This window comes from Shewanella sp. 433, from assembly GCF_059338565.1.
Genome location: NZ_CM181703.1, coordinates 1,038,083 through 1,268,768 on the forward strand (window position 1 = coordinate 1,038,083; position 230,686 = coordinate 1,268,768).

Consider the following 230,686-nt stretch of genomic DNA (forward strand, 5'->3'; position numbering starts at 1 on the left):
CAATGCGATGGATGCCATGGAAGCATTAAAAGAGGGCAAAATTGGGTCACTGGGCTTAGACGTCTATGAGAACGAGAAAGAGCTCTTTTTCGAAGATAAGTCTAATGAGATCATTCAAGACGATGTGTTCAGACGTTTGTCAGCCTGCCACAACGTGATTTTTACCGGTCACCAAGCCTTTTTAACCGAAGAGGCGCTCGGCGCGATTGCCCTGACCAGTTTAACCAATATTAAGCAACTGCTTAATGGTGAGGATTGCCCTAACCAGCTTTATTAACCTTAACAAGCCGCGATTGACCATGGCGTTAATACCCTACTAGTAACGCTATGGTTAACGGCGAGTTTTACCTGACATTCTCCCATTAGGCTGATAAGTTATAAATACATTTATTAGCCCGAGGGCATGAGTATGATGGTTAAACAGGCTGTTCACGATATCGATACCCCCACAGGCCCCATGAGGTGCTATCTCTACCGTCCCGATGCCGAAGGGCCGTTTTCGACCATCATCTTCTATTCTGAAATTTTCCAGCAAACGGCGCCTATCGCGCGCGCCGCGGCGATCATGGCTGGTCACGGTTTTGTGGTGCTGGTGCCCGAAGTGTTTCACGAGCTTAATCCGCTAGGCACAGTACTGGCTTACGATGAGGCGGGCAAAGATAAGGGCAACCAAGACAAATTTACCAAAGGGTTAGAGCATCACGATAGCGACACCCAGGCTTTGGTGGAGTTTGCGCAGCGCCAACCGTTTTGCAGCAGCCTAGTGGGGACCATGGGCGTGTGCATTGGCGGCCACTTGGCCTATCGCGCCGCGCTCAATAGCGATGTGGTCGGGGCTTTTTGCCTGTATCCAACCGATATTCATTCTAATACCTTACCCTGTAATAAGGGCAATGACTCGTTGAGTCGTACTGGTGATATTCAAGGCGAGTTGGCCTTAGTGTTTGGTAAGCAAGACCCGCATGTGGACGCCGCTGGACGGCAACTAATCTACGCCAAACTCAGCGAAAGCAAGCGTTGCTTTAGCTGGCTTGAGGTCAATGCCCAGCATGCCTTTATGCGTGATGAAGGTGAGCGATATGATCCGGCATTAGCCTTACAGATGTATGGCCAGGCGGTGGCTTTTTTTCAGCGGGTGCTGCGTTAGTCACTGTCGACTGACTGGTTCTTTTTTTAAATAATAGCATTAAATTCAAAGGGCTAATCGTTACCAACGATTAGCCCTTTGTGATGGCGCTGCTAGGCTACTGTCTATGCTTCGCCGAGCGGTAATCTTGTATTGAAGTGGTTAAATCCATTTTCGGCGTCGAAACAGCCAAATCAATACCGCGGTGATGCTGAGCATAACGCCCCAGACAATAAAGTAACCGTTAGGGTTTTTTAATTCAGGAATGTACTCGAAATTCATACCATAAATACCGGCAATAAAGGTCAAAGGTACAAATATGGCGGTAATAATCGTTAGTACTTTCATGATGTTGTTTAAGCGATGGGCGCTAATAGAGATATAGCCGTCAATTAAGTCGCTAGCGACCTGATAAAACAAGTCTGCCAGACTCGCAGCGCGATGTTGGTGCTCACACACATCGTTGATCTCATGCGCCAGAGTGCTATCAAATGGGGCAGATGGCTCATCGCGCAGGTTGTTAAACAGCTCCACATGGTAGTGAAAGTTACGCCGCAGACGAGTGAGATCGGTTTTATACAGTACCACTTCGGCCAGTACCTTATCATCGGCAGTGGTCAGCATGACCGACTCCAGTTGCTCGAGGCGGGTTTCTAAATCAAACAGAATTTTATGATAACGCTTCACCACAAAGCGGCTGATCTTAAGGCTTAATGCCCCAGTCCCAGTGGCGAGGGAGATATCGCCCGCGCGTAGCGCCGCCATGGTGCGCTCGATACTGAGCGAACGAGCCGAGTGGCGAGTGACAATAAAGCGCTGGCTGATAAACATCGCCAAGAGAATATTATCACAATTAATGGATTCAGAATCTGCCGACAAGCCGCGCAGCAAAATAAAGGTATGATCGCCAAAATCTTCAATCTTGGGGGGATGTCGATCGCGTGACGCATCTTGCAGTGCCAACTGATGCAGGTTAAAAGTTTGCTTTAACATGGCTTGCAGTGGCTCGGTTAACTCGCCATCAATATTGAGCCATAAAATGGCGTCATCGCTCTGTTGCCACTTAGCGATATTGGACTCGTCGCCCTGAAGCAGCGAATTATCTTGTGGGCTGTAGAGAAGGGTGGTCAGCATAGTCTTGCCTCTAGTTAGATAACGCCTTAATCACTTTGGGTCTGGATATTATCTTTATCATCTTGCTCATTAATCAGTGTTGGCTTATGGCTGGATATCTTAAGCACCCCTTTTTGCAACATTAAATTATTAGGGTAGGTGATAAGCACCTCATCGTCGCGTTGGATCAATACATGAAATAGGCAGATGTCGGCGATGATCCCAGTGACATCTTCATCTTTATCAATCACCTTAATCTTGTCGCCAATGCGATAGGGAAAGACGAAGAAGATTAAAATGCCCGCGGTAATATTACTCAGTATCGACCATTGTGCGACAAGAGCGACGCCCAGTACGGCAAAGATGGATGAGATAAACAGTGACACTTGCTGATATTCAATCCCAAGCGAGACCACCATAAGGCATGCCATCAGGGTAAAATAGAGATAACTGATGTATTGGATCACCATTTTTGCGCGAGTCGTTGATACCTGTTTGTGTTGGGCCAATTTACTGACCCAATTAGTTAATAGGCGCTGGCCAAAAATAAACAGTACGACAAACAGGGTGGCGATCAGTAGTGAGTAGGTCATTAGCAATGGCTTATAAATAAAAGACTTTTAACATTTACTACATCATGCAAGCTTATGCAATGACTCTTGTTGCGCATCAACAAATAGGCTGACGGGTTAATGTGAGGCATAGGCTGGGCAAGGCTGATGATGACCATCTCTCTATTGATTTTTGTGCCAAGACGCAGCTGCTTTGACGAGGAATCGAACAAATAGACGGCTTTAGTGGTGTAGCTGGCGTGAAGTGGGGGATAAATCACCTCGTAGTGGCTGTGATAACGCGCCGATTCAGTCATACTATCGCCCTTTGTTACTTGGCTTAAATGACGCCGCCATTCGCTGGCTGGTCGCGATAGGCTCAGTGTTTCATTATGCTTATTGTCGGAGTCCAGATGACAGATTTTCAAACCTTGTATCGCAGCGAGGATGAGTATGGCCCTTTAATCGTTAACGAAGATGGTCAAGTGCGCCTGCTTTCGTTTGGCGATAGCGATGAACAAAGCAAACTGCTTAAGTCATCTCCGCACATTCCGCAGCATACCTATTTACAAGCCATGTTACTGGTGCTGCTGTTTATTAAGCCTAAGCGAGTCATAGTGTTAGGCCTAGGTGGCGGGGGCTTAATCCATGCCTTACGTAATTACGATCGCGCCATTAATATTACCGCCGTCGAGCTGCGCGCCGAAGTAATTGATATTGCTAAACGTTACTTTCAGCTGCCTACGGGCAAAAAGCTCACTCTTATTCATCAAGATGCCACCGAGTTTTTGGTGGCGCGGGAGCATAAAAAGGCCGATGTGATTTTTGCCGATATTTATGGTGCCGACGGCGTCGATGAAAATCAGCTATCAGAAACCTTTATTGCCAATGCGGCAAGCCTGCTTAAGAGTGAGGGGTATTTAGTGCTCAATTGCTGGAAAGAACATAGCCAAAATCGAGAGCTATTAGCTTTACTGCAGATCCATTTTGCCGAGGTCAGAGCCTGTTTAACCGGTGGCGGTAATTGGGTGGTGATTGCGGGTAAAGTGGCCAAGTCAGTCAGTAGTAGTGGCTTAAAAGCTGATGCGCAGCAGTTATCCTTACAATTGGACTTTCCCTTGGGCCGCAGCTTAACGCGATTCGAGTTATGGGAATGATTGTTTACGATTACCTTTTAAATTCGTCATTTTTAGAATAGTCACTTTTACACTTGTTGCTTAGGGCTAATCGATTTTTTCGTTGCAATCAAAGTTCAATTATAAAAATCGATTAGCATGATAGTTTTTATCCGTTATATTTAATTGTCACTCCTCGTTATTATCTCTCCATCGAAACAAACAACGGGTTGCAGCAAACGGCTGCTACCCCAGCGTTAATCTGTTAATAACCCTAAATGGAGCATGACATGACACAATCTATCATCAACACTGAAATCAAGCCTTTTTCTGCAACTGCATACCACAATGGTGATTTCGTCTCGGTAACCGAGCAAGATCTTTTAGGCAAGTGGTCAGTAGTGTTCTTCTACCCAGCTGATTTCACGTTTGTGTGCCCTACAGAACTAGGTGACATGGCTGATCACTACGAGAAGCTTCAGTCAATGGGCGTTGAAGTGTACTCAGTATCAACTGACACTCACTTTACGCACAAAGCATGGCACGATAGCTCAGACACTATTGGCAAAATCCAATACCCAATGATCGGTGACCCAACCGGTACTATCACACGTAACTTTGGTGTGATGATTGAAGAAGATGGCTTAGCGCTTCGCGGTACTTTTGTTATCAACCCAGAAGGTGTGATTAAAGTGGCTGAAGTTCATGACCTAGGTATTGGTCGTAGCGCTGCTGAGTTGGTTCGTAAGATCCAAGCTGCTCAGTATGTTGCAACGCACGACGGTGAAGTTTGTCCTGCTGCATGGCAGCCAGGTGAAGCAACCCTAGCGCCTTCTTTAGACCTAGTGGGTAAAATCTAACACTGCCTCACCCCTAGCGGACAGAGCCACATCTGGCTTATTCGCTACCGGCTAAGCTCATCACTTAGCCCCATTATCTAAATGCCGGCTCAGGTTCCCCCTGCAATGCCTGAGCTGGCACTTTATCGCTATTTTTCCTTACTCATTTTTGAGTCGCCTATATTTAGGAGCTTTTATGTTAGATGCGAATGTAAAAAATCAGCTGACTACTTACCTGCAAAACCTCAAGCGCCCAGTTGAACTTGTCGTATCAGCAGATAACAGTCCTAAAGCGTTAGAATTAAAGTCGTTAGCAGCCGATATTGCTGACGCTTCAAGCTTAGTGTCATTGACCGAGTCCGCGGGTGAACGCACCCCGTCAATGACAGTAACCAACAACGAAAGCCATAGCCGTATCAGCTTTGCTGGTTTGCCAATGGGCCATGAATTTACCTCATTGGTGTTAGCTTTGCTGCACACCGGTGGGCACCCGATTAAACTCGATGCGGAACTAATAGAGCAGATCCGTGCACTTCCCGGCGAGTATCGGTTTGAAACCTATGTATCGTTAAGCTGCCAAACCTGCCCAGAAGTGGTGCAGGCACTGAATATGATGGCGGCCATTAACCCCAATATTAGTAATGTGATGATCGACGGCTCACTATTCCAAGAAGAAGTGAATCAACGCAACATCATGGCGGTGCCCTCTGTTTACCTCAACGGTGAGCCTTTCTCTGTGGGCGGTATTAGTGTGGTTGAGATCCTAAATAAGCTAGACGTCAATGCCGCTGGCCGTAAGGCTGAGCAGTTAAATCAGAAACAAGCGTTTGATGTGTTGGTTGTGGGCGGCGGCCCCGCGGGTGCATCGGCGGCCATATATGCAGCCAGAAAGGGGTTGCGTACCGGAATCGTCGCCGACAAGTTTGGTGGTCAAGTCGCCGAAACTGTGGGCATTGAAAACTTTATCTCAGTGAAAGCCACCGAAGGGCCAAAGCTGGTGGCTAACCTTGAAGCCCATGTGCACGAATATGATGTTGATATCATGGATAATCAGCGTGCATTGAGCCTTAAATCTGGCGAGCTATTTGAACTCGAGTTGGAAAGCGGCGCAGTGCTGCGCAGCAAAACGGTCTTAATCGCGACTGGTGCCCGCTGGCGCGAGATGAATGTCCCTGGTGAGCAAGAATACCGTGGTAAAGGGGTCGCGTACTGCCCACATTGCGATGGCCCATTGTTTAAAGGCAAACGGGTTGCTGTAATTGGTGGCGGTAACTCAGGTATTGAGGCGGCAATCGATTTAGCCAATATCGTTGAACATGTCACGGTATTGGAGTTTGATAGCAAGCTTAGAGCCGATGATGTGCTGCAACGCAAGGCCGCGTCTATGGGCAATATTGATATTATTACTCAGGCAATGACCACAGAGGTGACTGGCGATGGTCAACGTGTTAACGGCCTTAATTATACCGACAGAGCCACAGGCGAGAGCCACCATATCGCCTTGGCGGGAATATTTGTGCAGATAGGTTTAGTGCCGAATGCCGAATGGTTAAGAGGCACTCTCGAGCTGACTAACCGTGGTGAGATCATTGTCGATGCGAAAGGGGAAACCTCGCTTGCGGGTGTATTCGCCGCAGGTGATGTGACCAATTCGGCCTACAAGCAGATCATCATTGCCATGGGCAGCGGAGCCACCGCTTCATTAGGCGCTTTTGATTATCTGATCCGTCATAGTGAAGAGAGCAGCGTCCAAGCTGCGTAATGTTAGCCTAATACCTTGATAAAACAGCCAGCTTAGCTGGCTGTTTTTGTATCTGCTTATATACTGATTTAACAAGAAGATTTTATTGGGGAATGATCGGGTTACTCACCCTCACGCCTATGGCAACGCAAATTATTCACTTTGAACAACAACATGAGCTGGAAAGCCTACGTTATATGCTCGCTAGCATTAAGTGGGCTTCACTACTGTCATTGTTTCTAATCGTGGCCATCTCTTTCAGTGCTTATATCAGAGCCATGTCGGCTGCACGCTTTGATCTTTTTTCGCTAATGGTATTGCCTGTCATACTGGTATCGCTGTTAGGGCTGGCTATGAAGGTGCTAATCAAGCGAGAAGCGGTAACTCTGCGCATGGTGATGGGCTTCTTTTTGTTGCTAGAAGCGGCATGGTTGTATCTGATCATCAGTTTGTTTTTACAAACAGAGCCCTTGACGGGAATGACAAAATATTCAGTATTAGCAGGGGATGAAGCCTTAGTCGATATTTTGGTGGTGACCTTTGCCATCGCCCTGTTTCCAAAGCGTAACTGGATGCTAGCTTTTATTATTCCTTTGATGTTGATGGGGTTGACTATTCGCCTAACGGGTCTGCCCGACAGTCCAGTGTTTGCCTTTACTAAGTTCGGCTGTTTTTTTGTGATCATTTTTACCGGCCGTAAGGTGTTGGCTCAATGGTTTGATATGGCTATTTTACGCGATGTGGAAAAACAGATGTTGGTGAAGCAGTTTCAGCGTATGGCCTTGATTGATGTATTAACTAATTTAAGCAATCGGCGCCATTTTGACCAAGTTTTACATCAAGAGATAAGAGCATCGACACGTAACGGTCGTCCGCTGAGTTTGATACTATTGGATGTGGATTATTTTAAGCGCCTTAATGACAGTCAAGGCCATCTGGCTGGAGATCTCTGCTTGGTACAGCTGGCGGCTATCTTGTCGGAAATTGCCCATCGCCCACGCGACTTGGCGACCCGTTACGGTGGCGAAGAGTTTGCCCTTATCTTACCTGAAACCGATTTAAAGGGCGCAGAGGTCATCGCCCAGAAGTTAAAATCAGTTATCGAACATACGCGAATTCCACATGCAGATTCCGACATCGCGCCTTATGTCACAGTATCGCAAGGGGTGTGTCAGTGGCAGGAGGGGGTCGATGCCGACGCCTTTATGTGTAGCGCCGACAAATTACTTTACGAGGCTAAAAAAGCGGGGCGCAATACCTTTAAGGTTGGCATGGCGATACCCTCCACTAGTCATAATATGGCTTCTTTGCATAATATTAGTGATGTAAAAAAGCCTACTTAGCGTAGGCTTTTTTATTAGTGTTAAATGTAACTTATGCCGTGGTATTGATATTGTGGCCAATGTTGCCCACAGGTGCGGCGCTTGGGGCGGGCATCGCGGCATTGATCAATTGCAATGCAATTTCTCCTTCAGCCTGTTGTTGCTCCTTAGCAAGCTGAGCCACTTTTACGCCAACACTGCCATTGCTCATGTTGGGTTGAAGATTACTGGTGCCAATCGTTACTGCCATAAGGACTACCTTAAATTGATTGCTGTTTGATGTTAATGCTAGCTCAATATATAAGCTAAGCTTTCGCATCATTAACGCTAAGCGGTGTTAAACTGGGCAGCACTGTGTAGCCCCCATTTAACTTAACTAACGTATTATCGGCCAACTTCTTTGCAACTTTAATGCGCTTTGTGTGAGGTAAGCTTGGTGATGCACCTTGGCATCACCATACCACTTCTCTACACGCCATACATCAGGCTAGGCTAGGCTTGGCGCGCTATCAATTTACGGCTTAAGGTGATAACCAAGGTTAAGCCAATAGAGGCTGCAATTAAGGCGATGGCTAACGTAACATTTTGCAATGCCGTAGGATCGACCGCTAAGGTGCCGCCCAGTCCAATCATCATGATGCCCGACATTAGCTTGAGAGTTTGCCCCTCTTTCTCGGTTAACTTGCGTTTACCTAAGGTGGCACTAAAGGCGATAACAATGATGGCCAGCGGGATCACATAAACAATATTGTAAAAGGCCAGATACAGGTAACGATCAAATGCGGGGAGTTCATGCATCGACAGTACACTGGTGTAAATCATCGGAAAACCAGCGGTGCAAAGCAGCTCGTAGGCGTTGGCTAAAATGGCGAGTACCACAGTGCCCGCTATCATCGCCGCCATGCTACTGGCGCTGGTGAGTTTACCCATGCGCTTAATCAGTCCGGTGCGGTTTTCTGCCGACATCGACAACGTCACCTCTCCTTTGGTAAAGAAGTAGTCTTTGATATTGATAACGCCCGCGACTAAGGCCATCAATCCGGCGCCTAATATAATCCAGCCACCATCACTGCCCGCACCGAGCAGTTCGAAAATATTGAGCCATGCAATCATAAATAGGAAGTAAATAAAGCCGGAGAAAAAGACAAAAATACCGCCCACAATCAACATTCTACTACGGCTTTTAGCGTTAACCATGATGGATAATAGGAATAACAGTACGAAAAAGGCGCAGGGGTTAAATGCGTCGACTCCTGCCAATACCACTGTCAGTACCGGCAGCGACAGGGTTTCAGGGGCGATAACGCCAATGAGAGGTAGCTCTACCGGTTGCACTTGGCTTACTGGGGCGGTATTAGCTGTGTCACCGAGGCCTAAATCGCAGGTGCCGGCTTGTTCACTTTCGCTACAGGTACCAAAGAGGGGCGAGGCATCGCTAGTGTTGGCTGTGGCCGAAGGGATTGGGTGCTCGTCATCGCTGACTTGACCTCCTAAGGCGCGGTAACAGGCTTTAAGATTTTGTACAATATACTGACCGGTAACGGCTTCGCTGCTATAGCCCACGGTGGCTTTGTCACAGGCGGCAATATAGGGCACCGAGCGGGCTGGCACTTGGGTCTTTTGGGCTATCTGTTGCCATTTTTCCATGGTGCCATCGGCCGTAATCATATGCGACTCTAGCTCTATCCAAGGATATTGTTGTGGCAGTGAATCGATAAAAGGGTGAGCCTCGGCGCAATGCGGGCAGGTTTTAGACCAGAAAAAGTATAGCTTGACCTTTAATTGCCCTTGGTCATCGACATAGTGCCAGGTGGGATCCGTGTGAGCGCCAGTATCGACGGCTTGACTGGACAAGGGGGTGAGACTCAATAGAAATAATAAGCTTAAAATGACAATTCTTAACATGTTCCCTCCTCGGGAAGCGCTCGCCTACTCAAGATCACGGTGGCAAGGATGACAACCTTGTTATCAATAGTTTACTGCGCAGCCAAAGGGAGATTAAGTTTATCTGTCATATTTGCAATGCAAATCGTGAAATACCTTGTAAGTGTTAACTGGGGCAGATTTTACTGCTGTAATTATCGGGGGGATGGCGCATGTTTATCGGTTTGCACCAGTCGTGGTTGCGATCGCTTCTGGATGAGCGTCTTGGCACCAATGTAAACTCAAGGTGCGGCTATCATCGTTACTGGCCGTGAGAATGCGAGTCATAATAGGCGCCTGATAATCGGATTTGGTAAGGTAGTCTTTTACCCGCGCAATACGGTGATACGCTAACCAGCGGTCATATTGACGCAGCTTTTTATCGGTTTGGCCTTTATAGATAGGAAACTCGAGTAATAAGTAGCCGTTTCCCACTTGGGTGTCTGCAGAGAGTTGCTGCAGTTGCTTGGCTGGCTGTTTGCCAAAATATGAGCTGTTGAGTTCAAACTGAATATCAAATAAATCCACTTCATTTAGGCAGTGGGCTGATGCATTACCTATCGATAGTAACGATAGCAGAGCGAGAATTTGCTGCTTCATCGTGAACACCTCCAATGTGTTGTTGTATCAATCTGTTTTAGCCGCCAGGGGCTGAGCTGGGTTGACTGAGGCATAACACCGCAGGCAAGGCTCGCTATCGGTATGTTGGTCAATAACAAGGATGGGTAATTTAGGGGGAAAGTGACGGTAAATCAATCACATTGGTTAATAAAATACGTTTTTAGTGAAAATAACTGAGTAATTACGCTAATCGAGTGTTTTATTGCTTGGTTCTTATCGCCGACCTAAGCATCGCTTAGTGATCTTTTTGTCATTGTCAGTTGGATGAAGATTGCAGTAGACTGATTAAAAGTTGTGTGCAATTGAATACTGGAAGCGCCCTAAATGAGCCAAGATAACCGCCATAATCCACTGATATTAGAAAACCAGATCTGTTTTTCTTTATATAGTGCCACCAATGCCATGATTAGGGCTTATCGCCCTTTGCTAGAGGCGTTAGATCTTACCTATTTGCAATATTTAGCCATGATGGTGCTGTGGCAACATCAGGGGATCAGCGTTAAAACCTTAGGTAAAAAGTTACATCTCGACTCTGGCACCTTAACGCCCTTATTAAAGCGTCTCGAAACAAAAGGGCTGGTGACCCGGGGGCGCAGTGAAACCGATGAGCGCGTCAGAGTATTACATCTTACCGACAAAGGCTTGCAGCTTGAAACGCAAGCTCAGCAAGTGCCCATGCAAATGCGCTGTAAGTTAGGCGGCGAAGATGTCGAATTTGCCCAGTTAAAACAGCTGTGCGATAAAGCCTACGCCTATTTAAGCTGATGTAGGGGTAAGCGCGCGGCGGTTGTGGTATTCGCCAGTGGATGGCGCACCGGTGTTAGGTTTGAGCTGATTTAAACTTGTGATGATTTTCGAGTGTTTAAGGGGAGAGAGTGCTATGGACGCTGTCGATTTAATCGTCATTGGCGCCGGAATAACAGGGGTGGGTATCGCGCAGCGAGCACAAGCGGCGGGTTATCGCGTTACCGTGCTTGAAAAATACGGTGTTGGCGAGCAAACCTCATCCAATTCCAGTAAGCTTATTCATGGTGGCCTACGCTACCTAGAAAGCGGCCAACTGGGCTTGGTGCGAGAGTCGTTAGCCCAGCGTAAAGCGCTGTTATCCTTAGCCCCCACCTTAGTCAAACCTGTGCCTTTTTATATCCCCGTCTACCAAGATAGCCAGCGCGGGCCATTGGCTATACGCGCAGGCCTCAGCCTTTATGCCTTGCTCAGTGAGTTTGACCCGTTAGGGCAATTTAAGTCGCTGGAGGCAAAAGAGTGGAGCTCACTTGGTATTACCCTAAAAGGGCTTAGGGCCGTGTTTCGTTATTGGGACGCGCAAACCGACGATTTGGCGCTGACCCGCGCAGTTGCCGCCAGTGCCGAGCAACTTGGCGCGAGCATTATCACCCAGGCGCAGATAGAGCAGATCAGCCATGACGGCGACGGCTGCGTGGTCAATTACCGTCACAACCACGGGGCTACGAGTCTGCACGCGCGCTGCGTGATTAATGCCACAGGGCCCTGGGTCAACGATACCTTAGATCTTGTCACTCCCAAGGTGGATAAACTGGCTATCGAGCTGGTGCAGGGCAGTCATTTGGTGCTCGATATTGCCGCGCCAGCTGGCATTTTGTATCTCGAGTCTATTTACGATAAGCGGGTAGTATTTGTGATGCCTTGGCATGGTAAAACCATGATAGGCACCACTGAAACGACGATTGCGACGCCGCAAGATGCCAAGGTCACGGTTGCAGAAACGCAATATTTACTGGGAATTTATCGTCATTACTTTCCCCATATGGCGAGTGATGCACTCGAGAGCAAGGTCGTTGGCCACTATTGCGGTGTACGAGTCTTGCCGAAACCGACGGGCACAGCGTTCGATACCCCTAGAGACACCATTATGGATGCGCAGCCGAGTCATCCACACTTGTTGACCATTTATGGGGGGAAGCTCACCACCTTTAGGCATACCTCCGCCGATGCGATGCTATGGCTGCGTGAGCAAATAGGTGTCAGACCGATAAAAGCCGATGTTGATCATTTGCCCTTAGGTTAAATGGAGTGTCATCACGGATTTAGGTATTGAGCCTTGATTTAGCGGGGTAGAAAGATCCTTGCTCAACAGGTGATTCTTTAGCTGAAAGACGCTAAAATGGGCCGCCTTTTCTATTTATCTCAGAGCCTATCACCCGTGAAGTGTGCCCATTTCGATGCTAATCAGTGTTTATCTTGTCGTCATATTCAGACGTCTTTAGCCGAGCAGTTAACGGTTAAATCGGCAGTATTACGCCAGTTGCTGCAGGGATTACCGGTGCAAGAGTGGCTGGCCCCGGTGTTTGGGCCTGAAAGTGGATTTCGTAACAAGGCCAAAATGGTGGTGCTGGGCGCTGCTCATCAGCCCATTTTAGGCATAGTGAGCCCCAGTGGCGAGCCCGTCAGTCTGTGTGATTGCCAGCTCTACCCTGATGATATGCAGCAGCTACTGCACCGCTTACAGCTTTTTGTGCGCCAAGCAGGTATCCCACCTTATCGGGTTGATAAACAAAAAGGCGAATTGAAGTTTATTTTGCTCACCCGCAGCCAAGTTCGCGGTGAATATATGCTCAGGTTTGTGTTGCGATCCACCGACGCCATTGCTCGTATCGAGCGCGAACTGCCTGCATTATTATCCGAATATCCACAAATTAAGGTGGTGTCGGTTAACTTGCAGCCAGTACATATGGCGATTCTTGAAGGCGAAACAGAAATGTTCCTCACCGAGGCGACCCGTTTAGAAGAACGTTTTAATGATGTGCCATTGTCTATTCGGCCTAAGAGCTTTTTTCAGACCCATCCCATCGTGGCCGAAAAGCTGTATCAAACCGCTCGCGAGTGGACAGCTGAACTTGCGCCGCAATCGATTTGGGATCTGTTTTGCGGTGTGGGCGGCTTTGGCTTGCACTGCGCCTCTGGCGAGATAGCGTTAACGGGTATCGAAATCGAGCCCGAGGCGATTGTATGTGCCAAACAGTCAGCAGCGGCGATGGGGTTAGATAACGTACAATTTACCGCCCTCGATTCGACCGAGTTTGCCAGTGGTAAGCAGGCTCAAGATAAGCCCGACCTGATTATTGTTAACCCTCCTAGACGCGGCATAGGTCAATCTCTGTGCCATTCCTTAAGTGAATTCGCCCCAAAAGCGATACTCTACTCCAGCTGTAACCCGCATACCTTAGCCAGCGACCTACGCCAAATCAAAGGCTACCACATCACCAAAGTTCAACTTTTTGATATGTTTCCCCATACCGATCACTTCGAAGTGTTAACCATGCTTGTTAGGGATAGCTAGTACTATTGCTGCGCTTGCTAATAAATGTGGTTTGACCTGGTTTGTTTTGTCTCATTCGTCTCAGTAGTATTTCATTTTTGCTGCTAGACTGTCGTACTTTAGTTATACCCATCGATTTTACTGCAGGAGAACATGTGAGATTTTGAGTTTTCTTTAAATAAAAAATAGATCAGTGTCGCTGCTCTGTTTTTACGCAGCACATACAACATTGGCTATAGTTAACCTTCATAGTCAATCAAATAGATGAATAATTTGTATCTTTACCTGTTTATTAACCTTCCCCCTATGGAATATAAAAATGTGGCAGCTCAAAATGAAAAATAAGCTACTGGTGTTTGCTTTATTGCCGTTAATCATCAGCTTTTTGTTGCTGGTGGCGATCACCTACATATTAGAATCGAATGCCCTTGAAGAAAACATGAACACCTTTCAAGACTCCCTCTATAGTGAGCGTAAAAGTCTATTGGAGGAAGAGGTGGAAATCGGCGTTGAGATTGTTAAATATCAGCTAAGTCTCGGCGATAAAGGCGATGTCAGCTCGGCGTTGCGTAATGTTCGGTTTGGCAGCGCTGGCTATTTCTATATCTATGACTTTAGCGGTAAGGCCATATTTCATGCAGTCGTTCCCGCTCTTGAGGGCACTAACCAGATTGGCATGACCGACCCTAACGGTAAAAAAATTGTGGTAGGCCTTGTTGATGCCGCGCGTAACGCCGATGGTCATTTTGAGTATGAATATGCCAAACCGGGTACCAGCCAAATTATTCCTAAACTAAGCTATAACGCAGTAGTCCCAGGTACTAATTGGGTGATAGGGACTGGGGCTTATGCCGATGATCTCGATGTGGTCATCGCAGACTATCGCGCATTGATGACGCAAAATATGCAGAGCAAGGCGATGACGATTGTTGTTATCGTCTTAGTGCTCATTGGTATCACGACCGTGGTGATGCTGTTTGCGGCGCAGCGCATGGTTAATCCGATTCACAATATGGTGCGCAACCTTGAAGATATCGCCAAAGGCGAGGGCGATCTGACCAAGCGGCTTGAGGTTCATGGTCAAGATGAAATCGCCATGTTAGGACGCTCCTTCAACCAGTTTGTCGAAAAGCTGCAGGGTATTATCCAACAGGTTGCGCAGGCAACCCATGCGGTTAAAGGCGGTGCTGACAACATTTTAGCTCAAACGCATACCATGTCACAGCAGTTGCAAAGCCACAATAATGAGACGGATCAGGTTGTCACCGCGATCACCGAAATGTCGGCGACCGCATCTGAAGTGGCGATGAGCACAACTCAGGTCGCCGAGGCGACACAAGCCGCGACTCAAGATGTGGGTAATGCCCAGCAGTGTGTCGATACTTCACTGAGCGAAGTGTCGTCATTAATGGCCGAAATCGATACTGCCGCCACGCACATCACCTCACTTAATGAGCAATCACAAAAGATTAATAGTGTTCTGAGTGTGATTGGCGGTATTGCCGAGCAGACCAATCTATTGGCGCTTAATGCGGCGATTGAGGCAGCAAGAGCGGGTGAGCAGGGACGAGGCTTTGCCGTGGTTGCCGATGAAGTACGCAGTCTAGCCAGTCGCACTCAAGCGAGTACTTTAGAGATCAACGAAATGCTATCAGAGCTGCATAATTTAGTTTCGTTGGCTGTTAACAGCATGGAGTCAAGCCAGCAAGGCTGTCATCGCGCTGTTAGCTCATCGCGGGCGATTTCCGACAGCTTAGGCGCCGTTACCTCTGCGGTTACTACCATCAATGATATGAGCACCCAAATTGCCACTGCGGCCACCGAGCAAAGCTCAGTAACCGAAGAGATTAACCGTAACGTGTTTGCTATCCAAGATATTGTCAACGAGCTGCTCCAGTCGAGCAATAGCGCCTCGGAGACTAGCCAAGAGTTGGCTAATGAAGGGCGTAACTTGGATACATTAGTGGGGCAGTTTCGGGTGTAATTCCTATTCGTGTCGGTTTGGGGGTCATAAGTTTGCCCCATGCCAAATATGGTTTACTGACAGCGCAATCATAAAAGGCCCCCCATAAATGGGTGGCCTTTTTGCTGTTATTTATAGCGTCTTGAACATTGCGCCAATGTGAATCGGTGCTCGCTTGTGGCTAAGCCTCATCAATCCAAGGCTAACTCAGCCGCCACCTTTTCTACCTTAACCGCGCAGATCTTAAACTCGGGGATTTTAGCCACAGGGTCTAACACATTATTGGTCAGTTTGTTGGCCGCCGCCTCGGCAAAGTGAAACGGTAAAAATAACACTCCCGCTTGCGCCCGCTTAGTGACGAAGGCGGCAATACGAATACTGCCACGTCGAGTCGATAGCATCAGCATGTCGCCGTTGGCTATCTGGAGCCTATCGGCATCGAAGGCGGAGATCATCACCTTAGGGCTGCCGAGTTCATTGAGTCCGGCTGTTTTACGGGTCAAGGTGCCGGTATGAAACTGCTCGAGCAAGCGCCCAGTCGAGAGAATAAAAGGATAGGTGTCACAGGGCATTTCGGCGGGTAAGCGATAGCTAACCGGCTTCATAGCAGCCCTACCTCGGGTAAATTGTTCTGTGTGTAAAATCGGCGTACCTGGATGACCTTCGCTCGGACAAGGCCACTGAATGCCGTGGCGGCCAGCATGGCCGTTAACCGCGGTATCTTGCCAACGCATGCCGCGATACTGCGGCGTAACTTGGGTTATCTCATGCCAAACTTGGCGCTCATCTTGATAATGCCAGTGGGCGCCAAGTTGATTGGCGATAGTCTGCACTATCTGCCAGTCTAGGCGTGCTTGCCCAGGCGGGTTCACCGCCGCTTGCAGTTGCTGAACTCGGCGCTCGGTATTGGTAAAGTGGCCTTGTTTTTCGGCGAAACTCGCCGCTGGCAGTACCACATCGGCAAGTTGAGCGGTTTCGGTCATAAAAATATCTTGCACCACTAGCAACTCGGCAGCGGCCAGCCCTTGTAATACATGGGCTTGATCTGGATCGCTCAGTACTGGGTTTTCCCCCATCACATACAGGGCCTTGAGCTCGCCATGTGCCAGCGCATGCATCATCTCAGTCGCGGCGATACCGACAGTGCTTGGCAACTGTGGCTGTTGCCACGCCTGTGTAAAGAGTTGCTGCACCTTGGGATCATCGACCCTTTGATAGCCAGTAATATAGTTGGGCAGCGCGCCCATATCGCAGGCGCCTTGCACATTGCTCTGTCCGCGCAGGGGATTGATCCCCGCGCCCGCCATGCCTATGTTGCCGCACAATAGCTGTAAATTGGCGATGGCGGTGACGTTATCATGGCCCGATGTGTGCTGGGTCACGCCCATGGCGTAATAGAGGGCGGTTTTGCTCGCCGTACCTATCATCTTAGCCAGTTGCTGTATTTCGGCTGCACTGACGCCAGTGATCCGTGCTGCATTTTCAAGGCTATAGTCTGGCTTCATTACCTCTGCTTGCAGAGCGTCAAAGCCATCGACCCGTTGGTCGATATAGTCGCTGTCGTGCCAATTGTGGGTGATTATCTGCTGCATCAGGGCATTTAATAGCATGACATCGGTGCCGGGGCGATGGCAAAGATAGAGCTGAGCGTGATCGGCTATGCTGACCCGTTTGGGGTCGATAACCACAAGACGTGCGCCATGCTGTTGTATGGCCTGCTTAATTTTTGAAGCGATGATGGGATGGGCCGATTCGGTGTCTGAGCCCAAAATCACAATCAGATCGGACTCTTTAATGGAGGCGATATCGTTGGTCATTGCGCCGCTACCCAGCGAGTCTTGCAAGGCGGTTACCGTTGAGGCATGGCACAGGCGGGCACAGTGATCGATATTATTGGTGCCAATCACGCTTCTAAACAACTTTTGAAACAGGTAGTTGTCTTCGTTAGTCGCTTTAGCGGACGCAAGCCCTGCTATGGCATCGCTGCCGTGTTGGGTTTTTATCTGCTGAAGCTTATCGGCAATAAAGCCGATGGCCTCCTCCCAGCTCACCTCGACCAAAACGCCCGCCTTGCGCAGTAGTGGGTTGGTTAGGCGCTCAGGGCTGTTAACAAAATCGAAGCCAAATCGCCCTTTCACGCAGAGCATACCCTCATTAACAGGAGAGCTAGTGTCACCGCTGACCCCGGTGATGGTATTGCTTTGCGGGTCGGTATGCAGGGTGATGCGACACCCTATGCCGCAATAGGTACAAACCGTTGAGGTTTGTGAGTGGGCAAGGTGGCGCCCTTGGCGTTTGTCGCGTGCATCTGTGAGTGCGCCGGTGGGGCATACTGAAACACAATTGCCGCACTGCACGCAATCGCTGTCGGCCATGCTGACACTAAAGCCAGCTCTGGGGGCTTGGCGCAACGGGGCTTGGCTGCCTTGGGGCATAGCCAGATAACTGTCAGGCTCAAAGCTGATGGCGTGATGTCCCGCTTGCTGGTGACACATGGCCACACAGGCGCCGCAACTGATGCAGCGATTAGGATCGAAATGAATAAAGGGGCTGCTGCTATCGGGGATAAAAGCGCGGGGCTCATTGCCAAGGTCTTGGCTGCTGATACGATACTCGCTGGCATAGTCTCTTAGGCGACAATCGGTATTGGCTTGGCAACCACATTCGAGGCAGCGAGCCGCTTCGGCCATGGCGGCGTCATTGCTAAAGCCCAATTCAATCTCTGCAAAGTTATCTGCTCTGTCACTTAAGGCGAGCTCAGGCATTTGGGCTTTATTTTGCTGTAACTGCTGCGGAAAGTGGCGCCAGTCTAATGCCGTTTTGCTGCGTTTTTGTGAGTTAAAGGCTTCGGGAGTAAGCTCGCAGGCGAGCTCGCCATCCAGCAGTTTTTGAATAGCCATCGCGGCTTTTTTACCGTCGGCAACTGCGGCCACGGCCGTTGCAGGGCCAGTGCGTGAGTCGCCGAGTACAAATAATTTATCGATACCTGCCGACATGGTGTGCTCGCAACCTGAGAAGGTATTCCAGCGAGTTAAGGCCACTTCGCCCACGCTCAGTTGACTCTGTGGGTGTTGTAAAAAAGCCATATCAGGGGTTTGCGAAACGGCGGGGATCACGGTATCGAACGTTTCAGTAAAGGTTTCACCCGTGGCTTTAGGTGAGCGTCGGCCAGAGGCATCGGCGTCGCCTAGAGCCATTTTCTCAAAGGTCACGGCATTGACGCGCCCTTGGCTATCGCCATGGTTTTCAATGGGGTTAGTGAGAAAATAGAAGCGCACACCTTCATGTTCGGCCTCGGCTATCTCATAGGCTTCTGCGGGCATCTCATCGCGAGTACGGCGATACACTAAAGTGACATCGGCGCCTTCACGCAGTGCGGTACGGGCGCAGTCGATAGCGGTGTTGCCACCACCAATGACCGCCACTTTTTGTCCTGTGGTGTAGCGCTTATCGGTGCAATGATCTTTAAGGTAATCGACCCCAAGATAACAGCCATCCAGTTCGCTGCCTGGGTAGTGCATCGGCACCGCTTTTTGCGCGCCAATGGCCAGGCAAACGCCATCAAATGTGGCGAGTAAATCATTGAGGTGGATCTCATGGCCTAAGCGGGTATTGGTTTGAATTTTCATGCCATTTTGACACAGCAAGGCTATCTCTTGATCCAGTATGGCTTTGGGCAGGCGGTATTCGGGAATACCGTATCTTAGCCAGCCGCCCGCCTTGGGCATAGCTTCAAAGAGGGTGACATCATGGCCGGCGTTGGACAGATAAAAGCCGGCACTGATCCCTGCTGGACCACTGCCGACGATGGCGACCTTTTTGCCCGTTGGTGCTAATCTGCTGGGCACATAGCTGTCGCCTTGCAGGTCAATATCGGCGGCGTGGCGTTTAAGTTGTCGAATGGCCAGCGGCTCGTCTAACTCACCTCGGCGGCAAGCGGATTCACAAAATGCGGGGCAGACACGGCCAATGGACAATGGCAGTGGCAAGGTATCTTTAATGATTTTTACCGCTTGGCGATGATTGCCCTGAGCGATATGCAGTAAGTAAGACTGTACATCCACGCCCGCAGGACAGGCTTGCTGGCAGGGTGCTTGGCAGTCGGCATAATGATCGCTCAGTAGCTGTTTCAGTGAGGCTTGGCGTATTTTACTCAGGGCGGCGGAGTGAGTGATGACCTTGAGGTTGTGGCTCACTTTTGTGTCGCAGGCTTTGACGGTTGCACTATTGCCGTGCGCGTCGAGCGTTTCGACATAACACAGGTCACAACTTTGTTGCTTCAAGGCATGCTCATCACTGAGGCCAGCGCCTTGATAACATAAATGGGGAATGGCAATGCCCGCATTGAGGGCACAGCTCAATAAGGTTTCATCTACAGAGGCGTGAGCGGTTTTACCGTCGAAACTGAGCGTTATCATATAGGGACCTTTTTTAGAATCGTTGACTATGCTCGGCAGTGCGTCGTGAGATGAATGCCATGTGTCAGCGCGTTTTTGAGAATAAGGTTTTGCTTGAGTATACCCAGAGGGATTTTGTCGACAGGTCTTAGAAGTGACTATTTATGCTAGTTCTGCCAGTGAGATCGCAATTGCTTTTAAGAGTGTGCTCTGATGCCGTTTGTATTAAAACTTGATGTGACATAGTTGGCAAAGTGAGCAGCTTTGCTAGGTTGGATCACTGTTTGCCCTATGGTTTGTTTAGGCGTTTAGGCTATACCATCAGCCTAGTTTTAGTCGTGGTTGTTCAGGGAGCAGTCGTCGCCCTGTTACTTGGTCTATCGGTCAGCAGATAGGCGTTAAGCAAAAGTGCCACAGAGTGTAGCGCTGCATTTTGGGGCTAATGCCATTTAGGGATTAAATAAGCGCAAATCTATCGGATTCGCCCCTAGGCTAACGCGGGTGATTCAGTTAAAATAGCGGGTTTTCTATCCGTGTATAAATCCGACTAAAAGTTGATTAAATCATGTTTGAAGTAAATCCAGTAAAATTCAAAATCAAGGAACTCGCTGACCGTACCGACCTTCTTCGGAGGTATCTTTGACTACGATGCTAAGCGTGAGCGTCTAGAAGAAGTCAGTCGAGAGCTTGAGAGCTCTGAAGTATGGAACGATCCTGAGAATGCCCAAGCCTTAGGTAAAGAGCGCGCCTCCCTAGAAGCGGTCGTCAAAACGATCGACGATATGGACAGTGGCTTAGAAGATATCGAAGGTTTGGTTGAGTTGGCCGTTGAAGAGAATGATGAAGAGACCTTCAACGATGCAACCACGGAATTACAACAACTTGAGAAACGGTTAGAAGAGCTTGAGTTCCGCCGCATGTTCTCTGGTCCAAACGATGCGTCAAATTGTTACTTGGATATTCAATCGGGCTCAGGCGGCACCGAGGCTCAAGATTGGGCCAATATGGTGCTGCGCATGTATTTGCGTTGGGGCGAAGCTAAGGGCTATAAGCCTGAGCTGATTGAAGTGACCGATGGCGATGTCGCCGGCATTAAGGGCGCCACCATTAAATTTACCGGTGAATACGCCTTTGGCTCACTGCGCACCGAAACGGGCGTACACCGTTTAGTGCGTAAGTCGCCATTCGATTCGTCGGGTAAGCGTCACACCTCATTCTGCTCGGTGTTTGTGTACCCAGAAATTGATGATTCTATTGAAATTGACATCAATCCGTCGGACTTGCGTATCGACACCTACCGCGCCTCGGGTGCGGGTGGTCAGCACGTTAACAAGACCGAGTCGGCGATTCGTATTACCCACTTGCCCACCAATACCGTGGTGCAATGTCAAAATGATCGCTCGCAACATAAAAACCGTGATGCGGCGATGAAACAGTTAAAAGCAAAACTGTATGAGCTAGAGATGCTTAAGCAGAATGCCGATAAACAAGCCGCCGAAGATGCTAAATCGGATATCGGCTGGGGTAGCCAGATCCGCTCTTACGTGCTCGATGATGCACGTATTAAAGATCTGCGTACCGGTGTAGAAAATCGAAATACTCAGAGCGTCCTCGATGGCGATCTGGATAAGTTTATTGAAGCTAGCCTTAAATCTGGCCTTTAACGAGAGAAGAAGATGACTGAACAAACCCAAGACGAAAACAAGTTAATTGCAGAGCGCCGTGCCAAGTTAGAGCACATCCGCGCAACTTGCCCTGCTAACGGTCACCCAAATAACTTCGATCGTAAACATAAAGCGGCAGATATTCAGGCCGAATATGGTCACTATAGCAAAGAAGAGCTTGAGGGCATGAATGTGCAGCGCTCGATTGCTGGGCGTATCATGGCCAAGCGTGGTCCATTCTTGGTGATCCAAGATGTCAGCGGTCGCATTCAGGCTTACGCCGGTAAAGATGTCCAAAAAGAGCTGAAAGCTAAGTATCAAGGGCTGGATATCGGCGACATTATCGGTGTCACGGGCCAGTTGCACCTGTCGGGTAAAGGCGATCTGTATGTCAATATGGAGCAGTACCAACTGCTGACTAAGGCACTGCGTCCACTACCTGAGAAGTTTCATGGTCTGACAGACCAAGAAACGCGTTACCGTCAACGTTATGTTGACCTTATCGTTAACGAAGACTCTCGTAATGCCTTTATCATGCGCTCGAAAGTGGTTACCGCTATTCGTAACTTCATGGTGAAAAAAGAGTTTATGGAAGTTGAAACCCCAATGATGCACAGCATCCCTGGTGGTGCGTCGGCGCGTCCATTTGTGACTCATCATAATGCGCTCGATATCGAAATGTATTTGCGTATCGCACCAGAACTTTACCTTAAGCGTTTAGTGGTCGGTGGCTTTGAGCGAGTGTTCGAAATCAACCGTAACTTCCGTAACGAAGGTCTGTCGCCACGTCATAACCCAGAATTCACCATGATGGAATTCTATATGGCGTATGCCGATTATAACGATCTGATGGATCTGACCGAAGAGATGTTGAGCTCGATTGCGGTTGAACTTTGTGGTTCAGCTAAACTGCCTTACGGTGAGCACACTGTTGACTTTGGTGGCCCTTACGAGCGCCTTAGCATGCTAGATGCGATTAAAAAGTACAATCCAGACAACGCCACTATTCAGTCGATGACCTATGAAGAGGTCAAAGATCTTGAGTTTATGCGTAACCTCGCTAAGAGCCTAGGCATGACGATTGAGAAGTTCTGGACTTGTGGTCAACTACTGGAAGAAATTTTCGGTGAAACCGCAGAGCCTAAGCTGATGCAACCGACCTTTATTACCGGTTACCCAGCGGATATCTCACCACTGGCGCGTCGTAACGATGACAATCATTTCATCACCGATCGTTTTGAATTCTTCATCGGTGGCCGCGAAGTGGCTAATGGCTTCTCTGAGCTTAATGATGCCGAAGATCAGGACAGCCGTTTTAAGGCTCAGGTTGACGCTAAAGATGCTGGCGATGATGAAGCCATGTTCTATGACGCAGATTACATCACTGCGCTAGAGCACGGTTTGCCACCAACGGCAGGTCAAGGTATTGGTATCGACCGTTTGGTGATGCTGTTTACCAACACACACACGATTCGTGATGTGATCTTATTCCCAGCGATGCGCCCTCAAGGCTAATTGCAAGGTACAGATAAAACCAGCCGCTTGGCTGGTTTTTTTTCGACTAATATTCACTTTAACCGACACAGAAAATCCGCGCTTGGCGGCTGTAATACCTGAGTATGAAGTAGCTATTTAAGGCTTAAGGCGAACACCGCCAAGGTCGCTTTGCTTTAAGGTATTTTAGTCGGTAATGTTTAAGTTAATACTAATAATGCGTGTGCTGCTATTGAGACAAACCGAGGCGCATTTTATGATGTGCTTAACTCATGAACTTGATATAAAGTCTTATTTTAGTTGTGCTAGGTAGTGTAAAATGTGTTGATTATGATTATTTTGGTTTTATTGTCTTATTAATCAAACCGTTGTTTTTAAATTGTATAAAATAATATTGACCGTCGATGGCGCCAACAAGTCCCATGTTATGTTAACAGTATGATCGTAAATGGTTGGATCACACAGTTAACATTTTGCGCAAGCATCTTGGTTTTAGTCGGTCAACATAGCAGCCTAACAGGTGATTTGATTGCACATCTGTGTGGATGACATAAAGGATAGTTGCAGTGATTGATATAACAGTGTCAGATACGCAGTTAGCGCAGTGGCAATTAACGATTGAGACCTTGTGCTCGTCATGTGGTGGTGATTTTTTTCTTTTTTACCTTAATTCAGCGGCTCAGCTGCAGTTATTACTGCAATCTAGCAGCAGCGACACTGTCGACCTGTTACCTGTGCAGGCGGCGGCCGATCAAAGCCTAGCCCAGTTGTTTACCACTTCGGTTGATGCTGATTATTCATCGCCTATCGTCATCGATGGTATACAAGTGCTGCCGCTTTTTTGGCCATCTAAAGCCCTTTATGGTGGCTTATTTTGGCAACCAGCGAAAGCCGATGCCATAGGGCTTTCCTCAGGCGTAAAGTCTAAATGCTCTAGGTTATTGCCGTTAGGTCGTGACAGTATCGAGTTGAGTTTACTTAAGTGCTATCAGGCACATCAGCAACCTATGCGGGGGAGGGCAACGCCCGCAGCAGCTGAATCGATAGATTTACAGTTGTTTATCGACAGTATTAAAGATCATATCTGGATGAAAGATGGCGATGGGCGCTACATTTTAGTGAACCATGGGGCTGAACTCTCCTTCAATAAAAGCCGCGAGCAGATCCTCTACCATACCGACGATGAACTGTTTGAGCCTCGTCTGGCTAAACGGTTTATTGCAGCAGACAATGAATCGATTTTACGGGGTATACAAGTCACGGTCGATGAGTGTTTAGCTCGTGACCATGACAAGCAACAGAGTTGGCTTGAGACGACAAAAATGCCAGTGGTGAGCGCCGAAGGTGAGTTAAAAGGGGTGATCGGTATTTCACGTAATATCTCGTCACATAAGGCGGCGCAAGAGCAGTTAGAGATGGCTGCCAGTGTGTTTGCAAATTCGGTAGAAGGGGTGGTGATCACCGATCCCGATGGCAATATCGTCGAGGTTCACGGCGCTTTTACCGATATCACAGGTTATCGACGCGACGAGGTTATCGGTAAAAACCCCCGCCTGTTTAACTCTGGTCGACATGATAAAGCCTTTTTTGCTCAATTATGGGACTCACTGTTATCCGAGGGATGTTGGCACGGCGAAATTTGGAACCGCCGCAAGAGTGGCGCTATTTTCCCTGAGCAATTAAGCATTAGTTCAATGTGCGATGATGATAATAATATTCGTTATTTTGTCGCGGTGTTTTCTGATATTTCGGCTAAAAAGCAAAGTGAAAATGAGTTAGCGCGCTTGGTTTATCACGATCCCTTAACTCAGATGCCTAACCGTATCACCTTGTCGGCGCAGCTCGAACAAGAGGTGCGTCATGCCAAGCGTGAGCAGAGTCAATTAGCGTTAATCTTTATCGATGTTGATCTGTTTAAACATATTAATGACAGTTTTGGCCACATTGCCGGCGACAGTATTTTGGTTGAGTTGGCTAAGCGACTCTCTTACAAATTGGCCGAACAAGGTACCTTGGCACGTGTGGGCAGTGACGAGTTTGTGGTGTTATTACCCCATATCGATAGCCAAGACGCCGTGTCCCTTATGGTCAGTCGTTTACGGGAAGTGTTTGATCTGCCTTATGCCTTACCCAATGATGAGACCGTTAGATTAACGGCGAGCATGGGGATCGCGCAGTATCCAGAAGATGGCCTAAGCTCAGATACTTTGCTGCGCAATGCCGACACCGCCATGCACAGAGCTAAGCTCAATGGGCGTAACAACTATGCTTTTTACACCCAAGCGCTGACCTTAGCCTCAGTTGAACACCTCAAGCTGCAAAATGCCCTGCACGATGCGCTGGCAAATGAAGCGTTTCAATTGGTTTACCAGCCAAAGTTGAGTTTTAATGGCTTACACTTAGTGGGTTTTGAAGCCTTGCTACGCTGGCATGACCCCCTGTTAGGGGCAATATCGCCGGCGGTCTTTATTCCGGTGGCCGAAAAAATTGGTCTTATCTATGATATTGGCTTATGGGTGTTAAAAACGGCGGCCTCCCAAGGGGTGAAATGGTTAGCACAGGGGCAGGATTTTGGTCGTATCGCAGTTAACGTCGCGGGCCCGCAATTACAACAAGCCAGCTTCTTTGATGATGTAAAACGGATCCTCGAGCAGACAGGGCTCCCGGCGCACTATGTCGAGCTGGAGGTGACCGAAAGCTGCATGATGTCAGATCCAAAGGCTGTGATTGAGGTGCTTAAAAAGTTAGGCGATTTAGGCATTGAACTGTCGGTTGACGATTTTGGCACGGGTTACTCATCGCTTAATTATCTGAAAAGGCTCCCTATACATAAGCTGAAGATCGATCAATCTTTTGTGCATGATATCCCGCATGACGCCAACAATACCGCAATCGCTAAGGCGATCATTGCTCTTGGCGATGCGCTCAACTTAACCGTTATTGCCGAAGGAGTTGAAACTCAAGAGCAGGCGGAATTTTTGTCTAAAGCTGGGTGCCATGAGGCGCAAGGCTACCTATACAGTAAACCTTTGCCTGCCAGTGAACTCGACCGTTTTTTGATGTTGGCACCTTAATGTTGTTTGGCTAACAGCAGGTGGCTCCAAGCTTTCCACGCTTTGGCTTTGCTGTTAGCTTTCACTCAGTTGTGAGCCTAATCGACCAAGGACTCGCACTTCACCGACTTGCATGTCGCCCAGATAAATTGAACCAATACGTACTCGCACCAGACGTAAGGTGGGAAATCCCACAGCGGCGGTCATTTTTCGGATTTGGCGATTCTTGCCTTCGGTCAAGGTGATGGACAACCAGCGGGTTGGCCCATGGCGCGGATCGCGAATTTTTTTGCCTCGCTCTGGTAACGCCGGCGGCGTATCGAGCAGCTTAACCTTGCAGGGCAGAGTCTGATATTGCTCACCTTTAATACCTATGCTGACCCCTTGGCATAACTCAGCAACAGCCTTGGCATTTATCTCGCCATCTACCTGAACGTAATACTCTTTTTCAATCTGTTTACTGCGCACCAAGTGGCTAGTCATGCCGTCGGTGGTGAGTAGCAGCAAGCCTTCTGAGTCGTGATCTAACCGACCAATAGCCATGATCCCGTCGGGAAAATCGGCTAACTCCCCGAGAAGTTTTTTGCTTTTGCGCCGCTCGGGTACAAATTGGCTCAGGTAGCCATAAGGTTTGAAAATTTTAAAGTCTTGCGCTGATGCAAAATCGGCGGTATCGCTTGCCGATATGCTGGGATAGTGAGGCTTGGACATAAATAACCTGTATAAGAAAGCTGAGCTTATATAACCCAAATTAAGATTATATAGCTAACATTTACAACATATTAGCGGATTAATATCGTCCTAATGATGACGACGTTATTAAGTCATCCTGAGGTGCTAGAGGCGCTGTTTGATGGACGGAGACGATGATACTCGTTCTGTAAGGGGATTACTAATGACAACGCTGTCATTGTTAGTTATAGTCATGTTATCAAAAGGTGGTGGTTGATGTTGCGCGCGAAGGCTGACTAACTGGTTTTTTGGGGGTAGTGGTAGGCGTGACGAGTCAGTCATTTTTACAGGTCAAGTTTGGTTTAGGCGAGTCGAGATTATGCAAATTGTGATTTTAAACAGCAGTGACGATGTCGCGTCATATGGCGCCAATATTTTTATTCAGCAACTGCGACGCAAGCCAAGCTCTGTGTTGGGTTTGGCTACGGGCTCGACGCCGCTGGCCTTATACCATCTATTGATTGGTGCTAATCAAGCTGGCGATGTCTCGTTTGCCCAGGCGACCAGCTTTAACTTAGATGAGTATTTAGGCCTCGATGGTCAGCATAAACAAAGCTATCGCTACTTTATGGATCAGCAGTTGTTTGATCATATCGATATCGATAAGCAGCGTACCTTTGTGCCGCCGGGTGATGCTAGCGATCCGATTGAGGCCTGCGAGCGCTATGAATGCCAAATAGCCCAAGCGGGTGGCATCGATATCCAGCTGCTCGGCATAGGGCGTAATGGTCATATCGGCTTTAATGAGCCGTCATCGGGCTTAATGTCGCGCACGCGAGTGAAAACCCTCACCAAGGCGACGATTGAAGATAATGCCCGATTTTTCTCAGCCGATGAATATCAGCCCCATCTGTCGATCACCATGGGGATAGGCACCATATTAGACGCGAAAAAAGTATTGTTGCTTGCGACGGGCGCCAATAAAGCTGCGGCGATTAAGGCGACGGTAGAGGGCGCGCTGAGTGCATCGTGTCCGGCTTCGGCCCTGCAACTGCACCGTAATGCCATGTTAGTGCTCGATGAAGCGGCGGCCTCTCAATTGGACGATTGTGATTTCTATAAACATATTGAAGCGGAAAATCAAAAACTACAGGTAAGATTAGCCAAGGGCTAACAGACTCTGGGCTGCAGGGTTAAGGTCTCTTTGGGGTTATTTAAGCTTCCAGCACTCCTTTAACTTAATGGTATTCATCATCTTTAAGGTGCCGGGTCTACAGCTTGCGCACTTTTTATCGGCTATCAGCGTGTTATTGCCCATCAGCGGTTAAGACTGACGGCCGCAAGGTCACTCACATTGAAGCCCTTTTTTCCTTTGACAGATAAGCTCTAACGGCTTGTTACTAGGGTACTGGGCATCTGCGGCTTGAGCGGACAGTGCAAAAAACGCCTAAAATCGACTACGCTTGACCGTGCTATGTTAGCCGTGTCTGTTATAATCGCGGCCTAATTTTTATGAAGCTGCTACCTGATTGAGTAACGCCCCATGGATAAGCCTGAGATTTTTACCCCCGATAGCTCGTCACCTGCGTCAGTTGTGACCCGCTCAAACCGCCTAGAGTTATTGGCCCCCGCCAAAAATGCTGACTTTGGTATTGAAGCCATTCGCCATGGTGCCGATGCGGTGTATATCGGTGGCCCAGCCTTTGGGGCGCGTGCAACCGCGGGTAATAGCGTCGAAGATATTGCCCGTTTGTGCCAGTTTGCTCACCAATATCATGCGCAGGTGTTTGTCGCCATCAATACCATCTTGATGGATGATGAGCTAAAAGCGGCCGAAAAGCTGATATGGCAGGTGTATGAAGCCGGCGCCGATGCGCTTATCGTGCAAGATATGGGCATATTGCAGCTCGACATTCCGCCTATCGCCCTGCATGCCAGCACGCAAATGGATAACCGTAATCCAGAGAAAGTGGCGTTTCTTGAGCAGGTGGGGTTTTCGCAGGTGGTGTTAGCGCGAGAACTAGGATTAAGCCAAATCCGCGAGGTGGCCGCCAATACCAATATGCAGCTGGAATTTTTTATTCACGGCGCCTTATGCGTGGCTTATAGCGGCCTGTGTAATTTAAGTCATGCCTTTAGTAATCGCAGCGCTAACCGAGGCGAATGTTCTCAGATGTGTCGTTTGCCTGGCGATCTTAAGACCCGTCAAGGTGAGGTGCTGGCACAAAATGAACACCTATTGTCTTTAAAAGATAATAACCAAACCGATAATTTAGAAGCGCTTATCGATGCCGGTATTCGCTCATTTAAAATCGAAGGGCGCTTAAAAGACTTAAGTTACGTTAAAAACGTTACCGCCCATTATCGCCAAGAACTCGATAAAATTATCGCGCGTCGTCCCGAGTTTGTTGCCTCAAGCCATGGCCGCTGTGAACATAGCTTTACCCCTAATACCGAAAAAACCTTTAACCGTGGCAGAACCGACTACTTTGTTAATGACCGCAGCCAAGGGGTGAGTGATTTCCGTTCGCCTAAATATATTGGTGAAGAGGTCGGTAGCGTGGTGGCGCTGGGTAAAGACTATATCCAAGTGCGCTCGACCCATGGTTTTAATAATGGTGACGGCCTGTGTTATTTCCCGCCCAATTATGAAAAAGCCAAACAGTCAGACGATAAACTACAAGGGCTGCGAGTCAATCGCGCCGACGGCGATAAACTGTATGTGATTGCCGTACCGGGTGACCTTAAAATGGGCGCAACCTTATATCGAAACCATGATCAAGCGTTCGAAACGCTGCTGGCTAAAGAGTCGTCTAAGCGCATTATTAACGTCGATATGACGTTAGCCGACACCCATGATGGCGTAGCCTTAACCATGACGGATCAATATGGTATTAGCGCCAGTGTAACATTGCCCATGGATAAGACGCCGGCTAGCGATCACGATAAGGCGCTGCAAAATGTGCGTAAACAGCTATCAAAGCTCGGCAGCACCGACTTTAATGCACGTCAAATCACTATCGACACCGCCAGCCCTTGGTTTATGCCAGCCTCGGTATTAAATGGTCTGCGCCGTGACACGGTGGTCGCCCTTGAGCAGGCTCGTATCGACGGTTATCAGCGTCCTAAAGCGTGGAAATATAACCAAGATGCGGTTTACCCAGTAAAACACTTAAGCTTTATGGGCAATGTGGCTAATGAGCAAGCCAAGGCGTTTTATACCCGTCACGGGGTGATTGAGATTGAAGACACCTACGAGAAAAATGGTATCAGCGATGATGCGCCCTTGATGGTGACTAAACACTGCTTACGCTTTAACTTTAACCTTTGCCCCAAAGAGGTGCCTGGCATTAAGGCCGACCCTATGATTTTGGAGATCGGCAAGGATGTGCTAAAACTGGTATTTGACTGCCCTAAGTGTGAAATGATGGTGGTCGGTGCCAATCGGCAAGTATAGGCGTCTCTAAGCGCCACATTCACTGACTTAAGGAAAAGATCATGGGACTGTTAGATGCGCTAATGGGCAATGCTTCAGAGGTTGATTTACAGGAGTTGGCGGCCGAGCTAGGCCCCATTATGGGCGACAATGAGCAGCTGGCTTTGGCCTATCGCGTGGTGCGCGATATGTTTGTATTTACCAATAAGCGCCTCATTTTGATAGATAAACAAGGGGTAACGGGGAAAAAGGTCAGTTATCACTCTGTGCCTTATAAGGCCATTACTCACTTTCAAGTGGAAACTGCCGGAACCTTTGATATGGACGCCGAATTAAAGCTGTGGATCTCAGGGCAAAAAGAGCCGCTGGTTAAAGAGCTAAAAAAAGGCACCGATGTGGTAGGGATACAAAAGACCATAGCGAACTTTTCGCTCTAGTGTGACCGCGCGCCTCTAGTGAGTGCGCTCCACTAAAACGCCTAAGGCATTGATATGCTTTAGGCGTTTTTTTCTACGCCATGGCGCGGCAGCGATTATCTTTTTTTAAGGCTTAAGGCTTAAGGCTTAAGTCTTCAAGCTCAACAGGGGCAGGCTTAATACAAAGTGGTACTGACTAGCTGCTGGTAATTAAACGCGCTTATTTAACCTCTTGTGAAATAAAAGGTGATCAAGCGCGGTCTTACTGTCCATCGTATTTAATTGATAACGTTTAGCGGAGTTCATCGTGAATTTTAAAGCACTATCACTATCAGCATGTTTAGTTTCAACCATGGCAGCAAGCGGCGCGGTTCACGCAGAAGCCTCTGGCTTGGACTTTATTAATGTATTTGAAAAACTTGCGGGTAAACAGCCGGGTGTGCGTAAAGGCCATGCCAAAGGGGTGTGCGCCGTAGGTGAGTTTACCCCTACCGATGCGGGTGGTAGCTATTCTAGTAGTGCCCTATTTAATGGTGAAAAATCCACGGCTAACATTCGTTTTTCAATGGCGGGCGGCAACCCTGCGGCCAATGAAACCGAGCGAAGCCCGCGTGGAGTGGGAGTTAAGTTCACCATGGCCGATGGTAGCGTGCACTACATTGCAGGCTTAACCACACCAGTCTTTCCGGGTAAGTCACCCGAAGTCTTTTTAGGTTTACTTGAAACCTTAGTGCCTAACGAACAAGGTAAAGTCGATTTTAGCCAAGTGGCGCAGTACCGTCAGGATCACCCAAGTACCTTGCCGCAGTTTAATTGGCTGCAAGCCAATAATCCGCCAAGCTCTTATGCATCGGTCAATTATCACGGTATTCATGCCTTCTACTTTGTCGATGACCAAGGTAAGAAAACTAAGTTTAAATGGCGTTTAGTGCCGACCGAGGGGCAGCAACTATTAACCGAAGCGCAGATGAAGCAGTTGCCAAACACCTTTTTAGCCGACAAATTGAAAGAGGAGCTAAGCCAAGGCCCGGCCAATTTTGAGCTGCAAGCGGTTATCGGTCAGGCCGATGATGTCACCAATAATCCATCACAAGCGTGGCCAGAAGATCGTGAAGTGATCACCTTGGGCACATTGAGTATTACCAGCAGCGGCGATAACAGCTGCGACTTGATTAACTTCGACCCAAATGCGTTGGCTCAAGGGGTTGAGTCAAGTGATGACCGTATTTTACGTTTGCGCTCAACCGCTTATGCTATTTCTTTTGGTAAAAGATTAAGTGGCCAATAAGCCTATTTAATGACGGATGTTAGCTAACTTAAGTTAACACCCCTTTAGCACAAGATAGTGATATTAAAAAAGCCACGCCATGAACATGGGGTGGCTTTTTAATGGTGACTTTTTACTGGTTAATCATCAATACACCGCTGGGTTATTGCATGGGACGGTATACAGCAGACTACCACTCAAATGGTTAGTCTTGCTTGATGGTGTTGACGCCATCAGGGGTGCCGACCAAGAGCACATCGGCGCCGCGCTGAGCGAATAAGCCGTTAGTGACCACGCCGACTATCTGGTTAATCTTCTCTTCTAGCTCTTTGGGGTTAACGATCTTCATATTATAAACATCTAAGATCACGTTACCGTTGTCGGTCACCACACCTTCACGATACACAGGATCGCCACCAAGCTTAACCAATTCACGTGCCACATAAGAGCGCGCCATAGGGATCACTTCCACAGGCAGTGGAAACTCACCCAATACATCTACCTGCTTAGTGTTGTCGACGATACAGACAAACTTTTTCGCCACTGCCGCAACAATCTTCTCACGTGTTAACGCTGCACCACCGCCTTTAATCATATCCATATGACCATTGATTTCGTCGGCGCCGTCCACATATACGGCTACATCGTCAACGGCATTAAGATCGAATACAGGAATACCCAAGGCTTTCATTTTTTCAGTCGAGGCTTCAGAGCTCGATACTGCGCCTTCGATATCGGCCTTGATGGTGGCTAAGGCATCAATAAAATGGTTGACGGTTGAGCCTGTACCGACGCCGACTATGGTGTCTTTCTCAACGTATTGTAGGGCTGCCCAACCAGCTGCCTTTTTCATTTCATCTTGAGTCATAAGGAGTTCCTGTAAGGATAAACGAATCTTTTGTCACTATTATACTCATAGTTGTTAGTAGAGGTATGTGAAATGCTGCTGTTTGTGTAACTTAACTTAAGTTAGATCTCAGCAACTGCGCATTACGGTGTTTTTTGCTGGTAACGGCTTTAACTGGGGCGTAATTTAACACTATATCGATGCCTTAGTGATATGGCGAAAGACGGCATCGTAACAACTCAAATTAAAGGAGAATCTATGGCTGGTGCAAGTTTGTTAACCTTGCTCGATGATATTACCACCATTTTAGATGACGTCGCGGCCATGAGTAAGATGGCTGCACGTAAAACCGCAGGGGTATTGGGCGATGATTTAGCGCTCAATGCCCAGCAGGTTTCAGGCATTAACGCCGATCGTGAACTGCCTGTGGTTTGGGCGGTGGCTAAAGGCTCATTGCGTAATAAAGCGATTCTTGTGCCGGCGGCCTTGTTGATCAGTGCTTTTATTCCTTGGGCGGTGACCCCATTATTGATGTTTGGTGGCCTGTTTCTCTGTTATGAAGGGTTTGAGAAGGTTTATCACAGCGCAACTCAGCCCCATGAGCCGAGCAGCGAGCCTCATGTCGATATTGCCGCGCTCGATCTGCAAGCCTATGAAAAACAGAAAATCAGTGGCGCGATTCGTACCGACTTTGTGCTGTCAGCCGAGATCATTGCCATCACATTGGGCGTGGTAGCCCACACTAGCTTTATGACCCAGGTGGTGACCTTAAGCGTTATTGCAGTGCTGATGACAATAGGGGTTTATGGTTTAGTGGCGGGAATTGTGAAACTTGATGATGCTGGCCTGTACTTAAGCCAGCGTCAGGGCGAAAGCCTACTGACACGCTTAGGGCGACGTTTTGGCCACAGTTTGGTTAATGCAGCGCCTTATTTGATGCGCGGCTTAACCGTGGTTGGCACCATCGCGATGTTCATGGTGGGGGGCGGCATTTTAACTCACGGTATTCATAGCCTGAGTGAACTGTTTAACCAGTGGGCAGTTGTGGTGGAGCAGTGGGCGATGGTCGGGCCGGTATTGAGCTTTATCACCCCAAGTGTGCTTAATGCCTTGTTTGGGGTTGTCGCAGGTGCCATTGCGGTATTGCTTATGTCTGGGCTCAGTAAGCTGCGCTCGTAACTGCGCACTCGTCATATACGCTGGTGACCCGGCCATGTTTATCAACGCCGCCCTCATGGCGGCGTTTGGTTTTATGTTGGGCGGCGGTTCATTTACCTTATTGCTTGTTCAGTTGTCATAAGGGCTTACACTTTCAGTAGTGTGGCGCACAGTTTCACAAAGTCCGATGAGGTGATGATCCCCTCAATCTTATTACTGTCGTTCACAACGGGTAAACATCCTAATTTATTATCAATAAAATAATCGACCACCTCGGCTAGCGGCTCATTGGCGCTGAGCTGTTGAAACTGTTTCTCCATAATGTCTGCCACTAAGGTTTTACGTTCCTTGCGATCGAGCCCGTCGGGACCATAGGCGCTAAGCATGTGGATGATGGTGGAGATCATCTTCTTGTGAGTCAATATACCCACCAATCGCCCGTCATGCTCACTGACGACGGGTAAGTGGCGAACCCCACGACTCTGCATCAATAGATGAGCATCTTTGGCGGTCGCCTGATCGCTGATACAGACTAGGTCGGTGCTCATAATATCGCTAACACGCATGGTGTTTTCCTGCTGCTGTCATTCTATTTTTTTGATGATAACAGTAATGCCTTCTTCGTTAAATGTCTGTTTATTAAATTATAATTTCATTTTTGATACTTAATCTTGAGCGCTAATGTGTGATGGGGTAAAACGTTTTAGATTAATTAATCCCCAATGACCCCCTGTAATAACGTTGCAATATTGTTAATAAATACTTATCGTCATTAGACCTCTTACCAGGCTAAGGGCATTCCTTAAGGTTATTGCTCAGCCACGCTTAAGTTGTACTCCGATGAGGTGAGGTGTGTTTCGCCAGGATAATAGGCACTAAATATAACAATAACCATGAAAGGGATAACAATGAAAATACACTATTCACGCAGGGATTTTTTAGCCATGTCGGCTAAAGGAGTGGGCGCCGCGGTCATCTCCTATGGTTTGATGGGCTGCTCAAGCAGTGACGATGATGAGCAAGCTAATGCTGCCCGGGGGGAATTTCTCAATGGGGTTGCCAGTGGTGATCCCACTCACGAGGCGGTGATCCTGTGGACTCGAGTCACGCCAGAGGTTGAGGGGGAGCTTAATGTCAGTTGGGAAATCGCGATCGATGAGGCCTTTAGTAATATTATTGGCAACGGCGAAACCACCACATCTGCCGCGCGCGATTATACGGTGAAAGTCGATGCCATCGGCCTGATGTCGGGCACAGCGTATTATTACCGCTTTAAATGCGGCGAGGTTTATTCCGAGGTCGCGATGACCAAAACCTTGCCCGAGGGCGCGGTGGAGCAAGTGAAATTAGCGGTGATGTCGTGTGCTAACTTTCCAGCAGGTTATTTTAATGTGTATCAACTGGCCAGTGAGATGGCAGGGCTCGATGCGGTGATCCACCTAGGCGATTATATCTATGAATATGGCCGAGGGGGTTATGCCAGTGAAAATGCCGCCGAGCTTGGCCGGGAAGTGTTACCCGCCGGCGAGTTGTTAACCCTTAGCGATTACCGTACGCGCTATGCCCAGTATCGCAGTGATGCCGCGTTAAATGCCTTACATGCCAAAGTCCCCTTTATTACGGTGTGGGACGACCATGAAGTGGCTAACGATAGTTGGGCCGATGGCGCAGAAAACCATCAGCCTGATGAAGGGGATTTTGCAGCGCGCAAAACCGCCGCGCTGCAAGCCTATTTTGAGTGGTTGCCTATTCGTCCATGGTCAGAGGGTAATCATCAAGAGATCTATCGCTCATTTAGTTTTGGCGACTTGGTCGATTTACATATGCTTGACACCCGCCAGTTAGCGCGTGATAAGCAGCTCGATTATGCCGACTATATCGATGATGCCAGCAGTACTATTGACAGCGCGCGCTTTATGGCCGATGTCACCAGTGATACCCGCACTATGTTGGGGGCTGAGCAGTTGCAATGGCTGCAAGCTTCGCTGCTTAATGCCACAGGCAAGTGGCAGGTACTGGGCCAGCAAGTGTTGATGGGCAGTATGTTGTTGCCAGCGGCTATCGCTACCCAAAAATTGTCAGTGTACCAATACGCCGAGTTAGGGGCCTTAGCGCAACTTGCCGCGCGGGCACAGGCTGGCGACCCCACTTTAACAGCGCAAGAGTATAGTTATTTGATTGGTAATCAGCATAAGCTGACGCCCGAAGTGATGGCGTTGTTACAACTGCCCGCTATTCCCTATAACTTAGATGCTTGGGATGGTTATGCCTATGAGCGAGAGGTGATTTTAGCCACGGCAAAAGCCAAAGGCGCTAACTTAGTGGTGATAGCCGGTGACACCCATAATGCCTGGGCGAACGAGTTAACCGACAGCCATGGCGACAGTGTGGGTGTAGAGTTTGCCACCAGTTCGGTCTCATCTCCAGGATTGGAGTACTATTTAGGTATTGAGGCCGATCAGCAAAGTGTTACCGAGGCGGGTATTGTTGATCTGGTCGAGGGGCTGAAATACACCAATCTGCGCGATCGCGGTTTTATGGTGCTCAGCTTCGATCACCATCAGGTTCGAAGTGACTGGCATTATGTCGACACCTTAATGTCGCCAGACTTTAGTGAAGCTAGCGATAAACAGGCGAGCGCCATCACTCAAGTGGGTGAGGTGAGCATCACGCTGGTGTAAGCCCCTCGCTTGATGAGCGCATCTTAGTCGTCACTTGTTGGCTTTACTGTTTATAAAAGTGAACCTGCCCTGCAGTTTTAGTGATTTAGTCCTGCAGGAGCGGGGTTTTTAGTATAAAATCCAGCTCCAAAATCCCGTAGCCATTTTTTAATCGTTTTGAGTCTCAATTCGATATTCTTGTGCTACGTTGAATTTGGGCAAAGGCTAATCTTTTTAGATTACACTTTACCCAGTCGAATACTAAATATAACAAGATGGGGACGGTCAGATGTCAGAGAAACGCTTTATTACTGCACAGGAGTTGCTTGAAGATTCCTTTCGTTTAGCAGCACAAGTTTTTGACAGTGGTTTCAGGCCACAATTTATTGTTGGGATCTGGCGTGGTGGTGCTCCAATAGGCATTGCGGTACAGGAATATTTTGATTTTAAAAAGGTCGACACCGATCATATTGCCGTTAGAACCTCCTCTTACTATGGTATTAACCAGCAGAGCAAAAAGATCAAGGTGCATGGTTTGCATTACATTGTTGAAAATGCCAATGCCGATGGGGGATTATTGATTGTCGATGATGTGTTCGATTCTGGCCGCAGCATTCATGCGCTTAAAACCAAGCTCCAAGAGCTGATGCGCCTTAATATGCCAACCGATGTGCGTATTGCTTGCCCTTATTACAAACCTAAAAACACCGCAGTTGAGCTAAAGCCGGATTACTTTATCCATGAGTCTGATGATTGGTTGGTGTTCCCACATGAAGTGTCAGGCTTGTCACAGCAAGAGTTGCTAGAGGGCAAGAGCGATCTGAAAAACATTAAAGAGCTGTTTATGTAAGCCCTTTAAGCCCCTTAGGTTTACCACATAAGGTTTACCGTATCGGGGTTACCCTATCGTGTCGGTCTAGTCCGTCACTTGATAATTCTGTCGGTAGCCGATATAGCTTGATGTTAAGTGTGCTGAAGCGATTAAAAATGCCACCTTTTTAGGGTGGCATTTTTTATGTTATTGACGCAAGGGCTGCTGGATCGTGATACAAGCTTGTTCATCCTCGATAGCCTGCTTCACGCCACGCCGAGTGACCGGGCTCAAGTTGGGCTCGTTATTAAGCAAACGCGACAAGCGCGCCACGCTAGCGTAAGAGCATTCTCGCGGCAGTAAAAATTGGTTGTAGGCCTGCATAAAGCGGGCGCTATTACGTTTATCTAGCTGCGCAAGCTCATTTAAGCGTTGCTCGGCGGTTGCTTGGCTAAGGGCTTTTTGCTCGCTAGGGTAAAGGTAGGGCATGATGCGCAGCAGTTTAGCCAACATCAGGCTATCGGCATCGGCGTTATGCTGCTGTATGCGCTCAAACCATTGGCGTTTTTGCGCTGCAATGGGCTGCGCAACTTCGGCGCTCAGGGCTAGGATTTCCGCTTGCGGCGAAGTGTCGCGCAGCTTTTCTTGCTGTAATAGTCGCTGGGCGCCTATGGCATCGTAACGATTAAGGTGGATCACCATGGCCCAGCGCAGGGAAGGCGTCAGCTCAACCCCAGTGAGCTGCTCGGTGCCGTTAAGCAGTGCACTTAGGTGCTGCTTAGCCTGATGGCTGAGCGCAAAATCAATATAGGCCTCAAGCCACAAGCGTTGGATTTCAGGCGTAGCTTGAGTGGTCATGGTCAGGCGCAGACTCATCTGCTCCAATGCCCTTAGCGCACGTTGGCTGTAATGCTGCCGATTGGGACTCATCTGCTCAAGCTGCGCCTTGGCTTGCCTCAACTGACTTAACAGAGGTTGTAATACCTGAGGGGCATTCTCTTGCGGCGCGTTGATAAATACACTGCCAAGAAACCTGTCGAGTGTGAGCTCGCCCCGAGTGACGCTGTGCCACAGGGTTTGCCACAGCATGATGCGCAGCTTGGGCTCGTCGATTTTACTCAGATGCAATAGCGCCGTCGTTAAGGATTGTGGGTCAAGTTGTACCTGCACATATCCCCAATCTTGGTAGTTGGGAAACACCAAATCGGGACAGCGCACCCCTTGCAGCCGCTTAATCTCGGTGTCGCTACCGCTGTAGGTGGTTGCCACGACCAAATTGCGATGCAATGCGTCACGGCCCAAGGTAAACAGCCCCAGTTTAACCTTTTGTTGCCGTAAGGTGGGGTATTGCTCGCTGGCACTCTGGTGTAGATTAAAGTGGCTGATGCGGCCGTTGCTGCACTGGAACTGCGCCTCGATACGGTTAACGCCAGCCTGGTAGAGCCACTGCTCGGCCCATGTTGCTAACGGGCGTTTTGCCGTCAGGCTCAGGCTCACGATAAAATCGTTAAGGTTGGCATTGCCAAAGCGGTGTTGCTCAAGGTAGTGCTGCAGGCCTTGCTTGAAAGCGGTGTCGCCCACCAAGTAATTGAGCTGGGTTAACAGAGCAACGCCTTTGCTGAGCGTGGCTGGATTGACGCTTGGCTCAATCTCTGCGGTACTTATAACCGCTTGTTCTAGCGGGGTTAGACTGTACTTGTCATCGAGCTGGTAAACATTGTGTATGTCTTGATACCAAGCGGGGGTGGAAGCGTCTGCAATCATCGCCTTGTTGGCCAGTAAAATAGCTAGGCTCTGACTGAGCCAAAAGCTGTCCCACCAGTTTAAGGTCACCAAATTACCCACCCATTGCTGGGCTAAGGTGCGTAAATTGAGTGACAAGGAAGGCGTCACATCAATACCCGTTTCAGCAAAGGTGGCGTTGGCGGCATTGGCCATCGCCTGCGTCGGCAGGTGTGGCACCAGAATTTGGTTGTAATGATTAAAGGGATAGTCGACACCAAACTGTTGACGGTAGAAAGTGAGTCCTCGATGGGTTTGCGCCAGCCAAGTGTCGGCGTCTATCTGGTGGGCAATCGATTGCCGCGCCAGCAATCGCAGCGTCAGCGATGCTTCATCCGACTGCCATTGATGATATGGGCCCGCGATAAGCGAAAATGTATGCGGGCTCAGCGGGGGGCTCGGCGCAAAGAACCATTGGCTAAGGTCAGTACCGTGGCGTTGTTCTTGCTCCGCGGCCGCGCTGAACACTCGCCAGTCGCTGGGGGCAGTAACCGAGAGTTGAAACACCGCTTTTAAGTTGGGCTGATCGAACACCGGCATGATGCGCTGGGCGCTGGCCGGCAGCAGGTGGCTATAGAGGTAACGGCGACCGTCAACGGCATCGATAGCTTGGATCAGTCCCTGATCGCCCATGCTGTATGGGTGGCTATAACTGAGACTGACTTGATTACTCCCACGATTAAGCAGCAAGGGTGAAAGGCGCAGGTGCTGACTGTCGTAATTGGGATAGAGGCGCTGGCCATTAATCGTTAGCTGGTGCAGCCGCGCCTGATGTAAATCCAATAATAAGGGCGCGTCGTTGTCACTTAAGCTAAAGCTGATGGTGGCCTCACCACGAAAGTGCTGATTATTGCTGAGATCTAGCGCTAATTGATAGTGAATATCACTGATGCGATTGGCACGCGAGCGCGCCTGCTCGGCGCTGATGGTGGCGTTATCTTGTGCTTGGCGAGCAGGCTGCGTCGTGGGTGTACTTTGACATGCGCTGAGCAATAGCGCCACGGCGGCCATGATACACAAGCTCAGCAGAGGCTTTTTCTGTTGAGCCGGTTTGCGATGTCGCAACGCGAGAATGTTGTGAGCCATTATTAAGTTGTCATTAAGCAATTTGGGCTGATGTGATCGGAAGGCGATGTATCACTTGCCATAAAAAAACCAGCACGTTGCTGGTTTTTTAAGGCAGGAAAAGATCACAAACCGAGGAACGACTTAGAGCGCGTCTTACGGATCTCTTTTTCATCAGACCATTCAATGAGGCCCGTTTCGAGATCCATTAAACGCATGGTCATCTTGTAGTACACATCGGTGGTGCTACCGTCTTGTTTGACTATGCTCGACAAGTTGCCATACAGCATAAACTGCGCGCCGATTTGGCGACCAAAATTAATGGCAGTTGAAGGGTCAACCATGCCAGAGTTATTTTGGTAATCCAGTTGCTTACGCACACTGTCTACCTTCGTCATGTCGATAAAACGGAACTTACCTGAGCGCAGTAACTTGTTGCTGATCGAATCGGTAACCGATTCGGTATCAATATGCTCAGAGGTTTTATTTTTGATCTTGTCGACAAAAATAATGGGACGATCGTTGGCTGTCATTGCCACTACGGGCGGGAAAGTCAACATGCTGTCGACCATTTTGGCGGTGATCGCTTGCAGATCGGTGGAACCGAAGTTTTCATTTACGGTTTCGACTTCAGTAGCATCACCGTATTGAACCCGCGATTGACAGCCCGCTAGGCCAATGGCCACTGCAATGATAAAAATGAGCTTGAATTTTTTCATAAACATACCGATTCCTGTAATGAGGTTAAATGATTATTGAATAAAAGCGGGTGTAATTACCAGTATCAATTATCCAAATTAATGTTGTTCTGCCACTTTGTACATCTATCGTCTGCGCCTGACCTTGGTCGAGTTGGATAGCATAACGGCCAGCATCCACATAATCGCGGGCGATTTGTGCTTGTTTGGGCAGGGTTAGCCAGCTGCGTCGGTCGGGTTGTTCGGTGACGACATTAAAAATTTGTATGGCAAGCGCCGCCGCATCGAATTGATTGTTAGCCTTTTTTGAGTCGCTTCGTACCCGTCTTGCCATTTCTGATTTAGCGTAAATGCGAGCCGCTTGGCGAAACAGCGCGGCGGGCAACTCCTCTTTTAATGCTGTGATGGCTAAGGCGTCGATGTTGGCGAGTGGCGCCGCGGTTAAGCGGCGCTCAAGGCCATTAATCTGTGCGGGCCGCACAGGAGAGCGGTCGGGATAATAGGTGGCTAATGATGCTGTTTGCCAATTGCCATGGATAGAAAAAGGCACGGTAAAGCTTTGCTTTTCTGGGACAAAGTCGCGCTCGACTAATAACACCACTTGTCCTTGCCCTGCGCTGGCGGGGTTAGCATCGCCCCAGCGGCGAACAAAATCATCCGCTTGCGGCATTGACAGTTGCTTGGCTAATCGGACTAAATCTTGTTGCAGATAAGGGTTGTCTGGGGTAATTTGCGCCGCTTTGCGATAATCGATAAAGGCATCGTTAGCCTCGCCCAATAACTCGTACAGTAACCCTGTGGTGTAATAACTGTAGGCGTTTAAAAACGAGCTGGTGGTGCTGCCCGCTGCTTGTCCCAGTTTGTTGACCTCGGCATCTATGGTGCCGTTGGCCATCGACTGCACCGCTTGCATCGACTTTTGATAACGGGCTTGTTCTGAGCTTTGCAGTTGATTACTGCGCCGAACTTCCACTAAGGCGGCTTCGCTGTCGCCACTGAACAGGTAGTTCAGTGCTTGGTACTGATGCAGCATGATGCGCTCAAACCCAGGCCCACGATAAGGGATCACATTGTCGTTAATCAACAGGCTAGAGGCTTTGGCGCCGGTATCCGAGATGCTGAGGGTCGCTTGCTCATCAAAGGCTTGATAAGCGTCAATTGCCTTATTGTAATAGCCTTGACTGGCGCTGAAGTCGCCACCTATTTGCGCTACTCTGCCAGCTTCTTGGGCGTATAATAATTTATCTGCGCCATTTATTTTATCATCCAGCTGAGGGTAGATAGGGGTGGTGGTGGGTCGATTTAATGCAGCTTTTATCGGGGCGATTTGCGACGGGTAGCTTATGAATACGCTGTTAAAGGCGCAACCCGATACACTGAGACTGACGAGCATAATCATAACGAGTCGTTTCATCAGGTTATTACCTTAAGATGATGAATGTATAGGGTTAACAGCATGTCAGTCTCGCTCCCTTGCGCTAGCGTCTATCGCGATAACTTACCGGAGTGGCGCGTCATCGCCACTCAGAATATCGATTTAGTAGTGCGGTGGCGGCGTTTCATCCGCGGGGTTAGCCATATTACTTGGCTCAGATTGCTGCACCTTGTCGACCAGTATACGCAGTTTTTCCTGCTGTTCATCGACAATGGCATTAAGCTTAATGACCTGTTGGTCCAGTGCTTCGATAGTACTCTCTTGAAACGCAAGTTTCATTTCAAGTTCTTCAATTCGTTGTTCTAGTGGCACCAATAATTTCCTCTATAAGGGGGGCATAGGCCAAGTTTCCAGTAGACCATTGCTACTAATGCTACTGACCTGATGATGGTTATCTTCAGCTACTGAGTATACAACGGCTCCTTTGATTTGGGCATGCTCTGTGCGACTGACTCGCCAATTAACCAGCATTTTTCCATCTAAAACTCGCCAGACACTCACTTCTCTAGCCGGAGTGCCCGTTAGTAATTTGCTGTTGTCGCGAGTAAAGCGTGCACTGGAAAAATTATGGGTGCGCCGATGAATATTGAGTTGGCTGTGTTGGCTGCCATCTTGGGTGTTCCAAATGATGGCTTGATTGGTGCTGTCGGAGGCAAAAGCCAGCTCACCTTGCTGACTCAAACTGACATTAATCACCCGGCTGGGCAGCGACCAAGTATGTATCGGTTGGCCTGTTGTCGCATGCCAAAGGATCACTTGGTTATCATTGGCTCCCGAGAGGGCAAGTTCACCATTGCGTGAGATGGCCACGCTGTTGACTTTTTCACTGTGGCCCAGAAATTTGATCAATCGATTTTGGCTCGGCGCCAATGACATCACGCTACCATCGGTGAGGCCGATTAACAGGGCGCCGCTATCGGCAATCGCTACAGTTTGTCCGTTAGCAGGTAAAGACCACCATCCAAGTGAGCGACCATCTTCGATGCTCCACAGCGCCACTGAGTCGCGACTCAGTGAGGCGGCGTATTGCTGATTGGTAGAAATTGCGGTGTCGATGGCTTGGCTTTTTTGCTCACCGTGAAACCAGCGATATTTCTGGGTGTGCGTGGTTAAATCCCACAATTGTAAATCGCTATTGGCGGTGCTGATCAACAGATAATGCGCATCGTCAGACAGGGTCGCGCTATAACTGGGTTGATTGATAATAACGGTCGTTTCAGGCTGTGGTTGGCAGGCGGTGATAAATAATGCACAAATTAGCAGCACAGTGAAACTTTTCATGAACTTGCTCCGCAATATATTGTCTTTAGCTCAAGGCGATTACATTGATGCTGCTTGTCACTGCACAGGTTCTGTAGAGCGAATTGACCACTGTGATGGCGCTGGCCTAACATCGATAATGTAATTGGTATATGTTAATTAACTAGTATAAAGTGGTTCGTCTTAGAAAAGTAAGGTTATTGTAACCACAAGAAAATGCTGAGGAAGCTTTTAATGAAGTCGATTTATAAAATGTCACTGGTCGCGCTAGCAGTGGTTGGTTTAACCGCTTGTAACCAAGAGCAACAATCAACAACCGCAGCAGAGGTTAAATTAGAAACCACGCAGCAAAAACAAGCGTATAGTGTTGGTGCTTCTATTGGTAAATACATGTCAGGCCATATTAAAGAGCAAGAAGAGTTAGGCTTAGCTGTTGACCGTAGCCTCATCATCACAGGGTTCAGCAATGGTTTGAACGATGAGCTCAAGCTGACCGAAGAAGAGATGCAAACCGTATTGCAAAGCTTAGACGAAACCTTAAATGAGAAGCGTCAGGCACAGGCGACCGCCATGGCTGAAAAAGCCTTGGCAGAAAGTGCGGCATTCTTAGCTGAAAACAAAGCCAAAGAAGGGGTGACGACTACAGAGTCTGGCCTGCAATATGAAGTACTTGTTGCAGGTAGTGGCGATAAGCCAGCAGCGGAAGACACAGTAGAGGTGCACTATGTCGGCACTCTGATTGACGGTACCGAATTTGATAGCTCAGTTGCTCGCGGCGAACCTGCTAAGTTCCCACTGAACCGGGTTATCCCTGGTTGGACCGAGGGTGTTCAACTAATGCCTGTAGGCGCCAAGTACAAGTTTGTTATTCCAGCTGAATTAGCCTATGGCAATCGTGACACTGGTACTATTCCAGCTAATTCAACGCTGATTTTTGAAGTTGAATTACTCTCTATCGAAAAAGCCGCTGCAGCGGCTGAAGCCAGCGAAAAATAGTCGCTGACTCGATATTGAATAAAGGGCGCTAAGCGCCCTTTTTTGTGGCTATAATTTGGCTTATACAGAGGTGATTCATATAGGTGAGCATCTTTTCGGTTGGCTTAAACAGGTTTAAACGTTGGTTTTGTCAACAAGCGGCGCAGGCATGGCAAGATAACAGCGCATTGCTTGCAGGCTTGGGGTAGAATTTATCCTTGAGAGTGGCATAACAATTTTAGGGTTTGAGTAATGGAATATGAATTTCGCCGCAATACATTAACGGGTACCTTAGTGGCTAATTTCACCATGGATCATGAGATCATGGGGCTGTGGTTTGTCGATGAGCTGGGCGAAGATAATTCGCTGTATGAGCAAATTAAACAAGTGATTTTGCAGTTGCAGCAAGGCACGCTCAGTGAAAAGCGTATCCTGGGTAAAGCGATATCAATCGACTTAGACACCGAGCAGGTGCGGGTGTTTGCGAATGTGTTAGAGATGGAAGATGACTATGAGCTCGATGAGTCTATGTCACTCTATAATGGTGAGTCTGAGGCATTTTGTGGTTTAGAAGATTTTGAGCAAGCCTTAACCAGCTGGCGTATCTTTATTCTTGAGAGTCGTTAGCCTAACGCTAGTGCACTAACTATTTTCAGCACTTTTGGTCGCATTTTTATTGATTATTTTGCCATTCTTAAACATAACTCATTTTTAAAATTAGCCCCTTATTAGAATTACCCCCCTTAATAAGAATTAACCTTAGTTACGCTCAACTTAACCATAGTTGTGCGTAACATAAGTTAAGCCTAAACAGGGCTTTGGCCAAGTTAAGCTTAGTGATTGAGGTAGCGCACCGCCATCTCGGTGCGTGATTTTGCATCGGCCTTACGCAGCAGGTTTTTGACATGCACTTTTACCGTACCTTCACTGATATGCAGTTGCTCGGCGATCACTCGATTACTTTTACCTTCTGCTAGCTGCTGTAAAATCTGTAACTCTCGTGGTGTTAGGTTGCTGATCCATTCTTGCTCATCTTGTCCCTCTTGTAGGATCTGTAAATGGGCTGCCACAGAGGCTGAAATAACTTGGTGCCCCGACATGGCTTGTTTCAGTTGCTCAAGCAGCAGATCCGGCTCGGTGTCTTTTAATAGATAACCGTCGGCTCCGGCGCGGATCAGGCGCACCACATCTTGTTTGGCATCAGAGACGGTTAAAATCACGATGCGGCTAGTGATCTCCTCTTGACGCAAGGCATTGAGGGTATCAAGCCCAGTCATCCCTTTCATATTGAGGTCGAGCAATACGATATCAGGCTCGTTGTCGGCCACCAGCGCCAGTGCATCTAAGCCGCAGCCAGCTTCCCCAAATAGGGTGAAATCGGCATCGGAAGCGATCAGCTGACAGATGCCTCGACGTAATAAAGGATGATCATCGACAACTAATACGGAATAGGGCTTACCCATGGTTTTGTCTCCAAGCGTTGCGTACTGTTATTGCGGCCAAGTTATTCAGGCTCTGTCTTAGGTGGAAATTGTAGCGTGACCGTGGTGCCGCCTTGAGTGTTACCGCTGAACTCTAGCACACCCGCTAATCGACTGGCGCGTTCATGCATGATCCCAATGCCAAAATGTTGATCCCGCTCGATTAATTTATCGACACCCACACCATCATCACTAATGCTTATCACTACTTTGTCGCCTTGGGCAGTGCAATCGATATGGATATGGCTCGCTTGGGCATGTTTAATGGCATTGAGCGTAGCTTCTCGAGTGAGCTGTAATACGTGAATATGTTGATAGACACCTAATAGCTGCATTGGTAGCTGGTAGTTGAGGCTGATTTTAGCCTCTGATTGGCTGCGCAGCTGCGCTAACATCGCCTCCATGGCGTTATGTAGATTAGGGTCATTGATGGTTAAGCGGAAGGTCGATAATAGCTCTCGTAGTTGCACGTAGGCGGTATTGACGCCTTCATTAATCTCACTTAATTGGCTGTCAACTTGTGGGCTACGGCAATCGGTATCGAGGCTTTTTGATAACAAATTGACCTGAATTTTTAGAAAGGCCAACAGTTGCCCGAGTGAGTCATGCAACTCCCGGGCAATAACGGCGCGCTCCTCCATCAGGGCCAGTTGTTGACGTTGCTCACCCGTATTGTGAATCACAATAGAGCGCGCCAGCATGATGGCAAAATTGTCAAATAGTGCGTAATTAATCTCGCTATCGCTGCGTACTTCTAAATGGCCCAGTTCGTTATCGGCAAACTTGAGGGCAAAGCGGGTGGTCTCTGGTGCTGCCAGTGACCACCCGCCATCGGCTTCGATACACAGCGGCGCTTCGCCCTCTTGGGCAATCACTAATCGCAAGTTGGTATTTGGCTCATGGGCCTTGAGCTGATCTAAGGCCTGCTTAAGGGTGCTTACCTCCAGCGTGCCTGAGTGCAACATGACCAGATTGTCGTACAAGAGTTTCAACTCATTGTTAGCGCGAGTGAGCGCTAAGGTTTTTTGTTTGACCTGATTTTCGAGGTTAGCATAGAGCGAAGATAACTCTTTGGCTGTGCTGGCCAGTGCATTACTCAGGGCATTAAGTTCAACATATTCACTCTGCGGCACTGCAACATTAAAGTCGCCTTTAGAGATGGTGTTAGCCGATTCCATTAATTGATGCAGTGGCTTTACCACTTTACGTTGAGTAAAACGCACCGCAAAAAATGCGATTAATAACATCAGGCTTAAGCCGATAATTTGGCTTGCGGCCAGCAGGCGTAATTTAAAGGCGGCGTGTTTTTCGGTTTCCAGTACCAGCAAATCTATGGTGTCGACAAAATCACTGAGTGCGGCGGCATATTGGCGTGAATTTTCGGTTTCGATAAAACGTTTCATCACCTGCCACTTTTGGATAACCAGTTGGTATTGCTCACCCAAGGCAGCAGGACTTATCCAACTTAGGGAGCGTTTTAACGCATCTGAATAGAGGGTGGCTTCAAACTCGGCCACTTTCTCATCGGCATCTTCACTGCCAGAGTTAGCATAAAACATCAGCCGATAGCTTTGCATTCGTAGCGAGCCGGAGGCGTTAATCGCCCGCGCATCGCCTAAGCTGTAGGCTAAATTGGCAATAGCAAAGGTGGCCAAGCCGCTCGACAGTAAAATAAAGGTCAGCATAAGTGCAAAAATAGTGGCGGTGAGACTGCCTTTTTTCATCAGGGAACCGTCGCTTAAAATCGAAGAAGAGGATGACTAGTAAGGCGAGTATTATTAATGAGTCATCAGTATAAAAGTTAACATATTAGCTAAAGTGTGAGATACAACACATTTACATTATGATCTAGCTCAAGATTCATCCCAGTTACCCCATAAGAGGTATATTTAAAAATCAGCTTAAAGGCTAACTTTGGCCATGGAGATATTGTGGTTATTGCAGATAACTATGAATAATACGGAGATGAGATGGTGAAAAATTTAACAAAAAAAACCTTTGCACTAAGCGCGTTAGTTGCAGCGAGCTTAATGACAAGTGGCGTGATGGCCAGTGACAAAACTGAGCCACGTAATGAAGTGTATAAAGACAAATTTGCGAAGCAATATAACAGCTGGCATGAGACCGCTGAAAGCAAAGATGTTGTCGATATGTTAGAACAAGTACCCAGTTTAGTGGTATTGTGGGCGGGTTATGGCTTTGCCAAAGATTACAATGCACCTCGTGGTCATATGTATGCGGTAACCGATGTGCGTAATACCTTACGTACCGGTGCGCCTAAGTCTGCTGAAGATGGTCCAATGCCGATGGCGTGTTGGTCATGTAAGAGCCCAGATGTGCCTCGTATGATTGAAGAGCAAGGCGAAGATGGCTATTTCGCCGGTAAGTGGTACAAAGGTGGTGCAGAGATAGTCAATACTATCGGTTGTTCCGATTGTCATGAGAAAGGCTCGGCTAAGTTACGCCTGTCTCGTCCGTTTGCCGAACGTGCCATGAACACCCTAGGTACCCCGTTCGATAAAGCGTCTAAAAAAGATAAGCAATCTATGGTGTGTGGTCAGTGCCACGTAGAGTACTACTTCGAAAAAACACAAGATCGCAAAGGCTTTGTTAAGTTCCCATGGGATATGGGCACCACAGTTGAGCAGATGGAAGTCTACTACGACAGTATGGACTTTACCGATTGGACCCATGCCCTATCGAAAACTCCTATGCTTAAAGCCCAGCACCCAGGTTATGAAACTTGGCAGCTTGGTGTACACGGCAAAAACAATGTGACCTGTACCGATTGTCACATGCCTAAGGTTACTAATGCCGAAGGCCGTAAGTTTACCGACCATAAAGTGGGTAATCCATTTGATCGCTTCGAAGAAACCTGTGGCACCTGTCATAGCCAAAGCAAAGAGTTCATGGTTAACCTAACCGAAGAACGTAAAGTGAAAGTGGCCGATTTAAAGGCGCGTGCTGAAGCTCAGTTGGTTAGAGCTCACTTTGAAGCCAAAGCGGCGTGGGACGCTGGTGCTAGCGAGACTGAAATGAAGCCTATCTTAATGGATATCCGTCATTCACAGTGGCGCTGGGATTATGCCACAGCCTCTCATGGGGTGGCGGCTCATGCACCGGATGAAGCCTTACGTGTATTAGGTACCGCAGTTGATAAAGCCGCCGATGCCCGTATTAAACTGGCACAGTTATTAGCGGTGAAAGGGGTTAAGCAGCCGATTGCGATCCCTGATGTATCGACTAAAGCCAAAGCCCAAGCGGCGCTCGGTATGGACATGAAAAAGATGAACGCCGACAAGGAAGAGTTCAAGAAAACCGTACTGCCTAAGTGGGACGCCGAAGCTAAGCAGCGTGAAGCAACGTACTAAGCAAGTGATATAGCCAAGCCGTGAGTGAGCCTTTGCGTCAGTAAGCCAGTAGTGCTTCTCTAACGGTTTGTTTTAAGTCATCACACTAAAAAGCCCTGGTATTTAACCAGGGCTTTTTGTCATATTCTGTCCGTTGCCAAGATAGGCCTGTCCCTTGAGTACAAACTATTTAATCATCTTTAGTAGGGCCCTAAAGCGCTCGCCGCTGGCTTCGCGCTGCAGTTCAAACAGTAAAGACTCACAGTTGGTCACCTTCGCGCCATACTGAGTCATCATCTGAATGCCCAGCTGCTTATTTTCAGCACTGCGTGACGATACCGCATCGGCAACAACGTTCACCTGATAACCATTATCGAGCAGACTGCGACAGGTTTGATAGACACAGATATGGGTTTCAATGCCCGCCATGAGCACTTGTTTGCGCTTGGTGCCTTCCATTGCGTGGCGAAAGGCCTCGGTATACCAAGCACTAAAATGGGCTTTGACGATTGGCTGGTGGTGCGGGGCCAGCAGGGCCTGTAATGCTGGACTCGTGCTGCCGAGTTTCTCGGGTAGCTGCTCTAGCCAGACAATGGGGATGTCAAACAGCTCTGCCGCTTTGATCAAGGTGGTCAGCTTGTGCTCTAAGGTATCGGCTTGATGCATCATCTGGGCAAGCTTGCCCTGCACATCGACAATCAATAACACACACTCCTGTGGTTCTAACATAGTCATCTCCTCCCATGGTTGGTTTTCTATCATACCTAGGATAACGCCATAACCAATCGGTCATAAGTCGAATACCTGAACGCTTGTTTTTTGTGCACTGGTGGGGTGCTCGCACCAAAATGGTGCGATAGCGGGTAGGCTGTATCAATCCGTAAAGTTTAAATTACTGATTATAAGTGATTTTTATTGTTGGCCTGATGCTTGAATTGTTTATTGTATCACCACATTACAATCACGAGCCGGAGGCTGGAATGAAACTAATCAGTGCAATTATCAAACCCTTTAAATTGGATGATGTGCGAGAAGCTATCGCTGGTATGGGGATAGAGGGCATGACAGTCACCGAGGTGAAAGGGTTTGGGCGCCAAAAAGGCCATACCGAACTCTATCGTGGCGCCGAATATCAAGTCGATTTTTTACCTAAGGTTAGACTCGATATCGCCACTAAGTCGGAAAATGTAGACCACTTGATTGAATCTATCGTGGCGGCAGCGCGAACGGGCAAGATAGGTGACGGCAAAATTTTTGTGACAGATCTAGATCAGGTTATCCGTATTCGTACGGGCGAACTCGATAACGAAGCACTGTAAGGGGATAAGACAATGGAAGAACTAAAGGCATTAGGTACCACTGTGACCGAGTTGCGATTCGCACTAGACACATTTTACTTTCTGATTTCGGGTGCTCTGGTGATGTGGATGGCGGCCGGTTTTGCCATGCTAGAAGCGGGTTTAGTGCGCTCTAAAAATACCACCGAGATATTAACCAAAAACGTCTGTTTGTACTCTATAGCCTGCATCATGTACTTAATTGTGGGTTACAACATTATGTACGTCGATAACACTGAAGGCGGCTGGCTGCCCTCGTTAGGTGGACTCATTGGCGTACAAGCGGGCGATGCAGACCATGCCTTAGAATCAGATTTCTTCTTCCAAGTGGTGTTTGTGGCGACAGCCATGTCTATCGTCTCGGGGGCGGTCGCTGAGCGGATGAAGCTTTGGTCTTTTTTACTCTTCTCTGTGGTGATGACGGCGGTTATCTATCCCATCGAAGGTTACTGGACATGGGGCGGTGGCTTCCTGTCTGAAGCGGGCTTTGTCGACTTTGCTGGCAGCGGTATTGTGCATATGGCTGGCGCGACGGCAGCTATTTCTGGGGTGTTACTGCTCGGTGCACGTAAAGGTAAATATGGCCCTAACGGTCAGGTTAACCCAATCCCTGGATCTAACTTACCCATGGCAACCTTAGGTATGTTTGTGTTGTGGATGGGCTGGTTTGGTTTTAATGGCGGCTCACAGTTATTAGTATCGGACATGGAGAACGCCTCGGCGGTGGCCAAGATTTTTGTAAACACCAACTCGGCTGCCGCGAGCGGTGCCGTTGCTGCGCTCATCGTGTGTAAGATGGTGTGGGGTAAGGCCGATTTAACCATGATCCTTAACGGCGCCTTGGCCGGCCTAGTTGCCATCACCGCCGATCCCTTATCGCCTTCGTTGCTATTAGCCGGTGCTATCGGTATGTTTGCCGGTGGCATAGTGGTCTTCTCTATTGTGATGTTTGATCGCATTAAGATAGACGATCCCGTGGGCGCAATCTCGGTGCACGGTGTGGCTGGCTTATTTGGTTTACTCTTGGTGCCGCTATCGAATGCCGATGCGACCATCACAGGCCAGTTACTTGGGGCAGCAGTGATTTTCGCTTGGGTATTTAGTAGCTCGTTTGTGGTCTGGTACGTACTCAAAGTGACCATGGGGATCCGAGTGACTGAAGAGGAAGAGTACAATGGTATGGATGCATCAGATTGTGGTATCGATGCCTATCCTGAGTTTGTCTCGCTCAAGAGTGCTAACTAATCTTCATCAGCACAGAAGATGAGCTTACGGGGGCCGTTACAGTAGTGCAACGGCCCCGATTTTTTGTATGATGTGAACACACTCTAGGTGTCTATTGCGTCATACTGTCTATGGCCATGGCGAGTTAATTGCGAGGAACACCATGAACATTGTGCGAGTCAGTCTCTACGGCCTCTACCTAAGTCTGCTGTCTATCGGCTACGTGTCTATCAGTGCTAGTCACGCTGGCGAAGTCGTCGTGCGTAAGTCCAGTGAGCCTTTCGATGCATTTGCGGTGCGAGACCAAGTGTTGCAAGACCATCAATGGCGAGAGGCGCTGCGAATGCAGCAACAGCTTACGATTTTACGCGCCTTGCCACTGGACTGCATACTGGTGCCAACGCCTTATCGCTACTTTCATTGCGGCGCCCATTTCTATCGGCCTTATCGTGATGGCGAGTCCAATGATGAGCTTTATATTGAGATTGATCCACCAGAGCCTACTCCAAACTAATATTTTGTAACGCTTTGGCGCGGCAAAAGGGCATGCTCTCACTTATGCTAAATGATATGGCGTACTGATTGAGACGGGTTTTATGCGACAGTTACTTTGGCTTGCGTCGATGATGATGTTACTGCAAGGATGTGCCTCAACCCCCACAATTCGCTCGGTTGATAACATTGAGCAATACTTTTTAGACAGCCAATTTAAGCCTGTTGCTTTGCCTGTGTTGCCAGCCCAGCTGTTTGCCTTATCTCCCCAGACCATTCAAGTGTTGCAGCAGGCCTACCAAAGCAGTCAAACCTCACGCACTGCAATCATGCCCCATCGTTGGTTAGCCAACTATATCAGTGCCAGCCAAGGCGGTTTTAGCTATCAAGATAATATAACGCGCATTCCCCAGCAGACCTTTGATGACAGAGCGGGAAATTGTATGTCGCTGGTGTTGCTCACCGCCGCCATGGCTGATGCCCTAAGCGTGGCGGTTGAATTTCAGCAGATAGCAGTGCCACCCGTGTGGGACAAGCAAGGCCAGTTTTATCTCATTAATGGCCACATCAATTTACGCTTATTGCCACAAGCTACCGAGGATACCGTGCTGGTGGCCAGTCAGGAGATACAGGTCGACTTTTTACCCGAACGAACCATGCGCAGTTATGGCAAAATCCGTATCGACAAAATCACTGTGATGGCCATGTTTTATAACAATATCGCGGCCGAATCTTTAGTGGCCGGAGATTATGATTTAGCTTACCAATACAGTAAGCAGAGCTTGCGTTTGCGCGCCGACTTTACCCCGGCACTTAATACCTTGGCGATTTTATATCGCTATAAAGGATTAGATGATGCCGCTGAAACCCTATACAAGTTGGCGTTAAGCCTTAATGAAGACGACATGAACGCCCTGTACAATTATGCCTTGTTGCTGGAGAGCCAGCAGCGTTTAGCCGAGTGGGCGAAGCTGCATAAAATTCTCGAGTTGGCCCGCATCGGCAATCCCTATTATTACTATGATATGGGTCAGCAGGCCTATATCGAGCATGAGTACCAAAGGGCATTAACTTGGTATAAACGCGCCGTTGAGAAAGCCGATTATCGTCATGAATTTTATTTTGGATTATCACGTGTCTATTGGGTGACAGGCGATACACGTAATGCACGGAAAAATTTAGAAAAAGCCCTCTCCTTGTCAACCGATGCGGCTAATCAAGGTCGTTATCAAGCTAAACTACAGGCGATGCAAAGCCATTAACTATTAGCGACTCAATATAAGATAAGCCACTCAATTTAGGCCATTACCGCCAAGCCTAAAAGGAGCGGCAAAGCGCAAACATTATCTGAGTGAGCCAGAGTACAAAAAAGGCTTCCTAAGAAGCCTTTTTTAGAGGAAATTCATTAAGCTAAGGCTTATTTATGTTCAACCGCCAGATAGTTAATAAGGTCAATCAACTCACCTAGGGTACGTACTTGGCCTAAATTGACCGCATATTTATCATTAACGATAAAGGTCGGTACGCTTTGAATGCGAAACTCACGTTGCTGCGCACGCCACAGGTTAATTTTATCGGTCACCGCTTGGCTATCGGCAAGGCTATCATAGTTGCTGACGTCGATGCCGTTGGCGCTAAACACCTTTTTGATATCATCACGGGTATTGATTTCTGGCTTGTCGTGAGCGCTGTGATCATGGTCATGGCTGTGGCCGTTGGCACCTTCTTCACCTTGAATGGCGGCAAACATAGCGTGGATCATCTTGTCTTCAACGTTAAGCTCTTGGATAACCGCCAGAGAGCGCATCACTTCGGTGCCAATATCGCTATTCATAAAGTCTACATGCTTACTGTCGAAGCTGACGCCAGGTTTAAGGTTCGCCTTGATGTCGCCTAGGTACTGGGTTTCCATATTGAAACAGTTATGGCAGTAAAAAGAGTAAAACTCGGTTAACTTTGGCTCGGTGCTTGGTGCCTTGTCTGATACGACAGTGAAATGCTTACCTTCGATAAACTGTGCGGCAAAACTGCTTAATGGAGCAATGGCTAGAGTCAGTGCTAATGCGATATGTTTGATCATAGTGTCCTCAAATGACAGCGTGCTGCTTAATAGTAATTAACATAAAAAATGTAATATTTTTAGCATAATAGCGAAAGCTTAAGTATGACTTAACGGCGCTTAAGAAACAGTGCCTACAATGTGACTTAGCTTGTATATTGAGGCAGAGTTTTACCACTTTTCACGTAAAGTTTGCCAAGCCTCACAAACTTGCCGAAATTTGGCGGCATCGCCACCTTGACGATCCGGATGCCATTGCAGGGCTAAGCGACGCCATTGTTTGCGTATCATCTTGCTGGTGGCGTTGTCATCGAGCTCGAATACGCTTAAGGCTTGGCGCTTGTGCATTGCGTTGGGGTTGGCACCAATATATTGCTCATAGCGGTGCCAAAATGATTCGAGGATCTGCTGGATCACATTGGCACTGGTATCATAGTTGTGCCAATCCATGTAGTAATCACGCAGTGAGTCGTCTTCACATAATTGCTGCTTGAGATCGCTTGGCACTCGCCTAAATATTTGGATTTGCATCGATTTCACCTGCAGCCAGCTGTCAGGCAGTAATAGTTGCTGCAGTTGAAACAGGGCATTCATGAGTAGGAAGTTTTGTTTAAACAGGGCTTTTTGTGGGTCGCTGTCGAGATCTTGCATCAGGCCCTGTTGTTGCAATTTGGCCGCGAGATGATGCACTTTCCAGCTGTGTGGCGTGCTTTGCAGTAGTGAGAGCAGCGGCCAGATAAGCGGATTATCACCTTTAATCGAAGCGGTCGTTGCCACAGCGTGCTTGGCTTCAGAGTTCGCTTCGGCATTGGCATCGAGTGATGCTGGGTCTTGGGGGGGGGGCGCTAGCAACATAGGGATCATCCATAACCAATGATAATTTTTACTATGGCAATAGCAAAGATGGAACGCAAGCCTTTAATGGCGCGCCCACTGTGTGCAGGCGCGCCATGGCTCAGGCTTAAATCTCGGTGAACAGTTCACTTAACGGTAAGCGTGACTTAGGCAACTTAGCGTTAAAGTCCTCTTCGCTGTGATGGCCAAGTGCGACCACTACCGAAGCGCAATAACCTTGGGCGGGTAAGTCCAGCAGTTGGTTAAGTTTAGTCACATTAAACCCTTCGATTGGGCAGGCGTCGATATCGAGCAAACTGGCGCCCAGCAGCAGGGTGCCTAGCGACAGATACACCTGCTTTTCCATCCAATGCTGGGCATCTTTGAGTTCGATTCTGTGCATATTGGCAAAAAAGGAGCGCCCAGCATGTTGTGCTTGTTTCGCCTGGTCGTTTGCAAAGCGGCCATCGCTCGCTTCTTGCTCCAGTAGCCTTTGCAAGTGCGCTTCATCCATGCTGGTTTTGGCGCACAGCACTAATACATGCGACGCATTGAGGATTTTATCTGTGTTAAAACCAAAATCACTGGTGGCTTGGGCAATGGTCGCCTTGCCTTGCTCGCTGGCGGCTAACACAAAGTGCCAAGGTTGCGAGTTGGTCGACGATGGGCTGAGTCTGAGCAACTGTTTTAACTCATCAATTTTCTCATCGGCGATCTTTTTAGTGGGGTCAAACACCTTAGTGGTATAGCGTTTGTTGGCAAAAAAACTGATTGGCTGCATGCAGGTTATCCTATGTGCGAGCAATGAACGATGTGGCGATTCTACGCCAGTCACCATGCAATGAACATGGTGTAAAATCACAAATATTGGCAAAATTATATTGATGATAGGCATCATATGTAACGCATGGCTGAGTGTCATCGATGGGCTGATTGGCAGCTTGTCGATAAGCGCTGAAAGTGTGGTTCACTTTTTGTCATGTTATGCTGCCAGCTTATGAATCGTTATTTAGGTTAAGAGGTATTTTTGTCTACTGAATCTGCAGCTCAATCGCAGCTAAAAATAGCCAGTGTTAATCTGTTCAATTTTATTGCGCCGCCAGATGCCTATTACGATTTCAATAACATCTATACCGAGCAGCAATGGCAGCAAAAGTGTGACTGGATAACGGCTTATGTTAATCAATACCGTCCCGATGTGATTGGTTTTCAAGAGGTGTTTTCAACTGATGCGTTAAAGGCGTTGTTAAACGCTGCCGGGTATCCCTATTTTGCTGTGGTCGATACCCCAGAGGTTGAAGATGAGTTTATCTATCGCAGCCCTGTGGTGGCCTTGGCCTCTAAATACCCGATAAGCGCCATTCATGCCTGTAGTGCCGCCCCTGAATTTGCTTCATTATTGGGGCTCAGCGCCGAATTTGCATTCAGTCGCACACCGGTGCGGGCGACTGTGGTGCTGCCTGATCTGGGGCCATGCGATTGTTATGTGGTGCATTTTAAATCTAAACGCGGCCAGTTCAGTGTGGAACAAGCTCAAGAGCTGCTTGGTGTTGCCCCGAGTGCGATGCAAGCCAGTTTTGCCATCGAGGCTGCAGCCAAATGGAGCGCCGCTATCGTGCGCGGGAGCGAGGCGAGCCTGCTGCGTTATGCGATTGCCGAGCGGCGCGCCATCACGGCTTATCCCGTGATCTTGATGGGTGATTTTAACGATACCTTGCATAGCGGCGTGCTATCGAGCCTGGTCAGCACGGATACCCGCTTAATTGCCACTTATGGCGAGCAGGGCTTTGACGATTACCGCTTGCACGATGCCTATCAGTTATTTGAGCAATCCCATTACAGCGTGACAGCCGTTGCGCGACCTGCCACTCACTACCATTTAACCCAAGGGGCGGTGTTAGATTACATCTTACTGTCTAATGAGTTTGACCCCCATAATGATCAATGCCTAGCAGAAGTTGAGCACTACCACACCTATGATAGGCACTTGCTTAACCCTGAGTATGCCCGCGACAGTCATAGCACAGATCATGCACCTGTCATGATCACCTTAAAGATCAGGCAGTAAACTCGTTTGTCATCTTACAGGTTATAGGATAGTTTGAGCCTATTGACTGGGGCATAATGCTGGCGCATGGCGAGATAAAGGATACAGAGAATGCTTGACGCTATTTGTCGTATGGATAAGTTATCGCAAACCGTCTATTCGGTATTTCAGTTTCAACGCCTCGATGAGGCGGAGGTTGAACGCTTGCGTCAGCACCTATATTGCCCAGCCTGTGCTGGTAAGGCGTATTTTCGTAAAGCCTCTAAAGATGGTAAAGCGGCCTGCTTTGGCTCGCGTTATCATCAATTAGATTGCCGCGAATTTAAGCCCAGCGCCAACCGCCAACGTGAAGAGCAAGATGCCAGCGAGGTTAACCAGCTTATTGTTGACAGCGATGCGCTGCGAATCGACTTTTCGAAACGCGCATCAAGCCATAGCGTGAAGGCTATAACCGTAGCAACGCCAGCGACGGCGGCAGATAACAGGGTTTCTGAGCCAGCAGCACCAATGCCCCAAACGGCTCATTCGCCCATCACATCACCAGTTCAAAAGAGTACGCCAACGCCCAATGAGGCTAGCGCATCCACGCCCGATAAACGCATCGCCCGCGAAGGGTTAGAGAAACTGTTACACAGTTTATTGCGTGGCAGCGAGCTGGCCAGCTCAGATTTGTGGGTGTATACCGATGACAAGTATCGTTGGCGCGCTAAAAATCTGTTTGTTAATTTTAGTCAGGCTAGCCCCACAGACAATGGGGCGCCGCGTATGTATTGGGGCACGATTTCTCATACCGATAAGGCGATGCTCTGGCTTAACCCTGCCGACTGTAAAGATGTAGGGATCCCAATCGATGGCTTTAAAGAGGAATTACAACAGCGTTTTGCTATTGAACATCGCCGCGATCTCGAAGGGGCTGGGATCATCTTATTTGGTAAGTGCTTTTGGAATAAAGATAAAACCCGCAAGATCATTCAGCTATGGAATCGCGATATCAGCCGAATGCACATCTCGCTCGCCGAAGAGGAATGAGTCTCTCCGTTTGATCATCTCGGGCTATTTTTCGGCGCGATCGCCAGATTAAAAGTGCCACTGCACGTAAATGCTTTGGTAATTACTGCCACCACCAATGCGGCCAAAGGCTGAGCTTGTTTCAAAGATCCCCGACCTGTGGTGAATGCTATAACCTAGCCAAAGGTTATCCATTTGATGAGAGTTCACCAGATCGCCAATATTCACATCTAACGAAAAATCTAAATAGTTTAATAGCTTAGACGGTTTGTAATCTTTGGCTTCAAGCTCTGTACCTTCGATATAGGTGATATTGCTGACATACGACAGGCCTTCGGCGATACCAAGTCGAAAACGTGGCCCTAGCTCAAAGGTGTAAAAGGCCTTTAGCGCAATGACCATTTCTGCCAGATTATCCTGCACTTGTGAGTCGTGATGCCATACCAAACCAGGGGTTAGGTAAAGATCTATCGGTAAAGTAAATAGCTTATCTGTTAGCTGAGTGCCGTAAAATGCCGATGTCATCTGGTTATTATATGGATCGGTTGCCGTTTGCCATTTCAAAATGGCGTTTAAGTTGGATGGCGTCGCCCACCCGTGGGCGATTCGAATATATTCGCTGCTTTTTTTAAGTGTTTTTGGCGCAGACACAGCCGAATATTGGGGGGTTTTAGGCTCAGGGAAAAAACCAAAACCCAAAAATGACTCATATTGAAAGCGGTTGTCGATGGTGGGAAGATGATAAACCTCATCTTCGAGGCGACTTAACCCAAACTGACTGAGTAGATACAAGTTACTGATGAGGTGATAGCGTGCCTTAACTCCAGCGGTAAAACTGAGCCCATGGCCTACATCGTATTGGTCTAAACCATAGTAATGGTCATTAAAGTCAGCCGTTTTCCATTGGAACTCGGCATAAGGGTTAACCTTCCAATCACCCGACGCCCAATGATATTGGGTACGGCTGTAGCCATAAACACGTTTATGTGAATCGGATAAAATAGCGAAATCGACGTCCCATTCATCCTTAACAAAGCGATATTGTAAACCAAAGTCAAAGGCTTGTGATTGGGTATTATTTTGCAGTGCTTTAGGAATATCGACGAAACGAAATCGAGTGTATAGATTGATTTGATGTTGATTATTTTTCCAAAGATGGCCACCCGCTTCCATCCCATTGAGAAAAAGGTACTCATTTTGATAGTAAATCAGCGGCAAGGTATCGTACACCTCATCATCTTCTGTGGCGTAAGGGATATCACCGCGGCGAACCCCTATACCAATCCCCCAATTATCTTGCCATTGTGCGACTGAAGCTAGCTCTTGAGTGTGAGTTGTTTGAGCCTGGTGAGGCTCATCCGCTTTTAGTGAACCAATAGGCGATAACAACAATAGGTTAAGCGTAACGATTGAGAGTAAATTGGGCTTCATATTGTGTATTTCATATTATGTTCTGGTGGAAAAAACATCCTCTAAGGCATAGTGAGTCGTTAAGCATATTCATTTATAACAAAAGCCTAGGCCTTATGACTCTTACGGGTCTTAAACTTCTCACGCATGGTTTGCATTATCACGTAAAACACAGGTACGAGTACGGTGCCAACAATGGTGGCCGCTAACATTCCACCAAAGACCGAATACCCTAATGCACGGCGACTACCTGAGCCTGCGCCGCTGGCCAAGACTAATGGCAATACACCTAACAAAAAAGAGAAGGCGGTCATTAAGACGGCGCGAAAACGTAATTTGGCTGCCGTCTCACTCGCCTCGAGAATGCTCATGCCCTCTTCCCGTAATTGCTTAGCAAATTCCACAATTAAGATGGCGTTCTTACACGCCAGACCAATTAACAGAACCAGGCCTATCTGGGCGTAGAGGTTGAGGTCGGAACCCACTAATAAGATATTCAAGAACGCACCTAAGACCGCAATAGGGACCGCGAGGATAACGGCAAATGGAATGGTCCAACTTTCGTACTGCGCCACTAAAAACAAGTAGGTAAATACCAATGCTAAGGCAAAGATCAATGGTGCAAGGTTGCCCGCTTTAATCTCTTGGAAGGTCTGCCCGGTCCACTCAAAGGCGTAACCGGTTGGTAATGCTTCACTCGCTGCACGTTCCATGGCTGTAATCGCATCGCCAGAGCTAAATCCTGGCGCAGGAAAACCGTTGATCGTAGTCGAGTTGAACATGTTGTAGGAGTTCATGACATCTGGGCCTAAGATAGGCGTCACCGTTACTAAGGTGCTTAATGGCACCATGTCGCCGGTGTTTGAGCGCACATAAAATCGAGAGATATCTTTCTCAGAATTACGGAATTCGCCCTCGGCCTGAAGAATGACCCTAAAGACCTTACCAAACCGATTAAAGTCGTTGACATACATTGACCCTAACATGGTTTGCATCGTTGAAAAGATCTCATTGAGAGAGATCCCGAGCACCTTGGCCTTATCCCTATCGACATTTACATACATCTGCGGCACATCGGCACGAAAATTACTAAAGGCCATGGCGATTTCTGGTTGCTCATTAGCTTTCATCACCAGCCCACGCATTACCGCCGCCAGCTCTTGAGGGGAGCGTCCTTGGGTATCTTGTAATACAAATTCGAACCCGCCGACACTGCCAACACCAGGAATGGGAGGCAGTGAGAAGGCCATCGCTTTTACGGCAGGGTTGGCGGCGTACTTGACTTGCAATCTGGCCACAATGGCCGATTCGACCATATCTGGCGTGTCTCGCTCCTCCCACGTTGAAAGCGTCACAATCATTAACCCCCCATTTGAGGAGACTGAGCCCGTCAAAATACTAAAGCCGCTGGCGTGAATAACATTTTCAACCCCCGGCTCCGCTAAGGTGAGTGTGACCAGCTGATTCATTACCTCTTCAGTGCGGTTCAGTGATGCCCCATCGGGGAGCTGAATATCAACCATAAAGGCTTTTTTATCTTCCATAGGCACAAAGCCTGATGGCAATATTTTCGCAATCCCCCCCGTGAGGCCTATTAAGCAAAGGTATACCACACCGACTAAGGTAAGTTTGCGCATTAAAGACCCGACTATCTTGGTATATCGCCCCGTCACACGTGCAAACTGCTTATTAAACGCAGCATGAAACCCTTTGGTATGCGTTTGAGGTGGGCGTAATAATGAGGCGCACAGCGCCGGGCTTAAGGTTAAGGCGTTGACAGAGGAGATTAAGACCGAAATACAGATAGTCACTGAAAACTGGGCATACATTTGCCCAGTGATCCCTGGCATCACCGCTGTTGGGGCAAATACGGCTAGTAACACCAATGTGGTGGCAATAATGGGTCCGGTCACCTCTTTCATCGCTTTCGAGGTGGCCTCTTTTGATGATAGCCCTTCGTCTTGCATCAAACGAGTGACATTTTCTACAACTACAATGGCATCATCGACCACAATACCGATGGCCAAGATCAAGGCGAATAGCGAAACCGTGTTGATGCTCATCCCAAAGGCAAGTAAAAAGGCGAAAGTACCAATAAGTGAAACGGGAATCGCAATGGCTGGTACTAGAGTGGAGCGAACATCTTGTAAGAAGATAAAGACGACAAAAATAACTAATGCAATTGAGATAAATAGGGTGGTTACCACCTCTCTAATCGAGGTTTCGACAAACTCAGTGGTGTCATAGAGGACCTGATATTCCAAATCATCCGGAAAGCGCTCGGATAATGTCGCCATTTCAGCCTTAATAGCCTTACCCACTTCTAAGGCGTTGGCATCGGGAGATTGATAAATAGCGATCACTGCCGATGGCTTATTATTAAGTTTACCTTGTGCATCATAGGTTTGAGATCCTAATTCGACTCTGGCTACGTCACCGACGACCACTTTAGAACCGTCGTTGTTGGCGCGAATGGTCACATTGGCAAACTCTTGCGGATCTTTAAGGCGGCCTTTTGTTTGTAAGGTATATTGAAATTGCTGGTCGGGATCAACTGGGGCTGCACCAATACGACCAGCGGCAACCTGAATATTTTGTTCTTGTAGTGCTGTAATGACATCGGATGCGGTCACGCCAAGGCTCGCCATTTGATCGGGCTCGAGCCAGATACGGATCGCATAATCGAGAGCACCAATTACTTGTACCTTAGATACGCCAGTTTGACGCGCCAGCGCATCTTTTATATTAAGGCCAGCGTAATTGGTAATAAATAGGGAATCGAAGGTTTCATTAGGTGAAACGAGATTGACGACCATTAACATATTCGGGCTTTGCTTTTCGACTTTAACCCCTTGACGTTTCACTTCTTCGGGTAGACGTGGCATCGCCTGCTGAACTCGGTTTTGTACTTTTACCTGTGCCATATCGGCATCGGTGCCCACTTCGAACGTGACATTTAACGAGTAACTCCCGTCGTTAGCACTCTTTGACTCCATATAGAGCATGCCTTCGACCCCGTTCACTTCCGCTTCCAGTGGCTGGGCGATGGTATCTTTAACAATATCGGCGCTGGCTCCAGAGTAACTTGTGGAAACGCTAACCTGTGGTGGTGCAATTTCAGGAAATTCAGACACAGATAAAACGGGAATGGCGATCAGTCCCACCAAGGTTAATACCGTTGATATGACAAAGGCAAATTTGGGCCTATGGATAAAGAACTCGCTAATCATTGCAGTCTCCGTCTGTCATCTGTGACAGTTAAATCTAACAAATACAGTTCAATATCAGGTTGTTGAATAAACAACTTATCCATCATGATATCTGATTACCTTTATCGCCACAGCTGCCATCGACCAGAATCAAATTGGCCCCTTGGCGGATGAAGTTGGCGCGGCGTTAATTATGGCCAAGCTTTAAGATGCCGTGCTTTCCTTAAAAGGCACGAGCTCCTGTTCAACGGCTTTGACTTTGATGCCAGGGCGTATTTTCTGTAACCCTTCAACCACAATACGCTCTCCCTCTGTTAAGCCACTTTTCACTTGCCAGTCGACACCGAAGCGATCACCGAGTTCGACTAAGCGTTTCTGTACCTCGTCGAGCTCATTGAGCACCATCACAAAACGGCCTTGTTGATCTTCTTGGACCGCCGCTTGGGGGATAAGTAAGGCTTTTTCCGTCAAGGGTGACTCAATCACCAAGGTCACAAACATGCCTGGTAACATTATGCTTTCGCTATTGTTAAAGGTGGCGCGCATGGGCAGAGTCCCTGTCGCTGCGTCAACTCGATTACCGACAAAATCAATATGGCCGGTTTCATTAAACATAGTGTTGTTGGGTAGACGAAGGCGGACGACAATATCAGCAATATTTAACTCTTTATTTAGTGCTTTAGAGATATCTTGCTGCACTGATATCAATTTTTTCTCTGCCACTTGAAACGTGACCCACATAGGCTGAAGCTGAACGAGGGTAGCCATTTCAGATTGGGGGCTGATGATGTCACCAGTACTGACATTAGCCTGACTGATACGTCCAGAGATAGGGGCGTAAATTTTGGTATAGCTCAGTTGTAACTTGGCAGCTTGAACTGCTGCTTCAGCTTGTACGACTCCTGCGGAGGTGGTGAGTTTTCGACTGGTTAACTCATCCATATCTTGGGCACTAATCATGCCGTCGGGCAGTAATACACGTCCACGTTTCCAGTTCATTAAAGCCACATCTCGTGAGGCTATCGCTTGTTCAAGTACGGCATTTCTTTGTGCCAATTCGGCATCAAAACTTGCGGGATCAATTTCAAATAACAGGTCGCCGGCGGTGACATTATCGCCTTCGATAAAGGCGCGCTTGAGTAACTGTCCTTGAATTTGTGATTTGATAATCACATCTTCCGATGCCCGAGTGCGGCCCACAACTTCAGTTTGTTGGGTGATCACTTCGGTATGAGCGGTATTGACGATGACACTGGGTAACATGGTTTGTTTGGGGGTCGGTGCTTCGCCACAGGCACTTAATAGCCAGACACTAATAAGGGGTAGGCACCACTTATTATTTAAAACGGTTCGAGCAACCATTAAGGCCTCCGGTAAGCAGTTGTGTAACTATTTATTCACATTAAAGGTAACATAAAACATTATGTGTAACATTGTAACCGCTTACATATATTAACATTGTGATTACAGTTGTATTTTTTTTGATAAGCCTTAATCAACCTATGGACTGTATCAATTCATGGGGTGAGTCAGTCACAGAAGTATTAGGGTTGCAGCATGTGATCAGGGGGGGGTAGATTTACGCTCAGTTGCGTTGCAGTGGAGGATTAAGTCATTGCAATAAGGTGGCCGAAAAAGTCAAAAGGGGCAACGCCCTTTAGCATTTGCCCCTTCTGTTGTTTGCGGTTGTATGATCCTTTGCCTTTTTTAGGCTTCTCAGTGCGCATTCTAAATAGCTCACTGGTGACGATAGCTTTTAAGGCGTTGTCTTTGATGACGCCACGACCACTATCATGGGGTATCGTGCGGCGATGATTTTTTTTACTCATCTTGTCTCCTCTTTATCCTAATGCAGGATTTATTACTGATTCACAAATACTAAATCACAGATACTGAGCAATATTCGGGATTCATGTGTGCTTATCAAGCCGCCATTGCTTTGGCTACCAAAGGATGATGGTCAAGCTGTGTTTATGCCTCTTGACTAAGCTGCGCAATATTACGCCTATTTTTTAACTAATGTAAAGCCCATATATAGTAATTTTAAGCCGTTATTTTATCACCTTAATGTCATATGTGGCGCGGGTTCACAGTGCCACTACACTTATACCGTTGAGCGTGTCTGATGACCCATTATTGAAGGAAATGCCAACGGGCGCAGAGTTGGCAAGGCCTGCCTAACAGATGTGGTATTAGTGGCGTCAAACCCTGGTAAAGGGGTGGTTCATGCGCACAGTAACGATACTGGCCACCCCGATCAGTTTGATTGCCTAAAGTGGTGTAAGGCGAGCGGCAGTAACACGGGTCGCTGCGAGATCGCCAGTGCGCCACCGTGTGAGCAATCAGCGGTAACCTAGCACTTACCGCTGAATTTGCTTGCGGTGACATATGAATAGCGGCCATAGCAGTACAACTGACTTTCGAGCCATTGATAGGGCTTTTAGCTTAATTATGACTAAATTAATTCTCGCTTAAATAAAAGCTCGTATAGTGTGTAGCAGTTTCACCAATTGGCACTTATCGAGGGGGTAGTGATTTATGAATAACGTATTGAATCTAGTGCTTGCTGTATCGGCGTTGTCACTATCGGCCTGCGGGTTTGTGGGCGATGATAAGGCGCAAATTGAGCAAGCATGGTTAGCGCAAGATCAGCAATTAAAAACCGTAGTAGAGCAGATCCGCGCTCAAGGTATTGAAACTGTTGCTCAAGGTGCGGCAGCTGGTTCGGTAGCACAGTGCGTGGCGAGCCAGCTGTCAAAGGATCCACTGGGTCAGTTAGTGAGCGTCGAAGGAGCGCTGGTGGAGCAGGCAAAAATAGCTGAGTTAATGACACAGTTACAAGCGGCCATGGAGCAAGAGGTGAGTTTTTCGCAGCTATTTGATCTGTTGCAGCAAGGGGCCGACTTAGCCGCTTATGCATCGGCATTGGTTGATCAGCAAGGACTAGAGCAGGCACTGCAAACGGTTGAGCAGTTGGCGCGCTCGGGTGGTGAATTTGCCAGCCAAGATTTAGGTGCGCATTTTCAGCGGTTACTACAGGAGTGCCAACAAGGCTAACTCATGGTTATTTCTAATTCATGACGCTAAGAGATTGGGTCGATCGCTACGTGCAGGGTCGTATGCCTGTTTCTAATTCATGACGATAAGGGATAGATCTTTGGGCGCCGGGTCGTGTGACTGTGATAGCTGCGGCTCGGTGGGCAAATTTCACTGCCGCTTTTATGCTACAACCTTCGCTTAACGCTACCATTAAGGCGCCATTGAAGGTGTCTCCGGCAGCGACGGTGTCGGTTGCATCGACTTCACAGCCTGCAATCAAACCACTAAAGTCATCACTGCTAACGTAGGCGCCTTGCTTGCCTAAGGTGATGATCACTGTTTTAGGTCCAAGCTGGTGGATAAACTGTGCGGCCAGTTTGGCGCTGACTTCATTGTTCACTTCTATGCCCGTTATCGCCTCGGCCTCGGTTTCATTTGGGGTGATAATATCCACTAATTGAAACATCTCTTTACTTATAGTCCTCGCTGGGGCGGGATTGAGTATGGTGTAGGTGCCCAGCTGTTTGGCCAGTTTAAGAGCGGTTAAAACGCTGAGTACAGGGGTTTCTAACTGCACCAATAACCAATCGGCTACCTCGATAAGCGGCGTATGGCGTAACAGGACATCAGGGGTGAGCGAGGCATTGGCTCCGGGAGAAACACCGATCATGTTTTCGCCATTTCCATCGATAAAAATCATCGCATTACCTGTTGAGGTGTTGACGATTTGGTGCACGCCATCAGGATAAATACCGTCACTAAGCCAAGCATTACACAACTGCTGACCAGCTACATCGTCTCCCACATGGCAGATAAAATCGACGCGAGTACCAGGCTGAGACAGGCGGGCGCAGGTGACTGCTTGGTTGGCTCCTTTGCCACCATATTCGAGGCGATAATCGCGACTCATTAAGGTTTGTCCAGACTCGGGTAGGTAGTCAAATTTCATCACGTGATCAACATTGGCGCTGCCTAAGATAAGGAGTCTGGTCATGATTATTGTCCTAATAACAAGTTACTTCCCAATACTTAAGGGGCATAGCGCCCCTTAAGTGTAAACGACCTATTGATTGTACGCAGATAAGCACTCCACGATAAGATCAACAAAGCCTTGTCGGTCCAGATCAAATAGTACGGTGGCATTGGCGGGCTTACCCGTTAATTGGTAGCGGTCAACAACTGTCATGCCTTGAGTATATTCACCTTGAGTTTCAATACCAACCCAACATTCGTGGCCAGTAAACAGCTCGGGTTTTAGTAACCAGGCGATGGTGCAGGGATCATGCAGCGGTGCGCCGATAAAGCCCCACTTAGGATCTCTGTGGTAGATCATAAAGAAATCGAGTAGCTCGGCGACACACTGGGCCACCGGATTGGGTATTTGGCGAATACGCTCAACATCTTCATCCATGATCTGGGCGTTATGGGTTACATCCAGACCACACATGGTGATGGGAATACCTGACTTAAACACCATGTCGGCCGCTTCTGGGTCAACAAAAATATTAAATTCTGCAGCAGGGGTCCAGTTCCCCACACCCGCAGCGCCGCCCATCAGAACGATACGTTCAATTTTGCTGTGCAGCTCAGGGTAATTAGCTAAAAACAGGGCAATGTTGGTTAATGGTCCCGACGGAATTAAGGTCACAGGCTCTTGGCTTTGGCGGACTTTTTCGGCCATCAACTCTAGGGCGTTTTGTTCAACGGCGGCAAAACTAGGTTCGGGCAGTTGTGGGCCATCGAGACCACTTTCACCGTGCACGTTGTCGGCAATGATCAGCTCTCGAGCTAATGGCTTAATGGCGCCACCCGCAACGGGAATGTCTGAACGATTAAGCAGTGTCAGCATGCGCAGCGCGTTGTGAAGGGTTTTCTCTGGCGTTTGATTGCCGGCGCTGGTGGTGACGGCCAACGGATTGAGCAGCTCACTACTGAGGGCTAATACAAGAGAAATTGCATCGTCATGGCCGGGATCGCAGTCGAGAATGATCGGTCGCGCGTTAGCGTTAGGGGTGATAGTCACGCTAGCAATGTCGATAGGGTTTGTTATTGGTTTTGATTGAGTCATTGTCATACTCCTTATATTGACAGCTTGTGCAGGGTAGCATGCCAATAAAACTTGTCACCCGCGATGGGTAAAATTTGTGATTGCTCTAAACTCGTCTCGTTTGTGCAAGGTGAGCCACCTTGCTGGTTATGGTGTGACTGAACCTATTGACGGCATATATATCTAAATACGCATCTTAGTTGAATATTCCACTGCAATTAACCAATAACCTTATTGAGGTTATGTTTTATTTATGTCTATATTTATCAGTTGGTTAACTTATTTTTGAGCAGGAGATGGATTATTTTTTTACGCAAATAACTATTTGTTATTGACTCACCGGCCATTGCGGATTATTTTGCCGCCGATGTTTTAACTCAGGTGCAAAAATGGCATTAACCAAAATCTAATGGTTAGTGGTATGTCCATAATAAAGCAGCAATTAAGCGTTGTTGGAATTATAACCAATCTCGCCTAGTGAAATTAGTTTGCCGTATTGGCTCAATTTAAGAAGGACCTTAACGCATGTCTGAAGCGACAGCCTTAAGTCTTATCCCACCAGTGGTGGTTTTGGTGTTAGCTATTTGGTTACGCCGTCCAATTCTCTCATTAATTATCGGGTCCTTAGTGGGGCTGGCTATGTACCAGCCGAGCGATGTACTCAATAATATTTCGACGATCTCCCTTTCTGTGATGGCAGATGAGACCATAGGTTGGTTGATTTTGGTGTGCGGTGGATTTGGTGCCTTAATCAGTTTGCTGGTGAAAACCGGCGGCTCGATGGCATTTGGCCGCCATGCGCTTAAGTTTGCTAAGGGACCAAAGTCATCACTGTTTATGACCTTTATCTTAGGCGTAGTGATTTTTATCGATGACTATCTCAATGCGTTAACGGTTGGCTCGACCATGAAGCGCGTCACCGATAAGTTTAAGGTGTCACGTGAGATGCTGGCCTATGTGGTTGATTCAACCGCAGCGCCGATTTGTGTGCTAGTACCACTATCGACCTGGGCGGTCTTTTTTGGTGGTTTGTTAGTCGACAACGGTGTAGCTGGTGAAGGCCAAGGCATTGCCGTCTACATGTCAGCCATCCCATACATGCTGTACGCTTGGCTTGCGGTCGCCATGGTGCTGTTGGTCATTTTGGGTATCGTGCCCGCATTTGGGCCGATGAAAAAGGCGCAGCAGGCCACAGCACAAGGTGAACCAGCGCTAAAGCAGATGGATTTAGAAGAGGTGCAAACTTCCGACGATTATGGGGTTAAAGCCATTGAAGAGGAGTTTAAACACGCCGACAATCTAGGTAAGCTGCACAACTTTTTTGTGCCTATCATACTGCTGGTTGCCTTTACCGTGTACTTCGATATTGATGTGCTTAAAGGGTTAATTGCCACGTTAGCGGTGACTTTGCCCTATTACGGCCTGCAACGTTTGATGCCGTTGTCTGAGATGATGGATCAGATGATCGATGGTTTTAAGTCGATGCTGCCAGCCATTGGTACCGTTATCGCCGCCTTTGTGTTTAAAGATGTGTGTGACAAGATGATGTTGCCACAATATGTGATTGGTAATCTCAGTGCCTTTATGACGCCACAACTCTTGCCTGCTGTGGTGTTTTTAACCATGTCGATATTGGCGTTTGCGACGGGCTCAAGCTGGGGGATTTTTGCGGTATCTATCCCTATTGTGATGCCATTAGCCCAAGCGGTAGATGCTAATATTCCCTTGGTAATTGGCGCGTTGCTATCGGCTTCCTCTTTTGGTAGTCAAGCCTGCTTCTATTCCGACTCGACGGTACTGGCAGCCCAAGGCTCAGGCTGTAACTTGGTGAGTCATGCGGTTACTCAGCTACCTTACGCGCTTATCGCTGCTGCGCTAACGTTTATGGGCTTCTTATGGTTAGCCTAAACTAAAATGTGGTTGGCTGATGATGAGTCGCTAACTAAGTAAAAAAGAGGTGTTGGAGTCTATCCAACACCTCTTTTTTATCTGTAATCGCCAACTTAACTGAATCAAGCTAGATCGGCTAATAAACGCGATTGAGCATTACTGGCTAGCAATTTCGCCGAAGCGTCCTTGTTGATAATCGGCAATGGCCTGCTCAATCTCGGCTTGGCTATTCATGACAAATGGCCCCATATGAACGATTTTTTCGCGAATAGGATTGCCAGCAAACACTAAGAGTCCCGCCCCCTCATCGCCTGTCTGCAGCGACAATAAGCGTTGGCTGTCGACAATTAAATACTGCCCTTGCTGAAAACGCACCTGCGTATCTTGCTGCGTGCTACTGATATTGCCTTGATACAGATAAAGCCCAGCATATTGGCGATGACTCAAGTCGAGTTGGGCCTGTGCGCCTGCGTTGAGCATTAAATCGGCCACCATACCTTGGCCTGCCAAGCCTTGCACTGGGGCGCTGATGTGAGTATCCATGTTGGCAAATTGCCAATCACCAGCCAGTGCCCGCAGTGTTGCGCCGTGGGAATTGGTGACTTCTGGATTGTGGGTATCGCTGCTGTCTCGATAGATGGCTGGACGCATCTTATCTTTGGCGGGCATATTGAGCCAAATTTGAAAACCATGCAGGCCATCGTTCGCATCGGCCAACGGCATTTCTGAATGTACCACTCCGCTGCCAGTGCTCATCCATTGCACGTCACTGGCACGTATTGCCTTGACGTTACCTAATTGGTCTCTGTGCTCGAAGCCGCCTTTGCGAATATAGGTAAAGGTTTCAATTCCACGGTGGGGGTGAGGCGGAAAGCCGCCGATAAAATCTTGCTTGTCATCGGATTTTATCTCATCGAGCATCAAGAATGGGTCGAACTTGGTGCGGGTAAAGTCGGCGACGCGACGAATGTTGACACCATCACCGTCCATGGCCGGTATAGCGCTATATTGGCTTAATACTTTCATCATCATCTCCAAATGGGTGGCCAACGAACATCACTATTGATGATAGTTGTAGGGGCTTGGCTACGTGTTAAATTGAGTGGTTAAAATGGTTAGCTGTAGAGATTAACAACTAAGATGTCGAATAAAAATTGCTAAATAATGCTTATTCCATTCTAATTTATCGAATATAAAAGGTTTGAGCATCCGTCGTGGTGTGCAGGATTAAGCCGTGCTGAGCGATATCGTTTAAGGGACGATGTTAAAAGCGAGCGCGCGGCCTATTGGGTGCTGATGGCGGGCGTTGATTCGGGGCTCGCCATAGATGCGTGCCAGAAGTCTAAGCTGAGGCAACACCATTCATTAGTGGCGCTGATGAATCCGCCAGAGATGAAGGCGACTTAAAGTGATGTTTCGTTCTCTTTATCAAACGGTTTGCGCTAAAATAAGGGGTAATTTCGACAGATTGATCTCAACTTAATGGCGCAGAAGCCGACTTATAATACAAGTTAAGCACAATGGGCACGCTGTCGGCGGGCTGCAGATTGTCATGTTTGACTAACAGGTGGCATAAATCTATGCTGGTGTTGCTTGTTATTGTGATATTACAGTGCCTTAAGTTAAATACAGCCTTGAATTGAACACAGTCTTAAATTGAATATTGATTCAGATTGGTTCTAGCATATGGATATATAGACCATGAAAAAGATCGCCATAGACTTAGGATTAAACTTCGATAACAGTTTCGCTAAACAGCTTGGTGGCTTTTATGTCGCCTGCGAGGGCGATGTTGCACCAGCGCCTCAGTTGGTTAAATTAAATACAGCCCTAGCCAAACGCATTGGTTTAACCAATGAGGACCCCACGCAGTTAGCCCAAGTGTTATCGGGCAGTACCAGTCCGCTTGGGGCGCTCCCTTTAGCGCAAGTCTATGCAGGACATCAGTTTGGCGGCTTTACTCCGCAACTGGGTGATGGGCGTGCCTTGTTATTGGGCGAAGTGTTAGATACAGAGGGGCAGCGCCTTGATCTACAGCTAAAAGGCTCTGGGCCAACCCAGTTTTCTCGCGGCGGCGATGGTAAAGCGGTGATGGGGGCTGTGCTGCGTGAATATATCCTCAGTGAAGCGATGCATGCGCTTAATATTCCCACCACCCGCGCCTTAGCGGTTGTCGCCACGGGCGAGTCGGTGAGACGTGATATGTTATTGCCCGGCGCCGTGTTGACCCGTATCGCATCAAGCCATCTGCGTGTCGGCAGTTTTCAGTTTTTTGCCGCTCACGGCGAAGAAGATAAAGTTAAGCAGTTGGCCGATTATGCGATAGCGCGCCATTATCCCGAGCTCTGCCTCAGCGAACATCCCTATTTAGACTTTTTACGTGCGGTGCGTAATAAACAAGCTCGTCTCATAGCCCAGTGGCTGCTAGTGGGGTTTGTCCATGGGGTGATGAACACTGATAATATGACCATCAGTGGCGAGACTATCGATTATGGCCCCTGTGCGTTTATCGACCATTACGATGCCGATAGTGTGTTTAGTTCCATCGACAGAGAAGGACGTTACGCGTACAGCAATCAGGCAGCCATAGGTCAGTGGAATTTAGCACGCTTAGCGGAAACCTTGCTCCCGCTTATCGATGAGTCACAACCTGTGGCTATTGAGCTGGCGACACAGGCGGTAACTGAATTTTGGGATGTATTTAAATATCATTGGGTTAATGGCATGCGCGCCAAGCTTGGTTTATCTACCGAGGAGGCTGGCGATCAGGCGCTGGGCGAGGAACTGCTCGAGGCTATGACCGGAGAGAAAGTCGATTTTACTAATCTATTTCGCCAACTCGCGATCGATTTAAGCCAGCAAGGTAACGATAGCCAAAAGTTATTTAATAATGCCGATAAGTTTAACGCCTGGCGTACGCAGTGGCTGGCGCGTATTACGCAAGATCCGTTAACGATTGAGCAGAGCGTGGCATTGATGGATAGCGTGAATCCGCTTTATATTGCTCGCAATCATCAAGTTGAGCAGGCCATTGAAGCGGCGCAGCGTCACGGTGATTACCAACCCTTTGAGCGTTTAGTCGAGGTGTTAACTACGCCTTATACGCCGCAAGCAGGGGCAGAGGACTATGCCAAGCCCGCGCCCGCCAGTTTTGGCCCCTTTGTCAGCTATTGCGGCACCTAAGCTGCTCCCTAAAATTCGCCTTGCCAAATGAGCGATGGCAAGGCTCGCCATGGGTTGAGCGGTTAACCCCGTTGAATGGTGATATCTGAGATATAGCCATGCTCACTGGATACTAATGCCTGCTTTAGCATCCCCGCCGCCTCCTCGGCCGACATAAAACTTGAGGTATCGAGCCTTTGACCACTAGTTGGCCAAAAGTCGGTATCCATTCCACCAGGGTAGACGGCAATCAATTTCATCGGATTGTTTTTAAGCTCTAAACGTATCGATTCAATAAAGCCGCGCACCGCCCATTTTACCGCACAATAAGTTGATTCGCCGGCTTTAGCGGCGAGCGCTGCCGTAGACATCACTATCACTACATTGATCGGCTGATCTTTGTAGCGTTTCACGATCTCACGTATTAACAGTATGGTGGAGGTGACATTGTTCTCTAACAAGGTGTTTATTTCAGCGGCTTGTTGGGTTTCAATAGCACCAAAATAGCCGCTGCCGGCGCAATGAATGACGGTGCTTGGCGGGCTGAGACTGAGGCTATCAAATAGGGCGACAATACTGGCTTCATTGGCTAAGTCGGCCGCGATAGGACTGATATTGAGATGTTGCTGACTCAGGGCGTGTAGGCGAGCGGTCGATCGACCACTAATGGTCACAGCACGTCCATCAAGGGCATATTGTTTTGCTAATGCCGCGCCCAAGCCACTACTGGCGCCGGTTATTAATATCATCAGTTTACTCCACTTTTTTAAGCCATTAGGTTGCCACGTTCTCTGGGCTATTATGCACATTACGGGGGCGGTGAGCATCTACCTCGCCATGACGATGTAAAAGGCATAACTTATCTGCTGGCGGACAGTGGCGTAAATATAAGCATAAGTAAGTTTAAGGTATGGGATGTAGGTATCAGTTTACTAAGCTGTTTATGGAGTGTTTTATTACTGTGTTGATAGCCGGTGTGTGGTGGTTATTATTAGCTATTTTTTAGATTAAACAGTGACTTGAGCCTCATATTTAACATCAGCGGCAGCGATAGGCTTAATCGAAAATTACCGTTATATCAACGGTGGAGCTTGGCCTATTATGGCGGCCATCACCATATTATTATTAAGTGTATTTCCATGATTAAGTTAATTCCTGTCGCCATTATGTTGGCTTCTATGTTGTCAATGTCAGCCGCTTCGGCCAGTGAACCAATTGAACCGATAAAACCTGCGGTGATCACTAACCCTGACAAAGTGGAACTCGGCAAAATGTTGTTTTTTGAGCCTAGGCTTTCTAAGTCGGGTTTTATCTCTTGCAACTCATGCCATAACCTCTCGACGGGTGGCGTCGATGCCCTGCCGACCTCGATAGGTCACCATTGGCAAGAGGGACCAATAAATTCGCCAACGGTGCTCAATGCTGACTATATGCTGGCGCAGTTTTGGGATGGCCGCGCGGCCGACCTAAAAGCTCAAGCTGCAGGCCCTATTGCCAACCCTAAAGAGATGGCTTACAGCCACGAACTGGCGATAGATACCATCGCCTCAATGCCGGCTTATGTGGCGCGTTTTAATCATGTTTACGCCTCAGATGAGGTGAATATCGACCGTATTACCGATGCCATCGCCGCGTTTGAAAAAACCTTGGTGACCCCCAATAGCCCATTTGATCAGTATTTGACCGGGAATGCCGATGCAATTAGTGCTGAGGCGAAAACGGGTTACCAGCTATTTAAAGATAAAGGCTGTGTTAGCTGTCATAACGGCCCGGCCGTTGGCGGCACCATGTACATGAAGATGGGATTGGTAAAGCCATTTCATACCGACAACCCTGCACAGGGTCGCAAAGCGGTGACAGGTAATGAAGCCGACAAATATGTCTTTAAAGTGCCAACGTTGCGTAATATCGAACTGACCTATCCCTACTTCCACGATGGCAGTGTGTGGACGCTTGAAGAGGCGGTCGACACCATGGCTGATATTCAGTTGGGGCAAAAATTAAGTGAAGATGAAATTAACCAGATGGTCGCGTTTTTAAAGACATTAACTGGCGAGCAGCCACAAATTGTCCTGCCGATATTGCCGCCATCGAATGCTAATACACCGCGCCCTGCGCCGTTTTAAGCGGCTTCTTTTTTAGCTGAAAAAAAGTCGGCAACAGTGAACCTGTTGCCGACTTTTTATGACCTTGCAGGCGGTGCTTGCCGCAAGTTGTCTAAAGTTTTACCTGTTATTTACGCGACGGGCGACGAATCATCGCTGCCAAACTCAGTAGCATCAGGGCAAACCAGCCTAAACTACCTCCTGAGTCATTGTCTGTTTCAGCTTCTGGTTCTGGTTCTGTTGTAGGCTGTGACGCCTTCACTGTTACAGTGATCTTAGCGTTAGATTTCTCTTTGCCATCAGATACCGTTACCGTGAATTCATGGCTGCCGACACTCAGATCTGTGACCGTTGTGACTGCTTGCTCAGCATTGGCAATCGTCCCTGGACCTTCCCATGCGAAGCTTAAGCTGTCACCGTCAATATCGACAGATGCAGAAGCGTCGAGGGTAATGCTGCTACCTTCATTGGCTGAGATACTTGTTGATGCGACCTTAGCTTCTGGCGCGTCATTGATTGGTGTTACCGTCAACACAAAGCTAGTGCTAGTGCTATCAGTCACATGTTCATTGTCATGGACAGTCACTGTTACCAAGGTCTCACCAGAAAAGTGCGCCGCAGGGGTTAGCGAAAAGCTATCGCCTTCGACGGTCGCTTCGATATTATCACCAGTTACCACAAGGGTGTTGGCGACCTTGTTAGCATCGACATAGACCACCTTGATATCTTCAATGGTGCCATTTTCTGCAACGGTTAAGTTAGGTAGATCGCCCAGCTTGATATTGCTTGGTACATCGATTGAATGCACCATACTCTTTTTAACATCGCCACCAATGGTGTAATGCATGGTGATATCCATAACCTGACCAACCGCTTCAGGCTGAATAACCGCTTTGACTTTTAATTCAATTGCACTAGCTTCCGGGCCTTGATAGTCGAAACACATCACTAAATCATCAGAGAGCACTTCGTCTAGGTTGTCGAAGCCAACCATAGTGTATAGGTAACCATCTTTCGGGCCCGCTTTTTGCGAGTAAGGGCTGTCAAAACCTTCTACAAAAATCGCCCCTTTTTCAAGGTTGGCACCTAAGTTGTCATAGGCAAAGATGATTTCGAAACGGTTGTCTCTAAAGTCTGCATTAGGGCTCAGCATTACCTGATAATCATATTGATCGCCTGTAACGCTGTCAGTGACATTATCGAACTCCATAAACAGCATATCGCCGATATCTGGACGTTCTTCAGCGTACTGCATGGCTAGCGTTAACCCCCAAGGATCTTGATAGTCCTGACGATAGTTCATTTCAAACGTACCACGCCAGAATGGGCTGAGTGACTCAAGTAAGAAGCTAGGACCTCTATGCCAGCCCATGACCCAGTAGGCATCGTTAAACTGTATTGCACCAACAGGGTGCATACGGAATATGCCGCCATTATCTTGATTATAAAGTTTAAATTGTTCCTGCTGCATACCGGTAAATAACCAGTCCATCGGAATATCGTAATAGTCTTCACTGCCACCGACATACCAATTCTGACTCGGTTGTAAACCAAAGGTATTTAAATCAATATAGCCACCGGTTGAATACTCATCGATTAATGGCGTGCGACACTGCTGGGAGGTCAGGTTATTGGTCACGACATATTCGCGCGGTATGTCTCGTGTCGAGAGTTGCTGACCTGCTAAGCTCATGCCCGATTCATCAATGACCAAGTTTTCCAGTATCGTGTCATTATTACTCACTAAGGTGTTTGGCGCTAAGCGCATACCTTGGGGTAACTCGACTTTAAAGTCATAGGCACGCTCATTAGATTCGAGGTTTTGGATAAGGTTGATTTTTAAATCAATAACATCCATTGAACGAGCCTTAGTTTGGCTCACATCTAACGATAGTGCGTCTGTGCCACGAGTTAATTTAAGCGAAGTAAAGCCAAGCGTCCCTTCTTCCCCCGGCATATTGCCTAAGTCAAAACCTCCGTAATAAGCATCACCGGTTTTCGCATCGGGCAGATCCCAGTTGAGTGTAAGCTCATAGTCACCGTTACCATCGTGCGATGATGGGCCGTTTAAGGTGATGTTAGCATTATCACTATTGTCGGCAAGTAACGCATACCCAGTCGTCACATTGTGACGTTTTTCCTGATAACCGATATTCGATACCGCGATCCAATAGGTACCCGGTACTGGGTCAATGAAGTCACAGTAGTTGGTAATGGTTTCCGATGAAGACTGACACACTAATTCATCAAAAAACTCATTTCGCATCGCGTTAGGATCATCACTGTTTTGATCTGCGCTAGGGATAAAGCTAGCGTTATTATTGGCGTCTAAACCTACAGTAATAACTGGGTTAACACCTTGATAGCGTGGATTTCGCTCTTCTGTTGGCTTGAGATCTTCCACTGACTGCACTTCTACAATTAAGCGTTTAGTGCCTTCCGGTACCGTGATAGCCTCTATATGCCATCCGTCGGCGATACTGTCATCGGTTAAAAACGGACCCACTTGCTCGAGTTCAGCTGCGAAGGTGGTGGGTTTAACTAAACCATACATGCGTGGAGTAAAGTCGCTGTAGTTATCGGTATTGACCACGAAAGTCTCAGAACCGATGTTACGATTTACGGTAAGGCGTTTCTCTGCGGGTAGGGCATCAGGAACCGATAAACTTACCACCGGCATGTGCAATTCCGGTGAACGATTGCCCGTTTCGGTTAAGGTGATTTGACCATTGAAAATGCCAAAGTCATTGTTGCCTTCCCATGGAGAATCTGGCTCATCAGGTTCGAGTAAATGGCTTACGCGCCCAGGTACTGTCATGGTGACCTGAATAGATTGTGACTCGCCTTTCTTTAAGCTGAACTCAGTCGGGCTGACCGTCAATTCAGAACCATCGTCTTTGGTTTGCGCGCTTAGGCTCCAGCTACCATCTTTGGTGGCCGTAACCGTTCGCATCCAGCTGCACTCACTTTTACAGTTCATATCAACCATAGAAGGAAGGTTGAGCCAGTTAACGATGCCCCCATTATTCGGATTGGCATCAATATAATTTTCAACCGACTCATGCATGACTAGGCCGGTTTCAGCGGCTTTAGCCACGTCAATGGCGCCCGCACCTGCCATAAAGTTGTATTCGACATCGAGTGCCGGAGCGTCTTGATAGGGTTCATATTTAACTGGATTGGCGGTTAACATTAATGCTGATTGAATTTGCGCTGGGCTCCAATCACTATGCAGTTGTTTTAATAACGCCATGGCACCGGCAGTATGGGGTGATGCCATCGATGTGCCGCTCATCATGGTCCAATCACTGGCGCGAGGCGCAAAGGTAAATGGCTGATCATCGGCATTGGCAGCGTAAATATTGACACCCGGTGCGGTTAGATCTGGCACTAAGTTATCAATAAAACGGCTAGGTCCCATCGAGCTAAAGTAGGCAAGCAGATTGCCTTTTTCTGGAACGATAGAGTATTCATTAGTAGTGGCAGTAATGGTGCCTTTTGCCATGCCCTCACTGCTTTGGTTGATCCAATTTTTAAGGGTATAGCGGGCGCTTGAGTCAACGTTAATGCCTGGAATTACAAAGTTATCGGCAACTAACCCTTGGCTATAACTGATGTTTTGTAACACTATGCCACTGGCGCCACCACTTTGAACATTAATGGCTTTATCAACACGCGCAATATCACCGCGCTCACACACCACTATTTCATTATTGGCAAAGGTGCCAGCAGGAAATGGAGCATTACAACTTGCGGCGGTAAAACCATCGCTTGGGTCTGGGTCGGGATAGTTTTCGGCTAATACAAATATTCCACTGACGGCATCAGTAAAACCTAAGCCTTTAATATCTTTATAGGGCAGTGTATAGCTAGGACCATCACCTTCGAAATGAGTAATGCTCGTGTTACCTACTGATAAAATACGGTCATGGGTTGTTGCACCCACGGTGGTTACCCAAGGAGAGGTATGGTCGGCAGAAAAGAAGTAGGGGCCAGAGTTACCCGCCGCCGCTGCAACTGAGATGCCCGCCTCTCGAGCCGATAAGAAGGCCAGTTCAATAGGATCTTCCCACGGGAAGTTTTCACTGCCCCCAATCGAGAAGTTAATCACATCGACACCATCTTTTATGGCATCTTCAAAGGCGGCTAAGATCGCTTCCTCAGGACAGCCAGCATAAGGATCGCCTTGGCCACCGGGATAACACACTTGGTAAGAGACAATGTGAGCCCTTGGTGCAACGCCAGATGTCTGCGCGAAAGTAACGGGTAGGTTTACCCCATCACTTACCGCTTCACCCGTTGAGGTCTGCAGTGGCGTATCGAATAGTGTGTTGCCTGCTGCTGTGCTGGCAGTATGCGAGCCATGACCATTATAATCTTCACCTGTTTTTGGGCGGATCAGTGTTGTTTGCCATGGATTGTCTTGAAACTCAGATGCGTTATACGCCGCGGTGATCACATCGTACGAGTAAACCCCAATCAGCTTATCATTACATAAACTGGTGTCTACCTGGCAATCTCCTAAAAAGTTACCCGCACCCAAGGGGTTGTTGGCAGAAAATCCATCATCAGCGGCAAACGCTGGATGGTCAGTATTGATGCCGGTATCAATGATACCCATCACCATGCCTTCACCTTTAGCTTTAATACCTGAACTGGTCTCGCCAGCCCAAGCGGTATCGGCATTAATAAACTCTGGGCCACGGTCGGTATTGAGTTTGAAAATTCGACTTGGGGTGATTTTTTTGATGCCAGCGGTGGTCGCCATGATCTCGGCATCGGCTTGAGTCATTTTTACTGCAATAGCGTTGTTAGCTAGAGTGTAGTGGCTGACAACATTCAGTTGCGCGCCTTTCGCCTGTGCAGCGGAAATAACGCTATTTTGTTTTTGTCTTAAAAGTGATTGGTATTGACGTACAGGCTGGCTATTGATATCAAGTGTTGCCGAGCCTTGAAAGGCCTGATTCTGTCTTGGGCTGGTTGCCGGATAGCCCTGAAAATCGCCATTATAGGTTGATACTGGTTCATCAGTTAGCTGTACGATAAAGACATGATCACCTTTAATCGAGTCATCAAACTTAAATATGTCGATGGGTTTTTTATTGGGCAGAACATGATTAACCTGTCCCGGTTTGCCTGAAAATATATCTCCTGCTTGATATGATTTACGTTGCTCATTAATATTTGCCACATCTTGGGATGTGAATGTTGGTACATAAAAGCCACCATCACCCGATGGTTTAGCTCCGATATCCGCAGCGGCGTAGCTTGCAGTGCTAATGTATATCGCACCGAAAACGGCCATACTGGCTTTATTTAACTTGAATAGATTTTGCATTTTTTATTGGTTTTCCATTCGTGTTGGCAAAGTTGAAAGAGATGACGCTCAATGTTTCGCATGTATTTGCGAAACATTTGGTAAACAAGTTATTAACATGTAGAGGGTAATTCAACCGCGCCGTTTGTTAGCGAATTAATGCAACTATCTTATGAACCTTAAATAAAGCTTTATTCAGACTTTTATGCTGTTAAGCAGTTGTTTAATAGAGTGGTAAATCAACAGTGGTTAATTTAACGGGTGCTTATATGGTTGTATCTTTTTGTATCTTTAGCGAAAAATAAAATCTACCGCCACAATGTTATACTTTAGCTGTAATGACTCTTGATCTTAAAACGGTTGATATTAAAAGCTATCGTTATTCCGTACGGTACTTAACGCATATCATCACGAGATGTGGCGTTTGCGAAATCGCTTTCTATCGGAATGATGTTTGTTGATTACCCCTCTATGGGGATGGCAGAGCTGCATTTTTTCTGGTGCAGTGCATTAAGTATGGCCGTGAGTCGATAGGTTCAGGCTTGATTGATTTATAAAATATAAGTTAATCAATGTAGTCGATATCAACACTCTCTTCTGAATTTTAGGTAAGATTTTAATGAATAATCTGACAGGATTATTTATTAGATATTTTATATTGTCTTTGTTGTTAATTATTAATTTGTCGTCTCTATGCCTTATTTGAAATATTAATCAGTATGAGCTATGCTTTTAACTCATTTAATGAATTTCAAAGGAGACGCAATGTATTTAAATGCTCCCTTTTTTATCCCATCTATAAGATCATTTACGACTTTCCTGTCATCTGTAAAAGTTAGTATTTTCTAATTTATCTGTTAGTAAAAATCAACGATATTACCGAGTTTATAAACGTAACATGAAGCAAGGTGTTGCGCTTATCTTTGTTTTTATTGTTTTTTTTGTAAAAGGAGAACGATATGAGTATGAAGCAAGCATATGAAAAGAAATTACGGGCTCAATTGGATGAGTGGAGCGCAGAGATAGATAAGCTTAAAGCCAAAGCAGATAAGGCCGAAGCCGACGCTCAACTTGAATATTATAAAAAAATTGAAGAACTGCGGACAATGCAAAGGGATGTCGCTAATCAATTAATTGAACTTGAAGAGTCTAGCGATGATGCTTGGGAAGATATTAAGGCGGGTATCAACAATGCGTGGGACTCGCTCGACAAAGCATTGAAATCAGCAGTGCAGAGGTTCAAGTAATAGTTCAACTAATATTAGGTAAATATTAGTCTAAACAATGACAAAGTATTAAGGAGGTTGCTTGTGAAATCATTTATTAATGCATTTTTGTTAGCCACCATAATAGGTATTGTCCCGCTAGGTTATGTACAGATGAGTTATGCACAAACCGATAGTGATAAAGCTGAGGAAAAGACCTCAATAGAAGATGTTAAAAAAGAAACCGAAGAGATGCTTAAAACGATTGGTGCATACAGTGCCGATAAGCGAGATAAAGCGGTGGAAGAAGTCAAAGCGAGCCTTGATAAGTTAGATAAGCGCATCGATGCGTTAGAGGCGAAGACAGATAAAAATTGGGATGAAATGAGTGCAACCGCGCGCCAAGATGCCCGCGAAAAACTCAAAGCACTTCGTAAGCAACAGAATAAAGTTGCCCAGTGGTATGGCAGCATGAAATCCAGCTCTGCTGATGCATGGGAAGAAATTAAGCAAGGGTTCTCGGATGCTTATAAAGATCTCGAGAAGTCGTGGGAAGAAGCCGAAAAAGAATTTGAGTCTAAAGAATAATGGGACTTAAAGATGGCATTATACCCACCCCCATGCTTTTTAAGTAATTAGTCAGAAGCTACAAGATTCGCCATCGAAGTTGCCGAAATAAGTAGATAAAAATGCCGTATAGCCATCATGGATGATGGCTAAGGCTCGGAGGGCATGGATGCCCGATCTGAGCCGTTAGGCGATTTTTATTGGAGTATGAGGCGCCTAACTAATGCATGTAACTTCGTCTGGGGCGGCAAGGGGAGATGCAAGAGGGGGATTGCTGTTGATCCCCTTCTTGCTCGGGTGTGGGTTGAAGACCCACGACTTACCTCGGCCGTAAGGCCGTATGGGTTAGTGAGGCGAAGCCTCAGTACTAATGTTCAAACGAAGTTTGGGTAATCAAAGGAGTCAAGGTGATGACTCCACATCTCTACCCGTTAAACATCATAATCCAATACTGGTGCTAGCCAGCGCTCGGTTTCTTCTATGCTCATGCCCTTACGCACGGCGTAATCTTCCACCTGATCGCGGCCAATATTGGTCACGCCAAAGTAGCGTGATTGCGGGTGAGCAAAATACCAACCCGATACCGCGGCGGTGGGGAACATGGCGTAGCTTTCGGTAATATCAAGCCCAATGGTTTCATCTGGCTTTAGTAAGTCCCATAACAAGCCCTTTTCGGTGTGATCTGGACAGGCGGGGTAACCCGGCGCTGGGCGAATACCTTTGTATTTTTCGCGAATGAGTGCCGTGTTATCGAGATCTTCATCGGCGGCGTAGCCCCAAAACTCTTTACGCACTCGCTCATGCATGCGCTCGGCGAAGGCTTCGGCCAGACGGTCGGCTAAACATTTGAGCATGATGGCGTTGTAGTCATCGTGGTTGGCTTCGAAACGGGCAATATGCTCGTCGATACCATGACCTGCGGTGACGGCAAAACCGCCCATGTAGTCGGCCACGCCTGAGTCTTTAGGGGCGACAAAATCAGCCAAACAAAAGTTATCATTGCCTACGCGCTCTATCTGCATCCGCAGGTGGTGGGTCGTCATCTCCACTGTTGTGCGGGTTTCGTCGGTGTAGAGCTCAATATCATCGTGGTTAACGGTATTGGCAGGGAACAGGCCGATAACCGCCTTGGCGGTGAGCCATTTTTCGTCGATGATCTGCTTAAGCATGGCTTTGCCATCGGCGAATAGCTTACGGGCTTCTTCACCGACCACCTTGTCGTCCAAGATTTTCGGGAAATGGCCATGCAGTTCCCAGCTACGGAAAAACGGGGTCCAGTCGATACGCTCGACTAAGTCTTCCAATGGGTAGTCATCGAACACCTGACGCCCTAGTTGATTAGGGACAAATGGGGTGTAATTGGCCCAATCGTGCTGGCAGCGGTTGTCGCGCGCGGCGGCAATGGGGATGATCTGTTTGCGTTTTTCTTGTGAGTTACGCTTGTCGCGCATCATCTGATATTCATCATAGGTGGCATCGATGGTGGCTTGACGCGTCTCATTGCTGATAAGTTTCGATACCATAGGCACGGCGCGTGATGCGTCGGCAATATAGATGGCGCCCGTTGGTGCGTGGGGCGCGATTTTAACCGCGGTATGAATTTTCGAGCAGGTCGCGCCGCCAATGATCGACGGGATAGTAAGCCCCGCCTTATGGAAGGCTTTAACGTTGTGCACCATCTCATCGAGACTCGGGGTGATTAAGCCTGACATGCCGATGATATCGACATTTTCCGCCTTGGCGACCTCGATGATCTTCTCAACGGGGACCATCACCCCAAGATCGATCACCTCATAGCCATTACAGGCCAGCACCACGCCGACGATGTTCTTACCGATATCGTGCACGTCACCTTTAACAGTGACCATCAAGATTTTACCGTTAGACTGACCTTCGACTTTTTCCAGTTCGATATAGGGGTTTAAGTAGGCGACCGCTTTTTTCATTACTCGCGCCGATTTGACCACTTGGGGCAAAAACATCTTGCCCGAACCAAAGAGATCGCCGACCACGTTCATGCCATCCATGAGCGGCCCTTCAATCACATCCAGTGGCCGAGTCGCCTGCTGTCTTGCTTCTTCGGTGTCTTCATCGATAAAGTCGGTAATGCCTTTCACTAGGGCATGGGCAAGACGTTTGCTCACCTCCCAGCTGCGCCACTCTAAATCTTCTTTCTTAGCCACTTGGCTGCCATCACCGCGAAACTTCTCGGCGACCTCAAGTAGTTGCTCGGTGTTATTTGAATCTACCACTGGGCAGGGCAGGTTTTGCACTACCGCTTCAACGCGCGCTTTTAACTCGCTGTCGATATCGTCATAAATCGCCAGCTGACCTGCGTTGACGATACCCATGTCCATTCCCGCTTGAATCGCATGATAGAGGAACACGGCATGAATCGCCTCACGCACCGGGTTGTTACCACGGAATGAGAACGACACGTTCGATACCCCGCCCGAGATCATCGCGTGGGGTAGGGTGCGTTTGATCTCACGAGTGGCTTCAATAAAGTCGACAGCGTAGTTGTCATGCTCGTCAATACCGGTAGCAATGGCGAAGATGTTGGGGTCGAAAATAATATCTTCTGGCGGGAAGCCCACCTTATCGACTAACACCCGATAGGCGCGGGTACAGATCTCGATCTTACGTGCCTTGGTGTCTGCCTGACCTTGCTCATCGAACGCCATGATGATGGCCGCGGCGCCATAACGTTTAACCAATTTGGCGTGGTGAATAAATTGCGCTTCGCCCTCTTTCAACGAGATGGAGTTGACTATGCCTTTGCCTTGAATGCACTTAAGGCCTGCCTCTATCACTTCCCATTTAGAGGAGTCGATCATAATCGGCACCCGGCTGATATCGGGCTCAGAGGCGATAAGGTTAAGGAATTTCTGCATCACCTCGACGCCGTCGAGCATGCCTTCATCCATGTTGATGTCGATGATCTGGGCGCCGTTTTCTACCTGCTCACGTGCGACGCTGAGGGCGGTTTCATATTCGCCATTTTTGATCAGCCGTAAAAAGGCAGCCGAGCCGGTGACATTGGTGCGCTCGCCCACGTTCACAAACAGCGAGTTGGCATCTATGGTCAGTGGCTCAAGCCCCGACAAGCGGCAAGCCACTGGGATGTCGGGCAGCGCCCGCGGCGCATGGGAGATAACCGCCTCGCGAATGGCGCTAATATGGGCCGGTGTACTACCACAGCAGCCGCCAATAATGTTTAAAAAGCCCTCTTGTGCCCACTCACCGATAACGCTTGCCATCTCTTCGGGGCTTTCATCATAGCCACCAAACTCATTAGGCAGCCCCGCATTGGGGTGCGCCGACACATAACATTCGGCAATTTTTGACAACTCTTGCACGTAGGGGCGCAGCTCTTGCGGGCCAAGGGCGCAGTTAAGGCCAATCGACAGTGGCTTAACGTGGCGCAGCGAGTTGTAAAAGGCTTCGGTGGTTTGCCCTGTGAGGGTGCGGCCCGAGGCATCGGTGATGGTGCCTGAGATCATGATGGGCACTCGCAGCTCAAGCTGTTCAAATACCGTTTCTATAGCAAACAACGCGGCTTTGGCGTTGAGGGTATCGAAGATGGTTTCCACCATGATGATATCGGCGCCGCCTTTAAGCAGCGCCTCAATCGACTCAATATAGGCATCGACCAGCTCATCGAAGCTGACATTACGGTAACCGGGATCGTTAACATCTGGGCTAATCGAGCAGGTGCGGTTGGTGGGGCCAAGTACCCCGGCAACATAACACGCGCGCCCCGTTTCAGCGCTGACTTCATCGGCCGCGGCGCGGGCAAGACGCGCGCCTTCAAGGTTAATTTCAACAGACAGATCTTGCATCTCGTAGTCGGCCATGGCGATACGAGTGGCGTTAAAGGTATTGGTCTCGATGATATCGGCGCCAGCGAGTAGGTACTGTTTATGGATATCTTTGATAATGGCTGGCTGAGTCAGAACCAGCAGATCGTTATTACCTTTGACATCGCAGGGCCAGTCTTTAAAACGCTCGCCGCGAAAGGCGGCTTCCTCAAGCTTATGATCTTGGATCATGGTGCCCATGGCACCGTCGAGGATTAAAATACGTGATTCGAGCTGCTCGCGGATCTGCGCTGTTATCTGTCTTATTGGGGTAACAGGGGGTCGGGTCGCCATAAAATTCTACCTATATCCTACTCGATGCATGTTCACGACTGCCGATGCAGTGCGACGAGGGTGTGATCACCCTGCTATTATTTTTAGATGTATAAACGTATAGACGTCTATAGTAATTGCTATAGTAAGCGACTTATTAGGCTTAGGGCAAGTCAAAAGAGTATCAGTTTTCCCCCTCGTTAGCCCAGTGGCTTATAGGCTGCCGCTTAGCCTGTGGGTGATGTTTATTTTGGCACAATGGCAGCCCGCGGGGCAGTGTGAACCATATTGCATTGTCGCCTTGTCTCGGCGTATGCTGCCACGGCATGACAAATATCAAGGTAAGCCAATGACACAAACGATTTTTTATTTAATGCGCCATGGTCAGTGCGAGGGCGGCAATGTGTTGCGAGGCCGAAGCGACCTACCTTTGAGTGAGCTGGGATTTGCCCAGATGCAACTGGCCTGTGCGACTAAATTACCCGAGACGATAGATGCGCTGGTGACCTCTCCCCTAAGCCGCTGCCAAGGGTTTGCCGAGTATTACGCTAAAAAAAAGCAGTTACCTTGCCATGTCGAGGCGGGTTTGATGGAGATTGACTTTGGCGACTGGGACGGTGAGATGATTGATACCTTGTTCGCTGAGCATAGCGAGGCGCTTAACGCCTACTGGCAAGATCCCTGGCGCGCACCATTGCCAGGCAGTGAGCCGCTAGATGCCTTTGAGCAGCGTATTGAGACCTGTATCGAGCAAGTGTTACATAGGCACAGTGGCAATACCCTGCTGCTTATTACCCATGGTGGGGTTATCCGCCATTTGATGGGGTTGGCGCTGGGGATCCGCGGCGAAGTCGGCTTCTATACCCAGTTAAGTCTCGATTATGCCAGTGTGGTTAAGTTAAGCCACTTGGTCGATAACGATGGTAAAGGCTATTGGCGCTTGCATTGGAGTTAATGGTTAAGCTCAATGTTGGGGCGTTAGTTACCAGCGTTTGTCGTTAACCAGCGCGGCAAATACAAAAGGTGGTTTGCCTCCTAGGGGAAATACCGCATAATAGCCAACAATTTTAGGTGTCTAGCATACAGATGACGCCGAGCGTAAGGTGTTGAGCAGCGACTCACTTAACGTGGGTCGAGTAACTCAAACTTAATAGGGAATTGGGGAGTGACCTAAGGTCATCAGCCCAAACTGTACCCGCAACTGTGAGTGTGTTGAGTAAGGCAATTGGCCTTGTCTGCAACCACAAGTCAGGATACCTGCCTTATGCTATAGCCTAATGACTCAAGCGGGTGACTTGAGGGAGCTAAAGATGAACAATCGACTTGGGGCGCTAGCCCCGCTTGACAGCGGCAGGTCGACACCTACGCGGTCGCAACACATTTTACCCTATTGCTTTGCGGCTTGGATGGTGAGCCTGTGACGTCAATCCCTATGGCGTTATCTGCCCAACACCTTAGTTGGCGCGTGGGCGAGCGCGCCATTTTGGCTGATGTCAGTGTCGAACTGCCCCAAGGTCAAATGCTGGGGATCATCGGCCCTAATGGCGCCGGCAAATCCACCTTACTGCGCTGTCTATATCGTTATTTGACCCCAAGCCAAGGCGATATCACCTTATTTGGCCGAGCGGTGGGCGACTTTTCGGCGCGATCCTTTGCCCAGCAAGTGGCGGTGGTGCTGCAAGACACGCCGCACCATTTTGACATGACCACGGCGCAGCTGGTGGCGCTAGGGTTGACGCCCCATAAGGGGGCGTTTTCGCTCACCAGCGACCAAGACAAGCACGATGTGCGCCGCGCCTTAGCCACAGTAGGTTTAACCGCGTTGGCCGACCAAGGGTATGAGCAACTCTCTGGCGGCGAGAAACAACGGGCGTTGATCGCCCGCGCCATAGTGCAAAAGCCCAAGCTGCTGATCCTCGATGAGCCCACTAATCATTTAGATATCCGTTATCAAATACAGATCTTAGAGCTACTGCGTAGCTTAGAGATGACGGTGGTTATCTCGATCCATGACCTTAATTTAGCCAGCGCCCTGTGTGACCAATTGCTGCTGCTCGACCAAGGCCACGCAGTTGCCCAAGGCCGCCCCAATGAGGTGTTGACCGAGCAGCGTATTGCAGAGGTCTTTGAGGTGTGCTGCCAAGTGAGCCCGCACCCACAACACGGTAATCCGCAAATTAATTACTTTTATGGCTACCATAATGTCACCCAAGGGGAGACGCCATGATGCGCTCGCCCGGATTATCGGCCAGCGAGCGCCTTTGGCGCGGCCTGCTATTGGTCACAGGGTTTGGGGTATTAAGCCTAATGACGCCGCTGTTAGCCGCCAGTTTTGGTGCGGCGCACATCGACTTTAACCAAGTGGTCGATGTGGTGCTGGCCACCCTTGGCGGTGAGCGTCCAAGCAGCGTCACCGCCCGCATTGTGATGGAGCTGCGGATGCCGCGCATCGTGCTGGCGTTTATCGCCGGTTTTGGTTTAGCCATCGCCGGCGCCGTGCTGCAAACTGTGACCCGCAATCCACTGGCCGACCCTTATCTGTTTGGCATCTCTTCTGGCGCCTCCTTTGGTGCCGTAGTGGTGCTTACCCTGTTTGGCGGTGCGGGCGCGCTATCGAACGCCTTATCCATATCATGGCTTGGCAGCGTCAGCCTGCCGATGGGCGCCTTTATTGGCGCCAGTCTCTCTGTGCTAATGGTATTGGCCTTGTGCGGCCGCGCCATGAGCACTCAAATCGAGCGCATGCTGCTTTCTGGGGTGGCGATCTCCTTTATGTTTGGTGCGCTTACCAGTTTATTACTCTATTTTTCGGGCCCTCAGGCGGCCGCCTCTGTGCTGTTTTGGAGTTTGGGCAGTTTTGCCAAGGCCAGTTGGTCTGGCTTGGGGCTGCCCTTGTTGGTGGTGGCAGGCGCAACTGTGATCATATTGCTGTTTAAACGCCAGATAGTTGCCATGAAAGCCGGTGATGAAACCGCCCACACTTTAGGGATCGATGTGCAGCGCCTGCGCCTAGCCATGTTGCTTTTGTGCTCGTTAATCACAGCCGTGCTGGTGGCTAACTGTGGCGGAATCGGCTTTGTGGGTTTGATGATCCCGCATATGGTGCGCCTGTTGCTGCCTGGTCGCTTCGCCTTGTTGACCACAGGGTTGGTGGGTGGGCTGTTTATGATCTGGGTCGATGTATTAGCCCGTTGCTTGCTGAGTTACCAAGAGCTGCCTATCGGCATTATTACCGCGGTGATCGGCAGTGTGTTTTTCTTGTTTATTTTAGGCAGCAAGCGCCGTGGCTAAAGGCGAGGCCAGCTGCAGACCCGTTAAGGATATAACCCATGTTTAGCGTAACGCCGGTGAACCACCAATTTGATGGCGAGATTCAGCAAAAAATCGATTGTAAAACCAAGCCATTAGGCGCATTGGGCCGACTCGAACCCTTGGCGCTGCAAGTGGCGCAGGTGCTGGGGGCAACGTGTCCGACGATTAAGCAGCCTAAGCTGCTGGTGTTTGCCGGCGATCACGGTATTGCCAGCGCGGGCGTGTCGATTGCCCCTAGCGAAGTGACCACCCAGATGGTGCTTAATTTTCTGCATGGCGGCGCGGCCATCAATGTGTTTTGTGCCCAAGCAGGCTTTGAGATGGAGGTGATCGATTGTGGTATCGCCCATCCAGTTACAGGCCATGAGGCGCTTATCGATCAGCGCCTTGGCGCCGGCACGCGCGCGTTTCATCTCGAGGCGGCCATGTCAGCTTCCTGTGTTGAGCAAGGCTTTGCTATGGCGAAGGCGCGGGTGGCCTTGCATCATGACAATGGCACTAATCTCATTGCTTTTGGCGAGATGGGCATTGGCAATACCTCCTCGGCGGCGGCGATTATGGCGGCGCTCTTACCTGTGGATGTCGCCGCTTGTGTTGGGCGCGGCACTGGTATCGACAGCGAAACCTTGCAGCGTAAACAGGCCTTAATCACTCAAGCCATACAGCTACATCAAGGGCAATTAAACACACCACAGCAGATATTGGCGGCGCTGGGCGGCTTTGAAATTGTGCAGATGACCGGTGCCATGTTGGCGGCGGCCGAGCTGAAAATGCTGATCTTGGTCGATGGCTTTATTGCCACCGCAGCCGCACTACTGGCGGTGACCATCGCCCCAGCGGCGCGTGATTACATGATTTTTGCCCATCAATCAGATGAGGCTGGGCATCTGTTGATGCTGCAACATCTGCAAGCTGAGCCGCTATTACAGTTAGAGATGCGTTTAGGTGAAGGCACGGGGGCGGCGCTGGCCTTACCGTTAGTGCGCGCTGCTGCGGCGTTTTATAACGAGATGGCGAGCCTGCAAGATGTTGGCATCGCGATTTAATCCATTTAACCAGCGATTTAGAACATTGCACTAACAGGGCAAGCGGACGGGAGTGAAGCAGATGCTGCATAAAGAGTTAAGCCTATTTTTGATTGCCATGGGCTTTTTTACCCGCATTCCTATGCCTCGCTGGGTCGAGGTTAACGGCCAGCGGCTCAATCAGGCGAGCCGTTACTTTGGCTTGGTGGGCGTGCTGGTAGGGGCGATAAGCGCGCTGGTTTATACGCTGGCCAGCATGGTGCTGCCCAGCAGCGTTGCCATCATCTTGGCGATGGTAACCAGTGTGCTGGTGACTGGCGGCTTTCATGAAGATGGCCTCGCCGATACCGCCGACGGTTTTGGCGGTGGCTGGACGCTGGCAGATAAGCTCAACATCATGAAAGACTCGCGGATCGGCACCTATGGCGTGTTGGCTTTAGTGTTTGCGCTGTTGTTTAAGTTTGTGCTGCTCAGCGAAATCGCTCTGTATCAGGCCGATTTAGTGGCGGCGGCGCTGATAGTGGCCCATTGCCTTGGCCGAGTCGTGGCGGCGTCGCTGATTTTTTCTGAGCCTTATGTGCGTGAAGATGCCAGCAGTAAGAGTAAGCCGCTGGCACAATCGCAAACCGTCAATGAGTTGCTGATATTGCTGGCCAGCGGAGTGATCACCTTATGGGTGGCGGGCATCGCCAATGCGCTGAGTTTGTGTGCCTTGCTGTTGCTGGTGCGTTATCTGCTTATCCGCGGTTTTAGGCGTCAAATTGGTGGCTACACGGGCGATACCTTAGGCGCGGCGCAGCAGGTGGCAGAGCTTACCTGTTACCTGTTTATCTTGGCCATCACCCTATGATCCATTTGGTATTAGGTGGTGCGCGCAGTGGTAAATCCAGCCATGGTGTGGCGTTGGTATCGCACTATGTTGCCCGCGGCGCCGAGGCGTTATTTATCGCCACTGCCCAGGCCTTTGACGATGAGATGACGGCGCGGATTGCACGTCATCAAGCCGAGCGTGCGGGCGATGAGATTGCGTGGCGTATGCTTGAGTGTCCACTGGATTTAAGTGAATGTTTGGCTCAGCAGGCTCACGCTAAGCAGGTGATCTTAGTCGATTGCCTTACTTTGTGGCTGACCAATCAGTTGCTCAGCGACGAGCACGACTGGCCGCAGGTGAAGGCGCAGTTGCTGGCAACCCTTACGGCGCTCCCGGGCGATGTTATTTTAATCTCCAATGAGGTGGGCAGCGGCATAGTCCCAGCCGATCCCTTGAGCCGGCGCTTTGTCGATGAAGCCGGTTGGTTGCATCAGGCGATAGCGGCCCTTGCCGATGAGGTAACCTTAGTCACCGCTGGCCTGCCGATGCGCTTAAAGGGATAAGCAATAAGATGATGAGACGATGAGTCAATCCAATAACAATGCTATGCAAAATAAAGCCGTGGCCAACGTCTTGATGGTGCAGGGCACCACATCAGATGCGGGCAAGAGCACCTTAGTGGCTGGCCTGTGTCGTTACTTTGCCCGTAACGGGGTCAAGGTGGCGCCCTTTAAGCCGCAAAATATGGCGCTAAACAGCGCGGTGACCGCCGATGGTGGTGAGATTGGCCGCGCGCAGGCGTTGCAAGCGGTGGCCTGTGGCTTAGCACCGCACACCGATTTTAATCCTATTTTATTAAAGCCAAGTTCCGACACCAGCTCGCAGGTGATAGTGCAAGGTAAAGCCCTTTCCCATATGGACGGTCAAGCCTATTTTGGCAAAAATGCCGCAGGGTATCGCACCAAGGCGATGGCAGCTGTGCTCGACTCGCTATCAAGGTTAACGGCGCAGTATGAGCTTGTCATGGTCGAGGGGGCGGGGAGCCCAGCAGAGATCAATCTACGTGAGGGCGACATTGCCAACATGGGTTTTGCCGAAGCGGTCGATTGCCCGGTTATCTTGATCGCCGATATCGATAAAGGCGGCGTGTTTGCCCATATCGTTGGTACCTTGGCCTTGTTGTCCGACTCTGAGCGTGCGCGAATTAAAGGGGTGGTGATTAACCGTTTTCGCGGCGACATTAGCCTGCTGCAATCGGGATTAGATTGGCTAGAAGCTGAGATCAACAAACCTGTATTAGGGGTACTGCCGTATCTCAATGACCTTTATCTGGACGCCGAAGATGCCCTAATGGTCGCGCCGCAAAAATCTACTCACCCTAAGTTTAAGGTGTTGGTATTGGTGTGGCCGCGCATTAGCAATCATACCGATTTCGATGCCTTGCGCTTACACCCTGATATTGAGTTTAGTTATTTAACCGTCACATCTGCGTTTGATGGCACTGCGCCCCAAGCGGACCTGATTATTTTACCCGGCAGCAAGAGCGTGCGCCAAGATTTAGCGACTATGCTGGGTAATGGCTGGGACACATTGCTGCAAACTCATCTTAGGTATGGCGGCAAGGTCATTGGGATCTGCGGCGGCTATCAGATGCTGGGGCTGGCCATTGACGATTCGTTAGGTGTCGAGGGCGAGGCTGGCGAGAGTGAGGGGCTGGGGCTTTTGCCGCTGGTCACCGAATTAACCGCCACTAAGCGTTTGGCGCAGGTATCGGGCGTATTGAATTTGCTAGGCGAACAAGCCAAGGTGAGTGGGTATGAGATCCACTGTGGTCAATCCCAACATTTAGGTCAGGGGCAAAGCCTACTGCGTCTGCGCGCCGATGATGGCAATCATGGGGTTGATATCGAAGATGGCTATTTATCCGCCGATGGGCAGATATTGGGCACCTATCTGCATGGCATTTTTGATCAGCCCAAGGCGTGCCAGCTACTGCTGCGCTGGGCGGGAATGACCCACGCCCCCGCCATCGATATCGATGAGCTTAGGCAGCAACAGTTAGATCGCTTAGCCGATATGTTGGCCGAAAATATGGACATGGATAAGCTGCAGCAGCTCATCGCTGGCGTCTAAGCCCAGTATAAAATGAGCCCAATATAAGTAAGGTGAGCTGAGCATTAGCTTTAAAAATTAACCCAATTACAAGCCGTTACATCACGGCGATACCACACAAGAGACAAAGATGATGACGGATATTAACAAGGGTGAAAACAATCACCAGAGCAGCACTGATAACAGCCCTGAGCGCGATCACGACAGCAGAGCGCAGGATAAAGCCGAGCGTCATAAGGCGCGCCAACAAAAAGTGAAGGCGGCGGTCGATGCCAAGATAGCGCAGGCGCAAATCGAAAAAGGTGTGTTACTGGTACTTACCGGCAATGGTAAAGGCAAGTCTACTGGTGGCTTTGGTAATATTACCCGCGCAGTGGGCCACGGCAAAAAAGCCGCCGTGGTGCAGTTTATCAAGGGCAATTGGCCCTGTGGTGAACGCGCCGTATTAGAAAAAGTCGGGGTTGCGTTTCATGTTATGGGCACAGGCTTTACCTGGGAGACACAAGATAAAGCCAAAGACACCGCCGCGGCGCAAAGCGCTTGGGAAGCGGCCGAAACCTTGCTTAAAGACGACAGTATCGACATTATTTTACTCGATGAGCTGACCTACATGGTGAGCTATCACTATATTGAGCTCGAGCGCGTCCTTGAGGCACTTAAAAATAGGCCGCCGATGCAGCATGTGATCATCACTGGCAGGGCGTGCCATCGCGCCATTATTGAGTTAGCCGATACTGTGAGCGAAGTGCAGCCGATAAAACATGCCTTTGAGGCCGGAGTAAAAGCGCAAATCGGATTTGATTATTAAGTTAGAGAGATGTTTGGACTAGTGAATTAAAGGCTAAGGTACTTTTGCCCCAAAGTGTGCTGGTCTTGGAATGAAGAACGATGACATTTGTTTGAGTAGCGGCTGGCTGCATTTTTATTTATTGATGTGCTTTGAAGACGCACCTTAATGGCAATCTATCACCTGCGGTGAGCTTATGTGCAAACACTTCTGCGACACGGTGAGGTGAAGCGTAGCTTCGCGCTAACGAACCAGAGGCATGGACGCCGAACTGGCTTTTAGACATGGACGTTGTTCAAGCACAATCCCTGTGGGCTCTACGCCAGCATCCCTACTGGCAAAGGCCGCAGCCGCGTTTACACTTGGTATCGAACGTTTCTTCGATTTGGCTGCATTTGGTGTGAATTCAGAGTTAAATGCTAACGTGCTTTTGCCCCTTTATCATTTATAACAATTACTCATTCGAACTTTGTGTTTCTGTGTTTACCTTATATTTATTAATGCGGAAAGCAAAAGATAAGGCCCTAGTAACTTGTCTTGTAGTATGCCTTAAAGACTATCAAGAGGGCTTATGACCCCAGTATGATGGCCACCAATCACATGGGTATATATCTCGGTTGTTTTGACATCACTGTGTCCCAATAACTCTTGGATGGTACGAATGTCATGCCCTTTGAGTAATAAAGATGTTGCAAATGAATGGCGAAAAGTATGGGCGGTAACGCGCTTATCTATACCACTGTTAGTGGTAGCTTGCCTTAATGCACGTGAAAAAGCCGTTGGATGAATATGGTGTCTGCACACGTAGTTGTCACTTGGGTGCATACAACGGCGGCTAGCAGGAAAGATATATTGCCAATGAAACTTAGAGGCGTTACTGCGGTATTTTCTGATGAGAGAGATGGGCAATGAAGCAAGTCCAAAGCCATCTGACAAATCCGTCTCGTGGAGCTTTTTTACCTGTTTTATTTGTGACTTTAGAGCATCAATCAATCCGTTAGGTAGCATACAAACTCGATCTTTTTGCCCTTTACCTCGGTACACAAAGATAGATTTAGTGGTTAGATCAATATCTTTTACTCTAAGTTTTAGGGCTTCCTTTAATCTTAGGCCTGAGCCAAATAGGATGGCACCAATTAAATAGTGGTAGCCTGACAAATTGCTGATGATCAGTTTTGCTTCTTCGTTAGACAATACCTGCGGTATTCGTTTAGGGGCTTTTGCATAGGGAAATTGTAACTCATTGGGCTCAACGTTTAACACATGGCGACAAGCAAATACAATGGCACATAGGGCCTGTTTCTGGGGGCTCGCCGACACTTCACACTCCACAGCTAAAAAGCAGAGAAATTGTTCAATCAAAGCGGGGTTATATCAGCGCCATGACGAATATTGCAATGTCGAATGAAATAGCGGTTCCAATAGAGGTAGGATTTTTCTGTTTGATAGCTGTAATGGCGTACCCTGATCTCTGTCCGTATAGCCTCCAAAAATGTTAATTGCCCCATAACCGTTACCTCACCAGTGAACTGTATGTATATACAGTTATAATTCAAGTTAAGATAATTACCATGAAAAAGATGCATAAATCGTTTGATTGGCGCATCGATAATACTAACTTTTAAACATTAACTCATTATTATCAATGGTTTGTAATATATATAAAAGTGTTATGCAGACCTCGTAAACACCTATGCATCTTTTTATCTGTTAAATTGTCATATTTAACCTGTATTTTTTTGTTAAATAATATATTTACAACAAACACTTACAAGTGATATTTTGACGAAGAGACTTACAAGAAAGCAGGAGGTTATCCTGCTGCTAATCAATAAGCTGTTATATTTCTAGTTTAGGTTTCAAAGCATAGATAATCCTATTAACTTTTTACTACAGAATCACATTATAAGGTACTGACATGTCAGGCTATTTGAAAAAAATCAAAACTAAAATTCCGTTCTCAAATAAAGAAGTCGACATTAATGTTGATGGTAAAACTCTAATCTTAACAGGCGGTAATGGTTGCGGTAAAACACAGCTGATTGAGTTCATCTTTGAAAAGCTAATTGATTCAGTTGTTAAAAGAAACAATCAAACTGAACAAAGTATTCAGCAACAATTAAAACAACATCAAAATCAGCTTTCACAAAGAGGACCTGCTGATCAGCACTATGAACATTTCTCGAAACAGGTTGAAACTTTTAAAGCGAAACTAGCAGAAGTGAATAACCCGCCACTTCAAATTGGTCAACTCGATGAATTTGTCGTTGGCCACCAAAATTTTACAGCTATACTGTCATCATTTGAAGCAATGAGAAAGTCAGAGATTATAAAACCATCTGCTGTGACTAATTTAGATAAATTACGTGAACAAGATAAGAATTTATCGCAACAGCATAACAGTAAGAAAAAGACGTCATCCATATTTGAAGAGTTCTTGGTCTCAAACATTGCCAATCAGGCGTTCTCTGAATCAACTAAAATAAATAATGATCCCGAGGAAGCACAACGCATAGAAAAATGGTTTTATAAGTTAGAAGCTGACTTACAAAATTTATTTGAAGATGAGCATCTCCAACTCAAGTTTGACTCCAATTCATTTGTATTTAAGATTCATCAACCTAATAAAGAGCCATATACATTACAAACTTTATCCTCTGGTTTTTCTTCAATTATGGCTATATATGCAGACCTGATAACGAAAGTATCTTTACGATCTATAAATCCAGAAGATTTAACTGGTATTGTTATCATTGATGAAATAGACGCTCATTTGCACGTGTCATTACAGAAAAAAATATTAGCATTCTTAAAAAATTCTTTTCCAAAAGTTCAATTCATCGTTACGACACATTCACCTTTTGTAGTTACGTCAATCGATGATGCTGTTATATACGACTTATCAAGTTGTCAGCAAGTTGAAGACCTTTCAATGTTTTCTTACGAAGCTGTTTTAGAAGGCTTGTTCGGTGTTCTCCCAATATCAACGTTGCTACAAGACCAAATAGAAGAACTAAGTGAATTACTTAAAAATAGTCCAATAGACGTGGCTGAAGTTGAGGGCTTATTAAGCAAGTTACCTAAAGATAAAAGCGTTTTAGACGAAGAGTCATTGTATTTTGTGAAATCTGCAGATATTGCTATTAGTAAAGCAAAGAGGCAGTTAGATGTTTAAAGTAATAAGAAATGAAAATGCACCTGCATCATTAGCAAATAGACGAAGTTATAGTGAACAAGATGTTTTAGATGCCTTAAGTCGAGTGTTTCATAAAAAATGTTATATCTGTGAGACTAAAGAGCCAATTGATATAAATGTAGAGCATTTTGAACCTCACCTCGGTGACCTCGATAAGAAATTTAACTGGGATAATTTATATTTTTCTTGTGGGCGCTGTAATAATATCAAACTAGCTAAGTATAATGATCTGCTTGATTGTTGTGACTTGAGTGTTGATGTATTAAGAGCAATTAAACACGTACCACCCATTACGCCATATGCTAAATGTCTAAGAATTGAGCCTCAAAATGATGATGAAAAAACAAAACTAACGGCTGAATTAATTGAAAAAGTATTCAATAGTACACATACACCTAATAAAACGGTTTCTGCATCATTTCTAAGAAAGAAAGTATTCCAACAATTTAATTTATTTTTGGACCTACAGCGCGAATATTTTGATGAGCTAGCTTTACCTGTTGAAAAAGAAACTGCTCTTGAACGTATGAAATTATTGATTAAAGCATCATCACAATACTGTGCATTTATAAGCTGGTGTGTTTTAGATGATGATGAACTTGCTCCATTATTGGATGAATTTATTGGCACTACATAATGATTAGGAAATATCAAATCACCTAGTTCGAAATATAATCGGGTAGCCGGAGGTATCTAGCCTCCAGCCCCCACACCACCCTGCATGCGGCTCCGCACAGGGCGGTTCATTTAGAACGCCTAACCTGTTTTCTGGTTCGGATAGTGAACCGCGATCCATCCATCTCTCAGTGAATACAATCCTGCTTTCTTAAGATACTCATTACTCAGCGCTTGCTGTATTCCTGGTGTTTTCGAGCTCCGCCATGGGCCTTTACTTGTGATCCCACAAGCAACGGCTGCTTGGATCCTGACGCCTCGTTTAAGTAAATTCTGCACCTTAGTCCGTGGTTTTCGCCACTGACGCCAGTAGCACATCCGTACTCGACGACGGATCCAATGGTCTAAATCGACACACCCTTGGTAAGCGTTGGCTATGCCAAAGTAATTGATCCAGCCTTGCATGTATTGACGCATTTTAAACAGCTGATAACTCATACTCACGCCCCAATTTCGGTTCGTTAGTCGCCTCATCTTTTGTTTGAAAATGTGTAATGTTTTAGCATGCCACTGGATCTTTCCGCGGTTAAAGGTAAAACCAAGGAACTTGCTTTGATCGACCTTAACCACTTGGCTTTTCTGCTCATTAACGGCCAGTTTTAGCTTAGTGGCAAGGTATTGAATAATACTCTTGAGTACCCGTTCACCCGCTCGTTGAGATTTTACCAAGATGATAAAATCGTCTGCGTAGCGAGCGAATTTATGCCCTCGACTTTCCAGCTCTTTATCCAGACTATCCAACATAATGTTAGAGAGTAATGGTGAGAGTGGGCCGCCTTGAGGCACGCCTTCAAAACTTGCTTCAAATTGGTCGTTGATCATCACGCCAGCACGCAAGTATTTACCAGTAAGCGCCAGCAGACGCTTATCCTGTACCTTGATCCTCAATTGAGTCATCAACAGGTCGTGATTTACTCGATCAAAGAACTTGGACAGATCAACATCGACGGCAAATTTGCGTTTCAGTTTGATGATATCCCTTACTTGCAGTACCGCTTGTTTGGCATTTCTGTTCGGCCTAAAGCCAAAGCTGTTGGTCGAGAAGAATGGGTCAAACAGTGGCGTGAGTATTTGAGCAATGCCTTGCTGTATCACACGGTCAATGACGTTAGGGATCCCCAATTTGCGTTTACCTCCATCGGGTTTGTCGATCTCTACGCGTCTGACCGCTGAGGGTTGGTATTCACCTAGCTCTAATTGAGATTTACACTGTTGCCAGCCGCCTTGTTGCATCCAGAGCGGGAAGGCTTCGATGGTCATGCCATCGACGCCAGCTGCGCCTTTATTGGCTTTAACTTGACGCCACGCCCGGTGTAGATTTTTAGGTTCGAGCAGTTGTTGGAATAGATCGCGGTTGAAAGCCGGTTGCATATCAATACGCTGCTGATAGTAATCGTCTGGCGACGTAGTGGGTATCGACAAGTTTGACAAGACTCCTCCTTCTTCTAAATGTTCAGGCCTTCACCATGTACCCACAACGCTACCGCGGGGTATGCTATCCCATCCATTACGATGGGCATTGGGCTACTATGCCGTCTGCTGACTTCTGCTTAATCACATGCCAAGTTACCCTGTCATGCGCTATCGGTTTCCATCTAGTTCGCTCTTTTCAGTCGATGAAATTGAAAAGCCAAGGCACTTATAAACCAGAGCCTCACTGGTTAATGACCGATCGCGTGTTAAGCAGATCTCCCCAGATAAGAACATGAACTTTCTTTGCACTGCTGCATCATTTACGGTGGCCATTAGATCACGTGGTTTCGTCGTCTTGTGCCAACTCACCTCTAGCCTACGCCTCATATGATGTTCTTGTTCATCAGCTCGCAAATTTGCTAGCGGCTTCCTTCAGACCAATCCTCGCGGATAAGCCCTTGCCATTCGCTAGTAGTTAACGTTTAATAACAGTATGTTATTTAGACGGTGATCTTCCTACAGAGGACTTTCACCTCATTAGTTCATGCCCATGCTGGGCGTACACAAGTTGCTGCACTCGGAAAAATTACTCGCTGCGCTCCCGATTTTCCGGTGAGCAAGGCGTTATAAGTAAATCAAAGTAAGGAGTTTTAAATGGATATTAATGCTACTTCACTAGGTCAAATAATTGCCCTTATTATTTTTATTATGCCGTTAATCTTATCTTTAAAGTCAAAAGCTGTATCCGGGTATCATAAACTGGCTTGGTTCTTTCTGACTTTGTTTTTTTCTTGGTTAGGCTTCCTTGTATTTTATTTTACGATTGTTAAAGCTAAGTCGTATGAAAGTGGTAAAAATCATTCATAGTTATAGAAAATAAATAGATAGAGAAATAAATAGACATATATGGATGCTCCCAGTTAGTCAAGGCTGTACTTCGCTAACCGAGGCAGTTTTGCCTTAGTTTCTATTTGTTCTTGGCTCTCGTTCAGTGCTTATTGATTGACTCTTTCGCTTTAAGCAACGCTTTTAAAAGTAGCGAATACATAGACAGGCATAGTTAATGCTCTAGCCAAAAGAGTTTGCCATCCGCATCATAAAACTCACTATTTAGACTCAAATAAACCGTTTTCCTTATCCATAAATAACAATAGGCGTTGAAAGTGCATTTGCCGATGTAGGGCATGACAATGTGTATTGATATTGGTTAGTAACTTAGTTATGTTATTGATTGGTAACGGATGCGCATCTATTTGGTAGCATTTATTAAAAAGGAATTAATATGTCTAAAAATTGGAAATGCCCCAAATGTGATTGTTGTGATTATGATACGGATACTATTGCAACGACGGGAAGTGGTTGGTCTAAAATATTTGATATGCAAAACCGAAAATTTACTGCTGTAATTTGCACTAACTGTACTTATACCGAATTTTATCGCGGTAAGACGAGTGCCTTAGGTAATATTTTCGATCTATTCACTAATTAATCAAAGCTGATAAAAGTTAAGTGGACGCCATCCATGGGCTCAATCTTGTTTGGCTTAACATTGAAGTCCACCGTTTGGCTCTTTTAAGGGCAATTTCATTTGGCCATTGCCTCTAAGGTTAACATTGGGGATGGGGACCGGTACCTGAAAGTGATGTTATTCTGCCTACTCTATCCAAGTGAACAGGACGCGGTTTATGATCAGTTGCGCTAATTATGACTACATAGAGATAGTTTGCTTGTTTAATTATCCTGTCGAAATCACATTAAAATCGGGTGAGGCCATCACAGGAAAAGCTATTGATACCGCAAAAAATCATCAAGGTGAAGAGTGCATAAAACTCAAGATTGAACACGATGATTTATTGGTTGTTTTAGACTCGATGGCAAAGCTAACGATTGTCGTTGATAACCCCCATTTTAAGGAAGTTTTATTCGACTAAGTCGGCAGCGGCTTCGTTCAGAAGTATCTGCACATCCCCAGCTTATGCAGGTCTGTTTCCACCACCGAGCGTATAGCGATATACTCCTGACCCAGAAAAAGAACCTATGCTATTGCTTATGCCTGGCTTGGATTGCTGCACCATCAGCAGCTTCTAGCTAGCGGCCGAGGATTGAGGTAAGCAGCGCGAGATGCGATTAAAGGATAAGAATAAAATGATAAAAAAATGGATGTTAGCCCTGCTATTAAGCTGGCCTGTAGTGGCATTGGCCGCCCCCGCGAGCAGGATTATCGCCCTGTCGCCCCATGGCGTTGAGATGCTTTATGCCATTGGCGCGGGTGATAATATTGTCGCCACCACAGATCACGCCGATTTTCCCGAGGCGGCAAAGCAGATCCCCCGCATCGGTGGCTATTATGGGATTCAAATTGAGCGGGTGATTGAGCTCAACCCAGACTTAATTGTGGTGTGGGGCAGTGGCAATAAGGCCGAAGAGATTGAGCGTCTAAGCCAATTAGGCTACCCCATTTATAACAGCGACCCTAAATCGTTGACCGCAGTGGCAGAGGATTTACTGGCATTGGGACAGCTCACCGGCCATGAGGCGCAGGCGCAAAAGGTGGCCAGCCAGTATCAGCAGCAGTTGCAACAATTGCGACAGCAAAACCAAGATAAGCCACAGGTGAAGGTGTTTTATCAGTTATGGTCGACGCCGCTAATGACGGTGGCCAAAGGCAGTTGGATAGAGCAGATCATCGAGGTGTGTCATGGCGAGAATGTGTTTGCCGATGCAGCCAGCGCTTATCCGCAGGTGAGCCTCGAAGCCGTGCTATTGAAGAGGCCACTGGTGATTTTGCAAAGTCAAGATAAAGGTAATGTCAATGGGGTAGACTGGTCGAGTTGGCAGGAGATCCCAGCGGTAAAACAGCAGCACATTTATCAACTTAATGCCGATTTATTACATCGCGCCGCGCCGCGCGCTATCTTAGGTATCCAGGCGCTGTGCCAAGCGCTAGATAAGGCGCGCTCATAAAGTGCGCTGACGAACCCCTTGCCCGTTATTTGCTAAAAGGAATATGCATCATGACCATTTTATTAACGTGTTTATTGTTAGCCATGTTACTGCCTTATTTGGCCAAGGGGCCGGTGGCGGTAGCTATGGCAAAGTTGGGGGGCTATGACAATCATCAACCTAGAGCCCAGCAAGCGCAGTTAACTGGCTTTGGCGCGCGAGCGGTCGCTGGGCATCAAAATGCCTTTGAATCGCTACTGATTTTTGGCTTGTCGGTGTTGAGCGTGATCGCGCTAGATAAGGTGAATGACACTGTGGCGTTACTTGCTGTGGGGCATATTATTGCGCGGGTCGCTTACCATATTTTGTATCTGCTGGATAAAAGCACCTTACGCTCGCTTTCTTGGTCGGTCGCCATCGGCTGCAGCTTTGCCATTTTTGCTCAAGCCTTTTAATGGTCTTTCATCGGCCGATTGCCGCTGCTATCGGCGCTTGGCTCAGATTAGCTTGGCTTAGTTAAGATTAGCTTGGCGTTAGCATAAGCGTATCGTGCCCATAAAAAACACCGCCGTGATGGCGGTGTTTTGTTATCTAGCTTGGCCATTAGCCCAAGCCCTAACGTGGTGTGCGATTTTCATCGCCCAGTGAGTAAGCTCTGGCATATCGACAGTCACGCAAGCCTATAGGCTGTTTGGCTTAGTCTTCGACTTGCCACTCGATGCGCTCGCCTGCGCGAATCGGCACCACACCTGTCTCACCCAGTGGATAAGTGGCTGGCACATCCCAGCTGCGTTTTACTAGGGTGATGGTGTCGCTGTTGCGCGCTAGGCCGTAAAAGTCAGGGCCGTTGAAGCTGGCAAATCCTTCCAGCTTATCGAGTGCATTAACCGACTCAAATGCCTCGGCGTACAGCTCGATAGCCGCATGAGCGGTATATGAGCCGGCGCAGCCACAGGCGGCTTCTTTACGATCTTTGGCATGAGGCGCCGAATCTGTGCCTAAGAAGAACTTTTTGCTGCCACTGGCCGCCGCAGCCAGCAGTGCCTGCTGGTGAGTGTTGCGCTTTAAAATGGGCAAGCAGTAAAAATGCGGACGAATACCACCGGCTAACATATGGTTACGGTTATACAGCAAGTGATGGGCGGTGATGGTTGCGGCCACATTGTCTGGCGCGCTCATCACAAAGTCGACCGCATCCTTGGTGGTGATATGTTCAAGCACAATTTTCAGCTTGGGAAAATCCTGCACCACTTGCTTTAAGGTGTTCTCGATGAAAATGGCTTCTCTGTCGAAGATATCGATTGATGAGTCGGTGACTTCACCATGGACCAAAAACAGCATCCCCACCTCTTGCATCGCCTCAAGCACTGGGTAGATGTTGTTCACATCGGTCACGCCAGAATCTGAGTTGGTGGTGGCACCCGCAGGGTACAACTTAGCGGCAACCACTTTGCCAGAGGCTTTGGCGGCGCGAATATCCTCGGCCGTGGTGTTGTCGGTTAAATACAGCACCATTAACGGCTCAAAGTTGGTGGTGGTGACCGCTTTGATACGCTCATAGTAGGCCATGGCGCTGTCAAGGTTAGTGGCGGGTGGCACTAGGTTTGGCATGATGATCGCGCGGCCCATATAGCGGCCAGTGTCTCTAACGGTATCGGCAAGCACGTCGCCATCGCGTAGGTGAACATGCCAGTCGTCGGGGCGAGTAATGGTTATTGTGGTCATTGAGGTATCTTTCTTTGGCGTAGAGTGGCTGGATCTTATGTGGCTAAGCGAGCGCTGTAAAGAGCCAAAAGGGCACTTATTGACGCTCAATCGGCGATAAATCATCTGTTTATCTCCTTCTTTAGTCATAATTACGACGGTTTCACATCATTAACCCATTAACTGTGTTACTCCAATATGAATAATGAAAATCCGATCTCTTAGGTTTTTCTAATAAAAGAATTTTGCATGTTCCTATAGATGTAATACACTCGTCGGCTCATAAAAACTGAGCTCGTTGCCTTGCACAACCGCTGTTAGTCGATTGAGGCAGGCCAATCAAGCTAAGGGCTCAGTTACTCGAAAAGCCGAAGCACCCGGGGCACCGCGACATAGGCCAAGGTGAATTTGAATCGCAAGTCAGGAGACAGTAAATGAACAAGTTATTGATTATTGGTGGTGTTGCCGGTGGGGCATCGGCTGCGGCTCGCGGCAGACGATTAAGTGAAGATGCTGAAATTATTATGTTTGAGCGCGGCGAATATGTCTCTTTTGCCAACTGTGGCTTGCCTTATCATATCAGTGGTGAAATCAGTGAACGTAGTGCCTTAGTGTTGCAAACTCCAGAGAGTTTTAAGGCGCGCTTTAATGTGGATGTACGGGTGCAGCATGAAGTGCTTGCTATCGATAAGACGGCTAAAACAGTGACGGTTAACAATTTACGCACTGGCGAGCAGTATACCGAGCACTTTGACGCCTTAGTGTTGTCACCGGGCGCAGCGCCTATTACGCCGCCGATCCCAGGGCTTAATAATCCGCTGACGTTTTCGCTGCGTAATATCCCAGACATGGATCGCATTTTAGCGGCATTGAAACAGCAGCAACCGCAACATGTGACAGTGGTGGGTGGCGGCTTTATTGGCCTAGAGATGATGGAGGCACTGCGCCATCTGAATATCGAGGTCACGCTGTTGGAGTTGTCTAATCAGGTGATGATGCCAGTGGATCTTGAAATGGCTAATCTGCTCCATCAAGAAATTGTTGAGCATGGCGTAGATTTACGTTTGAACTGCGGCCTTAGCGCTGTTGAGCAAATCGAAGGTGGTTTACAGCTTTCGCTGAGCACAGGTGACACATTAACAACGGGCATGTTAATTACCGCGATTGGGGTCAAGCCTGAGACACGTCTTGCGGTCGAAGCCGGATTGGCGATTGGCGAGTTGGGCGGCATTTTAGTCGACGATAAGATGCGTACCAGCGACAGCGCTATTTTTGCGGTTGGGGATGCTGTTGAGGAGTTTGATTTACTCACAGGTGAGAAGGCATTAATCCCACTGGCAGGCCCAGCAAATCGTCAGGGACGCATAGCCGCCAATAATATTTTCGGCGCTGATGACAGCTACAACAAAACCCAAGGCACGGCGATTTGCCGCGTGTTCGATCTGGCGGTAGCCAATACCGGCCTGAATGAAAAACGCCTGCAAAAATCAGCCATCGGCTTTGATAAAATTTATGTACATGGTGCTAGCCATGCCAGCTATTTTCCTGGGGCGCATCCGGTGTCATTGAAGCTGCTTTACAGCACTGAAGATGGCAAGATTCTAGGCGCGCAGGCCGTGGGTAAAGATGGGGTCGATAAGCGCATCGATGTGCTGGCCGTTGCGATTAGAGCTGGGCTGACGGTTTATGATATGCAAGATATGGAGCTGACTTATGCGCCGCCTTTTGGCTCGGCTAAAGATGTGCTCAATCAGGCGGGTTTCGTGGCCGCCAATATCTTAAAGGGCGACAGCCGAGTGTGTCATAGTGAAGAAATTGATGCTCGCAACCCTGCGCAGTGGCTGCTTGATATTCGTAATCCAGGTGAATTAACCAAGATGGGCGCCATTGAAGGGGCGGTCAATATTCCGTTAGATCAATTGCGCGATCGGTTAGATGAACTGCCTAAAGATAAAGAGATCTTAGTATTTTGCTATGTTGGCCTACGCGGTCACGTGGCATACCGTATGTTGGTTAATCATGGCTTTAAAGCCAAAAACTTAACCGGGGGTTACAAAACGTACTTAATGGCCAATGCACATTATTAAGGCGCGTATCTAGGCTCATTCGACTTAAATCGATTGAGCTTATTAAATTTTATAAGTTATTGAAGGTGAAAGGAGTATTCGATGTTTTCATCCTATGTTATTGCATTATGCGGTGGCGTATTAGTGGGGCTAGGGGCGATTTTACTGCTCCTGCTCAATGGCCGCATTGCCGGCATTAGTGGTATTTTATCGGGCGCGCTATGGGGCAGCAAGACCCAAGCCAAAGGCTTGGGCTGGCAATGGTATTTTCTGGGCGGGTTATTGCTCAGTGGTACCATCATGGGCGCACCGCTTGAGGCGATATTTGGCCTTGCGCCTATCGAGTTAAGCTCAGTGTTGCAGTCGACTCCGTTACTGCTTATCTCGGGTGTTTTAGTGGGATTAGGCTGCGCGATTGGCAGTGGCTGTACGAGTGGCCACGGCATTTGTGGCGTTGGCCGCTTATCGCCCCGCTCGATGGTGGCGACACTGGTGTTTATGCTGATGGGTGTTATTTCTGCGGTAGTTTTCCACTAAGGTGTTGAGATGAAAAAGATTGTTGCACTATTTTGTGGTGTATTATTTGGTACAGGTTTAATGCTCTCTGGGCTGGCCGATCCCGCTAAAGTGATTGGCTTTTTAAATGTGAGTCTACTGCTGAGCGGCGAGTGGGACCCGACCTTGCTGTTTGTGATGTCTGGCGGTTTGGCAGTTTATTTACCCTTGTATCTGCTGGTGGTTAAGCCTCGTGTGCAGGCTAAGCTTGGCCCCGTATTTGATAAGTGTTACCACCTGCCCACCAAGCGCGCTATTGATGCGCCCTTGGTCATTGGGGCTGCCTTGTTTGGTTTAGGCTGGGGCATGATAGGTATCTGTCCTGGGCCATCGATTGTTAATTTAGCCCATCTGGACCTGCCTATGGTGTTATTTGTTGTGGCGATGATCGTCGGGGCCTATATTGGCCGGCAGATGAATCGAACCCTGCCACTGACGGCCAGCAGTCGCCAGTAGTGTTGCTTATCAACAGCAGTAAAAAGCCTCCTAACGGAGGCTTGTTGTCTATTGGAACAGGGCCTATCGGGGCGAGCTTATTGAGCGGCGGCTTTTATGGCTAACGCCAGAGCATACAGGCCGTTAGTACGAGATGGGCTCAGCTGACCGGTGAGGCCTAACTGGTCAAAATAGGCATTAATATCCAGCGCTGCGATGGTTGCACTGTCTTGGCCATGGGTGACGGCAAGCAGTAAGGCGACTAAGCCTTTAACGATACGGGCATCGCTGTCGGCCACATAATAGTGTTTGTTGTCGATACCGATGTGATACAGCCACGCGTTACTTTCGCAACCTTCAACCTTAGCTGTCTCAGTGCGCAGGCTCTCATCGAGTGTCGGTAAGGTTTTACCCAGTAACATGATCTCACGATAACGCTCTTGCCAGTTGGCGGCGGCATTAAAACGCTTTATGATCGCCTCGCTATCGAAATGCTGGGCTAAAAAGAGGGCCTCGGCCGGTTGTGGAGTGGCTTGCGTCATGGAAGTCCTTAAATTATGCAATGGGCCGCGCTTTACAGCAGCAGGTCTTTGACTGAGGCAAGCGCCTCGATAAAACGGTCGATATCTTGCTTACTGGTATACACCCCAATAGAGGCGCGGCAGCAGCCGTTAAGCTGTAAGGCGTGCATCAGCGGCATGGCGCAGTGGTGGCCGCAGCGCACCGCAATACCTTGTTGATCCAGTAAAATCCCCACATCTTGATGGTGCTCGCCAGCAAGGTTAAAGGCCACCGCGCCAATATTATCCTCATGGGCACCGTATAAGGTGATATCGCCTACATCACTCAGCCTGCGTTGCAGGTACAGCAGCAACTCAGTTTCACGTTGTTGTGTCTGCACTTTATCTAAGCCTGCAATAAAGCGTATCGCAGCCCCCAGGCCGATAACGGCGCTGATCGCAGGCGTGCCGGCTTCCAGTCGGTTAGGTAACGAATTAAATTGGGTTGTTTCAAAACTAACCTGTTTAATCATCTCACCGCCCGTGAGCAGTGGGCTGAGGCTATCGAGGCGTTCAAAGCGGCCATAGAGAATGCCAACGCCAGTTGGGCCATACATTTTATGTGCCGAAAACAGGTAAAAATCGCAGTCGAGTGCCTGCACATCCACCGGCAAATGCGCAATGGCCTGTGCGCCGTCGATCACAGTGATCGCCCCCGCTTGTTTTGCTTGTTTAACCATCTGCTGCACAGGATTGACCGTACCAAGCACATTAGACACATGTCCAAGGGCGACGATGGTAGGCTTATCGGCCAGTAGCCGCGCGTAGGCGTCTTGGTCGAGGCGCTGTTGTGCATTGAGCGGAATAGGGACAATCCTTGCGCCAGTGCGCTGAGCGAGCATCTGCCATGGCACTATGTTGGCGTGATGGGCGGCGCTGTCGATTAAAATGGTATCGCCTGGGCGCACCTGCTCACTCAATCCGTGGGCCACCATATTGATGCCTTCGGTGGTGCCATGGGTAAAGATGATCTCTTCGCGGCGCTTGGCATGAATAAAGCGCTGCACGCTATCGCGCACGGCCTCATAGCTGGTAGTGGCTCGGCTCGATAACTGGTGCGCAGCGCGGTGTACGTTGGCATTATCGTGTTGATAATACTGAGTCATCGCCTCTATCACCGCTAATGGCTTTTGGCTGGTGGCCGCGGTATCGAGGTAACACAGCGGGTAATCCCCTAAGGTTTGAGCAAGGGCGGGAAACTGCGCGCGCAGTTGAGTTAAGTCCATTGGTGGTTCCGGCAGCAATAAATAAACAGGCGCTAGGATCTTGGGAGATCTTAGCGCCTATTGCAAGCTTTTGTCACATCCCTTGCCCGTTAGGGGCAGGGCAGGCGATAGCGATCGGCCAGTTCGTTGAGTCTGGCCAGTAACGGCTGGCTCAGGGTGACATTGAGACTGTCGATATTCTCTTTGAGCTGCTCAAGATTGGTGGCGCCAATGATGTTAGATCCGACAAATTTTCGACTGTTGACGAAGGCCAAGGCCATTTGCGCTGGGCTAAGGTTAAATTCGCGTGCCAGTTCCACATAGGCTTGCGTCGCTTCGAGCGCTAATTGGGTACCGTTATAACGGGCAAAGCGCTTAAACAGCGTCATACGCGCGCCTTCGGGCCATTGGCCGTCAAGGTATTTGCCACTTAGGGCGCCAAAGGCCAGTGGTGAATAGGCCAGCAGCGGTAACTCTTCGCGGTGGGCGATTTCCGCCATGCCCACTTCAAAGCTACGGTTGAGTAAGTTATAGGGGTTTTGCACGCTAATGATACGTGGTAAGCCATGTTTTTCTGCTAATTGCAGATATTTCATTAAGCCCCAAGGGGTTTCGTTAGAGACGCCAATATAGCGAATTTTACCGGCGCTGATTAGTGACGCTAAGGCTTCTAGGGTATCGATGATCGGCGTGAGTTTTTCTTGATCTTGCTGCTCGTAACACAGTTCGCCAAAGAAATTGGTATTTCTGTCAGGCCAATGCAGTTGGTACAGATCGATGGTCTCAATCTGTAAGCGACTCAAAGAGTCATCGACCGCTTGGTGAATATTACGCCAGTCTAGCGCCATATTGGGGCGGATATAGTCGCTCTTGCCACCGGGGGCCGACACTTTAGTGGCGATCACTAGGTTGTCGCGATTGCCGCGAGCCTTGAGGTATTGGCCTAATATGCGTTCGGTTTCCCCTTGGGTTTCAGCCTTGGGGGGCACAGGGTACATCTCGGCAGTATCGATAAAGTTGATGCCTTCGCCAATGGCGTAGTCGAGCTGAGCAAACGCTTCGCTTTGGGTATTTTGCTCGCCCCACGTCATGGTGCCCAGACAAAGTTGGCTGACGTCGAGGTTAGAATGCGGGAGTCGTCTATAGTCCATGAAAGTCTCCGGAATGCACAACAATAATGTTTAAAACTAGGGGCAATGGCTGTTGTAGGGGGATTGGCTTTGCGGGTAAGATGAGGCTTTAAGGTCATCATTGTTGTCTTACCTAGCGGCCCTACCATGGCCAAGAATCGCGCCCCTTGGGCTTAACAGCATGAATCGGAAAAAACTCATCTGTAAATACCACTAGACCCTATCAATCTTTATTGTAAAACACTAGTTAATTTGTTGCCCCACAATTCAATAATGTATCTCAATGATTTTAATGTTAATTGTGCGGTCAAAGTTTGAGCAGCATAGGGAGTTCACAGGCATCATGGCCAGTGTCGCCTAAGGGCTGATTTAGGTGTTCGAAGCCCAGTTTTTCATATAATACCAAGGCTTCTTTGAGGCAGGCCGTGGTCTCTAAGTAACAGGCTTGATAACCTTGCTTGCGGGCAAACTCTAGCGCTTGCAAGGCTAAACGCCGCGCAAAGCCTTTGCCGCGTAAGCTGGGCAAAAAATACATTTTTTGCAGTTCACAAATTCCATCATGGTCGGCTAATGGCGCGATCCCCGCCCCACCTAATACTTGTCCATTGTGAGTGATGACCCAGTAGTGGGCATCACTCATCTCATAGACCTGATACAAGCTGTCGAGAGTGGGGTCGGCAACCCCATAGCCTTTATCTGGTGTGAGGCCATATTCGGCCGACACACAGCGGATCACCTGGGCGATGTGAGGGTTATCGTTTGGAGTTATACTGCGGATCGCAAAGTTTTGTTGCTGCTCGGCATAGGCGATAGCCCGCGAATACAGGTTTAACGAGTCGGTGAGCTGACTCACTTGTGCCGCAGAGAGCTGGGCGAGGATCTGCTGATATAAGGTATTTTGTTGCTGATTAAGGTTTTTGAGCTGGCGTTTACCTTGGGGTGTCAACTTGCATAATGAACTGCGGCTGTCTCTGGGGTTAGTGCGGCTTTGTGCGAGTCCTTTTTCACACAGTTGGCTGACGGCGCGACTGGCATTGGACTTGTTGATATTAAGCAGCTGTGCCAGTTGATTGACCGATAATTCTTGGTTACTGAGCTCGATTAATGCATGGGCTAGCACAGGTGATAAGTTTAACGGCATACCATCGGTGTTGAGCATTCCCAATTGCCTGACTAAGCGGCGTGATATTTTTCGTAACGAGGAGCAGGTTTGCGGTAACCCTGTCTCCGTTAGTTGTGAGACATTATCAAGAGAAGTGATGCTATTGTCAGTCATTGGCTATCCGTTGTCATTCATAGGTGGGTTGCGCGAATCGTCGCCTAGCAAGCGATTGAGGTTATCATAAGCATGCTACCGATAACGTGCGTATCCTATTTAGTTGCAATGGATACCTAATTTAGACGGCTTATTTTTTAAATGCAAGCCTTTGCTAATATATAGCCGCCATGACCATGGGGCGGCTAAGTTTGAGCCTTAAACATAAACCTGTGGATTTAAAATGGGGGCCATTGCCAACACAATCGCTTGGGTGTAAACGCTTTCGCGACTGGCTTTACCATCCGTCAGTAGGCCTATGGCACCGCCTTTTTGCTTAATGTTGACTGTGTTAAACAGCCTATCCATGACATCACCTAACTCTTCGCCGTCGACTAAAGCTTGATACACGGCAGTGGGGAGGGGCAGTTGGGCGCTACGACCGACAGACAGTTTGCCTTGATGGATAATGGCCATGTAAGCATAAGTGGCAGCGCCATGCTCGAAACAGTCAACACCGCCTTCCATGGCGATGTAGAGTTCGGCGCTTAAGTGGGGTTGTAGCTCTGCTTGTTGCTCACAGTAGCGCGCTCGGTTGATAGCGCCTGCGCGAGTCTCGCTATCTGTCATGGGCTGCGCAGCCACGCCAGAAGGGGCGTGGATACCTTGGCTGATGATCTGCGCCTGCGGAAAGAGCAAGGCGATGGCATTGTGCGCCGCGGTAATTTTTACTGGATTCGTCGAACCGACGGTAATACGAATAGGACTCTCTGTCACAAGCGGGGGCATGAACTCATCTCGAATTAACTGTGTTTTAGCCACTATTTTGCCATAGCCGCGACCATAGTGCATGAGCCTGGCTAGATTTTGTCACGATTGTAACATTTTCGGCAGAGTGGCGACCTAAGTTGCACGGTCAATACAATGTGATCTTGGTTGGGGTTGGCGTTGCTTTTGCTGGTGCGTGTCTCGCTTTTTCTTGTGGCGTGACAAATATCGTTATTTAGCTTTTACGCAATTACCGTGTTGCCCAGCCAGGCTGGCTTTGCGGTAGCGCAACTGTTAACGCTAGGTGTATATAAGTTAATCCTGTATTACCAATATGAAAAATTACTACAGCTTTAATTGAACACCGATCACAATATTAGCTGATTATGAAATTTCATTACAAAATACCGTGTCAGATCAATTTTTAGTGCACTTTATCCTATATTCTGTGACCGAATTTAGTCGTACTGCTAGGAAAATCCTAGTCAGTCGTAGCAAAACATAAGATGCCTTGAGCATCAATAAAGGTCACATTTATGCAAAATGAAGCGACAGTTTCTCAAGTGTTAACCCCGGCTCCGTCGAAGTGGACCCGTACCGATACAACTTGGATGTTAAGCCTGTTTGGCACTGCGGTTGGTGCTGGTATTTTGTTCTTACCGATTAATGCCGGTATGGGCGGTTTTTGGCCTCTCGTGATGATGGCGTTGATCATCGGTCCTATGACCTATTTAGCCCATCGCGGTTTGTCACGCTTTGTATGTTCGTCACAAAAGCAGGGCAGCGACATTACTCATGTGGTTGAGGAGTATTTTGGGGCCGGCGCAGGTAAAGCGATCACTGTGCTGTACTTCTTTGCGATTTATCCTATCGTACTGATTTATGGCGTTGGTATCACCAATACTGTCGACAGCTTTATCGTCAATCAGTTAGGCATGGCATCGCCACCACGCTTTATTTTGTCAGGTGTGTTGATCTTAGCCATGATGGCGGTGATGGTGTCTGGCGAGAAATTTATGCTTAAAGTGACCCAGCTATTGGTGTATCCATTAGTGGGCATCTTGGCCTTCATGTCTTTGTACCTCATCCCAAGCTGGAAAACCGATGCCTTGATGCAAGTGCCAGCTACCGCTGACTTCTTAGGCACTGTGTGGTTAACCATTCCGGTATTAGTGTTTGCCTTTAACCATTCACCTGCTATTTCACAGTTCTCAGTATCGCTTAAGCGCGAGCATGGTCAGAACGCGGCGAAAAAAGCCGACGTGATCTTGCGTAACACCAGCATGATGTTGGTGGGATTTGTGATGTTGTTTGTGTTCTCTTGTGTGCTATCACTCAGCCCTGCGCAACTTGGCGAAGCCAAAGCGCAAAACTTACCTATCCTATCGTACTTGGCCAACGTGCATGCGAGCGGTTTTGTCAGCTACTTTGGTCCTATCATTGCGGTTATCGCGATTGTTTCTTCATTCTTTGGTCACTATATGGGAGCGACAGAGGGGATGCGCGGCATCATCACTCAACAGCTTCGTAGCGCAGATAAAAAAGTCAGTGACAGTAAGATTGATAAGTTTATCTTGGCATTTATGTTCCTCACCATCTGGGGCGTGGCGATTATCAACCCAAGTATTCTTGGCATGATTGAAGCGTTAGGCGGGCCAATTATTGCGGCTATCTTATACCTAATGCCTATGTACGCCGTATACAAGGTGCCAAGCTTGAAAGCCTATCGTGGCCGCATTAGCAATGTGTTTGTGATCATTGCGGGCTTGTTGGCAATGACAGCCATTCTCTTTGGCATGCTGTCTTAAGCTACTGATTGAAGGCCGCCAGCTCAGTTATGGCTGGTCGGCCTCATAAGTGTAAGGTCTATTATGGTTAGCGCATTTGATATTTTTAAGATAGGTGTGGGTCCCTCGAGCTCACACACTGTCGGGCCGATGAAGGCCGCCAAAGGGTTTATTGACGACTTGCGTCAACGAGGCGAGCTGACTCAGCTCACACGAGTGACCGTAGATATTTACGGTTCCTTATCGTTAACGGGTAAGGGACACCATACTGATAGTGCCATCATCATGGGGCTGGCAGGTAACTTACCTGAAACGGTCGATATTGATTTAATGCCTGAGTTTATTCGCCAAGTGGAGCTGACATCAGCATTGCCACTGGGGGCCGAAGGCCACCGAGTCGACTTTCCCAAGGACGCGGTGGTGTTTCATCAACACGCCTTACCCCTGCATGAAAACGGCATGACGCTCAGTGCTTGGATAGGTGACACCTGCACCTACAGCCAAACCTATTATTCGATTGGCGGCGGCTTTATTGTCGATGAAGCCCATTTTGGTTTAGCCGCGGCCAATGAGATTGTCGTGCCTTATCCTTTTGCGTATGCCAGCGACCTGCTGAAATTGTGCGATGAGACCGGCATGAGCATCAGTGCCATTATGATGGCCAACGAGAAGGTGCTGCGCAGTGAGCGGAGCATACTCGACGGATTTGGCGCGATTTGGCGCACCATGAAAGAGGGCATTGAGCGCGGTTGTCAGAACGAAGGGGTGTTGGCAGGGCCACTGCGCGTGCCACGTCGTGCGCCGGCGCTGTTTCGCCAGTTAGTGACTAACGAGCGTTTATCATCGGATCCTATGGTGATTGTTGATTGGATCAACATGTTTGCCTTAGCGGTGAGCGAAGAAAATGCCGCTGGTGGCCGCGTAGTGACATCGCCCACCAATGGTGCGGCGGGGATCATTCCGGCGGTGCTGGCCTATTACGATAAGTTTATTCAGCCGGTGGGCGAGAAAGAGTATAGCCGCTTTTATCTTGCTGCCGGAGCCGTTGGTGGCTTGTACAAGCGTAACGCCTCGATTTCGGGTGCCGAAGTTGGTTGTCAGGGTGAAGTGGGGGTTGCTTGCTCGATGGCGGCCGCTGGGCTTGCCGAGTTGATGGGCGCTAATCCTTCTCAGGTGTGTATTGCTGCCGAGATTGGTATGGAGCACAACTTAGGTTTAACTTGTGATCCGGTTGCAGGCCAAGTGCAGGTACCTTGTATCGAGCGTAATGCGATTGCTGCAGTTAAGGCGATTAACGCGACTCGCATGGCGATGCGCCGTAACAGCGAACCTAGAGTCAGCTTAGATAAGGTGATTGCCACCATGTACGAAACTGGCAAAGATATGCATGTTAAATACCGTGAAACCAGCCAAGGTGGATTGGCGATTAAGGTCACCAGTATTTGTGCCTAATCATTAATTTCTAGCCGTTAGATAATGACTAACGCAGAAGAACAAACGCCCCTGAGACGATAAGTTGACTGGGGCGTTTTTGTTGGTGCAGCGAGACTATTTCTCTTCGTACATCAAGTAGTAGCTTTGCTCCATCCCCAAGGCTTGATAGGTTAGCTGCGCCTGAGTATTTTCCTGCTCGACATACAACCTAAAGCTCGCAGCGCCGCCATTTTGCGCGGCAAGATCTTTCACCGCCTGATAGAGTTTGGCGTAGATCCCTTGGCGTCGATTTTGCGGGCGAATATAGACGCTCTGGATCCAGTAATAATCTTTGGCGCGCCAATCGCTCCACTCAAAAGTGACCATCAGCGACCCGACAATCTCGCCCTCCACTTCTGCCACCAGATAAAAGCCTTTTTCTGGTTGCTTGAGTAGGGTTTTTACGCCCTCTGACAATACCTGTTCATCGAGGCTTAAGCCCTCGGTTTCATGGGCCATCGCCTGATTAAACTGCACTAAGGCATTCAGATCTGATAATTGGCCTTGTCTAATTTGCATGCTTCTCTCCTGTTAATAAGGGCGCTACTTTAGCATGCTTTGCTAGTGAAATTGAGTGCAATATCCTCGAACGCGCCTACGACTAAAGTCTAATTCTGCTAAACTTTAATAATGACGTTTTACTCTATTGTTATAGGTGAAGACATGCAGCAACGTAAACCCAATAGTGGTCATTACTATGGCGTTAAGCCGGCGGGGCAGCTAGCCATAAAACATCATAAAATCAGATTATTAACCAATCAATCTTATCAAAGTAACATTATCCATCATCGGCTGCACTTTATGCTAACCCTGTTAAGCTTTGGCTTGTGGGGCATAATATGGTGGCAACTGATATTAAAGTCTCAAGGTCGGCAAGGGCAGTTTTTTTATGGCTTTGACGATGCCTATTGGAGCCACTTGATTGAGCGCGAGCAACCGCCCGCCGCGTTGCATCAATTACACTTTGACCAACAGCCGCCGCGCGCGCAATTCGATGCTTAGCTGGCTGTGATGTGAGTGGGGGTACAACCAAAGTATTATGTGCTAATATCGCCGGCCTAATTGTGCTTTGATGGCTAACCGCTTCGGCGTATTGCGTTAGCATAGTCTCAGGCTTAATCTCTCTACACTCAAGGTTAATAACATGTCTCAAAAAACCTCATCTTGGCTAGGCCGAGCCTGGTCTGGCTGGATGTCTGTGCCTTTGTGGCTGCAAATTCTTATCGGTATGCTACTTGGGATCTCGGTCGGTATCGGTTTAGGTGAACAGGCTGTGGTGTTAAAGCCCATAGGCACTCTGTTTGTTAACACCATTAAAATGCTTATCGTGCCGTTAGTCTTCTGTTCGTTAATTGTCGGCGTCACCTCAATGCAAGACACCGCCAAGATGGGCCGAATTGGCTTTAAGTCGTTTGCCTTTTATCTCGGCACCACATCGATTGCGATCACAGTCGGGCTGGCGGTAGGTTACCTTTTACAACCGGGAGCGGGCTTAAATATGACGCCCGATGCGGGCGTCGCGGTGGCGAAAGAGGTGCCATCGGTGATGCAAACCTTGATCAATATTGTGCCAACTAATCCCGTTGCGGCGTTAGCCAGTGGCCAAATTTTACAGGTGATCGTGTTTGCGGTGGCGCTGGGTATCGCCTTGGTGCTGATTGGTGACCATGGAAAGCCTGCGATTAAGGTGTTTGAGTCATTGGCTGAGGCCATGTACAAGCTTACCGATATGATCATGAAACTGGCACCCTATGGGGTGTTTGGCTTAATGGCGTGGGTTGCTGGCCAATACGGCGTCGATATGCTGATGCCGCTTATTAAGGTGATTGTGGCTGTTTACTTAGGCTGCGCGCTGCATATTATCGGTTTTTACAGCATAGTGCTGACCACGGTGGCTAAGCTTAATCCATTGCAGTTCTTTAAAGGCATTCGCAGCGCCTTGGCCGTTGCCTATACCACATCAAGCTCGGCGGGCACCTTACCTGCCAGTATGAAGTGCGCCAGCGAATCTCTTGGCATTAATAAGAAGATCTCCAGTTTTGTGCTGCCATTGGGTACCACCATTAATATGGATGGCACCGCCTTATACCAAGGGGTGACAGCGCTGTTTGTGGCTCAGGCTTTTGGCATTGATTTAACGTGGGTGGATTACATCACCATTATTTTAACCGCGACGTTAGCCTCAATCGGCACCGCAGGTGTACCTGGTGCGGGACTAGTGATGCTGACCTTAGTATTAACCACTGTCGGCTTACCACTAGAGGGCGTTGCGATCATTGCTGGTATCGACCGTGTGTTGGATATGGCGCGTACGGTTGTCAATGTCTCGGGTGATTTAGTGGCCACAACCGTTATCGCTAAGTCTGAAAATGAGCTGGATATTGAACATTACAATGCCGATGCCGAGCAAAGTCAGATCATGGCCGATAAGGTTGAGCAGGCGGCACTGGAAAAAGCCAGCTAGGGGCTGTGATTCTTGAGGTGCACAGTCGCTTAAGCTAGCACTCATGCATCAACAACTGCTGCATAAAAAACCGCCGAGATGGCGGTTTTTTTATGGGCCTTGATGACGCAAAAGGGGGCGCTCACGCTTATTGCTTGCTTAGCACCAGTTGTGCTTCACCTTCGGCATCTTTAAGGACCAGTTTGCCGTTTGCTGATTCGGCGGTAGTGATTTTGCTCATTGCTTGCATCACGCGCTGCTCTTGGCTCATCAGGGCTTCGATACACGCTTTCATGGTGCTACCTGCTGGCGATAGCGTTAGCTGCGTACCTTCAAGTTTATATTGGCCAAAAAACTGATTACAGCTGTTGTTACCACTCAAGGTGCCATCGGCGGCAAAGATCAACTGGGCCGGACTATAGTCGATCACGCTTTGTCCTTGAGCCGCTTCGATATGCCACGTCCCCTCAATAGCAATAGCGGGAGCGTCGACGGATGTACTTGTTTGACAAGCGGATAGGCCAAGTAAGGCACTGGCAATAAATAAAAGCTTCTTTGACATGATAGAATCCATAAAAATTGAACTGACTATTCTGACAACGTTAACCAGATTAAAAAAGGGTGATTAACAGTTTTTAAGATGATTTTTTATTTATACAGATTTTACTTGACTATAGCCAAATTAAATTACCCTCCAGTGACATAAGGAATATAAATATGATGCTAGCACTTAAAGTCGCCCATTGGGTTGGCGTGTTAATGTTGCTGAGCGGGTTGACGATTTATGGCTTAACCTCTCTGGCCCAGCAGATAGACGGCATATTACTGGTGTCAAGCCTGATAGGCCTAGGTCTAGTATTGATGTCGCCATTTCCGGTAGTGCTGTTTATTCAATGGGGGCAAAAGCAAGAAAAACAAGAGTAATGCTAGCACTTGGTGCTCGGTGTTATTTTAGGCTAAAAACATTTGCTTTTACCGTTTGTTCAGCGCGCAATTGGCTCTTCGCCAGCTCGATCATCGGCGCGAGCTTTGCGGAGGACTCGGGGGTAAAAAAGGCGCTGCCCGAATCGAGTCGTAATAACCCACTTTGCTGTTTAAGGCTTTTTTTGACTCGCATGACAATGTGGTTGAGATCGCGCTCAGAGTCGACAAACACCAATACCACAAATTGCGTCTGATTATAGTGAGCGGCAATATCGGCGATACGAATAGTGTCTTGAATAATGTTGCCAAGCAGTCGTATATGTTTGCCTTCGATGACGTTTAACATGGGGGTTGGCGATAACTCGAATAGTAATATTCCGGCGTGGACGCCGAAGCGGCGGCCCAAATTCAATTGTCTGGGGGCCATCATTATAAAGCCATAATGATTGAGCATGCCGGTTTCGCGGTCACGCATCGATAAGGATTCGAGCCTTTGGCTTTGGCACAGCAAGGCCAAATCTTGCTGTAATAATACTTGGAAGGGCTCTAGCATAAATGACTTGATGCTGGGGATCTCATCGCCTTGAGTATTAAGGACACATAGGCAACCAAATACCGTGCCGTCAGGCCAATGTAGGGGCCGAGATAACATATTGCGCGCCGAGGCTAAATCGTCAGGAAGTGGGATGTTTTGGCGACTAAAGTCAAGATTAATGCCTTCTGGTTGGCTGTTAGATAAGCGATTAAATAGCCCTAAATCAGCGGAGTAAACCGTACCTGCAAGGTATTTTGGAGTGTCATTAATCGAGCTGACTATGACCTCGAACCCAAGGTCGGTTTGCTGCACTACAAAGGCGACTTCCGCTTGGTAGTAACGCTTCATTAACTCGCACTGATGCATCCAGCGGACTAAGTTTATCTGTGCGTTGTAATTTTCAAGTATACTGGCGCCGGTATCGATATTTTCTGGCAGCATGAGGCAACTGAACCATTAAGGTAATAGTCGTCTAAGTGTGGTCGTGGAAGCGGTATTTAGCAAATCCTCCGCCTAGGGTGCCGAGGGTACTTTTTAGTCGATAAGTTAACGAGAAAACCATGTTAGTAAGACGGGCTCAACTGGCCGACGCTGCAGCGATTGCCTTATTAGAACGTGAGCAAATAGAAGCCGAATTGGATCCCAGCCAGCGTGGTGGCGTCATGACGGGGCAAGCCTTTTCGGCCGCCGACATTAGGGTATTAATCGAGCAACATTGGATAGTGGTTGCCGAGCAGCAAGGGGAGCTCATCGGTTATGTGATTGCTGGTAAATGGTCGTTTTTTGAATCGTGGCCTATTTATCGTCGTTTATTAAGCCGCTTAGGTGAGCACTGTGTGGGCAATACCCGCTTGAGTCTGCACAATTGTTGCCAGTATGGCCCCATTTGGATCCATCCCAACCATCGAGGTCAGGGGCTGTTTAGCGCTATGGTTTTGCAGTTAAAGCAAGAGGTGTGCTCGCACTATCCCTTCATGTTGACCTTTATTGCCGAAGATAATGAACACTCATTTAATGCCCACACCCATAAGGCGGCGATGCAAGTGGTCGACTTTTTTGGTTTTGATGGCCGAGACTATTACTTGCTTGCCTGTGCCACCCAAACATAACCTAAGTGATGCTAAGTAAGCCATATGCTAGGATAGCGCCCCCTAGTTGCATGATCTATCGTTCGAGGAAGTGACCATGGCACCCGTATCGCTGCCCCCTTTTGTGCAAGGCTTATTGCAACCCTACGCCGAGTTGCGACTGAGCGCCTATGATAATGTGAAGCTCATTCGCGCCCTGCTCGCCGAGCAAGGTAAGCGGTGTGACTGTTGGCTAGTGCCTTTTAGGTGGGAGATCGCTCAGGCTCGAGAGCGTTATTTGGTGTGTTATCAGCAGTATTGGTTTGATTGTGGTTGGAGTAACGATTACAGCGCAGTCATTACCGCCGCCGAAACGCCAAGTGCCGAGCAACTGGCTTTAGCCAAAACGGTACCAGCGCCCACCTTAACGCTGCAACAGGTCTCTTTTATGTGTATGCAATACAGCCACTTTGACCATTGTTAAGCGAGTGCATGAACGCTCTGCTACCTTCCCAGAAAATCCCCCTAGCGAAGCGGCGATGTTAAGGCCCCCCTTTTAAGTTGCTATTAATAACGGGGCGGCGGTGATCGCTGCGCCTACCAGACACGTAATATCTCTATTTACTGTCAGCAGGGCGTCTGTATGTCTACCACCTATTCTATGTTGGGCTACGCGGGGTTATTGCCTTTTATTATCGCCACCGTCTTTATCTTGATGGGGATGCCGTTGCTGACCCTAGATCCCTTTATGCTGTTTGTCAGTTACAGTGCGGTCATCCTCTCTTTTTTGGCGGGCAGCTTATGGGGGCGACAGACTCATCAAGCCAACGGTATCAGCGATGATAAACAGCTGCTCACCAGTAATGTGATTAGCGTGTTGGCTTGGCTGGCGATCATCATTAACCAGTTATATGTCTCCTTGCTGATCTTAATGTACGGCTATGTGGTGATGTACCTAAAAGATAAGCGTCAATGTGAGCAGAAGGTGATTGCCGATGACTATATGGCGCTAAGGGCGCGATTAACCGGGGTCGCACTGACGTGCCATTTAATTATTATTGTGGTGGGGGGAGTAGATGAAACTGCGTATTTTTTATGATAGCCAATGTCCGCTGTGCGCCGCCGAAATGGCTAAACTGAGTCGCTGCGATAAGGCGGGGTTAATTGAACTTGCCGATTTAGCCGACGTTAATTTTGCCGAGCAATATCCACACATCGACGCCCAATATGCCAATCAGATATTACAGGGTGAAACCGACAAGGGCGAAATATTGCAAGGACTGGATGTCACTTATCTGGCCTGGTCGCTGGTGGGAAAAAAGCATTATGTGGCACCGTTACATTGGCCAATGGTTAGGCCTGTGGCCGATTTTCTCTACCTTAAGTTTGCCAAGCACAGACATAAGGTGTCTTATCTGCTGACTGGTAAAAAACGCTGCGACAGTGGCCGCTGCGGCATATCATGAGCGGCGCGGATCAAGTGCATGGCAATTCGTTAATGACACAGAGCGAATTAATCAAAGACTGTGCATTAGTGATCGGTGCCAGCAGTGGTATTGCCAAGACGCTAATAACCGAGTTGCGCCATGAATGTCCGGTTATCGCTATCAGTCGCCGCCTTGGGCATGATGTCGACCCTAAGCATCATGGCCGTGGCGAGGCGATTCACTCCCCAAGCCGTCACCACAGCGGTCATCATAGCCTTGAGTATTACCGCTGTGACAATAGCGATAGTGCCATCGCAGGGGTAATCGCAACGCTGATGAGCGGTCAGGTGCGGGTCACTCGGGTGTACATTTTTAACGGCGTGCTGCATCAAGCGGGCCTGAGTCCAGAGAAACGTCTAGAGGAGATAAGCGCCGAGTCGATGCAAACTCTGTTTCATATTAATAGTGTTATCCCCATGCTTTGGCTCAAGCATTTATTGCCGTTGGTGAAAGGTCAAACGCCCTGCGTGGTGACTGTGCTGAGCGCCCGCATCGCGAGTATTAGCGACAATCGTTTAGGCGGTTGGTATAGCTACCGCGCCTCAAAAGCCGCGCTGAATATGTTGCTGCAAACGGCGGCGGTGGAGTATGCCAGACGGGCTAAAAATGTTGCCTTGTTGGCGTTTCACCCAGGGACAACCGACACCGAACTATCCAAACCATTTCAACACAATGTCGCTAAAGAGAAACTCTTTACCACCGAATTTGTCAGCCAGCGTCTGCTTAAGGTTAGCACTGGGCTTGCGCCATCGTCGCACGCCTATTTTATCGATTGGGATGGCAAGGCGATATCATGGTGAGTCTGTCATTGCATAGGGTTGTATTGCCCCCCATTTTTGTCGTTCATCAAGCTAAACCACCAATCTAAATAGCCAAGGAAGATATTCTGTAATGCATATTAGTCATGACTCATTAAGCCAATTAGAACGCCGTTATCGCGCGCAGTTAATCAATAGTTTGTCGGGGTTTAAAAGTGCTAACCTGATAGGTACCCAAGACACTTTGGGGCGCACTAATTTGGCCATCATTAGTTCAGTATTTCATTTAGGCGCCGATCCCGCGCTGGTGGGGTTTATTAGTCGTCCAGACACAGTGCAGCGAGACACCTTAGCCAATATTATTGCCACCGGCAGTTACACCATTAATCAGGTGAATAGCGATATTTGGCAGCAGGCACATCAAACTTCGGCGCGCTACGACAGTGGTCAGTGTGAATTTAGCGCGGTGGGGCTGACCCCAATGCATCAACCACAAGTGGTGGCGCCCTTTGTGACCGAGAGTCGATTAAAATATGCCGTGAAGTTAGAAAGTTATCAAACTATCGAACTAAACCAAACTCTGTTAGTGATAGGCCGAATTACCGATATTTGGCTCGATGATGTGGCGCTTAAGCCCGACGGCAGTATTGACATTGAAAGCTTAAATACCGTCTGCGTATCGGGTCTCGATTGCTATCATACGACCGAGCGGTTGGGGCGGCTGAGCTATGCTAAGCCAGATAAACCATCGGTTATCATCGATTAATGTGCGCAGGCTGTGACAAGATTCAGTCACAAAGACTGCTACCAAAAACAGCCACAAAAAAACCGCCATATTGGCGGTTTTTTTATAAGCTTGCTGCGATTATAGCTTAGCGTCGGCGCGAAGGGCGTCGGCTTTATCGGTGCGCTCCCAAGGGAACTCGTTACGACCAAAGTGACCGTAAGCCGCAGTGGCTTGATAGATTGGGCGAGCCAAATCTAACATTTCGGTTAGGCCGTATGGGCGCAGGTCGAAATGCTGACGAACCAGCTTAATCAACACCTCTTCAGACACTTTACCGGTACCGAAAGTTTCAACACTGATAGAGGTAGGCTCAGCGACACCGATAGCGTAAGACACTTGGATCTCACAGCGATCGGCAAGGCCAGCGGCAACGATGTTCTTGGCCACATAACGCGCCGCGTATGCTGCACTGCGGTCAACTTTCGATGGATCCTTACCAGAGAAAGCCCCACCACCGTGACGCGCCATTCCGCCGTAAGTATCGACGATAATTTTACGACCCGTTAGACCACAATCGCCGACAGGACCACCAATCACAAAACGGCCTGTTGGGTTGATGAAGTACTTAGTATCTTTGGTTAACCACTTAGCGGGCAGCACAGGCTTAATGATGGTTTCCATCACGCCTTCAATCAGATCTGGCTGGCTTACGCTGTCACAGTGTTGAGTAGACAGGACTACCGCATCGATACCAGCAATGCTGCCATCGCTGTTATAGGCAAAAGTGACCTGACTTTTCGCATCTGGACGTAACCAAGGTAGGGTATTGTCTTTACGCACTTCCGATTGACGCTTAACCAACTTATGCGAGTAAGTGATCGGGGCTGGCATCAATACGTCGGTTTCGTTGTTGGCGTAACCAAACATTAATCCTTGGTCGCCAGCGCCTTGCTCTTTAGGATCGGCGCGATCAACACCTTGATTGATATCGGGCGACTGTTTACCGATGGCATTAAGTACGGCACAAGAATCGGCATCAAAGCCCATATCTGAGTGGGTATAGCCAATTTCACGCACGGTCTTACGGGTGATCTCTTCGATATCAACCCAAGCCGAGGTGGTCACTTCACCGCCTACCAATACCATGCCGGTTTTAACGTAAGTTTCACATGCCACGCGCGCCTTAGGATCTTGCTCTAAGATCGCGTCGAGTACCGCATCAGAAATTTGATCGGCGATTTTATCTGGATGACCTTCTGAGACCGACTCAGAGGTAAACAAGTGCTTTGCCATAATGGAAAATCTCGTCTGTAAACAATTTGATTCTGTAGAAGTATCTACATCTAGACGGCTATTTTAGTGGAAATCACGCTAGATAACACCCCTTTCGATAAAAATTGTGGGGTAAAGCGCAGTAAATCGCAGCATTCCCAGACCGACACGGGTGCCTAAATGTAGCTAACAAATTGTAATTCATCACCTAATTATCTTTTAGTGATGATTTAATCTCCGAGTCTCTGGGGATGATTTTTTGTCATATTGCCACTCAATTACCACATAAGACCCTAAGAGTGATGAGGCGGCGTTAGCCATTTGATCTCAATGTGGCGGTGAGGTGTTATTACTAGGTTAATATCATGGAGCAATGGGCTTAAGTTGACACATGGTCACGACTCCTTAAGCCTACATATACGGGTTCTACTGCTTAGATCGGGTTAATCTGGGCAATTTGGCGAATTTTATTTGCGTCCCACCGCCTAGTAGGGGAAAATATGCGTCCACAATTGCCCGCAAAATCCCCAATAATAAGCAGGAGAGAGCATGTCATCTCGTAAAGAACTCGCAAACGCTATCCGTGTGTTAAGTATGGATGCCGTTCAAAAAGCCAACTCAGGTCACCCAGGTGCCCCAATGGGAATGGCAGATATCGCTGAAGTGCTTTGGAATGACTTCCTTAAGCACAACCCGACTAACCCAAACTGGGTTGACCGCGACCGTTTCATCTTATCTAACGGTCATGGCTCGATGCTGATTTACTCTCTGCTGCACCTTACTGGTTACGCACTTCCCATCGAAGAACTGCAAAACTTCCGCCAGCTTCACTCTAAAACCCCTGGTCACCCAGAATACGGATACACCCCAGGTGTTGAAACCACCACAGGGCCACTAGGCGCGGGTATCAGTAACGCGGTTGGTATGGCGATTGCGGAAAAAACCCTGGCGGCGCAGTTTAACCGTCCAGGTCACGATATTGTCGACCACTTTACCTACTGTTTCTTAGGTGATGGTTGTTTGATGGAAGGCATCTCACACGAAGCTTGTTCATTGGCGGGCACCTTAGGTCTAGGCAAGCTGATTGCATTTTGGGATGACAACGGTATCTCTATCGACGGTCATGTTGAAGGCTGGTTCACCGACGATACACCTAAGCGTTTTGAAGCCTATGGCTGGCATGTGATTGCCGATGTGGACGGCCATGACAGCGAAGCGATTAGCAGCGCAATAGAAGAAGCTAAGTCAGTCACTGACAAGCCAACCATGATCTGCTGTAAAACCGTTATTGGCTTTGGTTCTCCTAACAAGTCTGGCAGCCACGACTGTCACGGCGCGCCACTAGGCGATGCTGAAATCGCCGCTGCCCGTGAATTCCTTGGTTGGGAACACGCGCCATTTGATATCCCAGAAAACGTTTATGCGGGTTGGGATGCTAAAGACGTGGGCGCAAGCAACGAATCGGCTTGGAATGAAAAACTGGCCGCGTATGAAGCTGCGTTCCCAGAATTGGCTGCCGAATATAAGCGCCGCGTGATCGATGGTGAATTGCCAGCCGATTTCGAAGCGAAAGCACAAGCCTTCATTAAAGAATGCCAAGAGAAAGGCGAAGGCATTGCTAGCCGTAAAGCGTCACAAAATGCCATTGGTGCTTTTGGCGCTATGTTGCCAGAACTCCTTGGTGGCTCAGCTGACCTTGCCGGTTCTAACTTGACGCTTTGGTCTGGTTCTAAAGGCATTCAAGACGATGCTGCCGGTAACTACATCTATTATGGTGTACGTGAATTTGGTATGAGCGGCATCATGAACGGTGTGTCTCTGCATGGTGGTTTCATCAACTACGGCGCAACCTTCATGATGTTTATGGAATACGCCCGTAATGCGGTACGTATGTCGGCACTGATGGGTATTCAAAACATCTTCGTTTACACCCATGACTCTATCGGTCAGGGTGAAGATGGCCCAACTCACCAACCTGTTGAGCAGCTCGCTAACCTGCGTATGACTCCTAACATGATGGTATGGCGTCCATGTGATGCGGCCGAAACGGCAGTCTCATGGAAGAATGCTATCGAGCGCCGTGATGCACCAACATCGCTTATCTTTAGCCGTCAAAACCTACCCGCTCAAGCCCGTACCGATGAGCAGTTGGCTAACGTGGTGAAAGGTGGTTATGTGCTGCGTGATTGTGCTGGTACACCTGATGTCATTTTGATTGCTACAGGTAGCGAAGTGCAACTGGCACTGGACTCTGCCGCTGCATTAACTGAGCAAGGTAAGCAGATTCGTGTGGTTTCTATGCCATCGACCAATGCGTTTGATGCACAAGATGCGGCCTACAAAGAGTCGGTATTGCCACGCGCTGTAACTAAGCGTGTTGCTATCGAAGCGGCTCACGTTGATTTCTGGCATAAGTATGTTGGTTTCGACGGCGCAGTCGTGGGCATGACCACCTTCGGTGAGTCAGCGCCAGGCGGCGAACTCATGAAATACTTCGGCTTCACCGTTGATAACGTAGTGGCGACCGTTAACGACTTGTTTTAAGCGTTAGTGTGAGTCGAGGCGTGAGCAGCTTAGTGGCTCACGCCAGATGGGACGGCTTATCTGGTGTTGATATCAGGTAAGCCGTTGTCGCATCAACAGTATGCGAGCAGGGATAGAGTGAGGAGTCAAGGCGCTTAATGATCAAAGTTGCTATCAATGGATATGGCCGTATTGGTCGTTCAATTCTTCGTGCCCTGTACGAGTCGGGCAAGCGCGACCGCATTCAAATTGTCGCCATTAATGAACTGGCTAAACCTGAAGCCATGCTTCACTTAACCCAATACGATACCACTCATGGTCGCTTTCAAACCCCGACGTCATTGGTCGATAATATTATGACGGTGGGTGATGACCGTATTCAGTTATTGCATCAACGCGATGCCAGCCAATTGCCTTGGGCTGAGCTGGATATCGATATCGTGTATGAGGCCACTGGTGCCTTAATCGATAGGCAAGCCTGTGAGGCGCACCTGCAAGCAGGGGCCAAACAAGTGCTGATTAGCCATCCATCATCGAGTGATGTCGATGCCACCATAGTTTATGGGGTTAACCACGATACGCTACAGGCCCATCACTCCATCATCTCTAATGCGTCTTGTACCACCAACTGCCTAGTGCCCATTATTGAGGTGCTCGATAGAGCCTTTAAGGTTAAGAGTGGCGCGATAACCACTATCCATTCGGCGATGAACGATCAGCAGGTGATCGACGCCTATCACGACGACTTAAGACGAACCCGCGCGGCGGGGCAGTCGATCATTCCGGTCGATACTAAACTGGCACGGGGTATCGAGCGCATCTTGCCACAAATGAAAGATAAATTTGAGGCCATATCGGTGCGCGTGCCCACTATCAATGTCACCGCCATCGATTTATCGGTGACCATAGACAAGCGCGTCGATATCGACACAGTTAACCAAGTGCTGGCACAAGCGGCTAATGGCTCCTATCAAGGAGTGGTGGGCTATACTAATGCGCCATTGGTGTCATGTGATTTTAACCATGATCCGCGCTCATCGATTGTCGATGGCACCCAAACTCGGGTGAGTGATGGCCATTTAGTCAAACTATTATTGTGGTGTGATAATGAGTGGGGTTTTGCCAACCGTATGCTCGACACCAGTTTAGAGATGATTAACGCCGTAAGGGCGCAGTAAATAAGCCTACAGTAGGCTTAGCCGCTGAGTGTTAATCTAGGTGGAACGTCCCTAATTAGCCACAGCATGAACCGGTTTTGTATTAACTTTTATCTTTTAACTTTTGAACTTAAGGAAACGTAAAATGACGATTATCAATATGTCAGCGTTGGATCTACAAGGGAAGCGCGTGCTGATCCGTGAAGATTTAAATGTTCCGGTCAGTAATGGCGTGGTGACCAGTGATGCGCGTTTGCGTGCTTCACTGCCAACCATCAAGTTGGCATTAGCAAAAGGTGCGGCGGTCATGGTGATGTCTCACCTAGGGCGCCCAACAGAAGGCGAGTACAACAGCGAGTTCTCTCTGCAGCCTGTGGTCGATTACCTTGCTAAAGCACTCGATTGCCCTGTGCGCCTAGCGACCGACTACCTTGACGGTGTTGAGGCTAACGTGGGTGAAGTGGTCGTTTTTGAAAACGTGCGCTTTAACCTTGGCGAAAAGAAAAATGATGCAGCGCTATCTAAAAAGCTTGCCGCCTTGTGTGATGTCTATGTGATGGATGCGTTTGGCACAGCTCATCGCGCCCAAGCGTCTACCCATGGTGTCGGTCTTTATGCGCCTATTGCCTGCGCAGGTCCGCTATTAGCAGGAGAGTTAGAAGCATTAGGTAAGGCGATGGACAACCCTGCGCGCCCATTGGTAGCGATTGTCGGTGGCTCTAAAGTGTCAACCAAGCTGACAGTGCTTGAAAGCCTATCAGGCATAGTTGATCAGTTAGTGGTAGGTGGCGGTATTGCCAATACCTTTATCGCAGCGGCCGGTCATGAAGTGGGCAAGTCACTGTATGAGGCGGACCTTATCGATGAAGCCAAGCGCCTTGTTGCTAATGCACAAAGTCGCGGCGCTGATATCCCTGTGCCCACGGATGTGGTGGTGGCTAGCGAGTTTAGCCCAACAGCGACGGCCACACTCAAAGCGGTGGATGCGGTCACCAGTGATGACATGATCTTTGATATCGGCCCCGACAGCGCCGAAGCCCTAGCTGAGATCCTAAAAAATGCCGGTACCATCGTCTGGAATGGCCCGGTAGGCGTATTTGAATTTGACCAATTTGGCGAAGGCACTAAGCGAATTGCACAGGCGATTGCCGAGTCATCTGCTTTCTCTATTGCGGGCGGTGGTGACACGCTTGCTGCGGTCGACAAGTACGGTATTGCCGATAAAGTATCTTATATCTCAACCGGTGGCGGCGCCTTCTTAGAGTTTCTCGAAGGTAAAGAGCTGCCTGCTGTGGCGATGTTAGAGAGCCGCGGCGAATAAGGGTTACAGAATAAGTAACACGAATCATTCATATTATAAAAAAAACCGCTGACGATGTGCAGCTGCAGGATGTGGCTGCCATCGTTAGTATAAAAATCTGTCCAAACGATAGTGACCTCGGTGACTAAGTTAATGGTTAATTAACACGTTAACTTACACCCTATTATTGGAGTAAAAAAATGGCCTTAATTTCCCTACGTCAACTGTTAGACCATGCCGCTGAACATAACTATGGTGTGCCTGCGTTTAACGTTAACAACCTTGAGCAGATGCGTGCCATTATGCAGGCCGCTGAAGCAACCGACAGCCCTGTGATCGTACAGGCATCGGCAGGTGCGCGTAAGTACGCCCGTCCTCAGTTCCTTAAGTACTTGATGGCAGCGGCGCTTGAGCAGTACCCAGATATCCCTGTGTGTATTCACCAAGATCATGGTACTGATCCTGATATCTGTCAGCGCTCTATTCAGCTTGGCATGTCATCTGTGATGATGGATGGCTCATTGATGGCCGACGGTAAGACGCCAGCATCATATGAGTATAACGTCGATGTGACCCGTAAAACCGTTGCCTTTGCTCATGCTTGTGGTGTGTCGGTTGAAGGTGAAATTGGTTGTCTAGGTAGCCTAGAAACGGGCATGGCCGGTGAAGAAGATGGTGTGGGCGCCGAAGGCGTGCTTAGCCATGACCAACTGCTAACCACACCAGAAGAAGCGGCGCGCTTTGTACGTGACACCCATGTCGATGCACTCGCCATCGCCATTGGTACCAGCCATGGTGCTTACAAGTTTAGCCGTAAGCCTACCGGTGATGTGCTACGCATTGATCGCATCAAAGAGATCCACGCGCGTATTCCTAACACTCACTTAGTGATGCACGGTTCATCTTCAGTGCCACAAGAGTGGCTTGAGATCATCAACCAGTATGGCGGTGCTATTCCGGAAACTTACGGTGTACCGCTTGAGGAGATCGTTGAAGGTATCAAGCACGGCGTACGTAAAGTGAATATCGATACCGATTTACGTTTGGCATCGACAGGCGCGGTACGTAAGTTCTTGGCTGAAAACCCAAGCGAATTTGACCCGCGTAAATTCCTTAAAGCGTCGATGGAAGCTATGGCCGATATCTGTACTACGCGCTATGAAGCCTTTGGCTGTGCGGGTATGGGGTCTAAGATTAAGCCTAAATCACTACAAGCGATGTACAAGGCGTATCAATCTGGCGAGTTAGATCCAAAAGTAAACTAAGTTAAGTTTGCCTGTAAAAAACCACCGTAAGGTGGTTTTTTTATGCCTACAAATAACGTCCCCACCACAAGTCAAGCAATGCTAGCCATCTGCTAGTCGATAAATGAGCTGATGCAAGCTGCATTTTCATTTTTGTATGGTGAATGTTAAGATTGCGCCAATTTTAAGGGACTTCGACAACATAGGTAACGTGAAAATGGGTAACGTGACAATTAACAAACTGCTGACAACGACTGCAATTTTGCTAGCAACCCCCTTTGCCGCCCATGCCGGCGCTGATTTTGTTAAGGGTGATAAAACCTTTGCGGCCGATGCCGAGCTAGGAGCCACGGTGACCACAGGTAATACCGAAACCACGTCTCTAAAAGGGCGTTTAGACATGAAGCATGAGCTGGGTAATTGGGAGAACCAATACCTACTTGAGGCGCTGTATAAAGAAGATACCGGTGAAGAGACGGGTAAGCGTTACTACGGTTTAGTGCAGGGCAACTATAAGTTTGATGACGTCAATTATATGTTTGCCAATGCCAATCACGAGATTGACCCTTTTACTGGTTTCGATTCTAAATCAACCGTTTCTGTCGGTTATGGTCATAAGTTTATCGACACCCCTAAGACCTTGTTTGCTATCGAAGTGGGTCCTGGTTACCAGTACAAGCGCCTAGATGAGGAGAGCCGCTTAGCCGCGGGTTATGACAGCGAGAAAAGCTGGGTTGCTCACGGCGTGATGAATTTTGAGACAGAAGTTTCAGACAGCGCTACCTTTAAGCAGTTGTTTACCGCCGATTACGGTGAGAGCTTAGAAGGCCGCTCTGAAACCTCTATTACTGCCAATATTGCTGGCGCTCTGGCGATGAAATTTGCCGTGGTCGTACGTTATAACAGCGAACCCTTGGATGATAAAAAGAGTACCGACACCGAAACCAATATGACCTTGCTGTATTCTTTCTAAACCAGTACTCACGCCATAGACAGCGTTTGATGCACGCGATTAAACTTGCTGCTTTGCTTGCCATGGTAATGCATTGAACTTTCGGACATAAAAGCGCCCATAGGGCGCTTTTTTTCATTTTTGCGCCGGGTGTTGAGTCATTTTCTCCATCAACAAAAGCCGTTTTGTGTCCGTTATCACGGAAATCAACATTGCTTTCGCTGATAGCCGCATTATCACAGCAGTCAGCCAGGGTTGTGAGTACAATTACTCATAGTTTTTGATGTGAGAACGCTTATGCAAATCGGTCACTGCTGGTTTGATATTGCTCAAGCACAGCTGTCAAATCAAGATAATGATACCAGTTGGAGTATGCCGCCAGCTGAGTTCGCTGTGCTTAACTTATTGGTGCAGCATCGAGATAAAGTGCTATCAAACGAGCAGCTGTTAGCGTGCCTGCCAGAGCAGGCTCGCTCGCTCGCCAGCCTTGAGGCGGCAATTAAACGTGTGCGCTTCTTTTTAGGTAAGTCGGCGCTGTTTATTGAAGCCGTTGATGGGCAAGGGTATATTCTGCACAGCAAATCGACGCGTGCGGCGCGTTTTTGGGCCTTGCGTCCGGGTAAGAGTATGTCGCTGAAACAGTATTCGATTTTGATCGCCCAGATTGTGTTGTTGCTATTACTGATTTACTCATTATTTGAGCCCGCTTCGAGTGTGTTTCCCCCCTGGCCGACCCGATGATTGTCTAGATGAGTGTCTAGGTGAGTGTCTAAGTGAAAAATGGCCCGCTGCGGCTCGGTTCGCTTAATGATGTTCGCTCTTTTAGTCGTGATGCTACGCCACTATAGCCGTCTCACTTTATCGCTGCTAAACCATCAACGCCTTGTTAAGGCGAACTATCCCTAAGAATCGATAGCCCATGTTAGCGCCGCCATACCCTGCTGAGCGTGTCGCACAAAATTTAACTTAACGCTTAGATTTTAGTATTAGCATAAAGTCGCTGATGTATGGGGAGGGGATGCTGACCAATATGGCAGATAAACGGGCATAGTCCGTGTGGTCTATGCCCGTAAGGTGAAGATATTATGAGGCGGGTATGGCTGAGTGTAAGATTAGCTCGTTACTGGCAAGCGCGCCGTTAATTTCAATGGCTACTTGATAGCGTTGTACCGCACCGGGTGCACTATTTTCATCCCAATTGAGCCCGATGGCTTCGAAGCTGTACTGGCCCTTGTCTGACTCGACTAATACACCATCACATTGCGCCGCAGCACTATCACAGGCAAAGGCTTGGGTGACATGCCAGCGTTTCCATGCTTTAGCGTTACGTGACGGTGTTTCATCGTCAGGAAAGCCAAAATAGGTAATGCGATAGTCTTTGACGTTGGTGATCGCTTGCTCGCCATCATCTGCCAAGGTGAAGCTTAATGCCCCGCTAACGCCATCGAACTGCGCCAATGTGAGGTTAATCGCTGCGGCTTCATTTATATCGATACCGTCCGCTACTGGAGGCAGCACCTCAACTGGTGGCTCGATGGTATCAGCATTATCACTGCCGCAACCGCCGCACAGTAACAGTGTCGCCAGTAGGCCAGTTACTAATTTATCATTCATATCAGCCTCCCTTAATTAAAGTGACCGGTATGGCAAGTGGTGCACTCCATATCGGTTTTAACACTGGCAGCACTGCCCATAGTGTCGGTTACGCCATGACAGCTTTGACAGGCTTGAGCCTCGCTCGATGGCTTAGACTCTGGCAGTGCAGACAAGTCTTCTCCCGCATAAGCGCGGTTGAGTAGCTCAACTAAGTGATAAGCGACAGAGGCAGATAGGCGCTTGCAACGCTCGCTTTTTTGGCTAAAGGTAAAGCCAGAAGCTTTAGACCAGTTACTGATAGAAGAGTGACACAGAATACTGTTGGCTATTGATGATTTACCTACTAGCGCGGTTTTTTCTGCTGTTGAGCCGATACCTGCAACGAACTCATCGCTAGAATATGGAAGCTCTTGGGTTTCATAGTAGCGAAAAGAGGCGCCGATCACTGCGGAATTTTGGCCGTTAATATCATCAAGGATGTTAACTAGCATCCCCGTAGCATTGTTGTTACCACAGACTGTGCCTTGACCGCTTATCCCCGCTCCGCCATAGGCCGCTAATGCTGTTGGGATAGTGGCAAATTTGGCCGCATCAGCACTAGATGATTGCGCGAGCATAGCTACCATGGCGTGGAACACCTGATGCATACAGCCACCGGGAGTTTCATAAGCAAGCTTAGCGGTTGCCATAGCATCGAGTGGCACATACTTGAGTTTATCCCCTAAGGCTAAATGAAAATTACCTTGGTCATCTGTAGCGGCAAAAGCGGAAGTGCCCATTAGGGTCGCTCCGGCTGCGGCGGTGCTAATACCAATAATTTTGGTCAGTGCTTGGCGTCTATTAATGGTCATAAAAATATCCTCATTGAGATAGCATTCGTTCGTTATTAATAAAATAGTGGGTTGTTACTGCAATGATTGTTGAGGGGAAGTGTTATCTATCCCGCCGAACTTGAAGCCAGTTTGGCGCGAGAATCTTGTAAATAGTGTGACGGCTGATGGATGAAGATAGCTGCGGCAAAAAGACAGGCCTACTAGGCCGCAATGTGACATTGGGTGGGCAGTCTTAATCGGTTTTATTCTTAATGGATGCCTGGATCGATTAGGGGTAAAGATTAAGATGTGAGCTGTAACGTCTTATTTGTTGTATTCATGTTAATTTGTGCTGATTGAAGCTAGCGGGGGGCTCGGTATTTATGGGCTGAATAGTGTGACAGGCTTCGCGTAACAACAAGTGAACCTCTCGATTTGGCGATGACTTCCATATAGATTGCAACGAGATAATGGCGATCACAGAAATAATGAATCGCATTGCTTATGCTATAGGCCTATTAACTTATTACGCTTTGTTGGCTTATCGCCTGTATTAACATTTGCTCAGCATCAATGATGAGCACGGATAGGTGGTGCAGACCAATGACCCAGTCAATTAAGTGCGCAACGAGTGCATGGCTGCGTTATCGATACTCTTTTTCTATATACAAAGTGTGAGGTAAGGCAAAGTGAAGGATAAAGTGATTAATGCAACTAGGTGACTGCCTGTTTGATGCTCAAAAAGGGCTATTGACCCATCAAGGCACGCAAGAACAGTGGCAATTGCCTCGGGCTGAATGGCAAGTGCTGCGCATTTTGGCAGAACATCAGGATCAAGTGGTGCCTAAGCAGATACTGGGCGCCGCCGATGCTGAGCACCCGCCGCTGAGCGACTCGTCGGTGACCCGTGCTATCTTTATGCTGCGCTCTTTTTTGGGGCCGGTCGATGAACATTTGATTGAAACCGTTAAAGGCAAAGGTTATCGATTGAAGCTTGCATCGTCACTGGCGCAACAGCAGGAAGTAAAGGCGTGGATTCATCACCCTAGAGAAAGGTTACAACGCTTAGATATTAGGGCGTTAGCTAACATGATTGTCGCATTAATTGTCGCATTAGCTGTCACACTCTGCATGGTATTTGTCGTGGGGCAGTGGCTAAGTGAGGCCAACCTTGAGACGCAAACAACGGCCCCCTTTGCCCAGCAAACGGTGGCGCTGGAGTCTGGCCAGCAAGTCACCCTAAGCAGTTTTGCCACCTCTAAGACCAACAACACTTCGCTTATCGCCTTAACCGAGCGCTTAGCGGCAGAAATTAAACAGTGTGAATCCTCCCCTTGGCGCAAAGTCTTTTTATCCTTATCACATGATAAGCAAGTATTTAATATCACCCTAAGCGGCGAAAAGCTGGGCCAGTCTGTGGTACGTAACCTTAAACTAACTGACTTTAGGCAGCGCAAAGCATTTCTTTCCGAGGCTTGGCTGGCAGAGGTATCTTTGTGTGAATAGAAAACTACTCTGGGCCATTAATCTCACTATCTTGCTGCTGCTCGCGACAAGTGCCACCATTAGTTACCGTTATCTGTATCCGGCAAAAAGTATTATGCTCAGTTGCAGCTCTGAGCTGTATGATAGTCGCGACCCCTTAGGCGGTGGACGTCATTACTTGTTGGTCGACATTATGGCCAAAGCGCAGCAGGCGCAGATTAATTATCGTTATTTTAATTTAGACGGGACCTCGGCTGGCACCATTCGTATGCAGGGACAACTTAACGACTATGATGAAGCGGCCAATCGGTTTGATTTTTCGGTCTACACCAAAGAAGAAAGCCTAGATGAACGCCCCGACAGTCGTCCGCAACATATGCAGTATCTTTCCTATGTCAGTTCGTTTAATTTAGACAGTCAAGGTATGCATAATCTGTCTATTGAATCATTAGACTTAGACCCCCATCGTGATTACGCTGTAGTGTTGTTTCAGCCCAGCAATACCGTATGTGGTTGTCGCTTAGTTCATTGACACATCTTGGGTTATACTAAATAACAACCTATAAGTTTATGATATATTTTATTATTTTGAGGTCGTGTGTCTAAGGTTTATGTTAAGCAGGAAGAGTCACTGTCGATAAAGTTTACCCACCAGATGAAAGTGGGTGATCAAAGGCGGTTAGACCTTTATTTCTTTTTACCCAAAGAGATGGGAATTAACTCTCAAAGCCTCGATGCAGAAGAATATTATTACTCGGCCATCGCTGGGCGCCGCTCCTATTACTCCTCAGGTCTACATCTGCCTTTAGTGCAAGGGCGCTTTATTAGTCAAAATAAGCGCACCGTCGAAGAGTTTAGGCTCTATTTAAACCTGTTTGCTTACCAGTTTGCGGTGGCGATTGAGACCGACAGTAAAGAGTTGGCCCAGGTGGAAGATGTTGAGCAATTTTACACCTCACTGCATGAGCTCAGTGACATTGTCGCCCAGCTACTGAAGAAGTTTCGCCGTAATGAACCGAGCGACCCTAAATGGAAACATTATTTCGAAAACTCCGATAATTACCTGTCGTGGTTTTGTGAACAGCGCCTATTACAACTGATCTCCCATGCGCCGCGCAGCAGTGATTACAATGAATTGACTGAAGAGGTGTTGTCGCTGTGTCGTAATGAGCGGACCTATCGTGAAGTTAAAAAGTATAATTCTGCGCAAACCAAAGACGATCCTAACCGCATCTCAAATAAGATGTTGTTATTAAGACGTTTGATCCAACAAGGGGTCGTGCTCAAAGAGGAGCTTAAAACCTTAGGTGTGGGCTTAAAGAAACTCACCACCGGCGTAGCCACCGGTGGGGTGATGCTGGTCGTGTCGGCCTTGATTATTAAAGCCCAAGGTGTGTTTAACGGCCTGACCCTGTCACTGGTGTTAACCTTGGCGGTGATCTATGGCTTTCGTGAAATTTTTAAAGAAGATATTCGCAATGCCTTATGGCGGGTTATCCAAAAGGGGCGGCCGCGTTGGAGCCGCATTCTGCGTGATACCACCACGCAAGCGGTCATTGGGCGTCAGTTAGTCTGGCTAGATTTTATTAAGTACAAAGACTTGCCTGAACAGATTGAAGAGATATTAAAGCGCCGTCATAGCCAAAATAAGGTCGATTCGGAGATCTTGCACTACGGTATATACTCACGCATCGCCCAGAAAGACTTTTTAGCCGGTTACTCGACCATTCAAGAGCAAGTAAACTTTAGTTTGGTGCCGTTTGCGCGTTATTTGGAGCGCGGCAGAGCCAAAATTTATAAAGAATCTGCTGGCCAAGTGAGTTATGACTCTGTTGAGCGGCGCTACCAAGTCAACCTTATTTTAAGGTTGCGAGAAGGACGTAATCCGCCGCAATATGCGCGTTATAAGATCACCATGAACCGTTCGACCATAGTCGAGGTGACCGAAAGCCAGTTACCCGATGGCATGACGCCAATAGGTGGGGAACAAGACAGCGAAGACTAAGGTGGCACTTCGCTGGCAGCGAAGCTGTGCTTGATGGAGTATCAATTACCTGTGTTTGAAGCTCGTGTCTTCACTGTTATCCATTGCCTGTGCCGGTGCTTCCTCGACTCGGTGAGTGAAGCATCGCTTCTACCCGTTTTAGGTGTTTAGAGGGGGGATTTTGAACCATGGCTGCATGGTGTATCAATTGCCTGCCGCAGGCCTTAAGTGCAGATACACCGACTTCTCACTCTCTTCGATTTAGCCGTAATTGGTATCCACAGAAACGTTAAAAGCAAAATTATTTTTGGACAAAACCTAGGTAGCTTTTGAACTAGTAACCCACATCAAATACGGCTAAATCGAAGAGGCGTTAGAGATAAGTGTAAGCGCGGTTTTGGCCTTCGAAATCATGGATGATTTCGCAGAGCCCACACGGACGTGCTTGCGGCGAGCCAAAAGAGCGCTTGCACATTCCCCGCCGGACAGGCGATTAATAACAGTGAAGGTTCGACCTTCAAGTCTCTGCCCCAATATCCACTTCGTCAGACGCTAATGTTCTTCAAAATCGCGATTAGTAATCTGCCCCCTCGAACACGGTTCAGCCGCACAGCTTATCCAACTGCTAGACGCTAAATTGATAATGTCGAGTGAATAAAAAAGCGCCCGAGGGCGCTTTTGACTTTGCAGGGACTAACTTTGCAGGGTTAGTGTAGGTGCTTGGTATCACCAAGCACCTAATGGGGTATCACTTGTGGGTTATAGCTGGTGTCCGTGGTGCTCCATAATTTTCTCTGGGCTATGACAAGTCGCACAGGCTTCTTTAGCGTCTTTGGCTTCTTGCTTATCTGGGCCAAAGTAAGCGCCGTTATTTTGCATGTGTGCCATAGCGGCATCTGACAGATACTTCTGGTGACAACTAATGCACGAAGCCGCATCAGATGAAGCATACCAAGTTTCAACTGGCGTTAGCGCGGGATCGTTATTTTTACCTGGAATAAAGCTAGGTACAGCATGGGCTTGGCCTGCATTACGACCGAGCTCGAAACCATAATCTTTACCACTCCAACCTTCGACTTCAGCATGACAAGTGGTGCAGTCAGTCTTCAAAATGGTGCCGCTACCGCCATGGCCATTATCATGACCTTGTGCTTTATGGGCTTTATACATAAAGCTGGTGGACTTCATTTCGCCCGAAGCAAGCGCGTCGCCATTAGCATCTTCAACCTCACCGAGTTTCTTATCGTTGGTGTGGCAAGCGATACAATTGACGCCATTTGAGTCATGGTAAAACTCATAGCTATGGCAATCGTAGCAGGTTTGCTCATCAATAATCGCGCGGCGCTGTGCAACAACCGCAGCGGTGTCGTTAAGGATGGTGCGATACGCCTCTGTTTGGACATAGGCAGGATATGCATTGGTCGCATCACAACTAGTACGGTTAGTGCTGCTCTCTTCGAAACACACTTTAAGCACTGGTAGTACTTCTAGTGAGCGTGAAGCGATATCGGCTGGGAAGTTCATCGCGACCTTAACGCTAACACTGTTGTCGCTATTCCAAGTTGCTTTCGTTGGATCTTTAATGTCGATACGGCGCTGGCTGTAGGGGGATTGATCATAATCGGGATAATCTTTCTCAACATCCCAGCTGACCACAACATAAGGCTTGCTGTAATCCAGTTTATAGACTTCATTTTGGCTGACAAGCGTACCTGCTTCATCCATTATCTTCAGATCGAAGCTAATTTCATTGGCGACGCTGATGGCAACATTTGTGACGACGGCGTCATAGGCTTTTGCCGCTTGGTAAGGCTTAGCATGGTCGTTATGCACCGCAGCGCTGTGACAATCGGTACAGGTCAGCTCTGGGTTTTTATCTGACTTATGCTGCACAGGAGAGTCGGTATGACAACCGGTACAAGCGTTGGCATTGGCATTAGCGAGCCAGAGATCTTTATCGGCTAAGCTGTCATCTTCAACGTGACAGGCGGCGCAATCCATAAAGGGTTTAGTTGGGAAAGCCGGGTAGTCAAAGGCGTGAGCGCCACCATAACCTGCGATGGTGTAGGGCATGGGTACCACATTACCTTCGCTGTCTTTACCTTCACGGTGTGGCCCCATATGGATGGCGTGCACCATATGGCCTAACTCGACAGAAATAGCGTTAGGATCGGTGACTATGCCATTGTGACAAGACTGGCAATTTTCCATATCGAGTCGACGGCCGCCATGGGCTTTTAGGCTGTCTGGTTGGTGGCAGGTGTAACAGGTTTGCATGGTGACCAGATCGCGCGTCTCTATGCCTTCACTGGCATTGGTCGATGGGATCCAATCGAAGTGGGCATTCTCTGCCAGTTCATGGCCTGAGTCATATTCAAACTGCATCTCAATGGCGATGCGTTGAGTCAGTTGTGGGTCGAAACTGACGCCAGCAGGATCGTCGGCCGTGGTCAGATTGGTGTTAAAGGTATAGGTATAAGTACCGTCGTGATGATCGGTTAAGCACTCTGGGCAGTCGTTTATCTTTTCAAAGCCCTGCTCAAAAGTGGTGCCGGCATCATTGGTGGTTTCATTGAGAAGTGAAAACCACTGCTTGAGTTCGGTGCCATCTTTGGTCTGCAACTGGGCTAATGAAAAGCGAAAATCGTGAAAGGGATTCGTGCCATCTAATCCGATTAATCCAACACCTTGGCTATTTTCAAGGCTAAAGTCGACAGTAATAATGCCATTTTCGTAACGCGCACTGCTGATACTGGCGATGGCCTCGTTAGCCATATCGATATTGAGGCCGTTGCCGCCAGGTTGCCCTGGTACACCTGGCTGACCATTTTCGCCGTCAACCCCATCTTTACCATCATTTCCATCTCCACAAGCTGTCAACATCATCGACGAAGCGATGAGTAACGCCAGTGTGGTTGTTTTTGTTTTTATCATCATTTATCTCCAAGATTAACCACTGGGTGTAGCTGCTTGAAATGTTAAAGATTGGTAGCAATGACCGATATGAAGTGCATCACTTTAATCCACGCTGCCGTTTTTTGTTGATATGCTAGTTTTTTGTGTCTCAGTGGACTTTAACGCTAACTTTTGGTCTTTGGGGTTTCGCTATGTTCTGGATTGTTGGTGTTTATTGGTGTTTAACTTCAAGTTTTAGCGGATGAAACTCTAATATTCATATTGTGCAAATCACAATTGTGAATCTTGTTAATGGCTATGGTTGAGCGCTAGCATGGGCGTAATCAGGTTTTATAGGTTAATGAATTCGCTCAGGCTTTACCTGTATCACATATTTAACAAAATACTTGCATTGGGTATCACTCTTTACCTTGGGTCATCGTATTGCGGGGCAATTTACCTTAAATTAGCGGTCGGTAAACTAACCGCTCAATACACTTAAGTGCTCAATAAACTAAGCGTACCGAAAATGAAGTGACATAAATGCTGAGAAAAGGAGAGGCATGAGTCGAGTTAATAGCAATAGCCTATTTAATATTAAAGTCTTTGTATTATTGTTTGAAACCTTAAGCTCAACCGAAGTCGCGCAGCAATTAGGGGTGGCGACATCAAAAATTAGCCGCAGTTTAAAAGCGTTACGCCACTCGTTTGATGAGCCTTTGTTTATTCGTAAGCAACATGGTTTTGAGCATACCCCATTCGCGAAGACAATTTACCCCCACTTAAAACAGTTGCTCACCCTGTCTGAGACCAGTTTGGCCTTGTCGCAACCGGTAAATACACAGGTGACCCAGCAGATGACCATTACCTGCCCGCCGCCGTTATCGCTTAATCTACTCAGTTATCTGCAAGATAAAGCGTCGCAATTAAAGCAGCCATACTGCTTTAATATTAAGCCCTGCAGTAATGATATCGATAAGCTGTTAAACCGCTTAGAGGTGGATTTAGCCGTGACCTTTGAAGCTCATAATTCCGAGCGTTTGTCGTCGGCATTTGTCGCCAAAGCCAATGCCTATGTGGTGGTGGGTAATCAACAACACCCTATTTTTAAGGGCGACAGTCGTATCGATGTCGAAACGATGCTTAAGTACCCTTATATCAGTTTTAATGGCCATGAGTTTGAGCAAGGGCACGATCCACTGGCGATGTATGCCTTAGATAAAGGGCGGTCAATTAACATGGTGGCCAAGGTGTGTCTGTTGGCAGATTTGATGATCCAGCTTGAGCGTAGCGATGCCTTAGCCTTGATCTGTTATCGCGATGCGGTTGCGTTTTTATGTGCCAAAGCCAAGCTGCATGCGGTCGCCTTGCCTGAAGATCAAAATCGACTGCTTAATTTACGTGCTGATGGCCATCGTCATTACCTGACCAAGCTTAGGCAGGGCAATCAGGCGAACCTATGGGTTGAGGCTGAGATAGCGTCCTACATTCAAGGTAATGTGATCTTACATTGTGACGGAGCCATTGATGCCAAAAGATAAATTACTCGATATCTCATTAGCCACCTTGGAGATATTTTGCCAAGTCTATGTGAGAAAAAATGCCATCGAGGTGGCAAATCATCTAGATCTATCACAGCCTAAAGTGAGTCGAGCGTTAGCAGCGCTCAGAGCGGTATTTGATGATCCCTTGTTTATTCGCCGCGAGAGTCAATTTCAGGCGACCGAAACGGCGCATAACCTCTATCCCATTTTTTGCCAAATGATGGCCTGTAGCCAAGAGGTGGACTATCTGGTGAGAGGCGGCAAAGGGGTGATGGCAGCGAATGTCGAGGTGGCGACCGTGCCGCAATTGGAGATCAATTTAACTCAGAGTATCAAGCAGGCGGCGCTGGCGGTGAGTGATGACGATATGATGGTGGCGACCACGCCGTGGGGCGAGGGCACGGCGCAGCAATTATTAAATGATGAGCTTGATGCGGCCATCAGTTTCGAGCGTGCTGATAACCGCGCTATCTTGTCAAAATCGATTATTCAACATCGCGGTGGTTATCTTGTGGCACGTAAAGAGCACCCTATTTGGCAAGCCCCCAATATCGATAATATGATTGATTATCCGTTGGTGAAGCTCATCACCATGCCTTTTCCTGCCAATAAGTCGCCCCTTGGCAGTTATGCCAAACGGGTGGGCAAACAACTGCAGTTATATGCCACGGCGCCCGATCTGGGCAGCGCCGCCAACAGCCTGTTAAGCTCCGATGCCATTATCATTATCGGGGTGCAAGGTGCGGTTGATTTTTTAAGAAACATCAATGGATTGCATGCACAACAAATTGATTATCAGCAAGATCAGTTGCTGTTGCAAAACTTCAGCCACCCTACGGTTTATCTATGGCTGAAGTTAGATGCCAGTGGCAAAGTGACCACGCCGTTTTGGTTACAGCGTTGCCTAGAGGATTACATCATCAAGGCGCATCAATAGCCGTTATACGCGCTATTTTTTATCAGCAGCGTTGTGACGCGTATAGGCTTGGCAAATACTTTGCTCACCTATCTGTTTTGCGCGCTGCAGGGCCACTTCGGCATTACTTAAGTATTGCTCTAGATTTTGTCCCGCTTGATAGCTGGCTATGCCCATGCAAATACCAGTACCAAGACCGATATTATTAAGGCTGTTGAGTGACTTGGCCGCAAAATGATGCGCCGCATCCGAGCTGGTATCTGGCAAGATAATAATCACTTTGCCCAGTTGCCAATGGGACATCTGATAGCCCACTGGCAGTGACTTTAATAAGTGGATCTCCACTTCGCGCTGACGGCTCTCTAACTGACCAATATCACTCATGTGGCTGAGCATGCTTTCGGCGGTAATGTCGATTAGCAGTAGGCTGGAGTTATCGCGACTCTTAGGGGACAGCGATTTAAAGTAATCATCTAAATCCCGCAGGTTAACTAAGATGGTGCTGCGATGAGGAATAAAATCGCCCCGGTCGTGTAATAATGTGCGTGTTTGTGCCTGCTCTAAGGTACAGACGATATATTCAATCTCACCAGCACTATCTAAATGGCCTTTTAAGGTGGCTTGCAGGCAGGTGTTTTCATGATTGTTGGGATCGCATAAGATTTGCCCTTTCCAGCTGCCTTGCAGCAAAATTTGCTGGGTGATGCGCGGCCACTGTGAACTCAAATCGTTATTAAGCAGGTCGGTAAGGTTTTTATTGTTGATGTCGTGAATAGACAGCAACTGCATAAACGCTTCGTTGGCGAGGGTAAGATCGCCATTGACTAACACTAAGGCGCTCGCCACCGCATTATCATTAAGGAGGCGATTAAGGTTGGCTTGCTTTTGTGCTTGTTTTAACTCGGTCACATCGCTAAAGGTCACTAGCAGGTAGTTGCCTTTTTTAGCTGGGCGCTGTGCACTGGTTATGGTGACGGCAAGACAGTGACCACATTGCTCTTCAAGATCGATAACATCGTGCCATTTTTTATGTTCATTAAGCTGCACTAATATCGCCGCATAGTCCTCATCTTCCATTTGCAAGATGCGCTGTAAATTACGGTCCGACAGCTCATCTAGGGGGATATTTAATAATCTGGCGGCTTGTTCATTGGCGGTAACAACTCGATTATGGTCATTGATGATGATGCAGCCAGTATCTTGATGAAACAGCCGATTGGCGAGATCGATACTAAATTCCCGTGAACGCTGCGCAATGCGATAGGCATGCACCAGCAAGATCAATCCCAGCGACAGTAAGGTCAATACTACCGAGCCAATAATGACAATATTACGCCATTCATAAAAATCGGCGGCAATCGCATCGTTGCGCACATAGGAGACTAAGTAATACTCCCGGCGGGTTTCATATTGGGTTGTTAGCTCAATTTTTAAGTAAACAAAGGTGGCATCATCACCATGAAACTGGCCAAAATTGCTGGTGGCCATTTTTCGCCACAACGCCGGATAGCTTAGGCGTAAACTGGCGCCCAATGTCTCGGGGATACGATTGATAGTGGGTTTATTTTTAACACCAGCATAGAGTAAACCTTGGGTATCGACCATCAACAGCGGCGACTCTTCGCTAGAATATGCGGGTTTAATGCTTTTGAGCATGCGCGTCATCGATTGGTAGGTAACGAGGTAGCCTCGCACACTCAGATCAGGATTTTCGAGCCATGCCAGTTGATACAGATAGGGTTCTATCTTGCCATCGACCTGAGTAAAATCCAGTGGTGAGGTGTAAACTTCACCACCGCCCATGCTGCTAGCCCCGCCTAATAATGAGGAGGGTAATGCCTGATAGGCGATTTCGCTGGCCGCTGAAAATTTAAAGGTACCTTGAGGATCGAACAAGGCGATATCGAACAGCTCAGGAATATTACCTGTCATTAACTGCCAGTTTTGTTGCAGCTGTTGCTGGCCGGCTTCGCTTGGGTTGGTGAGATAGTTTTTGAGCAGCTCAGAGTTAGCAAACATCTGAGTTCTAAACTTTTGAAATGTCACTCTATCGGCAATCAGGCTGCCAACCGATTGCAGCTCGCTATATCGTTGTGCGGCCCAATCTTCCTGCAGGCGACGTTCGCCTAGGGTAACGATCACATTGGTCAATAGAATCGAACTGATCAGCAAAATAATGATCTGTGTTGCCACGGAGAAAATCCGTTGCGGTGACCAGTGAAGTCCTTGCCCTGTGATCAATAGTGGAAGTTTTTGCGTCAGCATCGAGTGTCATTGTCTAATTACTTTTGCGGCTATATTAGCAGATTCTCACGGCTTAACACAGTGACTTACAATTGACTAACACCCGTGACGATATCCATGGATTAGTCGGTGTTAGATTGGGTTACCTTTTCGGCGCAAATGCGCCTCGCTAATGCCTTATTGTCTGCTTAAGGCCGCTAGCCGACTACGCCTAAATGTCGGTGTTTAAATTCGGCATTGGCGGCCAGCACTATCTGTTTACAGCGCGCAATATCGACACCTTCTAAGCCATCAATGGCCGACACTTGCACCTTGGCGATATACTGCGGCGCTAGTTTTATAAACTCATTTACGGCTTGGTAGGCGCCTTTGAGTTTAGGCTGGCAGTGGCGAAGGTACGCCGCTTCAGTATCGGCATTAAGTGAAATCGATAGCGCGTCAACGACAGGGGCTAACTCAGGCAAAATATTACGCCGGTGAAACAGATTGCCTAAGCCATCGGTATTGACTCTAACTTTGCCGCCTTGGCTTTTGATTGCGCCGGCAACCTCGAGCAGGGTGGTCAGATTTAAGGTGGGCTCGCCATAGCCGCAAAACACATATTCATCGAAGTGGCTAACCTCCCCTAGCAGAGGGATAAGCTCCTGTGCCTTAGGTTGATGGTCTAAGGCTAACTGATAGTCGTGGATCTGCTTGCTGCCATTGTGTTTTGGGCAAAATTGGCAACGTAAGGTGCAACGCCCGGTGATGTTAAGGTAGCGGCTGTTACGAATATCGTAGACTAGGGTTGATTGACTCATGATAGGTGACGTTGCCCGAGCTGATGGGGTAAAGAGGACAGTGTAGCGACTTTGAGCGATTGAAAATGGCGATTAGATCAAAAAGGGAGGCAATGCCTCCCTGTTTGCCAGCGGTTTAAGGCTCAATCACCTCATCGGTTTTAGGCTGCCACCACCACTGGAAGAGACGGCGTGCTGTGCGCTTAATATCATCGAGAATAATATAGAGCACTGGGACTAAAATTAGCGTCACCACGGTCGAGAATAAAATACCAAAGGCCAATGAGGTGGCCATAGGGATCACTATCTTAGCTTGTAAGCTCTTTTCCATGATGATGGGCACTAAGCCGACAAAGGTGGTCAGCGAGGTTAAGATAATCGCCCTAAAGCGATAGCAACCGGCATCAATGGCCGATTGCACCAAAGATAAGCCTTGCTGGCGTGAGCGATTAACAAAATCGACCAAGATCAACGAGTCATTCACCACCACGCCCGCCAACGCGACGATGCCACAGAGGCTGAGCACGCTCATGGATAATCCCAAAATAAAGTGACCAAACAGCGCGCCAATTATCCCAAAAGGGATAACCGACATGATGATCAAAGGTTGGCTGTAGGATTTAAGCGGAATCGCCATCAAGGCATAGATGGTAAACATGGCAAAGAAGAAGCCTTGGATCAGGCCCACCATCGCACTTTGTTCGTCGGCGCTACCGCCATCTAAGGTGCTGGAGATATGCGGGTATTTACTCTGCAGTTGCGGTAAAAACTCCTCTTGGATCTCGGCCACCACTTTGGCGGGTTCGACAATCGTGGTATTGGCGTTGGCGCTTACGGTAATCGCCCGGCGACCGTCGACCCGCGTGATGGAGGAGTAGGAATCACCTAGCTCTATATTGGCCACGCTAGAGAAGGGCACCGAGGTGCCTTGAGGTGTGCGGATCATCATATTTTCAAGATGGCCCACGGTGCGGCGCTGCTCAAGTGGGTAGCGCACCATCACTTTGACTTCTTCTTTATTGCGCAAGATCCGCTGCGCCTCAAAGCCGTAGAAGCCGTAACGCACTTGGCTAGCCAGATCGGCCAGGGTTAAGCCTAGCGCCTCGGCGGCCGGTTTTATCGACAAACGAATTTCATGGCTGCCCGACGAGTAGTTATCCGAAATATCATACACCCCTTCATAGGTGCGCAGCTTCTGTTTTAAGTCATTGGCGGCCAAGGCGAGTTGCTCAAGATCGCTAGAGGTCAACCTAAAGGAGATATCACCGCCGGCGTCGTTGGTGCTGGCGTTAATGTTGAGCTTTTTAACCGAAATCAGCTCTGGCAATGCCTCACGCCAAGCGGACGCGATGGTCACGCCATCAACTTCTCTGTCTTCCCCTTTGGTCAGCTCGGCAAAGATAAAGGCCGAGGTACGCGAGCTCATATTGATAAAGCTATGTTTAACTACGGGGTAGCCATATTCGGCTTCCATCTCATCGTTCATGCGATACAGAGCGCTTTCAATCTCTTTAACCACTTTTAAGGTGTTGGCTTCAGAGCTGCCCACATCCATTTCCAGTCGTACCTGAATAAAATCAGAGGGAATATCGGGAAAGAAGACCCAGCGCACTTTACCACTTTCCACCAAGGCGATGGAGAGGATCAACACTCCAACAAAGGTGGCGACCACATTGTATCTATGCTTGATACAACGCTCGATAAACACTCGATATTTATGGTGAATAAAGTGTTGAACCTTATGGTTGAGTGCCAGCTTAAAGCGCACAAACGCATTGGGGTTAGGGTTAGGGCGACTCGGTTTCATGTGGGCTAAATGGGCGGGTAAAATCAGTTTTGACTCCACCAAGGAGAAGGCTAAACAGAGGATCACCACCAGGCCTATCGACTTCCAAATAATCGCCATCGGTCCAGACACCATCACCATAGGCATAAAAGCGGCGATAGTCGTCAGTACCCCAAAGGTGGCCGGCATGGCCACTTTTTGTGCACCTCGAACCACATTGTCCAGCGAGTGACCATGGCGCTCAATTTCGGTATAGGCGCTCTCGCCGATGACAATGGCATCGTCGACCACTATCCCCAGTACCAAGATAAAGGCAAATAGGGTCAACATGTTGATGGATAAAGAGAAGGGCTCTAGCGGCATAATAAACATCGCCCCCAGAAAACACACAGGTAAGCCCATCATCACCCAAAAGGCCAATTTCAACTCGAGGAACAGGGCCAAAATGATAAACACCAATAGGGCGCCATAAAACATGTTTGATATCATCATGTTTAAACGACCCTTGAGGTAATGGGTCAGGTCGCCCCAGGTATCTAATTGGGCATTGGCTGGCAAACTGGCGCGGCGCTGCTCAATGTACTCTTTAACTTGCGATGAGATATCCAGTGCATTTTGGTCATCGACACTCAACACTTCGATAATCGCCGCCGGTTTGCCATTAAAGCGGGTGTATTCTAGACGGTCTTCGAAGCCATCACGAATGGTCGCCACTTGAGGGAGCATGACGCGGCTGCCGTCGGGGCGAGTGCTCACCACAATTTGGGCAAAATCATCACCGGTATAGGCTTGGCCTTTGGTGCGCAGGAGTATGTCTCCATCTTCGGCGCGAATGGAGCCGCCGGGCAGATCGATAGAGGAGTTACGCACAGCTTGAGCGACTTGGGCAAAACTTAAATTGTATTCCCGCAGTTTGTCTTCTGACAGTTCGATACTGATCTCGTATTCACGTACGCCAGTGACCTGTGCGCGAGTGACGGCGGGCAGCATGGTCAGCTCGTCGCGAATGCTCTTGGCCAGCTCTTTCATCTGGTGCAGATCCATCTCGCCATAGACCGACACCCAAATCACATTGTTTTCAGGCTTAATGCGAAAAATATTGGGTTTTTCGATATTGTCGGGAAAGGTGGAGATAGCATCGATATTCAATTTAGCTTCATCGAGAATATCTTGCGGATCGAAGCCATCGGCAACCTCAATGGTCACATTGCCAAAGCCTTCACTGGCGACGGAGGTGACTTTTTTAATGCCGCTAATATCTTGAATTGCTTCTTCAATTTTAATGTTTATCCCTTCTTCAATCTCTTGCGGCGCGGCGCCAGGGTAGGCGACCGAGACTTGCAAGTAGTTGAGTTCGAATGAGGGAAACACCTCTTTATTGATCAACACGGTACTAAAGAGCCCGCCAATCAATAAAATAATCATCAATAAGTTGGCGGCAACACTGTTGCGGGCAAACCAAGCGATAATGCCTTTTTTGGTATCCATTACTGTTCACCTGTTGCCATTAACGTGGTGGGGGCAGGCTCGCTATCGTGCTTCGAGTTGTCATCAGCTTGCTCGCCTATCACCTTAACTAGCTGGCCGGTGGTCATATTGTTGATGGTGGTCAGTGAAATGCGCTCGCCATCCACTAGGCTGTCTTTGATATAGACATTGTCGATATCGCTGCGAACCACATTGACGCTGCGCATCTCAAGGGTATTGTCATCTCGCACTATGGCCACCTGATTGTTACGCACGATATGGCGCGGCAGTTTGACTATGCCATCAACGGTGCGACCTTTAATCACGGCGGTGACAAAGCTGCCAAATTTTAACGGCAGTTGTCCAGCTTGCTTGCTGTCTCTCAGGTAGGGATCTTTAATTTCGGCGACTAAATACACCATGCGATTATCGGCGTCGATCACCCCTTCGCTACGGACAATTTTCCCCGTCCAATAGACAGTGCGACCTGCGAGTTCGGCGCTTAAGGTCACTTCGGTATCGGGGTCGTCCACCGATTCGAGATAGGCCAGCTCACTGTTGGCCAGTGGCAGACGTATTTCGGCGGTGCGAGTATCGTAAAGTTCACCAAGGTTAGTGCCTAAGGTAACGTATTGGCCAAGGTCGACATTTCTCACCTTGATGATGCCATCGAAAGGCGCGCGAATGACGGTTCGGGCTAAGTTTCGCTGGGCGCGGGCTAAAGCCGCCTCGGCAAATTTGACGTTAGCTTGCTCTTTTTTCAGTTGCGGTAAACGCAGTCCCAGTTCAGGAGCTGCGCCGCTGTCATAGTCTTCCCAATCTTTTTTAGCCACCTGACCGCGGGCGATCTCTTCATCGAGTAGGGCTTTGGCCTGAGCGAGTGTGGCCTGCGCTTGGATCAGGTCGGCTTGATAGTCCGAAGGTTCAATCTCGGCCAGTATATCGCCACTTTTAACTATGCCACCGGCAACAAATTGCTCGGAAATGGTCAGCATACGCCCCTGAACTTCTGTCACCAGTTGGGTGCGGTATTTGGGATTGACTACGCCATATGAGGGCAGATTTAGCGATACGGTTTGCTGGGTCACCGTCATCACATCGACAATCGGAATAGGGATCTCATCGGGCTTTTGCTCAGGGGCCTCTTTGGTGCTTATGAGCAGCGCGGCTAATCCACCAAAGAGTGCCAGAATTAGAATAGGCGGAAGCGTTCTACGAAGAATTATTTTTATCATTGCCTTGATGCGGTTCCATGCTGCATTGCGTTGGCTGTTAAATTACCAGAGTCTGCACTTAGGGCAAACGTCTTTTTGTAACTAAAATGTGTCAAAATGGCGTTAACATGTTGATCTTGATGATTACGCAACGGCTAAACGCTAAATTAACGATACAAAAAAGCGCCCGTGATGGGCGCTTTTTAAGTTGTCAGCAAAGTGTAACCGAGTGAGTTACTTTTTCTTTTTGCTGGCTTTAAATTTTTTACTGACCTTTTTATCGACCGCTTTGCCTTTTTTCTTAGACGGTGGACGAGCCTCTTTATGTTTTGGGCGTAAGCCTTCAATAACGCGGCGTTTTAACGGTTGTTCAATATAGCGCTCAATCTTAGCGACAATGCGCATATCATGGGCTTCGGCCAGTGAAATGGCGGTGCCTTTGTTACCGGCGCGGCCTGTGCGTCCGATACGGTGCACATAGGTATCGGCCGAACGTGGCATATCGAAGTTAATCACGTGGCTGATATCGTCAACATCAATACCACGCGCGGCAACATCGGTAGCCAGTAGCACTCTGACTTCACCTTTGGTGAAACGCCCTAGGGCTTGAAAGCGTGCTTTTTGCTCCATATCACCGCGCATAAAGGCGCAATCAATGCCTACGCGCTTAAGCTGGCCTTCGAGGCTGGCAACCACTTCACGGGTTTTAACGAATACGATGGCGCGGGTCACATCTTCACGTTGCAAGATGCTGCACAGCAAGGCAAATTTATGCTCTTTATCGTCGGCCAAATGGATCCACTGATGGATTTTGGCTTTTTCGCTGCGCGGCGGCTTGGTTTCGATAGTGACAGGATTGGTCAGCAGCTCTTGAGCGAAACGGCTAACACCGCCACCTTCGAGTGTGGCCGAGAATAACATGTTCTGTTTGCGGCCCTGCGCTTCGATAGCGATGGCCTGTACGATAGAGGTAAAGCCCATGTCCAGCATGCGGTCGGCTTCATCTATGACTAAGATCTCAACTTCTTGAGCATCAAACTGCCCCTTGTCGAGGTATTCCATCAAACGGCCAGGCGTGGCCACAAGAATGTCGACATTCTCACTCAGCGCCTTTTCTTGCGGTGCATAAGGCACGCCGCCAGTAATAATGGCGATATCTAAATCTAAGTCGGTAGCCAGGTGAGACGCATAGCGGTGGATCTGGCTCGCAAGCTCACGAGTCGGGGTTAAAATCAGTACCCGAGCTTGGCCAGAAAAACGGCGTGGGAAATCGATAAGATGCTGCAGCGCGGGCAGCAAAAAACTCGCCGTTTTACCGGTTCCGGTTGGGGCGCGCGCAAGAATGTCTCGCTGCTCAAGCCCGAGTGGGATGGTCTGTTGCTGGATGGTGGTGGGCGTATTGTGGCCCATCGCCTTGAGTGACCTCAGTAAAGTCTCGTCAAGGTGGAAATCTTCAAATTGCATGCGCTGCGTCTCAGTGAATAATAGCGCGGCATTATACACCGAAATTAGACTCAAGTGCGAGGATAGTCATCAGCGACTGGTGGATAATCAATAAGCCACTTTGGGGGCTTTATCGACAGCCATCAGTCGCAATTGGCACTGATTAATGCTTAGAGCTTGAGGTAAAACGCCTGAGTCAGTGCCACCATCTCTTTAGTGTAATTGCCGCTGCTATCTCGAATGCACAAGGACTCAGGTTTATCTGAGAGAAATGCTGTTGGCTGTGTTTGCCCTTGATGGCCCAGTAATAATAGATGGCGATGGGGGATTTTTCCTTCGACACTGGCCACATCGACGCGTTTGAGCAGGGTGAGCTGATGTGCACTGAGCAGAGATAAAAACACCGTGAGGCTTTGGGTAGGCAAAATGAGACTGGCGCGTCCCTCGGGGTGCAGTAGTGTTTTTATCGCATCTAACAGCTGAGGAAAACTTAAGCCTTGGGTATGGCGAGCCAGCGCGCGGCGGTCAGTGGCGGCCCGCGGCCCGTTGTCAAAATAGGGCGGATTACACACTATATGATCAAATAAGTTTGGCTGCGTAAGCTGGCTCAGCCATTGATTGATGCACTGTGGTATTAAGGTGATTCTACTGGCCCACGGGCTGTGATTAATGTTGTTGCTACAGTCGATGACGGCATCATTATCCAGTTCGATAGCGGTGATGTTTGCCTTACTGCGCTGGGCGGCCATCAAAGATAAGAGTCCACTGCCTGCACCGATATCGAGAATCTTGCTTGCCTCAGTCAAGGGCGCCCAAGCGCCTAAGAGTACGCCGTCGGTGCTCACTGGCATGCCGCAATGACGATCATCAATATGAAACTGCTTAAAACTAAAAGGCATAAGAATATCGGTAATACAAACTATGGCCGTCATTGTACTGCATAGTGAATGTCGGGCAAAGCTGGGCCTCACCGGATAAATGCAGTGGATCTAACCATGGTAAAATGTAGCCTGATGTAATGAATGGGGTGTGTCTGTTTTAGGCTTGTTAAACTTTTGGTGTTAATCGTCGTTTGTGGCCGCTGTTTGCTTGTTAATCGATAGCTATTTTGCTAATAGTAGTCCCCCAGTTTGCGGCGAAAGCCCGTAAATTGGTTTAGGTAATCCAGTTTGAATGCATTGTTGGCGTTAGTTGATTCTGCTGTTGTTCAAAAAGTAGTCTTAAGCGGCTAGATTTACCGTAAGGTCGTGTAATTAAATGTTTACACGCAATGAATGTCGTGAAAATTATCGGCTTATTTTCCACAAGTGATTGAGATCATTATAAAAGCAGTTTAACGGGGCGTTGTGTGCAGAATAATAAAATGAGTATGACCGATACATTAAGCTTAGGTTTTATGACCTTTGCTTTTTTTCTTGGTGCGGGAAACTTAATCTTCCCGCCATTGGCTGGCTTTTTAGCCGGTGAAAATATGTCACTAGCCATGATTGGCTTTTTACTGACAGCGGTAACCTTACCCCTTATTACCTTGATTGCAGTGGCTAAAGCCAACGGCAAAATCATGGGGTTGTTACCTCCCGTCGCCGCGACCATGTTGGCTGTGGCTATTTATATCATCATCGGCCCTGCATTTGCCGCACCGCGTGCTGGCTTGGTGGCCTATGAGATGGGATTTAAGCCCTTTATTGATTTTGGTGATGACACCTTTACGCTGCTGGGGCTCGTGCTTAACGGTTCGCAGCTGCTGTATACCCTGATCTTCTTTGGTATCGCTATGCTGCTGTCACTGTTTCCGGGTAAATTACTCGATAGTGTCGGCAAGGTACTGACCCCCATCATGTTGCTATTGTTACTTGGCTTAGCTGTTTCAGTCATAGTGCTGCCCAGCGGCGATATCGGCCAAGCGGTGGGTGAGTATCAACATAGTCCGCTGTCGAAGGGGATTTTAGAAGGCTACAACACCATGGATACCCTGGCGTCGCTTATTTTCGGTATGTTGATTATCGATATTTTGCGTAAGAAGGGGGTTGAAGCACCCAAGGAGCAAACTAAGTATTTAGTGCGCGCGGCATTTATTGCTGCCGCAGGCTTGGCGTTTGTGTATATCTCATTATTTTACCTTGGTGCCAGCGCGGGCGATTTGGCAGCGGGTGCTGATAACGGCGGCGTGATTTTGACCAATTATGTTAATGTTCAATTTGGTGCCGCGGGCCAGCTCTTGTTAGCAGCGGTTGTTACCTTAGCCTGTTTAACCACTGTGGTGGGGCTGGTATCAGCTTGTGCCGAATACTTTAATGAGTTGCTGCCTAGCTTGTCCTATAAGTTATTGGTCGTGATCATGAGCCTAGCGTGTGTCACTGTGGCCAACGTTGGTTTAGCTCAGTTAATCAGTATCAGTATTCCAGTGCTTGTGACGGTTTATCCGGTGGCGATTGCGCTGGTTGCTGTGACCTACCTGACTGAATATTTCGATCGCCCAGCACTGGCTCACCGCTTAGTGTTAAGCGTGGCCCTGTTCTTTGGCGTTATCGATGGCCTAAAGGCGGCGGGGCTCGACATGAGTGTGTTTGATGCGATGCCGATGCACAATGAAGGCATGGCTTGGTTGTTGCCTACAGGGCTGGCGATTATTGCTTGCTTGATGCTCAAACGCCCAAAGGCGCAGGCGGTTCTCAATTAAGGTGAACCGCGCTCATCATCTATTAACTAGCTTAAACCGCTGCGAGCTAACCTTTGGTCGTTTGCACGGCTCATCTAGTTCGCACAGTAGATAAGTCATAAGCCAGATAGTGCGTTTGTTGTTTGCGACAATCTTGGCCTATCGCGTAAGATAACGGTGTTAATTCAGTTGAGTTAACACCGTTTTTGTATAAGGACACCGCGTGACTTCAAGCCAACAAGAGTATCAAATGGACCCCTTAATCGAGCCGTTTCTCGATGATCTATGGTCGATGAAGGGGCTAAGCGATAACACACTGCAAGCGTATCGAAGCGATTTGTGCCATTTTGATCGCTTTGTCCAAAGCCAGCATGCAGCGCTTATCGAGGTTGACGCTGTGCTGGTGAGAGAGTATCTCAGTCAGCGCTTCGATACTGGGTTTGCTAAATCCAGCAGCGCCAGACTCGTCAGTAGTTTACGGCGATTTTATCAGTATTTGGTGGCTAAAAAGCGCATCGTTATCGACCCCATGGCGATGATCAAACCGCCTAAATTGGCGCGCACCTTACCCGATTCGCTCAGCGAAGCCGATGTTGACCGATTACTGAGTGAGCCCAATGTCGATGAGCCAATCGAGTGTCGCGATCGGGCAATGTTAGAGTTACTGTATGCCAGCGGTTTGCGGGTGTCGGAATTGGTTGGGCTGACGCTGGATCAACTCAGCCTGCGTCAAGGGGTGGTACGTATTGTCGGTAAGGGCAGTAAAGAGCGATTAGTGCCACTGGGGGAGATGGCGGTGACAGAGATTGAGCAGTATCTGGCGTCGGCGCGTTTTGAACTGTTAAAAGGCAACAGCAGCGATGTGGTATTTCCCTCGAAACGGGGCACCATGATGACGCGGCAAACCTTTTGGCATCGCATTAAACTCTATGCATTACGGGCCGGCATTGCGGTGCACCTATCACCTCATACACTCCGCCACGCCTTTGCTACTCATCTGCTTAATCATGGCGCCGACTTGCGGGTTGTACAGTTGTTGCTTGGCCATAGCGACCTGTCGACCACCCAAATTTATACCCATGTGGCCAAGGCCAGATTAGCTAAATTGCATCAAGCGCACCATCCAAGAGGGTAGGCGGTGGAATAATTTGCTTTCCGTGCTTTGAACATGTAACTTTTCAGCCTTTAGTCGGGTCTATATAGCAGACCACTTATGTAATTTGATGCAATCGCTGCTTAATTCGCTGTCGATGTAGCCGCAAGTTTGAGTGGTGTTAAGTGATATAAACACGACCTTGTTTTGGTTTAATGGTTGTAGTCCAAATACAATACAGGATATCTAATGAACTTTACCCGCACTCTAACTTTGCTATGTGCCCTTGTGGCCGCGCCGTTTGTCATAGCAGCTAACAGCACTGTCGATAACACTGAGCAATTAAAGCAAAAACTGGCCAGCACTTTGAGTGTGGAAGTGCAAAGCCTTAATATGTCGCAAATTCCAGGCCTTTATGAAGCCATCACCGATCGTGGCGTGCTTTATATTAGCCAAGATGGTAGTAAGTTATTCCACGGTAGCTTATACGATCTTGATAACGGCATGAAAAACCTCACCGAAGCGGCGCTGGCTGGCCCTCGTGTCGAAATGATCAAGCAGTTTGAGCCTAATATGCTGGTCTATAAGGCTAAAGATGAAAAGCACATTGTGACCGTCTTTACCGACATCACCTGTGGTTACTGCCGTAAGCTACATAATCAAATGGATGAATACAACGACTTAGGCATTACCGTACGTTATTTAGCCTTCCCACGCCAAGGCGTACCATCGAAAAACGCTAACGATATGGCGGCCATTTGGTGCTCGGCCGATCCGCTAAAAGCGATGACCGATGCCAAGGGCGGTAAGTTGGTCGACACGGCTAAAAACTGCGATGCCAACATCTCGCAGCAATACAATTTAGGCCAAACACTGGGCGTTAATGGCACGCCGGCTATCGTATTAGAAGATGGCACTATGATCCCAGGTTATCAACCTCCAGGGCAATTATTGCAAGCGCTTGAGCGCGTACAATAAGCTTTAAATTGGCTAAATCGTGTGATTGAAAGGTGAGCTTACGCTCACCTTTTTTGTGCCTACTTGCAATGGTTCTCGCCGCGCAGGTATTGAGTGGCTGGTATCTGCTTCTATCTAGCGCTGATAGATAGTAGCAATCGATACTTTTGCTGTGTGTTCTGCCGCCGCCTTTGTTATGCTAGCGCCATTGTTTGTTGAGGTTATTTACGCTGTGATCCATAAGATAGTTCGTCGCCCTAAGGTGGATGATAATCATCTTCCTGCCCATCTCTCGCCTATTTTAAAGCAAGTTTACGCCAGCCGAGGTTGCAGTGATGCAGACTGTGAGTTGGCGCTTGCTAACTTGCTACGGCCTAATACCATGAAAGGCCTCGATGTGGCCGCGCGGCTGATTGCCGATGCCATGGCTGATAATCGTAAAATCCTTATCATGGGCGACTTTGATGCCGATGGCGCCACCTCTACCTGTGTCTGTTTGTTAGCGCTGAAGATGATGGGCGCGCAGCAGGTGGATTACCTCATTCCAAACCGCTTTGATTATGGCTACGGCCTCAGCCCTGAGATTGTTGCTGTGGCTTACCGTAAAGAGGCGCAGCTGCTGATCACTGTCGACAATGGCATCTCATCTATCGAGGGCGTTGCCGCCGCCAAGGCGCTAGGCATGACTGTGGTGATCACCGACCATCATCTGCCAGGCCAAACGGTGCCGGCTGCCGATGCCATAGTGAACCCTAACCAACTCGATTGCCCATTTGCCAGCAAGTCGATTGCGGGCGTTGGCGTCGCCTTTTATTTAATGTCGGCATTAAGAGCCGAATTAAGAACCCGTGGCTGGTATCAACAGCGCGCCATTGCCGAGCCAAATTTAGCCAGCTTACTGGATATTGTGGCGCTGGGCACGGTTGCCGATGTGGTCTCGCTCGATACCAATAACCGTATCTTAGTCGATGCCGGTTTAAAGCGAGTCAGAGCCGGCCGTTGTCGCCCCGGGATCACCGCCTTATTGGAAGTCGCTAAACGCAATACTTCACGTATTGTGGCCTCTGATTTTGGTTTTGCGGTTGGCCCCAGACTCAACGCCGCCGGGCGGCTCGACGAGATGGCTCTAGGGGTTGAAACCTTACTATGTGATGACATCATGCAAGCTCGGCGTATGGCCAGTGAGCTCGATAGCTTAAACGCCGAACGGCGCGATCTTGAAGCCGATATGCAGCAAGAGGCGCTAAAAAGCCTTGAGGCGCTGAGTTTAGATGAAGCTGACTTACCTTGGGGAATCGCGCTTTACCAGAGCGATTGGCACCAAGGGGTGATAGGTATCTTGGCTTCGCGCATTAAAGATAAATATCATCGCCCGGTGATCGCCTTTGCCGAGGCTAATGAAGGCGAGATCAAAGGCTCGGCGCGCTCGATTAAAGGCCTGCATATGCGCGACTTACTCGAGCTAATCAATACCAGACATCCAGGTATGATCATCAAATTTGGTGGCCATGCCATGGCGGCAGGCTTATCGCTTAACGCTGGCCAATTTGACCGTTTTGCCAAGGCGTATGATGAAGCTGTGCGAGAGTTACTGGCCCCCGCGCAACTGACCGGTGAAATTGTTAGTGATGGTGAGCTATTGCCCCATCAAATGACGATGGCGTTAGCCCAAGAATTGCGTAATGCCGGCCCTTGGGGACAGAATTTCCCAGAGCCGTTATTTGACGGTTACTTCAGAGTGGTGCAGCAGCGCATTGTTGGCGAACGTCACCTTAAGCTCGTACTGGAAACCGAATGCGGCCAAACCATGGTCGATGCCATTGCCTTTAATGTCGATTTAAAAACGTGGCCTGATGCGACCATTCAATTTGCGCAGGTAGCTTATAAGCTCGACATCAATGAGTTTAGGGGCAATGAGAGTCTGCAGTTTATGGTGGAGCAGATAGAACCTAAGTGATTAGGCCTTCGAATGAAGGCTTGGCATTTTTTTAAGTTTACTTGAGCAGCGTTATGCTGAATTTTCATTTATTGATGTGCTATGAAAACGCACCTTAATGGCAATTAATAGCCTGCCGCAGGCTTTATGTGCAAGCGCTCTTTTGGCTCGGTGAGTGAAGCGTAGCTTCGAGCCCACGAACGAGAGACAGGGATTGTCGAACTGGCTTTTAGATAGGGATATCGTTGCGAGCACATCCCTGTGGGCTCTGCGAAATCATCTGACCTCCAAGGACGGAGGGAATGTCAAAAAATGTAGGGAACATTTTTGGCCATGATTTCGAAGGCCAAAACCGCGCTTACACCTCTCTCTAACGCTTCTTCGATTGGACTTCATTTGATACGACTAGTGAGTTAAAGGCTAAGAAGCTTTTGCCCCAAAGTGTGCTGGTTTTGGAATGAAGGCTTGGCATTTTTTTGAGTAGCGGCTGGCTGTATTTTCATTTATTGAAAGTGTTTGAAGGTCGAACCTTCGCTGTTTGAAATTGCTTGCAGCAGGCTAATGTGTAAACACTTCTGCGGCACGCTGTGCGCCATCCATGGCCGCTCTACGGTTTCATCCCTGAAACCGAAGGCCGCAGCCGCGTTTACACTTATCTCTAACGTCTCTTCGATTTAGCCGTATTTGATGTGGGTTGCTAGTTCAAAAGCTAACTAGGTTCTGCTCCTTTGTGAGTTACAGGCGATAAGCAGTACAGAACAGTGACGAGACTATTGACTGTACTGCTCAAGCCAAACTGGACGTATTATTCGTGACGATAAACGTGGCGCTATCAACGAAAACAGTGCCAACGTACTGACAAGATTGAATATCCCGCATGAAAATTGGGTTAAGCTCGTTAGCGAATTTGGTCAATTGTTTCATGGCCCAGTGGGCACATTACAAGCACTCACCCATTACTGCGAGCACTTAGAGAAGCGGCGCCGGCACTTTGTAACGAGCTGCCAGCATTTCAAAATAGACTGATATTAACGCTTTATTGCATCACAAAACCTGTTGTTCTTCTGGTGCAATAGGTTGGTTTAGTGCAGCTGAAATACGCCATTTTTAAGTCAGCAGGCTTAATGTCGTCATACATCGATATTCAGGCCATATTGTTTCGACCTAAAATGACCAAATCACATCACGGCGATTGAACATAAACCGAAAGCGTATTATGTTATTGTTTTATAATGGGGGGGGGGTATTTTCTTTTCGGCTTATTTAAAGAAATTATCTGGGGATTCTCTAGGCTGAAACCTAGGGGTTGTTAAACTCTTGTAATTTTAAAAAAAAGTGTGTCAGATTTTAATTGAAGCTTTGTTATGGCATAACAAGGCTTTAGTAATTTTAAAGTCAACATGTAATATAAAAGGAATTTTAATGACATTTAATATTAAGAAAACTAATCTGGTACTATTTTCTTCATTGTTAGTAGTCGCAACATTTGGCGTTCTGGCTGATAGTATTGTTGTAACACCTAAAGGTACATATAAATGTGATAATGTTTGTGTTGTCGACAGTCACGGAAATGTTACGGATTGCTGCGGAGGATCGGTCTGGAGAAAAGAAACCGAAGATCCCGTCTAAGGCAAAATTTTTCAGATGTATAATATATTAACTGATAGTTGAGCTGAAGTGCGCTCAACTTTTTACGATTATTTTAAAGTTTAGCTGAAAAGATACCTTTTTAATCAAGGACTTTTATCAAGGAATGTTATGAAACTACAACCGTATATTTTTTCTATTCTGGCAATATCAATCGCCACATGGGGATACATAGAGTTTATTAATAACGAAAAAGAAAATGAATTTAATCAAAATGAGGGCAATATCGTTTCCGATATAGCAAACGCGGATGGCTTAAGCCCAGATGACGCGGCTATTTTGGTGCATTCTGATTTGACAGTTAACAATGCAGATAAACTAATCAGTCATGATAGTTTGACTAATGGAGATGATAAAAAAAATGAAGATGTAATTTCGACTGAGCTTCAAGATAATAATGTTGTTTTTGAAGAAAATGGGAAATTAGTATTCGATGAATATTACCTAAAAGAGCTATCCTTAAACGAAACTTTCGATTTTATAGCTAGTTTACCACTTACTATCACCAACCCCGAGTCACTAATTATTATGGAAAACATTAATGAGGGAATTGGAAAAGATTTAGTGGAATATGAAGATATGAATCTCAAGACGGTATCTTGTTCAGACAAACTTTGTGGCATTGTCATTTCCTCTGAAAATCGTTCTAATGTTGATTCTTTCTTAGATTTAATTACATCTAAGCCTATTGTAAAAGAAAAGCTAAAGGGGGGGAGCTTGAAAATTGTGGAGGATAATGGCGAATACTATGGGGTTTTATTTGGTGCTATTGGAAATATGCCGATACAACATAAGTAAAATGAAAGTTGCATAGCTATAGGCTGTGGTAAGCCCCTAATTTTTTAGATGGGAAGGCTCAGGAAAACTGCGACACTGGTTAACGCCAGTCAAATCGAAAATGCGTTATGAAGTCGTTGAAGCGTTTTCTGATAATGATTTGCTTATTGATATGCCTGTATCACCGCAAGCGAGAAAGAAGAACCCAAATTTACCTGAAACATGGCGCGCGCGTTTTATTGCTAATCAAAAGCCAAAGGGTGAGATTAAAGGCTTCGTTACCTCGCTGGTTGACCCCACTCGGTATCCACTGGATAAGCTACTTAATATCTACTGGTAACACTGGGAAATTGAAGAAGGATATGGCGAGCTTCAGCAAACTCAACTGCAAAGTAAGGTGACGTTACGAAGTCAAGTTACTGAAGGGGTCAGACAAGAACTATGGGGCGTACTTATCGCTTACAATCTGGTTCGTTTAGAAATGGTAGCGATAGCAAAGGAAGCTGAAGTTGCTCCAACGCGTATCAGTTTTACCGCAGCAATAAGCTTGATAGACACACAATTGATGTGGCTTGCTTTATCGCCGGATGGGAAATTGCCGGCTAAGCTGAAGCAAATGTGAGCCGATATAAAACACTTTATCCTTCCAGATAAAAGAAAGCACCGAACATATCCACGTTCAGTGCTCTATATACCTAGCCGTTACCCACTAAAATATAAGCAATAATGCTTAACCGAATAGCATTAACTCTATTGACTGGCTTTGTGGGCGCTATTTGTCAAAATAATCAGAGATTACTTCCTGGTATCAAACCTTGACGCTGAACGAGCGTTTTTACATGGTTAATTTAGGGGGAGATTAAAAGATATATAGACAGCCATAGTTAATGGCATCACTCACGACCTCCAACTATGCTTTGAAAGAGCATTTAACAAGGAGGTAGTATGTCGAGACCAAGACGAACTGCGAGCTGTAGGCTGATCGCTAACCCGCCTAGGTTAACCGGTATTAACTCAATACCTGCGTCAACACGCGTTGCCAGTTACCGCCCATGATCTTGCTGCGATCGTTGCTACTAAAACCGGCGGCAGATAACGCATCATCGATATGCTCCATGCGATCGATATGATTAAGCTCTGGGATCACCACATGCTCGGGCTCGATATCAAAGCCTAATACGCCGCGCGCCCGTAGGCTATGCCACCATTCGATGTACTGTTTTACGCCCTCGGCATTATTGTTACCCAGTTTAATCAGGTTTTCATGGCCGCGAAGGGGGTAGTCATTGGCGATCGCGACGGCGTCGATACCGCCGATATTGGCCACATGTTTAAGGTGCGCTATATAGTGCTCTGTGGTTGGCGTCTTATCGGTTGTCAGCCAGAAAGTCATCATAAACACCCCAAACAGGCCGCCAGTATCGGCAATGGCTTTAATCACCTCATCGGGAGAGCAGCGAGCATGATTGACGATAGCGCGCACGGCGCCATGACTTTGCACTATGGGCACTCGGCTTGCTTTGGCGCTATCAAGCGCCGATTGTGGGCTAGAGTGACTGACATCGATGAGCATCTTGTTGTGATTAAGCTTGTCGATTAACTGATGACCTGCGGCGGTTAAGGGTAAATTGAGCCCTTGCTTGCCATCGTTATCTAATGCGCCGCCGCTAAATTGATTGCCGTAGTGATGGGTCAGTTGCAGTACCCGCAGGCCGCGCTGATAAAACTCATCCACCTGATTAAGATCGCTATCGATACTCTCTTCGACGCAATCGGCGCCTTGGATCTGAAATATCACCGCAGTGCGTCCAGTGTCGTGGGCGAGGGCTATGTCGCTGGCACTTTTGCCCAGTAATAGTTTGTCTGGGTTGGCATTCACCCGTGTTAATGCCTCACTAATGCTGTTAACGCAGGCGTTATAGGTGCGCTTGTAATTGGTAGTGCCATCGGCTTGTTCAATGGCTTCGATGGCTGAGATATCACACAAGTAAGCATCGAGTTTCGAGGCGCTAAGATCGGCTAAATCATCAGGTAGAAAGGAAAGACCATCAATATAGAGCGGTTTAGCCATTGGCTGCGCAACAGCGCTGAGTTGAGCAAATTGACTCAGTGCGCCTGCTGCGGCGAGTGCTTTGATAAGTTGACGTCTGCTGACTTCGATTGCCATCTAACATTCCTTGTGATGATTGTTTTTTAGTGTTACCGAGTGGTTGATACTAACATCAAAAATGTGGTCAAAGTAGGGGGGCGTGGTGCGCTGATGGATGAAGTGGCGACTCTGAGTCAGGGCGGTTAACGGTAAATAACAAGGCAAAAAAACGCCAGATGAATCTCTTCATCTGGCGTTTTTTATCGCTAAATCAAATAGTCGCTAACTCACTTAGTCGGATAGCCACTTAGTCGGATAGCCACTTAGGTGTGATAGCTACTTAGGCCGATTTAGGCTAAATGCTTAACGATAGCTTTACCAACGGCACCAGCACTGGCGGGGTTTTGACCTGTGATTAAGCGGTTGTCTTCGATAACAAACTCATTCCACGGCTGCACCTTAGTGTAACGTGCGGCGCTGCGGGTGAGGGCTTCTTCGAGCAAGAAAGGAATTTTGTCTATTGTGCCGTAATCCACTTCCTCTTCGCGGGTAAAGCCTGTGACCGATTTATCGGCAATCAGCTTTTGGCCATTACTTAAGGTGATGGGCAATAGACCTGCTGGGCCATGGCAGACCGCGCCGATGACGCCGCCCTGCTCGTAATGAGCCGCGCTGAGCTTAGCCACGTTTTCGTCGCTGGCAAGATCAGACAACAAGCCAAAGCCACCAGGGTAGTAGATAGCAGCATAATCATCGATATTAATTTGTGATGCAGGAATGGTGTTATTGACGCGGGTCTGGAATGACTCATCGGCCAGTATGGCATCATTAATGGCATCACCTTCAAGGTCGGTGCCATAAAGTGGTGCTTTACCGCCTTTAATAGACACTAAATCATATTCAAGACCGGCATCAAGCATCTCATGCAGTGCGTGAGTCAGCTCGGGGGCAAAGGTGCCATTGGCTTCATCTGTGGTGCCAAGGGTTGCGTGATTAGTTAGCAGGATAAGCACTTTTTTCATGATAGAACACTCGGTTTGTTGAAAGTGATGCCATTGTAATTGTTGTCATCAAATATGATAATCTGCTTAAAGTGCAAATTACTATTGTTATATAGCAATAATGGTGCGGGTAATGAGGGTGAATGATGGACAGTTTTGACGGCATTGTTGAATTTATTGCGGTGGCAGAATCAAACGGCTTTTCGGCGGCGGCGCGCCAGTTGGGAAGTTCGACTAGCCATGTTAGCCGCCAAATTGCTCGCTTAGAAACGCGCCTTGGCTGCGCCTTATTTGCCCGAACGACTCGCAGCGTTAGCTTGACTCAGGCGGGTCAGAGCTACTATCAGCAGTGTAAAAACTTGTTGGTGGGATTAAAGCAGGCCAACGAAACGGTCAGCCAGCAGCAGTTACAGCTTAATGGCACCTTAAGGGTTAGCGCCGCTGGCGCCTTTGCCGAGCAGTATATTGCGCCGGTATTAATTCAGTTTGCTAGCCAGCATCCTGAGCTCACCATCGATATGGACTTTAACAGTCGCATGGTTAATTTTGTTGAAGACGGTATCGATTTTGCCATTCGGTTTGGCGCGTTAAAAGACTCAGGCTTGGTGGCGCGTAAGCTGGCTAACCGTGACATGATGGCGGTGGCGAGTCCGCAATATTTAGCCGAGCATGGTGAGCCGCATCACCCTAGTGAACTTAAGCGTCATAGCTGCATTATTTCTAATAATGAACATTGGCTATTTCATCACCCCGACAGTGCGGGCGGGCTCAACATCAAGGTTGAGGGCCGTTGGCGTAGCAATAATGTACCTGCGGTGATCGCGGCTGCCGAACAAGGGCTAGGCATAGCCTATCTGCCTAAGAGTAGTTTTATCACCTCTCTCGAAAAAGGCACCTTAACACCCGTATTAGCGCCATTTTGGACGAGTGGATTAACCAGTTGGATTGTGTATCAAAATCGGCGCTTTCTACCGCTGCGTGCCCGTATGGCGATAGATCACCTATTAGCGCATTTTGCCGACTGGCAGGAGTAGCTAAAGGTTACGCGGGTAGGCTTGCCATGGCATGCCAAAACAGCTTGAAGCTAGCTTCTTTGTGGCTGGCCTGCTGCCATGTTTGGGGGTTATCAATAAAATAACGGGTGGCGGCAAGGAATTGGCCGTGGCAATTGTCTTGCATCAGCGCTACCGGGTAGGGGGCGATAACCCCTTGGATTTGGCCTTGTTTAATTAAGTCACCAATAAAGCCTAAAATGGTGTTCATCGCCTGCATACGCACCGCTTGCTCAACCGTTGGTGACATAGAGTACTGTTGAAAAAAGGCCTGCTTGAGCGGATTGTCAATCGCCCAATTGAGGGCGCTAAACCAGAGGTGTTTAGCATCTTGCTTAAGATCCCCCGAGGGCTGAGCGCTAGCGATAATCGCATCGGCAAACTCTTGCTTAATCGATAAAAAAAGGTGCTGCATGAGTGCATCTTTAGAGGGAAAGTGGTGAAACAAGGTGCCTGTGGCCACGCCAGCTTGGCGGGCTATCGCCGCGGTGCTGGTGGCATGAAAGCCTTGGGCAACAAACAGGCTGAGTGCTGTGTCTAAGATGGCTTGTTTTTTGTCGGTGATGCTCATGGTGTTCCTTACGGCGTTCCTCACAGGCTGCGGGCACATGGCCCGCAGTAGCGTTCTATCGCGTGCAACCTCGTTGTGGGCGTTAGCGTAAAAACACTTTCATCAGCAGCTTTTGTATTATGCCACCATAAGGGGGGTGGACTAACTTGCCGGTATTCAACTTTCCGCGGCTGAGCACGGTTTTGGCGTGGCTCATGGTTAAAAAGCCTTCTTTACCATGATAATGCCCCATGCCCGAGGGACCAATTCCGCCAAAGGGCGCGTCATCGGCCGCCACATGTAACACGGTTTCGTTGATACACACGCCACCAGAGTGGGTGTGGCTTAAAATGCGTTGCTGAGCCGTTGCATCGAAACTCATGATATATAAGGCTAACGGGCGTGGGCGCTGATTGATGTAGTTTATCGCTTGGGCTAGATCATCATATTCTATGATAGGCAGCAGCGGGCCAAAGATCTCCTCTTGCATCACCAGCATCTCATCATTGACTTGGCTTAGCAGTTGGGTGGGGATCTTACGCGTCTTGCTGTCGATAGCTTCACCATTGGCCGAGGTGATGAGCGCGCCTTTGCTGCGGGCATCGTCGAGCACGGCGATTATCCTGTCAAACTGACGTTGATTAATTATGGCGCCATAATCAGGGTTGTTGGCGATTTGACCATACATGGCATTAAACTTTTGCGCGAACGCTTGCTTAAAGGCGTCGGTTTTTCCCTTGGGCAGTAACACATAATCGGGAGCAACACAGATTTGGCCGGCATTTAAGCACTTGCCGTAGATCATCCTCTCGACCGCTGTCTCAAGTGGCATATCATCGGCAATGATCACCGGCGATTTCCCCCCCAGCTCTAAGGTGACTGGAGTAAGGTTATCGGCGGCGGCGCGCATCACGTGACGCCCGACAGTGGTTGAGCCGGTAAACAATAGATGATCGAAGGGCTGCGCCGAAAAAGCCGCCGCGACATCGGCCTCACCTTCAACGACGGCGACCACAGTGTCATCAAATAGCTCAGCGAGCATCTTCTTTAATACAGCATTGGTGTGCGGCGTGAATTCAGACAGCTTGATCATGGCGCGGTTACCAGCCGCCAGCGCGGTAATTAACGGCCCTATAGATAACATCACCGGGAAGTTCCACGGCACGATAATACCAACGACTCCCACAGGTTGATAATGTACGGTAATGTTTGCTGGCGCCAGTAGCATACCGGCATGACGACGACTGGGCTTCATCCAGTTTTTTAAATGTTTAAGAGTGTAATTAATATTGTTAATGCAGGGCATGATGTCGGAAATCAGGCTGTCGTCAGCCGAACGGTGGCCATAGTCTTGGGACAGGGCCTCAATAATGCCGTTTTGCTGCGCGAGCAGGGCTTTTTTTAAGGCCTTGAGTTGTGCTTTTCGCGCATCGAGATCCGGAGTCGGTTGGCGCAGATAAGCAGATTTTTGCGCGCTTAATCTCTGTTGCAGTTGAGTGGCAATATCGGTTTGCAGTGGCATATTCATTACACCTGTCCTTATTCGCTAGCGCGTGGATGAGTGGTTACCGCTCGAACGGGTGCGCTCAAGATAAGCTTCTCTACCTTGGCATTCAATAAAGTAACCGACTGATTAGTCGGTCTGATAATAGATGAACTTTTTCTTGTGGTCAAATAAACATCAGGCTCACTACAAAGTGTGATCTAGATCAACAGTGTTTATGGCACCGAAAACTACACTTAAAGATGAGCGTTTAAGTGATGATTGAGTCATGGGAGGGGCATATGAGTGAATTACAGCATGGTATTTCCATTGGTATCGAACGTAATGATGACAATGTTTACTTAATGATGACGGCCATCGGCAGTTTAACCCACGCCGATTATGAGTTGATGACCCCTATCCTGGAGTCGGCCTTAGCTGGACTCAAGCAGCCAGAGGTGGTTGCGTTAGTGGATATTACCCAATTAGAGGGGATCTCGCTGCATGCCGCGTGGGACGATCTGCAACTGGGGCTTAAACATGGTAAAGCGTTTCGTAAGGTGGCAATTGTTGGACGAGGCGATTTCCAGCAGTGGATGAGCCGCATTGCCGGCTGGTTTAGCCCTGGAGAGTTTAAATTTTTCGACAGTCGAGCTAAGGCGATAGATTGGTTGATGTGAGCCGAGCGAGCATGTCGGCAGACGTGAGCTAGTACTTAATGAGACTTAAGTTGATGAAGCTTAAGTTGATAAAACTGTGTCATCTGATTACGGTTACTTAACGGTTACTGGGTTATCCGCTAAGCTTAATGACGGTAAGCTGTGGATGATATTTATCTAAGCTTGCTCTAAAACGGCTCAATGATACTACCGCTTACATCTAGCCTTACCGCTAAGGAGTTCATGATGAGAAAAGGTCAAATTTTATGTCCAACCGACTTTTCCGAAACAGCGTCCCATGCGCTGTCTTATGCTATCGAGATGGCCAACCTTTATCAGGTGGGCTTTCGACTTTTACATGTCGTCGAGCAGCCCATAGGTGATGAAAATTACCAAATCTTGGCTATTACTCCCGAGGAATTAGCTAAGACGATGGAAGATGCCGCTGCTGAAAAAATGAAGTCATTATTAGCTAATCTCGACAGTAACCTAGCGGTTGAAACGATTATCCGTCGGGGAGATGCGGTGGCCGAGATCTTAGCCGAAGCCGAAGAGAACGGTGCCGGTATGATTGTGATTGCTAGTCATGGCCGCACGGGTTTTTCCCATTTTTTACACACCAATGTGGCCGAGGCCGTAGCCAATGGGGCTAAGTGTCCGGTATTGGTCGTGAAATAAAGGTGTGAACCACAGACGTTGTGATTGCCTTGGCTGACACCATTATTGAGGAGGTGAGTGATGCGTACTCATCAAATTTTGTGCCCGACCGATTTTTCAGAAACGGCTTCGCATGCTTTAGGTTATGCCATTGAAATGGCATGCCTTTATGGTGTCGATTTACGAATAGTGCATGTGGTAAGTCAGCCCTATGGTGCTCATAATTACGGTATTATGATCGATAGTAATGAAGAGTTAGAGCAACATTTGCATGCCTACGCCAGTGGCAAACTAGGGAAAATTGTGCGAGACGCCCAATTAGAGATGCCCGATGGACTGACGGTTTACAGTAAAATTAGGGCCGGTGATGTACTGGGGCAACTGCTGGCGGAAGTGGAAGAAAACGACATTGGCATGTTGGTCATTGCCAGTCACGGTCATCAAGGGTTATCGCACCTACTGAACCCCAATATCGCCGAGTCATTGGCTAATAAAGCCAAATGCCCGGTATTAGTGATCAAATAGATGTGTGCGCTGATGCCGTGTAACAACCGACGAGTGACTGATATAACAATCGTTACGGAGAAATGGTTACGGCCTAATACAAGTGTCGTGATGCAGTTTATCGGCTAACGATTGCAGCACCTGCGCTTGGGGATGCGTATGGGCAAAGGTGCGTAATCCATAAATGCCCATCACAAAATAGTGGGCTAAATCCCTGCTGGAGCGATGAGCAGGGATCTCTCCTGCATCAATAGCTTGCTGAAACTTATCGGTTAATGCGTCAAGCCAGTTGGCCAAATGTTGGTTGATTATCGCGCGTATCTCATCATCTTGCTCGGCCAGTTCATTCAGGGCTTTGGTGAGTAAACAGGCCCGAGCGGCATCGCAGCTAAGGCACTCCAGCACTATATGATCTAAATAGGACTTGAGCTGGCTGACGATGGGCGCGTCGGCCTGAAAGAATCCATCAAACTCCACGCTGCGATCGTGGCGATATTGGCCTAATGCTGCTAACAGCAAACCGCGCTTATTGCTAAAGGCGCAATAGATAGAGCCAGGGTGCAAGCCAGTAGCCTTGGTTAAATCTTGCATGCTGGTTTTGGCATAGCCTTTGGCCATAAAGGCGGTCATGGCGTGCCTTAATACCTGCTCTCGATCAAATTCGGCGTTGCGCATATTTCTCTGTCTGTGGTCGGCATATGTGTTGCCATTGTACTCAATCTTGAATGCTTGTTCAAAAAAGATCTTGAATGCGTATGCAACTCGGTTTATCTTGAGCGGACATTCAAGAAAGCGTTACAGCAAGAGAGTTCTACATGACCGCTAACCTATTTCAACCGTTTAAGCTCAATGACAGTATTACGCTTAACAACAAAATTTTGATGGCGCCGCTAACCCGTTGTATGGCCGATGATGAGTTGGTGCCAACTCAAGCCATGGCCGAGTATTATGCCCGCCGAGCCGCGGCCGGATTGATTATTTCTGAGGCGGTGATCATTCGCCCTGACGGTCAAGGTTATCCCAATACACCTGGCCTGTTTACCCCTGCGCAAATCGACGGTTGGCGTCGGGTGACCGATGCGGTGCACGCTAACGATGGCAAAATTTTCGCTCAGCTTTGGCATACTGGCCGGGTTGCTCATTCTCACTTTTTTGGTGGGCAAACCATTGCACCATCGGCTATTGCTATCGAAGGTAGCGTGCCAAGGCGCCGTGAATTAACCTACGAAACGCCTAAAGCGGTCACCCACGAAGAGATCGAGCAGCTGATTGCCGATTATTCACAAGCGGCAGCCAATGCCATTGATGCTGGTTTCGATGGCGTCGAAATTCACGGTGCTAATGCTTATCTTATCGATCAGTTTTTACATCACGACAGTAACCGCCGCACCGACGGCTATGGCGGAACTCCTGAGAACATGGCGCGTTTCCCGCTGGCCGTTGTCGATGCCGTTTGTGCGCGTATTGGTCACGAGCGCACGGCGCTACGCGTCACCCCTGGTGCCTATGTCAACATGCAAGGTGATGCGCGAGATCGTCAAGTATTCGACTATTTTCTTAAACAGTTAGCGCAACGTGAGTTGGCTTATTTGCACATAGGTATTTTCGATGATGCCTTGGAATTTGATTACCTTGGCGGCCGCGCATCTAGTTACACCCGAGCAAATTACAGTAAAACCTTAGTCGGGGTCGGTAGCTACACAGCGCAAACGGGCGCCGCCGCTATCGATGAGGGTAAGTTTGATCTACTGGCCATTGGCCGCCCATTTATCGCTAACCCAGATTATGTTGAGCGAGTGCGCGATAACCAGCCTTTGGTTGAGTATTCAGATGAAATGTTAGCCAGCCTCATTTAAATAAGTCAGACTTTACACTTTTCAGCCAGCAATTGTCCCAGAGTCAATTGCTGGCTTTTTACGTTTTTATACGCATAGTACGTAATAGGTCTACTCGCTGAGCATCGCCGCGGCGCTGCCGCACAATGTCATGATAAATAGGAACCACTTTAAGGCATTAGGGCTGACTTTTATCGCCATTTTGACGGCGATGTGAGCGCCTACTAAGGTGCCCGCAGCCAAGATTAAGCCGGGCAGCCAGAGGATGAGATCTTCGGCGATAAAGACGACTAACGAGGCTAAGGTAAATACTAAAGTACATAAGACTTTTAAGGCGTTAGCTCTGACTAAGTCGTAACGTAAGCTGCCCGCCAGAGCTGCTAACAGGACAAAGCCGACCCCAGCTTGCACAAAGCCGCCATAGATCCCTGCAATGGTGAGCCAGACCCAAGAGCTCGGCGTTTGGCTGACTTTCTTCACCTCTGTGCCTAGCGCGGGCGAAATCATGGCGGGCTTAACCAAAATGATCAGTGCCATTGTCAGCATAGTCCCCAACAATAAGGGTTTGATGATACTCGATGGGGCGTAGGCCGCGGCTGCCGCGCCAATAAAACCCCCGATAATGGTGGGCAATAAAATGGGGCCGGTATCACCGCTGTCTAATTTACCGTGTTTTTTAAACCCCACGATTGCCGTTAACGATTGCACCACCACGCCCACTCGATTGGTGGCATTGGCGACCTCTGCTGGCATCCCCATCACCATTAAGGCGGGCAAGGTTAAATTAGAGCCGCCACCGGCCAAGGTGTTAATGATCCCTGCGAGAAATCCGGTGACCAATAGCAATAGACCGTGGGTAAGGGTGACATCCATTTTTTGTCCTTTAAGCTGGTTATAAATTAATAATAGGGGCGTTAGAAACCTGACCCAGGTTGTTGTAAAAAGGCTAACTCTTCAGGCGTCGATTGGCGCCCTAAGATCTGGTTGCGATGAGGGTAGCGGCCAAATTGGTCGATGATCGCCTTATGACGCAGCTCAAACGGCAAGTTGGCAGCCGCTGCCTCACGGCTAAAGAGGATCAGCGCCACTTCATGGATTGCGCGTGATTCACTGTGCATATAAGGCATATAGATAAACGGTACATAGTTGATATTCAGCTGTTGATCGATCCCCGCCGCTACCGCTTCTTGGGCCAAGGTCAGTGCCATTGCATCGGCGGCAAACGCCTGCGGAGTATCACGATAAATATTACGGCTAAATTGGTCAAGGATAAGGATCTCAGCTAAGCGACCTTGTGGCGTGGCGCGCCAATGATAAAGCTCTCCCTGTTTTGCTTGGCTCAATAAAGGCTCAAACCGTTGCTTAATCAGCGCGTCAAAGGCGCTGTCTTTATCGAACCAAGCTTTGGGCTCAATCTCGGTAAACCAGAAATGGATAATATCATCTGGGGTATGCAGGGTCTTTGTCATAGTCTTTGGCATCAAGGGCTCCTTATATCCAGTTAGTATGGTCATACTTGGTTAAGCTTAGCGCCGTTTCGGCGATCACTCTGGCGTCTGTGATACTAAGGTAAGGTATGGTTTGCTCGCCGCTGGCCATGCCTAAGTGCAATGTGGCTAAGTGTTTGCGTCGCTGCCCTACTGTTTGGCTTATGCAGACATGCTGCACCTTGGTGAGTGACAGCAGTTGCCAGCTTTGCCCTAGCACTCCGGTATGGATCCACAGATCATGGCCTTGCAACCGATACCCCCATTGGCGATACCTTAAGTAGAGTGCTATCACCACAAGGGCTGCGCCAAGCCACATCAGCTCGGTTAACCCGTTAAGGCCAAGTATAAAAGAGGCCAGCAAGGTCACTAATGGTGGTAAAAAGGCGCGGCGCCAAAACCAGCCGATATCGATCCCTTGGTAATGAGTGGGTAGCTCTGTGGCGTGGCTCTCAAGGCCGTTAAGCCTAGAGAGTACTTGGGTTATCTCGACAGAGGTCATGCTTGGGATCAGCATATGGCGTTTGGATTGCTGTTCGACTTCACTGCCTTTTACTTGCTTAAAATTGGCGGTCCAACGCTTAAACAGCCGGCCTAAAACGGGCTGATTAAAACGAATTAACTGCACTCTGGCTAACGCCAATACATCGTGTTGTTTGGCCAGTAAACCGCCGGTGCGATGCAAGGTGTTATCCCGTAGGCTTAACCTATAAGGGTGAAACTTTAAGACCGCCGAGGCGATAGAGACTAGCGCCAATAACAGATACAGCAAGAGTAATAGCGATAATCCAAATAGCAGCTCATTCATCAAGCTGGTAGCGATAGTCACTTGATACCATTGCCACAACGCTTGGGCAAACACGCTATCACCGATCTGCTCCCAATTGAGTTGCCCCAATATCGAGCCAGAAATGATCGATAACCAAAAAAGATTGTTTTGGTATAAACCAAAAATCAGCAGATCCTTAAGCTGTTTTTGCACCACAAGGCCGCTCGTTGAAGGGGCTGCTGCGGTGCCATCGACAGGTGCTGTTCCCGCTGGGTCGGTTGCAGCCGTAGTGGGCGCATGGATAAATAACCGCTGTTTAAGCTGCATGGCTTGGCGATAGTTAACCGCCGACAGCACGGCTTCATCTTGCTTAGAACCTGCGGTTTCCACCACCAAACTGAACAGCCCCAATGGGCGGAAATAGAGCGGCTGTTCGAGGCGCACATTTTGAATTTTATTCAGCGGAATTTCGTGAGTGCGTTTAAATAACAATCCCTGTTTGATGCCCAATTTATGGTCTTGTACGCGAAAGCGATATTGGCTCCACTGCACAATGGCAAAGGTAGCAATGGCTAACACCACAGTGACCATCACCAATATCACCCAAGGTGAATTAAAACCCTGCTGCCAACCGGTATAGATGACAGGTATCAGCGCATAACCGTTACTAAGCATCACCTTGAGTGCATGTAAGCTAAAACTGATGATGGACCATGGCGATAGGCTCGCCCATTGGGTAAAGCGACTACTCATGTTTATCGCTCGGCGTGGCGGTATCACTGGGCGCGTTAGGCTGAGAGGCGATTTTTGCCGTATCGGCATCATCGCTATTCATGCTGGTCAAGGGGGGCTTCGCTGCGATGTCGGCAGGCGCCGAGCTGGCTTGGCGAACGAGCGCCGCTTTGGCCAATAAGTGTTGCCGAAGGGATTCTGCGACCGAGCTACTCAGCCCTGGCAGGGTTATTTCGGCGCTGCCACTGCCAGCGCTAAAACATTTTAAAGTGTGCTGACCAAAACGGCGCTCCAGTGGCCCCTGCGACAAGCTAACATGTTGTAAGCGGCTGTAGGGCAAGGCGATTTTTTGGTGCCAAATAACCCCTTGTCGCATAACAAACTCATGGTCGAATACCCCATAAGCCAGCGACGTGGCAAACTTATAGCGGCCATAACCGATGAGCGCAGCGAGCACGAGTGCGGCCGTCACCAGTCCCAATAGCGCTAAAATGGGCAGGTTAGCCAATAGGCTTATTACCGCAATGGCGATAATGATCGGCACAAATAACAGCAGGTTTTCGATGTGGACTTGTTCGATATAAGTGCTTTCCACTGGAGTGAGAGGCACTTGATCGAAGCTTAGCCATTCATGGGGCGCCAGTCGTTGTCGCTCGCCTAGGCTAAGTGTTGGGCCCTTCAGATCGTCTGCCATTGGTTATCCTAAGCAAGGTTGTCATGCTGTGGTTTATTTAGACTATATCAGCATCATGCCCAATTTAACCAGAGTGTGCCATAGCACTAATTTGTAATTATCTGTTATGTTTACAAAAGAGCTAAAACTAACCTCATTATGGAGTGCGCAGTGGGCGATACAGACAATCAAATATCAAAACAGAAAAAGGCCTTTCTTAGAAAACTCTATTTGGCCCATCTTATCGATAACGAGCGTCATAACTTGCTGTCGCTGAGTAAGCTTACGGCCATGCCAAGGCGGACCTTACAAGATGCCATTGCTTCATTGGACGATGTGGGTATCGAGTGTGAGTTTGTGCAAGACGGTACGCGCCATAACGCGGGGTATTATCAATTGCGCAGTTGGGGGCCGATTAATCCGTTATGGATCAAGGACCACCTCAATGGACTGTTAGCTCAGTTGCAATCTTAATGAGCCATTCACTGCATCAAACCCTGTGGGCCAGTACCTTGGGCGAAGCGCTCGTCCAACGCCCCGCATTAGCTGGTGATATCGATGCGGATGTGGCCATTATCGGTGCCGGTTACACAGGGCTGTGGACCGCTTATTATCTTAAGCAGCAATCTCCCCAATTAAAGATAGTGGTGCTCGATGCTACATGCGCCGGAGAGGGCGCATCTGGGCGTAATGGCGGCTGGTTGATGGGCAGTTTTGTTGGCGATAGCCATTACCTTGCAGGATTATCGGGCGAGGCCTTTGAGCAAGCCAAACAGTTGATCCAAAGTCCCATCAATGCAGTAGCCAGCGTCATAGCAGAGCATGGTATTGATTGTGATTTTAGCCACAGTGGTAATTACCGAGTGGCCGCGCGTTATCCTGAGCAGCTTAATACTCTGAGCGGCGAACTAACCGAGCTGCATCAACAAGGGTTTACCGAGCAAGATTATCGCTGGGTGGAAGGGAATGCGTTAACTCAAGCAGTCAGTATGCGCCTGGGCTGCGCGGCGATTTATACTCCCCACTGCGCCACTATTCAGCCACTCAAGTTGGTGCGCGGCCTAGCCCGCGTGGTCGAAAGTATGGGAGTGACCCTGTATGACAACACCCGAGTGAGCGGCTTTGGTCAGGGCGTGGTGCAGTGTCACTCTGGCCGAGTTCGCGCCGAGGTGATTGTGCCTGCCCTTGAAGGGTATCAAGGCGAGGTGAGTCAGCTTGGGCGTTATACCTTACCTGTGCAAAGCATGTTGATTGCCACCGAACCTTTAAGTGAGGCGTTATGGCAACAGTTGGGCTTGGCCGCCAGGCCGACCTTTAGCGATGCCTCTCGGCAGGTGACTTATGGTCAGCGCAGTTTAGATAATCGTTTGGTGTTTGGCGCGCGAGGGGGCTATCGATTTGGTGCTAAGACGCAGACTCAATTTGACCGTAATAGCGAGGCTTTTCGCTGGCGGGCTGAGCTTATGGTCGATCTTTTTCCGGCACTCAAAGGGGTCAAGGTGAGCCATGGCTGGGGCGGAACGCTGGCGATGGCGAGAACATTTGCCCCCCACGCCATATTCGATAAGCGCAATGGCATCGGCTTGGCTGGTGGCTATGGCGGCGAAGGTGTCGGGGCGTCCAATCTGTTTGCCAGAACCTTAACCGATCTGATCCTTGAGCGTGACACCGCATTAACCCAAATGCCTTGGGCCCATGTGAGTGAGGTTAACCAGGTATTAACCCCGTGGGAGCCTGAGCCATGGCGTTGGTTAAGCTACCATCTCATCAATAAGGTATTTAGCTGGGAGGAGCACTTATGTTTGCAAGCGAGCTCATCGAGCCTTCAAAAGCGTATCGCGATCCATTTGGCCCAGCGCCTCGATAACTTGATGCATTAGCTTAATGCACTAGTTTGATGCAGTTAGCGTTATGCACATCGCAGGTGCCCCTAGACTTACTGGCTTGAGGCATTAGCCCATTAACAGGTAAGCGGCAAATCCAGCCCAACTCAGCAGCAGTAGCGCCCATGGGAGCTTGGATGAGTTGCTGTTCGAGTCACTAATTTGGGGGACATCGGTTTGTGCTGAATCGCGGTTTTTCGCTTTTAGCTCCTGTTTACGGGCTTTATCTTTGTCTCGGGCCTTACTCTTTTGCTGTTTTTTATATTCAGCAATGCCTTTCTCAATCCCCAGCGCAATCAGCTTAGTTTGCTCTTTGGTTTGCCCCGGCTTCTGGGTCGCTTTAGCGACTCTTAGCGCCTCATTTTTGGTTTCGTTCGAAATATTTTTTACCACAGGTTATCGCTCCCTTTTGTTATGACGGCACTATATCACAAAGAGGACTTGGCGATGAGCGGCGGGCTCATTGTTGATTGTCTGCAATAGATAAACAAATTCAATTATCTGGCTTTATTTTTGATATTCTTGTCACTATCTCCCATTTTGTTTAGCGACCTATGCGCGATAATAAATTGGCCGCCTCGGCGGTAAACACACAAGCCATATCAGCGGCGGCAGCCTCCTCGGCCAGTCGCCGGACGGTATTGCCCTGGATTGCTGGCTTTTTAAAACCTTATCGCGCTCGAGTCATTGCCGCTATCGTCTTTTTGTTTATCGGTTCCTTGGCCTGGCTGTCATTAGGGCAAGGCGTTCGTCTGATGGTCGATGAAGGGTTTTTGCAAGATAACAGCGAGCGACTCAACGAGATCATCCTCTTGGTGATTGGCATTACCGCGCTCAGTAGTTCGGCGATTTTTTGTCGTTTTTACCTAATGACTTGGCTCGGCGAGCGAGTCAGCGCCGATATTCGCCTTAAGGTGTACGATCATCTGCTTAAGCTGTCGCCGGGCTTTTACGCCAAACTCAGAACCGGTGAAGTGATCTCGCGTTTTACCGCCGACTCTACCCTATTGCAATCTGTGGTGGGCTCAAGCCTCTCGATGGCCCTTAGGGCCAGTGTTACCGTGATTGGCGGCATAGTGATGATGACAATCACTAGCCTGAAGATGACTGCTTTAGTACTGCTTGCGGTGCCTATGGTGCTTGGGCCTATCTTTTTCTTAGGTCGCAAGGTGCGCGATTTGTCACGCAAGAGCCAAGACAGGGTCGGCGATCTTGGTGCTTATGTGGATGAAACCCTTCACGAAATTCATACGGTGCAAGCCTATTGTCATGAACACAGAGATCGTGAGCTATTTAATGAGCGTGTCGAAGCGGTCATGGACGCAGCTAAGGGGCGGATAAAATATCGCTCGATATTAATTTCGCTGGTGATGTTTTTAAGTATTTTAGCCATTGCGCTGGTCACTTGGGTCGGCGCCCATGATGTGATGCAAGGGGTTATCACCGCCGGTGAACTATCGGCCTTTATGTTTTATGCGGTGATGGTAGCTGGTGCCGTGGCGACCATTAGTGAAGTGATTGGTGAGATCCAGCGCGCCGCTGGCGCCACCGAGCGCCTTATCGAGTTGGCTGAAACCCCCATCGATATACCGCTACCCCGGCATCCGCAAATGCTGCCGACTAAGGTGCGCGGCGACCTGCAACTGAATCGAGTCTGTTTTACCTATCCCAACACCGATAATAGTAGTGAAAATGCTAGCGATGCCCAGTGCGATGACCCGCTAGATAATCAATGGGTTATCCGTAACCTTAGCCTGCAGATCCACAGCGGCGAACGGGTGGCGCTGGTGGGCGAAAGTGGTGCCGGCAAGAGCACTTTATTTGAATTATTACAGCGCTTTTATCCCCTTAACAGCGGCAGTATCTTATTAGACGGTATCGATATCGCTAATCTGATGCCGCAAGCGCTTAGGCAGCAGTTTGCGCTGGTGCCGCAAGAGTCGGTGATCTTTGCCAGCAGCGTGTTAGAAAATGTTCGTTATGGCCGCCCTGATGCTAGCGAGCAGCAAGTGATTGATGCCTGTATTGCCGCACATGCCAATGAGTTTATTGTCGATTTCCCCATGGGATACCACACCTATTTAGGTGAGCGCGGGGTGCGGCTCTCTGGTGGACAAAAGCAGCGCATCGCGATTGCGCGGGCCATATTAGCCGAGCGGCCCATTTTACTGCTCGATGAGGCCACCAGTGCGCTGGATGCGGTTAGCGAGCATAAGGTTAAATTGGCATTAGATGCCTTAATGCAGGGGCGCACCACATTGATCATTGCCCATCGATTAGCCACAGTGCTTAATGCCGATCGCATCTTAGTGATGCAAAAAGGGGCGTTAGTCGCCAGTGGCACCCATTCACAATTGATGCAAAGCTGCGAGCTGTATCGTGAATTTGCCAGTTTGCAGTTATTAAATGAGGAGATGTAGTGTTTTGCGCTAAAGCTAAGCGAGTTTCCATACTCGCTTAATGACATCATTTAGCCGTGTCCACCATGATTACCATGGCCGTTGCCACATTGATGTGTTGTCTCTTGGCCACCCTCTCCCACAGTGACAGAGCCTGCATCTTCAAACAGACTAAAGGTGTCCTGAGACATATCATCGATAGCTGGGTCGTCTAAGTGACCAAGGCAAGTATAGGCAACGCGATAATCACCAGCGGGGAGGTAACCCATGGCAAAGGACCAATCACCACTCATATCTTGATGTATAGGAGCGATGGCTACTGGCGAGAATTTACCATCGTTTCTAGCTGGACTTATATCCGCCATTTGCGTAAGACCTGTGACGCTATTTTGATAAAGATAGGCCATGTGATAAAACTGACCGCCAAGCGGAGCATTATCTGAGTGCGTTATTTCGCAGTTTGCTATCCATTGAGGATCCATCTCGCCAATGAGGTGTCCCATTTTTCGATTATCAATAGAGTAGATACCGTCGTGGTTAAGATGATATTGGTTATCGTAAAGGTGCATCGATTGGTATAGATCTATCTCCATGGTCAGAAATAGGTTCTCGTGCTGATTTAATACAAAGTCATGTAACGGAAGATGGTTGTTTTCGACTATCAATGGTAATCGTCCTTGACCATTTTCAATCGCACAGCCATCGGACTGATCACCATTAATTAAGGTAAAGTGTACATCGTGGTAGTGACCCGTTGGTAGCTCAAGGTTACGAATAACCTCATGACTCTTTGTTCCTTGGAAGTCGAGAAGATTGAATCTGTGTTGCCCCAAGTCGTGTTGATGAACTGTGCCATGGGCATCGGTCATTACTAGCTTATCGAGTACTAACTCGACGTTACTGACTTGGCTCATCGGAGAATCGGAAATGGCAATATTGACCATACCGACGGCGAGATCAGTCGTGGGCGTAGGTGAATCATCGGAGCCGCCGCAAGCTCCAAGGACTATTGTGGGGATAAGAAGCGAGATTAATTTACGCATGTTATTCGCCTTAAAGCTAATTGATTACTTTTGCTAATAGAGGTTCATTATTAGCTTATTTTAAGTGTATTTTGAGGGATGTATTGGCTTGAATTTAACCATTGTGATTGAACCATGAGTTTATCGATCTTTTTTTGTTATCTAAGATAAAGTGCGCTAGGGAGGTGTTAACCGCTGTTAAGCTGAGTGAACATTTTCTTGGTTTTTAACGTAATGAATGTTCACTGGGTTATCCTTTACCTTTGATCTATCTATATTTTGGAGTCAACGTGAAAAAAATTGTTTTGTTATGTTTGCTACTGCTCAATGGGTGCACCAGTGTGCCCAGTGGTATTAAGCCTGTTGAGCAGTTTGAACTGCCACGTTATTTAGGCACTTGGTATGAGATCGCCAGATTAGATCACAGCTTTGAGCGCGGCTTAACGCAAGTCACGGCCACCTACAGTATGCAAGCCGATGGTGGCGTTGAGGTGATTAATCGTGGTTTTTCAGTGGCAGATCAAAGTTGGGATGAAGCCGAAGGTAAAGCCTATTTTGTCGAAAGCCCCGATATTGGTCACCTTAAGGTCTCCTTTTTTGGCCCTTTCTATGGCGCTTATGTGATTTATGAACTGGATAAAGCCGATTATCAATATGCCTTTATCACCAGCTATAAGCGTGACTATTTATGGTTTTTATCGCGTACGCCCAAGGTGAGTGACGCGTTAAAGCAGCAGTTTGTGGCGCAGGCTAAGCAGATGGGGTTTGCGGTTGATGAGATTATTTGGGTGCAACAATAAAGGGCATGAAAAGTTGATACAAAGTGCTTAACTAATATAGATAAGAAGGTACGACAAGCAGGGAGCCATTAGGCTCCCTTCTTGGTCGGTATTTATATTGGTCAGTGTATAGCGGAGTCAGTATTTATAAGTGTTTAGTTGCAAGCAGTTAGCGGTAAGCGGGAACATTAACACTAACTAGAGCCAATAGGCCCCTTTCATTAATCCTAGCCTTGGTTATTTACGCAGTTCACGACGCAATATTTTTCCCACGGTGGATTTCGGCAGGGCGCTCATAAACTCAACTATTTTCGGCACTTTATAAGCGGTCAGTTGCTCGCGGCAATGGGCTAGGATACTGGCTTGGGTGGCCGAGATATCATCGCTTGGGCTGCTTAGCACAATTGCCGCCTTTACCGCCTCACCACTACGCGCATCCTCTACGCCAATTACGGCGCATTCGAGTACGGCTGCATGGGCGCTCAGCACCTCTTCAACCTCATTGGGGTAAACGTTAAAGCCCGAGACGATGATCATATCTTTTTTACGGTCGACAATTTTGTGCATGCCTAAGTCAATCGCAAGGGCAATATCCCCCGTTTTAAAGAAGCCGTCACTTGTCATCACCTTGGCGGTTTCCGCTGGCATCTGCCAGTAGCCGCTCATCACTTGTGGGCCTTTTACTGCCAGCTCCCCTGTGGCACCAAAGGGCACTTCGTTATCATCGAGGTCGAGGATCTTCACTTGGGTGTCGATAACCGGCTTACCTATACTCCCCAGTTGCTCCAATCCTGGAGCATTAAGTGAGACAACTGGTGAGGTTTCTGACAAGCCATAACCTTCGGATATGGTGCAGCCAGTGGTGGATTGCCAGGCCGCGGCGGCGGCTTGAGTGAGCGCCGTGCCGCCAGAGATAGTGACTCTTAGGTGGCTAAAGTCGAGAGCTTTAAACTCAGGTTGGTGACAAAGGCCAACAAACAAGGTGTTGATCCCGGCAAAGCCAGTAAAAGGATGTTCACTCAAGGTTTTGATTAACGATGAGATATCTCTAGGGTTTGGAATAAGTACCGAGCAGCCACCACTTTCAAAATACACCATAAGGTTCACCATAAAGGCGTAGATATGATAGATGGGTAGCGGCGCGACAAATATCTCTTCGCCTTGAATGAGTTTATCGCCAAGGCGAGATTTAACCTGCAGGGCATTAGCAATCAAATTGCTGTGGCTCAACATGGCGCCTTTAGAGAGCCCAGTGGTGCCGCCAGTGTATTGCAGCGCCGCTAAGTCGCCCAAGTTAGCTTTTACGGGGGTAAAGCTGAGCTGGCTGCCTTTGGCTAACACCTCATTAAAGCGGGTGGTCGTAAAGGGCGTGGCTGGTTGTTCCTGCTCGGCAATTAAATCCAATGCGTGGGTTGCGATAACGGTTTCAATGGCGGTGTTAGCGATGACATTGGTTAGCGTCGGCAGTAGGTCGCTCAGCACCACTAGGGCCTTAGCGCCCGAATTATTATATTGATGAATGAGTTCACGTTCTGTGTATAGCGGGTTGGTATTGACTAACACTAAGCCTGCACGCAATGCCCCATAGGCAGCAATAACAAATTGGGTAATGTTGGGCAGCTGAATAGCGATGCGATCGCCAACGCTAAGCGCAGTATGATGTTGCAGATAAGCGGCAAAATAGCGCGAGTCACGCTCGATATCGGCAAAGGTGCTCGATTGGCCTAAACAGACATAGGCAGTGTGATCGCTATAGCGCTGCGCCGACGTTTCAATCAGGTCGATTATCGATTGGTACTGGGTAAGGTTGACGTGGGTATCAACATCATATGCCATAGCGTGCCTCTCATTATTATTAATTTGTTAAAAATTAAACAAGTGTTTAGATTGTGCTAAAAGCGCGCTAAGGTCAACCGTAAATAGCCGATGAGTCTTGGGACTTAAATTTATTAAGCTTATGTATATATAGAATTTTATATCTAGGCTGGGCTTTGGTGCTGGTCAGACCTTTATCGCGTCTGTTGCTGTCAGACGCGATAAAGTCTGGGTGGGATGATTACGCTGAAGTCAGGGTAAAAAATTGGCTTTGTTGCGCTACACTGTCGAGTGGATCGGCCAGATTCATTACTTTAAAGGTAATGGGCTGCTGACGTAATGCGCCATCGATTGGGGCATCTTTACTGCGTTGTTGGTACACGGTCAGCGGGTAACTGAGCTGTTCTCCGGGCTGAACGGTAATCTCTACCTCGACCTCTTTATTGATAAAGTGACTTTGATCGCTTTCAAGATAGATAAGGTATTGTTGTGATTGCTGGGTTTTATTGCGGATCTTGAGCGTATAGCTATTTTCGATACGGTTATCGGGCGCGATGCGATACAGGTTTTGTCTGTCTCTTATCACATTAAGCTGGATCGCCTCGCGTTGGTATAGATCAAAGGCAAATACGCTCAGCATAATCACTACCGCCATGCCATAACCAATAAACCGCCAAGAATTAAATCGCTGTACAGGTAAGCCTTTGAGCTCGTTTTCACTGCTATAGCTTATCAAGTTACGCTCATAGCCGAACTTATCCATGGTTTGATTGCAGGCGTCAACGCAGGCACCGCAGTTAATGCATTCATACTGCAAGCCATTACGAATATCGATTCCCGTTGGGCACACATCGACGCACAAGTTGCAATCGACACAATCGCCAAGATCTGTGGCTTGTTTGCGTTTTCTGGGACCGCGAGACTCACCACGCTGGGTATTATAGGTCACAGTCAGGGTGTTACTGTCGAACATGGCCGATTGAAAACGTGCATAGGGGCAGCAGTGCAAGCACATGAGCTCGCGCATAAAGCCGGCATTCAGGTAAGTACACAGGGCAAAAAACCATACCCAGGCCGTTATCCAAAAACTGCCATTGAGGGTGAATATTTGTGGGTATAAGCTGCTTGCGGGCACAAAATAGGCGATAAATCCACAGCCGGTAAGCAGTGCCATGAGACCCCATAATAGGTGTTTGCTAACACGCTTGGTGAGCTTATTGAGACTCCAAGGGGCTTTGTCTAAGGCGTAACGTTTATTGCTGTTGCCTTCTATCTGCTTTTCAACCCAGACAAACATAAAGCTCCAGCTGGTTTGCGGGCACAGATAGCCACACCAGACCCGCCCCCAAAACACGGTAATAAAAAACAGTAAAAATGCGGCAATAATAAGCACCCATGCCATCAGGGTGAAATCCTGCGGCCACAGTGTCGTACCAAAAAAATTAAACTGCTGGTTTTCTATATCAAATAAAATAGCTTGCTGGCCATGGTAACGAATGAAAGGCACCAAAAAGAAACATAAGATAAGCAGGCTGTTAAGGCCGGTTCGCAGTCGTTGGAAGTCACCTTTTTGCTCTTTGATATGAATCTTGCCCTTTTCGCTGGGGATAAAGGTCACCGCTATCGGTTCGCCCTGGGCGCTAGGTGGTTTGCCGTTTGATGCCATGGCCGAATTGGCCGGGGTTGAGGTGGACCGTGAGTTCACACTTTGTGTCATGATTAAGGTTCCGCGCTATACACATTGAAAAAAGTATCGCGGTATCTGCAAGTTCAGCACCAACTTGCGAGTTATTTAATGCATTGATTATAAAAGATTATTGTTATCTTGAGATAAATAGTCTCGCGATATATCGTGCTTTGTCGATATATCGCGAAAAATAGAGAGGCATTAATCCTAGCTTGGTCGATGAATATTGAGCTTTTTCATACGTGAGCGTAAGGTACTGGCGGGTAATCCTAACACTTGAGCGGCGCCCTGCGCGCCCGATATGCGCCAACCTAACTGTTGTAGGGTACGGCGAATATGGGCGGCTTCCACTTGCTCTAAGGTTTGCCCGTGTGTCGGCGGCGCGTTGGCGGTATCGAGTTGTAGGGCGGGGATTTGCAATACCTGCCCTTGAGACAAAATACTCTGACGCTCAATCACATTTTGCAGCTCTCGTACATTCCCAGGCCAGCTGTAGGCCATTAGATGACTTAAGCCTTTATTACTTACCCCTTTGATTTTTTTGCCGAGTTTTTTATTGAGGTTGGCGACGATATGGCTCACTAAGGTGGGGATATCCTGTAAACGCTCACGCAAAGGCGGCACATGCAGCGGAAACACATTGAGGCGATAATAGAGATCCATCCTAAATAGCCCTTGCTGCACACGTTTTAGTAAGTCGTGGTGGGTCGCGGTCACCAGACGAATATCCACCTTGATGGTCGTGCTGCTGCCGACCCGCTCAAACTCTTGCTCTTGTAGCACTCTTAACAACTTCGATTGGGCCTCGAGGGACAATTCGGCGACCTCATCGAGAAACAAGGTGCCTTGGTGGGCTAATTCGAATCGCCCCTTGCGCCGAGTGGTCGCACCGGTAAACGCCCCTTTTTCATGGCCAAACAGTTCGCTTTCAAGCAAGGTGGGCGAAAATGCCGCGCAGTTGACGCTCACCAGAGGTTTATCGCTGCGCTCACTGAGTTTATGAATATTGCGCGCGACCAGCTCTTTACCTGTGCCATTTTCGCCACTGATCAGCACTGTACTATTGGTGTTGGCGACCAGCTTAATTTGTTGAATAAGGCGTAAAATCGGCTCGCTTTCACCAGAGATACTCACATCACCTGTGTGGCTGGCCAGTTCCGTTTGCAGGTAATCGTTTTCGCTGGCCAGCTTTTCCGACAAGGCTTGCACTTGCTCTAATGCCTGACGCAGTGAGTCTTCGGTTTGTTTCTGCATGCTGATATCGCGAAATATCGCGACTACACCGATCAGCTGTTGCTGCTTATAGACTGGGGTTGTGGTGTAATGCACCGGAAAACTGCTGCCATCTTTACGCCAAAACAGTTCATGACTGATCTCGCGCGCAATGCCGTCGTGCATGGTGTTGTAAATGGGGCAATCTTCTTGGGGATAATGGCTACCATCGGCATGACTGTGATGATGGTGATTGTGAATATTTTTACCCAGCAGCTCTTGTGCTGTCCAGCCGGTCATGCGCTCGGCGGCAGGATTGATAAACACCGCATTGCCTGCCAAGTCAAAGCCGTAGATCCCTTCGCCCACGGCATTAAGCAATAATTTATTTTCGGGCAGAAAGTCCACATGAGTCTCGCCCGTGGGCGCTAAAGGGGATGAACACATAAAGATACTCGCAGCAGAAATGAACTAGAGATCCAGTGTACTTTAGCTCACGATATATCGCGACTTCTATCTTACAAGTATCTTGCAAGACTGCTACCTTGCTATTAGTTAGTCGCCTCGTATCAATGTGCCCGTAATAGGGTGAGCACCTCGTGGTAATCGAGTACGCGCGATAACGCTATGCCTTGGGGATATTGAGAACTGAACAGTATCGTAAAGGGAATACCATAGGCATTATGTTGGGCTAAAAAAGCCTCTACCACGGGGTCGCTGCGGGTTAAATCGCCCAACATCAATACCATATGATCGCGCTTGAGTAGCTTAACCACTGCCTCACGATGCAACACGCGATCTTTATTGCCTTTGCAAATGATGCACCAATCGGCGCTGACATCGACAAATACTGTTTTATCTTGGGCAACTAAGGCGGCGATCTTCTCTTGGGCTAACGGCTGCCAAACTAAGTTTTTATAGGCGGTAATGTCTTCGCGCGGGTAAATAAAATAGGTTACGGCGGCGTTGATCGCGGTAAAACAGAGCAGTAATAGCAGTACTGCCATTGGGATCTGGGTGCCGCGTGCTTTTTTAACGCTAAGAAAAATAATCAAGCCAATAAGCAAGCTTAGTGTGAGTGCGCTGATAGTGAGGATTGTGTGCATGATAACCATTGAAGGTGATTGATGATGCTAGTCTAGCAAACATCAACGCCTGAATTGAAATAATCAGTACATCACAGATCTTTTGCACCTATGGCTGAATGTTTGTAAGCTGCCCGGTGCGATGGCAAAGCGTATAAGCTGGCGAGTATTACCAAGCGCCATCGGATTAACCAAATGATATAACAACAATAATCGGGTCGTGTAAGAGGAAGCAGGATGAGTGTGAGTGCTTGGCTAGGTTTGCTGGCCATCTGTTGTTTGGGCGCCATGTCGCCCGGGCCAAGTTTAGCTATGGTGGTGCGGCATACCTTAGGTGGCGGCCGCGCTAAGGGGATTGTCTGCGCGTGGGCGCACTCTATTGGCATTGGGGTGTACGCTTTAGTGACCTTGCTTGGCCTAGGGGTGTTACTTAAGCAAGCGCCACTGGTCTTTAATGGCATTGCCATTCTAGGCGCGCTCTATTTAGCCTATATTGGCCTGCAGGCGCTACGCTCTAAAGGCGGTATGTCGGACAAGCTTGCGGCAGGTAAAGCCAGTAGCACGCTTACCGCCGCGCGTGACGGCCTGGCTATTTCACTGTTTAACCCTAAAATCATGCTGTTTTTTTTGGCGCTATTTAGTCAATTTGTGTTGGCAGCCGACAACCTTTGGGGGCAGTCTTTAATTGTGTTAACGCCTCTGGTGGTCGATGGCCTGTGGTATACCTTGATAGCATCATTGCTGTCACATCGCTCTGTATTACCCAAGTTGCGGGAAAATGCGCGCATGATAGATAGGCTCTCTGGCGTGGTGCTAATTTTATTGGCCATCAGGGTTCTCGTTACGATTTAAGACTCTCAAGCAGATTGCTTTGGAAGCGCACATTATTAGAAATACACAAATAGTGAGTAATGGACAAAGTGCTAGGGGGATATCGTTGTGAGGTTATGGGGTAATTATGCCATCGGCTTACCTGAGCTGTAAGGCGATGGCATACAAGGTTACATCGGGTGATTAACCTTTAAACACCTGTACTGCTTCATCTTTCACCGGCTCGCTTTGGGCTGGTGATGGATTATTTATGTGGTCATCGAGATTGTCATTTAACATATCGCGGTACTCTTTGCTAAACCACTCTAGCGCATTGTCTTTTTCAGCAGCCAAATCAGATGATTTGATTGATGCTTCAAATGCATTAAAACGGGCTGCCGCAAAACGCAGCGCCGTGCCGACTTTACCGACATCTTGCTCTTGGGCGCTCAGCTCGTTGGCAAGGGCAATGAATTGATCGGCTAATTCAAAAATAGTGGTTTCTTTTTGCTGTTCTGACATGCTTTTGGCTCACAATTGAGTGAATGTAATAGGCGGATATTAACTTAAATTAGCCAACAGTGAATCATTGAATGTGGCTTTATGAGATCAAATTGGCAAATTGCCTCGATTCATTGCTTGCTTCAATTTTTAGCTTATCCTCCCAAGTTAAGAGGTATTTAGCTATTTGGATCGCTGTCGACAACGACTTGGCCATTACGAGAGTCGTAATAGATGCTTAAGTTTTTATTATTATTGAACTCATAACGGCATTGATTAATCGCAATATAATTGGCCTTATAATCCGTCTCATCACTACTATCAAAGCGTGACACGCTAGGTTCTTCACCTTGGTACAGGGTTTGCCATACGGAAATACAATCTTCGACATTGTCGAGTGACGGAGAGGGCTCGTTATCGGTGAAATAGTGTTGAGCTGGCCACCCTGCGGCATTAAAATCCATCTCACCCGTTTCATCTTCACCAAAGGTGGGCAGGTTTTCAGCTGGGCCTGAGCCTACTCGAGTGGCCCAAACCGCATGGGCAAGGTTAATCCCCGCTTTAAATGCACCGCCTGTGGCTTTTACACTGGCAATTTGAGCATCTTGAGAGACATTGACAAATTTAGGCAAGGCGGTCACAGCCAGTAGGCCTAGCACGATAATCACCACGACAAGCTCAATAAGGGTAAAACCACGCTGTTGCTGTTGAGATATCATGGTAAATATGTCCTTATAAAAATAACGTTGCAGCCGGGGATAAGCCAAGCGGTTTAATGAGCGTTTATGCTCATGACAGTTATAACGAGTAGTGTATTAGTAATTAATTTTAATCGTTTTTTAATCTAAAGAGAAGTGTATGGAGCATATCGCAAACTGGGATGACTTTATTGAGCAGCAGTCACAATTAGACTATTTTATTCAGCTGCAACATTTTGTCGCTGCCGAGCGCACCGCGGGTAAAGCCATTTATCCTAGTGAGGAGGAGGTATTTAATGCCTTTACCTTAACGCCGCTCGACAAGGTGCGCGTGGTGTTGATTGGGCAAGATCCCTATCATGGTGCTGGGCAAGCTCATGGCTTATGCTTTTCGGTTAAACCAGGCGTTAAGGTGCCCCCCTCATTGGTTAATATCTACAAAGAATTAGCGACGGATATCCCCAAATTTACCCCTCCAAATCACGGTGATTTACGTCAATGGGCAGCCCAAGGTGTACTGATGTTAAATACGGTATTAACGGTTGAACAGGGGAAAGCGCACTCTCACGCCAAAGCGGGCTGGGAAACTTTTACCGATAACGCCTTGGCACTGCTTAATGCGCAGTCGCAGCCGATTATTTTTGTGTTATGGGGGGCGCATGCGATTAAAAAGGCGAAGTTGATCATTCAGCCACATCACCAAAAGCTGACTGGGCCACATCCTTCGCCATTATCGGCCTATCGTGGTTTTTTTGGCTGTGCTCATTTCTCTAAAATCAATGAATTACTTTTACGACACCAGCAGCCCATTATCGACTGGCAAGTCTAATGCGTTCGCGACAACGGATTGAATTCATACTTGCTGTCGGGCCAATAGGTTATTATATTTAAAATTGTTGTGTTTTTATTAACTGCAGTCATTTGTATAAGCCAAGATGGCTTAGATAGGCGTGAATATGGATATCAGGATGAAGCGAGGAACGCTTGTTCGTTGGAATAAAGAGCAACGAGTTGGGATTATCGCCCCAGACGATGGGTCAGGTGAACTACGCATACTCGGGGCTAACTTATTACCTTATGAGCATATGCCTCAAGAAGGGCAGACCGTAGTTTATCGCCAGTGGAAAGATAGGCTTCGCGGTATCAAAGTGATCAAGGGAGAGATAGACCTTGGTAACCCCATCAAATTAACCTCACCTTTCGATAGTCCTAATAGCGCGATTGGCATCGACGCGATCAGCTGGCAATTTAAGGTTGGACTGGTGGTATTCGCCCTAGGATTAGCCAGTTTGCTTTATCTATTGATGATCAATTACGAGCTTGGTGCTGATGGGACTCAACCGCCTGAAGGGTTGTTTCCTGCAGGCTCAGAGCACTATATAGGCAAGCAAATACTGCCCAATACGGATTTTAGTTGTGATTCCCGCAAGCAGTGTTTACAGATGACCTCGTGCCAAGAGGCGCAATACTTTGTGCAGCACTGCCCAGGTTTTGAAAAGAAGGTCGGTGATATGCCCTGTGAAAAACTCTGGTGTAAGATGTAAGTTTGTTGGTTTCAGCCAATTAGAACACCTTAGCTAGGCGGTAATCGTCGGCTAACGCACCAGAGATCCGTTTGCCCTCTTGATCTAGCATAAATAATTGGTTCTCGCCGACTTGAAACTGCATAGGAGTTGCATCATTAGCTAGGCTAATCGCGCTGCCGCGTTCGTTCCAAGTAAAGTTGCCTTCCTTGATAATTAGCTCGCCAGACTCTCCTAGATAACGCTGCGTTAAACGATAACTAAGATCGGCGTTGATCACCAAGTGCGTCTCTATCCCTTCACAGCTGGCACAAGGCAGTACGCCCGAGTATTCTCCCGGCCAATCTAAGGCATTTTGGCTATTGTCGCCGATTGATGTCGTAGGCTCGCTCACAGCAGTGGCTATAGCAGGTGGTGTAGCGGTTGCCGGTGTTGCTGTGGTAGATGTTGGCGTATGACAAGCTGTTAGGGTTAGCGCGCCTAATAAGATAAGCAGTGGCTTCATAAAAACTCCTTATGGGTAAATATTGTTATGCATTAGATTTGTGCGGTATTTATTGAATTCAACAGATGGCTACCCTCTTCTTTAATCCTAGTTACGAACCATACACTATGCGCGTTGGGGTAATAATAACAGGCAAGGGCACATCCCAATGTTCGCACGGTAAGTGACGGACTTGCTGACAGTCATGGGCATAACCTACAGGTAAAGGTTTACCCGTTAGCGGCCAATGGGCAAGGGTGCGGTCATAATAACCCCCGCCCATCCCCATGCGATTGCCATTGGCATCAAATGCCACTAATGGCGCTATCACCATATCCAGTTGATGAGGCAGACGCATCTGCGTGATCGCCAGCTTGGGCTCAAATATACCGAGGCGATTTTTAATTAATGGAGAATCGGCTCGGTAGGCGAGAAAGATAAGGTTACCTGGCGAAAAGGGATGCAGCCGAGGCAGGTATACCTCAATCCCTCGTTGCCACAGCGCGTAAATTAAGGGCTGGGTATCGAGTTCACCATCGTTAGCTAAATACAGTGCCACTCGTTTTACGCCGCGCTCGGTGATTAACTGCAGGGCGTGTTGGCATGCTTGGTTGGCAAACTGACGCTGCTGCTTGCTAGATAATGCGTTACGGGCCGTTCGCACCTGTTCGCGCAACATTTGACGCGTAATAAGCATAGGTGTGGTGGATGATAATAGGGGTCTCAATGGCATACTTCCTGTAAAACGTCTGATTAACCGCTGCTCTGTAAAGGTTACCGTTAGGCTGAGCGCTCAGTGTAGCGTTAGGCAGGCTATCGATTCAATGGGTAAAATATTATCAACCCATAAGTGTTGCAAGGTGGGTAATTTGTTTCATTTGCAACAGATGTAAAAAGCCACCGCTGGTTAAAGCGATGGCTTAATTATTTGAATTGCTCCCCAAGGCGTTGTTACCTGTGTAGCCCCTGAACCCATAAGTGTTGCAAGGTGGGTAATTTGTTTCATTTGCAACAGATGTAAAAAAGCCACCGCTGGTTAAAGCGGTGGCTTAATTATTTGAATTGCTCCCCAAGGTGTTGTTACCTGTGTAGCCTTTGAACCCATAAGTGTTTCAAGGTGGGTAATTTGTTTCATTTGCAACAGATGTAAAAAAGCCACCGCTGGTTAAAGCGATGGCTTAATTATTTGAATTGCTCCCCAAGGTGCCGTTACCGGTGTAGCCCTTGAACCGTAGGTTCAAGGCGGGTAAATGATTAACTCCTAAGGCTTCTCGGTTCGAGCCGAGCTTGCGCAATGTCATTAAAGCATTCACCCTGGGTTTGTAAATATCGGCACAGGGACATAACCGACTCACGCACACCACAGGGAGCAAAAACGTTGCATCGATACTCAGTGAGTATCAGCTAATTGATGCTTCAATTAGCTTAGTCTTCTTTAGTCGAGCGCTCAACTAGCGCACTTTCTAAGGTCGACTGTAGCAGACCAATTTTATCATCCATCTGCTTTATATAATCTTGATTTTTCTTCTGTTCTTCTAACAGTTCATAGCCGATATTCAATGCGGCCATGATGGCAATCTCTTCCCGACTCAAATTATTGGTGCGGGCACGAAGGGTGCTTAACTGTTTTTCCAGTTTTGCCGCTACATGACGCAAAGCATCTTCTTGACCAATAGGGCAAGCGATGGAGTAGGTCCGGCCTAATAAGCTAATCTCTATAGCATGGCTACTCATTTGCTGATGTAGATCCTTTTATCGTGTTGTTGAGCGGACTATATCGGTCTGTATCTTAAAGTGCAATAACACTTGGGTGCTAATAACACTTTGTTAGATTAAATGTTGTTTAGATAACCAATCACAGGCGCCTTGCGCGATAAATGGCGGTAAATCGCATCGCTTTTGGTGAAAACCTCGCCAACAGGCCCTGGCCTATGCGGGGGATTTTTCACCACCTATCAGTCGTCTTAGTGGGCATAATGTTTGGCAGTGGCACACGTTTTTAATCTTGGTCGATGTGGTCAATTCTGCTAGCATGTGCACAGATAAAATATGATTGGATATTAGTTATGGCAACGCCTCCCTCTTTAAGTATTGATAGCCTATTGGCCGAGCTCAATGGTGCTGAAATCGCTCAACATCCGGTAGAAGTACATGGCTCACTCGTGGGGCTTATTTGCGGTGGTGTGGGCCAAGCAAAAAGCGAATGGTTAAAGTCACTGTTAGAGTTAATTAATGATGGCCAATTACCGCCGCCATCGCTGACTCAACTGCTCGAAGAGCTCTACCAAGATACTGTCGCGCGGATCACCGATGCCGATTTTGGCTTTACGCCAATGGCCCCCGAAGAGGAAGAGCCGCTTAATAAGCGGGTTGAAGCACTCTCGTTATGGGTACAAAGCTTCTTAACGGGTCTGGCGATTGTGCAGCCTAAACTCCATCGCGCCTCTAAAGATGTCAAAGAGGTGATCAATGATCTGGCCGAAATCGCGCAGGTAGAATTTGACGTGGCCGACGATGATGAGTCTGAAGCGGCCTACATAGAACTGATGGAGTTTTCGCGCATGGCGGCACTGCTGTGCTACGCCGAATTTGGCCCACAGCCGAGTGAGATCACAGATCAAGACCCCAAAATTCATTAAGATTGCCAACAGCAAAAGTCACGGCAGGTGCCGCTAAGTATCTGCCTAAATAGAGAAATTGAATGACCGCGTCTCAGACCACAGTTGATTTTGATATCGCCATTGTTGGCGGCGCCATGGCCGGTGCCACGTTAGCCTTAGGGCTAGCCAAGCTAGCGCAGGAGCTCAAGCGTCCCTTAAAGGTCGCTTTGATTGAAGCCAGCCGTCCCGGTGGTCTGCATCCCGGTTTTGACGCCCGCTCAATCGCCATAGCGCAAGGCTCTATTTTCGAGCTGACCCGATTAGGCATCTGGCCTAAATTGGCCCATTTGGGCACCCCAATCGACAACATTCACGTGTCCGATCGCGGCCATTTCGGCATGACCACCCTCAATGCTAGCGACTTTCACCTGCCTTACTTAGGGCAAGTGGTCGAGCTAGAGCGTGTAGGCGCCGCGTTATTTGAACTCTTAGAGAAACAGCAGATTAGCCTGTATTGCCCGGCTAAGTTAGCCAGCATTCGCGCCGATATCGCCGCTAATTATTTGCTGCTTGATGATGGTCGTGAACTCAGCGCTAAGCTGGTAGTGGCTGCCGATGGGGTTAACTCGGTCGTCAGGCGTGACTTTACCTTGCCCCTTGAGCAAGTGGATTTCGAGCAGGTGGCGGTGGTGGCGAATATCGGCATCGACAAGCCCCATGGGCAATGGGCTTATGAGCGCTTTACCGACTCAGGCCCATTAGCCTTGCTGCCGATGGCCAATGTTGATGGTCAGGCTCGCATGTCTTTAGTGTGGGCATTGTCGCCCGCCATGGCGCAGCAAATGTTAACCTGCTCTAAATCGACCTTCTTAGCCAGTTTGCAGCAGGCCTTTGGCTATCGAGCAGGGCAATTTATCGAGGTTGGAGAGCGCCACGCTTATCCGCTTAAGTTGTCGTCAATGCCGCGGCCTATCTATCAGCGCACCCTATTTATTGGTAACGCCGCCCAAACCTTACACCCCATTGCCGGTCAAGGGTTTAACCTTGGGCTGCGTGATTTAGTCTGCGTTATCGATGCGGTGCGCGGCGCGCTATTAGCAGGAGACGATCTTGGCGGCGCTAAGCTGACCCATCACTATTTAGCTCAGCGCAGTCAAGACAGGGCATCGACCATTAACAATGTCGAGTTTTTGGTGCGCGGCTTCTCCAATCAACACTGGCCGCTGGTGGCCGGACGTAATATTGGGCTACGCCTCTTGTCGTGGTGTCCGCCGCTAAAAACCCCCATTGCCCGCCAAGCCATGGGATGGAAATCCCCTACAACTTCAGCCTCGTAGCGATAAAGGATACCCCTATGTTCAGCACTCAAACCTATGATGTAGCCATTGTTGGCGGTGGTATGGTAGGACTGGCAACTGCCATCGGTTTGGCGATGGAGTCGCTGCGGGTGGTGGTTATCGATGCTGGTGAAACCCAAGCCGTGTCGGGCGAGGCGCGTATGCGCGTCAGTGCGATTAACAAGGCCAGTCAACGTTTACTCACTCACCTTGGTGCTTGGGCCTATGTCGATGAGGCGCGCATGGGGCCATACCAAAAAATGGCGGTGTGGGACAAAGACGGCCTAGGTAAAATTGCTTTCGATGCCCACAGTATCAGCGAGCAAACCTTAGGCAGCATCATTGAAAATGACAACATCAGCCACGCACTGGCTAGCCGTGCGGCCGAGCTTGATGAGATAACCCATCTTGAAAACCGCCGCCTCGACAAAATTGCCTTTGGCGAGCGCGAAGCATGGCTCACCTTAGACAATGGCGACAACCTGTCGGCGGCCCTCGTGATAGGCGCCGATGGAGCCAACTCTTGGGTGCGCGAACAGTGCAAGATCCCGATGACCTTTTGGGATTATGGCCACCACGCCATTGTCGCTACGGTGCGCACCGAATTGCCTCACAATGACACTGCACGGCAGGTGTTTTTACAAGATGGCCCATTGGCCTTTTTACCCCTGTTTGAAGCTAACCTCTGCTCTATCGTCTGGTCGGTGCCGCCAACAAAGGCACAAGCCTTACTCGACGGCGATGCGGTGCAGTTTGAGCGCAGCCTTACCGCGGCTTTCGACGGTAAGCTAGGCATGTGCAAGCTCGAAAGCGAGCCACAGGCTTTTCCACTGCGCATGCGTTATGCGCGCCACTTTGCCCGCCACCGCTTATTGCTGGCAGGCGACGCGGCCCATACCATACATCCATTGGCGGGGCAGGGGGTTAACCTTGGGTTTCTTGATGCCGCGGCCATTATCGAAACCCTGAGTGAGCTTAAGCGTACGGGTAAAGATTTGGGCGACTATGCCAATTTGCGCGCCCTTGAACGTTGGCGTAAAGCCGATGCGCTGGAGATGATTGCCGCAATGGAAGGCTTTAAGCGCCTCTTCGATGGGGCGAACCCAGTGAAACAAGCACTGCGAGATTTAGGGCTTAATTTGGTTGATAATTTTTCTCCTGTGAAAACACTGTTTATGCAACAGGCGATGGGCAATAAAAGCCGTCTGCCAGCCCTGTGTAAATAAGCATCGCTGAAAATAAATTAGATTTACTTTTCATTTAAATACAGTGGTTTATGGTATTTTTGTGGTATTGTTTTTTGATGCTGTAAAAAAGCTACAGTTAGTGCATAAGAAAAAGTAATGTTAAATACGCTCGGATTAGAAAAATCTCTTATATACAAAACTGTGACGCAAGGTATAATTTCGCCGCATTTTGATACCATTGACCCGTCTTAGCAGGCGACACAGTCGATGCATCATATTCGACGCAATTGATGCAAAAATTCATCTTTGCAATCACATCCTGACCCAACGTACCCTACGTTCAGGTGTGTCTATAAAAAAGCACACCTAGGTGTCGCATAGCTAAAACCACAGGTGGAAACGGGATCTTATCCGAGCCTCTCGGTTAGTCCAGTTATCAATGTATTTCAGCCATGTTGTCACCGTCAGGTAAGACCCGAAAAGGGCATTAAAGAAGAGATAATAATGGCTAATAAAACTGTACTCTTTAACAAGCACTTGGAATCTAATGCCAAGATGGTCGATTTCCACGGTTGGGAAATGCCGATTAACTACGGCTCTCAAATCGAAGAACACCATGCTGTACGTCAAGACGCAGGTATGTTTGACGTCTCTCATATGACAGTGGTTGACGTAACCGGCACTCAAGCCTGTGAATTTCTGCGTAAACTGTTGGCAAACGACGTTGCCAAACTCACCGTACCGGGTAAAGCGCTTTACTGCGGTATGCTAGACCACAATGCTGGCCTTATTGACGACCTCATCACCTATTATCTCGACGACACCCATTACCGTATTGTGGTTAACTCTGCGACCCGTGAAAAAGACCTCGCTTGGATTGCTGAGCAAGTGAAGGGCTTTGATGTCACCATTACCGAACGTCCAGAAATGGCGATGATTGCCGTGCAAGGCCCTAACGCCAAGGCGAAAGCTGCCAGCGTGTTTACTGCCGAGCAAAACGCCGCCGTAGAGGGGATGAAACCTTTCTTTGGGGTGCAGTCTGGGTCACTGTTTATTGCCACCACAGGTTACACAGGCGAAGCGGGCTACGAGATTATTGTGCCAGAAGCAGAAGCGGGTGCATTGTGGCAAGCGTTACTGGATAACGGCGTTAAGCCATGTGGCCTAGGCGCGCGTGATACCCTGCGTTTAGAAGCGGGCATGAACTTATATGGCCTAGACATGGACGAAAGCGTTAACCCGCTCGAAGCCAACATGGCATGGACTATTGCCTGGGAGCCAAGCGATCGTGACTTTATTGGCCGCGAAGCATTAAGTGCCATCAAAGCGGCGGGTACCCATAAGCAAGTGGGCCTAGTGATGGAAGCCAAAGGGGTGATTCGCCCGGGTATGGACGTGTTCTTTACCGACGCGAACGGCGAAGAGCAGCAAGGGGTTATCACAAGCGGGACATTCTCTCCGACCTTAGGCTATTCTATTGCCATGGCACGCTTGCCCAATTCTGTTGGCGATGTCGCAGAAGTAGAGATGCGTAAAAAGCGCGTGCCTGTTAAAGTCATAGCCCCTGGCTTTGTGCGTAACGGTAAACAAGTATTCTAATTTTTTAGCTTAACTTACACATTGTCTGATTAGTCAAAATTGAGTATTACGGAAAAAGGATTAAAAATAATGAGCAATATTCCAGCTGAACTAAAGTACGCTTCTTCACACGAATGGATCCGCAAAGAAGCAGACGGTTCATACACTGTCGGCATCAGTGAGCACGCCCAAGAGCTGCTAGGTGACATGGTATTTGTTGAGCTACCAGAAGTGGGTGACACAGTCACCGCCGGTGAAGACTGCGCCGTGGCCGAGTCGGTTAAAGCTGCCTCTGATATCTACGCACCAATTTCTGGCGAAGTGATTGCCGTTAACGAATCATTAGAAGATTCTCCAGAGCTCGTTAACAGCGACGCATACGGCGACGGTTGGTTCTTCCGCGTGATGCCATCTGACGAGTCTGAAGTTGACAGCCTACTTGATGCCGAAGGGTATCAAGAAGTTATCGACGAAGAGTAAGCGTCGAGCCCCTAAAGCCCCATGCCTAAATGACATGGGGTTTTTTGTTATACCGCCCTACATTAAAAATGAGACCGGTAACACCGCCCCCCTACAGGCAGGATACTGGCAAATATGGAACTAGGTTTATCATGACCACAGAAACTCTCACTCAGTTAGAGCAGCACGAACTCTTTATCCGTCGCCACATCGGGCCGGACAGCGCAGAACAGCAAGAGATGTTGAACTTCGTTGGTGCAGAATCTTTAGAAGATTTAACACAGCAGATCGTACCTGAGTCGATTCGTCTAGGCCGCGACCTTGCTGTTAGCTCAGCATGTGGCGAAGCCGAAGGTATGGCCGCGATTCGCGCCATTGCCGATAAAAACAAGGTGTTTAAAAGCTACATAGGTATGGGTTACCACGGCACGCTAGTGCCAAGTGTTATCCAGCGTAATGTGTTTGAAAACCCAGGTTGGTACACCGCGTACACTCCATATCAGCCAGAGATCGCTCAAGGTCGTCTAGAAGCCATTTTAAACTTCCAGCAGGTGTCGATGGACCTAACCGGTCTTGATTTAGCCTCAGCTTCATTGCTAGACGAAGCCACCGCCGCAGCCGAAGCCATGGCGCTGGCGAAACGTGTCTCTAAGGCCAAGAAAGCCAATATTTTCTTTGTTGCCGATGATGTGTTCCCGCAAACCCTCGATGTGGTGAAAACCCGCGCCGAGTGTTTTGGCTTTGAAATTGTCACCGGCCCTGCCGAAGATGCCGTTAACTACGAGCTATTTGGCGCACTATTCCAATACACTAACCGTCACGGCCAAATTCGCGATTTCACTGCGCTTTTTGCTGCACTAAAAGAGAAAAAAGCGGTCGTGACCGTCGCCGCTGACATCATGTCGCTAGTGATGCTCAAATCGCCAGGAGCCATGGGCGCCGATGTGGTTTTTGGTAGCGCCCAGCGTTTTGGCGTGCCCATGGGCTTTGGCGGCCCACACGCCGCATTTTTCGTCTCGCGTGATGAGCACAAGCGGTCACTGCCGGGTCGTATTATTGGAGTGTCGCAAGATGCACGCGGTAACCGCGCGCTGCGTATGGCGATGCAAACTCGTGAGCAACATATTCGCCGCGAAAAAGCCAACTCAAACATCTGTACAGCGCAGGTGCTATTGGCCAACATGGCTTCGTTTTACGCCGTATACCATGGCCCACATGGGCTAAAAACGATTGCACAGCGTATCAATCGCTTAACCGATATCTTAGCCGCAGGCCTTAAAGCCAAAGGTGTCGAGCTGGTTAACAATACTTGGTTCGATACCCTGTCATTTAAGGTCGCCGACAGCGCTGCTGTGATAGCGCGTTCGGTCGCGGCAGAGCTTAATTTGCGTGTCGATAGTGATGGCATTCTTGGGGTCAGCATCGCTGAGCCAACCACTCGCGCCGATATCGCTCAGCTATTTGATGTGATTTTAGGTGAAGGTCATGGCCTAGACGTTGCTGCAATGGATGCCGACATCGTCGCCAATGGCAGTGGGTCAGTGCCTAGTGAGCTGGTGCGCACCGACGCTATCTTGACTCACCCAACCTTTAATCGCTACCACAGCGAAACCGAGATGATGCGTTATATCAAGCGTCTCGAAAACAAAGACTTAGCCCTAAACCACTCGATGATCTCGCTAGGCTCATGCACTATGAAGCTAAATGCCGCCACCGAGATGATGCCAGTCAGTTGGGCCGAGTTTGGCAATATGCACCCATTCTGCCCACAAGACCAAGCTCAAGGTTATGGCGAGTTGGTCGAGCAGTTGTCTGCATGGCTTGTTGATATCACAGGTTATGACGCCGTTTGCCTACAGCCTAACTCAGGCGCGCAGGGCGAATACGCGGGTCTATTAGCCATTAAGAAATACCATGAATCCCGCGGCGATGCGCACAGAAATATCTGTCTTATCCCACAATCGGCTCACGGTACTAACCCCGCGTCAGCCCAGCTTGCAGGCATGAAAGTGGTGGTGACCGCGTGCGATAAAGCCGGTAACGTCGACATGGAAGACTTGAAAGCCAAAGCCGCCGAAGTGGCCGATAACCTTTCTTGCATCATGATCACCTACCCATCGACCCACGGTGTGTATGAAGAGACAGTGCGCGAGATCTGCGACGTCATTCACAGCCATGGCGGCCAAGTCTACCTAGACGGAGCTAACATGAACGCGCAGGTGGGCTTAACGACTCCTGGCTTCATCGGCGCCGATGTATCGCACCTTAACCTACATAAAACCTTCGCGATCCCACATGGCGGCGGCGGACCCGGTATGGGCCCTATTGGTGTTAAGGCTCACCTTGCGCCTTTTGTTGCGGGTCACACAGTGGTTAAACATGGCCGCGAATCAGACAACAACGGCGCAGTATCGGCTGCACCATATGGTAGCGCCAGCATTTTGCCTATCACTTGGATGTACATTAAGTTATTGGGTTTCCAAGGCTTAAGACAATCGACTCAAGTGGCACTGCTTAACGCTAACTACATGATGAAGAAGCTATCTGCCCATTACCCTGTACTGTACACAGGCCGTAATGACCGCGTGGCTCACGAGTGCATCATAGATCTGCGTCCGCTTAAAGATGCTTCTGGCGTCACAGAAATGGATATCGCTAAGCGTCTAAACGACTATGGTTTCCACGCGCCAACCATGAGCTTCCCGGTTGCAGGCACCTTAATGATTGAGCCAACGGAATCTGAGTCTAAAGTCGAGCTAGACAGATTCATCGATGCGATGATCTCAATTCGCGGCGAAATCGCCCGAGTCGAAGCTGGCGAGTGGCCAGTGGACAACAATCCACTGCACAACGCGCCGCACACCATGGCTGACATCATGGATAGCGAGTTTGACTCACGTCCGTACAGCCGTGAACTGGCGGTATTCCCAAGTGCTGCAGTTAAGGCGAACAAGTTCTGGCCAACGGTTAACCGTATCGACGATGTTTACGGCGACCGTAATCTGATGTGTTCTTGTGCACCGATTGATGACTATAAGTAAAATGGCTACTTAGTTGTGATCATGTAATTAAGTTGGTTAACGATTTAATTTAGATGGTTATCTTAATTAAGTTGGTTAATTCAGCTTATAGAGAAAATTGAAAAGCGGATCTTAATGATCCGCTTTTTTTGCCTCAAATTCGAAGGCTAATTTGATTTTTTCAAAAAAAAATGAAAAAAACTTTTAGCAAATTATTTATGTCAATATCGATAACTTATTAATAAACCTAAAAATATCTATATCAATTACTGCATATATTTCAAGTAGTTCTAATCTTTGTAAATTAATAAATATAAAAATAAGTATCTATTTCTATATTTATTAATTCCTTTTAAAACAGTGTGTTATGCAAGTTGACGCAATGTGCGGGTAATCAGAGAGTCAGAAATTCCACGACCTTTAAGCCATTTAGTCTGCAAGTCTTTTTCTATATTGCTGTTGCCTTCACGGATTCCCAATTACCTAAGTAGTTGTAATTAAGCTGTTCTTTAAAAAACTTAACCACTCGGTTTTGGGTTTTTCGTTCTAATTGACCGACATTACTCATTGTCTAATTCCTTTTTCGAGTCGTTTACGAATACCGTTAACATGCTTTGTTCATGCTCGGCTATTTGAGTTTCAGTCCACTCGTTAGCAGCATTCATCAGCTTAATCATTTCATACAGTTTTAGGGTATCGATGCTTTTATCGGCAATGGCGGCTTTAAAATGATCGCGTTTAGCAGTTGGTTGTAAGTTACTTAATTTTGAATTTTTACTGTGACTTATCAGACACAAATTACCAAATCGATGTAGGTCAGCATCGGCTAATACACGGTGCCCATCAAGTGGATGCTGAGGATAAAAGTGTTCAACAGAGCTTCGGAAAGTAAATTCAAACTGAGTAATTACATCATCTTTTTTGTTTTGAACGCTATCACACCACAACAAATAATCGAGATAGTTAAACACTAGGTTATTTTCAATAACGCCATAATTCAGCCTCGCCATCGCGCTCTGGTTACCTAAATCAAATGCTAAATATCTCTCGTTTTGATAAATCATTTGATAGTAATCAGAAGGCGATTCACTTAAAAAGCGTCCATATACAAATTGGCGAGCTAAGTTTTCGAGCTTTTGTAAATACAGGCGAGGCGTAATTTCATCCATATTGAATAAATGGAACAACGCACCATTTAACCAGTGTTTATAAACCAGTGTCGGAGTGGAAACATGCATTGCACTTAACAACATTAAGATCTGACGATTATTACCTTCAAACCCATCTTCGCTTTCTAAGTCATCGTTATCATTAAACGTATTGATATAACTTTGGCTATCTTTATTGTAAAAATGAAGCTTCTTCAAGCTCCACTTATCTTTGCCATCACTGAATTCACGTTTAATGATGTACTGGTCGAAGAGATATTTACACTTGAGTAAGGCAAAAACAAAGTCTTTTACCGCGCTGATTTTGTTACTGCTGTTGTCTTTTAAATAAACATCAAACTGCTCTAGCAAACGCTTATCGTCTAATGCGATATCCTGCTTTGTTAACACTCTCAAAACATGCAGTAAGAAGTTAGAAAAATTAATCACGCTATTAAAGCGCTCTGGTGTTAGCGTGATATCTGCGCTAAAAGAGGACTGAGGTGGCTTTGCTAATATCTCATTGAGCGTCAGCGATATGGTTTGAGTGCATTCGTTCTTTTGAGTGGTTGCCTCGCCAATACTTGCAGCTAAATCATCGTAGCACCTTGGTGTATATTGCCCCCAATCGTATTTACCAAAAATAAGGTGTCTTTCTTCTGGACTAAATCCGTATTGAACGTAACGCTCCATATTCGCTGTTGCGTCCCATACTTTACTGAGTAGCTGGATACTGTATTCGCGCTCATCGGGGTCATTAATTTCATTTAATACTGACATTAACCTAGCTTTGACAACTTCGTGCTTTTCGAGCTGTTCACCGCGATTATTCATGACTTCAAAATAATGATTTAAGTCGGTATCTTTTGGAACTGATACACGTGCTATTTCTACGTTTTTGAACAGGTATTTGCAAAAACCTTCTAGCTTGTCACCCAGAGCCAATAAGCCTTTTTCAAGTAACGAGAATCCATTCACCACATCTAAGTTATAGTCGTCAGTTTTTAAGTGTTCTAGTGCAACACCTTGAATTAGGCTTGCAAAGGTATCCGATGATTTTTGTCTGCTTTCAAAATTGAGGTTGGATGCATTGTACCAGCCCATATCAACCATCGATTCGTTTGCAGAAGATAAGCGTTTAAGAGCAAAAGCTAATAACGTGAGCGTGGTAAAACGTTGCTGCCCATCAATCACTTCAAAGCTACCATCTTTACGCTCAAACACTACCAGTGTGCCTATATAGTAAGTTTGATTAGGTTTGCTTTGCTGATAATCGAATACGTCTTGGATAAACTGGTTGATTTCACCTTCACCCCACGCATAGTTACGTTGGTACATTGGGACTAAATAGCGGCTTGTATCACAAAGTAATGCTTTAACGCTAAAGCTGGTGATTGCTTTACTTGCAGTTCCATCATTGTATTGCAGGTATGGTGCTTGCGTATTACTCATAGTACTTCATGTCCTTAAACAGCTTTGTGATCTCACTCAGCTTGGTTCCCTTACAATCAGATGCTTTCAATGTGCCTAACGGCCAATTTAAAACATCACTTGGCTGCACCGCTTGTTTTATACGTTCAAATACATTTTGTGTAAGAGCGTGTTTATCCATGCGCTCTATACCCACGACTTGCATTTGTAATCGGCAGCTATATGCCCAAATAAACAGCTTCTCTATCGCTTGCGAAAGCTGATGTGCGCCAAACTTATCTAGATAAAAAATCACGGCACAATCAAAGAGAGTACGTATATAACCATCTCCGGTGCGGGTTCGAGAACGATAGGTGTTTAGAGTATGTAGAATCTTACTAGCTAATGGTTCTAATTCGTGATCCAATATGCGAATAGTTTGGCTTTTATCTTCACTATTCTTAGCCTTTGGTTTGCCACTTCGCTCATCGCTGACTATCTCATTAATCTTATGTTGATAATGGCTGGTCATTTCAAAAAAGCGTCTGCCATTTATGATCATCTGATCTAAATGGAAAGGAAAACGCATATGTTGGTGATCAATATGGCGCTGATACTGCCCGTTATAGTTATCAACAAAATGGTGAGCTATGCGAAGCGGTTCTACATAGGGGTAAAGTCCAACTTGATCGAGATTCACGCCCTTAAATAAACCTACTTTTGATTTATTAAAATACTGTGCCGATTTACCTTGTGCCCAGTTGCGAATACGGAACAAGTAGTTGGCAAATAGTCGCGCCAACTGTTCACTTTCCAAGCTTTCCCAATGTCGTACCGAGTTAGCTTTAAGTTGACTTTCGCTTTGTGAAAACTCACGCAAGTGAAACGCTTTTAACAAATCATGAGGGTCTAAATCTCGGCCTCTGGCATTTTGTGAATCAAAAAACTGAAATGCCTCTGATACATCATCTAGAACAAAGGTGACAACTTCACAGCGGTTTAATAAAAAATCAATATCCGCTTCAGTAAAGTCACTGCGAGCAACAGTACGTTTTGCCGCCATAAAGTTTTGATGCAAATTTCGATGCGAAATATCACTATTAAAGGTTTGTCGCGCTAAAAAGCTATTAATCGGCTCAGTTAGTGTGATCAGAGTTTCTTTAACATCTTGCCGTTTTAAACCATTGAAGCGCTCTTCTAACAAGGCTTTTACTAATAGCAACAAGGTTAATGTCCGCTGTTGTCCATCAACGATATCAAGTGCTTCTTTGTCGCTATCTATGTGCTTATGAAATACCACTGACCCCAAGCGGTATGCCGATTTCTCTCGATATACCTTTAAATCACTTAGCAAATCAGCCAAATTTGTTTGAGACCATTTATAAGGGCGCTGATATGCCGGAATGCTCAAGTTTGGCAAAGACAATAGTGCTTTTACCGTTATGATTTCCTTATCGATCTGTTTGCTCATCAGGCTCTCGTCTCAAAACTTGCTTTGCTTAGAATATTCATTTTTATAAATCCCTTATAAATCGAGATGGCGACTGAAATTTAATATCACCCCAAGGCATTGTCCTTTTTTGAGGGTAAGTGATATAAAGCCACCTTTTAGCTCTTGTTACTGCTACAAAGGCGCTGTTTTTCTCTTCTTCTATTTCTTGCGCTGTCTTGGCTCTATAGTCAGGGAAAACGCCCTCAACCATACCAATTAGGAATACAATGTCCTTTTCTAGTCCCTTCATCGTATGAACTGTGCTAAGTGTTATTCCTTCTCCCTGAGCTGTTTCTGCCAATTGCCCTAAAGCAAGCGCATTTCTAAATGCTTGTAGTGAATTACCAAGCCCCTTTGATTTGAATCGAGTCCAAGAATTTCTAAATTCTTCTAGCTCAGCTAAGCTACGTTCAATTTCTGGTTTTTTATCTTCTAAGGCTTCATCGTTGGCTAATACATTAAGTTCAGCCACTAACTCTTTGTGAAACTTTGGAATGTTTGGTTCATCAGCATCTAGATTCTGTATTTGAGTCAATAGCTTTGATTGAAGGTCAGAAAAAAGTATTTCTGAATTTAGTACATCGTTTGCCCATACACTCAAATAGTCTTCATTACCCCAATCTTCAGGTGGGGTTACTTTGAGAATGGCGCATAGCTTTTTACCATCAACCCAATCTTTAGGGTTTAGTTTTAGACGAAGTGCAAAATCGAGCACTTTGCCAAATAGCGACGTTGGTTCTGTTTGGCGTTCACCTTTTTTGAAATGGTAAGGTATATTCTTTTGCTCAAGTTCATCAGTAATAGCTTTAAATACGAATCGGTTTCTTGCTATTACAACCATATTCTTAAGAGATATTTTTCCTTCAATCTCTGGGTGTATGCCCAGCTTTAACAACTCATTAATTTGATTAACGACCCATAGCGCTTCAACATATTCATCGTCACACGATTGCTTATGAAACACGCCATTTAACGCCATTTCATGTTCTGTTTGTGAAAGCGGTTTGATTTTATTAGCAACATTAATTACCGCTTTGGTGCTTCGATAATTTTCTGTAAGTTGGTATTGAGTGGGCTGATAATCGTCAACAAATTGCGTTAAGAGATACTTTTCCGATGAACCATTAAACCCATAAATCATTTGATTGGGATCACCCACCATTAAGATGCTTTTAATTTTGTCACCACAAAACGCATTTATAAATTCGTATTGGGCTTTGTTAAGATCTTGCGCTTCATCCACACAAATATGTTTATACTTTGTGCGGTATAAGTCAGCAATCCATTCTTGGGTGAGTAGTAATTTATGGGCGTAGATAAGGATATCATCGTAATCAATACCACCACTTGCAAGCAATGCATTTTGGTAATCCTGATAAATTTTCCAAACGCCACTTTCTGCACCAAAGCGTTCATCTGCTTCGCCTTGGCTTAACAGTTCCCTTTTTATTATGGAAAAAGTATCCATATAATTTTGCATGACTTGTTGGCGGTTCTTCTTCTCTTTCGAATCTTCAATGTTGAGATACGTGTCAATATCGACACCTTCATCTCTTAGTGATTGAAGAAACACTTCCATGCGGTCTTTATCTCTGTCGTAAATGTGTAACTCAGAAGGTAAGCCGATGGTATGCCCATATTGCTCCAATATTCTCTGAGCAACGGAATGAACGGTAGAAATCCAAGATCGATCTTCAATGTCATCCACTTCAACTAAGCGCTCCTGCATTTCTTCAGCAGCTTTATTAGTAAAAGTAAGGGCAATCACTCTATCTTTTTTGGTGTTTTCCAGAATAAACCGAATTCGCTCAGTCAATACTCTTGTTTTACCTGAACCAGCAGAGGCCAAAATTTGTATGGGTAACCCAATTTCGCTTTCTACAATTTCCTTTTGTTTGATAGATAAGTTCATATCATTGGACTCCTGTTTGCAATTTTTCAAACAATTGAATGACTTTGGCTGGCAAATCTGACTTAGATAAGGCTGAAAGCTCTTCTGTAACTGCCTTCGCGTACATAGGTTTTTTAGAATCTAAAATTTCCAAGATAGCCTTATTTCTTCCTCCTTCTTGTGTATAGTCCCTTAATTCAGATTCGAAAATAGGCTGTTTACATGTTTCGCAAGGCGGCATATCAGCCCTTATTGGCTTGGTGGGAGTTCCCTGACGTTTTTTAATCCAGCTATCTATTTTATTTTCGCCATCAATTTTGACTATTGCATTTTCAATAACATGTACATACCCAGAATCAAGTAAGTATCCTTCAAAATCAGTGTTATCAAGGATCACTATGTTATTGGCATTATCAAAGCTATTTTCACCAAATACTTTTTCATAATGCTTTCGCAATTCTTTAACTGTTTTTTCTTCCCCATCGCTGAATATATAAACTGGGATATCAAAGTCATGAGCAAGCAATAAAAATGGTCTATATTTGGCTCCTGAGCCGTTTACACCAACAAAGTTAATTCCTGTTTCAAATGGCATTTGCTCAAAGAAAGTTTCAAATAAAATTGGTAATGATTGTTCTTCGGTTTCACCCTCAGACAAAACAATTGCATTAGCAAACAATATATCCCCTCTAGAATGAATAACTTCTCGGTGAATTTTCCTCAAATCTTCAGGTTCAGTTGCGGAAATAAGCGATTTGACTTTTGTCGTACCATTTTTTTTGCTTATCGCCCTCAACTGATCTTGTTCAGCGATAGCTGCTAAGTAAGGCGAGTGGGTACTTATTAAAACTTGGCCTTTGGTTTCACATAATTGTTTATAAATTGCTCTTTGAGCATTGGGATGCAAGTGCGCTTCTGGCTCTTCCGCTGCAATGATTGGAAAAAACGGTTCAACTTCTTCCGCATGCTTTTTAGCCGAAAGCTCGGTAAATGCTTTAACCGTTAGCATTGATGCCCAGCTTCGCGTGCCCATGCCGTGGTATTCCATTGAAAAAGAGTTACTTGCATGTTCTCCAAAGTGGACTGTAAAACGCTTAGACAAGTCTCTAATTTTTTTAGGGAAAGGCGTAATTTCTGTTTGACCATTGCCTTCAAATGACTGACTCAATGAGTCGAGGTGAGTTTTAAGTTCAGATAAAGGTTCACTTTTAGCAACTGCCTTTTCATTAATGTCAGCGACCATCTTTTCAAGCTCTTCAACATCTTTCTCATCATACTCAATACTTGAAAGTACTTTGCCTATGTAAGATGTTTTCTCTCTTAATTCTTGATGGATATCGCGCTGGGCATCAATGGAAATAAAAGGCAGTGCATCGTAACGTTTTCTAATTTGTCGTTTAGATATCACCTTTACATCTGCCCAACCTTCAAAATCGGGCCATGTTTCCATCCAGAATCGAGAGGTTAAAAATCCGCCTTTTACTTTGTCTCTTTCACATTTTGTTCTAATAATAACAAATTGATGGCCGTTAGCTTCAGATTGAATAATGTCTTCAAACTCTTCTATCCATTCAGCTTCAAATGCTTGAACTCTATTACCATGTTCGTCTGTTGCGACAATTCTGACATCGACAATGATAGATTCACTACCATGATCTTCTCCATCAATATGAAAGTCTTCCTCAGTTAAAGAGCGCGAATAATCGCCCAAGGCGAGTTGTAGCGCTTTTATGATTGAGGTTTTACCAGCGTTATTTGTACCAATAAGCACTGCAACTCTGGGTAAAGATATCTCTAAATTAGCGATCCCTCTGAACCCAGCAATCCGGACTTGATCAACTAAAATGTTCATACAGCCTCCTTGCTTATTGGTAACCTTGTGCGGCCTGTGAGTAGCTCTTGCATCATACCAAGCTTAGAGATTAAAAAGCGAACCTTAGGGTTCGCTTTTTTGTTAGTCGCTGGAAAACTAGCCTGCATGTTTACGTATCCTACTGCAATTGCTGAGTAGTGAAGTAGTAGCGATCCATAGAGCCTTAGCTCTGTGAACTATCTGTTTGCTTGTGCCACACAAACGAGCTGGATCGCTTGTTAAAAATGGTGACGTTTTGATGTTTATCAACGGCGCGCCCAGCTAGGCCGTAGCACACATGTAGTGGCAACAGGTGCTCTTCGCGGGGCTGACAATAACGGGCATTCGGGGCGCTTAACCAGTCTGCCATTGCTTGTGTTCGCGCGGCTTCGGTGAGCTGTTTATCGCTCAAGGTTGTCTGCAGCCAGTGTTCAAACTCATGGTTTTTAACCTGACGATCCTCAGTGTTTGGCGCAAAAAACTCCCCCATATTATGAAATGAAAAACCGGAACCGATCACCAGTAAATTGTCGTGGTCAAGAGCCTGCAATGCTTTGCCTATGTTCAAATGCTGCTTGGCATCGAGGGTATTAACCAGTGACAGCTGAATAACGGGAATATCTGCCTCGGGATACATCAGCATTAATGGCACAAACATGCCGTGATCATAGCCGCGCTGATAATCTAAGTTCGCGGTAATATCGGCATCTTGTAATGCCTGTTGCACTTTTTTTGCAAGTATCGGCTCGCCGGGGCTTGGGTATTGCAGCTGATAGCTAGCTGGTGGAAAACCTGCATAATCGTAGATCATTTTTGGCTTAGGGCCGGCGGAGATTGTCGCCACCGACTCTTCCCAATGGGCGCTGATCAGCAAAATGGCGCTGGGGCGTGCTAGCTTGTTAGCAAGCGATTTTAGATAAACGACCAGCTCTGCGTGATTGGGGTCATTAAGCAGCGGCATCGGGCCGCCACCATGGGAAATAAAAGCGATGTTTAGGTTGTGCATCTTCTCTCCAAGCTCATGCAGGTAGATCGCCGCGGGTTTGCCCTTGATTAACATGCTTACTTACCCTCTGCGATAGTATTAGCCATCACATCAGCCATCGCATCAGCCATCGCTATTACATTAGGCGAGCTATAAACTGTGACAGGCATTTTTATTTTAGGTGTGCAATCTCTACTGGCGATTGAGTTTGTTAGCGATAAGCTTATCAAGGCTTAGCGAACCAGCACCTTGTACGACTATAGCAAGGAGTGCGACCAAGAGTGTTAGTGCATATTCATAGCCGTTGTTTGCCATAAATAGGCCATTGCCAATATGCACAGTGAATATCGCAACCAGCATAGTGAAGGCGGCAATCGCTGCCGCAGGGCGAGTCACTAGGCCTAATACCAAGGCTAACCCCCCAAAAAACTCAGCGCTGCCAGCTAGTAACGCCATTAAATAACCCGGCGTCATTCCCATGCTCGCCATCCATTGCCCGGTGCCTTCTAAGCCGTAACCACCAAACCACGCAAATAGTTTTTGTGCGCCGTGAGCAGCTAGAATTAGGCCAATGGGTGCTCTGAGTATTAAGCCTGCAAGCCCAGCATTTGTTTCAAATAGTTTGTTCAATAGTGATGTGTTCATGGTTATGACCTTTATTAAATTGAATTGATTCGGTTCCCGTCTTGGGATGAACACACTTTACTATCAACGTAATGCGAGAGTAAGATGGCTATCGTGGAGTGATTATCAACGTATTGTTTGTAATTGGCCAAAACATGGGAATGAGTAATGGATAGAATTGATGCCATGCGCGCCTTTGTCTCAGTGGTGACAGAAGGCAGTTTCAGCAATGCTGCGACCGTAATGCAGTTATCACCGCAATTGGTGAGCAAATACGTGTCCAAATTAGAAGAGCGCCTCGATGTTAGGCTGCTGCATCGCACCACACGAAAAGTGAGCCTGACTGAAGCGGGCACACATTACTTTCAGCATGCGCAGCAGATCCTATTGAGTATCGATGAGATGGACTCCCAATTAGGCGGCCTACAACAAAGCCCTAAAGGCACTTTGCGGATGAGTGCACCTGTATCATTTGCGATAAAACACCTAAGTCAGTTACTCACCGAGTTCCAGTTACAGTACCCTCAGGTTAATATCGATCTGCAGCTTAATGATCGTAAAGTGGATATTGTTGATGAAGGTTTCGATATTGCGCTGCGCATTGGACGGCTTAAAAGCTCATCACTTATTGCCAAGCAAGTCGCTCCCATCCGGTTAATGTTGTGCGCAGCGCCTGCATACTTACAAAAGCAGGGCATACCGCGTCAACCTGAAGATCTAAAACAGCACCGCTACTTGCATTACAGCTACATGGAAATGGAGGGTAAAGATCAACTCTCCCAGTGCCTCAGGGTAAAAAACAGTGAATCGAGCGGTCAATTTCACAGTAACAATGGTGATGTGTTGGTGGGTGCTGCTATTGCTGGCGCGGGTATCGTGCTACAACCTAGCTTTATCACAAGCGAGGCCATTAGTCGTGGCAAACTGGTTGAGGTATTGCCTGAGTTTGCGCCAGAACCCTTAGGTTTATATGCGGTTTATGCCAATAGAAAACTGCTACCGCATAAGGTGAGGTGTTTTATTGATTTTATCGATGGCTACTATGGCTCACTACCTTATTGGGACCAAGCCATTATCACCAAGCAGGCACAGACGTCATAGGGCGCGCGCGCAAAACCGCATATAGATAACATAGATGCTGACGATTATCTAACTGTTGCTATCTTGGAATTGTGATAACGAAAAATACTTGTCATCATGATAATTGATAATTTTACGTAATCATCTTTGCTCCATATACTGCACTCATCGAAACAAATCATTCATCAATCATCAGAGTGTGGGCAATATTATGAAAATGAATCATGTAGGTATTATGGTCGGCGACATGGACAAAGCGGTTGAGTTTTACACTAAAGCGCTAGGTCTAAAAATCGTTATGAACAACACCAAAGTGGTCGAAGAGCGCGAAACCGCTATCGGCAGAATGTGTATTGCCGTATTTGGTGAAGGTTTCAAAGGCTTTAAAATCGCACATTTAGTGACATCCGATGACATCGGCGTTGAACTGTTTGAGATGAAAGATCGCGCCGAGCGTCACGAAGTCGACTTCTCGCGCCTGGGGATCTTCCACTTCTGTCTGCAAACCGATGACTTTGAAGGTGCTATCGCGCGCACTGAAGAGTATGGCGGTAAAGTGCGTATGGACATCATGCGCTATCACCCAGAAGATGACAGCAAGCCAGCGAAGATGGTGTATCTACAAGACCCGTTTGGTAACCTGTTTGAGCTTTATTCGCATACGTATCAAGAAACTTACGCTTCCGACTACGAGTAATTCATGGCTACTTAACCTCAGCAATACGGCATCAGCCGCTACTTTTCACTACTCATTGACAGCAGTCAATTCCGCGGCGAAAAGCAGCGGCATCTTTGTCTTACTATCGGCAGTAACGCCATGACGCTGCTAGGGGTCTTGTCAGCGACGCAATTATGTTGGTTTGGCTAGTTATCTAAAGCATTAAGAAAGCGACCTTTTGGTCGCTTTCTTGTTGGGTGCTGTTAATTGCTCGGGGTTGCATCTGGGATGGTTAGCTAGCAAAATCTACACTTATCGCCAGTGTGACCCAAGGCTAACCGCCTCTGGAAAAGCAAAATTAGCGCTAACAGCAAAGGCAAAAAGGTAAAAGGGCAAATATAAATATGCAGCAAGGATTTCCCATTACGGTAGCGGCCGACGGCCAATTTTCCAGTTCGCTTAATCCCTTGTTGACTCAGCTGGAGATGTGGCTCAATTTTCAGGCGTTAAAAACGGATTGGTACAGTAATGAAGATTTCATCTTGTCTTTCGATTTTACCTTGGTGAGATCCTTAGCAGAGAAAGCCGAGCATTTGACAAGCGCACAGGCGGACACACAAGCGAGCATACAGGCAGAGAATGAAAAGGGTGAAGAAAGCCCTGCGGCCGATCTTGAAAAGCGTTGGAGAGTCGAATCGGGTTATGCCTACCTGTATGACAGCAGCAAGTTAACGACCACGGCTTTTATCGCTGTTGATGATTTGCTTGAGGACGGCGTTGGTATCGAGCAGGGGATAAAGGCGAGACTAGTTGCAGTGGCTAATGCGGTGGGACTCAAGCATGACCTCATAGCTTTGTCTGAGTAATGGCTACTTAACCTCGATAATGCTGCCTTAAACCTCGTTTTATGCAGCACTTTTCGTAAAGAGTTTGATACCAGTCAACTCCTGCTTAGAGCCTTAGACTGGCCTTGTCATCGGCAATAACGCCATTATTTACGTCAAATTACCACTAATTTTTTCTCATTAAAAATAATGGCTTGTATCAATATCTAAATGCTGGCGGTTAAACCTTACTGTGATAAGACTTAGCTAAGAGACTTTAGTTGTGCGGGGGCAATGGTGGCGCGGGTAATAGATAAAGCGGAAAGTGAACCAGTGTAAACACGCTATCGATTTACGCTGCCTCACATCGTATTTGTCTTACTCTTACTTTCACATAGCCGTCTGGTTTGCTGAATCTACCTGCATCCAATCGACGGTGACGCCGGCTTGCTCAAACATATCTTGGCTGACTTTAATTTTGTCGCCCCAGCGCGACAGAAAGTCTTCGCTGGGCTGTGGGCTATGCACGGCGCGCAGTCCGGTTTGGATGATTTTGGCGGCGCAGTTAGGGCAGGGGAAGTGGGTCACCCAGATCTCGCAGCTACTTAAATCGCGCTTGGCGTGGAGAATGGCGTTCTCTTCGGCGTGCAGGGTTTTAAGCAGTTTCATCTCGCGGTTGTCGGTTTCGGCGCTATCAGATATGCCGTGGGGGTAGCCGTTAAAACCTAATGAGACGATGCGATTGTTTTCGGTGATCACTGCGCCCACTTGGGTGGAGGGATCTTTACTCCAAGATGCTACGAGCTCGGCCATCTGTAAAAAACGTATCGCCCATTTTGTCATCATTTTGTCGGAGCTCCTATGGTGTATGGCTGAGTTGGTCTAGGCGCTATTTTCTATGGAGAACAATGATAAAGCAACCTTCAATTAGCGCCGTGATGACGTGTCTCGCTTCCTCCCTGTCCTCACTTCATGCTTGTGCCTTTTTTACGCGGCTTTATTTAAATTTTGTGAACTGCACACCTATATTTCAGCGAACACTTGTACGCATAATGTGTGGCTCAGTATTTGGTCAACGTTATGGTTAAAGTTTTTGAGCCGTGTTTTGACCATCGTTTTACTTGCGTATGACAATGGAGTTTGCAATGCCCAACAATCACGCCCCTTTTTCGTCGTATATCGACGTGCAATGTTCGCAGTGCAGGCAGAAGATAGGTCTCAATGTGGCAATCTGCCCGCAATGTCATGCTGGCCAAGGGTTGGAAGCACTTGCTGGCATCGACCCGAACGTACAAATCAAAAACCAAACCCTCACCATTTGGTTCGGCTTGTTGTTTGGTGTGTTCGGCTTACACCAGTTCTATTTAGGGCATTACGTAAGAGGCAGTTTGTACTTAGTCTTTTGCTGGACGTTAGTGCCGATGATTGTTGGCTGGGTTGATGCGATGAGAACCCTGACCATGAGTTCGTTTAAGTTTAACCAACGTTATGGCTGCCGTTCGGCCTTGTATCGCTAATTCCCAACGGGTTCCGGTGCGGCAATCTTGGCACAGGAGTCATGGTTATCTGGGGTGCAAAACTTGATCGGAGTGTGGATTACTTCGTCATATTGTTGTTTGGTCACAATTTTATGCAGGGTCAATATCGCTTCTCGTCCCATTTCATAGGGATTTTGGCCAATATTTATATGTGCCAAATGCTCTTGTAACATGGTTAATTGGCGGGGCGCTGCGTCAGTCATAATAACGACCACCTCCTTGTTATCAATTTTATCTTTGAAGGGAGTGATCATGCTGCGATAAAGGTCGACATTATTTTGCGGCCAGCCTCCAACAGCAATAAAGGAATCGGCCTTTATGGGCCTACCTTTCATGACTGACTCCATCTGTTTCACGGCCTGTGTTAACTTGTCAAAATTTAAAAAAGGCTCGCGCGCTTCGGTCCATCCACGCTCGTTTTTCAGTTGCAACCCGGGAGCGGTACCATATTTTTTGCCTGATAACGCGGAGCGAATACCCATAATTCTCTGGTTCAAATTGGGCGAGTCTGGCCGTCCGGTTTGAATAACCAATGTTCCACCCTCGGGGCGAAGCTTTTTCAACCCTTCTCCTAACGCCTTACCAAGTTCAACATTGTCGGTTCCGATGTAAGCTAAACGCAAGCTTTGGTAGTTGTTTTGGGGGGAGATATCAACATCAGAGTCATAGGTGATAACAGGGATGCCGGCCTCTTTGGCTTTTTGTAAGCTATTTTCGGCGAGAAATTTAGATTGCGTCACCGATACGGCAATACCATCAATGCCCTCATCGATCAGTTGCTCTATGATTCGATTTTGTACTCTTACGCTGGCGATTTCAGGCCCACGATATATGCATTCAACGCCTTCTATTTGAGCGGCGGCGTCTTTACAGCCATGGCCACTTCGATCAAAAAAAGCGCTGTAAAATTTGGGGACAACAGCAAACCTTAAGGCTTTTGCGCTCACACAAAAGCTGGGTAATAGGGTTAACGCAATAAATAGGACAACGGCTCTTGCCACATTTGCTCCTAGCAATGATGAGATGGTTGGCTTAATGCGGATGTTGATTTTTGAGGATCAATGTAACAAAGCTGTTAGCTTAAAGATATGGGGCAAAATAGATATTGATGATTTATTTAGCAGTTTACAGTTAAAGGATTGATATTGAGTAACTTGTGTCGATTCACGCCTGCTATTTAAGGTGGGGCGTTGGCTGTTAGGATGCGAATTAAACTGTGCAATTAAGCCGTGCTTAAGCAGAGGTAATAGCCTTGTGCGGCACACTCATTCAGACAGGATCAGTGAGTGGGTTGATGGGGGACAAGCGCATTGTTATACAATGAAAAAAGCCAGCGGTTAATCGCTGGCTTTTATGTTGGAGCGTAATCGTATTAACGATAAAAGGCTTCAACTGTGCCTTTTACGGTCAACAACAGTGGTTGGCCGCGACGGTCTAAGGATTTTGACGGGATTTTTACCCACCCTTCGCTGATACAATACTCTTCTACATCGAAACGTTCTTTACCGTTAACACGAATGCCGATGTCGTGTTCGAAGATCTCTGCCACATGGTGTGGGCTACGAGGATTAACTGAAAGGCGATCCGGTAAGGCGGGTTGTGCTGCTGGTGTATTAGTGTCGTTCATGGTCGCTGTCTGTAATGGATAAAACGTGCGCTATTGTAGGCAATACTGGCTCTTTGCTCAAGAAATTAACCTAGCGACATAGGGTTAAATGTGCAATCCGTGACGTCATAGTGATAGGGCTGAGTGTTAAGGGCGCGCCAATGTATTTTGCCTAGGGGTTGAGCCGCACATCACCGCGATTAGTTAGCCACAACTCATGCTTGGTCATCACCTTGCTGAACATTTTGCTTTGTAGATAATCAGTCAACCATTGGCGAACGTGTGGGTAGGGCGACTGCAGATACCATTGGCGCTCGACGCGGGCAAATTGGCGAATAAACGGCAGCAAGGCGATGTCGGCTAGGCTTTCTCTGTCGGCCATCAGGTATTGATGCTGAGTTAATAGTTGCTCTAACTGACTGATGTAGCCTTCACAGGCTTCGCGGCACGCGATGATATTGGTTTCGCTGTAACGCTTAGCACATTTGTAGTTCTCTAGGCAGCGCTTAAACTCGGTATCAAAGCGATAGATTAAAGTTTGCATGTCAGCGAGCATCTCATCATCCCCTGTGAACAGCAGATCGTCTGGGTCATTCATGCTCAGTGCCCACAACATCACCTCAAGGCTTTCTTCTATCACAGTGCCATTTGGGGTGATTAACACTGGCACTGTGCCCTTAGGCGATGCCGCTAACATTTCAGCGGGTTTATCACTTAATATGAGATCCCGCAGCAATACCGGCAGCTGGGATTTATAAATCGCAATTCTCGCCCGCATGGCGAAGGGGCAATTTCTTAGCGAATAGATAATAGGTAAGCTACTATTTTTATTCATTTTAAACGCTATCTCTTAATCACTTATTTACGGATTTGCTAATACTTGATCTACTTTAACCATATTCATCGGCAAAATATACGCGTACCATTCCCCCTTTTAACGTTAACTGAGACTCGCTAAAGTGATGAAACCCAAGATTGAATTATTAGCCCCAGGTGGTGATGTGCAGGCCATAAAAGCGGCCATTATTGCCGGTGCTGATGCTGTGTATTGCGGCCTAGATACCTTTAACGCCCGTAATCGCGCCGCTAATATTTCATTCGATCAACTTGTGGGGATCATCAGACTTGCCCATCAATACGATTGCCAAATTTTCTTAACCCTCAATATTGTTATCTTAGAGCAAGAATTTAAAACCTTATTTAACTTATTGAATAAGTTAGTCAACACCACCTTAGATGGGGTGATAGTGCAAGACATGGGCTTGCTTTATGTGTTGCGTCACTACTTTCCAAGCCTTGATATCCATGCATCGACTCAGCTAACCACCCACAATGCGGGGCAAATTCCGTTTTTAAAAAAACTCGGTGTCAGCCGGGTGAACTTATCGCGCGAGCTCAATTTACGCGAGATAACGGCGCTCGCCAAAGTCGGCCAAGAGCATGACACCTTATTAGAGGTGTTTGTGCATGGGTCATTATGTGTGGCGTTTTCGGGGTTATGCTATTCAACCTCGGCCAGTGCGGGTAACTCGGGTAACCGTGGCCGTTGCAGCCAAGCGTGCCGTGAAGAGTATGAAACTACCGAGTCGGGTCATAACTTCCCACTGAATATCAAAGATAATTCGGCGTTTTTTGACTTACCGGCACTGATTGAAGCGGGTGTGTACTCCTTTAAAGTGGAAGGGCGCATTAAAGGCGCTAGCTATGTGCATACGGTGATCGATAGTTTTCGCAAGCAGATTGACGGCTATGTGGCAACCGGCGAGCTGACTCAAGATGGCGAGCGCTTATATAAGGTGTTTAACCGCGACTTTACCAATGCGTTTTTACGGGGCGATTTAAACCAGTCGATGTTTATTGATAACCCCCGCGATAACTCTAACAATCACTTAGTGGATAAACTCAAAGCCGAAAAAGGCGAGTCGATCTCTGTGGTACAAATTCACTCGGCTCAGCAGCAGTTGCAAGTGGATAAACAGCAGATCACCAGCTCTGTTGATGACAAAATTGCGCATTTGAGTATCGAAAAAATCAAGCTCAGCTTACGCTTTACCAGTGAGCTAGATGAGCCGCTGCGCTTAACCGTGGAGACTGAGCAAAGTGATAGCCTGTTGCCCGGGCAAACTGCTAAAACCGCAAGTCAAACTTTCACTTCTAGCAGTGTAATGACACCCAGCGAGGAGTTAAGCGTTGATAGGCAAGCGATTGAAAAGCGTTTCAAAAGCATTAATAACGCTAACTATGAACTCGTCGAGCTTGACACTCAGCAGCTAACCGATGGCTTAAGCATTCCGTTTCGTGAGATAACCACGTTAAAAAATGAGCTACTTAGCTACTTAAATGCAGGGGTTGCGGTGATTGCACATGTGCAGCCGCCTAAACTTGAGCACCACCCTAAAGCCGATGGACCGCTTGGGCTGTCGATGCTTATCTGTGATGAAGCCGATGTGGCGTTGGCCGATGTGATCGATGGCGATATCTATTTTAAGCTGCCAGATGCTTACAAGCGTGGCTGCACCAAGTATGTCGACTTCTTGCTGCAAAACCCACGGCTTATTCCTTGGTTTCCGCCCGTGTTAATCGGCAAAGATTTTGATGTGGCGCTGAATATTTTGCAACAAGTGAAGCCTAAGCTGATTGTCACCAACAATACAGGTATTGCGTATCATGCCGAGCAGTTGGGGATTCAATGGATTGCGGGGCCATTTTTAAATACCACCAACTCTTACGCCTTGCTGGCACTTAAGCAAGGGGCAGCCTGCAGCGGCGCCTTTATTTCTAACGAGATAAACCGGCAGCAAATTAAGCAGATAGCCAGACCGAAAGACTTTAAGCTGCTTTACAGCATTTATCATCCCATTTTGTTGATGGCTAGCCGTCAGTGTTTTTTCCAGCAGAGTGTGGGGTGTGAAAAGCCACGTATCGATAACGGTTGTATGTTGTCGTGCGATAAATCGACCAGTATTAAAAACCTCAAAGGTGACTCTTTTGCCATCGACAAGCAAAAAGCAGGTTACCCAAGCATTTATAACCAAGATCAGTTTTTAAATACCGACATCATTAACGACCTTAGTGATAAGTTTGATGGCTTTATGATTGATTTGACCAATATTGGCGCAGGCGACAGAGTCTCTCCTGACAAGGTTGAGCTCATTAAACAGTTTCAAGCCCTGCTGGATGGCCAAAGTGAAGCCAGCGCTAAGCTGTCGCGCTTAGTGCCTGAGTCAACACTCCTGCAATACCAAAACGGGTTGTAAATTGAAGGGGGCGTAATCTGATGTTGCACTTTAACCGCTCGCGTCAACTGTGCCTTTACTTGATTAACAGGTAAGCCGTCATGGATAAGCAGATCAGCATACCGCTTCCGGCGCTCATCCATCGGATTGGCAGGGAAGCGGCCAACAAGGCGCAAGCGGTTGCTAAGCCATATGGTTGCGAGCTAAAGCGTGTGCGCCGCTCCAGACATTGGCAGTTGCGTGGCGATGCCATTGATATTCAATCGCTGGCATCGCAATTACAGGTATCTGAGTGTGCTGAGTTATCTTACCTGGTGCAAAAAATTACCACAGCCTTACAGCAACACGCTGACAAGCTAGAACCTTTACAGGTTAAGCTTACTCGCCTCATTAAGGGCAACCCTAGCATCACCTTGAATGAGCTGATGCATCTCACCCAATGTTCTCTTACTGAAGCCAGGCGGGCGCGCTTTGACGCCGACGTTTGGTAGCTTGAACCTTATCTCTCCCAGCAGGTATTTTCCCTGCAGATAACGGCCCCCCTTTTTTGCGTGCCCAGCCGCTTGCTCATCGTTATGGGCGGCAATACCGTGAAAAACAAGGTTCTTCATCTTCATCCTGGCAGGATAAATAATGGAGGATAATCTGCGAGTGCTGTGTTAGCCTGACACCAAAAAAATGGAGTCAACAGATGCAAAAAACGCTTATAGTTTCATCACTTATGTTACTGAGTGCCTGCAGCACGCCCGCCGCAAAGCAAGCCGATATCGTTATCGATAATGCTAATATCATTGATGTGAAAACCGGTCTGGTTGACGCATCACAGTCGCTGGCGATTCGTGATGGCCTTATTATTGAGCGCAGCAGCGCACCCCTTAATAACCGCTATAGCGCGGCGCAATATATCGATGCTAAAAACCAATACCTGATGCCCGGACTGTGGGACATGCATGTTCATTTTGGGGGTGGCGAAGCGTTGATTGAAGAAAATAAGCAGCTGTTACCTCTGTATTTGGCTTACGGGGTAACCACAGTGCGAGACGCCGCTGCAGACTTAAGTGAGTCGGTGTTAGCTTGGCGTGCACAGGTTAATGCCAGAGAGCTCGTTGGCCCCACCATTTATACCTCTGGCCCTAAACTTGAGGGTAAAGATTCGATTTGGCCCGGCGATCTGGAAGTGGAAACCACGGCTGAGATGAATGCCGCCATTGATCAACTTGATGCCATGGACATTGATTTTATTAAGATCACCGACAGCGCACTCACCCCAGAGCTTTATTTACAGGCGGTGAAAGAGGTGAAAAAGCGCGGTTATCAAATCTCTGGGCATATTCCCTTTTCGCTATCGGTGACCGATGTGTCGTACGCAGGTTTAGATGCCATCGAGCATATGACCTATCTGTTAAAGGCGGCGGCCAAAAATGAAGCTGAGATCTCGGCGAAAGTCGCCTCTGGCGAGCTAACTTATAGCAAGGCACTGCCCATAGCGACGCAAAATTTCGACCAACAAACCGCGTTAAGCAAATATGCGGTGCTGGCCAGCAACGATACGGCTGTGGTGCCGACATTAGTCGGCAACCAAATTACCACTTATATTGATGAAGATAATCATCAAGATGATGAGTTTTTAAATTATATCGGTAAGGGACTAAAGCAAACGTATCAGTGGCGGGTGGAGCGAGCCAATAAGGACAATGCAGCGCAAATTGAGCAGCGTAAAGCGCGTTACATCAAAACGGGGCAGCTATTACCGCTAGTGCAGCAGGCGGGCGTCTCGATTATTGCGGGTACCGATGCAGGTTTTTTAAACTCCTATATCTACCCGGGTTTATCGCTACATCAAGAGCTGGCTATCTATAATGATTTTGGACTGACGCCGCTGCAAACCTTACAATCGGCTACCCTTGCTGGGCCGAAATTTTTAGGCAAAAGCGAGCAGTTTGGTGAGTTAACTCACGGCAAGGTCGCCGATATTATTTTCTTGACCGATAACCCGTTAACCGATATCCGCAACACCCTGAAAATCGAAGGGGTGATTTCGCACAATCAGTTTTATAATCAACAAGATCTTGAGCAATTAAAAGCCAATGCCAAGCAGTTTGTGCAATCGCAACTGTAAATCGTGGTAAGGGGATTCGGCTTAGTGCGCCCTGAGTATCAGAAAAGGGCTATTGCCCTTTTCTTGATACGCTGTTTTAAGCTGATGAGCTTAACGGCACTTTGATTAAATGAGCGGCACTTCTTCAATGACAGTGCCGTTAATGACCCTTAATGAGAGCGCCGTTGATTAAATACTGCGGTGCAACAACAGTGGTGGGGATGTCATTCCCACCACCATCATCAACGAGCGACTCTTGCTAACTACAGGGTTTTGAACTGGCGAACATTGTGCTCCAATGTTTTTGCCAGATCTTCAAGCTGCTGACTTGCTAGCGTGATTTTGCTGGCTTGCTCCTCAGCCAGTAACGCTGAGTGGGTTATCTGGCTAAAGTTACGGTTGATTTCAGAGGCAACCACAGATTGCTCTTCTGCCGCCGTGGCGATTTGGGTGTTCATGTCGCTGATTTGGGTGACCGAAAGATTAATCGCCGTCAGTGATTCACCAGCTGACTTTGCTTGCTCGACGCTTACCTCTGCCTGTTGTGTGCCTTGATTCATCACCTCTACCGCATTCATCGAGTTGCCTTGCATCTTTTCAATGACCGCTTGAATTTGGCCGGTCGACTCTTGAGTGCGGCGAGCAAGATTGCGCACTTCATCGGCCACCACGGCAAAACCACGCCCCTGCTCACCTGCTCTGGCGGCTTCAATGGCTGCGTTTAATGCCAATAAGTTGGTTTGCTCGGCAATGCCTTGAATCACTTCTAACACAGTCTCAATCTGGCGGCTGTCTTGCGACAGATTATTGATCACCTCGGCGGCCTCACTGACTTTATCGGCAAGGGCATTGATGCTTGACTGGGTTTTACTGACTTCGTTTTGTCCGGCGGTAAATTCGTTCATGGCCGTTTGCGCTAGGCTGGCGGCATCACTGGTGTGGCTGGCGACTTCTGATACCGTCGATGACATCTGATTGATGGCGGTTGCGCCTTGTTCGGTAGCTGTTTTTTGGTTAACGATCAACTCTTCGTTATATTTTGCTGTGAGCAATAATTCGTTAGAGGCACTGAGCAGCTCATTAGCCGCTGCTATCGAATTTTTGGTGAAACCCGACATATGGTCGGTTAAGTCTTGTAACGCACTTAAAATACTATTGGGGGTATGAAACTTAACCTGAGTGGTTAAATCACCTGATGCAATCTCTTTGATAACCAAAGCGGCATATTCGGGCTCGCCACCCATCAGTCGTTTTAAGCGGTTAACGGTACTGATCGCCACAATAGAGCCGATGATGATAGCCATCGCTGTCACGACTAACATGATCCATTGGAAGCTATTAGTTTGTTCACGCGCTGTGGCAACCTGTTGTTGTATCGCGATTTCTTGATAATCAATCAAGTTGTTGATCCGTTTAAGCCATTCTGTGTATGCCGGTGAAACTGTGGTAATTAAGTAATCGGTGGCGTCGGCTTTACGCCCATCGCGCATCATGGTCAATAAGTTATCAGTTAAGGAGAGGGTCGAGCGCTCAATCTCTTTAATCAAGCGCATTAACTTTTGCTCTTCAGCACTGTGGGGCACTGCTGCGTACATGGCATCGAGTACGGTGGCGGATTGCTGATAGAAGCTATTTAAGCGGCCAATGTCATTTTTATGTTCGTTTGACTTAGCCTCGTTCTTGGCGAGCACCACATCTCGAATCGAAATGGCCCTGTCGTGCACGCTGCCACGAAAGTTAATGGCATGGCGCTGTTCTACTGCCGTTTGATCGGACAGTTGGGTGAGGTTTTTATCGGCGATACTGATCTTGAATAAACCAAAAAGGGTGATGCCCAGCATGATCAACAAGAGTAGCGCGAAGCCAGAATACAGACGATTAATTACATTCACTAATTCATACCTTAATTGTTGGGACTTAATTTAGGGAAGGAGCACTTACATTTTTGCCAGCCAGACATTATACGCCAAATCGCAACTTTAGATCACAGCAATCAAACTAATTGGTTATTCCATACGCACCATATCTTTGCTAGGTAACAGGCGTTGCAGCAATCTTTGTTTGTAGGAGTATTGTGTTGATCTACTTGGAGCATGGTTATAGCTACCCAGACTGCCCGCGTTTATTGATAACAAATCGTGATGATTAATATAAATATTGATAATTATACGAACTTATTTTCTTGTCGTACTATATCGCTATTCAATGAGTCAGCCACATAGGCGCAGAGGCTTATGGCTTGGCTGACTATCAGATTGGTTATCACGTGAATAGGGTATAACGATGAAATTTTTACACACGATGATCAGGGTGAAAGACCTTGATAAATCAATTGAATTTTACACCAAGGTGCTCGGGATGAGCGTGCTGGAGAGAACCGACAATACCGAGTATCGCTATACCTTGGTTTTTGTGGGCTATCCAGATGAGCAGGGTACTAGCATCGAATTAACCCATAATTGGGACACTGACACCTATGAAATGGGCAATGCCTTTGGTCATTTAGCCTTAGGCGTTGCTGATATCTATGGGGCGTGTGACAAGATAAAAGCCTTGGGCGCTAAAGTCACGCGTGAACCTGGGCCGGTAAAAGGCGGCGAGACTCATATTGCGTTTATCACCGACCCTGATGGTTATCAAATTGAGCTAATTCAGCTCGGCTAAATTCAAAGCGACTCAATTCACATCGACTAAGTGCACTAAAGCCATTAATTAAGTGCACTAAAGCCATTAACTAGGTCGATAATGCGCACGGTATTGCCAAGCGCACTGGCTAGACTACAGAGGAACAGCAAGATGAAACAGGCATTATTTCAACCTTTGCAATTAGGTCGTTACACGTTAGCTAACCGAATTGTGATGCCGCCCATGACGCGTTCACGTGCGACCCAACCGGGTAATGAAGCTAATGAGATCATGGCCACTTACTATGCTCAGCGTGCTTCGGCAGGCTTAATTGTGGCCGAGGGCACCCAGATCTCAGCCATGGGCCAAGGTTATGCGTGGACCCCAGGTATCTACACTCAGGCGCAAATTGATGGCTGGAAGAAAACCACCACTGCAGTGCATGATAAAGGTGGAGTGATTTTTGCCCAGCTGTGGCATGTGGGCCGCGTCACCCATCCCGATAATATCGGCGGGGCTCAGCCCATCTCTTCATCAGCCATTAAGGCTGAAAACGTTAAAGTGTTTGTTGATAATGGTAAGGCAGAGCCAGGCTTTGTCGATGTGGTTGAGCCTCGGGCCATGACCAAAGATGACATTAAGCTGGTGATTGGCGAGTACCGTCAAGCAGCGCTCAATGCCATTGAAGCTGGGTTTGATGGTATTGAACTGCATGCGGCCAATGGCTACTTAATCAACCAGTTTATCGACTCTGGTGCCAACCATCGCACCGATGAATATGGTGGCAGTGTCGACAATCGTCTGCGCTTTTTAGCCGAAGTGGTCGAGGCGGTGGTCGATGCCATTGGCGCCGATCGCGTTGGGGTACGTTTAGCGCCGTTTACATCACTTAATGGCACGGTTGATGCGAACCCCGTTGAAACCTATACCGCGGCAGCAGCGTTGCTTAATCAATATAACATCGCCTATTTACACATTGCCGAGGTGGATTGGGACGATGCACCAGAAACGCCACAGTCATTTAAACAGGCGGTACGTGCAGCCTTTAAAGGAGTATTAATTTACGCTGGTAAGTATGATGTTGAAAAAGCTGAGCAAACCCTTAATGACGGTTTAGCCGATATGATAGGTTTTGGTCGCCCCTTTGTGGCCAACCCTGATCTACCTTATCGTATTAAGCACGGTTACCCATGGGCTGAGCACGATCCGGCGACCTTGTTTGGCGGGGCAGAAAAAGGCTTAATCGATTATCCTGAGTATGCTCATTAAAGTGTCATCAGCTACCTTGCACCCAGTATAAAGGTGGTGGGTTACCTGCGATGAAATAAATAGCAACCACAGCCATGTGGTTGCTATTTACGCAAATAAAGATGAACAAAGTTCAGATTAAAAAACTTGCCATATTATGGTGTTAGGTGTTTCATGTCGTCGCCCTTTCAGCCTTGCTATTGATGCTGAATCTTACTTTATATGAGTCCCCATTATGCGCGGAGTGTTGTATCTATTTATTGCTACCTTGTTAGCTGCTGTTGGTTGGGTTGCATCGAAAATGGTAGTGATTCATATGCCAGGAGAGCTGTTTATCGGCGCGCGATTCTTACTCGCCAGCCTGCTGCTATTACCCTTTTGCTATAAAAATTTAGTTAAATTGGACGCTAAGCGGTTGTTGTCCGCTGGCGGTGTCGGCATTTTTCTTGGGGTCTCACTGCAAGTTTGGGTTCACGCCGTTGCCATGAGCCAAAGTTTGTCGGAAGGGGCTTTTATCATGAGTTTGGCGATGATTATTGCGCCCATGGTCGCTTGGCTGTTGTTTCAAGTCAGGCCCAATCGTGCCTTTTGGCTGGCTTTGCCTGTGAGTATTTGTGGCATGATGTTACTGATACTCACCAAGGGCTGGCAGGTTGATCCGAGCCAGTGGTATTTTCTATTAGCCGCGGCCTTACTTTCGGTTCATTTTGTATTAAATAAAAATATCAGCCTTAATATCAAACCATTAGATTCGATTTGTATTCAACTGTTTGTCGTTGGGGTTGTTGGCTTGGTCTATGCGGCATTGACTAAGCCTGTCGCCTTTGAGTTAAATGCGCAGTTACTATTCTGGTTTATAATATCGACGGTGATAGCGACATCGGTACGCTACCTATTGCAAACCCTAGGGCAGTACAAGGTGACTATGGAAACGGCCGCACTGCTGATGATTTTAGAGCCGATTTGGACTATGTTGCTGAGTATTTTGATGTTAGATGAGCAGTTACAGCTACAGCAGTTTGCAGGTGGCAGCCTCATTTTTCTATCACTACTGTTATATATTAAGCTGTCTAGGTATTACGCGATGAAAGCCAGACCCGCCATATAGAAGCAAGTGATGCTGGGCGGTAAAACCTTCGTAAAAGAGCATCTGCTTCAAAATAGGGACAAGTTATGTCAGATGAGAAGCTTATCTTGTTACTCAAGTGCTGCATTATGCTCGGCATTAGCCTTATTGGTGTAGGGGTTTATTTACATAACTTTAGCGAGACAATAGAGGCCATGGGCGTTAATGGCATTATTATCAGTGCGATATGTGTCGCTATCGGCATGGTGTTGTCGCTGCCCACCAAAATGTACCTCACCTTTTTACTGGTGAAGCGCGAATCTGAGCGTAACCTTTAACCACGCCCCAAGCCGCTGTATTGCCAGAGAGCTAACTCACTTAATGGGCTTTTTGGTAATTAACCCAAGACTAATGGGTCAAAAACACCGATAATTCACCTCAATGTAAGTTTTTTGGCCGCTTGGCCGCGCACGACACTGGATATATTCAATGGAAATCAAAGTTAATTTTCTCGACAATCTCAGACTTGAAGCCAAGTTTGACGATTTTACCGTTACCGCCGATCAACCGATCCGTTACAAAGGTGATGGTTCTGCCCCTAGTCCTTTTGATTATTTCTTAGCTTCGTCAGCCCTTTGCGCGGCCTATTTCGTTAAGGTGTATTGTAAGGCGCGTGACATTCCCACCGACAATATTCGCCTGTCACAAAACAATATTGTGGATCCTGAAGATCGCTACAACCAAATTTTTCAAATTCAGGTTGAGCTGCCAGATGATATCTCCGACAAAGATCGCCAAGGTATCTTACGCTCAATCGATCGTTGCACCGTGAAAAAAGTGGTGCAAACCGGCCCCGAGTTCAAAATCGAAACGGTTGAGAATCTCGACGCCGATGCTAATGCCATGTTGATGGGCCAGCCCGATGGCGAAGCGAGTACCTATATTTTGGGTAAAGATCTGCCGCTTGAGCAAACCATTGCCAATATGACTGGCATGTTGGCCGATCTTGGAATGAAGATTGAAATCTCATCATGGCGCAATATCGTACCCAATGTGTGGTCGTTGCATATTCGTGATGCAGCCTCGCCCATGTGCTTTACCAATGGTAAAGGGGCGACCAAAGAGAGCGCATTATGCTCTGCATTGGGTGAATTTATTGAGCGCCTAAACTGTAACTTTTTCTATAACGACCAGTTCTTCGGTTTGGATATCGCCAACAGCGAGTTTGTGCATTATCCCAACGAGAAATGGTTTGCGCTCACCGATGACGATGCGCTGCCTGCTGGCCTGCTCGATGACTATTGTTTAGACATTTACAATCCAGATGATGAGCTGTGTGGGTCGCATCTTATCGATACCAACTCAGGCAACATTGAACGCGGCATCTGCACCATTCCCTATACGCGTCGCTCCGATGGCGAGACGGTTTATTTCCCGTCGAATTTAATCGAAAACCTGTTTTTAAGTAACGGTATGAGCGCGGGTAACAACCTGCAAGAAGCCGAAGTGCAGTGCTTATCAGAGATTTTTGAGCGTGCGGTTAAGCGTCAAATTATCGAGCAAGAAATTGTCCTACCCGATGTGCCTATGCAGGTGTTAGAAAAGTACCCAAGTATCCTTGCTGGCATCAAGGGGCTAGAGGAGCAAGGCTTCCCTGTGGTGGTGAAAGATGCCTCATTAGGCGGTCAGTTCCCGGTGATGTGTGTCACCTTGATGAACCCGAAAACTGGCGGCGTATTTGCGTCATTCGGCGCGCATCCGAGTTTCGAAGTGGCCTTAGAGCGCAGTTTAACTGAGCTATTACAAGGTCGCAGCTTCGAAGGCCTTAACGATGTGCCTAAGCCGACCTTTAACAGCATGGCGGTGAGTGAGCCAGAAAACTTTGTCGAGCACTTTATCGACTCGACTGGGGTGATCTCGTGGCGCTTCTTTAGCAGCAAGCATGACTTTGAATTCTGCGAGTGGGATTTCTCTGGCACCAACGAAGAGGAAGCCAAAGGGCTGTTTGGCATCTTAGACACCTTAGGTAAAGAGGTGTATGTGGCTGAGTTTGATCAACTTGGCGCATCGGCTTGCCGTATTTTAGTGCCAGATTACTCAGAGGTTTATCCTGTCGAAGATTTGATTTGGGATAATACCAACAAAGCGCTGGATTACCGTGAAGATATCTTAAACCTGCATACCTTGAGTGATGATGAGCTGGTTGATTTAGTCAATCGTTTTGAAGAGAGTCAGCTCGATAACTACACAGATATTCGCACCCTGATTGGCATCGTGTTCGATGAAAATACCGTGTGGGGCCAGCTAACGATTATTGAGCTTAAAATCCTTATCTATCTTGCACTCGGTGCTCATGATGAGGCGCTGGAGCTGGTAGGCGACTTCTTGCAGTTTAACGATAATACGGTTGAGCGTGGCTTGTTCTATCAAGCGGTTAATGCGGTATTGGAAGTGACTTTAGACGAAGCGTTGGCGCTTGAACATTTCATCCAGAACTTCAACAGAATGTTTGGTGAAGCCGTGATGGAGCAAGTGGTTGGCTCGGTCAACGGTGACATACGTTTCTCTGGTTTAACCCAAACCAGTATGCAGCTTGAAGGCATAGAGCCACACCTGCGATTGATTGAAAGTTATAAGAAACTGCATCAAGCCCGTAAAGCCAAAGCTGGACTTTAATCATGGGCCTAACCACGAGTCTATGCATGGGCCGGCGCTATTAACTGCGTTAACAGATGTTGATGCTTGACCCCAAAAAAGCGAGCCTAAGGCTCGCTTTTTTAATGATGTGTTTTAACTTACGAGCCACCGATTCATGGCGTAACCACGCGACGTTAGCCTAAGGGCGCAGACTTAGTACTTGGTCTATATCGCTGGCGCTGTGGCGCTCATGGAGTTGCTCCCACGTTTCCCCCCATGTGCGGTTGACGATACGACCGCGCTGCACTGCGGATCTGGCGGCGATATTGTTGGCCCAGCGAACGACATGAGTATAAGAGTCTACCGCTAAGAATTCGGCGGCGTCATATAAATGGCCAAGCACTAAGTTGCCGTACCAAGTCCAAATGGCCATATCGGCAATGCTGTATTCATCGCCTGCAATGTAGGTGTTGTTGGCTAACTGTTTATCTAGCACGTCTAATTGGCGTTTCACTTCCATGGTGAAGCGATTGATGGGGTACTCAATCGCTTCAGGCGCATAGGCATAGAAATGGCCGAACCCGCCACCCAAGTAAGGCGCCGAGCCTTGTAGCCAAAATAACCAATTGAGTGTTTCAGTGCGGGCTGCGTGATCTTTAGGGATAAAGTGGCCAAATTTGTCGGCTAAATAAAGCAAGATGGCGCCCGACTCAAACACTCTTATCGGCTTATCACCTGAGTTATCGACGAGGGCAGGAATTTTCGAATTGGGGTTGATGGCGACAAAGCCTGATGAGAATTGCTCGCCCTCGCCAATATCTATGGTGTAGGCATCGTATTCGGCGGCGCTAACACCTTTAGCCAAGAGTTCTTCTAACAAGATAGTGACTTTTTGGCCGTTAGGGGTGGCTAGAGAATGCAGTTGCAAAGGGTGCTTGCCTACTGGCAAAGCTTGTTGGTGTCTGGCGCCAGAATCGGGGCGATTAATACTGGCCCATTTGCCGCCACTTTCTTTATCCATTGTCCATACTTTAGGGGGCGTATACTCTTGTGTCATGTGATTTCCTTGGTTTTACTGGCGTGATACTGCTTAATATCGGGATGTTTAATCTCAGTTAAACCCCTAAAGGTTATTTTTAGTTATAACACTTGGCTATCGATCCCAAGTATTAGTTATAAGTGGCGGATAAACGGCCGCAATAGAATATCTGCTGCCTTAGCCAATGATGATAGCGCAATACTGAGAGTTCACATTGTCCCCCACTTTACGGTAAAGTACGCCGCTCAAAGTGATACAGATACAGACTGAACCTCAGCTCCATTTGAGCCAATGCAGGTCAGTTGTGACGACAAGAGTAGTGAATAGATGAATAATGAACACGATGTGATCGATAATTTAGCCGAATTACGCCGCTTTATTGCCGCTGTTGAGCAGGGGGGGTTAGGTTTAGAAGGGGTCGTTGGGATTGGCATGGCGACCAATAATGCCGACGGTCGTCCCTTTGTGGCGGTGTTTGGCAATAACCACAAGTTATTGCTTGCCCGTTGGGTAACCCAAGAGGTGTTTGATACGGGTAAAGATATTGTCCGAAATGGCGCCCAACCACAGCATTAAGTGTGATTGAGCGACAGCCCTAAAGCGCCT

198 protein-coding genes, 1 other RNA gene, 2 pseudogenes and 1 riboswitch (1 of these 202 only partly in view) are annotated in these 230,686 nt (G+C 47.8%); of the genes and pseudogenes, 115 read left to right on the plus strand and 86 right to left on the minus strand.

All coding sequences use genetic code 11. The annotated features are described in order from the left end of the window. Positions 1–277, plus strand: the 3' end of a protein-coding gene (locus AC5YB1_RS04715; RefSeq protein WP_494520911.1) for a 2-hydroxyacid dehydrogenase. The gene continues 713 nt to the left of window position 1, outside the view; 277 of the gene's 990 nt are visible here — the last part of the coding sequence; its start codon lies beyond the left edge, outside the window; it ends in the stop codon at positions 275–277. Between the two features lie 132 nt (positions 278–409). After that, positions 410–1,147 (plus strand): dienelactone hydrolase family protein, encoded by a 738-nt coding sequence (locus AC5YB1_RS04720; protein ID WP_494520912.1) that lies wholly within the window; start codon positions 410–412, stop codon positions 1,145–1,147. Positions 1,148–1,288: 141 nt separating this feature from the next. Here AC5YB1_RS04720 and corA read toward each other — a convergent pair whose 3' ends face one another. From corA to AC5YB1_RS04735, 3 genes are read right to left on the minus strand one after another with little or no spacing between them, the layout of a single operon-like run. Next, on the minus strand, positions 1,289–2,260 hold the full coding sequence (corA, locus tag AC5YB1_RS04725) for a magnesium/cobalt transporter CorA (protein WP_494520913.1): 972 nt from the start codon (positions 2,258–2,260) through the stop codon (positions 1,289–1,291). A 26-nt stretch (positions 2,261–2,286) separates the two neighbouring features. Beyond that, positions 2,287–2,832: a mechanosensitive ion channel domain-containing protein gene (locus AC5YB1_RS04730; protein ID WP_494520914.1), complete on the minus strand. Its 546-nt coding sequence runs from the start codon at positions 2,830–2,832 to the stop codon at positions 2,287–2,289. After that, a complete protein-coding gene (locus AC5YB1_RS04735) occupies positions 2,832–3,107 on the minus strand; it encodes a hypothetical protein (protein WP_494520915.1) in 276 nt (91 codons plus the stop codon). Before AC5YB1_RS04735 ends, AC5YB1_RS04730 begins: the two co-directional genes overlap by 1 nt. Before the next feature lie 96 nt (positions 3,108–3,203). On the opposite strand from AC5YB1_RS04735, the gene AC5YB1_RS04740 reads away from it, so the two are divergent. From AC5YB1_RS04740 to AC5YB1_RS04755, 4 genes are all read left to right on the plus strand, one after another. After that, the gene (locus AC5YB1_RS04740; protein ID WP_475514847.1) at positions 3,204–3,947 is read left to right on the plus strand and encodes a spermidine synthase; all 744 of its coding nucleotides are present in this window, start codon (positions 3,204–3,206) and stop codon (positions 3,945–3,947) included. A gap of 248 nt (positions 3,948–4,195) precedes the next feature. Then, positions 4,196–4,765 (plus strand): alkyl hydroperoxide reductase subunit C, encoded by a 570-nt coding sequence (gene ahpC / locus AC5YB1_RS04745; RefSeq protein WP_494520916.1) that lies wholly within the window; start codon positions 4,196–4,198, stop codon positions 4,763–4,765. Between the two features lie 175 nt (positions 4,766–4,940). Continuing rightward, complete coding sequence (gene ahpF, locus AC5YB1_RS04750; RefSeq protein WP_494520917.1) at positions 4,941–6,506, plus strand: alkyl hydroperoxide reductase subunit F; 1,566 nt, start codon at positions 4,941–4,943, stop codon at positions 6,504–6,506. Positions 6,507–6,598: 92 nt separating this feature from the next. Then, positions 6,599–7,828: a membrane-associated sensor domain-containing protein gene (locus AC5YB1_RS04755; protein ID WP_475514844.1), complete on the plus strand. Its 1,230-nt coding sequence runs from the start codon at positions 6,599–6,601 to the stop codon at positions 7,826–7,828. Positions 7,829–7,859: 31 nt separating this feature from the next. On the opposite strand, the gene AC5YB1_RS04760 is transcribed toward AC5YB1_RS04755, so the two are convergent. The 3 genes from AC5YB1_RS04760 to AC5YB1_RS04770 form a co-directional block, all read right to left on the minus strand. Next, on the minus strand, positions 7,860–8,057 hold the full coding sequence (locus tag AC5YB1_RS04760; protein WP_475514843.1) for a cytoplasmic protein: 198 nt from the start codon (positions 8,055–8,057) through the stop codon (positions 7,860–7,862). A 242-nt stretch (positions 8,058–8,299) separates the two neighbouring features. Continuing rightward, entirely contained in the window at positions 8,300–9,712 is a 1,413-nt protein-coding gene (locus AC5YB1_RS04765) for a cytochrome C biosynthesis protein (RefSeq protein ID WP_475514842.1), read from the minus strand. 195 nt (positions 9,713–9,907) lie between these two features. Then, on the minus strand, positions 9,908–10,330 hold the full coding sequence (locus tag AC5YB1_RS04770) for a hypothetical protein (protein WP_494520918.1): 423 nt from the start codon (positions 10,328–10,330) through the stop codon (positions 9,908–9,910). A 345-nt stretch (positions 10,331–10,675) separates the two neighbouring features. Between AC5YB1_RS04770 and ohrR the strand changes: the two genes are divergently transcribed. The 4 genes from ohrR (at position 10,676) to AC5YB1_RS04790 (ending at position 15,633) form a co-directional block, all read left to right on the plus strand. Next, the gene (gene ohrR / locus AC5YB1_RS04775) at positions 10,676–11,116 is read left to right on the plus strand and encodes a transcriptional regulator OhrR (RefSeq protein ID WP_494520919.1); all 441 of its coding nucleotides are present in this window, start codon (positions 10,676–10,678) and stop codon (positions 11,114–11,116) included. A 115-nt stretch (positions 11,117–11,231) separates the two neighbouring features. Beyond that, the gene (locus tag AC5YB1_RS04780) at positions 11,232–12,398 is read left to right on the plus strand and encodes a glycerol-3-phosphate dehydrogenase/oxidase (RefSeq protein WP_494520920.1); all 1,167 of its coding nucleotides are present in this window, start codon (positions 11,232–11,234) and stop codon (positions 12,396–12,398) included. 96 nt (positions 12,399–12,494) lie between these two features. Continuing rightward, complete coding sequence (gene rlmC, locus AC5YB1_RS04785) at positions 12,495–13,670, plus strand: 23S rRNA (uracil(747)-C(5))-methyltransferase RlmC (RefSeq protein ID WP_494520921.1); 1,176 nt, start codon at positions 12,495–12,497, stop codon at positions 13,668–13,670. 298 nt (positions 13,671–13,968) lie between these two features. Continuing rightward, entirely contained in the window at positions 13,969–15,633 is a 1,665-nt protein-coding gene (locus AC5YB1_RS04790; RefSeq protein ID WP_494520922.1) for a methyl-accepting chemotaxis protein, read from the plus strand. A 170-nt stretch (positions 15,634–15,803) separates the two neighbouring features. Here the strand turns inward: AC5YB1_RS04790 and fdhF are convergent, their stop codons facing one another. Continuing rightward, complete coding sequence (gene fdhF, locus AC5YB1_RS04795) at positions 15,804–20,030, minus strand: formate dehydrogenase subunit alpha (RefSeq protein ID WP_494520923.1); 4,227 nt, start codon at positions 20,028–20,030, stop codon at positions 15,804–15,806. 544 nt (positions 20,031–20,574) lie between these two features. Between fdhF and prfB the strand changes: the two genes are divergently transcribed. The 3 genes from prfB to AC5YB1_RS04810 all read left to right on the plus strand — a co-directional run bounded on the left by prfB (position 20,575) and on the right by AC5YB1_RS04810 (position 26,241). Then, positions 20,575–21,673, plus strand: a protein-coding gene (gene prfB, locus AC5YB1_RS04800) for a peptide chain release factor 2 (RefSeq protein ID WP_475514834.1) whose coding sequence is annotated in 2 segments (ribosomal slippage) — positions 20,575–20,649 and positions 20,651–21,673 — 1,098 coding nt in all. Because the reading frame shifts where the segments join, the coding sequence is not laid out codon by codon here. Positions 21,674–21,685: 12 nt separating this feature from the next. Further along, on the plus strand, positions 21,686–23,188 hold the full coding sequence (lysS, locus tag AC5YB1_RS04805) for a lysine--tRNA ligase (RefSeq protein WP_110457241.1): 1,503 nt from the start codon (positions 21,686–21,688) through the stop codon (positions 23,186–23,188). Positions 23,189–23,733: 545 nt separating this feature from the next. Next, positions 23,734–26,241 carry a putative bifunctional diguanylate cyclase/phosphodiesterase gene (locus AC5YB1_RS04810; protein WP_494520924.1) on the plus strand — a complete coding sequence of 836 codons (2,508 nt, stop codon included), beginning with the start codon at positions 23,734–23,736 and terminating at the stop codon, positions 26,239–26,241. A gap of 54 nt (positions 26,242–26,295) precedes the next feature. On the opposite strand, the gene AC5YB1_RS04815 is transcribed toward AC5YB1_RS04810, so the two are convergent. Next, positions 26,296–26,931: a pseudouridine synthase gene (locus AC5YB1_RS04815; protein WP_494520925.1), complete on the minus strand. Its 636-nt coding sequence runs from the start codon at positions 26,929–26,931 to the stop codon at positions 26,296–26,298. Positions 26,932–27,271: 340 nt separating this feature from the next. On the opposite strand from AC5YB1_RS04815, the gene nagB reads away from it, so the two are divergent. From nagB to AC5YB1_RS04835, 4 genes are all read left to right on the plus strand, one after another. Further along, positions 27,272–28,066 carry a glucosamine-6-phosphate deaminase gene (gene nagB, locus AC5YB1_RS04820; protein ID WP_494520926.1) on the plus strand — a complete coding sequence of 265 codons (795 nt, stop codon included), beginning with the start codon at positions 27,272–27,274 and terminating at the stop codon, positions 28,064–28,066. Between the two features lie 369 nt (positions 28,067–28,435). Beyond that, on the plus strand, positions 28,436–30,349 hold the full coding sequence (locus AC5YB1_RS04825) for a peptidase U32 family protein (protein WP_494520927.1): 1,914 nt from the start codon (positions 28,436–28,438) through the stop codon (positions 30,347–30,349). Between the two features lie 41 nt (positions 30,350–30,390). Beyond that, on the plus strand, positions 30,391–30,765 hold the full coding sequence (locus AC5YB1_RS04830; protein WP_475514829.1) for a PH domain-containing protein: 375 nt from the start codon (positions 30,391–30,393) through the stop codon (positions 30,763–30,765). A gap of 286 nt (positions 30,766–31,051) precedes the next feature. Further along, a complete protein-coding gene (locus tag AC5YB1_RS04835; protein ID WP_494520928.1) occupies positions 31,052–32,032 on the plus strand; it encodes a catalase family peroxidase in 981 nt (326 codons plus the stop codon). A gap of 184 nt (positions 32,033–32,216) precedes the next feature. Here the strand turns inward: AC5YB1_RS04835 and rpiA are convergent, their stop codons facing one another. Continuing rightward, complete coding sequence (gene rpiA / locus AC5YB1_RS04840; RefSeq protein ID WP_494520929.1) at positions 32,217–32,879, minus strand: ribose-5-phosphate isomerase RpiA; 663 nt, start codon at positions 32,877–32,879, stop codon at positions 32,217–32,219. Between the two features lie 237 nt (positions 32,880–33,116). Between rpiA and AC5YB1_RS04845 the strand changes: the two genes are divergently transcribed. After that, positions 33,117–34,037, plus strand: coding sequence for a DUF808 domain-containing protein (locus AC5YB1_RS04845; RefSeq protein ID WP_494520930.1), 921 nt, complete (start codon positions 33,117–33,119; stop codon positions 34,035–34,037). 125 nt (positions 34,038–34,162) lie between these two features. Here the strand turns inward: AC5YB1_RS04845 and AC5YB1_RS04850 are convergent, their stop codons facing one another. After that, positions 34,163–34,582: a CBS domain-containing protein gene (locus tag AC5YB1_RS04850; RefSeq protein WP_494520931.1), complete on the minus strand. Its 420-nt coding sequence runs from the start codon at positions 34,580–34,582 to the stop codon at positions 34,163–34,165. 342 nt (positions 34,583–34,924) lie between these two features. Here AC5YB1_RS04850 and AC5YB1_RS04855 point away from each other — a divergent pair, with 342 nt between their 5' ends. Together AC5YB1_RS04855 and AC5YB1_RS04860 are read left to right on the plus strand one after the other, a co-directional pair. Then, a complete protein-coding gene (locus AC5YB1_RS04855; RefSeq protein WP_494520932.1) occupies positions 34,925–36,697 on the plus strand; it encodes an alkaline phosphatase D family protein in 1,773 nt (590 codons plus the stop codon). Positions 36,698–36,965: 268 nt separating this feature from the next. Further along, the gene (locus AC5YB1_RS04860) at positions 36,966–37,526 is read left to right on the plus strand and encodes a phosphoribosyltransferase (RefSeq protein ID WP_494520933.1); all 561 of its coding nucleotides are present in this window, start codon (positions 36,966–36,968) and stop codon (positions 37,524–37,526) included. A gap of 168 nt (positions 37,527–37,694) precedes the next feature. On the opposite strand, the gene pepN is transcribed toward AC5YB1_RS04860, so the two are convergent. The 5 genes from pepN to AC5YB1_RS04885 form a co-directional block, all read right to left on the minus strand. Continuing rightward, positions 37,695–40,355, minus strand: coding sequence for an aminopeptidase N (gene pepN / locus AC5YB1_RS04865; RefSeq protein WP_494520934.1), 2,661 nt, complete (start codon positions 40,353–40,355; stop codon positions 37,695–37,697). 104 nt (positions 40,356–40,459) lie between these two features. Then, a complete protein-coding gene (gene lpoB / locus AC5YB1_RS04870; protein WP_119977742.1) occupies positions 40,460–41,053 on the minus strand; it encodes a penicillin-binding protein activator LpoB in 594 nt (197 codons plus the stop codon). 25 nt (positions 41,054–41,078) lie between these two features. After that, positions 41,079–42,446: a COG3014 family protein gene (locus AC5YB1_RS04875; protein ID WP_494520935.1), complete on the minus strand. Its 1,368-nt coding sequence runs from the start codon at positions 42,444–42,446 to the stop codon at positions 41,079–41,081. Positions 42,447–42,569: 123 nt separating this feature from the next. Next, positions 42,570–42,782, minus strand: coding sequence for a SlyX family protein (locus AC5YB1_RS04880; protein WP_110457257.1), 213 nt, complete (start codon positions 42,780–42,782; stop codon positions 42,570–42,572). Positions 42,783–42,791: 9 nt separating this feature from the next. Continuing rightward, on the minus strand, positions 42,792–43,748 hold the full coding sequence (locus tag AC5YB1_RS04885) for a WD40 repeat domain-containing protein (protein WP_494520936.1): 957 nt from the start codon (positions 43,746–43,748) through the stop codon (positions 42,792–42,794). A 213-nt stretch (positions 43,749–43,961) separates the two neighbouring features. On the opposite strand from AC5YB1_RS04885, the gene fkpA reads away from it, so the two are divergent. Both fkpA and AC5YB1_RS04895 read left to right on the plus strand, forming a co-directional pair. Continuing rightward, the gene (gene fkpA / locus AC5YB1_RS04890; protein WP_494520937.1) at positions 43,962–44,723 is read left to right on the plus strand and encodes an FKBP-type peptidyl-prolyl cis-trans isomerase; all 762 of its coding nucleotides are present in this window, start codon (positions 43,962–43,964) and stop codon (positions 44,721–44,723) included. Between the two features lie 231 nt (positions 44,724–44,954). Beyond that, positions 44,955–45,329, plus strand: coding sequence for a YacL family protein (locus tag AC5YB1_RS04895; RefSeq protein ID WP_494520938.1), 375 nt, complete (start codon positions 44,955–44,957; stop codon positions 45,327–45,329). Positions 45,330–45,535: 206 nt separating this feature from the next. Here the strand turns inward: AC5YB1_RS04895 and AC5YB1_RS04900 are convergent, their stop codons facing one another. Both AC5YB1_RS04900 and narQ read right to left on the minus strand, forming a co-directional pair. Further along, positions 45,536–46,165 (minus strand): response regulator, encoded by a 630-nt coding sequence (locus AC5YB1_RS04900; RefSeq protein WP_494520939.1) that lies wholly within the window; start codon positions 46,163–46,165, stop codon positions 45,536–45,538. 41 nt (positions 46,166–46,206) lie between these two features. Beyond that, complete coding sequence (gene narQ / locus AC5YB1_RS04905; RefSeq protein ID WP_494520940.1) at positions 46,207–47,907, minus strand: nitrate/nitrite two-component system sensor histidine kinase NarQ; 1,701 nt, start codon at positions 47,905–47,907, stop codon at positions 46,207–46,209. A gap of 246 nt (positions 47,908–48,153) precedes the next feature. Here narQ and nrfA point away from each other — a divergent pair, with 246 nt between their 5' ends. Continuing rightward, positions 48,154–49,554 carry an ammonia-forming nitrite reductase cytochrome c552 subunit gene (gene nrfA / locus AC5YB1_RS04910; RefSeq protein WP_494520941.1) on the plus strand — a complete coding sequence of 467 codons (1,401 nt, stop codon included), beginning with the start codon at positions 48,154–48,156 and terminating at the stop codon, positions 49,552–49,554. Between the two features lie 165 nt (positions 49,555–49,719). Here nrfA and AC5YB1_RS04915 read toward each other — a convergent pair whose 3' ends face one another. Beyond that, the gene (locus tag AC5YB1_RS04915; RefSeq protein WP_494520942.1) at positions 49,720–50,262 is read right to left on the minus strand and encodes a hydrolase; all 543 of its coding nucleotides are present in this window, start codon (positions 50,260–50,262) and stop codon (positions 49,720–49,722) included. Between the two features lie 251 nt (positions 50,263–50,513). Here AC5YB1_RS04915 and AC5YB1_RS04920 point away from each other — a divergent pair, with 251 nt between their 5' ends. From AC5YB1_RS04920 to AC5YB1_RS04935, 4 genes are all read left to right on the plus strand, one after another. Next, positions 50,514–50,852: a P-II family nitrogen regulator gene (locus AC5YB1_RS04920; RefSeq protein WP_494520943.1), complete on the plus strand. Its 339-nt coding sequence runs from the start codon at positions 50,514–50,516 to the stop codon at positions 50,850–50,852. A 12-nt stretch (positions 50,853–50,864) separates the two neighbouring features. Beyond that, positions 50,865–52,115: an ammonium transporter gene (locus AC5YB1_RS04925; protein ID WP_494520944.1), complete on the plus strand. Its 1,251-nt coding sequence runs from the start codon at positions 50,865–50,867 to the stop codon at positions 52,113–52,115. 142 nt (positions 52,116–52,257) lie between these two features. Further along, positions 52,258–52,608, plus strand: coding sequence for a hypothetical protein (locus AC5YB1_RS04930; RefSeq protein WP_494520945.1), 351 nt, complete (start codon positions 52,258–52,260; stop codon positions 52,606–52,608). An 82-nt stretch (positions 52,609–52,690) separates the two neighbouring features. Then, positions 52,691–53,848, plus strand: coding sequence for a tetratricopeptide repeat protein (locus AC5YB1_RS04935; RefSeq protein WP_494520946.1), 1,158 nt, complete (start codon positions 52,691–52,693; stop codon positions 53,846–53,848). A gap of 155 nt (positions 53,849–54,003) precedes the next feature. On the opposite strand, the gene AC5YB1_RS04940 is transcribed toward AC5YB1_RS04935, so the two are convergent. The 3 genes from AC5YB1_RS04940 to nfsB form a co-directional block, all read right to left on the minus strand. Next, positions 54,004–54,666: a thiol:disulfide interchange protein DsbA/DsbL gene (locus tag AC5YB1_RS04940; RefSeq protein ID WP_475514808.1), complete on the minus strand. Its 663-nt coding sequence runs from the start codon at positions 54,664–54,666 to the stop codon at positions 54,004–54,006. A 150-nt stretch (positions 54,667–54,816) separates the two neighbouring features. Beyond that, positions 54,817–55,500 carry a DNA-J related domain-containing protein gene (locus AC5YB1_RS04945; RefSeq protein ID WP_494520947.1) on the minus strand — a complete coding sequence of 228 codons (684 nt, stop codon included), beginning with the start codon at positions 55,498–55,500 and terminating at the stop codon, positions 54,817–54,819. Positions 55,501–55,606: 106 nt separating this feature from the next. Next, the gene (gene nfsB, locus AC5YB1_RS04950; protein ID WP_494520948.1) at positions 55,607–56,260 is read right to left on the minus strand and encodes an oxygen-insensitive NAD(P)H nitroreductase; all 654 of its coding nucleotides are present in this window, start codon (positions 56,258–56,260) and stop codon (positions 55,607–55,609) included. A 246-nt stretch (positions 56,261–56,506) separates the two neighbouring features. Here nfsB and AC5YB1_RS04955 point away from each other — a divergent pair, with 246 nt between their 5' ends. Both AC5YB1_RS04955 and AC5YB1_RS04960 read left to right on the plus strand, forming a co-directional pair. Beyond that, a complete protein-coding gene (locus AC5YB1_RS04955; protein WP_494520949.1) occupies positions 56,507–57,547 on the plus strand; it encodes an endonuclease/exonuclease/phosphatase family protein in 1,041 nt (346 codons plus the stop codon). 90 nt (positions 57,548–57,637) lie between these two features. Beyond that, complete coding sequence (locus tag AC5YB1_RS04960) at positions 57,638–58,555, plus strand: hypothetical protein (RefSeq protein WP_494520950.1); 918 nt, start codon at positions 57,638–57,640, stop codon at positions 58,553–58,555. Positions 58,556–58,603: 48 nt separating this feature from the next. Here AC5YB1_RS04960 and AC5YB1_RS04965 read toward each other — a convergent pair whose 3' ends face one another. The 4 genes from AC5YB1_RS04965 to AC5YB1_RS04980 all read right to left on the minus strand — a co-directional run bounded on the left by AC5YB1_RS04965 (position 58,604) and on the right by AC5YB1_RS04980 (position 64,982). Further along, the gene (locus AC5YB1_RS04965; RefSeq protein ID WP_494520951.1) at positions 58,604–59,965 is read right to left on the minus strand and encodes a MipA/OmpV family protein; all 1,362 of its coding nucleotides are present in this window, start codon (positions 59,963–59,965) and stop codon (positions 58,604–58,606) included. An 86-nt stretch (positions 59,966–60,051) separates the two neighbouring features. Beyond that, entirely contained in the window at positions 60,052–63,174 is a 3,123-nt protein-coding gene (locus tag AC5YB1_RS04970) for an efflux RND transporter permease subunit (RefSeq protein WP_494520952.1), read from the minus strand. 183 nt (positions 63,175–63,357) lie between these two features. Beyond that, positions 63,358–64,515: an efflux RND transporter periplasmic adaptor subunit gene (locus AC5YB1_RS04975; protein WP_494520953.1), complete on the minus strand. Its 1,158-nt coding sequence runs from the start codon at positions 64,513–64,515 to the stop codon at positions 63,358–63,360. Between the two features lie 245 nt (positions 64,516–64,760). After that, complete coding sequence (locus tag AC5YB1_RS04980) at positions 64,761–64,982, minus strand: ribosome alternative rescue factor ArfA (protein ID WP_494520954.1); 222 nt, start codon at positions 64,980–64,982, stop codon at positions 64,761–64,763. A gap of 709 nt (positions 64,983–65,691) precedes the next feature. Between AC5YB1_RS04980 and AC5YB1_RS04985 the strand changes: the two genes are divergently transcribed. After that, complete coding sequence (locus tag AC5YB1_RS04985) at positions 65,692–66,210, plus strand: hypothetical protein (RefSeq protein WP_494520955.1); 519 nt, start codon at positions 65,692–65,694, stop codon at positions 66,208–66,210. Positions 66,211–66,256: 46 nt separating this feature from the next. Here the strand turns inward: AC5YB1_RS04985 and rbsK are convergent, their stop codons facing one another. Next, on the minus strand, positions 66,257–67,186 hold the full coding sequence (gene rbsK / locus AC5YB1_RS04990) for a ribokinase (RefSeq protein WP_494520956.1): 930 nt from the start codon (positions 67,184–67,186) through the stop codon (positions 66,257–66,259). Between the two features lie 69 nt (positions 67,187–67,255). After that, the gene (rihA, locus tag AC5YB1_RS04995; RefSeq protein WP_494520957.1) at positions 67,256–68,260 is read right to left on the minus strand and encodes a pyrimidine-specific ribonucleoside hydrolase RihA; all 1,005 of its coding nucleotides are present in this window, start codon (positions 68,258–68,260) and stop codon (positions 67,256–67,258) included. 504 nt (positions 68,261–68,764) lie between these two features. Between rihA and AC5YB1_RS05000 the strand changes: the two genes are divergently transcribed. Beyond that, the gene (locus AC5YB1_RS05000; RefSeq protein ID WP_494520958.1) at positions 68,765–70,147 is read left to right on the plus strand and encodes a Na+/H+ antiporter NhaC family protein; all 1,383 of its coding nucleotides are present in this window, start codon (positions 68,765–68,767) and stop codon (positions 70,145–70,147) included. Between the two features lie 138 nt (positions 70,148–70,285). Here AC5YB1_RS05000 and AC5YB1_RS05005 read toward each other — a convergent pair whose 3' ends face one another. Next, complete coding sequence (locus AC5YB1_RS05005) at positions 70,286–71,155, minus strand: pirin family protein (protein ID WP_494520959.1); 870 nt, start codon at positions 71,153–71,155, stop codon at positions 70,286–70,288. A gap of 675 nt (positions 71,156–71,830) precedes the next feature. Between AC5YB1_RS05005 and AC5YB1_RS05010 the strand changes: the two genes are divergently transcribed. Continuing rightward, the gene (locus AC5YB1_RS05010; protein ID WP_494520960.1) at positions 71,831–73,312 is read left to right on the plus strand and encodes a protein adenylyltransferase SelO; all 1,482 of its coding nucleotides are present in this window, start codon (positions 71,831–71,833) and stop codon (positions 73,310–73,312) included. 62 nt (positions 73,313–73,374) lie between these two features. Here the strand turns inward: AC5YB1_RS05010 and AC5YB1_RS05015 are convergent, their stop codons facing one another. Beyond that, positions 73,375–74,040, minus strand: coding sequence for an SDR family NAD(P)-dependent oxidoreductase (locus AC5YB1_RS05015; protein ID WP_494520961.1), 666 nt, complete (start codon positions 74,038–74,040; stop codon positions 73,375–73,377). A 390-nt stretch (positions 74,041–74,430) separates the two neighbouring features. Here AC5YB1_RS05015 and AC5YB1_RS05020 point away from each other — a divergent pair, with 390 nt between their 5' ends. Further along, positions 74,431–75,417: a cytochrome-c peroxidase gene (locus AC5YB1_RS05020; protein WP_494520962.1), complete on the plus strand. Its 987-nt coding sequence runs from the start codon at positions 74,431–74,433 to the stop codon at positions 75,415–75,417. 106 nt (positions 75,418–75,523) lie between these two features. Here the strand turns inward: AC5YB1_RS05020 and AC5YB1_RS05025 are convergent, their stop codons facing one another. Continuing rightward, entirely contained in the window at positions 75,524–80,734 is a 5,211-nt protein-coding gene (locus AC5YB1_RS05025) for a S8 family serine peptidase (RefSeq protein WP_494520963.1), read from the minus strand. Positions 80,735–81,672: 938 nt separating this feature from the next. On the opposite strand from AC5YB1_RS05025, the gene AC5YB1_RS05030 reads away from it, so the two are divergent. Further along, positions 81,673–81,960, plus strand: a complete 288-nt coding sequence (locus AC5YB1_RS05030) for a sll1863 family stress response protein (RefSeq protein WP_494520964.1) — start codon at positions 81,673–81,675, stop codon at positions 81,958–81,960. Positions 81,961–82,023: 63 nt separating this feature from the next. Beyond that, positions 82,024–82,506, plus strand: a complete 483-nt coding sequence (locus tag AC5YB1_RS05035) for a sll1863 family stress response protein (protein ID WP_494520965.1) — start codon at positions 82,024–82,026, stop codon at positions 82,504–82,506. Between the two features lie 410 nt (positions 82,507–82,916). Here the strand turns inward: AC5YB1_RS05035 and metH are convergent, their stop codons facing one another. Then, positions 82,917–86,639 carry a methionine synthase gene (metH, locus tag AC5YB1_RS05040; protein WP_494520966.1) on the minus strand — a complete coding sequence of 1,241 codons (3,723 nt, stop codon included), beginning with the start codon at positions 86,637–86,639 and terminating at the stop codon, positions 82,917–82,919. Positions 86,640–86,967: 328 nt separating this feature from the next. On the opposite strand from metH, the gene AC5YB1_RS05045 reads away from it, so the two are divergent. The 9 genes from AC5YB1_RS05045 to AC5YB1_RS05085 all read left to right on the plus strand — a co-directional run bounded on the left by AC5YB1_RS05045 (position 86,968) and on the right by AC5YB1_RS05085 (position 95,116). After that, positions 86,968–87,573, plus strand: a complete 606-nt coding sequence (locus AC5YB1_RS05045; protein ID WP_162924152.1) for a histidine phosphatase family protein — start codon at positions 86,968–86,970, stop codon at positions 87,571–87,573. A 153-nt stretch (positions 87,574–87,726) separates the two neighbouring features. Further along, positions 87,727–87,897, plus strand: a riboswitch (cobalamin riboswitch). A gap of 153 nt (positions 87,898–88,050) precedes the next feature. Continuing rightward, positions 88,051–88,845 (plus strand): ABC transporter ATP-binding protein, encoded by a 795-nt coding sequence (locus tag AC5YB1_RS05050; protein ID WP_494521581.1) that lies wholly within the window; start codon positions 88,051–88,053, stop codon positions 88,843–88,845. After that, positions 88,845–89,909: a FecCD family ABC transporter permease gene (locus tag AC5YB1_RS05055; RefSeq protein ID WP_494521582.1), complete on the plus strand. Its 1,065-nt coding sequence runs from the start codon at positions 88,845–88,847 to the stop codon at positions 89,907–89,909. The genes AC5YB1_RS05050 and AC5YB1_RS05055 overlap by 1 nt, the downstream gene beginning before the upstream one ends. A 38-nt stretch (positions 89,910–89,947) precedes the next feature. After that, a complete protein-coding gene (cobT, locus tag AC5YB1_RS05060; protein ID WP_494520967.1) occupies positions 89,948–90,976 on the plus strand; it encodes a nicotinate-nucleotide--dimethylbenzimidazole phosphoribosyltransferase in 1,029 nt (342 codons plus the stop codon). Positions 90,977–91,037: 61 nt separating this feature from the next. Beyond that, positions 91,038–91,805, plus strand: a complete 768-nt coding sequence (locus AC5YB1_RS05065; RefSeq protein ID WP_494520968.1) for an adenosylcobinamide-GDP ribazoletransferase — start codon at positions 91,038–91,040, stop codon at positions 91,803–91,805. Further along, on the plus strand, positions 91,802–92,329 hold the full coding sequence (gene cobU, locus AC5YB1_RS05070; protein ID WP_119977659.1) for a bifunctional adenosylcobinamide kinase/adenosylcobinamide-phosphate guanylyltransferase: 528 nt from the start codon (positions 91,802–91,804) through the stop codon (positions 92,327–92,329). Before AC5YB1_RS05065 ends, cobU begins: the two co-directional genes overlap by 4 nt. 19 nt (positions 92,330–92,348) lie before the next feature. Beyond that, positions 92,349–93,899 carry a cobyric acid synthase gene (locus AC5YB1_RS05075; RefSeq protein ID WP_475514786.1) on the plus strand — a complete coding sequence of 517 codons (1,551 nt, stop codon included), beginning with the start codon at positions 92,349–92,351 and terminating at the stop codon, positions 93,897–93,899. Between the two features lie 112 nt (positions 93,900–94,011). Continuing rightward, complete coding sequence (gene cobO, locus AC5YB1_RS05080) at positions 94,012–94,686, plus strand: cob(I)yrinic acid a,c-diamide adenosyltransferase (protein WP_494521583.1); 675 nt, start codon at positions 94,012–94,014, stop codon at positions 94,684–94,686. A gap of 238 nt (positions 94,687–94,924) precedes the next feature. Then, positions 94,925–95,116 (plus strand): hypothetical protein, encoded by a 192-nt coding sequence (locus tag AC5YB1_RS05085; RefSeq protein WP_494520969.1) that lies wholly within the window; start codon positions 94,925–94,927, stop codon positions 95,114–95,116. 98 nt (positions 95,117–95,214) lie between these two features. On the opposite strand, the gene AC5YB1_RS05090 is transcribed toward AC5YB1_RS05085, so the two are convergent. Together AC5YB1_RS05090 and AC5YB1_RS05095 are read right to left on the minus strand one after the other, a co-directional pair. Beyond that, entirely contained in the window at positions 95,215–95,985 is a 771-nt protein-coding gene (locus AC5YB1_RS05090) for an integron integrase (RefSeq protein ID WP_494520970.1), read from the minus strand. 38 nt (positions 95,986–96,023) lie between these two features. Then, a complete protein-coding gene (locus tag AC5YB1_RS05095; RefSeq protein WP_494520971.1) occupies positions 96,024–96,251 on the minus strand; it encodes a phage integrase N-terminal SAM-like domain-containing protein in 228 nt (75 codons plus the stop codon). 332 nt (positions 96,252–96,583) lie between these two features. On the opposite strand from AC5YB1_RS05095, the gene AC5YB1_RS05100 reads away from it, so the two are divergent. Next, the gene (locus tag AC5YB1_RS05100; RefSeq protein ID WP_494520972.1) at positions 96,584–97,840 is read left to right on the plus strand and encodes an AAA family ATPase; all 1,257 of its coding nucleotides are present in this window, start codon (positions 96,584–96,586) and stop codon (positions 97,838–97,840) included. After that, positions 97,833–98,498 (plus strand): HNH endonuclease family protein, encoded by a 666-nt coding sequence (locus AC5YB1_RS05105; protein ID WP_494520973.1) that lies wholly within the window; start codon positions 97,833–97,835, stop codon positions 98,496–98,498. The genes AC5YB1_RS05100 and AC5YB1_RS05105 overlap by 8 nt, the downstream gene beginning before the upstream one ends. 119 nt (positions 98,499–98,617) lie before the next feature. Here the strand turns inward: AC5YB1_RS05105 and ltrA are convergent, their stop codons facing one another. Continuing rightward, positions 98,618–99,967: a group II intron reverse transcriptase/maturase gene (ltrA, locus tag AC5YB1_RS05110; RefSeq protein ID WP_494520974.1), complete on the minus strand. Its 1,350-nt coding sequence runs from the start codon at positions 99,965–99,967 to the stop codon at positions 98,618–98,620. 636 nt (positions 99,968–100,603) lie between these two features. Here ltrA and AC5YB1_RS05115 point away from each other — a divergent pair. The 5 genes from AC5YB1_RS05115 (at position 100,604) to AC5YB1_RS05135 (ending at position 103,347) form a co-directional block, all read left to right on the plus strand. Beyond that, complete coding sequence (locus AC5YB1_RS05115; protein WP_475514784.1) at positions 100,604–100,816, plus strand: hypothetical protein; 213 nt, start codon at positions 100,604–100,606, stop codon at positions 100,814–100,816. Between the two features lie 415 nt (positions 100,817–101,231). Further along, positions 101,232–101,438 carry a zinc ribbon domain-containing protein gene (locus tag AC5YB1_RS05120; RefSeq protein WP_110457298.1) on the plus strand — a complete coding sequence of 69 codons (207 nt, stop codon included), beginning with the start codon at positions 101,232–101,234 and terminating at the stop codon, positions 101,436–101,438. 196 nt (positions 101,439–101,634) lie between these two features. Then, positions 101,635–101,880, plus strand: coding sequence for a Rho-binding antiterminator (locus AC5YB1_RS05125; RefSeq protein ID WP_494520975.1), 246 nt, complete (start codon positions 101,635–101,637; stop codon positions 101,878–101,880). A gap of 214 nt (positions 101,881–102,094) precedes the next feature. Beyond that, entirely contained in the window at positions 102,095–102,913 is an 819-nt protein-coding gene (locus tag AC5YB1_RS05130) for a cobalamin-binding protein (RefSeq protein WP_494520976.1), read from the plus strand. A gap of 50 nt (positions 102,914–102,963) precedes the next feature. Further along, positions 102,964–103,347: an MAPEG family protein gene (locus AC5YB1_RS05135; protein ID WP_494520977.1), complete on the plus strand. Its 384-nt coding sequence runs from the start codon at positions 102,964–102,966 to the stop codon at positions 103,345–103,347. A 241-nt stretch (positions 103,348–103,588) separates the two neighbouring features. On the opposite strand, the gene pyrC is transcribed toward AC5YB1_RS05135, so the two are convergent. After that, complete coding sequence (gene pyrC, locus AC5YB1_RS05140; protein ID WP_494520978.1) at positions 103,589–104,617, minus strand: dihydroorotase; 1,029 nt, start codon at positions 104,615–104,617, stop codon at positions 103,589–103,591. Positions 104,618–105,030: 413 nt separating this feature from the next. On the opposite strand from pyrC, the gene AC5YB1_RS05145 reads away from it, so the two are divergent. The 3 genes from AC5YB1_RS05145 (at position 105,031) to AC5YB1_RS05155 (ending at position 107,673) form a co-directional block, all read left to right on the plus strand. Continuing rightward, on the plus strand, positions 105,031–106,683 hold the full coding sequence (locus AC5YB1_RS05145) for an FAD-dependent oxidoreductase (RefSeq protein ID WP_494520979.1): 1,653 nt from the start codon (positions 105,031–105,033) through the stop codon (positions 106,681–106,683). Between the two features lie 81 nt (positions 106,684–106,764). Then, the gene (locus AC5YB1_RS05150) at positions 106,765–107,199 is read left to right on the plus strand and encodes a YeeE/YedE family protein (RefSeq protein ID WP_494520980.1); all 435 of its coding nucleotides are present in this window, start codon (positions 106,765–106,767) and stop codon (positions 107,197–107,199) included. Positions 107,200–107,208: 9 nt separating this feature from the next. Beyond that, complete coding sequence (locus AC5YB1_RS05155) at positions 107,209–107,673, plus strand: DUF6691 family protein (protein WP_494520981.1); 465 nt, start codon at positions 107,209–107,211, stop codon at positions 107,671–107,673. A 77-nt stretch (positions 107,674–107,750) separates the two neighbouring features. On the opposite strand, the gene AC5YB1_RS05160 is transcribed toward AC5YB1_RS05155, so the two are convergent. The 5 genes from AC5YB1_RS05160 to yjjX form a co-directional block, all read right to left on the minus strand. Then, entirely contained in the window at positions 107,751–108,194 is a 444-nt protein-coding gene (locus AC5YB1_RS05160; protein ID WP_494520982.1) for a SufE family protein, read from the minus strand. A 32-nt stretch (positions 108,195–108,226) separates the two neighbouring features. Then, positions 108,227–109,438 carry a cysteine desulfurase gene (locus AC5YB1_RS05165; protein ID WP_494520983.1) on the minus strand — a complete coding sequence of 404 codons (1,212 nt, stop codon included), beginning with the start codon at positions 109,436–109,438 and terminating at the stop codon, positions 108,227–108,229. 89 nt (positions 109,439–109,527) lie between these two features. Next, entirely contained in the window at positions 109,528–110,568 is a 1,041-nt protein-coding gene (locus AC5YB1_RS05170) for an NADP(H)-dependent aldo-keto reductase (protein WP_494520984.1), read from the minus strand. Positions 110,569–110,854: 286 nt separating this feature from the next. Continuing rightward, positions 110,855–111,823, minus strand: coding sequence for a bifunctional helix-turn-helix transcriptional regulator/GNAT family N-acetyltransferase (locus AC5YB1_RS05175; protein WP_494520985.1), 969 nt, complete (start codon positions 111,821–111,823; stop codon positions 110,855–110,857). Positions 111,824–112,021: 198 nt separating this feature from the next. Then, complete coding sequence (yjjX, locus tag AC5YB1_RS05180) at positions 112,022–112,591, minus strand: inosine/xanthosine triphosphatase (protein ID WP_494521584.1); 570 nt, start codon at positions 112,589–112,591, stop codon at positions 112,022–112,024. A gap of 515 nt (positions 112,592–113,106) precedes the next feature. Here yjjX and AC5YB1_RS05185 point away from each other — a divergent pair. Next, positions 113,107–114,378, plus strand: coding sequence for a serine/threonine transporter (locus AC5YB1_RS05185; RefSeq protein ID WP_494520986.1), 1,272 nt, complete (start codon positions 113,107–113,109; stop codon positions 114,376–114,378). Positions 114,379–114,441: 63 nt separating this feature from the next. Continuing rightward, a complete protein-coding gene (locus AC5YB1_RS05190) occupies positions 114,442–115,809 on the plus strand; it encodes an L-serine ammonia-lyase (protein WP_494520987.1) in 1,368 nt (455 codons plus the stop codon). Between the two features lie 96 nt (positions 115,810–115,905). Here the strand turns inward: AC5YB1_RS05190 and AC5YB1_RS05195 are convergent, their stop codons facing one another. Then, a complete protein-coding gene (locus AC5YB1_RS05195; RefSeq protein ID WP_494520988.1) occupies positions 115,906–116,349 on the minus strand; it encodes a GNAT family N-acetyltransferase in 444 nt (147 codons plus the stop codon). Positions 116,350–116,493: 144 nt separating this feature from the next. On the opposite strand from AC5YB1_RS05195, the gene AC5YB1_RS05200 reads away from it, so the two are divergent. Together AC5YB1_RS05200 and AC5YB1_RS05205 are read left to right on the plus strand one after the other, a co-directional pair. After that, positions 116,494–116,832 (plus strand): hypothetical protein, encoded by a 339-nt coding sequence (locus AC5YB1_RS05200; protein ID WP_494520989.1) that lies wholly within the window; start codon positions 116,494–116,496, stop codon positions 116,830–116,832. Between the two features lie 142 nt (positions 116,833–116,974). Further along, positions 116,975–118,294: a dicarboxylate/amino acid:cation symporter gene (locus AC5YB1_RS05205; protein WP_494520990.1), complete on the plus strand. Its 1,320-nt coding sequence runs from the start codon at positions 116,975–116,977 to the stop codon at positions 118,292–118,294. Positions 118,295–118,421: 127 nt separating this feature from the next. On the opposite strand, the gene AC5YB1_RS05210 is transcribed toward AC5YB1_RS05205, so the two are convergent. Further along, positions 118,422–118,835: an META domain-containing protein gene (locus AC5YB1_RS05210; protein ID WP_494520991.1), complete on the minus strand. Its 414-nt coding sequence runs from the start codon at positions 118,833–118,835 to the stop codon at positions 118,422–118,424. 155 nt (positions 118,836–118,990) lie between these two features. On the opposite strand from AC5YB1_RS05210, the gene AC5YB1_RS05215 reads away from it, so the two are divergent. Further along, positions 118,991–119,197 carry a hypothetical protein gene (locus AC5YB1_RS05215; RefSeq protein WP_494520992.1) on the plus strand — a complete coding sequence of 69 codons (207 nt, stop codon included), beginning with the start codon at positions 118,991–118,993 and terminating at the stop codon, positions 119,195–119,197. Positions 119,198–119,219: 22 nt separating this feature from the next. Here AC5YB1_RS05215 and AC5YB1_RS05220 read toward each other — a convergent pair whose 3' ends face one another. Continuing rightward, positions 119,220–120,173 (minus strand): GGDEF domain-containing protein, encoded by a 954-nt coding sequence (locus AC5YB1_RS05220; RefSeq protein ID WP_494520993.1) that lies wholly within the window; start codon positions 120,171–120,173, stop codon positions 119,220–119,222. Between the two features lie 119 nt (positions 120,174–120,292). On the opposite strand from AC5YB1_RS05220, the gene AC5YB1_RS05225 reads away from it, so the two are divergent. From AC5YB1_RS05225 to AC5YB1_RS05250, 6 genes are all read left to right on the plus strand, one after another. Beyond that, positions 120,293–120,841, plus strand: a complete 549-nt coding sequence (locus tag AC5YB1_RS05225) for a GNAT family N-acetyltransferase (RefSeq protein ID WP_494520994.1) — start codon at positions 120,293–120,295, stop codon at positions 120,839–120,841. Positions 120,842–120,917: 76 nt separating this feature from the next. After that, positions 120,918–121,283 (plus strand): hypothetical protein, encoded by a 366-nt coding sequence (locus tag AC5YB1_RS05230; RefSeq protein ID WP_494520995.1) that lies wholly within the window; start codon positions 120,918–120,920, stop codon positions 121,281–121,283. A 159-nt stretch (positions 121,284–121,442) separates the two neighbouring features. After that, entirely contained in the window at positions 121,443–121,898 is a 456-nt protein-coding gene (locus tag AC5YB1_RS05235; protein WP_494520996.1) for a DUF3429 domain-containing protein, read from the plus strand. Next, a complete protein-coding gene (locus tag AC5YB1_RS05240) occupies positions 121,876–122,265 on the plus strand; it encodes a thiol-disulfide oxidoreductase DCC family protein (protein ID WP_475514761.1) in 390 nt (129 codons plus the stop codon). Before AC5YB1_RS05235 ends, AC5YB1_RS05240 begins: the two co-directional genes overlap by 23 nt. A gap of 32 nt (positions 122,266–122,297) precedes the next feature. Continuing rightward, on the plus strand, positions 122,298–123,086 hold the full coding sequence (locus tag AC5YB1_RS05245; protein ID WP_494520997.1) for an SDR family NAD(P)-dependent oxidoreductase: 789 nt from the start codon (positions 122,298–122,300) through the stop codon (positions 123,084–123,086). 91 nt (positions 123,087–123,177) lie between these two features. Continuing rightward, a complete protein-coding gene (locus AC5YB1_RS05250) occupies positions 123,178–123,810 on the plus strand; it encodes a flavin reductase family protein (protein WP_494520998.1) in 633 nt (210 codons plus the stop codon). 99 nt (positions 123,811–123,909) lie between these two features. Here the strand turns inward: AC5YB1_RS05250 and metK are convergent, their stop codons facing one another. After that, positions 123,910–125,064 carry a methionine adenosyltransferase gene (metK, locus tag AC5YB1_RS05255; protein WP_475514758.1) on the minus strand — a complete coding sequence of 385 codons (1,155 nt, stop codon included), beginning with the start codon at positions 125,062–125,064 and terminating at the stop codon, positions 123,910–123,912. 528 nt (positions 125,065–125,592) lie between these two features. On the opposite strand from metK, the gene tkt reads away from it, so the two are divergent. From tkt to AC5YB1_RS05285, 6 genes are all read left to right on the plus strand, one after another. Next, positions 125,593–127,587 (plus strand): transketolase, encoded by a 1,995-nt coding sequence (gene tkt, locus AC5YB1_RS05260; RefSeq protein WP_494520999.1) that lies wholly within the window; start codon positions 125,593–125,595, stop codon positions 127,585–127,587. Positions 127,588–127,724: 137 nt separating this feature from the next. Next, the gene (gene epd / locus AC5YB1_RS05265) at positions 127,725–128,744 is read left to right on the plus strand and encodes an erythrose-4-phosphate dehydrogenase (RefSeq protein WP_494521000.1); all 1,020 of its coding nucleotides are present in this window, start codon (positions 127,725–127,727) and stop codon (positions 128,742–128,744) included. A gap of 124 nt (positions 128,745–128,868) precedes the next feature. After that, positions 128,869–130,044, plus strand: coding sequence for a phosphoglycerate kinase (locus AC5YB1_RS05270; protein ID WP_494521001.1), 1,176 nt, complete (start codon positions 128,869–128,871; stop codon positions 130,042–130,044). 179 nt (positions 130,045–130,223) lie between these two features. Then, the gene (gene fba, locus AC5YB1_RS05275) at positions 130,224–131,288 is read left to right on the plus strand and encodes a class II fructose-bisphosphate aldolase (protein WP_494521002.1); all 1,065 of its coding nucleotides are present in this window, start codon (positions 130,224–130,226) and stop codon (positions 131,286–131,288) included. Positions 131,289–131,484: 196 nt separating this feature from the next. Then, a complete protein-coding gene (locus AC5YB1_RS05280) occupies positions 131,485–132,240 on the plus strand; it encodes a DUF481 domain-containing protein (protein ID WP_494521003.1) in 756 nt (251 codons plus the stop codon). Between the two features lie 276 nt (positions 132,241–132,516). After that, a complete protein-coding gene (locus AC5YB1_RS05285) occupies positions 132,517–132,960 on the plus strand; it encodes a winged helix-turn-helix domain-containing protein (protein WP_494521004.1) in 444 nt (147 codons plus the stop codon). A 342-nt stretch (positions 132,961–133,302) separates the two neighbouring features. Here the strand turns inward: AC5YB1_RS05285 and AC5YB1_RS05290 are convergent, their stop codons facing one another. Together AC5YB1_RS05290 and AC5YB1_RS05295 are read right to left on the minus strand one after the other, a co-directional pair. Next, entirely contained in the window at positions 133,303–133,833 is a 531-nt protein-coding gene (locus AC5YB1_RS05290) for a hypothetical protein (protein WP_494521005.1), read from the minus strand. Positions 133,834–133,844: 11 nt separating this feature from the next. After that, positions 133,845–134,666, minus strand: coding sequence for a cytochrome c3 family protein (locus tag AC5YB1_RS05295; RefSeq protein ID WP_494521006.1), 822 nt, complete (start codon positions 134,664–134,666; stop codon positions 133,845–133,847). A gap of 669 nt (positions 134,667–135,335) precedes the next feature. Between AC5YB1_RS05295 and AC5YB1_RS05300 the strand changes: the two genes are divergently transcribed. The 3 genes from AC5YB1_RS05300 to AC5YB1_RS05310 all read left to right on the plus strand — a co-directional run bounded on the left by AC5YB1_RS05300 (position 135,336) and on the right by AC5YB1_RS05310 (position 138,117). Further along, positions 135,336–136,133, plus strand: a complete 798-nt coding sequence (locus AC5YB1_RS05300) for a winged helix-turn-helix domain-containing protein (RefSeq protein WP_494521007.1) — start codon at positions 135,336–135,338, stop codon at positions 136,131–136,133. Then, positions 136,126–136,644, plus strand: coding sequence for a hypothetical protein (locus tag AC5YB1_RS05305; RefSeq protein WP_494521008.1), 519 nt, complete (start codon positions 136,126–136,128; stop codon positions 136,642–136,644). Before AC5YB1_RS05300 ends, AC5YB1_RS05305 begins: the two co-directional genes overlap by 8 nt. A gap of 66 nt (positions 136,645–136,710) precedes the next feature. After that, a complete protein-coding gene (locus AC5YB1_RS05310; protein WP_494521009.1) occupies positions 136,711–138,117 on the plus strand; it encodes a hypothetical protein in 1,407 nt (468 codons plus the stop codon). 738 nt (positions 138,118–138,855) lie between these two features. Here the strand turns inward: AC5YB1_RS05310 and AC5YB1_RS05315 are convergent. Then, complete coding sequence (locus tag AC5YB1_RS05315) at positions 138,856–141,033, minus strand: OmcA/MtrC family decaheme c-type cytochrome (protein WP_494521010.1); 2,178 nt, start codon at positions 141,031–141,033, stop codon at positions 138,856–138,858. Between the two features lie 521 nt (positions 141,034–141,554). Here AC5YB1_RS05315 and AC5YB1_RS05320 point away from each other — a divergent pair. Continuing rightward, on the plus strand, positions 141,555–142,532 hold the full coding sequence (locus AC5YB1_RS05320; RefSeq protein ID WP_494521011.1) for a LysR family transcriptional regulator: 978 nt from the start codon (positions 141,555–141,557) through the stop codon (positions 142,530–142,532). Further along, on the plus strand, positions 142,519–143,472 hold the full coding sequence (locus AC5YB1_RS05325) for a LysR family transcriptional regulator (RefSeq protein ID WP_494521012.1): 954 nt from the start codon (positions 142,519–142,521) through the stop codon (positions 143,470–143,472). The genes AC5YB1_RS05320 and AC5YB1_RS05325 overlap by 14 nt, the downstream gene beginning before the upstream one ends. A gap of 12 nt (positions 143,473–143,484) precedes the next feature. Here the strand turns inward: AC5YB1_RS05325 and AC5YB1_RS05330 are convergent, their stop codons facing one another. From AC5YB1_RS05330 to AC5YB1_RS05355, 6 genes are all read right to left on the minus strand, one after another. Continuing rightward, positions 143,485–145,716, minus strand: coding sequence for a PAS domain-containing protein (locus AC5YB1_RS05330; protein ID WP_494521013.1), 2,232 nt, complete (start codon positions 145,714–145,716; stop codon positions 143,485–143,487). A 176-nt stretch (positions 145,717–145,892) separates the two neighbouring features. Further along, complete coding sequence (locus tag AC5YB1_RS05335) at positions 145,893–146,495, minus strand: TatD family nuclease-associated radical SAM protein (protein WP_494521014.1); 603 nt, start codon at positions 146,493–146,495, stop codon at positions 145,893–145,895. Positions 146,496–146,610: 115 nt separating this feature from the next. After that, positions 146,611–149,748, minus strand: coding sequence for an efflux RND transporter permease subunit (locus AC5YB1_RS05340; protein ID WP_494521015.1), 3,138 nt, complete (start codon positions 149,746–149,748; stop codon positions 146,611–146,613). Then, entirely contained in the window at positions 149,748–150,962 is a 1,215-nt protein-coding gene (locus tag AC5YB1_RS05345) for an efflux RND transporter periplasmic adaptor subunit (protein ID WP_494521016.1), read from the minus strand. Before AC5YB1_RS05345 ends, AC5YB1_RS05340 begins: the two co-directional genes overlap by 1 nt. Positions 150,963–151,175: 213 nt before the next feature. Next, the gene (srmB, locus tag AC5YB1_RS05350) at positions 151,176–152,405 is read right to left on the minus strand and encodes an ATP-dependent RNA helicase SrmB (protein WP_494521017.1); all 1,230 of its coding nucleotides are present in this window, start codon (positions 152,403–152,405) and stop codon (positions 151,176–151,178) included. 149 nt (positions 152,406–152,554) lie between these two features. Next, positions 152,555–153,283, minus strand: coding sequence for a tRNA1(Val) (adenine(37)-N6)-methyltransferase (locus tag AC5YB1_RS05355; RefSeq protein ID WP_494521585.1), 729 nt, complete (start codon positions 153,281–153,283; stop codon positions 152,555–152,557). A gap of 464 nt (positions 153,284–153,747) precedes the next feature. On the opposite strand from AC5YB1_RS05355, the gene brnQ reads away from it, so the two are divergent. The 8 genes and pseudogenes from brnQ to AC5YB1_RS05395 form a co-directional block, all read left to right on the plus strand. Then, positions 153,748–155,064: a branched-chain amino acid transport system II carrier protein gene (brnQ, locus tag AC5YB1_RS05360; protein WP_494521586.1), complete on the plus strand. Its 1,317-nt coding sequence runs from the start codon at positions 153,748–153,750 to the stop codon at positions 155,062–155,064. A 229-nt stretch (positions 155,065–155,293) separates the two neighbouring features. Beyond that, a complete protein-coding gene (gene xerD / locus AC5YB1_RS05365; RefSeq protein ID WP_494521587.1) occupies positions 155,294–156,178 on the plus strand; it encodes a site-specific tyrosine recombinase XerD in 885 nt (294 codons plus the stop codon). A gap of 207 nt (positions 156,179–156,385) precedes the next feature. Further along, positions 156,386–157,114: a bifunctional protein-disulfide isomerase/oxidoreductase DsbC gene (gene dsbC, locus AC5YB1_RS05370; protein ID WP_494521018.1), complete on the plus strand. Its 729-nt coding sequence runs from the start codon at positions 156,386–156,388 to the stop codon at positions 157,112–157,114. Between the two features lie 211 nt (positions 157,115–157,325). Then, positions 157,326–159,050 (plus strand): single-stranded-DNA-specific exonuclease RecJ, encoded by a 1,725-nt coding sequence (gene recJ / locus AC5YB1_RS05375; RefSeq protein WP_494521019.1) that lies wholly within the window; start codon positions 157,326–157,328, stop codon positions 159,048–159,050. A gap of 774 nt (positions 159,051–159,824) precedes the next feature. Further along, positions 159,825–160,055 (plus strand): annotated as a pseudogene (locus AC5YB1_RS05380) (transposase); the annotation flags it as partial. Between the two features lie 396 nt (positions 160,056–160,451). After that, complete coding sequence (locus AC5YB1_RS05385) at positions 160,452–160,658, plus strand: hypothetical protein (protein WP_456041046.1); 207 nt, start codon at positions 160,452–160,454, stop codon at positions 160,656–160,658. A 129-nt stretch (positions 160,659–160,787) separates the two neighbouring features. Next, positions 160,788–161,474, plus strand: coding sequence for a hypothetical protein (locus AC5YB1_RS05390; RefSeq protein WP_494521020.1), 687 nt, complete (start codon positions 160,788–160,790; stop codon positions 161,472–161,474). Between the two features lie 70 nt (positions 161,475–161,544). Beyond that, positions 161,545–162,180: pseudogene (locus tag AC5YB1_RS05395) on the plus strand (transposase); the annotation flags it as partial. Positions 162,181–162,462: 282 nt separating this feature from the next. Here AC5YB1_RS05395 and AC5YB1_RS05400 read toward each other — a convergent pair. Together AC5YB1_RS05400 and AC5YB1_RS05405 are read right to left on the minus strand one after the other, a co-directional pair. Further along, complete coding sequence (locus tag AC5YB1_RS05400) at positions 162,463–163,620, minus strand: membrane dipeptidase (RefSeq protein WP_494521021.1); 1,158 nt, start codon at positions 163,618–163,620, stop codon at positions 162,463–162,465. 272 nt (positions 163,621–163,892) lie between these two features. Beyond that, complete coding sequence (locus tag AC5YB1_RS05405) at positions 163,893–164,564, minus strand: type 1 glutamine amidotransferase domain-containing protein (RefSeq protein ID WP_475514733.1); 672 nt, start codon at positions 164,562–164,564, stop codon at positions 163,893–163,895. A gap of 125 nt (positions 164,565–164,689) precedes the next feature. On the opposite strand from AC5YB1_RS05405, the gene AC5YB1_RS05410 reads away from it, so the two are divergent. After that, entirely contained in the window at positions 164,690–165,577 is an 888-nt protein-coding gene (locus AC5YB1_RS05410) for a LysR family transcriptional regulator (RefSeq protein WP_494521588.1), read from the plus strand. Positions 165,578–165,584: 7 nt separating this feature from the next. On the opposite strand, the gene AC5YB1_RS05415 is transcribed toward AC5YB1_RS05410, so the two are convergent. Then, on the minus strand, positions 165,585–166,166 hold the full coding sequence (locus tag AC5YB1_RS05415; protein WP_494521022.1) for a TetR/AcrR family transcriptional regulator: 582 nt from the start codon (positions 166,164–166,166) through the stop codon (positions 165,585–165,587). Positions 166,167–166,248: 82 nt separating this feature from the next. Next, on the minus strand, positions 166,249–167,673 hold the full coding sequence (locus AC5YB1_RS05420; RefSeq protein ID WP_494521023.1) for a coniferyl aldehyde dehydrogenase: 1,425 nt from the start codon (positions 167,671–167,673) through the stop codon (positions 166,249–166,251). A 257-nt stretch (positions 167,674–167,930) separates the two neighbouring features. Between AC5YB1_RS05420 and AC5YB1_RS05425 the strand changes: the two genes are divergently transcribed. From AC5YB1_RS05425 to AC5YB1_RS05435, 3 genes are all read left to right on the plus strand, one after another. After that, positions 167,931–168,308 (plus strand): SpoIIAA family protein, encoded by a 378-nt coding sequence (locus AC5YB1_RS05425; RefSeq protein ID WP_475514729.1) that lies wholly within the window; start codon positions 167,931–167,933, stop codon positions 168,306–168,308. 225 nt (positions 168,309–168,533) lie between these two features. Next, on the plus strand, positions 168,534–168,965 hold the full coding sequence (locus tag AC5YB1_RS05430; protein ID WP_475517038.1) for a universal stress protein: 432 nt from the start codon (positions 168,534–168,536) through the stop codon (positions 168,963–168,965). Between the two features lie 60 nt (positions 168,966–169,025). After that, positions 169,026–169,469, plus strand: a complete 444-nt coding sequence (locus AC5YB1_RS05435; protein WP_475514728.1) for a universal stress protein — start codon at positions 169,026–169,028, stop codon at positions 169,467–169,469. A gap of 66 nt (positions 169,470–169,535) precedes the next feature. Here AC5YB1_RS05435 and AC5YB1_RS05440 read toward each other — a convergent pair whose 3' ends face one another. Next, a complete protein-coding gene (locus AC5YB1_RS05440) occupies positions 169,536–170,123 on the minus strand; it encodes a TetR/AcrR family transcriptional regulator (protein WP_494521024.1) in 588 nt (195 codons plus the stop codon). Positions 170,124–170,263: 140 nt separating this feature from the next. Here AC5YB1_RS05440 and AC5YB1_RS05445 point away from each other — a divergent pair, with 140 nt between their 5' ends. Continuing rightward, positions 170,264–171,304, plus strand: a complete 1,041-nt coding sequence (locus AC5YB1_RS05445) for an alkene reductase (RefSeq protein ID WP_494521025.1) — start codon at positions 170,264–170,266, stop codon at positions 171,302–171,304. A gap of 90 nt (positions 171,305–171,394) precedes the next feature. Here AC5YB1_RS05445 and AC5YB1_RS05450 read toward each other — a convergent pair whose 3' ends face one another. From AC5YB1_RS05450 to AC5YB1_RS05465, 4 genes are read right to left on the minus strand one after another with little or no spacing between them, the layout of a single operon-like run. Next, positions 171,395–172,156 carry a sulfite exporter TauE/SafE family protein gene (locus AC5YB1_RS05450; RefSeq protein WP_494521026.1) on the minus strand — a complete coding sequence of 254 codons (762 nt, stop codon included), beginning with the start codon at positions 172,154–172,156 and terminating at the stop codon, positions 171,395–171,397. Between the two features lie 41 nt (positions 172,157–172,197). Beyond that, positions 172,198–172,752, minus strand: coding sequence for a DUF924 family protein (locus AC5YB1_RS05455; RefSeq protein WP_494521589.1), 555 nt, complete (start codon positions 172,750–172,752; stop codon positions 172,198–172,200). A gap of 22 nt (positions 172,753–172,774) precedes the next feature. After that, positions 172,775–174,292: a PH domain-containing protein gene (locus tag AC5YB1_RS05460; RefSeq protein WP_494521027.1), complete on the minus strand. Its 1,518-nt coding sequence runs from the start codon at positions 174,290–174,292 to the stop codon at positions 172,775–172,777. Further along, complete coding sequence (locus AC5YB1_RS05465; RefSeq protein WP_494521028.1) at positions 174,285–174,965, minus strand: PH domain-containing protein; 681 nt, start codon at positions 174,963–174,965, stop codon at positions 174,285–174,287. Before AC5YB1_RS05465 ends, AC5YB1_RS05460 begins: the two co-directional genes overlap by 8 nt. Before the next feature lie 150 nt (positions 174,966–175,115). Here AC5YB1_RS05465 and AC5YB1_RS05470 point away from each other — a divergent pair, with 150 nt between their 5' ends. After that, positions 175,116–175,418: a winged helix-turn-helix domain-containing protein gene (locus tag AC5YB1_RS05470; RefSeq protein ID WP_475514720.1), complete on the plus strand. Its 303-nt coding sequence runs from the start codon at positions 175,116–175,118 to the stop codon at positions 175,416–175,418. Continuing rightward, positions 175,418–176,824, plus strand: coding sequence for an NAD(P)/FAD-dependent oxidoreductase (locus AC5YB1_RS05475; RefSeq protein WP_475514719.1), 1,407 nt, complete (start codon positions 175,418–175,420; stop codon positions 176,822–176,824). Before AC5YB1_RS05470 ends, AC5YB1_RS05475 begins: the two co-directional genes overlap by 1 nt. Before the next feature lie 72 nt (positions 176,825–176,896). Here AC5YB1_RS05475 and AC5YB1_RS05480 read toward each other — a convergent pair whose 3' ends face one another. After that, complete coding sequence (locus tag AC5YB1_RS05480) at positions 176,897–177,220, minus strand: DUF2956 domain-containing protein (RefSeq protein WP_494521029.1); 324 nt, start codon at positions 177,218–177,220, stop codon at positions 176,897–176,899. Positions 177,221–177,381: 161 nt separating this feature from the next. Here AC5YB1_RS05480 and AC5YB1_RS05485 point away from each other — a divergent pair, with 161 nt between their 5' ends. After that, positions 177,382–179,247 (plus strand): ABC transporter transmembrane domain-containing protein, encoded by a 1,866-nt coding sequence (locus AC5YB1_RS05485; RefSeq protein WP_494521030.1) that lies wholly within the window; start codon positions 177,382–177,384, stop codon positions 179,245–179,247. 50 nt (positions 179,248–179,297) lie between these two features. Here AC5YB1_RS05485 and AC5YB1_RS05490 read toward each other — a convergent pair whose 3' ends face one another. Beyond that, positions 179,298–180,269: a DUF4382 domain-containing protein gene (locus tag AC5YB1_RS05490; RefSeq protein WP_494521031.1), complete on the minus strand. Its 972-nt coding sequence runs from the start codon at positions 180,267–180,269 to the stop codon at positions 179,298–179,300. A 269-nt stretch (positions 180,270–180,538) separates the two neighbouring features. Between AC5YB1_RS05490 and AC5YB1_RS05495 the strand changes: the two genes are divergently transcribed. Continuing rightward, positions 180,539–181,048 carry a lipocalin family protein gene (locus AC5YB1_RS05495; RefSeq protein ID WP_494521032.1) on the plus strand — a complete coding sequence of 170 codons (510 nt, stop codon included), beginning with the start codon at positions 180,539–180,541 and terminating at the stop codon, positions 181,046–181,048. A gap of 216 nt (positions 181,049–181,264) precedes the next feature. Here the strand turns inward: AC5YB1_RS05495 and AC5YB1_RS05500 are convergent, their stop codons facing one another. From AC5YB1_RS05500 to AC5YB1_RS05515, 4 genes are all read right to left on the minus strand, one after another. After that, a complete protein-coding gene (locus AC5YB1_RS05500; protein ID WP_494521033.1) occupies positions 181,265–182,863 on the minus strand; it encodes an AMP-binding protein in 1,599 nt (532 codons plus the stop codon). A gap of 220 nt (positions 182,864–183,083) precedes the next feature. Continuing rightward, positions 183,084–184,559 carry a cytochrome c oxidase accessory protein CcoG gene (ccoG, locus tag AC5YB1_RS05505; protein WP_494521034.1) on the minus strand — a complete coding sequence of 492 codons (1,476 nt, stop codon included), beginning with the start codon at positions 184,557–184,559 and terminating at the stop codon, positions 183,084–183,086. Positions 184,560–184,736: 177 nt separating this feature from the next. After that, positions 184,737–186,188, minus strand: coding sequence for a sigma-54 interaction domain-containing protein (locus tag AC5YB1_RS05510; RefSeq protein WP_494521035.1), 1,452 nt, complete (start codon positions 186,186–186,188; stop codon positions 184,737–184,739). 122 nt (positions 186,189–186,310) lie between these two features. After that, positions 186,311–186,847 carry a thioredoxin family protein gene (locus AC5YB1_RS05515; protein WP_494521036.1) on the minus strand — a complete coding sequence of 179 codons (537 nt, stop codon included), beginning with the start codon at positions 186,845–186,847 and terminating at the stop codon, positions 186,311–186,313. A gap of 216 nt (positions 186,848–187,063) precedes the next feature. Between AC5YB1_RS05515 and AC5YB1_RS05520 the strand changes: the two genes are divergently transcribed. Then, positions 187,064–187,678 (plus strand): LysE family translocator, encoded by a 615-nt coding sequence (locus tag AC5YB1_RS05520; RefSeq protein WP_494521037.1) that lies wholly within the window; start codon positions 187,064–187,066, stop codon positions 187,676–187,678. 162 nt (positions 187,679–187,840) lie between these two features. On the opposite strand, the gene AC5YB1_RS05525 is transcribed toward AC5YB1_RS05520, so the two are convergent. Continuing rightward, complete coding sequence (locus AC5YB1_RS05525; protein WP_494521038.1) at positions 187,841–188,158, minus strand: DUF3144 domain-containing protein; 318 nt, start codon at positions 188,156–188,158, stop codon at positions 187,841–187,843. Positions 188,159–188,316: 158 nt separating this feature from the next. Then, complete coding sequence (locus AC5YB1_RS05530; protein WP_494521039.1) at positions 188,317–188,856, minus strand: type II secretion system protein; 540 nt, start codon at positions 188,854–188,856, stop codon at positions 188,317–188,319. A gap of 139 nt (positions 188,857–188,995) precedes the next feature. Between AC5YB1_RS05530 and ung the strand changes: the two genes are divergently transcribed. Both ung and AC5YB1_RS05540 read left to right on the plus strand, forming a co-directional pair. Then, positions 188,996–189,664: a uracil-DNA glycosylase gene (gene ung, locus AC5YB1_RS05535; protein WP_494521040.1), complete on the plus strand. Its 669-nt coding sequence runs from the start codon at positions 188,996–188,998 to the stop codon at positions 189,662–189,664. Between the two features lie 139 nt (positions 189,665–189,803). Next, positions 189,804–190,379 carry a hypothetical protein gene (locus tag AC5YB1_RS05540; protein WP_494521041.1) on the plus strand — a complete coding sequence of 192 codons (576 nt, stop codon included), beginning with the start codon at positions 189,804–189,806 and terminating at the stop codon, positions 190,377–190,379. A 19-nt stretch (positions 190,380–190,398) separates the two neighbouring features. On the opposite strand, the gene AC5YB1_RS05545 is transcribed toward AC5YB1_RS05540, so the two are convergent. From AC5YB1_RS05545 to AC5YB1_RS05560, 4 genes are all read right to left on the minus strand, one after another. Further along, positions 190,399–190,863 (minus strand): copper resistance protein NlpE, encoded by a 465-nt coding sequence (locus tag AC5YB1_RS05545; RefSeq protein ID WP_494521042.1) that lies wholly within the window; start codon positions 190,861–190,863, stop codon positions 190,399–190,401. Positions 190,864–190,954: 91 nt separating this feature from the next. After that, positions 190,955–191,575, minus strand: coding sequence for a 5-formyltetrahydrofolate cyclo-ligase (locus tag AC5YB1_RS05550; RefSeq protein ID WP_494521043.1), 621 nt, complete (start codon positions 191,573–191,575; stop codon positions 190,955–190,957). Positions 191,576–192,033: 458 nt separating this feature from the next. Next, positions 192,034–192,214: non-coding RNA, 6S RNA (gene ssrS / locus AC5YB1_RS05555), on the minus strand. A gap of 53 nt (positions 192,215–192,267) precedes the next feature. Continuing rightward, positions 192,268–192,576, minus strand: a complete 309-nt coding sequence (locus tag AC5YB1_RS05560) for a cell division protein ZapA (RefSeq protein WP_475514703.1) — start codon at positions 192,574–192,576, stop codon at positions 192,268–192,270. 332 nt (positions 192,577–192,908) lie between these two features. Here AC5YB1_RS05560 and AC5YB1_RS05565 point away from each other — a divergent pair, with 332 nt between their 5' ends. The 6 genes from AC5YB1_RS05565 (at position 192,909) to gcvP (ending at position 201,044) form a co-directional block, all read left to right on the plus strand. After that, positions 192,909–193,481 carry a UPF0149 family protein gene (locus AC5YB1_RS05565; protein ID WP_494521044.1) on the plus strand — a complete coding sequence of 191 codons (573 nt, stop codon included), beginning with the start codon at positions 192,909–192,911 and terminating at the stop codon, positions 193,479–193,481. A 62-nt stretch (positions 193,482–193,543) separates the two neighbouring features. Next, the gene (gene ubiH, locus AC5YB1_RS05570) at positions 193,544–194,779 is read left to right on the plus strand and encodes a 2-octaprenyl-6-methoxyphenyl hydroxylase (RefSeq protein ID WP_494521045.1); all 1,236 of its coding nucleotides are present in this window, start codon (positions 193,544–193,546) and stop codon (positions 194,777–194,779) included. Between the two features lie 17 nt (positions 194,780–194,796). Beyond that, positions 194,797–196,005 carry an FAD-dependent monooxygenase gene (locus AC5YB1_RS05575; RefSeq protein ID WP_494521046.1) on the plus strand — a complete coding sequence of 403 codons (1,209 nt, stop codon included), beginning with the start codon at positions 194,797–194,799 and terminating at the stop codon, positions 196,003–196,005. A gap of 465 nt (positions 196,006–196,470) precedes the next feature. After that, positions 196,471–197,565: a glycine cleavage system aminomethyltransferase GcvT gene (gene gcvT / locus AC5YB1_RS05580; protein WP_494521047.1), complete on the plus strand. Its 1,095-nt coding sequence runs from the start codon at positions 196,471–196,473 to the stop codon at positions 197,563–197,565. 69 nt (positions 197,566–197,634) lie between these two features. Next, positions 197,635–198,024: a glycine cleavage system protein GcvH gene (gene gcvH, locus AC5YB1_RS05585; RefSeq protein WP_110457408.1), complete on the plus strand. Its 390-nt coding sequence runs from the start codon at positions 197,635–197,637 to the stop codon at positions 198,022–198,024. A 131-nt stretch (positions 198,025–198,155) separates the two neighbouring features. Continuing rightward, positions 198,156–201,044, plus strand: coding sequence for an aminomethyl-transferring glycine dehydrogenase (gene gcvP, locus AC5YB1_RS05590; RefSeq protein WP_494521048.1), 2,889 nt, complete (start codon positions 198,156–198,158; stop codon positions 201,042–201,044). 539 nt (positions 201,045–201,583) lie between these two features. Here the strand turns inward: gcvP and AC5YB1_RS05595 are convergent. The 6 genes from AC5YB1_RS05595 to AC5YB1_RS05620 form a co-directional block, all read right to left on the minus strand. Further along, the gene (locus AC5YB1_RS05595) at positions 201,584–203,623 is read right to left on the minus strand and encodes a DUF262 domain-containing protein (RefSeq protein WP_494521049.1); all 2,040 of its coding nucleotides are present in this window, start codon (positions 203,621–203,623) and stop codon (positions 201,584–201,586) included. Then, entirely contained in the window at positions 203,616–205,052 is a 1,437-nt protein-coding gene (locus AC5YB1_RS05600; RefSeq protein WP_494521050.1) for a DUF262 domain-containing protein, read from the minus strand. The genes AC5YB1_RS05595 and AC5YB1_RS05600 overlap by 8 nt, the downstream gene beginning before the upstream one ends. A 43-nt stretch (positions 205,053–205,095) precedes the next feature. After that, positions 205,096–206,985, minus strand: coding sequence for an ATP-dependent helicase (locus AC5YB1_RS05605; protein WP_494521051.1), 1,890 nt, complete (start codon positions 206,983–206,985; stop codon positions 205,096–205,098). A 1-nt stretch (position 206,986) separates the two neighbouring features. Next, positions 206,987–208,816: an ATP-dependent nuclease gene (locus AC5YB1_RS05610; RefSeq protein WP_494521052.1), complete on the minus strand. Its 1,830-nt coding sequence runs from the start codon at positions 208,814–208,816 to the stop codon at positions 206,987–206,989. A 184-nt stretch (positions 208,817–209,000) separates the two neighbouring features. Continuing rightward, entirely contained in the window at positions 209,001–209,822 is an 822-nt protein-coding gene (locus AC5YB1_RS05615) for a DODA-type extradiol aromatic ring-opening family dioxygenase (protein WP_494521590.1), read from the minus strand. Positions 209,823–209,993: 171 nt separating this feature from the next. Beyond that, positions 209,994–210,446: a DoxX family protein gene (locus tag AC5YB1_RS05620; protein WP_494521053.1), complete on the minus strand. Its 453-nt coding sequence runs from the start codon at positions 210,444–210,446 to the stop codon at positions 209,994–209,996. A gap of 147 nt (positions 210,447–210,593) precedes the next feature. Here AC5YB1_RS05620 and AC5YB1_RS05625 point away from each other — a divergent pair, with 147 nt between their 5' ends. The 3 genes from AC5YB1_RS05625 (at position 210,594) to AC5YB1_RS05635 (ending at position 213,029) form a co-directional block, all read left to right on the plus strand. Next, positions 210,594–211,526, plus strand: coding sequence for a LysR family transcriptional regulator (locus AC5YB1_RS05625; protein ID WP_494521054.1), 933 nt, complete (start codon positions 210,594–210,596; stop codon positions 211,524–211,526). Positions 211,527–211,716: 190 nt separating this feature from the next. Then, on the plus strand, positions 211,717–212,202 hold the full coding sequence (locus AC5YB1_RS05630) for a VOC family protein (RefSeq protein WP_494521055.1): 486 nt from the start codon (positions 211,717–211,719) through the stop codon (positions 212,200–212,202). Positions 212,203–212,567: 365 nt separating this feature from the next. After that, positions 212,568–213,029 carry a hypothetical protein gene (locus AC5YB1_RS05635; RefSeq protein ID WP_494521056.1) on the plus strand — a complete coding sequence of 154 codons (462 nt, stop codon included), beginning with the start codon at positions 212,568–212,570 and terminating at the stop codon, positions 213,027–213,029. 348 nt (positions 213,030–213,377) lie between these two features. Here the strand turns inward: AC5YB1_RS05635 and AC5YB1_RS05640 are convergent, their stop codons facing one another. Beyond that, the gene (locus AC5YB1_RS05640) at positions 213,378–213,833 is read right to left on the minus strand and encodes a dCMP deaminase family protein (protein ID WP_475514686.1); all 456 of its coding nucleotides are present in this window, start codon (positions 213,831–213,833) and stop codon (positions 213,378–213,380) included. 299 nt (positions 213,834–214,132) lie between these two features. Between AC5YB1_RS05640 and AC5YB1_RS05645 the strand changes: the two genes are divergently transcribed. Next, complete coding sequence (locus tag AC5YB1_RS05645) at positions 214,133–214,504, plus strand: TM2 domain-containing protein (RefSeq protein ID WP_494521057.1); 372 nt, start codon at positions 214,133–214,135, stop codon at positions 214,502–214,504. Here the strand turns inward: AC5YB1_RS05645 and AC5YB1_RS05650 are convergent. The 3 genes from AC5YB1_RS05650 to AC5YB1_RS05660 form a co-directional block, all read right to left on the minus strand. Beyond that, positions 214,501–215,526, minus strand: a complete 1,026-nt coding sequence (locus AC5YB1_RS05650) for a substrate-binding domain-containing protein (RefSeq protein ID WP_494521058.1) — start codon at positions 215,524–215,526, stop codon at positions 214,501–214,503. The genes AC5YB1_RS05645 and AC5YB1_RS05650 overlap by 4 nt on opposite strands. Before the next feature lie 371 nt (positions 215,527–215,897). After that, on the minus strand, positions 215,898–216,152 hold the full coding sequence (locus AC5YB1_RS05655; RefSeq protein WP_494521059.1) for a DUF3297 family protein: 255 nt from the start codon (positions 216,150–216,152) through the stop codon (positions 215,898–215,900). Between the two features lie 151 nt (positions 216,153–216,303). Beyond that, positions 216,304–216,966 carry a glutathione S-transferase gene (locus tag AC5YB1_RS05660; RefSeq protein WP_494521060.1) on the minus strand — a complete coding sequence of 221 codons (663 nt, stop codon included), beginning with the start codon at positions 216,964–216,966 and terminating at the stop codon, positions 216,304–216,306. A gap of 127 nt (positions 216,967–217,093) precedes the next feature. On the opposite strand from AC5YB1_RS05660, the gene AC5YB1_RS05665 reads away from it, so the two are divergent. The 3 genes from AC5YB1_RS05665 to AC5YB1_RS05675 all read left to right on the plus strand — a co-directional run bounded on the left by AC5YB1_RS05665 (position 217,094) and on the right by AC5YB1_RS05675 (position 221,486). Next, on the plus strand, positions 217,094–219,388 hold the full coding sequence (locus AC5YB1_RS05665) for a peptidase U32 family protein (protein ID WP_494521061.1): 2,295 nt from the start codon (positions 217,094–217,096) through the stop codon (positions 219,386–219,388). Between the two features lie 80 nt (positions 219,389–219,468). Further along, positions 219,469–219,858 (plus strand): ribosome recycling factor family protein, encoded by a 390-nt coding sequence (locus AC5YB1_RS05670; RefSeq protein WP_494521062.1) that lies wholly within the window; start codon positions 219,469–219,471, stop codon positions 219,856–219,858. A gap of 200 nt (positions 219,859–220,058) precedes the next feature. Then, on the plus strand, positions 220,059–221,486 hold the full coding sequence (locus tag AC5YB1_RS05675; RefSeq protein ID WP_494521063.1) for an amidohydrolase family protein: 1,428 nt from the start codon (positions 220,059–220,061) through the stop codon (positions 221,484–221,486). 242 nt (positions 221,487–221,728) lie between these two features. On the opposite strand, the gene AC5YB1_RS05680 is transcribed toward AC5YB1_RS05675, so the two are convergent. Continuing rightward, a complete protein-coding gene (locus tag AC5YB1_RS05680; RefSeq protein ID WP_494521064.1) occupies positions 221,729–223,357 on the minus strand; it encodes a methyl-accepting chemotaxis protein in 1,629 nt (542 codons plus the stop codon). Between the two features lie 391 nt (positions 223,358–223,748). Between AC5YB1_RS05680 and gloA the strand changes: the two genes are divergently transcribed. The 5 genes from gloA to AC5YB1_RS05705 all read left to right on the plus strand — a co-directional run bounded on the left by gloA (position 223,749) and on the right by AC5YB1_RS05705 (position 229,080). Continuing rightward, positions 223,749–224,129: a lactoylglutathione lyase gene (gene gloA / locus AC5YB1_RS05685; protein ID WP_494521065.1), complete on the plus strand. Its 381-nt coding sequence runs from the start codon at positions 223,749–223,751 to the stop codon at positions 224,127–224,129. Between the two features lie 132 nt (positions 224,130–224,261). After that, entirely contained in the window at positions 224,262–225,359 is a 1,098-nt protein-coding gene (locus tag AC5YB1_RS05690; protein WP_494521066.1) for an alkene reductase, read from the plus strand. A gap of 214 nt (positions 225,360–225,573) precedes the next feature. Further along, positions 225,574–226,446 (plus strand): DMT family transporter, encoded by an 873-nt coding sequence (locus AC5YB1_RS05695; protein WP_494521067.1) that lies wholly within the window; start codon positions 225,574–225,576, stop codon positions 226,444–226,446. A 65-nt stretch (positions 226,447–226,511) separates the two neighbouring features. Continuing rightward, on the plus strand, positions 226,512–226,742 hold the full coding sequence (locus AC5YB1_RS05700; protein WP_494521068.1) for a hypothetical protein: 231 nt from the start codon (positions 226,512–226,514) through the stop codon (positions 226,740–226,742). A gap of 151 nt (positions 226,743–226,893) precedes the next feature. After that, on the plus strand, positions 226,894–229,080 hold the full coding sequence (locus tag AC5YB1_RS05705) for an OsmC domain/YcaO domain-containing protein (RefSeq protein WP_494521069.1): 2,187 nt from the start codon (positions 226,894–226,896) through the stop codon (positions 229,078–229,080). A gap of 160 nt (positions 229,081–229,240) precedes the next feature. On the opposite strand, the gene yghU is transcribed toward AC5YB1_RS05705, so the two are convergent. Further along, entirely contained in the window at positions 229,241–230,098 is an 858-nt protein-coding gene (gene yghU, locus AC5YB1_RS05710) for a glutathione-dependent disulfide-bond oxidoreductase (protein ID WP_494521070.1), read from the minus strand. Positions 230,099–230,407: 309 nt separating this feature from the next. Here yghU and AC5YB1_RS05715 point away from each other — a divergent pair, with 309 nt between their 5' ends. Beyond that, positions 230,408–230,656, plus strand: a complete 249-nt coding sequence (locus AC5YB1_RS05715; protein WP_475514669.1) for a hypothetical protein — start codon at positions 230,408–230,410, stop codon at positions 230,654–230,656. The last annotated feature ends 30 nt before the right edge of the window (positions 230,657–230,686 follow it).

Excerpts from the sequence above, each read along its gene's own strand:
- AC5YB1_RS04720 (WP_494520912.1), top strand. The coding sequence starts at position 410 with ATGATGGTTAAACAGGCTGTTCACGATATCGATACCCCCACAGGCCCC.
- corA (WP_494520913.1), bottom strand. The coding sequence starts at position 2,260 with ATGCTGACCACCCTTCTCTACAGCCCACAAGATAATTCGCTGCTTCAG.
- AC5YB1_RS04730 (WP_494520914.1), bottom strand. The coding sequence starts at position 2,832 with ATGACCTACTCACTACTGATCGCCACCCTGTTTGTCGTACTGTTTATT.
- AC5YB1_RS04735 (WP_494520915.1), bottom strand. The coding sequence starts at position 3,107 with ATGACTGAATCGGCGCGTTATCACAGCCACTACGAGGTGATTTATCCC.
- AC5YB1_RS04740 (WP_475514847.1), top strand. The coding sequence starts at position 3,204 with ATGACAGATTTTCAAACCTTGTATCGCAGCGAGGATGAGTATGGCCCT.
- ahpC (WP_494520916.1), top strand. The coding sequence starts at position 4,196 with ATGACACAATCTATCATCAACACTGAAATCAAGCCTTTTTCTGCAACT.
- ahpF (WP_494520917.1), top strand. The coding sequence starts at position 4,941 with ATGTTAGATGCGAATGTAAAAAATCAGCTGACTACTTACCTGCAAAAC.
- AC5YB1_RS04755 (WP_475514844.1), top strand. The coding sequence starts at position 6,599 with ATGATCGGGTTACTCACCCTCACGCCTATGGCAACGCAAATTATTCAC.
- AC5YB1_RS04760 (WP_475514843.1), bottom strand. The coding sequence starts at position 8,057 with ATGGCAGTAACGATTGGCACCAGTAATCTTCAACCCAACATGAGCAAT.
- AC5YB1_RS04765 (WP_475514842.1), bottom strand. The coding sequence starts at position 9,712 with ATGTTAAGAATTGTCATTTTAAGCTTATTATTTCTATTGAGTCTCACC.
- AC5YB1_RS04770 (WP_494520918.1), bottom strand. The coding sequence starts at position 10,330 with ATGAAGCAGCAAATTCTCGCTCTGCTATCGTTACTATCGATAGGTAAT.
- ohrR (WP_494520919.1), top strand. The coding sequence starts at position 10,676 with ATGAGCCAAGATAACCGCCATAATCCACTGATATTAGAAAACCAGATC.
- AC5YB1_RS04780 (WP_494520920.1), top strand. The coding sequence starts at position 11,232 with ATGGACGCTGTCGATTTAATCGTCATTGGCGCCGGAATAACAGGGGTG.
- rlmC (WP_494520921.1), top strand. The coding sequence starts at position 12,495 with ATGGGCCGCCTTTTCTATTTATCTCAGAGCCTATCACCCGTGAAGTGT.
- AC5YB1_RS04790 (WP_494520922.1), top strand. The coding sequence starts at position 13,969 with ATGTGGCAGCTCAAAATGAAAAATAAGCTACTGGTGTTTGCTTTATTG.
- fdhF (WP_494520923.1), bottom strand. The coding sequence starts at position 20,030 with ATGATAACGCTCAGTTTCGACGGTAAAACCGCTCACGCCTCTGTAGAT.
- lysS (WP_110457241.1), top strand. The coding sequence starts at position 21,686 with ATGACTGAACAAACCCAAGACGAAAACAAGTTAATTGCAGAGCGCCGT.
- AC5YB1_RS04815 (WP_494520925.1), bottom strand. The coding sequence starts at position 26,931 with ATGTCCAAGCCTCACTATCCCAGCATATCGGCAAGCGATACCGCCGAT.
- nagB (WP_494520926.1), top strand. The coding sequence starts at position 27,272 with ATGCAAATTGTGATTTTAAACAGCAGTGACGATGTCGCGTCATATGGC.
- AC5YB1_RS04825 (WP_494520927.1), top strand. The coding sequence starts at position 28,436 with ATGGATAAGCCTGAGATTTTTACCCCCGATAGCTCGTCACCTGCGTCA.
- AC5YB1_RS04830 (WP_475514829.1), top strand. The coding sequence starts at position 30,391 with ATGGGACTGTTAGATGCGCTAATGGGCAATGCTTCAGAGGTTGATTTA.
- rpiA (WP_494520929.1), bottom strand. The coding sequence starts at position 32,879 with ATGACTCAAGATGAAATGAAAAAGGCAGCTGGTTGGGCAGCCCTACAA.
- AC5YB1_RS04845 (WP_494520930.1), top strand. The coding sequence starts at position 33,117 with ATGGCTGGTGCAAGTTTGTTAACCTTGCTCGATGATATTACCACCATT.
- AC5YB1_RS04850 (WP_494520931.1), bottom strand. The coding sequence starts at position 34,582 with ATGCGTGTTAGCGATATTATGAGCACCGACCTAGTCTGTATCAGCGAT.
- AC5YB1_RS04855 (WP_494520932.1), top strand. The coding sequence starts at position 34,925 with ATGAAAATACACTATTCACGCAGGGATTTTTTAGCCATGTCGGCTAAA.
- AC5YB1_RS04860 (WP_494520933.1), top strand. The coding sequence starts at position 36,966 with ATGTCAGAGAAACGCTTTATTACTGCACAGGAGTTGCTTGAAGATTCC.
- pepN (WP_494520934.1), bottom strand. The coding sequence starts at position 40,355 with ATGGCTCACAACATTCTCGCGTTGCGACATCGCAAACCGGCTCAACAG.
- lpoB (WP_119977742.1), bottom strand. The coding sequence starts at position 41,053 with ATGAAAAAATTCAAGCTCATTTTTATCATTGCAGTGGCCATTGGCCTA.
- AC5YB1_RS04875 (WP_494520935.1), bottom strand. The coding sequence starts at position 42,446 with ATGAAACGACTCGTTATGATTATGCTCGTCAGTCTCAGTGTATCGGGT.
- AC5YB1_RS04885 (WP_494520936.1), bottom strand. The coding sequence starts at position 43,748 with ATGAAAAGTTTCACTGTGCTGCTAATTTGTGCATTATTTATCACCGCC.
- fkpA (WP_494520937.1), top strand. The coding sequence starts at position 43,962 with ATGAAGTCGATTTATAAAATGTCACTGGTCGCGCTAGCAGTGGTTGGT.
- AC5YB1_RS04895 (WP_494520938.1), top strand. The coding sequence starts at position 44,955 with ATGGAATATGAATTTCGCCGCAATACATTAACGGGTACCTTAGTGGCT.
- AC5YB1_RS04900 (WP_494520939.1), bottom strand. The coding sequence starts at position 46,165 with ATGGGTAAGCCCTATTCCGTATTAGTTGTCGATGATCATCCTTTATTA.
- narQ (WP_494520940.1), bottom strand. The coding sequence starts at position 47,907 with ATGAAAAAAGGCAGTCTCACCGCCACTATTTTTGCACTTATGCTGACC.
- nrfA (WP_494520941.1), top strand. The coding sequence starts at position 48,154 with ATGGTGAAAAATTTAACAAAAAAAACCTTTGCACTAAGCGCGTTAGTT.
- AC5YB1_RS04915 (WP_494520942.1), bottom strand. The coding sequence starts at position 50,262 with ATGTTAGAACCACAGGAGTGTGTGTTATTGATTGTCGATGTGCAGGGC.
- AC5YB1_RS04920 (WP_494520943.1), top strand. The coding sequence starts at position 50,514 with ATGAAACTAATCAGTGCAATTATCAAACCCTTTAAATTGGATGATGTG.
- AC5YB1_RS04925 (WP_494520944.1), top strand. The coding sequence starts at position 50,865 with ATGGAAGAACTAAAGGCATTAGGTACCACTGTGACCGAGTTGCGATTC.
- AC5YB1_RS04930 (WP_494520945.1), top strand. The coding sequence starts at position 52,258 with ATGAACATTGTGCGAGTCAGTCTCTACGGCCTCTACCTAAGTCTGCTG.
- AC5YB1_RS04935 (WP_494520946.1), top strand. The coding sequence starts at position 52,691 with ATGCGACAGTTACTTTGGCTTGCGTCGATGATGATGTTACTGCAAGGA.
- AC5YB1_RS04940 (WP_475514808.1), bottom strand. The coding sequence starts at position 54,666 with ATGATCAAACATATCGCATTAGCACTGACTCTAGCCATTGCTCCATTA.
- AC5YB1_RS04945 (WP_494520947.1), bottom strand. The coding sequence starts at position 55,500 with ATGTTGCTAGCGCCCCCCCCCCAAGACCCAGCATCACTCGATGCCAAT.
- nfsB (WP_494520948.1), bottom strand. The coding sequence starts at position 56,260 with ATGCAGCCAATCAGTTTTTTTGCCAACAAACGCTATACCACTAAGGTG.
- AC5YB1_RS04960 (WP_494520950.1), top strand. The coding sequence starts at position 57,638 with ATGCTTGACGCTATTTGTCGTATGGATAAGTTATCGCAAACCGTCTAT.
- AC5YB1_RS04965 (WP_494520951.1), bottom strand. The coding sequence starts at position 59,965 with ATGAAGCCCAATTTACTCTCAATCGTTACGCTTAACCTATTGTTGTTA.
- AC5YB1_RS04970 (WP_494520952.1), bottom strand. The coding sequence starts at position 63,174 with ATGATTAGCGAGTTCTTTATCCATAGGCCCAAATTTGCCTTTGTCATA.
- AC5YB1_RS04975 (WP_494520953.1), bottom strand. The coding sequence starts at position 64,515 with ATGGTTGCTCGAACCGTTTTAAATAATAAGTGGTGCCTACCCCTTATT.
- AC5YB1_RS04980 (WP_494520954.1), bottom strand. The coding sequence starts at position 64,982 with ATGAGTAAAAAAAATCATCGCCGCACGATACCCCATGATAGTGGTCGT.
- AC5YB1_RS04985 (WP_494520955.1), top strand. The coding sequence starts at position 65,692 with ATGAATAACGTATTGAATCTAGTGCTTGCTGTATCGGCGTTGTCACTA.
- rbsK (WP_494520956.1), bottom strand. The coding sequence starts at position 67,186 with ATGACCAGACTCCTTATCTTAGGCAGCGCCAATGTTGATCACGTGATG.
- rihA (WP_494520957.1), bottom strand. The coding sequence starts at position 68,260 with ATGACTCAATCAAAACCAATAACAAACCCTATCGACATTGCTAGCGTG.
- AC5YB1_RS05000 (WP_494520958.1), top strand. The coding sequence starts at position 68,765 with ATGTCTGAAGCGACAGCCTTAAGTCTTATCCCACCAGTGGTGGTTTTG.
- AC5YB1_RS05005 (WP_494520959.1), bottom strand. The coding sequence starts at position 71,155 with ATGAAAGTATTAAGCCAATATAGCGCTATACCGGCCATGGACGGTGAT.
- AC5YB1_RS05010 (WP_494520960.1), top strand. The coding sequence starts at position 71,831 with ATGAAAAAGATCGCCATAGACTTAGGATTAAACTTCGATAACAGTTTC.
- AC5YB1_RS05015 (WP_494520961.1), bottom strand. The coding sequence starts at position 74,040 with ATGATATTAATAACCGGCGCCAGTAGTGGCTTGGGCGCGGCATTAGCA.
- AC5YB1_RS05020 (WP_494520962.1), top strand. The coding sequence starts at position 74,431 with ATGATTAAGTTAATTCCTGTCGCCATTATGTTGGCTTCTATGTTGTCA.
- AC5YB1_RS05025 (WP_494520963.1), bottom strand. The coding sequence starts at position 80,734 with ATGCAAAATCTATTCAAGTTAAATAAAGCCAGTATGGCCGTTTTCGGT.
- AC5YB1_RS05030 (WP_494520964.1), top strand. The coding sequence starts at position 81,673 with ATGAGTATGAAGCAAGCATATGAAAAGAAATTACGGGCTCAATTGGAT.
- metH (WP_494520966.1), bottom strand. The coding sequence starts at position 86,639 with ATGGCGACCCGACCCCCTGTTACCCCAATAAGACAGATAACAGCGCAG.
- AC5YB1_RS05045 (WP_162924152.1), top strand. The coding sequence starts at position 86,968 with ATGACACAAACGATTTTTTATTTAATGCGCCATGGTCAGTGCGAGGGC.
- AC5YB1_RS05050 (WP_494521581.1), top strand. The coding sequence starts at position 88,051 with ATGGCGTTATCTGCCCAACACCTTAGTTGGCGCGTGGGCGAGCGCGCC.
- AC5YB1_RS05055 (WP_494521582.1), top strand. The coding sequence starts at position 88,845 with ATGCGCTCGCCCGGATTATCGGCCAGCGAGCGCCTTTGGCGCGGCCTG.
- cobT (WP_494520967.1), top strand. The coding sequence starts at position 89,948 with ATGTTTAGCGTAACGCCGGTGAACCACCAATTTGATGGCGAGATTCAG.
- AC5YB1_RS05065 (WP_494520968.1), top strand. The coding sequence starts at position 91,038 with ATGCTGCATAAAGAGTTAAGCCTATTTTTGATTGCCATGGGCTTTTTT.
- cobU (WP_119977659.1), top strand. The coding sequence starts at position 91,802 with ATGATCCATTTGGTATTAGGTGGTGCGCGCAGTGGTAAATCCAGCCAT.
- AC5YB1_RS05075 (WP_475514786.1), top strand. The coding sequence starts at position 92,349 with ATGAGTCAATCCAATAACAATGCTATGCAAAATAAAGCCGTGGCCAAC.
- cobO (WP_494521583.1), top strand. The coding sequence starts at position 94,012 with ATGACGGATATTAACAAGGGTGAAAACAATCACCAGAGCAGCACTGAT.
- AC5YB1_RS05085 (WP_494520969.1), top strand. The coding sequence starts at position 94,925 with ATGGACGCCGAACTGGCTTTTAGACATGGACGTTGTTCAAGCACAATC.
- AC5YB1_RS05095 (WP_494520971.1), bottom strand. The coding sequence starts at position 96,251 with ATGCATCTTTTTCATGGTAATTATCTTAACTTGAATTATAACTGTATA.
- AC5YB1_RS05100 (WP_494520972.1), top strand. The coding sequence starts at position 96,584 with ATGTCAGGCTATTTGAAAAAAATCAAAACTAAAATTCCGTTCTCAAAT.
- AC5YB1_RS05105 (WP_494520973.1), top strand. The coding sequence starts at position 97,833 with ATGTTTAAAGTAATAAGAAATGAAAATGCACCTGCATCATTAGCAAAT.
- AC5YB1_RS05115 (WP_475514784.1), top strand. The coding sequence starts at position 100,604 with ATGGATATTAATGCTACTTCACTAGGTCAAATAATTGCCCTTATTATT.
- AC5YB1_RS05120 (WP_110457298.1), top strand. The coding sequence starts at position 101,232 with ATGTCTAAAAATTGGAAATGCCCCAAATGTGATTGTTGTGATTATGAT.
- AC5YB1_RS05125 (WP_494520975.1), top strand. The coding sequence starts at position 101,635 with ATGATCAGTTGCGCTAATTATGACTACATAGAGATAGTTTGCTTGTTT.
- AC5YB1_RS05130 (WP_494520976.1), top strand. The coding sequence starts at position 102,095 with ATGATAAAAAAATGGATGTTAGCCCTGCTATTAAGCTGGCCTGTAGTG.
- AC5YB1_RS05135 (WP_494520977.1), top strand. The coding sequence starts at position 102,964 with ATGACCATTTTATTAACGTGTTTATTGTTAGCCATGTTACTGCCTTAT.
- pyrC (WP_494520978.1), bottom strand. The coding sequence starts at position 104,617 with ATGACCACAATAACCATTACTCGCCCCGACGACTGGCATGTTCACCTA.
- AC5YB1_RS05145 (WP_494520979.1), top strand. The coding sequence starts at position 105,031 with ATGAACAAGTTATTGATTATTGGTGGTGTTGCCGGTGGGGCATCGGCT.
- AC5YB1_RS05150 (WP_494520980.1), top strand. The coding sequence starts at position 106,765 with ATGTTTTCATCCTATGTTATTGCATTATGCGGTGGCGTATTAGTGGGG.
- AC5YB1_RS05155 (WP_494520981.1), top strand. The coding sequence starts at position 107,209 with ATGAAAAAGATTGTTGCACTATTTTGTGGTGTATTATTTGGTACAGGT.
- AC5YB1_RS05160 (WP_494520982.1), bottom strand. The coding sequence starts at position 108,194 with ATGACGCAAGCCACTCCACAACCGGCCGAGGCCCTCTTTTTAGCCCAG.
- AC5YB1_RS05165 (WP_494520983.1), bottom strand. The coding sequence starts at position 109,438 with ATGGACTTAACTCAACTGCGCGCGCAGTTTCCCGCCCTTGCTCAAACC.
- AC5YB1_RS05170 (WP_494520984.1), bottom strand. The coding sequence starts at position 110,568 with ATGGACTATAGACGACTCCCGCATTCTAACCTCGACGTCAGCCAACTT.
- AC5YB1_RS05175 (WP_494520985.1), bottom strand. The coding sequence starts at position 111,823 with ATGACTGACAATAGCATCACTTCTCTTGATAATGTCTCACAACTAACG.
- yjjX (WP_494521584.1), bottom strand. The coding sequence starts at position 112,591 with ATGCCCCCGCTTGTGACAGAGAGTCCTATTCGTATTACCGTCGGTTCG.
- AC5YB1_RS05185 (WP_494520986.1), top strand. The coding sequence starts at position 113,107 with ATGCAAAATGAAGCGACAGTTTCTCAAGTGTTAACCCCGGCTCCGTCG.
- AC5YB1_RS05190 (WP_494520987.1), top strand. The coding sequence starts at position 114,442 with ATGGTTAGCGCATTTGATATTTTTAAGATAGGTGTGGGTCCCTCGAGC.
- AC5YB1_RS05195 (WP_494520988.1), bottom strand. The coding sequence starts at position 116,349 with ATGCAAATTAGACAAGGCCAATTATCAGATCTGAATGCCTTAGTGCAG.
- AC5YB1_RS05200 (WP_494520989.1), top strand. The coding sequence starts at position 116,494 with ATGCAGCAACGTAAACCCAATAGTGGTCATTACTATGGCGTTAAGCCG.
- AC5YB1_RS05205 (WP_494520990.1), top strand. The coding sequence starts at position 116,975 with ATGTCTCAAAAAACCTCATCTTGGCTAGGCCGAGCCTGGTCTGGCTGG.
- AC5YB1_RS05210 (WP_494520991.1), bottom strand. The coding sequence starts at position 118,835 with ATGTCAAAGAAGCTTTTATTTATTGCCAGTGCCTTACTTGGCCTATCC.
- AC5YB1_RS05215 (WP_494520992.1), top strand. The coding sequence starts at position 118,991 with ATGATGCTAGCACTTAAAGTCGCCCATTGGGTTGGCGTGTTAATGTTG.
- AC5YB1_RS05220 (WP_494520993.1), bottom strand. The coding sequence starts at position 120,173 with ATGCTGCCAGAAAATATCGATACCGGCGCCAGTATACTTGAAAATTAC.
- AC5YB1_RS05225 (WP_494520994.1), top strand. The coding sequence starts at position 120,293 with ATGTTAGTAAGACGGGCTCAACTGGCCGACGCTGCAGCGATTGCCTTA.
- AC5YB1_RS05230 (WP_494520995.1), top strand. The coding sequence starts at position 120,918 with ATGGCACCCGTATCGCTGCCCCCTTTTGTGCAAGGCTTATTGCAACCC.
- AC5YB1_RS05235 (WP_494520996.1), top strand. The coding sequence starts at position 121,443 with ATGTCTACCACCTATTCTATGTTGGGCTACGCGGGGTTATTGCCTTTT.
- AC5YB1_RS05240 (WP_475514761.1), top strand. The coding sequence starts at position 121,876 with ATGAAACTGCGTATTTTTTATGATAGCCAATGTCCGCTGTGCGCCGCC.
- AC5YB1_RS05245 (WP_494520997.1), top strand. The coding sequence starts at position 122,298 with ATGACACAGAGCGAATTAATCAAAGACTGTGCATTAGTGATCGGTGCC.
- AC5YB1_RS05250 (WP_494520998.1), top strand. The coding sequence starts at position 123,178 with ATGCATATTAGTCATGACTCATTAAGCCAATTAGAACGCCGTTATCGC.
- metK (WP_475514758.1), bottom strand. The coding sequence starts at position 125,064 with ATGGCAAAGCACTTGTTTACCTCTGAGTCGGTCTCAGAAGGTCATCCA.
- tkt (WP_494520999.1), top strand. The coding sequence starts at position 125,593 with ATGTCATCTCGTAAAGAACTCGCAAACGCTATCCGTGTGTTAAGTATG.
- epd (WP_494521000.1), top strand. The coding sequence starts at position 127,725 with ATGATCAAAGTTGCTATCAATGGATATGGCCGTATTGGTCGTTCAATT.
- AC5YB1_RS05270 (WP_494521001.1), top strand. The coding sequence starts at position 128,869 with ATGACGATTATCAATATGTCAGCGTTGGATCTACAAGGGAAGCGCGTG.
- fba (WP_494521002.1), top strand. The coding sequence starts at position 130,224 with ATGGCCTTAATTTCCCTACGTCAACTGTTAGACCATGCCGCTGAACAT.
- AC5YB1_RS05280 (WP_494521003.1), top strand. The coding sequence starts at position 131,485 with ATGGGTAACGTGACAATTAACAAACTGCTGACAACGACTGCAATTTTG.
- AC5YB1_RS05285 (WP_494521004.1), top strand. The coding sequence starts at position 132,517 with ATGCAAATCGGTCACTGCTGGTTTGATATTGCTCAAGCACAGCTGTCA.
- AC5YB1_RS05290 (WP_494521005.1), bottom strand. The coding sequence starts at position 133,833 with ATGAATGATAAATTAGTAACTGGCCTACTGGCGACACTGTTACTGTGC.
- AC5YB1_RS05295 (WP_494521006.1), bottom strand. The coding sequence starts at position 134,666 with ATGACCATTAATAGACGCCAAGCACTGACCAAAATTATTGGTATTAGC.
- AC5YB1_RS05300 (WP_494521007.1), top strand. The coding sequence starts at position 135,336 with ATGCAACTAGGTGACTGCCTGTTTGATGCTCAAAAAGGGCTATTGACC.
- AC5YB1_RS05315 (WP_494521010.1), bottom strand. The coding sequence starts at position 141,033 with ATGATGATAAAAACAAAAACAACCACACTGGCGTTACTCATCGCTTCG.
- AC5YB1_RS05320 (WP_494521011.1), top strand. The coding sequence starts at position 141,555 with ATGAGTCGAGTTAATAGCAATAGCCTATTTAATATTAAAGTCTTTGTA.
- AC5YB1_RS05325 (WP_494521012.1), top strand. The coding sequence starts at position 142,519 with ATGCCAAAAGATAAATTACTCGATATCTCATTAGCCACCTTGGAGATA.
- AC5YB1_RS05330 (WP_494521013.1), bottom strand. The coding sequence starts at position 145,716 with ATGCTGACGCAAAAACTTCCACTATTGATCACAGGGCAAGGACTTCAC.
- AC5YB1_RS05335 (WP_494521014.1), bottom strand. The coding sequence starts at position 146,495 with ATGAGTCAATCAACCCTAGTCTACGATATTCGTAACAGCCGCTACCTT.
- AC5YB1_RS05340 (WP_494521015.1), bottom strand. The coding sequence starts at position 149,748 with ATGGATACCAAAAAAGGCATTATCGCTTGGTTTGCCCGCAACAGTGTT.
- AC5YB1_RS05345 (WP_494521016.1), bottom strand. The coding sequence starts at position 150,962 with ATGATAAAAATAATTCTTCGTAGAACGCTTCCGCCTATTCTAATTCTG.
- srmB (WP_494521017.1), bottom strand. The coding sequence starts at position 152,405 with ATGCAATTTGAAGATTTCCACCTTGACGAGACTTTACTGAGGTCACTC.
- AC5YB1_RS05355 (WP_494521585.1), bottom strand. The coding sequence starts at position 153,283 with ATGCCTTTTAGTTTTAAGCAGTTTCATATTGATGATCGTCATTGCGGC.
- brnQ (WP_494521586.1), top strand. The coding sequence starts at position 153,748 with ATGAGTATGACCGATACATTAAGCTTAGGTTTTATGACCTTTGCTTTT.
- xerD (WP_494521587.1), top strand. The coding sequence starts at position 155,294 with ATGGACCCCTTAATCGAGCCGTTTCTCGATGATCTATGGTCGATGAAG.
- dsbC (WP_494521018.1), top strand. The coding sequence starts at position 156,386 with ATGAACTTTACCCGCACTCTAACTTTGCTATGTGCCCTTGTGGCCGCG.
- AC5YB1_RS05385 (WP_456041046.1), top strand. The coding sequence starts at position 160,452 with ATGACATTTAATATTAAGAAAACTAATCTGGTACTATTTTCTTCATTG.
- AC5YB1_RS05390 (WP_494521020.1), top strand. The coding sequence starts at position 160,788 with ATGAAACTACAACCGTATATTTTTTCTATTCTGGCAATATCAATCGCC.
- AC5YB1_RS05400 (WP_494521021.1), bottom strand. The coding sequence starts at position 163,620 with ATGGCAATCGAAGTCAGCAGACGTCAACTTATCAAAGCACTCGCCGCA.
- AC5YB1_RS05405 (WP_475514733.1), bottom strand. The coding sequence starts at position 164,564 with ATGAAAAAAGTGCTTATCCTGCTAACTAATCACGCAACCCTTGGCACC.
- AC5YB1_RS05410 (WP_494521588.1), top strand. The coding sequence starts at position 164,690 with ATGGACAGTTTTGACGGCATTGTTGAATTTATTGCGGTGGCAGAATCA.
- AC5YB1_RS05415 (WP_494521022.1), bottom strand. The coding sequence starts at position 166,166 with ATGAGCATCACCGACAAAAAACAAGCCATCTTAGACACAGCACTCAGC.
- AC5YB1_RS05420 (WP_494521023.1), bottom strand. The coding sequence starts at position 167,673 with ATGAATATGCCACTGCAAACCGATATTGCCACTCAACTGCAACAGAGA.
- AC5YB1_RS05425 (WP_475514729.1), top strand. The coding sequence starts at position 167,931 with ATGAGTGAATTACAGCATGGTATTTCCATTGGTATCGAACGTAATGAT.
- AC5YB1_RS05430 (WP_475517038.1), top strand. The coding sequence starts at position 168,534 with ATGAGAAAAGGTCAAATTTTATGTCCAACCGACTTTTCCGAAACAGCG.
- AC5YB1_RS05435 (WP_475514728.1), top strand. The coding sequence starts at position 169,026 with ATGCGTACTCATCAAATTTTGTGCCCGACCGATTTTTCAGAAACGGCT.
- AC5YB1_RS05440 (WP_494521024.1), bottom strand. The coding sequence starts at position 170,123 with ATGCGCAACGCCGAATTTGATCGAGAGCAGGTATTAAGGCACGCCATG.
- AC5YB1_RS05445 (WP_494521025.1), top strand. The coding sequence starts at position 170,264 with ATGACCGCTAACCTATTTCAACCGTTTAAGCTCAATGACAGTATTACG.
- AC5YB1_RS05450 (WP_494521026.1), bottom strand. The coding sequence starts at position 172,156 with ATGGATGTCACCCTTACCCACGGTCTATTGCTATTGGTCACCGGATTT.
- AC5YB1_RS05455 (WP_494521589.1), bottom strand. The coding sequence starts at position 172,752 with ATGACAAAGACCCTGCATACCCCAGATGATATTATCCATTTCTGGTTT.
- AC5YB1_RS05460 (WP_494521027.1), bottom strand. The coding sequence starts at position 174,292 with ATGAGTAGTCGCTTTACCCAATGGGCGAGCCTATCGCCATGGTCCATC.
- AC5YB1_RS05465 (WP_494521028.1), bottom strand. The coding sequence starts at position 174,965 with ATGGCAGACGATCTGAAGGGCCCAACACTTAGCCTAGGCGAGCGACAA.
- AC5YB1_RS05475 (WP_475514719.1), top strand. The coding sequence starts at position 175,418 with ATGAGCCATTCACTGCATCAAACCCTGTGGGCCAGTACCTTGGGCGAA.
- AC5YB1_RS05485 (WP_494521030.1), top strand. The coding sequence starts at position 177,382 with ATGCGCGATAATAAATTGGCCGCCTCGGCGGTAAACACACAAGCCATA.
- AC5YB1_RS05490 (WP_494521031.1), bottom strand. The coding sequence starts at position 180,269 with ATGCGTAAATTAATCTCGCTTCTTATCCCCACAATAGTCCTTGGAGCT.
- AC5YB1_RS05500 (WP_494521033.1), bottom strand. The coding sequence starts at position 182,863 with ATGGCATATGATGTTGATACCCACGTCAACCTTACCCAGTACCAATCG.
- ccoG (WP_494521034.1), bottom strand. The coding sequence starts at position 184,559 with ATGACACAAAGTGTGAACTCACGGTCCACCTCAACCCCGGCCAATTCG.
- AC5YB1_RS05510 (WP_494521035.1), bottom strand. The coding sequence starts at position 186,188 with ATGTGTTCATCCCCTTTAGCGCCCACGGGCGAGACTCATGTGGACTTT.
- AC5YB1_RS05515 (WP_494521036.1), bottom strand. The coding sequence starts at position 186,847 with ATGCACACAATCCTCACTATCAGCGCACTCACACTAAGCTTGCTTATT.
- AC5YB1_RS05520 (WP_494521037.1), top strand. The coding sequence starts at position 187,064 with ATGAGTGTGAGTGCTTGGCTAGGTTTGCTGGCCATCTGTTGTTTGGGC.
- AC5YB1_RS05525 (WP_494521038.1), bottom strand. The coding sequence starts at position 188,158 with ATGTCAGAACAGCAAAAAGAAACCACTATTTTTGAATTAGCCGATCAA.
- AC5YB1_RS05530 (WP_494521039.1), bottom strand. The coding sequence starts at position 188,856 with ATGATATCTCAACAGCAACAGCGTGGTTTTACCCTTATTGAGCTTGTC.
- ung (WP_494521040.1), top strand. The coding sequence starts at position 188,996 with ATGGAGCATATCGCAAACTGGGATGACTTTATTGAGCAGCAGTCACAA.
- AC5YB1_RS05540 (WP_494521041.1), top strand. The coding sequence starts at position 189,804 with ATGAAGCGAGGAACGCTTGTTCGTTGGAATAAAGAGCAACGAGTTGGG.
- AC5YB1_RS05545 (WP_494521042.1), bottom strand. The coding sequence starts at position 190,863 with ATGAAGCCACTGCTTATCTTATTAGGCGCGCTAACCCTAACAGCTTGT.
- AC5YB1_RS05550 (WP_494521043.1), bottom strand. The coding sequence starts at position 191,575 with ATGCCATTGAGACCCCTATTATCATCCACCACACCTATGCTTATTACG.
- AC5YB1_RS05560 (WP_475514703.1), bottom strand. The coding sequence starts at position 192,576 with ATGAGTAGCCATGCTATAGAGATTAGCTTATTAGGCCGGACCTACTCC.
- AC5YB1_RS05565 (WP_494521044.1), top strand. The coding sequence starts at position 192,909 with ATGGCAACGCCTCCCTCTTTAAGTATTGATAGCCTATTGGCCGAGCTC.
- ubiH (WP_494521045.1), top strand. The coding sequence starts at position 193,544 with ATGACCGCGTCTCAGACCACAGTTGATTTTGATATCGCCATTGTTGGC.
- AC5YB1_RS05575 (WP_494521046.1), top strand. The coding sequence starts at position 194,797 with ATGTTCAGCACTCAAACCTATGATGTAGCCATTGTTGGCGGTGGTATG.
- gcvT (WP_494521047.1), top strand. The coding sequence starts at position 196,471 with ATGGCTAATAAAACTGTACTCTTTAACAAGCACTTGGAATCTAATGCC.
- gcvH (WP_110457408.1), top strand. The coding sequence starts at position 197,635 with ATGAGCAATATTCCAGCTGAACTAAAGTACGCTTCTTCACACGAATGG.
- gcvP (WP_494521048.1), top strand. The coding sequence starts at position 198,156 with ATGACCACAGAAACTCTCACTCAGTTAGAGCAGCACGAACTCTTTATC.
- AC5YB1_RS05595 (WP_494521049.1), bottom strand. The coding sequence starts at position 203,623 with ATGAGTAATACGCAAGCACCATACCTGCAATACAATGATGGAACTGCA.
- AC5YB1_RS05600 (WP_494521050.1), bottom strand. The coding sequence starts at position 205,052 with ATGAGCAAACAGATCGATAAGGAAATCATAACGGTAAAAGCACTATTG.
- AC5YB1_RS05605 (WP_494521051.1), bottom strand. The coding sequence starts at position 206,985 with ATGAACTTATCTATCAAACAAAAGGAAATTGTAGAAAGCGAAATTGGG.
- AC5YB1_RS05610 (WP_494521052.1), bottom strand. The coding sequence starts at position 208,816 with ATGAACATTTTAGTTGATCAAGTCCGGATTGCTGGGTTCAGAGGGATC.
- AC5YB1_RS05615 (WP_494521590.1), bottom strand. The coding sequence starts at position 209,822 with ATGCACAACCTAAACATCGCTTTTATTTCCCATGGTGGCGGCCCGATG.
- AC5YB1_RS05620 (WP_494521053.1), bottom strand. The coding sequence starts at position 210,446 with ATGAACACATCACTATTGAACAAACTATTTGAAACAAATGCTGGGCTT.
- AC5YB1_RS05625 (WP_494521054.1), top strand. The coding sequence starts at position 210,594 with ATGGATAGAATTGATGCCATGCGCGCCTTTGTCTCAGTGGTGACAGAA.
- AC5YB1_RS05630 (WP_494521055.1), top strand. The coding sequence starts at position 211,717 with ATGAAAATGAATCATGTAGGTATTATGGTCGGCGACATGGACAAAGCG.
- AC5YB1_RS05635 (WP_494521056.1), top strand. The coding sequence starts at position 212,568 with ATGCAGCAAGGATTTCCCATTACGGTAGCGGCCGACGGCCAATTTTCC.
- AC5YB1_RS05640 (WP_475514686.1), bottom strand. The coding sequence starts at position 213,833 with ATGATGACAAAATGGGCGATACGTTTTTTACAGATGGCCGAGCTCGTA.
- AC5YB1_RS05645 (WP_494521057.1), top strand. The coding sequence starts at position 214,133 with ATGCCCAACAATCACGCCCCTTTTTCGTCGTATATCGACGTGCAATGT.
- AC5YB1_RS05655 (WP_494521059.1), bottom strand. The coding sequence starts at position 216,152 with ATGAACGACACTAATACACCAGCAGCACAACCCGCCTTACCGGATCGC.
- AC5YB1_RS05660 (WP_494521060.1), bottom strand. The coding sequence starts at position 216,966 with ATGAATAAAAATAGTAGCTTACCTATTATCTATTCGCTAAGAAATTGC.
- AC5YB1_RS05665 (WP_494521061.1), top strand. The coding sequence starts at position 217,094 with ATGAAACCCAAGATTGAATTATTAGCCCCAGGTGGTGATGTGCAGGCC.
- AC5YB1_RS05670 (WP_494521062.1), top strand. The coding sequence starts at position 219,469 with ATGGATAAGCAGATCAGCATACCGCTTCCGGCGCTCATCCATCGGATT.
- AC5YB1_RS05675 (WP_494521063.1), top strand. The coding sequence starts at position 220,059 with ATGCAAAAAACGCTTATAGTTTCATCACTTATGTTACTGAGTGCCTGC.
- gloA (WP_494521065.1), top strand. The coding sequence starts at position 223,749 with ATGAAATTTTTACACACGATGATCAGGGTGAAAGACCTTGATAAATCA.
- AC5YB1_RS05690 (WP_494521066.1), top strand. The coding sequence starts at position 224,262 with ATGAAACAGGCATTATTTCAACCTTTGCAATTAGGTCGTTACACGTTA.
- AC5YB1_RS05695 (WP_494521067.1), top strand. The coding sequence starts at position 225,574 with ATGCGCGGAGTGTTGTATCTATTTATTGCTACCTTGTTAGCTGCTGTT.
- AC5YB1_RS05700 (WP_494521068.1), top strand. The coding sequence starts at position 226,512 with ATGTCAGATGAGAAGCTTATCTTGTTACTCAAGTGCTGCATTATGCTC.
- AC5YB1_RS05705 (WP_494521069.1), top strand. The coding sequence starts at position 226,894 with ATGGAAATCAAAGTTAATTTTCTCGACAATCTCAGACTTGAAGCCAAG.
- yghU (WP_494521070.1), bottom strand. The coding sequence starts at position 230,098 with ATGACACAAGAGTATACGCCCCCTAAAGTATGGACAATGGATAAAGAA.
- AC5YB1_RS05715 (WP_475514669.1), top strand. The coding sequence starts at position 230,408 with ATGAATAATGAACACGATGTGATCGATAATTTAGCCGAATTACGCCGC.